Raw genomic sequence first — 194,980 nt, forward strand, 5'->3', positions numbered from 1 at the left:
TCGAACGTCACTATTCACGTGCTTGCTGATCAATATTCACCCGAAATTCACTTATATTTAACATCCTATGGCTCATCATGACATCAAATTTGCGAATTGATTATGTCTTGTTCATCTATTTAAAATCAGATTACAGGAGCTCTCAAAGCACTTTACATTGGACTTTTGCTGTTCAATGAAATTTTACCGACATAATTTGTCGTGTTTTATTTTTCATTTGTGCTTGAACAAAATTAAATCGCTATCATATATCACCTTCACTCAGCATATTTTCGAGATGTTTTATGAGCCAAAGTCATATCCGTATTCGAGGCGCACGCACCCATAACTTAAAAAATGTGAACCTTGATATTCCACGCGATAAGTTCGTGGTGATTACGGGACTTTCAGGTTCAGGTAAATCTTCACTGGCTTTCGACACCTTATATGCAGAAGGTCAACGTCGCTATGTGGAATCTTTATCTGCCTATGCACGCCAATTCCTGTCACAAATGGAAAAACCTGAAGTCGATTCGATTGAAGGTTTAAGTCCAGCTATTGCCATCGAGCAGAAATCAACCAGTCATAACCCACGTTCAACGGTCGGTACGATTACTGAAATTTATGACTATTTACGTTTGTTGTATGCTCGAGTGGGTACACCCTACTGCCCTGAGCATGACTTGCCGATGGTGGCACAAACCGTGTCGGAAATGGTTGATGCGGTTAAAGCACTTGAAGAAGGTACGGCTTTATTGTTACTTGCTCCTGTTGTACGTGAGCGCAAAGGGGAATACACCAATTTATTTGAGCAATTACAAAGCCAAGGTTTCGTCCGTGCACGTGTAGACGGTGAAATCATGGAAATTGATCCACCGCCTGAACTGGATAAGAAGAAAAAACACACCATTGAAGTCGTGGTCGATCGTTTTAAAGTCCGCGATGACCTAGGCAACCGTATTGCAGAAAGTTTTGAAACCGCACTGCGTTTAGGTGGCGATATTGCGATTTTGTCATGGATGAAAGGCGAACAATCTGATCGTGTGTTTTCAGCAAAACACTCATGTCCTGAATGTGACCGTGCCGTTGCCGAATTAGAACCTCGTCTGTTTTCTTTTAACAACCCATTTGGTGCTTGCCCGGTCTGTGATGGTTTAGGGACACGCAGCCATTTTAGTTCTGACAAACTCATTCCAAACCCTGAAGTCAGCATTAGCCAAGGGGCAATTCGTGGTTGGGATCGTCAGCGTCCATACTATTACAGCATGATTGAAAAAGTCGCTGCACATTTCGACTTTTCTCTTGATACGCCGTGGAATGAACTTGATGCGGATACCAAAAAGAAATTCCTTTACGGTACAGGCAAAGAAAAAATTGATTTAAGCTATATCGATGAACGTGGTCGCCGTCATAACCGTGTGATGGCTTTCGAAGGGGTTTTACCACATTTAGAACGTCGTTACCGTGAAACTGAATCAAACTATGTACGTGATGATTTAGCTCAGTATTTATCGAATGCTGCATGTGACGCTTGTGGCGGTTCACGTCTCAATGAAATTTCACGTCATGTGCGTGTCAAAGACAAAACCATTGCTGAAATTACCAAAATGTCGATTGGCGATGCTGAAAGCTATTATCAAGATCTCAATCTTGAAGGCGCCAAAGGTGAAATTGCCGATAAGATTTTTAAAGAAATTCGTGAGCGTTTGCACTTCCTTGTATCAGTCGGCTTGAACTATTTAAGTCTATCTCGTTCAGCCGAAACCTTATCAGGCGGTGAAGCACAGCGTATTCGTTTAGCTTCGCAAATTGGTGCTGGCTTAATGGGCGTCATGTACGTGCTGGATGAACCATCGATTGGTTTGCATCAACGTGATAATGACCGTTTGCTTGAGACTTTGGTTCGTTTACGTGATCTCGGTAACACTGTTTTAGTGGTAGAGCATGATGAAGATGCCATTCGCGCAGCGGATCATATTATTGATATTGGTCCGGGTGCAGGTGTGCATGGCGGTCATGTCATTGCTGAAGGAACGTATGATGAATTGGCAGCCAATGAAGACTCTCTGACCGGCAAATACCTTTCAGGTAAGTTAAAAATTGAGGTGCCGAAAACGCGTGTACAACCACCTAAACCTGATGAGCAAATTAAGCTGATGGGTGCATGTGGTCACAACTTAAAGAATGTTGATCTCACCATTCCTTTAGGTGTTATGACCTGTGTGACGGGTGTATCGGGTTCAGGTAAATCGACTTTAATTAACCGTACTTTATTGCCACTTGCAGCAACACAATTGAATGGTGCAACGACGTTAACGGCAGAAAAATTTGATTCGATTGATGGCTTACAATTCCTCGATAAAGTCGTGGATATTGACCAAAGCCCAATTGGACGTACACCGCGCTCAAACCCTGCAACCTATACAGGTTTGTTTACGCCAATTCGTGAACTCTTTGCTCAAACCCCAGAAGCCAAAGCACGTGGGTATGCCGCAGGTCGTTTCTCGTTTAACGTGAAAGGTGGTCGCTGTGAGGCTTGTGAAGGCGACGGTATGATTAAAGTGGCGATGCATTTCTTACCGGATATGTATGTGCCATGCGATGCCTGCCACGGCAAGCGTTATAACCGTGAAACATTGGAAGTCGGCTATAAAGGCAAAAACATTTCTGACGTACTCGAGATGACCGTTGAAGATGCAATGCATTTCTTTGATGCGATTCCTGTGATTCATCGTCGTTTAGAAACCTTGCATCAAGTTGGTTTGGGTTATATCCGTTTAGGTCAATCTGCTACTACGCTTTCAGGTGGTGAAGCACAGCGTGTGAAGCTTGCACGTGAACTTGCCAAACGTGATACGGGTAAAACCCTGTATGTGCTTGATGAGCCAACCACAGGTTTACATTTCCACGATATTGCCAAACTTTTAGATATTCTTCATGAGCTACGCAATAAGGGTAATACCATCGTGGTGATTGAGCATAATTTGGATGTGATTAAAACTGCCGACTGGATTGTGGACTTAGGTCCTGAAGGTGGTGCTGGTGGCGGTATGATTATTGCTGAAGGTACGCCTGAAGAAGTAGCGAAAAATAAGGTTTCGCATACGGCGAGATTCTTAAAGCCGATGTTAAAGTGATTTTGAAAGGGCTCATAAGAGCCCTTTTTAATTGTCTAATCTTGAAATCAGATAATTCATATACTCCGTATAGAAAGGCTCTTTCTCTGCTTTTTCTTTATATATTTCAGTAATCAACTGGCGAATTCTTTGGCTTGTCTCTTGATCCTTTTGATTATCTAATATTTTCTTAACAACATAGCTACTATTGAGAGATGTGAATCTCGGATCATTATTTATTTCTTCAAAAAGAAGTTTTTCCCACTGTTCTTTACTAGCGTATTCAATTGCTAATTCATCTCGATCATTCCAAACTTCATTTATATAAACTTGAAAAATTGCATCAATCAGCTTTGGTAATTCTTCTTTAGAAGGTTGATGATTTAAAATCAACTCCTTAAAAACAGGTCTTATTTCATCATCATCTTGAATATTATAAAAACTTTGACGCTCTTTATTCTTTTGCTCTTTAATCCATTCACAAATATTTTGCTCCAATGATGTAACATCCTCATTAAAAATTTCTAAAATTTTTAAAGCAAAATTTAAATTATGAATATTTTCTAAGCCAACTACAGCTTTCGTTGCTTTATGGAAAATCTTTGGAAAATTCTTGCCTACTCGAAGCCCCCAAAAATCTTCACACAACTTATGAAAATCATCTTTAATTTTATTATTTTCTTCAGAAATCATCGTAGAGTTTGCTAGGTCATGTAATAAAGTCCAATTTGGCTCTCCTTTTTGATCAAACCATTTTTTAAACTCCATAAACCATTCATCAGAATAAATAAATTTGTAATCTAGTGACTTCAATGATTCATAGGTTTTACGTTTTCTCTCAGACCAATCAGTCTGATTTTTCTCAAGCCTTGACTTTATATCTTCCCAATCAAACTCATATTTGTTGCCAAAATCTTCAATAAAATATCCTTGTAGAACGCGAATAAGAATAATCTTTTTTGTCGAGTCAGCAACTTCTTGCGGTAATTGCTCTCTAAATTTTTTATAAAGTTTGATGACTTTTTTTAAAAATCGAAAATTATGAATTTCTAATTCGTTTGCAAAATTTACCATTAAATCTACTAATGGCTCATCTAGCTCTTTTGTTTTTTCACGAAGTAAAGGTTCAACAGAAGTAATTTTGATTGTTTCATCAATCAATTTTTCTTTGTATTCAGCATATTTTTTTTGATTATCATCTTCATTTTTCGTTTCATCTAAAATTAAAACAACTTGGCAGTTTCGTTCCAATTTCAATTGGTTTGCTAAACCCATTACATCTTGAATATCTAATTTTCTGGACATTCGTTCAAAGTCATCAAAGCAGATAATTGCATCTTTGACTTGAGAATATAGAACTGCTTCAAAAATTTTAGCTGAAGAATTGATACCAAATCCTTCACCATTTCCACTAATTTTTACATCACGAAGTGCTGACAATCCATTCTTTACAAAAGTAGGAATCTCAAAATTTTGAGAGGATTCTTTATTAAAATAATTACTACTCATATTTGTTGAAATAGCAGCTTTGAGATCAGAAAGACTTTCTATTCCAAATAAAGATACATACGCGTATTTTTTACTAAATATTTTGTCTTTATTCTTTCTTTCATAACTTGGCTTTTGCTTTATTTCATTTTCTTCTTGTTCAGCTCTTCTTTTGATAAATCTATACCAACTAAAAGTCTTTCCAACTCCCCAACAACCTGTAATCGCAATAGCAATGCCTTGATTTTGATTATCTCTAAATATTTTCTCTAAATGCTGTTCTTGCTCAGTATTCATAATATTTTATAAATTGATGTTATTGCTCATTTATAAAGAATAACACCCATAAAAACAATCAACTTGAAACCGTATTCCGCCCCTGTGCTTTCGCTCTAAATAATGCTTGGTCTGCCTTAGCAAATAATGCTTTCCAAGAATCAGCACCGACAGCGACACCAACACTGATCGATACATTAAACGACTGACCTTGCTCATCTGTAAATTGTAAATCACCAATACTCTTACGCATCTTTTCTGCAGCACGTAAACCATGTTCAAGGTCTAAATTTTCAATCAACACCAAAAATTCATCCCCACCAAAGCGAACGACTAAATCAGTTGATCGAACATTATGACTTAAACAATTTGCCACCTGCTGAATGACTTGATCCCCTGCAACATGACCATATTGATCATTAACCTGTTTAAAATAATCAATATCTACAATCATCAAACACGTTTGGGTAAACTTATTGGGCTGAGCTTCCATAAGTTTGGTATAGGCTTCTAAAGCAAAACGATTTGAAACACCTGTTAATTTATCGGTATTGGCAATATTCTTTAATTCAAACTCAAATTCATCACGTTGATGCAACATTTTCTGAAGTTTTTGCATCGCTTCATGTAATGAATGTACTTGCTTCTGCTGATCTTCTATAAAATTACTATCGACCAAAGCATTGGCATACGACAATTCAACTAATTTATCTCTCACCATAATAAGCGGCGAAATAACTTTACGTTGAACATAAATCATCGTAAATAAAGCAGCCAATAGTGAAATTAAAGAGACAATCAATGTGAGTATAAAATTGAGTTGATTCGCATCTTTTTCTGACTTTGCGATTTCAACGCTCTTATTGAGCAAATAGTCTTGTAAATCGATAACTGTTAAGAATTTACCAGATACAGCTACACTTAATTCAGTCCCTGATAAAAAATAAGGTTGTCCCTTTCGGCTTTCATCAATTAATCGCATGATGATGGGTAAGCCCTGATCAATAAACTGAGTTTTCACCTCTTGGTGTAAGCGAGCGAATTCAGCTGTACGATGGCGTTCGGGTTGGATGGTATTCACTAAATCCCACAAATAGCGAACTTGTTTTTGCGTTTGTAATGCGCGTGCAATATTGTCACTTGGTAACGGCTGCTGAAATGTCACATGTGCAGTTACATTTGAAGCAACACGTCCAGCCTGATCTCGCAAATCAGCCAACACCAAAATCATGGTGTAATAATGCCCCATCGAACTGTCTTTACTTTTAGACTGCATTACCAGTTTCTTCAGTAAATCATGACTGCTATCCCACGCATTAAACATTGTAAGAATAGCTTGATCTAAAGCTTCAGGCGTACGCTCTGCAAATGGCAACGAAATATAGTGATCGACTTGTTTGCGACCTTCCGCTAATTTTGGATTTAGATATTGAGCGACGTACTCTTCTAACCCATCATATCCAGACTGATCTAATCGATGAATCGAGACCTTAATTTGTTCATCTACTCCCGCGCGATACTCAATAAGCGCTTGTTTATTTTTTTCAAACTCTTCTTGTGAACTCGACATTGCCATGTTCGCAGGGCCACGCTCGCGTGAAATACGATTCGCTAGAGCAGCAACGGCACGAAGATTTTCTATTTCAATCAATGCTGTTTGTGATTTCTGATATTCGCGATAATGGCTAATGACCAATGGGATTGAAATACAGAGGATAGATAAGACGATAATCATCACGAACACAAATAGGCGGCGACCAATTTGCTCGGAATGTGATTTTAACATCCAAACTACCTCTAAAATAAAAGACCGTATAAAGCGGTGAGATTTATAAAATTTCTTTGAACTTAGTTATATTTTACAATATAACCATGCTTAAAAAGCACTTAAAGCACAAGTTTTTATTTAAGAAACAATGTGATAAATATCACACTATTGTAATGCCGTAAATTTTTTTTGTTCAATATTTAAATTATTTTTCCACCAATATACAAGTGACATATTTGGCAGTATTTACTTTTTTTGAATTAAAATCAGATGATTATTTTGATCACTTAATCAGCATCGAAAAAATAGATCACGCGCATAATTTTTAATCATTATACAAACCTCATCCTTTAAACCATAATGCTTACATCGCAAAGACACTGATTCATATCAGATTTGCTTAATGAATTTTGTTCTACCCTCGGATGTTTCTCCCACATACAGAACATCCTTTTTCAGCCCAGCCATCCCAATCGGCTGGGTTTTTTTTATCTTTTATATGACTTTTAACGTAAATAATGAAATAAACCGAGTCGATCTAAAATATCTAAAGTAATTTCCTTCCGTTGCTGAATTTTATCACCATTTTTCATTTCTAAATTTAATGCAAAGGCAGTGACTTGACCGCTGGCTTGTTCTACAAAACCCACATACCAGCCCACCTGAGGCTCAATATCCATTCCCCAACCACTTTTGGCATATAGCTTATTCGCACCACGTGATTCGACATACATCATGTCTCTTACATCTTGTTGTACATCTCTACGAAACGGCAATGACAACTGTGCCAATCTATAAACAAATTTAACTTGTTGATCAGGTGTAATCTCTAGAGGACCTTTTAACCAAAACTGATCTATCTCATCCCCGACTTTTGCATTTCCATACTGAATTCGAATTAATTCCTGTTGCATCAATGTTGGTCCAATACGGTGTGCTAAGGCTTGATACACAGGTACAACAGATGATTGTAAGGCCTCACCAAGCGTAAAATCACGTTGCCAACTATCAAATGAACGCTTATTTCCATCCCATTTAAACACTTCATACCGAGTTGATTTATGATGTTCTAATCCAATCAAAGCATTCACTATTTTAAAAGTGGATGCAGGGATAAAATTTTCTTTTGCTCTTGTTCGATCAGAACCGTAAGTTTTAACGTGTTTGCCATCATAGGTGATAAATACACCTTGAATATTTTGCTGATTAAATAGGGTCTCAATATGATGCTGATTCTTTGATTCACTGCTATTCAGCATTGAATCGTCTTTTAAATCGTATGCTTTTATTCTCGGATTAATATGATCTAAGGCCTGGCAGGCAGATAAAAAAACAGACGTTAAAAAAAGTGCAACAACGTAGATTCCTTTCAATTTAATGTTCCAATTTGACCAATGCATTTAATTCAATTTTGACAGATTATTTCCAATTTTTTTGTCTATTTTTAACACTTTTTTTAAAAATAATATTTACATGTGCAATATGCTGGTGCATAATGCCCCACATTAGGGCGAGATAGAAATATACCTCAGCAGAATTTCTGTATTTCCCTCAAGTTTTGGCGAAAAAACCTAGTTTTCTATGAAAACTAGGTTTTTTTTTGCTCAGTATTGATAAAGAATACACCCAGTTATGCACTATAATGGTGCAAATAAATATAAGTTAAAAAAAAACCCAGCCTTGGGGAAAGCTGGGCATATAAGAGAAATAACCACTATAATATTTAGTAAATCTAAAAGGCAGAACTCAATTTATTTAAATATAAAAAAAAACTTAGTTTACGAGCATGTAATTATGTGAAAATTAACTTAAATTGCAAACATCGTAACCCTTTGAAATTCCGAATCAACCTAACACTTTACTACCAAGTAGGTGAAAAAAGTCACATTATTTATTTTCAAATGAGTTAAAATTAAACGAAAATCTTAAATTTCATGTAAATTAACATTTTCTTTATACGTTTTATCCGATTCTAATAATCTTTTTTTTGTATAATTTCGATGCAATTTTTTAAGCTTAATCGACGTTGAAAATCTCCTTATCACATTGTTATTTTTGAATAAAATGTTCAAAAATTCATGTTCTTAATCTTCTTGTATCAAGACATAACACACAAAATAAATTTAGACCAGCAGACTATTACCTTAAAGATCATTGACTTAATACATTGTTACAATACAATATTTACTGCATATTCATTCGACATTTATTTGGTAACTATTATGAAAAAAATTAGTTTAGCCACTGCTTTATTAGTAGCAATGACTGGGGCACACGCATATCAAGTTGAAGTACAAGGGGCTGCTGAATACTTTGATGACTCATTGAACAATGATAACTACACTGGTTCTGTACAAGGTACTTATTACTTCAAGAATGTTGACTCAACTAAAGGTCCTTTAGCTGAAGCGGCTTTCTTAAATCAGGCATCTAATGTATCTGTGGCTTATAATTTCGGTGAATATTCTGCTGATATTAAAGTACCTGCTTACGGTATTAATGAAGAAGTTAAAGCAGAACAACATAACTACGGTGCTAAAGCTGAAGCTTACATCCCAACTAAACTTATTCCTTTATATGCAAGCGCATCATATAGCCACTCAAAAACTGATGCTAAAAATGATTTCACTGCAAACAACCCATTAAACCACCCACAAGTTGCTAAATTAGCAGATGGTAACGGCGATCGTTATGCTTTAGAACTTGGTGCAATGTTACTTCCAAACTTCTTAGTTGCTGTAGGTTATACAAGCGTTGCTGACCAATACTCTTTTGATGTCTTTAAAGCAATCAACAACGGCAGCGTATTCTCAGCACTTGAAACAGGTACTATTGCTGAAGATCAAGATGCGATCACAGCTCGTACTAAATATGTAGGCGGCATCACTGATACAAATATGTCTGTTGGCTTTGAAGCTGGTTTAGTATACGGTGAAGACACACTTTACCAATTAAAATCTGACCTTTACTTCAATCCACAGTTAAGCGCAGGCGTTTCTTATACTGAATCAAGCTTTAATGACACTCCAAGCTCAGCTATCGGTGCTAACGTAAACTACTTCATCACTCCAGCTGTAGCTGTTGGTGCAAGTTATGTAAATGCTAACGCTGAAAATGGTTCTAGCCGTGATACTGAAACTGTTGGCTTAAATGCTAAATTCCGTTTCTAATAAATTATTAGATACAGAATCAAAAAAGGACGCATAATGCGTCCTTTTTTAATCATTCACTATTTACTCAGGGCTACGAATTACACTTAAGAAATGTAAATGTCTTTCGTATTGATCAATGACATCTTGAATTAAGTCTTCTTGTGTCCAGTCCATTACATCATAGGCCTGTCCACCCTCTCTTAAAAACACTTCCGCCTGATAATAATCCTGCTCAGTCACCATTGTATCTGGCATAAAGCTCGGTGGCGTTGTTCTTTGTGACATCACTTGATATACGAAATTCAACTCAGCATGATGATCTACCCTCAACTCTACACCTTCACCCAATCGATTTACACTAACCTTAAACTGTCTTCTCTTGAACTCTTTCTGCACTTGCTCTAATGCTTGAGATACTTGAGATTCAATAAATACATCAACCTCTTCCTTAGAATGAGGATAGTGCATAATCAATCCTAAGCGTTTTTGCCAACTCCGTGGTTGATGAATCGCTCGAGGTGTAATTCTCGCTTCTTGCAAAGCATTCATTTTAATTAAATCTACTTTTAAGGCTTTGAGTAATCCCCAACAAATAAAGAGCATAATGACGGAGAATGGCAATGCACTCATGATGGTTGCAGATTGTAAAGCACCGAGCCCACCGACCAATAATAATACAATTGCCAATACCGCCATAAGCACAGTCCAAAAGAGTCGTTGCCATGTCGGTGAACCTTCACCTTTGGCCGTCAAATAGTCTGTAACTAATGCACCTGAATCCGCTGAAGTGACAAAGAATAAAATAACCAGCGATGTTGCCACCACACTCATGATTGAAGCGAGTGGTAAGCTATTTAAAAATTCGAATAATGCAACGGAAGAATCCTTCTGTACTGCTAGCATCAGTGCTTCATTGCCTTCTTGCATAATACTGAAGAGCGCAGCATTCCCCATAAAGCCCATCCAAATGAGTGTAAATCCAGTAGGAATCAACATAACTCCAACGATAAACTCTCGAATAGTTCTTCCATGTGACACACGTGCGATAAACATCCCGACAAATGGTGACCATGAGATCCACCATGCCCAATACATAATCGTCCAACCACCAATCCAACCATTCGGTTGATAAGCATATAAATTAAATGTCATGGTAAAGAGATTAGAAACATACTGACCCATGTTCTGAATTGTGGTTTGCAAAAGATAAATGGTAGAACTCGCGAAGAATACAAAGAGCAATAAACTTATTGCCAATACCAAATTCAACTCAGACAACCGTTTAATTCCTTTTTCTAAACCTAGAAAAACGGACAATGATGCCAATGAACTGACGATAATGATCAGTATCACTTGAGTACTTGCTGATTGAGGAACATCAAATAAATAATTCAAGCCTGAATTAATTTGCGTTACACCAAAACCCAATGTTGTCGCCACACCAAATACTGTTCCAATCGTGGCAAATGTGTCTACGGCATCCCCCATTGGACCATGAATTTTTTTTCCAATGATCGGATAAAGCGCGGAACGTACTTTTAAAGGCAATTGATGTCGATAAGCAAAATAGGCCAAGGACAATCCAATCAATGCATAGATTCCCCATGCATGAAGTCCCCAGTGGAAGAAAGTCACTCGCATCGCTTGCTGCGCTGCCATAACCGTTTCTCCATCACCGACTGGCGGAGAGACATAATGCATTACAGGTTCTGCTACCCCAAAAAACATCAGGCCAATCCCCATACCTGCGGTAAAGAGCATGGCAAACCAAGAGCCATTACTGTAACTCGGTTGGCTATGATCTGGACCGAGCCTGATTTTGCCGTAGTCAGAAATTGCGATATAAGCCAGCACGATCAGAAATATGGCAACTGCTAAAACATAGAACCAACTAAAAGAATCCGTAATCCATTGGTTCAGTTGCTGAGTAACTAATTCAAAACCATTAGGAGATAACACCACAGTGGCCAAAAATACAAAAATGATGAGTACCGTGCTGATAAAAACACGTGGATTTACATTTGAATACCATGAAGGATGCTGAGAAGACATAATTCCCCTATATATTTATTTTTCGGTGAAACGCTTCAAACTGGATAAAACGCTATATGAATTGAGATCATTTATCCTCAACCTCATATAAAGCCGGGTTAGTTTCATCAAAAACAGAATAGAAAATCGACTCAATATCGAGGGTTGGAGATTATTTTTTGATCTAAGTACTTATTATTCATGATTTTGCAGATGAATGCCGTTAGCAAGATGTAACGTTCTGTTTTAATCATCCTGATGCTTTGGCAAATGAGCAATGTATTGCAGTGCAACTAAGCGCGAAACAATCAAAGCCAGATACATGACTCCACTAAACATTTGAATCATGGCAATCAGTCTCGCCAGCGGACTCAAGGGCATAATATCTGAAAGACCTGTTGCCGACTGAATACTAAAACTGAGAAACAACAAATCTAACCAACTATGTTGAACAGATTGTTCAGGCGTTATGCTAAAACTCAGTGGGTCATATAGCTGGCAGATGCTATATAAAAATGCGAAGCTCCATGCAATTAAAGTAAAAACAGCTGCTGCCGCAAATAATTCATCTTTGGTCAAATAGCGGTCTTCGAACATATATCGAACCAAACCATAAGCCGCTGTCGTATACGCGATAACTTCAAATACATGCGCTGTAATTTGAATATAGGCTTGATGATATCCAATCAGAATCAAGAAAGAAAAAATGAGAGCTCCTAATACCCCAAATAAACCTACAGCACTAAAAATTGGGGTCATTTTGATGACTTTAGCAATAATAAGAAGGACTAAAGCGCCGAGAATCCAAGTCATGGAGCGATAAGCCAAATCATGACTTGATATCACTGCGAGGAATAAAATCAGCAGCTGTAAAATCAGTAGACACGCGGATGGTAAACGTACGAGATCACGTATCACGCGGCATATTAAACTCATCTCAACTCCAACTATTTTTATTGTTTTGTTTGAATGAAAGCATAGCGGACAGTTGATGACTTGTATGTCATTTAAAATAGAAATTTGGTAAAGAAAAAAAGCCCCTTAAAGGGGCTTTTTATCATGATCAGTATGGTTTAGTGGTCTGACGCACCAGAAATACCAATACCTGTTTGTGAACGTACAAACTGTGCATCAAATGCTTTACGTTCTGCTTGCGCTTGTGCAGAATTGTCTGTCACAGAGAACAACCAGCAGAAGAAGAATGCTAAAGGCATCGCAAATAATGCAGGACCGTTATATGGATTAATTGGTGTATCAGAAATACCAAGCGTATCTACCCAAACTGCTTTAGAAAGTACGATGAGTACAACCGCTAAAACTAATCCAACAACACCACCGGCAACTGCACCACGCGTTGTTAAACCTTTCCAGAACATTGAAAGTACAAGCACTGGGAAGTTTGCACATGCAGCAACAGAGAATGCTAAACCTACCATGAAGGCAACGTTTTGTTTCTCGAACAAGATACCCAAGATCATCGCAAAGATCGCAAGACCTAAAGTCGCGATTTTAGACATACGAAGTTCAGATTCAGGTGTAGTTTGTCCTTTTTTCAATACGTTCGCATATAAGTCATGTGAAATTGCTGAAGCACCTGACAACGTTAAACCTGCAACAACTGCTAGAATCGTGGCAAATGCAACCGCTGAAATGAAGCCCATGAACAAGTCACCGCCTAAAGCATCAGACAAGTGAACCGCAGCCATGTTATTACCACCAACAAGCTCTAGCTTGCCAGTTACTGCCATTTTCGCAATATCAAGGAATTGTGGGTTGTTCGATACATAGAGAATCGCACCGAAACCAATGATGAAAGTTAAAAGATAGAAGTAACCGATAAAGCCTGTTGCAACAACAACTGATTTACGTGCTTCTTTCGCATCTTTTACTGTGAAGAAACGCATGAGGATATGTGGTAAACCAGCTGTACCAAACATCAATGCTAAACCAAGAGAAATCGCATCAATTGGGTTTGATGCCAGACTACCTGGTCCCATGATTTTGGTTGCATCATCTAAGGTTAAATCATGTACTTTAGAGAAGACTTGAATCGATTGCTCGAACATATTGGTGAAGCTAAAGCCAACGCCTTTCATCACCATAAATGCCATGAAGGTAGCACCTGACAACAACATCACTGCCTTAATGATTTGCACCCATGTTGTCGCTAACATACCGCCAAACATAACGTATGCCATCATGAGCAGACCGACGATGACGACAGCAATGTTATAGTTCAAGCCAAACAGAAGCTTGATCAACTGACCAGCGCCGACCATTTGGGCAATCAAGTAGAATGCAACAACAACAAGAGAGCTTAACGCTGCCAGTGTGCGTACAGGTTTTTCTTGTAAACGGAATGATACAACGTCAGATAAATTGTATTTACCCAAGTTACGCAAACGCTCTGCTATCAAGAAAAGTACGATAGGCCAACCTACCATAAAACCAAGTGAATAGAGTAAGCCATCGAAACCTGACAGGAAAACCATCGCAGAAATACCAAGGAACGATGCTGCGGACATATAGTCACCAGCAATGGCTAAACCATTTTGGAAACCAGAAATTCCACCGCCTGCGGTATAGAAATCTTTGGTGTTTGTGGTTTGTTTAGCTGCCCATTTGGTAATCCCTAGCGTTGCACCGACGAAAATCAAGAACATGATAATCGCAGGCCAATTTGTTGCTTGTTGTTCTGCTGCACCTAAATCAGGACCTGCGAATGCCAATCCAGATAACATTGCAGTCCCTGCAAATGTGAGTAAAGAATTCCATTTCATCTTAGTGTAGTCCCTTCTCGTGAGTGATGGCTTCAACTTCGCGCATAGCTTCTTCGTTTAATTGATCGAGCTTATTGTTGGCAATGTACGAATACACACCACATAACAAGAAAGACAGCACGATGATGCCTAATCCTAGAGGGATACCCCAAGTGGTTACACCACCTGAAAGCGATGACAATAAAAACTCTTTGTTATAGCCAACTAAAAGCATAAAACCAACGTAGACAAACAGCATAATGCCTGTCAATGTCCAGCTCAGTGTGCTTTTCTTTTTGACCATTTCTTTGAATTTGGGATTCTGTAGAATTTGCTCTACTTGTCTCTCATCCATAAACAAGACTCCATATGAGACCCAACCGTAGGTCATTTTTTTTATTTAAATTATTCCGATTTTTAAATTAGCAAGATTTTGCATTGGTTGTAATTTAGACTTTGGTCGCTAAATTTTGATCAATTTGAACGTGACAGTTCATGGATGCGTTATCATTACACGAGATTCTCAAGTGTAAGTCCTATGAACAGTTGGTTGATTATTGGGGTACTCGCCCTCTACATCCTCATCCTTTTTATTTGCGCCTTTTTTGGTGAAAAACATGCCAGTCGGCTCAGCCCACGTGGACGTATGTTATTGTTTAGTTTGACCTTAGGCGTGTACTGTTCGTCTTGGACATTCTACGGCGCAACGGGTGCTGCTGTTCGTGAAGGGATCATTTTCCTTCCAATCTACTTAGGCCCACTTCTGTTTGTCTGGTTTGGTTATGATATTTGGCGTCGCTTAGGTCGAGTACGTCAGCACCATGCTATTTCCTCAATTGCTGACTTTGTGGCAGCACGTTATGGCAAAAGCGGACCTCTCGCCTCACTCGTCACCATTTTAGCCGTGATCGCCATCATTCCTTATCTTGCCTTACAACTGAGAGCCATTGCACTCAGTGCATCCGTGATGTTGCAACAAGATTCAGAAGTGATGAATCTGACCACCAATGGTGTACTTGCACTTACAGGGGTTCTAGCAATTTTGGCTATGATGTTTGGTACACGTCAGATTGCCAACACCGAACAGCATGGCGGTTTAATGCTGGCAGTCGCTTTTGAATCCTTTGTTAAATTATTTGCACTCCTCTGTGTCGCTTTTTTCTTTTTATTTGAACGCCCCGAAAACCTCATTCAAGTTTCCGCAGACGTATCCAAAACCTTCCATGAAATTCAACTGATGGGCGTGCCAGATACCTTTTGGATTCAAACACTTTTAGCAGCATTAGCGATTATATGTTTGCCACGCCAGTTTCATGTTGCTGTAGTTGAATTACGTGATGAAAAACATATTCGTGGTGCGCGCAGATGGTTTGCCGCTTACATCATTTTAACCGTTGTCGCGATTATTCCGATTGCAAGTTGGGCACTTCATGCTGCACCAGAATACATGGCAGTCCCTGATGTTGCCGTGCTGTCACTGCCTTTGAGCTATAACCAAGAATGGCTGACGCTCTTAGCATTCCTTGGAGGATTTTCGGCTTCAACTGGTATGCTTTTAGTCTCTTCAGTCGCACTCTCAATCATGCTCAGTAACGACTTGATTATGCCTGCGCTATGGCGCTTGGGTTGGATTTCTCGTCATGACAAGCGTTTACCTCGAATGCTGAAATTCACACGTCGCGTATGTATTTTGGCGGTCATGCTACTTGGATTCTTGTTCTTCCATTTCTTTAATGACATTGATCAGCTGTCAGTATTTGGTCTTTTGGCATTTAGTGCTGTTGCACAGTTTGCACCTGCACTTATTGGGGGGTTGTACTGGCGTGGTGGAAGTAAACAAGGGGTCTATGCAGGTCTCATCGTTGGTTTTGTGATGTGGAGTTACACACTGCTCTTACCAACAATTTTAAGAAGTTTACCAGATGAATATTATCAATTTACTTATTCGTTTCTGATGTTTGGCCCTCTGGGATTTGACTTATTAAAGCCTGAAGCATTACTTGGTTTTGAATCATTTGCGCCATTAACACATGGTGTAATTTGGTCACTTGGCTTAAATATCGTGCTCTACATCTGGATCTCACGAATTTATCGTCCAAGTATTGCTGAGCAAATACAGGCAGAAAGTTTCTTCTATTACGAAACTAAACCCCTACAAACGCAACAAACCTCAAATGAAGTTAATTATTTACATCATGATGTCGCACGATTAAAAGTGGGTGACCTGATCACGCTTGCCAAACGGATTACGGGTGAAGGTCCGACCATGCATGCGTTTAATCAATTCTGCTTATCCAATAATGTGATATTAAACGAAAACAGCAGTGCCAATGGGATGTGGTGGCGTTTCACTGAACAATATCTTGCTGGCACAATTGGAGCTGCATCGGCACGTACCCTACTCACTACAGCCATGGTTAACAATGGATTAGCACTTGGACAGGTCGCTAATATTCTAGACCAAGCATCACAATGGCAACGCTTTAACCAAAATCTAATTATGACCATGATCGACCACATGACCCAAGGGGTAAGTGTTGTCGATGAAAACATGTGTTTAGTCGCATGGAATAATCAATATCTCGTTTTATTCGATTATCCAAAAGATTTGGTATATGTGGGCTGCCCGATTGCAGACTTGATCCGATACAACGCAGAGCGCGGTGAATGTGGACCTGGTTCCGTTGAAGAGCACGTACGTAAACGTATTCATTGGATGAAAGTAGGTAGCGCTCATGAGTTTGAACGTATTCGTAAAGATGGTCGTGTTATCCAAATGCGAGGAAATCCAATCGAAGGCGGTGGCTTCGTGACGACATTTGCTGATATTACGGCATTCCGAGAAACTGAAGCACTACTTGAAGGACGCGTTCAAGATCGCACTCAACAACTTGCCAATGCCTTGGCAGAACAACAATTGGCACGTGAACAAGCTGACAAAGCCAATATGTCAAAAAGTCGATTCATTGCTGCAGCAAGTCATGATTTACTTCAACCTATGCACGCTGCACGGTTATTCAGTACGGCATTAGAACAAAGCATTCAAAATGAAGAAGATGCTAAAACGCTACAGCAACTCGATCGTGCCTTACATGGTGCAGAGAGTATGCTTTCTGCATTATTAGACATTGCACGTTTAGAAGGTGGAACAATACAACCTAAACGACAAGCCTATCCATTACATGACCTATTGAGTGACTTAGAACTACAATTTAAATCAATTGCAGCACAACGAGCGATCTCCTTCCGAGTGCATGACGTGAAATTCTGGATTGATACAGATCCTCAATGGATTCGCCGTATTATTCAAAACTTTGTCAGTAATGCCCTAAGATACACAGCAAAAGGTCGTGTAATTGTTGGGGTGTTACGTTCAGCAGAAAGAGCAAACCATATTCGTATTGGTGTTTGGGATACTGGTCCAGGGATTGCTGAACAACAACGTATTAAACTCTTCCAAGAGTTTGAACGTTGTGGACATACCTCGCCATGGGGTGAACAAGGTTTAGGTCTTGGACTCGCCATCGTTCAGAGAATGACCAGCATGTTGGGTTATCCTGTGCATGTGTATTCCGAGTTGGGTAAGGGTTCATGTTTTATGATTGAAGTCCCACTCATCGATGCACCAAAGGTTGTGACCGCACCAGTTCAAGCCACACCATTAAAATCTGCAGCGTATAAAATTTTATGTTTAGACAATGATGAAACTATTTTAGAAGGCATGGCAACTTTGCTTACTAAATGGGGTTATCAAGTGTTTAAAGCCACAGAACCTGAACAAGCGCTTGAGATTATTCAACAAGAGAACATTCAAGTTTGGTTGGTCGATCAACACCTGAATTCAAATAAAATAGGATTAGATTTTATTGTAGAACATCGTCAAGAAAATGTGCCTGTGGCATTGATTACAGCTGATTCAGATCCTGAGCTTCCGCAAAGACTCAAAGAGCTGAATATTGTCCTATTGAAAAAACCTCTCAAACCTGCCTCTCTACGTTCATGGTTATCAGGTTTAAAAATTTCAAAATAAGATTCGAAATAGTCACATTTTGATACATTCATCACCCAGTTTTTCCACGAAAAGTTGGGTGATTTTTATACATATTCACACCGTACTTTACAATGATTGGCAGATCTCAGCTTTAGAGGTGGCAAAAGAGAACAAAATAAAGCTAAAAAGAGCATTGGCAATTGACCAAAAAAATCAAAGTCCGATTTTCTATGGCAAAACACATCAAAAGTTGAAATATCATTTAAAACAAATAGTTACAAGTTTACTAACATCATGTTTTTAGATGACAAATTTACTCATCAAATAAAAATTAATACTTTAGTCTTATTCTTATTGCAATCAACATAATTCTAAATCTAGCCATCAGCACATCTTCGTTCGATTAAAGAAATCAAAGTGCCTCAAATTTTCTCGAGAATAAAAGTATCAAATGGAGTCTTGCAATGAACATTTCAGAAGCTATGCCACATGGTTTAGATCGTAATCACGAATTTCATCGCCAATATGGTGCCAATGCAATTTTGCCTGAAATCAAGTGGCAAGAAATTTTTCCATCTACATCCTTAAAAAATGTACATGTACGTGCCTTGGAACAGATTTACCAAACTGCAGTACCTTTGGCTTTACAGGTTTTTGAACAATTAAAATTTGATGTATTTACACCAGCAGCTTATCACCCTCAAGGCTTAGGTTTATTTGATAAATTGGCACAACAAGAAAATCAACTTATTCAACGTTTAGCATCAGAATGCCGAGATTTAGATGAACATACGCGTCATCAAGTGTGGAGTATGTTGTTGCGTGGTGGTGCCGTTTTGGTCTTTAAAGCTTGGCTTGGTAAAGTGAAAACTGGTGAAAATACGCTTGATACCACGCAGTTTGATGAAATTTCAGATTTACTCTTTATCAAAACACCGCCGCTTGCACTCGCAGAACAATTAGGCATCGATGCATATGCAGATTTCGATCATATTTTTCTCATGTATGGCAATGAGGTGTTTTTAGATCGTTTTAATGGACTTGAAACGGCTGCACTCTTTGTTGATCTGAAAGTTTATGATGCCGCTTTTTTAAGTCTTAGAGATGATCGCGTTGCAGAATATTTAAAACGCAAGGGCTATGTAACACAAGATCAAATTGATGAACTTCAATGTGCACTCAATCCTCTATATTGTAATGAGTTGACACCTAAACAGGACTGTTTAGCCTAAAGTAGATACGCATCGAAAAAAAGACCTTTGATTAGGTCTTTTTTTCAAATCTAAGAATCATTTAAACACGTTTTTCTTCGATGTTTAATGCATTAATCGCTAATACAGCCTGAGTACGATTTTGAACGCCTAATTTACGGAAAATCGCGGTCACATGCGCTTTAATCGTTGCTTCAGAAACATCAAGTTCGTATGCGATCTGTTTATTCAACAAACCTTCCGCAACCATCATTAACACTCGGAATTGTTGTGGTGTTAGAGATTGAATACGTTCTGCTAAAGCTGTTTCATCTGCAGCACGTGGATCAAAGTTTAAATTCGCAGGCAGGTTTGGTGGTAACCACATATCCCCTTCTAATACCTGACGAATCGCTTCACCAATGTGACTTGGATGCGCTGATTTTGGAATATAGCCCATTGCACCATGTGCAATCGAGCGTTGAATAATTGAAACTTCTTCATGCGCCGATACGACAATAATTGGTAACGATGGATACTGTGCACGCACATGCACCAACGCTGAGAAGCCTGATGCACCTGGAAGATTCAAATCTAAAAGCACTAAATCTGGTTCAGGACCTTTTTCTAAACGTTCATAAAATTCATTAACAGCAGCTGTTTCATGGATTTGGGCTTGCGGTAAGCTGTAACGAACTGCTTGAATTAAAGCATGACGAAACAGTGGATGATCATCAACGATTAAAATATTCATAAGCGAGGCGAGAGATCTCAAACACAATCAATATACTAACTGTGCTATAGCTGTTAAGGATATATAAATATTAACGAATTTTTGCAGAAAATGTCGGGCTAAATCTTACAAACGCGATTTTTTTATGTAATTTTGAAAATTCGATAAGCACATCACTTTTAAATATAAAATTTATTCAAATATTGAAATAGCTTATTCATAATCATAAATATACGTTTATTCAGTTATTTATCACTTATTTATATCTCAAAAAGATTAAATTATCGCTATATACGCAAAAATGATATTTATTCTTATTTTGCTTATTTTACAGAATAAGCATAAATCCACATAAATAGTGCATCCGAGATTAATTTTAAATTTTTAGGTTTGTACTATGTCTACTGCTCAACAAAAACCATTAAATATCGTTGCTGTCTCTGGCGGTCTAAATAATCCTTCAAAAACTGAAGCGCTTGTTCAAGCGATTTTGGATGAGTTAGGTGAAGCAACACCTATTAATGTGCATTTTATTAAATTTAGCGAAATCGGTCATTTATTAGGTGGTGCCATTTATCGCAATCAGCTGCCGCAACGTGTTCAAGATGATCTTGCTGCTGTTGAAGCCGCGGATGCATTGATTGTGGGAACGCCCGTATATCGCGCATCTTTCACAGGTTTATTTAAACATTTCTTTGACTTTGTAGAACAAACTGCGCTGGTTGATGTGCCTGTATTACTAGCTGCATCAGGGGGCAGTGATCGCCATGCCTTAGTACTTGAGCATCAATTGCGTCCTTTATTTAGCTTCTTCCAAGCACAGACTTTGCCAATTGGAGTTTATGCAACTGATCGTGATTTTACGCCTGAATACACCATTCACAGTGAACTATTACGTGCGCGCATTACCTTAGCCATTGCTCGTGCTTTACCAATTTTAGAGTGGGCACCAGCCAAAGGTAAACGTGCTGAGGTTGTGAAAGATAAAACCCAACAAGCCAATCAAAACTTGGGCATTAACAAACAAATTGAACAAGAAGAAGTATTACCTTCAGCAGCAGTACCAAGTTTAGATGCAGCAGAGTCACGCTTGCATCACAAGAATAATGCTGCCCCAAAAATTGAAGTGGCATAAATATAATTGAATCAATGAGGGTATAAGCCATGTCTAATGCAGAAAAGCAAGCGATTAAATTTGCCTATTGGGTTCCAAATGTCAGTGGTGGTCTTGTCGTCAGTAATGTTGAACAACGAACAGACTGGAGCTACGACTACAATGTTCGACTCGCGCAAGCTGCTGAAAAAAGTGGATTTGAATATGCTTTGACACAGATTCGATTCACGGCAGGATACGGTGCGGAGAATCAGCATGAATCTGTAAGCTTTAGTCATGGCTTATTGGCAAAAACTGAAAAGTTACGTGTAATCGCAGCAATTTTACCAGGCCCTTGGAAACCCGCGCTGGCGGCTAAACAGCTCGCGACAATTGATCATTTAACCAATGGTCGTATCGCTATTAATGTTGTGAGCGGATGGTTCCGTGGTGAATTTGATGCCATCGGTGAAGAATGGCCTGAACACGATCAACGATATGCACGTTCAGAGGAGTTTATTCGTAGCTTAAAAGGTATTTGGACGCAGGATAACTTTAGTTTTGATGGAAAATATTATCAATTTAAAGACTACACCTTGAAGCCAAAACCTGTTCAAAGCCCACATATTGAAATTTTCCAAGGGGGTAGCTCGCGTGCCGCACGTGATATGGCATCTCGTGTTTCTGATTGGTATTTCACCAATGGAAACACGCCTGCTGAAATTAAAAAGCAGATTGATGACATCCGTGAAAAAGCCAAGCTGAATCACCATCAAGTCAAAATTGGGGTGAATGCCTTTATCATTGCTCGCGATACTGAAGAGGAAGCAAAAGCTGTACTTCAAGAAATCATTGACAATGCAAATGTAGAAGCAGTCAATGCCTTTGGTGATGCAACTCGTGAAGCTGGTGCCGCAACTCAAGAAGGTGAAGGTAACTGGGCAAAATCAACATTTGAAGATCTTGTCCAATACAACGACGGGTTCAGAACAAATCTCATCGGTACACCGCAACAAATTGCTGAACGTATCGTTGAATTAAAATCAGTTGGTGTGGACCTGATCTTATCTGGCTTCTTACATTTTATAGAGGAAGTTGAATATTTTGGTGAAAAAGTACTGCCTTTAGTTCGAAAACTCGAAGCTGAACAGCAACAACACATCACCGCTAAATCAGCTTAATTGGTCTTCGATTAATTAACAACGATCTGAATGAAATCAGCGCTTTGTTCAGTCTTGTTTTGACCCTGATAACTATAATAATAGCGTCATGCAGTAGCAACTTACCCCCCAAGGCTCGGCTTGGGGGCTTTTTATTGGATAGTTCATATAATCTGATCAGCAACAGTACATCGAAAATTGAATAAATCGTACATTGTTCCGCTGTTGCACGGTTATAATCACCTCAAAAATGAAGACAGCACAGCCTTATGGGTTCAATTCAATCAATAGAACATTCAAACAATTCCTCTGGTGCTTCAGCGAATAAAATGGCGGTTCATATTATTTTCGCTATTGCATTAGCGCATGGATTACATGATCTGATCCAGTCTTGCTTACCTGCCATTTATCCCATGCTGAAACTTAATTTTGACTTGAGCTTTACCCAAATCGGGATTATTTCTTTGGTCTATCAAATGACTGCATCTATTCTGCAACCTTGGGTTGGACTCTACACTGATAAGCATCATAAGCCCTACCTCCTCCCTTTGGGTATGTGCGTTACACTGCTAGGTATCGTTCTGCTGGCATTTGCATGGACTTTTCCAATCTTACTGATTTCAGCAGCACTCATCGGTGTGGGCTCATCTGCCTTTCACCCAGAAGCCTCACGAGTAGCGAGAACAGCATCAGGTGGTCGCTTCGGAACTGCTCAATCCGCTTTTCAAGTGGGTGGTAATAGCGGCTCTGCCGTTGGGCCACTGTTGGCCGCAGCAATTATTGTACCGAACGGCCAAGCCTCAGTTGCTTGGCTCATGATATTTGCCATTTTCGCTATTTATCTGCTTTACAGAATCAGTCGATGGACCATTCAATATGCTGTTCAAGCTGCTTCAGCAGTAAAAGCCAAGCAATCAACACCGTTGAAAGGTTCTAAACTTGTACAGGGAATTGTGATTATCTGTGCGTTAATGTTTGCAAAATTCACGTACATTGCAAGTATTGGAAATTACTATACCTTCTATTTGATCGAAAAGTTTCAGGTCAGTATTCAACAGGCTCAGCTTTATTTATTTGCTTTTTTAGCTGCAGTAGCAATCGGTACTTTTGCTGGCGGCCCTGTCGGTGACAAAGTAGGTCGTAAAGCTGTCATTTGGATTTCCTTCATTGGCATGGCACCCTTTGCATTACTCATGCCACATGTGAATTTGATGTGGACGTGTATCTTTGCGATTCTTGCTGGATTGATTATGTCTTCCGCATTTTCAGCAATGGTTGTATATGCACAAGAAGCGATGCCAGGTCGTGTCGGCATGGTCTCTGGTTTGATGTTTGGTTTGATGTTTGGGATCAGCGGTATCGCGGCAGCAGCTTTGGGCTATGTGGCAGATCATCAAGGTATTCGTTGGGTATTTCACTTTAGCTCATACTTACCACTACTGGGTTTATTGACCTTCTTTTTACCCAGAACCAATCAATCTGCGTAAGATGATCATCGCTACGATCTCAGTTAGGATTAAAAGCAATTAAGGTTTATTTTTAGGCAAAGGTTTATTATGTATACAGGTATCGTGCAAGGGTTAGAAAAAGTATTAGATATACAGCATAAAGAGGGATATCGGACTTTTGTTATTTCTAATGCGCTCAATCTTTTTCATGATGTATTTATCGGCGCCAGTGTTGCGATTAATGGTGTTTGCTTAACCGCTACACAAATTGATCTGATCGCTGGTCAAGTGCATTTTGATGTTTCAAATCTAACACTTGAATTAACCACTTTAGGTCAACTCAACGTCGGTGATGAGGTCAATATTGAACGCTCCGCTAAAGTAGGTGCTGAGAATGGTGGGCATAATTTATATGGTCATATTGAAGGCACTGCAACCGTAAAGCATTTAAGCAAAAATGGTGAAACGTTTCATATCGACCTTGAAATTCCAAATGGCAATATCAAATATTTCTTCTTAAAGGGCTTTATCGGTTTAAATGGCTGCAGTTTGACAGTCAATCGAGTTGATCGTGCAAACAATCAAATCTCAATCGATCTTATTCCAGAAACTTTACGCTTAACCACATGGAAATATGTTCAAGTCGGCGATCAAGTCAATTACGAAATTGATCAGATGACACGTACGCTTGTCGATACTTTAGAAAATATTCATCAAAAATAAATAAAAGCCTCTACGATAGAGGCTTTTTTCATAATCAATTCGATCTAAGAGTAGAAACTCGGATCTGGAACTTTTCCAGTTAATGCCCACTCTCCGACTTCCTGATATTTATAATCAATTGGATCATGCAGGGTTTGGGTTCGTACATTACGCCAGAATCGATCTAAATTCAGTTTTGCAGTAGTGGCGCGTGCGCCCATCACTTGAAAAATATTTTGTGTCACATAAAGTGAAGTATGAGTCGCTGCGATTTTGGCGGTAGCGATTGTAATTGAGACTTCACCACGTTGCTCCGCAGTTAATGTTTCCCCTTCATCCCACGCCTTTTGTAATGTATTGATCGCTTTTTCCGCGAGCAAGCGCACACCTTCAAGTTGCACATAAAATTCGGCGAAATGCTTTTGGGTAAATGGATCATTCACCGCTTGTTCAACCAGTGATTTCGACCAAGCTTTTTGTGTTTGAACTGTCTCTTTCGCAACATTGAACGCTCCCTCAGCAACACCTAAAAATAAATGCACGAAAATCAGTTGAGCAATTAGCGGTCTCAAACTTGAATAAGGTGTACTTAAAGGACCGGGATTGAGGAGTAATTCATCCTTGCGAATTTTGACCTGTTCAAAATGACTGGTACCACTATCCGTTTGACGTTGCCCCATATTATTCCAATCCCCAAGAAAGCTCACACCCTCTCGTGCTGTTGGAATCACGCCAATCAGTAACTTTCCATCTTCATTAAATCCCGAACAGAGCAGGATATCTGAATCAATTGATCCAGAACAAAAACTTTTATCACCATGGAAGATAAATTCTTCATCAGAAACTTGTTTCGCGGTTGTTCTACGATCTAATGGATTTAACGTATTTCCCCAAAATAAGTTGTGTTTGGCGGTTTGTCTAAACCAATCTCCATATTGAGCTGGCTGTGCAAAAAGTTGTACCGTCGCAATAAGCAAATGATGAAAGCCATATACATGCGCAAGTGAACTATCAACTTGAGCAATGGTTTGAATAGTTTTAAAAATCGTGCTCCAAGTTGCACCTTGCCCACCAAATTCTTTTGGAATAGATAAAGACAACAAGCCACTTTGTCGAATTAGATCTCGCTGAGCCTTTGGATTTCCACCTTGTTTATCTCGTTCTGCTGCGGTTTTCGCAAACTCAGATGCAAGTATTTGCGCAGTCTCAAGTGGCGTTTCAGGATTAAAATTTAGGGGAGAATTCATTGTTATATTCCGTATCGCATCTGCTGATAAGCTTATCAGATCAACATGATTTGACTTATCACAATGCCTGCTTTTCTTATCACTGAACTAAAAATACCGCTAGTTGAACTAACGGTATTTAAAACATGACTTCGTCTGTTTAATCGGGATTACTGCTGTGATTTCACTTCAGCAATTAATTGATCCACGACCTGTGGATCTGCCAAAGTTGAGGTATCGCCCAAACTATCTAGCTCATTAGCGGCAATTTTTCTCAAAATTCGGCGCATAATCTTGCCTGAACGTGTTTTGGGTAATGCTGGCGCCCAATAAATTGCATCTGGTGTAGCCACAGGTCCTAAAACTTTTCTTACCCAACCTACTAGCTCTTTCCTGAGTTCTTCTGACTCTGGCGTATCTGCCTGTAAAGTTACATAGGCTGCAATCCCTTGACCTTTGATGTCATGTGGCATACCCACAACGGCTGCTTCTGCAACATGTTCATGTGCAACCAATGCACTTTCAATCTCTGCAGTCCCCAAGCGGTGTCCCGAAACGTTCAGAACATCATCCACTCGCCCCGTAATCCAGTAATAACCATCTTTATCACGGCGTGCACCATCTCCCGTGAAATAATTCCCTGGATAAGTTGAGAAATATGCCTCGATAAAACGATCTGGATCACCCCAAATGGTACGCATTTGTCCTGGCCAAGAATCTTTGATCACCAAATTACCTTCAGCCTCTCCTTCTAGCTCTTTACCATCAGCATCAACCAAAGCAGGTTGTACACCAAAGAATGGGCGTGTTGCAGAACCAGGTTTAAGTGCAGTTGCGCCCGGTAAAGGCGAAATCATGAAGCCACCTGTTTCAGTTTGCCACCATGTATCTACAATTGGACAACGACTTTCACCAACTACGGTGTAGTACCAGTTCCAAGCTTCAGGATTAATTGGCTCACCGACGGAGCCCAACAAGCGTAAGCTACTACGGTCACTTTCACGGATAAATGCATCACCTTCACGCATCATCGCTCGGATCGCCGTTGGTGCCGTATATAAAATTGTGACGTTGTGCTTATCTACAATATGTCCAGTGCGTGCCCAAGTTGGGTATTGTGGAACACCCTCAAACATCAAGGTTGTCGTCCCATTTGAAAGTGGACCATACAACACATAAGAATGACCAGTAATCCAACCGACATCAGCGGTACACCAGAAAATATCATCTTGTTTTAAATCAAATACTTCCCTAAAGGTAAAGTTCGCGTAAGTCAGATAACCGCCTGTAGTATGTAGCACACCTTTAGGTTTACCCGTTGAGCCTGAAGTATATAAAATAAACAGCGGATCCTCTGAATTCATTGGTTCAGGTGGACAGATATCTGTGACTGTCATGATTTCCATGTGATACCACAGGTCACGACCTTCATGCATTGTGATTGGGTTACCAGTACGATGCACCACAATGACATTTTGTACAGAGCTCGTCCCTTCAAGCTCCATCGCTGCATCAACGTTTTCTTTCAGTGGAATTGGCTTACCACCCCGCATGCCCGAGTCTGCTGTAATGATGACTTTTGCTTGGCTATCATCAATACGACTTGCTAAAGAATCTGGTGAAAAACCTCCAAACACCACGCAATGTACCGCACCAATACGTGTACATGCCAACATCGCAATGGCTGCTTCAGGGACCATTGGCATATACAGAACAACACGGTCGCCTTTGGTCACGCCATGCTTCTTGAGAACATTGGCAAAACGACAAACTTCATCGTGTAATTCTTCAAATGAAATAATTTTATGGCGTGATGGATGATCACCTTCCCAAATAATCGCAGGTTTATGTGGGTGTTCTTTTAAATGTCGATCGAGACAGTTTTCACTGACATTTAATTGGCCATCTGCAAACCATTCAACTTTGTAATTCTCTTTATCAAAGTTGGTATTTTTGACTTGTGTAAAAGGCTTAATCCAGTCTAGTTTCTTGGCTGCTTCGGTCCAAAATGCTTCGGGGTTTTCAATAGATGCTTTATACCGCTCGAAATATTGCTCTTCATTGGTTCGTGCAGTTTTTTTAAAAACTTCGGGTACTGGATATATTTCATTCATAATTCGCATCCTTGATTTATGTTTCTCATCTCGAGAGTTGTCTTGATCATACTGATCATTTTTTGTCTTATATCTTGAGTATGACTATACTTTAAAATTTCAAACAATCATGCTTTGGTCGTAGACTGAGCATTCATTTATTTCAAAAGTTATCCGTATCTTCTTGCCAATTGAACAACCTAAAATATCTAACAATCAATGATCCGAATCATTGCTGATCATCATTCCTAAGCAAGTAAAATCTGTCGTTGTCAAAAAACTCCATTTTTTTATCAATAAATACCATGTCGATTTTTTTGTTGGACAAGGTGCTGAATGTTTATAAAAACATGCAATTTTTTTGTTGTTTTCAGTTTATTCAATGAATAAAAATGACGATAAAACCTGCGAACGTGATTTTTATTCACTGTATTTTCAGGCAAAATGTAAACATTCAATACATTTGGAACACTCGTGGCTGAACAACAAAATTCTTTGAGTCAGGTGGCTCAAGGTACGACTCAACTTCTACAAGATGCAAGTGAGAAAACGGCTCAAACCGTCATTGCACATACTGCGAAATACAATGATGCATATACCACCATTGATAAAATCATGGATGGCTTTTGGGAACGAATCCCTTATATCTGTATTGCTTTGATTGTATTTACCTTATTTTGGTTGTTGTCTAAGCTGTTCAAATTATTTGTCAGAAAAGCACTTTCAGAGCGTTCATATACCAAACAAAATTTAGTGCTCGTCCTCAACCGCGTCGGTAGCTCTTTTATTATTTTCTTTGGCTTCTTAATTGCGATGGTTATTGCAATTCCAGGGTTTACACCTGGACAGCTGATGAGTGCACTGGGGATCGGATCTGTCGCAATTGGTTTTGCATTTAAAGATATTTTTCAAAACCTGCTCTCTGGTATCTTAATTCTACTCGGTGAACCCTTCAAAATTGGCGACGATATCATTGTGAATGGTTTAGAGGGGACCGTTGAAGATATTCAAATTCGTGCAACCTACTTACGTTCACCTGATGGTCGCCGTATCGTCATTCCCAACGCAACGGTTTATACCAATGCAGTTACTGTTAATACGGCATATCCACGTCGTCGTTGTGAATTCGTGGTCGGTATTGGTTACGAAGATGATGTTCAAAAAGCGAAAGATATTATTTTGAGTATTTTAGACCGGGATCAACAAATCCTCAGTCAACCTGCATTTAGCGTGAATGTCTCTGCCTTAGCTGATTTCTCAATCAACCTCACTGTACGTTGGTGGGTGAATACGGGTGAAACTGCGACATCTACATCTATTAGTTTAGTTCAAGAAAAAGTGATTCAAGCTTTTGCTGAACATGAAATCTCGATTCCATATCCAGTTCAAGAGGTTAAAGTCTATCGCGGAGATTCTTCACAAGAAGATGAATCACCACGTGCTAAACAGACGACCTAACACATAAGGAATCACCGTCTCAGTACGAATAATTCGGTTGCCTAAGCTGACAGCTTGGCAGCCGTTTTTTATGAGTAAATCAATCTCATAAGGAATATAACCACCTTCAGGCCCAATCAATATCGTACACGGGTGCTCAATCGCATGAGGCATACTGTGGGTTGCATAAGGATGTGCTACATAAGCTGGTCGTTCAACGGAAATCATTTGAGGAAGAACATCTTCCACAAAAGGTTTAAAGCGTTTATATATTTCGATTTCAGGTGGAAATGTATCACCCGCTTGTTCTAAGCCCAGTTGAACATAGTGATTAATTTGCTGTAAAAATGGTGTTTGCCAATAGCTTTTATCGACCCGATAGCTGTGCAGCAAAATGATTTTTTCTACGCCTAGAGTTACAGCATCTTGAATCAATCGTCTCAATACTTTCGGTCTAGGCATAGCAACGATTAACGTTACAGGTAATTTCTTCGGTACATGCTCTTCATAAAGTGGCTGAATTAAGATTTTCCTTTCAGAAATTTCTATGACCTCAGCTGTATATCGACCAGCACCTCTAATACCAACCTTTAAAGTATCTCCAATTTTAATATCAAGTTGATGCTTCAGATGCTCAATTTGGCGTGCAGATTGAATCGTCCAGAGGTCATCCTGTGCTGATGCAGGATCAAGCAATACAATATTCATATACTAAAAAAAACTAAAGGTATTGATTCAGGACATGAATATGTTTTTGCAACGACCCTGTATTCCGTTGCATGATCTTTTGAGCCTGATTTTGTACTGCTAAAATCGTTTCATCCTGAGATAAGCACTGAATAAGATGATTCACCACCTCTTCCGTAGTTTGACCGATTAGAATCCCTTTTTCTTCCACAAATTCATCGACAATGGTTTGAAAGTTAAAGTAGTTCGGTCCAATCACAGTCGGGACATTGAGTGATATTGGCTCTAAGATATTATGCCCACCGCCAGGTTCATTCAATGATCCACCCACAAAACTTGCTTGGCTCAATGCATACCAAATCCACATTTCACCCATACTATCAGCAAGATAAACTTGTGTATCAGCCTCAATGATTTCACCTAAACTACGTCGATGCATTTTTAACTCATGACTTTGAATGGCTTGTGCAACTTCATCAAAACGTTCTGGATGACGCGGTACAATAATCAGCAAGACGGCAGGATGATCATTTAAGTAGTCTTTAAACTTGGATAACAGATTTTTCTCTTCAGGATGATGTGTGCTTGCAATCGTAATAATTTGGCGTGCTTGCAAATCCCAATCTTGATGAATTTGTTGCGCTTTCAATAACATTTCTTCGGGCGCATGAATATCAAACTTAATACTGCCCACTGTTTGACTATGCGCTGTAGCAGCACCTAAAGCCCTAAATCGATTCAGTGAAGCTTCATCTTGAGCCAAAAGTTGAGTCAGACCGCTGAGCATAGGCTGAGTAATACTTGGTACTTTGGCGTATCCTTTCGCTGACTTTTCAGATAAACGTGCGTTCACCAAAAAAGTGGGTATTTTATTAATTTTCGCCTGATCAATTAAATTGGGCCATAGTTCCGTTTCAACCAAAACCAACATTTTAGGTTGATATTTTTTTAAAAAAGCACTGACTAATTTTTTTTGATCTGCAGGTAAATATACTGCTTGAAAAAGATCTACATATGGTACTTTTGCAAATAAGGATTTAGCTCGTGCCTGACCTGTTTTGGTGGTATTCGTAACCAACACAGCATACCCAAGCTTTAAATAATGTTCTATCAGAGGTTGTGCAGCATTGGTTTCTCCAACTGAAACCACATGAAACCATATCGCATTAAGATTTTTTGGAGATTGAAACGGACCGAAGCGCTCTAAGCACTCTTGATGAAATTGCTCAATATTGTCTGCTCGCTTTTTTATACGCCATTTATAAATTGGCTTTAATAAAGCCAATGCTGCGTTATACCAAAATGGAGTTGTCAAAACGTAAGACCTCGAGCTTTCTTAAAAAAATAGGGCATGACCACGAAGTTGAGATCATACCCTGCGAATTTTTTCGGTTCAAATACTTATCTTAAATTTCAATTTCCTTGTAAAAAAGGATAATCGATATAGCCTTCAGCCACATTCGTCCCGATCATATTTTCTAACTTTAATTCATTCAAAGGAGCATTCTGTACCAAACGCTCATATAAATCAGGATTGGCGATATAATCTTTACCAAAAGACACTGCATCAGCTTGACCTGAAGTGAGAAGTTGTAAAGCATCCTCTCGACTTAAACGCATATTGGCAATAAAAGGAATACCTTGTCCACGCGCTTTTAATTCTTGACTAATACTGTCTTCTGCCAAATATTCACGTGTAAAGAAAAATGCAATGTGTCTTTGGCCGAGTTGTTCTAACACATAACCGAAAGTTTCACGTGGATCATCATCACCCATATCGTGTTCATCACCACGAGGAGCTAAATGTACACCTACTCGACCAGCACCCCAAACTTCAATTAGCTCATCCACGACTTCTAACAAGAAACGCGCACGATTTTCAACCGAGCCACCATATTCATCTTCACGCTGATTGGTTTTCGATTGCAAGAATTGATCAATTAAATAACCATTCGCCGCATGCAATTCCACACCATCAAATCCTGCCTCTTTAGCACGAATTGCTGCTTCTTTATATTGCGCTGTAATCGCGTGAATTTCAGAAATTTCTAATGGACGTGGCAAGACATAAGGACGTTTCGGACGCAACAAACTGACATGTCCGGCTTGTTGAACAGCACTCGCCGAAACGGGTATATCACCCTTCAGTAAATCTGGATGTGACACACGTCCAACATGCCAAAGCTGAGCGACAATTAAGCCATCTTTATCATGAACAGCTTGGGTTACTTTCTTCCACCCTTCTACTTGAGCATCAGTGAATAATCCTGGCGTATTTAAATAGCCATTCGCCTCCTCAGAAATTACGGTCGCTTCTGAGATAATTAATCCACTACTTGCACGTTGCGCATAATACTCAGCCATCATTTCTGTTGGTACGCGATCATCTGTCGCACGACTACGCGTTAAAGGTGCCATAACCACGCGATTTTTGAGCTTTAATTCACCAAAGACTACTGGGCTACTAAAATCAGTCATTCATCTATCCTCTTCACTCATTATCGTTAGAGTGATTGTTGAAGGTGTTCTGCAAAACTTTTTATCAGTGCTTCATTACGAGAAAAATAAGACCATTGACCATGCTTAGTAACATGAACCAAACCTGCTTGCTGTAAAACAGATAAATGATTAGACATGGTTGACTGAGATACATCTGCAATTTTTTCAATCTGTCCTGCACATACGCCACGACTAAAATCTTGCACGCACTCATCTTGTGGAATAAAGCGCTCTGGATCTTTTAAACATTGTAAAATTTGGCGGCGTATCGGGTTCGATAAGGCTTTAAAAATTGCTTCAGTATCCATCTCATTTCACTCAAGTTAATGATCTGCACTGTGCTGAACTCATTATATCGATTTTTATAGATATTAATATCGAATTATTACGATATTTAACAAATCGAGTTTATGAATGACTGTGCCGAATAATTCTGATTCTAACATTGAACTGATTTAATCTAGCAAGCTTCGTGCTAGAACGAAAAAGGCAGGGCTTTTGCCCTGCCTTTTTTAAAAAAAATATTAAAGCCCTTGTTTCAAACTAGCTTCAATAAATTTATCAAGATCACCATCTAACACGGCACCCGTATTTGAATTTTCAACGCCAGTACGTAAGTCCTTAATACGTGAATCATCCAACACATAAGATCGAATTTGGCTCCCCCACCCAATATCCGATTTAGAATCTTCTAGTGCTTGAGCTGCTTCATTACGCTTATTCATTTCCAATTCGTACAATTTAGCACGAAGCTGTTTCCAAGCATGATCACGGTTAGCATGTTGTGAACGCTGGTTCTGACAAGCCACCACAATTCCAGTAGGTGCATGGGTTAAACGCACGGCAGAATCTGTTTTGTTAATGTGCTGACCACCTGCACCTGAAGCGCGGTATGTATCCGTTCGAACATCTGCTGGATTGATCTCAATTTCAATGTTGTCATCAATTTCTGGAGACACAAAAACCGCTGAGAATGAAGTGTGACGACGGTTGCCTGAGTCAAAAGGTGATTTACGAACTAAGCGATGTACACCTGATTCAGTACGTAACCAACCATAAGCATATTCGCCTTCTACACGAATAGTTGCCGATTTAATCCCAGCCACATCACCGTCAGATTCTTCCATTAACTCAGCTTTAAAGCCATGACGCTCAATCCAACGTAAGTACATACGTAATAGCATAGATGCCCAATCTTGAGCTTCAGTACCACCTGACCCCGCTTGAATTTCGACATAGCAAGGATTTGGATCCATTGGATTACTAAACATACGTCTGAATTCAAGTTTAGCTAGTTCAGCCTCAGCTGAATCAAGTTCTGCTTGAACATCTGCAAGCATTTCTTCTTCATCCGCTTCTACAGCAAGATCAAGCATCGCTTGTGCATCATCAAGTTGTGTTGCTAAACCATCTAAAACATTTAAAACGTTTTCGAGCTCACCTTTTTCTTTCGCCATCGCTTGAGCACGATTTTGATCATTCCAAATTGCTGGATCTTCAAGTTCGCGCAGAACCTCCTCTAAACGCTCTTTCTTTAGATCGTAGTCAAAGATACCCCCGTAGTGTTTGACCACGTTCGCTCAAGTCTTTTAGCTGGAGAAGATAAGGATTAATTTCCACGGTGTAGATCCTAAATATGTCTATATCAAAATTGCCAATATTTTAACACAGCCAAGTAAAACTTGAGAGTTTGCTTTTTTATTCAATATTCTCTTGACCATTGTTTAGTTATTATTAACAATACATTTAATTATTAAAAAATACTTACTTTATTTTTACAACAATAAGCAGAGACTTATGAAAATGAACAAAACCTATTTGGCTTTGGCCATCCTCCCTTTGACAACTTCAGCCATGGCCTACCAAGCTCAAATTGATGCTGGATATACCTATTTTGACCATGATAGTCTCAAGGTTGATTATCACGGTGTATTTGAAACAGAAGGTACTTATTACTTCAAAGCAGTTGATACTGAAAATAAACCACTTAATGAGGCTGCATTTCTTGGCCACCATAATCGCGTTTCAGCGAAATATAGTTTTCAGCATATTAAAGACGATAAAGTGTATATAAATGAAACAGTTGCGCAAAGCAAACAAGAGCTGCACGGCTATTCAATAGAGGGAGAATATTATATTGATCAACTGTACTTCACAGGTGAGGTCGGTCGTCAACATTATAAAGTGGAGTCACGCTCAAGCTCACTAAACGGTTCATCTCATGATAAGCAGCGTTTCGATCTAACCACCTATAGAGCTCTCGTTGGTTATACTCCTATTCAAAATTTACTGATAGCAGTAGGTATTAATGCTTATAAAGGTGAAGGCTTTGATGAAAATGCTTTTGCTTTAAAAGCCAAATATGTCACCCCATTAGGCCAAAATGGTCAATATCTCAATTTAGAATTGGATGGTAGCTTTGGACATGATATTGATTCGATTACATTTGGTGGGGATTATTATTTAACTCAACGCTTAAGCCTAGGTAGTGCTTATACGCGAGATACGAATAGCACTAGTAAAATTCATAAAGACGAATACCAATTACGTGGCAAATACTTTATCAATAATAACCTCTCTCTTGGGAGTATTTTAAGATTCAGTGATGATGAAGATAAGTTTAATATAAACGGAACATATCGATTCTAATTCCATTCAACATGGGGAAGTAGCAGTTCCAAAACTGCTACTTTCGTTCAAATTGCATACAATTCATATTCAAAAGCAACATAAAATGACTAAAACACCTTATCTTTCACATGAATTAACATGTTTTTTTATTTTTTAAAATCAATAACTTAAATTTTTATTTTTACATAAAAATTACACAAGATACATTACTGTTACTTTTGCTTGATTGATCCTTCATGATTTTCCCCTACACTGAACTTGTAACAAAAAATGTATTAACAACTAACTCTATTGAGGGGAAGTATCCATGAAAAAATTAGCAATCGCGTCTGCACTTCTTTCTGCTTTAGCTGTAACTGGAACTGCAAATGCATATCAAGCTGAAGTAGGTGCTTCTGCAGGTCTTATCGATCCTGATAATGGTAGTACAAGTGGTTCATTTGGTGTTGATGGTACTTATTATTTCCAACCAGTTCAAACACGCAATGCTCCACTAGCTGAAGCTGCATTCCTTGATCGTGCAAGTAATGTAAATGCGAAATACCAATACAGCGAAGTTGGTGATGATGAAAGACATCAATACGGCGTAGGTGTTGAATACTTCGTACCTAATTCTGATTTTTATGTAAGCGGTAATGTTGGTCGTGATGATCGTAAATTTGATATTGGACCTGATTTTGATGAGACAGTTTATGGTGCTGAAGTAGGTTATTTGCCTGCACCTGGCTTATTAATTGCAGCAGGTCTTAAGGGTTACGATAACGACTATGATGATGGTGTTGACCCAACATTACGTGCTAAATATGTAACTACATTGTCTAACGGTAAAGATATCAACTTAGAAGCTGGCGCTGCATTCGGTGACCTTGATGAATATAATCTAGCTGCTGATTACTTCATCGATAAAACTTTAAGTGTTGGTGTGGATTACTATAGTAAAGATACTGGTCCTGCAGATACAAACGAGTTTGGTGTAAGCGCACGTAAATTCTTCACACCTCAAGTAAGCTTAGAAGGTCGTGTAGGTTTCGGTGAACTTGCAAATAATGATTACAACAAGTTCGGTTTAGCTGCTAAATATCGCTTCTAATATCTTAATTAAAATTTAGTGTTTCTTAAAAGCCCATCTTAATGATGGGCTTTTTTTGTGCAAAATCCCGATGGAATGTCATTTTTTGTGCATTGACTCATCCCCTTTTGTTCTTACAATAGAAATCAGCTGTCACAAAACAGTCATATTTCTATAACAAAGAGAGTCAATATATGTTTAAAAAAATTACACTTGCGACTGCACTTATTGCAAGCTTAGGAACTGCACATGCGTATCAAGCTGAAGTTGGGGCTACAGCCAAATTGATCGATCCTGATAATGGTAGCAATTCTGCAGGTTTTGCGCTTGATGGCACATATTATTTTAATCCTGTTCAAATCAAGAACTCTCCATTGAACGAAGCTGCATTTTTAAATCGTTCGAGCAACGTGAATGCAAAAGTATCTTATGACGACTTTGATGTAGTCGAATACTGGAATTATGGTGTTGGAATTGAATACTTTGTTCCAAATACTGATTTCTATCTAAATGCCAATCTTTCTCAGGAAACTCAAAAAATACCTAACACCACTGATAATGATGTCACAAACTATAAAATTGAAGCTGGTTATTTCTTAGCACCATCTTTATTGGTCGCAGCTGGTTTACGTGGTTGGGATGATGACAACGATGATGGTATTGACCCTACTATTCGAGCAAAATATGTCACTCAAATTGGCACAAATGATGTGAATTTAGAGGCTGGAGCTGCATTTGGTGATCTAGACGAGTTCTCGTTAAGAGGCGATTATTATATTGATAAATCACTCAGCGTGGGTGTTGACTATTTCAATCAAGATTTCAATGGCGGATCTTTTGATGAGTTTGGTGTAAATGCTAAAAAATTCTTCAATCAGCAAATAAGTGTCGAAGGACGAATTGGTTTTGCAGATGACGGCAATACTTTTGCTGTACGTGGTGCATACCGCTTCTGATCTTTGAGTGCTAAAAACCGCTCTGATGAGCGGTTTTTTTATTGATGCATATGTACAATGCGCATTTGTAAACTGGTATTACCATTAAAGGTATTTTTATCCAGCTCATAGACCAAGCGAATTTCATTGAGCATCGGATCAAACTGATATTTATCTGCTGCGTTAAAGGCGATTGCCTCTACCACTTGACCATTTTCTAAAGCTACACGCAGTTTCAAGTGCACATCCTTAAGCCAGCGATAATCCAAAATTTTAAATACTCCCTCGAATACAGGCGCAGGAAACTTTTGCCCCCAAGGACTTAAATTTTGTAATACGTCCACCGTTTCAATTTGGAAAGCTGAAGCTGGCAACTCCCCATCCGTCCATAAGGTTGCAGTAAACAGACTTTCATCTTGACTGGCAATCAACTGCTCAAATACCTGCTTAAACTCAGCAAAATGTTCTTTTTTAATGGTTAGACCTGCAGCTGCAGCATGCCCACCAAAGTGACTGACAATATGTGGATATTTCTCAGCCACACGCTCAATCGCATCCCGAATATGAATTCCCTCAATTGAACGCGCTGAACCTTTGATATGAATGTCATCTTCATCACGGGCAAAAACGATACTCGGACGATGGAACTGCTCTTTTAAGCGTCCTGCCACAATTCCAATCACGCCTTGATGCCAATGTGGCTCAAACATAATTAACGCTGCAGGTATTGCATCCTTATCTAGCTGAATTTGATCTAATGCAGTCAATGCTTCTTGTTTAATCTTACCTTCTACCTGACGACGTTCCACATTGAGTTGATTCAGCTGTTCCGCTAAAGGATATGCTGTAGCCAAGTCGGATGCTAAGAGACATTCGATGCCAATGTCCATGGTTTCCATACGCCCTGCCGCATTAATTCGCGGTCCAATCACAAAACCTAAGTCTTGCGCTGTCAGTCCTGCAGGATCACGTTTGGCAATATCTAATAAGGCTGAAATCCCAGGGCGACATAATCCTTGTTGAATCCGCTTTAGACCACTGTCGATTAAGATTCGGTTGTTATAATCCAAACTGGCAACATCGGCATAGGTCCCAAGCGCAACCAAATCCAAATAGTTAGTCATTTGTGCAAAAGACTTGCCCATTTTTTTACGATGACTGGATAGGTTCGCCAACACATAAAAGGCAACTCCTACTCCTGCCAAAGCTTTACTTGGAAACTCACAACCGAGTTGATTCGGATTCACCACTGCCTCAGCCATAGGCGTTGGCTTGGTTGTGAGATGGTGATCGGTAATAATTACTTGCATCCCATGATCTTGAGCTTGCTTAACTCCATCATGACTTGAAATGCCATTGTCGACCGTAATCAACAAATCAGGCGTAAAGTTGGCAAACGCAAGATCTGCAATAGCAGGTGTCAAACCATAGCCATACTTAAAGCGATCAGGGACTAAATAATCAACATCTGCCCCCATGTCACGTAGTGCAAGCATCATCAGTGCTGTACTGGTCGCACCGTCAGCATCATAGTCACCGACAATCACAATTTTTTTGTGTTGATCAATGGCTTGGTCGATCAACTGAATTGCAGCATCTAACCCCTTCATAGTTGGCGCTAATAAGTATTTTAATTTCAGTTCTAGTTCTTGTTCAGATTCAACGCCTCGACGTGCCAAAATTTCGGCAATAAATGAAGGCACGCCCTGAAAATTTTCAGGGCGTGTTAAAAATGGACGTTGCTTGATTTCAAATTTTGGCATTTATGGCATCAATCGTTGTAATTTCCACGCACCGTCGATTTTTTCATAACACAAACGGTCGTGCAAACGGTTTGGGCGACCTTGCCAGAACTCATAATAATCTGGCTCTATACGGTAACCACCCCAGAAGTCAGGCTTATCTAAAGTTTGTTGATCTGCCACACGCTCATGCAAATCATTAAAGCGTTGCTGTAGCTCGTCACGGCTCGCAATCACACCACTTTGTGGGGTACTAATATGCGCTGCAATTTGACTATCACGCGGACGCTTATGGTAATAATCAGCGGATTCTTGTTCCGAAATTTTTACCACTCGACCTGAAATGCGAATTTGGCGTTCTTGTTCTGCCCAATAAAACAGAATTTGCGCATAAGGATTGGCTACTAAGTCGAGTCCTTTTTGGCTGTCATAATTGGTATAGAACGCATAACCATTTTCATCCGCACCTCGAAGTAATACGGTACGTACGTGCGGTCGACCATCGGCATTTGCCGTAGCCAATGACATGGCATACGGTTCGTGAAGCTGAGCTTCTAACGCATGGTTAAACCACAATAGAAACTGTTCATGTGGATCAGCATTCACTTGATCCTCATGTAATTCGCCTTTTTGATAATTTAGGCGCAGTTCACTGAGATCTTTAATCAAATCACTCATGAGTCAATCCCCGATTAAGCTGCTGCATTAGCACGTACAGCATCTGCCAAAGCATGTGCCAGTGCAGTCACTTCTTGAAGATTATCACCTTCAACCATCACACGAATTACAGGTTCAGTCCCTGACTTACGAATCAGTAATCGACCACGACCTTTAAGTTGCGCTTCGGCTTTGGCAAATTCTGCAGCCAATGCAGGTACTGAGTATGGATCAAACATTGCATCTAAACGGACATTTACAAGCACGTTTGGCAGTAATTTAAAGTCAGCAACCAACTCATGCAATGCTTTCTTCTGTTCAACCATGACAGTTAAGACTTGTAGGGCTGCAATAATCGCATCACCTGTGGTGCTCTTGTCTAGAGTTAAAATGTGACCTGAAGGTTCACCACCAATAACCCAACCGTTTTCCTCTAAACCTTGCAATACATAACGGTCACCAACTTTGGCACGTAGCAGTGGAACTTCTGCTTTTTCAAGTGCTAATTCAAGTGCCATATTGCTCATGAGCGTACCGACAATACCGGCTGGTTTATTGGCACTTTGTGTCGCCAAGATATATAGAATATGATCGCCATCAATCAGCTTTCCATTCTGATCCACTAGAATGACACGATCTGCATCGCCATCAAATGCAATACCCAAATCTGCTTGGTGATCAACTACAGCAGCTTGCAAACTCTCAGGATGAGTTGAGCCACAGCCTTGGTTAATATTCAAACCATTCGGTTCATTATGAATCGCAATCACTTTGGCACCGAGCTCACGGAATACCGCAGGACCCACGTTATATGCTGCTCCATTGGCACAGTCGACGACAATTTTTAAATTGTTTAAATCGTAATGGTATGGGAACGTTGATTTACAAAATTCAATATAACGACCTGGAGCATCATCAACACGCACACTTTTTCCTAGACTCGCAATATCATCAATGACAATATCTTTCTCGAGTTCAGCATTAATCTCATCTTGAAACTCGTCTGGTAATTTTTTTCCTTCTGAAGAAAAAAACTTAATGCCATTATCATGATAAGGGTTATGTGAAGCTGAGATGACAATCCCTAAACTGGCATGCAAAGCACGAGTTAAATGAGCAATGGCAGGCGTAGGTAATGGACCCAATAAATGCACATAAACACCAGCTGCGTTTAAACCCGATTGTAAAGCAGCTTCTAAAATATAACCTGATAAACGAGGATCTTTGCCCATCACCACAATCGGTTTATTTCTTTTTGTTCTACGCTTAAGTACTTTACCCGCAGCAAACCCTAATTTGAGTGCAAACTCAGGTGTGATTGGAAATACACCGAATTTCCCACGAATACCATCAGTACCAAAATAACTCATTCATTCTCTCACTTCTTAGCGGGTGATTAACATCATCCTTTTTCAATGCGCACCACTTTACACCAAAATAAAAAAACCGTCATTTACATGACGGTTTTTTTTAAAAATTGTTTTATAACAGGCAATTAACCAACACGGTAATTCGGTGCTTCTTTAGTAATGGTCACATCGTGAACGTGTGATTCAGACATACCCGCAGACGTGATTTTCACGAATTTCGCATTTTGACGAAGATCTTCAATCACTGCAGAGCCTGTATAACCCATAGATGAACGTAAACCACCCATCATTTGATGCACGATGTTGCCCATTGGCCCTTTGTAAGGTACGCGGCCTTCAATACCTTCTGGAACCAACTTCTCAGCACCTGCTTTAGAGTCTTGGAAATAACGATCCGCAGAACCTGTTGCACCCGCCATTGCACCCAATGAACCCATTCCTCGGTAAGCTTTGTAATAACGACCTTGGAAGAATTCAACTTCGCCTGGTGCTTCTTCAGTACCAGCAAGTAAAGAACCCACCATAATCGTACTTGCACCTGCACCGATCGCTTTTGCCATATCACCTGAGAAGCGGATACCACCGTCTGCGATCAATGGAATTTGATCTTTCAGTGCGTTAGCAACAGAATCGATCGCCGAAATTTGTGGCATACCAATACCTGCAACAATACGAGTCGTACAGATTGAACCAGGACCGATACCTACTTTCACAGCATCTGCGCCTGCATCAAGTAAAGCCAATGCAGCATCGCCAGTCGCAATGTTACCGCCAATGACTTGAACTTGTGGGTAGTTGGCTTTAACCCAACGTACGCGCTCGATAACACCAGCAGAGTGACCATGTGCAGTATCGACTACAATCACGTCAACACCCGCATCAACCAATGCTTCAACACGGCTTGGAGTTTCTACACCTGTACCAACTGCAGCACCCACACGTAAACGACCTAAGTCATCTTTACAGCTATTTGGATAAAGCTCAGCCTTATTAAAATCTGTTACAGTGATTAAACCTTTTAGTTCGTTGTTTTCGCCAACAACAATCACTTTCTCAATGCGATTTTTTTGGAGAAGTGCCTGAATGTTTTCTTTCGATTCACCTTCGCGAACGGTGACCAAACGATCTTGACCAGTCATGATGTTGCTTACTGGCTGTTCAAGATTAGTTTCAAAGCGTGTATCACGACCTGTCACAATACCAACTACTTTGCCATCTTTCACCACTGGCACACCGCTGATATTGTTCGCTTGCGTAATTGCGATTAACTCACGCACAGTCGTTTCAGGGGTTACTGTAATTGGATCTTTCACCATGCCTGCTTCGAATTTTTTCACACGGCGTACTTCAGCAGCTTGCGCTGCAATATCCATATTTTTATGAAGGATACCAATACCGCCATTTTGTGCCATTGCAATTGCCATACGGGATTCAGTCACCGTATCCATTGCTGCAGACACAAGAGGGATATTCAAATTAATGCCGCGAGTTAAACGTGTCTTTAGAGAGACATCTTTTGGGAGAACAGTAGAGTAGGCAGGGAGTAATAGGACATCATCAAAAGTTAACGCGTCTTGAACGATGGTCAACATAACAGTCTCACTGGTAATTTCCGTGCGCCATTATATACAAATTTTAAGGTAAATTTCATTTCTTATTATCGACAATTTTATGAAATTTACCCATCACCCCTATTTTTATGCAATTTACTATCCGAGAAAATCATAATAAGAGCATATAAAACAGAAGCATATTTTAAATCATTCAAATTAACTGACCTGATCGTAATCGTCATCATTCGACGATGGAACAATTTCAATATCAATTAATGGGATCAGATGATGGGCTTGTCGAGCTTTGGCACATTGCGCATCTCCGGCTTGGACCTCTCTACACGATGAACTGCGAACCGTATAGATCGAGCAAGAGACCTGCTTCCCTATTTCTCCTTCTAGAGCAACGCATCGCGGGTTAGTTTGATTCGTCCCCACCATACAAGCATATACAGGGTTAATATCCTCAACCATCTCGGTAGGGATGTTCATCGCTTCCGCACCATAAAATGAAACACGGAAATAGGCACAACAAGCACCACAACTTAAACACGCATCCTGTGCAGAAATCTGAGAGAGCATTTTTAAATCTCTTAAAAATAATTTTTTAGTGACGAAATCCTAAAAAAACTTAATTTCAAAAACAAGATTTATTTTTATTATATTTATTTACTAATCAATAACTTCCATTAAAAAAATGCACCATTATGAATCACTTTCATGGTGCATTATTTCAATACTATTTATAAATAAACTAAATCTTTTGAAGATTCAGATCTTTATGCGTATACAACCATTTATAAACAATAATGTTGCACTAAAGTGCCCACACCTATGACAAGGAAAATTATTGCGCCAATTTTGTGAATCAAGGAAATAGGTAATCGATTCGCCAATTTATCACCAATAAATACTGCCGGCGCATTAGCGATCATCATACCTAATGTCGTTCCAGCCATCACCCACCAGATACTGTCAAAACGTGCAGCAAGTGCCACTGTCGCAATCTGCGTTTTGTCGCCAATTTCAGCCAAGAAAAATAAAATAAATGTCGCTCCAAAAACGCCAAATTTTTGCCATTTTTGAATACTTCCTGACTCATCCTCTAGTTCATCAGGGACCAGCATCCAAGCAGCCATAGCAATAAATCCTATTGCTAGAATCCACATGAGGATCTCGGGACTTAAAATTGTTGTAACCCATTGTCCTAGAGCAGCGGAAACTCCATGATTGACAATTGTCGCTAACAAAATAGCAATTAAGATTGGAACGGGTTTACGAAAGCGTGCAGCAAGAAGTAAAGCTAACAATTGGGTTTTATCACCCATTTCAGCTAGTGCGACGATACCTGTAGACAGAAGGAATTCATACATGATGTCTTTCTCTGGCTAGCATAACAAATACCAATGACCCACCATCCCTGCTAGCCAAAAATCCGCAGAATGGTAAATCAAAGGTCTTGCCAACAAAAGAAAGCTCAAATAGAGCTCATTTGGTTCTTTGCTATGATGACCATGCTCGTTTTAGAGCAAATATGTTGACCATCACCTGTTCTATTGCAGAACAGCGGCTACTCCCCAATGAAGTTTATCCATTATAAGCCTGGCTTTTTGTTTTTACAAATAAAAACCCCACCGAAGTGAGGTTTTGATTCTGCAGACAAAATACGTTAAAAATATTTAGATGAGCAATGTACGAATATCTTTAAGCAGCTTCGTCAGTTTATTGGTAAAGCGAGCAGCATCAGCACCATTAATGACACGATGGTCATAAGACAATGACAATGGAAGCATTAAACGTGGATCAAAACCTTGTCCATTCCACACAGGTTGCATCGTTGCAGGTGAAATACCCAAGATTGCCACTTGCGGCCAGTTGACAAGCGGAGTGAATGCCGTACCACCAATTGCGCCTAGGCTTGAAATCGTGAAGTTGGCACCTTGCAGATCTTTCGGTGACAATTTCTTATCACGTGCTTTTTGACCCAACTCACCGAGTTCAACTGCGATTTGCTTAATTGATTTTTGATCTGGATTACGTAGCACAGGCACTGTTAAACCATCTGGTGTAGCAACAGCAATGCCCATATGGATTTCTTTACGCAGTAATACGGTTTTGCCATCATCAGACAAGTGACCTGCAAACTCACGTTCTTCTTTTAGCAAATGCGCTACAGCCTTGATGATGAATGCCATAATGGTCAGGCTAATGCCTTCTTTCTTAAAGTTGCCTTTAAGCTCATTACGCCATGCTTCAAGCTCCGTAATATCTGCCGCATCGAATTGGGTCACTTGCGGGATATAATTGTTCAATGACAACTGTGGAATAGACACTTGCTGTAAACGTGTTAACGCTTTTTCTTCTACACCACCAAAGGCGTCAAAACTTGGTAATTTAGGCAATCCTGCTGGTGCAGCAACTGTCGGTGCAGCAGTTACAGGTGCTGGTGCAGTTAAACGTGTTTTCACATACGCAAAGATGTCTTCTTTCATTAAGCGTGCATGTGGACCAGAAGCTTTGACTTCTGCCAACACAACACCAAGCTCACGCGCCAACTTACGTACCGCAGGACCAGCATATACTTTGGCGTTTGCTGCATTTTGCTCTTTGGTCAGTTTATCTGCTGAAGGGGCTGCTGTTTGTACAGTAGCAACCGCTGCTTGCGCAGGGGCAGCTTTTGGTGCTTCCGCTTTTGTAGTCACTGGTGCTGATACAGGGGCTTCTGTAACTGGGGTTGCTTGACCTTCAGCTTCAATCGTGACTAAAGCCACACCTTCAGACACATTTTGACCCAATTCAATATGAATTGCGGTAATCACACCTGTGGTGGTACTTGGTACTTCAACAGTCGCTTTATCTGATTCAACCACAATGATGCTTTGGTCTTTTTCAACCTTATCACCAACAGCCACTAAAATTTCAGCTACAGCAGCTTTGTCTACACCTAAGTCAGGGACAGCGATCTCAACTTTACCTGCTGGCGCTGAAGCAACTGTCTCTTTTGTTGATTCTGCAGGTGGTGCCTCTGCAGATGGAACAGTCGTCGGTGTAGTTTCTGCAGCAGCTTGCGCCGCGGTTGATGCTGAAGCTGCTGTTTTCACTTTCAGAATCACAACACCCTCTTTCACTGTATTACCGACTGAAATTTCAATCGATTCAACTGTACCCGCAACAGCACTTGGAACTTCAACTGTCGCTTTGTCAGACTCAACGACAATGATACTTTGATCGGCATCAATTTCGTCGCCAACCGCAACCAAGATCTCACCCACAGTGGCTTTTTCAACACCAATGTCTGGTACTTGAACATCAACAGTTTCAGACGCCGTTGATGCTGCTTCAGGCGCTTCCGCTTGAGATTGGTCTACAGGTTCTGCGTGAGCTTGTGCTTTCGATTCTTCAACTTGTGCTGTAGGTGCTTCAGATGACGTTTGCCCCTCCGCTTCAAGCTCTACCAAAACCGCACCTTCAGCAACTTCGTCACCAAGGCTCACCAAAATACTTTTCACCACACCTGCTGAAGTGCTTGGCACTTCAACAGATGCTTTGTCAGACTCCAACAAAACAATGCTGTCATCGACACTAATCGTATCACCCACTTTGACCAAAATTTCAGCCACTGTAGCTTTATCTACACCAATATCAGGAGTCGTAATTTGCATGCTTAGTTCTCCTCTTTGTAGTCAGCTACAGCGTGAAGTTCAGGCGTTGTTTGAGGTGCCCAAGCGACTGGACGGTCAGTATCTAATTCAAAGCTAGAAATCGCATCTTTAACTAGACGCGCATCTACTTCACCCTCGTCAGCAAGTTTCTTCAGTGTCGCAACAACAATATGTGCAGCATCTACACCAAAGTAGCTACGAAGTTTTGCACGTGTATCTGAGCGACCATAACCGTCTGTACCTAATGCTACAAATGGACGGTTATCTGGAAGGTAAGCGCGAATTTGCTCACTGTAAGCACGCATATGATCTGTTGCAGAAACGACGATACCTTTCGTACCACGCAACTGCTTCGACACCCATGCTTCTTTTACATCTTCAGTAAGTGGATGTAAACGATTATATTCTTCGCACGCCATACCATCACGCGCAAGCTCATTAAAGCTTGTTACGCTGTAGACATTCGAATGAATTTGATATTCATCACGTAAGATTTGAGCCGCTTTAATCACTTCACGCAGAATTACACCTGAACCTAAAAGCTGAACTGTGGCTTTTTCATCTTCCTCAAGTAAATACATACCACGTTTAATGCCTTCTTCAGCACCTTGTGGCATCGCTGGATGCTCATAGTTCTCATTCATTACAGTTAAGTAATAGAACACACGCTCCTGATCCACATACATGCGTTTTAGACCGTCATGTACAATCACCGCAAGTTCATATCCGAAACATGGATCATAAGAAATACAATTTGGAATCGTATTCGCAAGAATATGTGAGTGACCATCTTGATGCTGTAGACCTTCACCATTCAGCGTAGTACGACCAGCAGTTGCACCCAATAAGAAACCTTGCGCCTGTGCATCACCTGCCGCCCATGCAATATCACCAATACGTTGGAAGCCAAACATTGAGTAATACATGTACATCGGGATCATAGGAAGGTTATTGGTTGAATAACTTGTTCCTAAAGCAGCCCAAGCACTCATCGCACCTGCTTCATTGATCCCCTCTTGAAGCATATGACCATCTTTCGCTTCACGGTAATGCATCAACTGCTCTTGATCTTCAGGGGTATATTTTTGACCGTGCGCGGCATAAATGCCCAATTGACGGAACATCCCTTCTAAACCGAAAGTACGCGCCTCATCTGGAACAATTGGTACCACACGGTCTTTAATTGCTTTTTCTTTCAGTAGTGCAGAGATTAAACGTACCATCACCATGGTCGTTGATTGTTGCTTACCATTAGAACCAGCTAACACTGCATCAAATACAGACAACTCAGGAATCGCTAAAGATTCGCTCTCTTTACGACGTGCTGGTAAGTAACCACCTAATGCCTCACGGCGAGCCTTCATATACTTAATTTCAGGCGAGTTTTCACTTGGGCGATAAAATGGAACTTCTTCAAGTTGCTCATCGGTAAATGGCAAGTTGAAACGGTTACGTACATATTTAAGCGATTCAAGTTGCATTTTCTTGATTTGATGCGTTTTATTGACCGCTTCAATTTCTTCAGATAAGCCGTAACCTTTAACAGTTTTCGCGAGAATAACCGTTGGCTGACCTGTAGATTTCATGGCTTCTGCATAAGCAGCATATACTTTGTAAGGATCGTGACCGCCACGATTTAAATTATCGATATCTTCATCACTTAAGTGTTTAACTAACTCTTCAGCTTCAGGATATTTACCAAAGAAGTGCGCACGTGTATAAGCACCACCTTTCACTTGATAACGCTGATAATCACCATCTACAGCTTCTTCCATAATGGCTTTAAGCGCACCAGATTCATCTTTAGCAAGTAGTGGATCCCAATGACGACCCCATACTACTTTAATCACGCGCCAACCTGCACCACGGAATAAAGACTCAAGTTCTTGGATGATCTTACCATTACCACGAACTGGACCATCTAAACGTTGCAAGTTACAGTTTACAACCCAAACCAAGTTGTCTAACTTTTCACGACCTGCCAACGAGATTGCACCAGTACTTTCTGGCTCATCCATCTCACCATCGCCAAGATAAGCCCAAACCTTACGATCTTCTTCTTTAATCAAACCGCGGTTCATCAAGTACTTTTGAATATGTGCTTGATAAATGGACATGATTGGACCCAGACCCATCGATACCGTTGGGAACTGCCAATAGTCTGGCATTAAGTATGGATGTGGGTACGAAGGTAAACCAATACCATCAACTTCACGACGGAAATTGTTTAGATGCTCTTCAGTTAAACGACCTTCCAAGAATGAACGCGCATAAATCCCTGGTGCACAGTGACCTTGATAATAAATCATGTCACCGCCGAAGTTATCACTGTTCGCACGGAAGAAATGGTTAAAGCCAACATCATATAAAGTTGCAGAAGATGCAAAGCTGGCTAAGTGACCACCAAGATCGTCGCCTGTTTTATTGGCGCGAAGCACCATTGCTAAAGCATTCCAACGAATCAAAGCACGAATTCGGCGCTCCATATCTGGATCGCCAGGCATTGCAGGTTGCTCTTCTACTGAAATCGTATTTAAGTAAGGAGTATTTAGACGCTGAATGGGAACATGTTTCGCAATCGCACGTTGATACAGTTTTTCAAGAAGAAAGGCTGCTCTTTCCGTCCCCATATGCTGTAAAACAGAGTCAAAAGCGTCCTGCCACTCTTGGGTTTCTTGTGCGTCGGTATCACCGTAATACGCCATATTACACCTATATTCATGCCTATTTGTATACCCTATATTTAACATATTTTCGCGATACGCAGTTATGGCTATAAATGAATACGACATTAGACTAATATTTCGATAACAAATAGTACTTGACCATTTATTACACAAATTAACACTAAAACGCCAATATTGCTGTTTTTTTATACAAAGCTTTATTCTAATCTTAAATTTAATCAGGTGACCTGACAGCAAAAACGAAAATCGCCAAGACTCTGCTTGGCGATTTATTCAAACGACTTAACAATGGATGTGTATTAATGAGGTTTGATAATTAATTAAGGCAACATCGCTAGGTAAGTTGAAGGGTTTTTACGCTGACCATCTTTGACCACTTCATAATGTAAGTGAGGACCAGTACAACGTCCAGTACAACCCACATTGGCAATATGCTCACCAGCAGTGACTTTATCACCTACTTTAGCAATCAAACGTGAAGCATGTGCATATCGTGTGATATACCCATTACCGTGGTTGATTTCAACATATTGACCATAACCTGTACCCCAACCTGATTTGGTCACTATACCTGGACCAGTTGCATATATTGGAGTGCCTGTTGGTGCAGCAAGATCTAAGCCTGAATGGTTTTCAGCACGGCCGCCCATTGTTCGGCCGCCATAATTTGAACTGACACGACCAGTTGGAAGCGGGTGTGTCACTAACCATGAATATGCATTATTTGAAGAGTAACGATTTGAACTTGTAGTTGTAGTTTTTTTAGCAGGGTATTTACTATTAAGCAGCGCATTATTTAATTCGATTGGATCCGCCTTCGCTCGAACTGTCACATCGACTTGTGCTGTCGCTGGAATGTCCATGTCATCAGGATGACTATAAGAACCTTGTGATAGTGTTCTTGTTAACTCTTCCAATCGATCAGGATTGGAGGCTTGTGTGGCATCTAATTGAACTAAATCTGCAAATGCAACCGAAGCTGCTGAAGCTGCTAAAGAAAACGCTAATAAAATACGTCGCGTATACATATAAACCTCATTAAACTGTTCTTACTCAAGTCTCTTGTGTGATCTCTTCCTTGATATCGAAAGAAACAAGCGTTTAAGATTAAGACAAAACAATGTAGGAACAATGTATGTCAGAACCAAAAAATATGTTTCAACAAACAAGACAACACATAAAAACAGGAAACTTATCGTTTCTCACAAAGCAAGTTGCTGACTGGCAGAGACTTACAAAATTAATTCAACCGCTATTGCCCAAAAATGAACAATGGCAAGTTGTCTGTTATCAATACGGTATTTTGACCATCACCGGTGAAAATCAAGCCATGATTAGTCAACTCGGTTACCTTCAAAAACAGTATATTTCTCAGTTATCACAAATCCCTGAACTCAAAGATTTACAAAAAATCCAAGTTCGTCTTCGAGCAAAAAAAGAAATTCCCCAAACACAAACTGAAAATTCCAAAACTTCTTTATGTCCGACAACGCAAGAAATGTTACTCAACGCTGCTAGTTTTGTGAACGATCCTAAGCTTAGCCAAGCTATGATACGTTTGGCAAGCAATAAAAAGTAACTGGACCATTTGATTTAAACGTCATTCACTAGTTTAAAAGCGAATTAAGTCACACTTAACAATGTTACACTATAACATTTAACCTGAAGACAATGACTTAGATCACACTTACATATTGAATTGGACAAGACTTTTCGTCATCAAATGTTACAATTTCATAATTAGATGGATCACTCTGAACATTGCGAAGCAGTTGATTATTGAGTGCATGTCCAGATTTGTAACCATCAAACTTCGCAATAATTTGATGTCCGAGTAAATAAAGATCACCCACCGCATCTAATATTTTATGACGTACAAATTCATCAGCAAATCGTAAGCCTTCTTCGTTCACAACACCTGAATCATCAACACCAATTGCATTATCTAAACTAGCACCCAAAGCTAAATTATTCGCCTTAAGATAATCCAAATCTTTCATAAAGCCGAAAGTACGTGCCTCACTGACTTCATAAACAAATGTTTCCGTTGAGAAATCAATACTGGCAGACTGATATTCTTTGGCAAAGGCTGGGTGATCGAAATCAATCGTAAAATTAAGTTGAAAACCATCATGCGGATTAAAAATAGCGCGCTTATCGTCAATTAATGCTTCTACAGGCTTTAATATTTTTATAAATTTTTTAGGCGCTTCTTGCTCCATCAACTCACCTTGCATGAGTAAATAGATAAATGGACCGGCGCTTCCATCCATAATTGGAACTTCTGAAGCTGATACTTCAATAATCAGATTATCAATACCAAGACCTGCAATCGCACTCATAATATGTTCGATAGTCCCAACTTTGGCATTTTCTTGTACCAAATTTGAACACATAAATGCTTCTTGAATCAGCATCGCATTAGCAGGAATATCTACAGGCGGATTTAAATCAATACGGCGAAAAACAATACCCCCATCAGCTACATGTGGTACAAAGTTAATCATTACTTTTTGCCCACTGTGTAATCCGATACCACTCGCTTTCACGACTCGTTTCAGGGTGCGTTGTTTCAACATGTTTCTTCAATATTCATCTAAAATCTAGTATACGTTAGCACATTTAGCCATTGATAAAAATCAAAAAGGTGGCATAAGCGCCACCTTTTCTGTTTGATCATCGTAAACACATTATGTTACATGTTATTTACGCTGTTGATTTTTAAGATAATCTTGAATGCTCATTGGTGCAGATCGAGGCGCTGCAGAAGGCTCTGGGGCTACACTCTCTTGATTCTGACGTTTACTGATTGCTGGAACATCATCTTCATCCAAAGCAGCAGCTTGTCCACCAACTGATGGGTTTACACTCACTGGCGCACGGCGCTTCACTTCCGTTTCATTCGCATTACGAGTTAAACCTGTCGCAATCACAGTAACACGGATTTCATCACGCGCATCTGGATCAAATACTGTACCAAAGAAGACTTCACCTTCATCCAGATCAACAATTTGATTGACAACATCTGTGATAATTTCAGTTTCACGCAAGGTAACATCATTACCGCCAGTGATATTAATTAAAACACCCTTCGCGTTCATAATATTTACGTTGTCAAGCAACGGACTGCGAATCGCAAGACGCGCTGCATCTTCAGCACGATCTGGACCGCTACTCTTACCTTCACCCATCATCGCATAACCGCGTGTGCTCATCGCTGTTTTTAAATCGGCGAAGTCAAGGTTGATATGACCAGGACGCACAACTAAATCAAAGATACTTCGTACCGCATTAAGCAAGACATCATCCGCTTTGCGATAAGCATCTTGCATCGAGATATCACCATAAACGCTAAGTAGGCGTTGGTTTGGAATGATAATCAATGAGTCAACATGCTTTTCAAGTTCTTCGATCCCTTTTTCAGCAGAACGTTGACGACGACGACCCTCGAAGTTAAATGGAGTGGTGACAACACCAACCGTCAAAATACCCATTTCTTGTGCTATTTCAGCCACGACTGGTGCTGCACCAGTACCAGTACCACCACCCATGCCGGCAGTAACAAATACCATATCTGCACCTTCCAGATGCTGACGGATTAATTCACGACTTTCTTCTGCTGCAATTTGACCGACATCAGGATTTGCTCCTGCACCTAGTCCACGCGTACTTTGTTGGCCCAATTGGATTTTGAATGGCGCATTCATACGATCCAAAGCTTGTTTATCTGTATTTGCACAAACAAATTTCACGCCTTTGATATCAGATTGCACCATGTGTTGTACGGCATTACCACCACCGCCACCAACACCAAACACAGTAAAACGGGCTTGACCGTTATTATCGGTTTGTTCATCTTCTAAAAATTCAAATGAAGCCATGACCTTAACTTTTCCTAATAAATTTGGCAGTCACTTAAGCCCGTATACTGCCTTGATCTTCAATAATAAAAATTTGTTTTTAGGATGCGTTGCAATCACATTCTTGTCAAGCACATGAAGTTGCTCTTACAAGTTGCAAACAATACTCCCTTAAAAACTAAACTTAAAAAATACCTTTCAATTTGTTATTAAACGCATTCCAACCATTCGCTATGCGCTCTAATAATGGACGCTTATTCACTTCTTCAGGTTGCTCAACCGATTCTTGTAAATCGCTTTGACTAAATAACAGCAGTCCCGTTGCGGTAGAATACATTGAACGTCTTAATGCAGGTAAATGTTGATCATCCGCATATACTTGTAGCGGAGGGTTGCCTAAATGAGCAGAAACACCCAACATACGACGTGATAATGTGATCATACCCTCAATCTGACATGCATCACCACTTAAAACTACACCGTGGTATAAACTTTGTAGCGCACCACGTTGTTGTAACTCATCACGCACCATAGAAAGAATTTCTTCGTAACGTGCAATAATAATCTCTGATAGCTCAATCCGACTGATCGCCTGAGGACCATCGATCGCTTCAAACTCGATCATATGTTCAGGTTTGACTTGCTGTAAATCAACACAACCGTAAAGCAATTTGAGTCGTTCAGCTTCTTCGGTCGTCGTTTGCAATACTGCAGCGATATCACGCGTTACATTTTCACCACCACGTTGAATGGTGTGTGCTAGCACTAAATGACCTTCAATATAAACTGCAATATTGGTTGTACCAGCCCCAATATCCAATAAGCATACCCCATACTCTTTTTCATCTTTCAGCAATGCACCTTCAGCCGTTGCTAAACATGAAATCACCATCTTTTCGACAAAAATATTGGCGCCTTTCATTGCACGATCTAAATTTTGCATGGTGCTGATTGGTAGCATCATGAGTTGATAATGCGCCGTCATGCTATTTGCTGAAAGGTTAATTGGATTATGCACCCACTCAGGTGAATCATCCAACTCAAAACCCAATGGGACTGCACTTGCAAGATAATGATCAGAAGTTAAATGACTAGCTTTTGCCATTTCTAAAGCTTTAACCACTTCTGAAGTCGTAATGGTGCGTTCTGGATTAGAAATCGGTGTCCGGCCTGTCGCATAAGCACTTTGCAGTTCTGTACTCGGGATCGATACCCATGCCGAATGCACACGACACTCCGCCATATCTTCTGCTTCTTGTACCGCATTCTTAATCGCAGAGATCACCTTCTCAAGGCTAACAATTTTTCCTTTGTTCATGCCTTTATTTCGCGCAGTCGCCATACCGATGACCTGGATATTATCCGGCGCATGCACTTTACCAATTAGAACTGAAACTTTATGTGTCCCAATGTCTATCGCAACAACTGAGGGAACAGCCTCATTCATGATTCACTACCATTTTCTTCATTGTTTATATCTGGCTTATGCCTATTTTTAAAGCCACGTATTATGGCTTTGCAACTCTTGAATCTGCAATGTTAATGTCATTAATGGTTACAACAAACTGACCATTTATAATCTTTGGTGGTGTCGCATTTTTCCATTGAATCGCCAAGCCATTACGGTAACGTAAGTCAATCGCTGAAACTCTTGGCCAAACCACTTTCAGATCTGCTTGAGATAAGTGACTCAATCGTTGCAGTTTGCTCATGGTCTGATCCTGATCCACAATAATACGTAAACCCGAATCGAACTGCATAAACCATGTCCGACGATCTGTTAAATATAGCTCTTTCAAACGCAGATTCACTGGACTAAACAGTTGATTAATTTCATGATAACGTCTCATCATGACTTTTGACTGATCTGACGGACCATGCATAAGTGGTAAATTTGCGTGATTTCTAGAATATGCCTCTGTATACACCACACCCTGATCACTTAACAGACGTCCTGTTCCCCAACGCGCAATCGGATGTTTCGGAATAACACGAACCTTAATACCGTCTGGCCAAGCTCTAGAAATGACCACTCGATCTACCCAAGAAATCTCTAATGCCTTATCACGAATTTGCTCAAGATCAGCAGTAAAATAATTGCCTGTAATGGTAGGCATTAACTGCTGTTTCACTTGACTAATTTCAGGCTCGGCTTGCAGACCAACCACATCCAAAGATGCTACCTTTGCACTGGTCATGACGCTATATAAGCCATAAATGCCGACCAAAAGTACACAACATGCAAAAATAAGCATGACCCAACCACCCGCATTAATCATTTTCTCTTTGCGAGTCGGTGGTTTGTCATGAATCGATGTAATCGCCGCACGTTTGCGACGCATCGATGGAGGTAGTTGAGCCATAACTTAGTGTGATTCTTTCGCTAAGGTTTGCTCTAAAATAGCCAAACACAAATCTTCAAAACTATAACCTACTGCTTGAGCTGCTTTTGGTACCAATGAATGACTGGTCATGCCTGGAACAGTATTCACTTCTAGCAACCAAAATTGACCTTGCTCGTCCTGCATAGCATCAATTCTACCCCAACCACTTGCCCCAACAGCTTGAAACGCTCGTAAGCAAAGCGCTTGTAAACTTCTTTCTTCAGCTTCACTCAAACCACAAGGGATACCATATTCAACATCATTGCGTTGGTATTTAGCTTCATAGTCATAAAAGGCTACATCGGCTGGAGGTTGTAAACGGATGACTGGTAATGGTTGTCCATTTAAAAATGAAATCGTAAATTCACGACCTGTAATCCACTTCTCAGCCATGACCACGGCATCATGTTGAGTGGCTTTTTTAATTGCTTCAGCTAAATCTTCTGCTTTCTCAACCTTACTCATGCCTACACTCGAGCCTTCGTGCACGGGTTTGATAATCAGTGGTAATCCAAGCTCTGCAACGAGTGCTTGTGCATCAGTATCTTTAGAAACAATGCGGTATGGTGCTGTAGGAAGTTCAGAACCTTGCCAAATTTGCTTGGTCTTTACTTTATCCATTCCAATAGCCGACCCCTGCACACCAGTTCCAGTATATGGAATATTTAACCACTCTAATGCGCCTTGGATTTGACCATCTTCTCCACCACGACCATGTAACACAATAAATGCACGATCGTAATTTACCAATTCAGTCACACTGCGTTCTTGAGGGTCAAAACCCTCTGCATTCACCCCTGAACGTACCAATGCTTCAAGTACAGCCTTACCACTATCTAATGACACCTCACGCTCTGCAGATTTACCACCAAGCAATACAGCAACTTTGCCGAATTTAGAAGCATTTGACACGTTTAGTTCCTTAAACTTATAAAATTTTCAATTTAGCCAAATCATCAAACGACGATTATTTTAAATAGAGCTGGTTCTGAGCAAGCTCAATTGAAATTGCTCCAACGTTACCCGCACCTTGAGTCAATAACAAGTCATTTGCTTGTAACACTTTTTGTATCACATTTGGCAAATTCCCTTCTACTGGATCAATCAAGATTGGTTCAACATCACCACGTAATCGGATACTTCTTGCCAGTGAGCGACTATCTGCACCAACAATCGGCTTTTCACCTGCAGAATATACTTCTAATAGCAGTAATTGATCGACTTGTGACAAGACATCAACGAAATCATCAAAACAATCACGTGTACGGCTAAAACGGTGAGGTTGGAACATCATCACAAGTCTACGATCAGGATGACTTGCACGCGCAGCTTTAATCGTTGCTTCAACTTCTTTTGGATGGTGACCATAATCATCAACCAGTTTGACCGTTCCATCACCTAACTCAAATTCACCTTGAATTTGGAAACGACGCCCTACACCACTAAAACTTTCTAAAGCACGAGCGATTGCAGCATCAGATACACCTTCATCAGTTGCCACACCAATCGCAGCTAACGCATTAAGGATGTTATGCAAACCAGGCATATTAATGGTTAACTTGAGTGGCTCTTTGTTTTTACGAAGCACAGTAAAATGTGATTGCATCCCTTCTTGTATCACATCTACAGCACGAATATCGTTATCTTCGTTAAACCCATAAGTTAAAACAGGTCGACCAATACGTGGCATAATTTCACGAATATTTTGATCATCGCCACACACTACGGCTAAACCGTAGAATGGAAGCTTCTGCAAGAATTGTACAAAAGTATCTTTCAAAACATCGAAGCTACCACCATAAGTGTCCATATGATCAGCATCAATGTTGGTGACAATAGCGGCCATTGGTTCTAAATATAGGAATGAAGCATCAGATTCATCTGCTTCAGCTACAATATAACGACTCGCACCTAAAGCAGCATTTACTCCAGAGCGATTAAGCAAACCACCAATCACATATGTCGGATCCATGTTTTCCTCAGCAAGCATACAGGTCACCAAACTTGTCGTAGTGGTTTTACCATGTGTACCTGCAACTGCAATACCATGACGGTAACGCATCAACTCGCCCAACATCTCCGCACGACGCACTACAGGGATGCGTGTTTCAATCGCTGCTTTAATTTCTGGGTTTTCTTGGTCAATCGCAGTCGATACAACCAATACATTCGCACCGTCAATATTATCAGCAGCGTGTCCGATATGAACTTTAATGCCATTTTCTTCAAGCTGTGCAGTGGTTTTAGAGGCTTTAATATCCGACCCTGAAACTTTATAGCCTTGGTTTTTTAAGACTTCCGCAATCCCGCACATTCCTGCACCACCAATACCCACAAAATGAATATGTTTGATACGGCGCATTTCAGGAATCTTAATCAGGTTTTTTGCTTTATCAGCTGGGTTCGTTGAAGACATAATTTTCTCTAAAACTTACAAATCTTGAATTAAACCAACCACACGCTGAGTTGCATCTGGTTGAGCTTGTTGACGTGCTTTAACAGCCATTTCCGTCAACAATGTACGGTTCATGAGTGGCAATAAAACTGCTTTTAATGAATCAGGAGTGAGTGTCGCTTGTGGACAAATTTTTGCAGCATTAATATCTGCTAGGAATTTGGCATTCGCGGTTTGGTGGTCATCTACTGCACTTGGCAAAGGTACAAATACGGCTGCAACACCCGCAGTAGCAATCTCAGTGACCGTCAGTGCACCAGCACGACAGATTACAAGATCGGCATTGGCATAGGCTTCCGCCATATTTTCAATAAACGGTTGAACTTCTACCTGTAAATGATTAGGAGCATCGGCATAACGTGCCCGCGTGCTATCAGCATGATTTTGACCACACTGATGATAAACACTTAAAGGAACATCTAATTGTTTCAGTGCTTCGGGTACGCGCTCATTCAATGCTTGTGCGCCCAAGGAGCCGCCTACAATTAAAATACGAATAGGTTGATTGGCTTTTTCTCGCTCTTGATATCGCCAAGCAGGACTCAATATCGCAGAAATTTCCTTACGTACGGGATTACCTGTAGTCACGATTTTATGATTTTCTGGAAATGTTTTCGGGAATGCCTGACAGACCGTTTTAGCAACACGAGCCAATTGGGTATTGGTGAAACCCGCTACTGCATTTTGCTCATGAATGATGACAGGAATACCAAGAATACGCGCAGCCAAACCACCAGGACCTGCAACATAACCGCCAAAACCAGCGACTGCATCTACGTTTAATCGTTTCATATAGCGCATTGCGCTAAGCGTTGCTTTTAAAATTTTAAAAGGGGCTTGCAGCTTACGGACGATTCCATTGCCACGCACACCCTGAATATCAATTTGATAAATTGGAATGTGGTGATTTTTAAGCAAGCGGTTTTCCATACCTGAAGGCGTTGCCAACCATGACACTTCGACACCTTGCTGTTGTAATTCCTGAGCAACTGCTAGGGCAGGAAATACATGTCCACCTGTACCTGCAGCCATCATCATGACATGTTTAGGTTGTTTATGCTGAGCTTGTGTCACGGTCTAATTCTTCAAATCTAAGAGCTAACAGAAAATTTTATATAAGGCATCAATTGTAATCACAATCGTATATCCATGAAAGTTTATTTACTTTTTTTCACGGACCCTTTAATTGTTTTTTTCATATGATTTCAGAGTTTAAACTAGATTTATTATGAGGTGTGCCTTTTTTATGTATTTTACCATTCGATCTAGTTTATAACGCACCAAAATAATGATTAATGTGCACATTAAAAACCACCACAGTATTGGCTCTATTGTTCCTTCGTATCTGCGCTACCACCATATTGGATATAAACTTATGTCTAAATGGTATGAGGCAATAGTTCTATTTATGATATTGCTATATCTCATTGAGATTCAGCTCGCGAATAAAAGGATTTTTAAACGCAAATGTCAAAAATATCATCTTATGACATTTGGATTATTTTGGCAGGCTACCTTGCTGCAATTCATGTCGGTAAACTTTCTGCTGTTATTCCAATTCTTCAAAAAGATTTAAATCTAAGTTTCACCCAAGCAGGCCTATCCTTATCACTGGTTCAAGGTGCTGGAATGCTATTTGCCCTGTGTATTGGTGCTGTATCTGAGAAAATAGGACTCAAAAAATGTCTTATTTTTGCACTCATTCTATTGGGGATGAGTAGTTTTGCAGGCTTATGGATTGATCATAGTATTAGCCTTTATTTTTTTCGATTTATGGAAGGCATTGGATTTCTCACCATTAGTCTTTGCGCTCCCGCAATTTTAAAACGTCTAAGCACGCCTGAAACCATGAATTTTAAAATGGGGTTATGGAGTTCTTATATGGGAGTTGGGGTTAGTCTTGCTATTTTGACCATCCCTGTATTACTCGAATGGCTCAGTTGGCAACACATTTGGGCATTATTTGGTGCCTTTTGTTGGCTGGTTGCCTTTATGATTTACCATTTTTTACGTTATGACGATAAGCAAACCACTGTAACGACAAAGGCACTGAGCACATCAACCTCCAACTCTTTTTTATCTATTGTTAAAGTCACCGTGACCCATCCACCCATTCTCTGTCTAGCCGTTATCTTTGCTTGCTATACCAGTCAATGGATCACACTCACAGGTTTTTTACCCAGTCTTTATGTCTCATTCAATATGGATTTAAAGCTTGCAGGAATTTTGGTGTCAATGGTTGTATTATCTAACTTAGGTGGAACCTTTGGCGCAGGCGTATTACTTCAAAAAGGCATATCTCCTTTTAAATTACTTCAATTTAGTTTTTTAAGTCTAATTTTATGTAGCTGGGTTGTATTTTCACAACCCTATTGGTTGATTTTTGAGTTGCAATATTTGTGCGCTATTTTGTTTTCTTTTATCGGTGGCATTATTCCGACGACCGTCTTTGCCAATACGCTTAGATATGCACCACAGGTCAATGCAGCAGCATCCAGTATGGGCTTAGTGCTGCAAATTTCTGCATGTGCGCAGTTCCTTGTTCCCCCAGCAACAGCAGCTCTCGTTTCGTCTTCTCACCAGTGGTCCAATGCCGCATGGGTTACCGTAAGTCTTTCCACCCTAGGACTATTGACCAGCTATTATTTATTTAAAATATATACGCAAAAAAAAGAGCCTATTTAGGCTCTTTTTTGCAGATCAGCTAACGTCCAGCTTGCAAAACATCAAATAATGTATCTGCGATAGAAGTACCAAATTGTGCGTCTATTTCACGTATACACGTGGGACTAGTCACATTAATTTCTGTTACATAGTTTCCAATGACATCAAGACCAACAAATACCAACCCCTTCTCACGCAAGAATGGTCCAACTTTAGCAGCAATCACCTTATCATTTTCAGTCAACGGACGTGCTTCACCACGCCCACCAGCAGCAAGGTTACCTCGCGTTTCACCATTTTGTGGGATACGCGCTAAACAATATGGAATTGGCTCACCATTGACCATCAGAATACGCTTATCTCCATCCACAATTTCAGGAATATAACGTTGCGCCATAATCGGTTGCTGCCCCATTTGAGTCAACATTTCCAAAGTTGAACCGATATTTGCCCCTGCAGCAGTTAAACGGAAAATCCCCATACCGCCCATCCCATCTAGCGGTTTTACAATCACATCTTGATGTTCAGCAATAAACTCTCGGATTAAACTTTGCTGTGAAGTTACCAAAGTCGGAACCTGCAGTTCTGGAAATTGTGTAGCGAACAGCTTTTCGTTACAGTCTCGCAAACTTTGAGGTTTATTGATAATCCAGGAACCTTCACGTTCCGCTTGTTCCAGAATATAAGTTGTATAAACAAAGTTCATATCAAAAGGTGGATCTTTACGCATGAGTACAACATCGTATGCGGCTAAAGATTCTTTCTGTTTTTCACCAAGTTCATAGTAATGATTATAATCCTCAAACACTTTAAGTGGTGAGATCAAACCAAAAGCTTTGCCTTGATCGATATATAAATCTTCCTGAAGTGCATACCCTAACTCATGACCGCGACGTGCAGCAGCCCAAAGCATTGCCATGGTCGAATCTTTTTTGAGGTTTACATTTTCGATGGGATCCATCACCACAAGTACGCGCATGATCTGTTCTCTATTTTATCAATGAAGCGATTATAACGAAGTTTAGTGAACGATCTACTGATCTATCAAAGGATCAATTGTATAAATTCAGAGAAGCTCCTTCCTATTTCTGCTGAGCACTAGAATTTGGATTCATATCAAACTACTAAAAAAAATAATAAAAAACGGCGCAATGAGCGTCAGGAAAAATCCACTGAGAATTGCAATTTGTACATCTAATGGTGAACAATTGTTTTTTACAAAGGGTAAAGTCGAGTCCATCGCCGTGGCACCACATACACCAATGATTGGCTTTGGATAACGCTGACCTAATAAATACAACAATGCAATCGCATAAAACTCTCGTACAAGATCTGTGATCAAAGCAAAAGTTCCCTGCTCAGGTCCTAATACTTTAGCAACTAAAGGACCAGAAAGAGAGAACCAACCAAATCCACTCCCCATCACAACGAGTTCGACAAAAGATTGAGTCATGATATGACTCGTCAAATAAGCCGCAATAAATAGTGCAATGATTGAAAAAAATGGCACTTTAATATGATTCATAGTGAGGGCTTGAATTTTAATCGTAGACAAATCCACTCCGATTAAAAAAATCAACACATACAATAGTATCGCGCTTAACATTTCCCCTGATAAAGTCTTGGGTAATAGCCAATATAGCCCCATCCCGATCAACACCATTCCAATCGCAATCAAGCATTCGGTAATAGGTTTGAGCATATCCTTGAATGATTTTTGGTGCTCAGCCTTAAAGTGGCTACGATTAAATAAAAGTCCAAAGGTAATCACACTTAACACTGTAGAATAAATAAAAGCTTCAATTAATATTTTTGAACCAAGATCTTTATCAAACAAGACACTGCCAAATTGAAAGCCTATAGAGATGAGGAGCAACCACACCAAAAACGTAATTTGACCAACCAATATATTGCGAACTTGAACGTTTGCAGCTTTACCTATGCCCCAACCCAATATAAGAGAAATGAGAATAGGTAAAAGCGAAATTATTAAATTTTGAATCATATTTTTTGCTTTGTAAGAGAGAAATCAATCAAAATCATCCAGCGCTCACCAGCCTCAGCATTTGTGCCTTGATCTATTTTTCTAATAGGTGATACATAATGTGAAACTGCTGGATCGTGTACAGCAAAACTTTCAGAAGCTTGTCTCAACGTAAATTTTTGATAAATATTATAATTATTTACCTCATCTAAACGCTTATTTCTTTCCTGAGGTGATGCAATAAAGTTTTCACCTCCTTCAATGTTATTGCTCCTATAAAACAAATGAGCAAATGTGAATGGCTCACCATCCTGATGAAAACAATTAGGCGAACTAATTCCTAGCTGATCGGCATGAGTTGAACGCAGTTTGACAAAATGGACACCCACGTAAATTGGCAGATAGGCATTTTCCAAACCAAAAGTAAGTTGATAATCATCTACAATCAAATCATTAAGATATTGCGTAGATTTAGCTTCTTGGCTCAACGCGTTAAAATAACGAATCGACTGATGCTCGGGATTGTTCCCTCCCTGATCATATCCAGATAACTCCTGCCCTATATTATCACGCACTGTCGGCAACCAAATAGGCTTAAGATCTTTTTCCCAAGGTAAAATTAAGGCATTTCCGTATCTTCTAAACCTTTGAGTATGTGTAGGTGCAAAAGGATCTTTTTCAAGTTTTTCAAACTCTTTAGCTAGTAATAGTTTAGAAAAATGATCCACCTCTATAGATTTATAATGTAGATACCCTTTTGCTTTGAAGGTATTCTTCAAATCAATTTCTTGATGTTTTATAGCAGTCAAATTGCTATACGATTCAGTATTAGCGTCTAATTGATCAAGCACAATTAATCCTTAAGAATAACTAAATAAATATCATAGTTACGCTAAAATTATTACGTTTTTATTAAGGTTTACTCACAAAATAATATTACTATTTCAAATTAAATTATTAAGAAAAATTACAAAATTATTGTTACAACTTCAAATACGAATTACATCAAACGTTAACATCGTTGAATAAAACTAACAGGACTTAATATTCCAACAATAGGTACAAGTCCATGATTAAAATAATTTCTACACTATGTTTACTCACTATCAGTTCAGTTACTTTAGCAGCAGGCAATCCTACACGAGTCGGTGATGTACTCGGTCGAGACCTCAACGTTCCAATTGTTGGTGCATTAGGGCATACAGGTGTATATGTAAGTTCAAACAATATTGTTCAAGTCATGAATAAAACGGCATATGTAGATGTGATTGAATATGTCAGCTTAAGTGGATTTAAAACTACAAAATATTGGGGAGCAAAGGCCAAAACAAGTTTTGGATATAAATCTCCTTACTCATCTGCTGCTAATCAAATCACTGCGATTTCAAATCAGCAACGACCTCATGTCGCTTACACGCTGTATTCAGCAACACCGAACCCAGCTGTGCAAGTCTGTTCACAATATAACTCCAACGGTGCTTGTAGCAAATATACATGGCAAAAGGGAACGTTCCGATGTGACAGCTTTACGAAATGGCTCTACACTCAGACAGGTAATGGTAATCTAGGAGGAAGCACACCGCGTGGAACTTTCAACAGTAGCTTACTCACAATTACACGAGTGTAAATAAATCATTCCCATTATATTGCCTTCACATCTCTGATGTTGAAGGCAACGACAGCTTAATATTATGAATAAGAAAAATATTTTTTTGGTTATTTTGATCTTCGTGATCTGTGCAGTAATTTTATGGGTGTATTTGAAATCGACAGCAGATACGACTCAAAGTATATCAAATCAAAACAATAATACTTCAACGCTAAAAAGCAATGAAGATCGTGCGACTAGCTTGTCTGAAAATAGTGCAGATATGGAACTCAACACTAGCAACCTACCCGTATGGGCAAAAAAGTTACTTCAACTGGATCAATCTGCTGCGAATCGAGAAGAAAAAATACATGATTTAATTCAGCTCCTTGAACAAAACCAGCATGATGAAAATGCAATAGAAGAAATCCTGACTCAACTTACTTCTCTCAATCCTTTAGAAGCAACTGAACAAATTTTGCCATTTCTAACACATCAAAACCCTAAAATTCAAAGCTTAGCGATAGGCGCACTGAATAATGCGATGTTGCTGACTGATCGAGAACATGAACTCAAAAAATCCCTACCTGAAAATGATTTGATTCGACAGAAAATTAGTCACGCTTTAGAGCAACGTTTTCAGGATCCAAATTTAGATCCAAAGGTTAAACAAGTTCTTATTTCTAGCCTACCGCATACCGCATCTGTCCAAACTCAGCACAATCTTGCACAAGAACTTCTTCAACAAAATTCTATCTCACCAAACGAAGCACAATTTCTTTCTCAATATCTGCTAAATGGTCAGGGAAATAACACAACTTTAGAACAACTTGCGCATAAAAATCCGAAGATGATTGAAGACATTATTGCGAATTTAAATAATCAAATTGTCGACCAACCAGCTATTGTTGAAGTTCTGAATAATGATCAAAAAAAGCAACTACATAATTTTATCTTACAGCATCCACCAAGCTCGAAAGATGAAAGTTATGGATATAAAAATGATATATGGCGATTTTCTTTAAACCAACTTCAACAATAAATAAAAGTTAGACTGGTTTTATATGAATATTTTTCAAGCTTATAATTACATAAAATTTACATTTAAAATAATTAAATAACTTCTCACTCCTATTTTAACTATAAATCAACATAGATTTAATACATTAATCTTTTTTATTTTAAGCTAAATTAATATTACATTTTAATCATTCATGATTTCATTTTTTTAATCGTGATGACTAAATATTTAGCACTCCAATAATCATAGTTATAAATTTAATGAGGGCATTATGAAAATAGTTTTAATTGGTGCAACAGGCATGGCAGGTTCTCGTATTCTTGAAGAGCTTGTTTCACGTGGACACTACGTCAAAGCGATTGCGCGTAATACAAGCAAAGTTTCAGATACAGAGCGTGTGTTAACTGTAGATTTAGATTTAAATGATCAAGAAGCACTTGTAAATGAGCTGAAAGGTCAAGATGCTGTAATTAGTGCAGTACGTTTCCAAGGTCTTGATATCAATTCACTTCTTAATGCTATTCGTGAATCAAAAGTTAAACGTTATATTGTTGTTGGTGGCGCTGGCGGTTTAACTGTACCAAATCAAAATGTGCGTGTAATCGATACAGAAGACTTCCCTGATGCATATAAAGCTGAGGCGGAAGCAGGCATTCAGTTCTTTGATAAGTTAAAACAAGTGGACGACATTGACTGGACCTTTATTGCTCCTGCAGCGGAATTCGGTCCTGGTAAGCGAACTGGTGAATATCGCTCTGGTAAAGATGAACTTATCGTTGGTGAAGAAGGCAGTAAAATCTCTGCAGAAGATTTCGCAGTAGCGCTCAGTGATGAGCTTGAAAATAATAACCATATTCAAGAGCGCTTTAGCGTAGGTTATTAATATTCAATGATATTATTAAAAAAGGAAGCTTAGGCTTCCTTTTTTATTATTTATTTCGCTCTATGAGATATTTTAAATAAATGAGATGAATGAAATCTAAAGAGGTTATAATATTTATATAAATAAAATTTAAAAAGTAGTATTTTCATGAATTATCTTGAGTATTTTTTATATATTTTCACTGTCATTATTATGATTGCCACTCCAGGCCCTGTTATGATTTTGGTGGCCAGTGCAGGTGCAAAAGGTGGTTATCGAAAAGCATTACAGACTATTTTAGGTACTAATGTTGCCTCACTATGTTTAATTACCCTTTCAATTCTTGCACTTAAGGGTGTTCTGCATTTTAATGAGCATATTTTCAATGTCATCAAAGTCCTAGGATGTCTTTACATTGGCTATTTAGGTTTTGAAATTCTTAGAGAAACTTTTCAGCACAATCAAACTGCCTCTTCAAAGATCAAGCCGATCGATAGTGGTTTTTCCAAAGGTTTTTTAGTTGGTATTTCCAATCCAAAAGATATTATTTTCTTCACTGCTTTTTTTCCGCAGTTTATTCAAATTACACCAAATATAGATTTAAGTTTGACGCTGTTAATCATCACATGGATTCTTCTAGATTTTGTCGTACTATCTTTGGTCTATTTAGGTTTTAACGCTATTTCTCAACAACGTATTTATTCAAAAATCTTAGCCTTGTGTGGCGCGATCCTCATGACCATCGCTGGGTATGGGATATTCAGCACAGCGCTCTTTTATGAGTCTCTTTAACTTATTTAAACTACAATTTATTCCCGGGGTTTCTAATGATGCAACCCGCCATGATCGTCTTTTATTCAGAAGATAAAAATCATTGATTAGATGATTCTTGCCTGCGATCAGGTTATACATTTGATATACCCCACCGTAGCAAAATCGTCCTTGAGTGATGAGGTAACAAGAACTGAATGAAAAGTTGGGCATAACGTAAAAATGTAATTTGTGTGATGCAGATAAGAATTTCGCATAAGCTCTATTATGTTAAATGGGAGGGAGGGAGCAAAATAAGTTAACATTTTGCTTCCGACCACATTAAGCTAGAGTTTTATTTAAATAAAGCTATTTAGTAATCATTAAATTAATTAAAATCTAAATCTAACACCAGCTCCATATAACCAACCTTTCTCAGAGTTTGATTCTATTTGCCACGACGTTTCATCATTACCTTTTGAATACTCATAGGCAATGTCGATATACGGCATGATCTTTTTACTGATTTCATAGCGAGTTTCAAGCCCTGCGGTTGCACTGCTTAAACCAGTTTTTTTCGCATATTTAGAGTCATCACTAAAGATCGCATCCAACTCTAAATAAGTTTGAATAATCAACTTTTGGGTAATCAGAAAATCACGTTCCGTTTCTAGACTAAAGCCCGCATAACTGTCTTCTCCTGCATAGAGATAAGCATCAGTTTCAAAGAAATATGGTGCCATACCATGTAAGCCAATCACTGCATCAACATTTTCTTCGGTGTCTTTGCGATGATCATCGAGCTCAACTTTTGCACTGCGATAACGTGCACCAATCTGTGCATCCCAAAAGTCTGAAATCATACGGCTATATAAAAGTTTGGCATCATAATGTGCATCATGCGATTCTTCTTTATCGGCATGAACTTTAATAAAAACCTTATTTTCATCTGTGCCAATACGGGTTTCAAACTCTGACTTTAAACCGCCTGTGCCATCTTCATTGACAAACCACTTATTATCCACCGTCGTAATCGCATAAATTTGCGCACCGTGTTCTGAGCGATGATCATAATGCGAACTCTGCTGAGTATTCGCATCTGGTACATGATGTAAATGATTAACCGTAGATGTTGCCTGATGTTGTGCATGATTCATCTCAGACATGGCTTGATGATTCATTGATGGCATATTTTTCCCATTATTCTGAGTGGTTGAATGATGCCCTTCGTGCGCCACACTTAAGGTCGTTAAACTCAATACCGCAACAGAAAAAATCGCTTTCAATACAAAATTAGTGATGTGCATGTTCAGCTCCTTTTTGCTCAGTTACTTGGTGAGTTTGAGTCGAATTTGTACCTTGAATTGGCATTGTAGATACTTGTTCATCGCTAACATTCGCCACGATTAACTTGTTCATCATCCCCGCACTCATGTGATACAACAAATGACAATGGATTGCCCATTCACCCAATTCATCCGCAGTTAATAAAGCCGTAACTGTTTTACCCGGTGGTACGATCAATGTGTGTTTATTTGGCATATCTACCGACTCTTGACCATTCTCCAACTGCATAAACATACCGTGTAAATGCATCGGGTGCGCCATCATACTGTCATTAATAAATTTGATACGGATACGCTCGCCATATTTCACTTTTAAAGGCTCAGCATCACTAAATTTTTTACCGTTAATGGTCCAAATATAACGTTCCATAGTACCGCCCAAACGCACGACCAATTCACTGCTGGCTTCACGAGTATCTTTTTGCGGCTCTAACGATTTTAAATCGCTATATTGCAAGGCTTTGTTACCTGCAGGTGTAGAGGCATTTGCCCAACCATAAACCACTTGATCATTTTTTTGCGGTTTTACTGCGCTATGCTGTGAATGATCCGTGCCTTTCATATCGCCATGGTTCATTTTCGAATGATCCATTCCTGAATGATCACCACCACCATGTCCCATATCTTCCATAGTCAAAAGCGAGCGTGAACGTGGCTGAGGCATATGAATGCCGTGTGTTACAGGATTTAGTTCATTGTGTAGCGTACCAATCGCATAACCTGAACGGTCAATTGACTCAGCTTCAATTTGATAATGTCCACCTTTTGGCTCCACAATCACATCATAAGTTTCAGCCGTACCAATACGGAATTCATCTACAGAAATGGGTTTCACAGGCTGACCATCAGCACTAACCACAGTCATTTTCAAGTTAGGAATACGGACATCGTAGAAAGACATCGCAGATGCATTCACAAAACGTAGGCGAATTTTTTCATTCGGTTTAAACATTCCTGTCCAATTTTGTTCAGGTGTTTTGCCATTAATGAGGAAGGTATAACCTGTAACATCCGACATGTCGGTTTTTAGCATACGCATCTGATTCCACATGTTGCGGTCAGACCATGTCGCTTTTATACCATCACGTTTAACCTGCTTCCAAACATCACCCAAGGTTTCACGCTGATCTTGATAATATTCAGCTGAAATTTTAAGATCTTTCTGAATTTGATCACTGGTTTTTTCATGAAAATCTGACAACATCACCACATAGTCACGTTCAGCTTTTTCATGTGCTGCCAATGGTGTTTTACCTTTTGGATAAATCACAAAAGAACCATATAAGCCGTCTTGTTCCTGTCCTTTAGAATGAGCGTGATACCAATAAGTCCCGCTTTGGCGAATCTTGAATTTATAAACATACTCGCTTTGAGGCTTAATACCGTTAAAACCATTAAATCCTGGTACACCATCCATAATGCCCGGCAACAACAGTCCGTGCCAATGAATAGAAGAATCTTGGTTTTTTAAATTATTTTTCACGCGAATGATGGCTTCATCACCCTCTTCAAACTCAAGCAAAGGCGCAGGAAATTGACCATTTACGGTAATGCGCTTTACAGGCTTTCCAGTTGGGCTGACCACTGCTTCATCAATAACAAGCTGATATTCACGCACTTCGGCAAAAACCAAAGGCGACGATGCAAAACAAATACCTGCTAATAGGTACGAACTAATTTTATGAGACATAACTTAACCTTAATTTTTGAAAAATAAATAAATTTTAAAAAAATTGGTTAAGTTTTAGGAGGACGTGAAATTTCTTGCCAATACCCATTTAGATATTGGTTGAGGTAATAAAAATTAGGCTGATCTATAGAATAGAAGGTATCTAGGGGATCTAGCGAGCTTTGCAAAGAATGAAGACATGAGATCTGTGTCTGGCAGGATAAGCTAGAACATTCCTGACACTTTTTGTGATCTATATTCTGATTAATAGCTAAATGATTATGGCAATCGGTATTCGTTTGTACTTCGTGATTAATACCATGTTGAGTGACTTGCTGTGCTTGATCTAAACAATGATCTTGGCTCATTTCAGTTTGCATATTGATATGCATTATCTTTACTGATGCAACAGACACACTACTCCATCCTATGGCAAAAACCATAAGAAAACAAAACCAAAATTTTTTGGAGAGATGAGTCAACACGAATGCTATCTAGGAATAGAATTTAATCCAAAATATCTTAACGGAATTTCAACTATTTACAACTCAATATAATTTAGTAGTTTCTCTAAAATTAACATAATACACCTTATGCGAAATCAAAAATGGGAGTCTTAGGCTCCCATTTTTTACTATTTTTTTTAAAATTTCGTATAACGCCTATTATGTTAAATGGGGGGATTTATTTAATCCGCTTACCATCTTTATCTATGATGATTTGACCATCCTCTTTGATAAAAGCTCCTAATTGAGGCGCAGACAAAATATCTAAAACGAGTTCAGATGGTCTACATAGTTTTACACCTAATTCAGTCACTACAAATGGACGGTTAATTAAAATTGGATACTCAACCATAAAATTAATAAGTTGTTCATTTGTCCAATGTTGTTCATCTAATTTGAGAGTTTCAAAGGGTTCTACATTTTTACGAATGGATTCACGTACAGAAATCCCTGCTTTTTCAATTAAATTAATGAGTTCAATCTTACTCGGAGGGGTAAGAAGGTATTCAATAATTTCAGGTTCTTCTCCTGTATTTCGAATGAGAGCTAATGTATTTCTTGATGTTCCGCAAGCTGGGTTGTGATAGATCTTAACTTTCGATGACATTGGATTAACTCAGAACTTAATAATATTGCATTTATATATGGATATGCGTATATTCGCAATAGCATATATTGGAGTGTAGATGATGGATCAAGCAGATTTCTTTAAATGCCTATCTGACCCGACACGTCTAGATATTTTAAAAATTATTTTAGCAAGACAAAATGTATGTGTTTGTGAAATCACAGAGATATTACAACTGAGCCAACCCAAAATTTCTCGTCACTTGGCTTTACTCCGTAACCTCTCAATTTTGCTAGATGAGCGCAAGGGACAATGGGTGTATTACCGATTAAATCCTGATTTACCAGAATGGGTAAATGCAGTGCTCAATGTCTTAAATGATGAAATACTGAATAAACCTGCAAGCAACTTATCTATCTCTATGCAATGCGAGTAATTCAATGTCCGGATCAAAGCTCTCATTCTTAGATCGAAATCTAACGCTATGGATTTTCATTGCCATGGCATTAGGAGTAGGTATTGGTGTATTTTTTCCTCAAGCATCTGTGGTACTCGATCAATTAAGCATTAATTCAGTGAATATCCCTATCGCAATAGGGCTTATTTTGATGATGTATCCACCACTTGCCAAAGTAGACTATGTGACTTTGCCTAAAGTCTTTGAGGACAAGCGAACCCTTACATTATCTCTCGTTCAAAACTGGCTAATAGCACCTTGCTTAATGTTTGGTTTGGCAATCATTTTTTTACATGCCTATCCTGAATACATGACTGGCCTAATTCTCATAGGCTTAGCCCGATGTATTGCGATGGTCCTCGTCTGGAACGATCTGGCATGTGGGGATAATCAATATGTCGCTGCCTTAGTCGCATTTAACAGTATCTTCCAGATCTTATTCTTTAGTACTTATGCCTGGTTATTCTTAACCTTCTTACCACCATTCTTTGGGGTAGAAGCACAAATCATTAATGTGAGCTTTTGGACAATTACCCATGCTGTTCTTATTTATCTAGGTATTCCGTTCTTACTTGGGTTTTTAACCCGACTGATTTTGGTTAAAAAGAATGGTTTGGCTTGGTATCAGGATAAATTTATCCCAAAGATTAGCCCAATCAGCCTTATTGCCCTTTTATTCACGATTGTAGCCATGTTCAGTCTTAAAGGTGGTGAAGTGGTTAGCCTTCCTCTAGATGTACTTAGGATCGCTATTCCTTTGACAATTTACTTTGTTGCGATGTTCTTCATCAGCTTCTTTATGAGTAAGTGGATGGGTAACGATTATCCTAAAACAACTGCTATTTCCTTTACTGCGGCAGGCAACAATTTTGAATTAGCACTGGCTGTAGCGATTGCCACTTTTGGATTAGCTTCACCTGTGGCTTTCACAACCGTGATTGGTCCGCTTGTTGAAGTTCCTGTATTGATTGCCTTAGTGACAGTTTCGCTATGGCTGAGAAAAAAAGTGTTTAAAGAGGCATGAGTCGAATGAACCTACCAAATATTGATCCTAGTCTTTTAGAAAAACCGACTTTAGAAAAAGTTCAGGCAAAGAACCTTAAACATCCACCAAGAATACTGCTTTTGTATGGCTCAAATCGTGATCGATCATATAGTCGTTTAGCTATTCAGGAAGCTGGTCGAATCCTTGAATATTTTGGTGCGGAAGTGAAAATCTTCCATCCAAAAGGGCTACCCCTCCCTGAAGATGGTGATATGCAACATCCAAAGGTTAAGGAACTCCATGAACTCTTAGCATGGTCAGAAGGCATGGTGTGGTGCTCTCCTGAGCGTCATGGCTCAATGAGTTCGATATTGAAAGCTCAAATTGATTGGATTCCATTAGCAGCGGGTGCAATCCGTGCAACGCAAGGTAAAACCTTAGCTGTAATGCAAGTTTGTGGAGGTTCGCAATCCTTTAATGCTGTAAATCAATTACGTATTTTAGGGCGTTGGATGCGTATGATCACGATACCAAATCAGTCCTCAGTCCCTAAAGCATTTCTAGAGTTTGAAGAGGATGGTCGTATGAAGCCTTCTTCTTATTACATGAGGATTGTCGATGTGATGGAAGAACTTTATAAATTTACGCTTTTAACCAGGGGACAGTCCTCATATCTCACTGACCGTTACTCTGAACGTGTAGAAAGTGCAGAAGAGCTTTCAAAGCGTGTGAATCAAAAGAGTATCTAGATTTCCTAAAATTAACATAATACACGTTATACGAAGTTTTAAAACAGAGTATATGATGCTGATTTTTATTTATTTTTTAAATTTTAAAGCCTAAACCAGTATCTAGGCTTTTTCATTTTGTATAACAGCTATTATGTTAAATAGGGTGCTTACATACTTCATTCCTCTTTAATTTCTACTGTATAGAATGAGCGTGTGAAAGGCACTGTGCTGTAATTTCATCAAGGTTTTTTTCGATCTCGTTCCAATTATCGAGATATTCTTGAAATTTCTCATTCATAAAGTTTGAATGTAATGCTACCTGCATATAGTAGCCATCAATAACCAGGGCTATAAAATTTAGGTTGCTTTCAACAATGGCATATCCACCATTTTGCATTTGCAGAAAAGAGCGAGAAGCATAATCTAAATACTTGGCTTCTATTGGGGTCTTAGCAATCATTGCTGGAGAATATGCGGCAAAGATATTTTCACTCTTTACATTGTTCATAGGTAGCCAATAGAGATATCCATCTGTTTGCTTTAGGCTTTCACATAGCAGTTCATATAAGGCTTGATTACATTTTTCTTTATATCTATTTGAAAAATCTAATAAATTTAATTTTTTATTTTTAGAAATTATTGAAGGATCAATATAATTCTTATGATTAATCCATAAAGTAAATATATTAGAAATATCGGTATATTCCTTATTACTCAATTTTCCATAATAGGGCTTTAATGGATCATTATCCTCAATCCAAGGTTCAGTTTTCATATTCCTAGAACCATTCTCTAGTGTATTTAGACATTCATTTTAAAGTAAAGAAAAACTAAAATTAACATAATACACCTTATGCGAAATGATTTTTTATTAAATACAAATCAATAACTTATATCGATATAAAAACCCAGACCTATAAATCTGGGCTTTTTTATAGATTCTTCAAGTTCCACGCTTATTTATTAAGCAATGTTTCACATTAATATTAAGTAGAACTTTATAAGTCTTAAATTCCGTACTTCACACGGTATGCTTCCATTTTCGCTAAAGCATCTTTATCGCCTTTAGCATCTAAGTAATCCATTAAATCTTTCATTGTGATAAGCGCATGCACAGGAATTTCAAGCTCTTTTTGAACTTCTTGAATCGCAGACAATTCACCCTGACCTTTTTCTTGACGGTCAAGCGCAACCAATACACCCGCTATTTGCGCGCCTGCATTTTTTAAAATGGTCACAACTTCACGAATGGCTGTACCCGCAGTGATCACATCATCAATGATCCACACCTTTTTACCTTCTACCGAAGCACCCACAAGCACACCACCCTCACCGTGATCTTTAGCTTCTTTACGGTTGAAGCCCCAAGGTACACTTACACCATGGTTTTGTGACAATGCTACAGCCGTTGCAGCGACAAATGGAATCCCTTTATATGCAGGGCCAAAAATCACTTCAACATTATCACATTCAGTTAATTTTGCTGCATAGCCAGAAGCCAAGCCAGTTAAGGCTTCACCGTCATTTAACAAACCGGCGTTGAAAAAATAAGGACTCACACGACCTGATTTTAAAGTAAACTCACCAAATTTAAGCACACCACGTGATAATGCCAGTTCGATAAAAGCTTGTGGATTAAATGCCGCTTGCGCTGTCATGAGGTGCTCCATTTATTAAATTGAGGTTAAACTCGAGCATGATACCAAAGAGTAGCTATCCTAGTGATCAAAAAATTTTACGTGTCGTATCAATCAACGTAAATGGTCTTCGTTCTGCAGAAAAAAAAGGAATTTTTGACTGGATGGCAACTTCAGATGCCGATGTCATTTGCATGCAAGAATCCCGTATTACACACGAACAATGGACAGATAAATTTAAGCCAGAAGGTTGGTATACACACCTATTCCCAGCTGAGCGTCCTGGCTATGCTGGTACCGCAATCTATAGTCGTTTGCCGTTTATCTCAGTTACCGATGGTCTGGGTTTTGAATTGGCTGATTCACAAGGTCGTTTTATCTCAGCAGAATTTGATCTAGGCTTAGAGAAAACAGCTCATATTTGCTCACTCTATTTACCATCAGGTTCTTCTGGTGAAGAAGCACAAGCCCGTAAAGATCACTTTCTAAATGAATACAAGCAGATCTTGAAACAATGGCGTGATGAAGGTAAATCTGTGATTGTTTGCGGTGACTACAATATCGTACATAAACGCATTGATATTAAGAACTGGTCAGGCAATCAAAAAGCTTCAGGTTGTTTACCACATGAACGTGCATGGCTCGATCATATTTATGATGATTTAGGCTATGTCGATACCTTCCGTGAAGTGCGTAAAGAAGCAGAACTTTATTCATGGTGGTCAAACCGAGGACAAGCCCGTGCCAAGAACGTGGGTTGGCGGATTGACTATCAAGCTTGCTCACCAGATTGGAAAGATCGTACTGTGAATGCATGGGTATATAAAGAAACGTGGTTTAGTGATCATGCCCCTGTCATTATCGATTATAAAATTTAGTGCCGTGCAAACTGAGTGAACAACTGTTTACTAAATGCACGCTAATTGCTCACAAATCTTGTCGTGTTAACGTATTTTTATTCCGACTAATTCAGTGCATTATTGTCGCACGGCACAGGGACATGTCAGGATGACAATAGGGATTGGAAGCCGTAGGATGAAAAGAAAATAAATTTCGGTTTATTTTCCAAGGATGAAGACATTGGACGTTGAATTGAGACCCGCATGATCAGGATGATTTAATGCGGGTTTTCTCTATTTAAAAGATCAATACAAATTTTAAGATAAGAAATTTTCCACCATTTTATTGATAACCACCATGAAGCCACACTGTAGATTTCAAACCTATTTAAAATATTCTGATCACATTTATGTTTTTGCGTAAATTTTGCTAAGCTCTAGACTGATCACAATGAATAAGACTGTTAGAGATGATTAAAGTTTACGGCATTAAAAATTGCAACTCGATGAAAAAAGCATTCGATTTACTCAATGAGTTGGGGCTTAGTTATGAGTTCCACGATTATAAGAAACAAGGTATTGATGCTGAAACAGTACAAAAATGGCTAAAGGATCTTGGTGCTGAACTTGTCCTCAATAAAAAGGGAACGACTTGGCGTAAATTGTCTGAGGAAGATCAACAAATTGCCCTTGCATCTGAACAGGGTTTGATTGAAGCACTGACTACACATACGAGCCTTATTAAAAGACCAGTGATCACTACTGAATCAGGCTATGTAGTAGGTTTTGATGAGAATGCGATAAAAGCATTAAAGAAATAAGAAATAAAAAAAGCCGAGCAACTACTCGGCTTTTTTATGAATCTTAAATTAGTTCACGCGTACCCAAGTTTGGTTACGACCAAGCGCTGATACGCCGATGAAACCACGAAGTTCGAGCTTTTGACCACCGTCTTTCAATGAACCCTTCAATTTGTAAGTTTTTCCAGATTGTGGGTCTAAGATTGAACCACCATCGTAATTCGTTCCACCTACATTTTTAAGACCCTTCACAATGGTTAAACCTTTTAAAGATTTCTTGTGATAGGGACCTTCACAGTTCGTACATGAATTTTCTTGACCCGGTGTGACAACACTCTGAATCGTTGCATTCAATGTTCCGTTTGGCTGTTCAGTGAATTTTACAAAAGCTTTAGCTTTTTTAGTTTTCTCATCAATCGTATTCCACACGGTACCATTGAGTGGATCTGCAGCATTTGCAAATACTGCTGAAGCGAGTAATCCTAACGCTAGTGCAATTTTTTTCATTGTTTTTTGTTTCCCTTGCTGAATTGACTTTAATATTATTAAAAATTGATAACATTTAAGCAATTTTTGAATGTGACTATTTAGTGTACCATTGTAATGCTGTGTGCTGATAATAAACATAATTTCATTAATATGGAAAAACAATGAAGATCAATCCGGTTTTGAAACAATACATAACAGAGTCTTTTTTAAAAACGAGTCTTCGCTTTCCGAGTCGCTTTAATCTTCCCCCCACCGTACTTCGTGTTGCCTTAGAGCAGATGACGCGTGTTTTTCCACAGTCCAAAGATGTCAGTATTCGAAAACTAAGAATCGCAGGTATTCGTGCCGAAGAAATTTTGCCTCAACCTGAAACGACTCAGCTCATTTTTCACATTCATGGTGGCGCATTCTTTTTAGGATCGTTAAATACACATCGCGCATTGATGACTGAAATGGCACTTCGGACTCAAATGCAAGTGCTACATATCGATTACCCTCTTTCACCTGAACAACGTTTCCCCGATCTCGGAGAAGCAATCTATGATGTGTACCAATTATTGGTAGAGCAAGGTGCTCAACCGAAAGATATTATTTTATCTGGCGATTCTTGTGGTGCCAATTTAGCACTTGCACTGGCTTTACGTTTAAAAGAAGAAAATCCAAAACTTCTTCCAAGTGGCTTGATTTTAATGTCACCCTTTCTTGACTTAACTTTGACCAGTGAATCTCTACGCTACAATCAAAAGCATGATGCTTTATTGTCAATTGAAGCTTTAGAAGCAGGCATAAATCATTATGTTCCTAAAGGTGTAGATGTCTCAATTCCCGAAATTTCCCCAATTTTTGGAGATCTCAAAGGATTGCCACCGACATTGGTTCAGGTGGGTTCAAAAGAAATTTTGTTAGACGACTCTACGCGATTTGAAGAAAAGGCTAAAGCAGCTGGAGTGGATGTTGAGTTTAAGTTATACACCGGTATGTGGCATAACTTCCAAATGTTTAGCGCTTGGTTTGATGAAGCAAAGCAAGCTTTGACCGATATCGCAGAGTTTGCCCATCGTTTGGATAAAGACTGATTGAATCAAAACTGAAGTAAACATAAAAAAGAGTAGCGTAAGCTACTCCTTTTTTATTCATTTAGAATAAGTATGAGACACCAAATCCACCATGATAACTTCGATCGGATCCACTTAGGTCTACACCGATGCTTGCATCTAACTGCGCACGATCATTCAAGGCATAGATTAAACCAGATGCCAGTCCATACTCTCGCTCTTGGCTTTCTTTCTTGGTAAATACTGCTTCAGAATAGCCCGATAAATTACCCACGATTTTATACCCAATAGTAGGTACAGCAGTCACCGACCAGTCACTATTTTGAGCCGAATAGAACATTCCTATTCCTGTCGTTACAGTATCGTTATATTGATACTCAACAGATGAGCCCAAAGTATAAATATCATCAACATAAGTAAAACGATCATTTCCTGTTGCGATTTTAGCTTGTGCCAAAATTGCCATTTTCAGTTGATCATCTTGTAAGTCAACGTGATGCTTAATCCCAACAGAAACATCACCTAAACCATCATGGTCATCAGTTCGATTTTGGATTCGGGTCCGCTCCCACGCTGGGCCATCCCAACCCAATTGAAGCTCAGTATTCTTACTCAATCCCGTACGCAACAGGACATCAGCATTGAGTCGCAATGATTTATTTTTAAAACCATTTTCAGTACTTTCAACATACTGTGCAGTTGGAAGTCCCTGCTCCCATGCCAATTGACCTACGGGCGTAATGCCTGTGCTGAAACTCGTACCAGGTCGATCGAAGGCAAAATCTGCAGCCATCGCACTTACACTCGCGGTTGAGCAAAGTATCAAGCTCAGTTGTTTTAATTTTGTCATGGGGCACCCAAATTAATTTAATTCTTTCGTCATTTTTGCGCCACGGCTACGTAATAACTCGAGTGTCTCACGTTCTTCCGGTAAAGCCTGTGACCAATCAATGGTATCAAAATCGCAGTCGAAAAATAAATCACTAATTGAACTCAGAATGGTATTCCCCTCTTCATCTTTGGTATTAGGATCAACTTGATGATCAAGTAAGCGTTGAACTGCAGGCACACATGCAGCACTCGCAGCATCCCAAAGTGGGCCGTAACATTCCTCTGCATCCCATAAATGGAAATTAGCTTTCGCTGCAATCAGTGCATCTAGAATATCAAGATGTACTTGTAATTTCTGTTGTTTTTCTTCTGTTGAAAGCGCATTTCCTTGCTCATACGCTTCACAAATTTCTTCCCACCATTGAAATAAAGTGTCTGACCACACAGAAACCGCAGGGCCTTTCTCTCCTGCGATAAAGTTTGGATCTAAACCTTCTGCTAACAGGCGCTGTACCTGTGCTAGGTCTAATTCTTCTAAGGCCTGTAAAAACACTTGTTGATGTGCTGTTAGCATTTACTTTCTCTACTATTTATCTATAACGACATTATGCCTAATAATGCAGATCATTATTCAATTAAATAAATCAAAACTGTTCATTCAAAATTTTATTCAAAAAAAAAAGCCCCGAAGGGCTTTTTGCTATTCCACATCCACTTCATCTTCTTTCAGTTGGATGGGCGCTCCACGAGGGTTCTCTTTTTTCTCGAATACATGTTCAAGACTACGCTTTAATCGGTCAATCGCACCATGAATCGCTGTGTCGATATTATGACCTCTGTGATTGACCACAACTGGTTTTAGTCCAGCTGGGCGAGCTTCGATCATACATTGAATATCGTCTGCACCGCCTTTATGGGCATTTTCATCACTTAAATGAACCGAAAAATGGGTAATTCTTTCACTATGGCGTTGAAACTCTGTATTTAGTTCTGCACGTACATAATCAATTAATCGCTCACTGTTTTGAATATTCTTATCTGTACGGATTTCTATGTTCATAAATATCATCCTCACTCTTCTTCTGAATCATTTTTGTGCAAAACTTTTTATCTTGGCACGTTTGTAGCTTGCAATCTAATTGCATCGAACATCTTCAATTGCTGTTTGGAATACGTCCCTCCACATTGAATGATGAACACTTTTTGAGTCTGCAGAACCGTGTCCTTATACTTTGAATATCGGGCCTAACTCAAAAATATGCAAGTGGTATTTTAAAAAATTAATAAAAGGATTACTCATTGTGACAAGTACTTACTTACGCGGACAGGCGCTTATTGATTCGATTCAAAATGCACCTTATTCCAGAGACTTAAGAGGTTATGGGGCGAATCCACCTCATCCTCATTGGCCTAATCAAGCGCGTATCGCAGTGCAATTTGTCTTAAATTATGAAGAAGGTGGTGAAAACCACATTGAGCACGGTGATCAAGGTTCAGAGCAATTTTTATCTGAAATCGTTGGTGCTGCCAGTTTTAATGCTAAGCATATGTCAATGGATTCAATGTATGAGTATGGGTCAAGAGTCGGTTTTTGGCGTATTCACAATGAGTTCAAGAAACGTCAATTACCCATGACTATTTTTGGTGTGGGAATGGCTTTGGCGCGTCATCCAGATGTGGTCGAAGCAATTAAATCTGCGGATTACGATGTGGTATCGCATGGTCAACGTTGGTTGCATTATCAGAATATGGATATTGAGACCGAAAGGCAGCATATGGATCAAGCCATTAGTGTACTTGAAACGCTATTCGGACAAGCCCCAATCGGTTGGTACACAGGTCGAGATAGTCCCAACACACGTCAACTTTTGACTGAATTTCCTCAAATCAAATACGACTGTGATTATTACGGCGATGATTTACCTTTTTGGACACAGCTCACCCATCCCAATGGGGAGCAGCATCCGCATTTAATTATTCCTTATACCCTAGACACCAACGACATGAAGTTTAGTTCAGCAGGTGGCTTCAATCATGGTGAACAGTTTTATCAATATCTAAAGGATGCCTTTGATGTCTTGTATGCCGAAGGGGAAACTGCACCAAAAATGATGTCTATTGGGATGCACTGCCGTCTTTTAGGACGCCCAGGACGCTTCAAGGCACTACAACAGTTCTTAGACTATGTTCAATCTCATGAACATGTTTGGATTTGTCGTCGTGGAGATATTGCGCAACATTGGATCGATCATTTCGCACCATAATTTCACATTCACGAGAAAAAGAGTGCTTTATAAGGTGCTCTTTTGATCTTTTTCAGTCACTTTTTCCACCAAATCTACGTTGGCATTGTTATTGCAATTTAAGCCTAAAGTTTCAATGTATAGGTTTGAATTGTGTTGCTTTCAGAATTTAATCAAACATCTGTTGAACATCAGAAAGCATTTTTATTGCAATGTGTTCATATCCCACGATGGGGCGAGGAAATCATTCATCACGGTCCTTTTGACACACGAGAAGGACTATTAAAGTATGCTGAACAACATGCCATTACATGGACATGGGATGAAATTTTAGCAGCCCTAAATACACACCCAAGGATTGGCGAAAGAAAAGCAAAACTTGAATTATCAGAACAAGAACAAACTTTTTCAAGGCGTGAACAAGCACGCATCACACATGATCAAGAAATTCTAGATGCGTTATATAAAGGCAACTTGGCCTATGAAAAAAAATTCGGTTTTATTTTTCTGATTAAAGCTTCTGGTTTGAATAGTGAAGAGATTCTGACAGCATTGGAATACCGCTTGCTAAACGATTTTGAGACTGAAAAAAGAATCGTCCATCGCCAACTTTTAGAAATTGCTTTACTGCGCCTCTCACAGGAAATTCAAGCATGATCAGCTCACATATTTTAGATACCCACCTTGGACGTCCTGCAAGTAATGTTGAAGTTAAGCTTTTTTCTGCATCTGGAGAGTTATTAGCGATAGCCAAAACCAATTCTGATGGACGTGTGACAGCAGCAGATTTTGGACTCGATCAAATTGATGTCGCTGAATACAGCATCGAATTTATGACACAAGCTTATTTCTCAGCGCAGAACATCCCAACTTTTTTTCCTAAAGCCGTCATTCATTTTTCAGTAAACGATGCTCACCAACATTACCACATTCCCTTGCTCATTAGCCCTTATGCCTACTCCACCTATCGTGGCAGCTGAGCACTCGCAAATTTAAAATATAGAGGGATTTATTATGACTGCACACGAACAACAACAATCACCCGAACATGAATATCTTGGTGCTGGTAAAAGTGCTGCTTATGGCTTACAACATGTTTTAACCATGTATGGTGGCATTATAGCGCCTCCTCTGATCGTGGGTACGGCTGCAGGCTTATCAGGTATGGAAATTGGGCTACTCATCGCTGCTGCTTTATTTGTCGGTGGCTTAGCGACAATTTTACAAACCATAGGCGTTAAACATATTGGCGCACAATTGCCCTTGGTTCAGGGTGTCTCTTTTGCTGGTGTAGCCACAATGGTCGCAATTGTCACCACAGGTGGCGGATTACAGGCAGTCTATGGTGCCGTCATTGTGGCATCCCTTTTAGGTTTTTTCTTAGCGCCCTACTTCTCTAAAATTATTCGATTTTTTCCCCCAGTTGTTACAGGCTGTGTAATTACAATCATAGGCTTATCACTCCTGCCAGTTGCTGTGCGTTGGATGATGGGCGGCAATAAAAGTGCACCTGATTGGGGAAGTGCTGAAAATATTTGTTTAGCGTTAGCGACGCTTGCAATTGTCATAATATTGAATATGGCTGGCAGTGCCACAATTCGACGCCTTTCAATTTTACTGGCAATTATTCTTGGCACTGTCTTAGCATTTATGTTTGGCTTTGGTGATTTTAGCAAAGTTGGGGAAGGTCATTGGTTACAGGTTCCTAGCTTCTTTGCATTTGGTATGCCGACCTTTGAGTTTACAGCAATACTTTCCATGATCATTGTTACCCTCGTGATTATGACTGAGACTACAGCTGATATTATTGCAGTCGGTGAAATTATCGGTACCGATGTAGATTCAAAACGTATTTCAGATGGTCTACGCGCAGATATGTTATCAAGTGCAGCAGCACCGATCTTTGGTTCATTTATGCAAAGTGCGTTTGCGCAAAACGTTGGTTTAGTTGCAATAACAGGGATTAAAAGTCGCTATGTTGTCGCTGCTGGCGGGATAATTCTGGTCGTACTTGGATTACTCCCAGTGATGGGGCGTTTTATTGCAGCGATTCCTGTGCCTGTACTTGGGGGTGCTGGCCTTGTTTTATTTGGTACAGTAGCCGCGAGTGGTATCCGTACACTGGCAAAAATTGATTATAACGATCAGAAAAACTTAATTATTGTCGCGACTTCCATTGCTGCAGGAATGGTACCCATTATTGACCATTCGTTCTATTCCGACTTCCCAAAATGGGTCCAAACCTTGTTCCATTCGGGTATTAGCTCAACCTGCTTAATGGCGATAATCCTCAATATATTATTTAATCACTTAAAATTATTTGGACCGAAAATTAGCATTAAAAGTAAACAAATAATTGATTCTCATCATTAATTTAAACCATCTTTGTATCAATGCCTGCATACGTGGGCATTAATTTTTCCTTTCATCCAATTTTGGCTTTATTTTTGCAAAAGAATCGTTATTCTGTTACCGCTTTCTCTGGGGATTCTTTTATGAAACTTAATCAAATCGCAGCACTTTGCGCATTAGCTTCTACAGCAGCGTTTACTCAAGCAAGTCCAATTGTTTGGCAAGATTTCAGCCTAACTGGTCTTTATGGCGATAACTACCTAAACCCTTTCTCTCAACAAGAAGGTGAACGCTATACCATCACTGCTGAATATGCTGCAAAGCTTAAGTACTCGGATGTTTTCTTTTTCGTCGATCAACAATGGGGCGGAAAAGATGGCGATTCAACTTACCTTGAATTAGCTCCACGATTAAGTTTAAGTGAAGTTTCTGGCCAAAAACTAAGCGCTGGTCCAATCAAAGATGTATTGATTGCAACGACTTGGGAACACAACGCTGGTTATAACAACAATACTGAGTTCAATAACTTCTTGTATGGCGTAGGCTTTGCTTTAGATATTCCTTACACGCAATATGCAAATATTAACTTCTATCGAGTTGACAATGACTTGACTGAAGATGACTACCAAATGACGATCACTTACGCTGTTCCATTCAAGCTAGGCAATGAAGAATTCTTGGCAGATGCATTCCTTGATTGGTCTACAAATGAAGGTCCTGGTCATGCGAGTGAATTGAACTGGACAAGCCAATATAAATGGAATGTTGGTAAACATATCTCTCCAAAAACCAAATTGTATGTAGGTGTTGAACACTCTGTTTGGAACAATAAATTCGGTCAAAAAGGTCAAGACCAAAACGATGTAAGCGCATTGGTTAAATATCATTTCTAATTGATATTTATAATAAAAAAGCAAGACTAGTGTCTTGCTTTTTTTATGCTCAATAATCAAAATAAAGTTATAAATACTGACGATTAGAATAAAAAATGTCTTTTAAAATTCGTTTCGCAACTGAACAGGATTTAACTCAAATCCAAGATATTTACAACGATGAAATTCTGAATGGTTTTGCAACATGGAATGAGCAAGATCAAGACATTTATTATTATCAGAATTGGTATCGTCAGCATCTAATAGATCATTTCCCTATTTTTGTGGTTGAAAACGAACTCACCCAACAAATTGCAGGTTATGCTGAATATAGTACATTTAGAGCGATCAGTGGTTTTAGACAAACTGTCGAACACTCTGTGTATATTCATCCCAATTTTACACGTTTGGGTTTAGGCAAAGCTTTACTCCAACATTTAATTCAACACGCAAGCCAACATAAAATTCATGTCATGATCGCTGCTATAGATCATGAAAATTTTGCATCCATCAAATTACATGAATACTTTGGATTTAAACAAACAGGCTATTTACCTGAAGTCGGACAAAAATTTGGATCTTGGCGCAATCTCGTCTTATTCCAACTGAATCTAAATACTTAAAAAGGGCATTTAGCCCTTTTAGTTGAAATCTTTAATCCAAAGGATTTCCAACAATATTACTGATAATACCTTTCATAATATGAGGTCCTTGTTCTTTTCTTAAGTCCTCATACCATTCACGAGTAATCGATTCGTCTTTCATATGCGTCACATCACAACGTTTACGCGCTCTCAATACCATTTCAGCAGTGCGTTCATTACGTTTGTTTTGATAACGTCTTAAAGCATCCTGAATTCCCAGTGTATTAATCTGTAATGCCCGAGCCAAATAAATGGCATCTTCCATCGCTTGGCAACCGCCCTGCCCAATATCAGGTGTTGTACTATGTGCTGCATCGCCAACAATCACCACTCGCCCTTTATAGAAATCTGCAAATGGTTCTATATCATGGATTTCAACACGATTGGTTCGCTGTTCATCAATAGCATCAATCAAAGTTTGTACTTGCGGACACCAACCGTCAAAATATTGTTTCAATAATTTTTTATATTGAGTACGATCATTTTCCAAACCTAATTCAAGTGGTACATCAAAGAAGAAATAAAAACGATTACCTGCGACTGGCATTAAAGAAGCTCGCTTCCCTTCTCCTACAAAGGTGGTCCACTGATCAGCAGGTGCCAGCGACTCAGAAATTTCGACCAACCCATTCCAATTCACATAACCGGCATAACGACGCTCAACTTGCTCACCTAAAACATAGGCACGCGTGATCGAATGAGTGCCATCCGCGCCGACCAATAAATCCGTGGTGATTTCTGTTCCGTCAGCAAAATGGATTTTGACGTCATCACCTTGATCCTCAAGTCCGATCAATTTTTTTGCAAGATGAATATCTTCACGCCCAAACTCATCCATCAACATATTTTGTAATTCAGCGCGAGAAACTGGATAAGGTCGCTGCCCAACTTCTTCAATCAACGGATATAAATTAAATTGCGTCATGACATCACCCGTGAGCCCATCGACATAAGCAAGGTGATCCATTTTCCCACCAAGTTGAGCGACTTGATCCGTGAGTCCTAGATAGTTCAAACATTTCACACCATTTGACCACAATGAAATCGCAGCACCCACGGGTAAAATTTTTTCAGTTTGTTCATATATTGAAACTTGATGACCAAATTTCTTCAGCGCAATTCCGGTCGTTAATCCTGCCATTCCGGCACCAATAATGGTGATATTCATTTTTACTTCCACAATTTTTTTTGCTTTAACCCACTGCTTAAAGCGAAAAACGTGCCATTTCCACCAATATAGCGCTACATAAGTGCAAGGTTGGCACATGCTGTGCATTCTTTTTAAAGCCCTTAAGCAGATGCGACATAACAACGCATTACGATTCTAAGAATGCATTCTTTTGATAAGAATCAAGTTTTAAAGCAATAATGGAAGATGACATGGCAACACTATTGGCACCGGAATTTGAAATCCCTACTCCTTTACAGCAACTTACTAACCTTGCAGATGCCCGAATTGGTGCAAAAGTCACAACATGTTCTGATGATTTTTTTGCTGAAGCTCAACGTATGCTTCAGTTTGATGCGCCTATCTTTGTAGAAGGTAAATTTGATGATCATGGCAAGTGGATGGATGGATGGGAAACCCGTCGTAAACGTCACAGTGGTTATGATTGGGCGATTGTTCAGTTAGGTGTTGCAGGTAAAATTAAAGCACTCGATATTGATACCACTTTTTTTAGTGGTAATTATCCCGCTTCTGCTTCAGTAGAAGGGTGTTATGCACCAAATGAAAACTTAGATGATGCTGAATGGCACCAAATTTTACCAAATAGTATATTGGGACCAAGTCAGCACCATGTCTTTGAAGTTTCAATGAATCAGATCTTTACCCATCTTCGTTTAAATATTTTTCCAGATGGGGGTATCGCACGATTCCGCGTATATGGTGAAGTCAGCGTTAAAATCCAAGATCAAAGCCAAACCCTCGACCTGCTTGCACTTGAAAATGGTGGACGTGTTATTGCCTATAGTGATGCACACTTCGGACATCCACGTAATCTGATCAATCCAGGACGTGGGATTAATATGGGTGATGGTTGGGAAACCGCACGCCGTCGTGCACCCGGTTTCGACTGGTGTATTTTAGCTTTAGGGCAAGCTGGTCACATTGAAAAGATCGAGATTGATACAGCCCACTTTAAAGGAAATTATCCTGCTGAAGTGTCCATTCAAGCCATTTATATAGAAGATGCAACGGATCCTCAATTGATTCCACAAAGTATGTTTTGGCCTTTCTTATTAGATGCTCAACCAATGCAAATGGATCACATTCATAACTTTGTAAATGAAGTATTGGGACACGAAAAAATTTCTCATATTCGGGTGAATATGATTCCTGATGGAGGGATTAGCCGTATACGCCTCTGGGGTAAAGTAAATCCTTAGTTGAGCATTTGTTACTTTTAAAGTGATCTTATTTTGACTGCATTTTCGACACAATTCTAAATTGAAAATGCAGTATCTTTTTAGCGAATTTTATGATGCATACCATTACCCTACAACCTTTAATCTCCGAAAATTTTGCACCTTTTGGTGACGTCATTGCTTGCCAAGGAAATGATTATTTTCATATTAACGATGCGCATACAGAGCGCTATCATGCTTTAGTGACCACTGAAATTATTGGCGATGCCAAAGCCGGGATTAGTATTTTTCGAAATATTCAAAGTACCAATATTCCGTTCAAAATTTCGATGCTTGAACGTCATCCTCATGGATCACAAGCTTTCATCCCGATGCAGGGACAAAAGTTTTTAGTAGTGGTTGCACCAAACTTAAATGCGGATCAGCCCGATATTTCAAACCTACAAGCTTTTATAACCAATGGCTCTCAAGGTGTAAACTATCGGGCAGGGACTTGGCATCATCCACTTTTAACATTGGAAAGCCCGAGTGATTTTGCGGTGGTGGATCGGATTGGCAGTGGATCTAATTGTGATGTGTTTAAGTTTGATCAAATTGAAATATCATATTGAATCTGGTGCTTATGCATCTCAATTATGCAGATCATGAGACCATCTAATTTTATGTCCATCTTTGACTATTATTTTACAACTAGGTAATCATTGTCATTCACCGATGTCGCATATTCTTCCATTCTTGAAATCAGTCCATTTTCAATGGTGTACTCTTGTACCCATTTTTGCTCAAATTCACCATCTTGACCATCAATCGTAAATTTTTCACGTCCAAAAACCACCACTTTGTTACCTTCTTTGACCATACGTAAAATATCAAAGTATGCGACATGCATGGTTGTGAAATTGGTATTGAAGAACTGTTCTACACCCGTTTTTCCTTCAAATCGAATTGAAGGCAGTTTTTGTGAGCCATGGTGAGTCCATACCGTATCCTCAGTTACTGTTGCAACAGCAGCCTGTAAATCTTGAGACCTAAATGCCTCAAACATTTGGTCTATGATTTGAAGTGAATTGATCATACTCATTTTATTTACTCTTTTTATCTTAGGATAAAAAGAGGTTAATGAAGGGAGAGTGAAAGATCACTATCAGCTGGTATAGCGATTTAAAGATTTTGCTAGAAACGATGAGTTCTATACGACTGCTTGATTTTGACAAGCTGACATCACATGTAACACCGCAGCAGTTCTCGTTTCCACAAACAGCTTCTCAAAAACGTGCTCTAAATGTTTATTGACGGTGCGTGGACTCAACTCCAAAATTTCTGCAATATCTCGGTTGGTTTTGCCAAGTGTTACCCAATGCATAACTTCAGCTTCACGTGGTGTTAAATTCGGACAAGCTTGAGCGATCTCTTCAACACTTGGCATGTGTGTTTGCTCTTTGAGCTGAACCAAAACATGTTTAGGTAATTGTCCTTCTTTCAACTTGGTTAATAAATTTAATTGTAATTGCTGATGCCCATGACCATATTGACCATGTAGCATTTCTTCTTGATTCGATTGCTGGAAAAGTGCTTTTAACCAATGATTTATACTCTTTCTAAAATGAGTAATATCAATTCCATGTTGCGTTAATAAACCTTGTACTACAGGTGTCTGCCAAATAATTTCCCCATCCATATCCATCGACAAAATTGCACTGCCTGTTGCATCGAGCATTTGTTTCTGTTGGTGCATTAAACGGGCTTGCAGTAAATGCGTTTTGACACGTGCTTGTACTTCATCGATATTCAGTGGCTTTGTCACATAATCTACGCCGCCGACTTGAAAGCCTTTTACAATATGTTCGGTTTCCGTCAAACCCGTCATAAATATGACAGGGATGTGCTCAGTCATTGGACTCGCTTTAAGCTGGATACAGGTTTCAAAACCATCAATCTCAGGCATACTCCCATCCAATAAAATCATATCTGGCTGTGAACGGTGCGCAATTTCAATAGCAGTAAAACCATTGGTAGCAACTAAGACCTGATAGCCTGCTTGATCAAGACTCTCATGTAATAAACTTAGATTTTCAGGAATATCATCCACAATTAAAATGCTTTCTAACATAGCTTAACTCCCTTCCAAATCAGATCTGATATCAGATAGGTGCTCGTGTAATCGTTGTAATGCACGTTGGGTATCGAAGCGTTGAATATCAAATTCTATGTGTTGCCATATAGAAGGATCACAGACATTGCGTTTCTTGCAAATTTCGAGGATCTCTTTGGCTCCACGGATATAACCAATACTCAAATAATCTTCTAGTTTGATTAGCGCTTGTTCTGGTGCTACATCATCCTCATCAATCACGCTGACAGATAAAGCGTTACTATCATAGTGTAAGGGTTCAACCTGTTTTTGAGGTTCTTCTGCGACTTGAGTTGGCTCATTCTGATGAACCCAGTTCAAGCCTAATTTATCTCCAATTTTGTTCAGTAGCAGATTTAAGTCCACGGGTTTGACCAGAAAGTCTTCATTCAATACATCGGTTTCAGGGTTCTGCATTCGTTCATTGGCATCTGCGGAAATAATGATGATGGGAACATTGGTCATTTTATTATTTCTCAATAATTTCGCAGTTTCCCACCCTCCCATCAAAGGCATACTCAAATCCATTAAAATTAAATCTGGTCGAAATTCAGGGACTTTTCTTAGACATTGCAATCCCGATTCTGCTTCTTCAAGAATAAAGCCGAGAGGTTTAAGGAAATTTAAAACTAGTCCACGATCAGTTGCTTCATTGTCTACGACCAATATTTTACGGCGATGTCCCGTATAGCCAGATACTGTATTCGATGCGAAATCAGCAATCGGATGAATGACCGACTTTGAAGGTAAATATAGTTTTATTTTAAAAATTGAACCGTTTTTTAACGTACTGCTTACCTTTAACTCCCCACCGAGAATATCCACCAATAGTTTAACAATTGGTAAACCCAAACCTGTTCCAGCAAAGCTCCCTTGTACAACATTTTGTCCGCGCTCAAAAGGCTGGAATATTCGCTCTAGATCTGCTTGAGCAATCCCGCATCCCGTATCATGAATTTCAAAATATGCCGTCTGAAAGCGATAATCTACTCGAAATTTCACCTCTCCTTCGAGCGTAAATTTCAAAGCATTTCCCATTAAATTGATAAGGATCTGTTCAAGTCTTTTTTTATCTATACGTACGTATTGTGGTATTTTTTCACTAATTTCGACCGTAAATTTCAGTTGTTTTTGTTGGAATTGTGGCTCAAACATATTCACGATTTGTTGGAGAAACTTCGGAAATTCAATATTCGACATTTCTAAAGAAATTTTACCTGTTTCAATCCTTGCAAGATCAAGTAAACCATCAATCAAGGACGTTAAATGCTGCCCACTACGACGAATCACGCCCAGCGCAGCTTTTCCTTGTTCAGAGAGTTGTTCTTGTTTATTGAGTAACTGGCTATATCCTAAAATACTATTTAGAGGTGTTCTCAGTTCATGACTAATCCCAACAACATAACGACTTTTGGCCTCATTGGCTTTTTCAGCTTGAGTTCGTGCATCTTGTAATTGCCGATCTGTAATTTTATGCGCTTCAATTTCGTCCATGAGCAGTTGTGTTTGCATATTACTTTCAAGCTGAGCTTGTCGGCGACTTTCATCATTGAGTACCAACCACCATGCTGCAACACATAACAGTAAAAATAATACGGCATAAATTTTCACAAATAGCATCAGCAACTCATGCTGTTGAGTTGATCCAAATACTGTGCCGAATTTACTCAGTTCTTGTAAATAAACCAGACTTAAACTGACTGCCAAAACCACACTCAGAACAAAGATCATCAAAATATAAAGACTCAATCTAGTATTGATGTATCTCAACCATTGGCGCGGTAGAAACCAAACTGCAAAATGCTTAAGTTGTGCAGACCACCGTGCATGAGGCTTACATAAATCATGGCAACGAGCTTCTAAGGTACAGCATAAAGAACAAATCATATTGTTATAAGCAGGACAAGTCGCCATGTCAGCCATTTCATACTCATGCTCACAAACCACACATCGTTGTGTCTCTATTGGTTTTAATGATTTATCTTCATGACGTGCGATGTAGTATTTGCCACGAGTAAAATAAGCAAGCATTGGGACACAGATGATAGCTGAACCTAAAGCAATAAATCCTGCTAAGGATTTTGCGATATCACCAAATAATCCCCAGTAGCATAAAATCGACAATAAGGATGCAATACATAAACTGCCAACACCGACTGGATTAATGTCATAGAGGTAAGCACGCCTAAACTCAATTCCTTTCGGGCTCAGCCCCAATGGCTTACAGATGACGAGATCAGCAACGATGGCACCCACCCATGCCAAGGCCACATTACTATAAAGCCCTAATACACGCTCCACCGCATGGATGACACCCAGCTCCATCAACAATAGCGCAATAAAAATATTGAATACTAACCAGACCACACGTCCGGGATGACTGTGCGTTAAGCGTGCAAAGAAATTAGACCATGCCAATGAGCCAGCATAAGCGTTGGTTACGTTGATCTTTAACTGTGCGATACACACAAACATGACTGTAAGAAATAATGCAGCACCAGGATGCTCAATCACTTGTTGGTAGGCGATCCAATATAGATAATTCGGATTGCTTAACTCATGATTCGGTACCATAAATTTAAGGGCGAGTACCATTAAAATCATGCCCATAAAAATTTTAATGAATCCCACCAATATCCATGCAGGACCGCCTAAAAATACCGCCCAATTCCATTTCTTTTGAGCATTTTTTTTGTCTGGCAAAAATCTTAAATAATCAGCTTGTTCACCAATCTGCGTAATCAGCGCAAACAAAACAGTGCAAGATGCGCCAAAAAAAGCCAAATTGAATCCTGCACTTTGACTTTGCGCGCCTTCTATTAGGGCAACTTCAGAGAGCAGAGTCGGATGCTTCACCAAAACAAAGCACCATGGTAGTAATAATAAAAAAATCCATAATGGTTGGGTAAACGCTTGTACTTTATTAATAAATCCTATGCCTTTGATCACTAGGGGCAGAATAATAAGCGCAGAAATTAAATAACCTAGACTCAGCGGCACACCTAAACCAAGCTCAAGCGCCAAAGCCATGATAGCGGCTTCAAAAGCAAAGAAGATGAAAGTAAAACTGGCGTAAATGACTGAAGTTATAGATGAGCCGATATAGCCAAAGCCTGCGCCCCGTGTAAGTAGGTCAATATCAACATTGTATTTGGCCGCGTAATATCCAATAGGCCAACTGGTCAAAAAGATAATAATTGAAACGACCACTAAGGCCCAGAATGCATTGCTAAAGCCATATTGCCATAACATGGTTGCACCAAGCGCTTCCATCGCTAGAAAACTGACTGCTGCAAGCGCTGTATTGGTCACCGTCCAAAGGGACCACCGTCTTACTGACCTCGGTGCGTAGCGTAGTGCATAGTCTTCAATACTCTCATCAACCACCCAAGTATTGTATTTACGGCGTGTATGAATCACCCGTTGCGGTGCTTGAGGAGTATTGCTAGATGAAACCATAAAGCTAGGCAATTTAAATAGACCCTTACAGTTAGCAAAATCTATGCCCAGCTTAACTTTCATCAAAAAACATTTTGAGGAACATCGATATACGTAAAGTGACGTATATGCTCATTTTTTAACACCCCTTAGGCTTAAGTCCATAGCAAGCGCAAACAATAAATCGCGCAATGGCCTTATCCACTTCATCAGGGGAACATCAATGACCTTAAAATCTAAAGTTAAAACATCTGGCTTACTCGCAGGACTACTCGCTGTTCCTTTTTTACTGGCACCTGTCTTGACCACTGCGAGTGCTCCAGCGACAGCAAAAGTAAATACAACCAAACTTAACGTAAATGATAAATTCGTCTATGTCGGTCAGCTTCATTCAGCGACGGGAACGATGGCAATCTCTGAAACAGGGGCCATCCAAGCAGAACGCTTAGCCATTGAGCAGATCAACAAACAAGGTGGTGTATTAGGTCGTCAGATTAAAATTGTTCAAGAAGATGGTGCGTCTGACTGGCCAACTTTCGCTGAGAAAGCCCGAAAATTAACTGAAAAGGATCGTGTTGCAGCAATTTTTGGTTGCTGGACTTCAGCTTCTCGTAAAGCCGTATTACCTATTATTGAACGAAATAATTCGCTTCTGTATTACCCAACATTCTATGAAGGTCTAGAACAATCTAAAAATGTGATTTATACCGGTCAAGAAGCTACACAACAGGTGCTTGAGTCTCTGAATTGGCTTGCACGTGAGAAAAAAGCCAAAACATTCTATTTAATCGGTTCTGACTATATTTGGCCACGTACCACCATGAAAATTGCCCGTACACACATTGAAAAAGTGTTGAAAGGTAAAGTCGTCGGTGAAGAATACTACCCGCTTGGCCATACGCAATTTGGTTCTTTAATTAACAAAACCAAACTTCGTAAACCAGATGCAATTGTCGCTGCCGTGGTAGGTGGATCAAACGTTTCATTCTACAAGCAAATGAAAGCTGCAGGCGTGACTGGCGATAAGCAAACACTGCTCACCTTCTCTGTGACAGAAGATGAATTACTGGGTATTGGTGGCGAAAATATGAAGGGCTTCTACTCTTCAATGAAATATTTCCAAAGTCTAAATAATCCAAGTAACGCAGCTTTCGTAAAAGCATTTAAAGCGAAATACGGTCCTAAAGCAGTAATTGGTGATGTGACTCAAGCCGCTTATCTTGGTCCGTGGTTATGGAAAGCCGCAGTTGAAAAAGCTGGTAGTTTTGATGTTGCCAAAGTTACCAAAGCCTCTCCAGGCATCGAAATGAAAAATGCGCCTGAAGGTTACGTGAAAATTGATGCCAATCATCATTTATGGAGCAAATCACGTATTGCACAAGTGCAAACCAATGGTCAATTCAAAGTGGTCTACGAATCAAAAGGTTTAATCAAGCCTAATCCATTCCCTAAAGGCTACTAATCGACAGCACATGATCAGGAGAGACCTCTCCTGATCTTTTCATTTCAAACCTATTATTTAAAGCTTGGAGGATGAGGCGATGGATTTATCTTTAGCTGACTTCGGTGCAATATTTGCGATGCAAGGCTTTAATGGTCTTTCTGTTTTCTGTGTGCTGTTGTTAATGGCACTGGGCCTTGCAATTATTTTTGGGCAAATGGGTGTCATCAATATGGCACATGGTGAATTCCTCACAATAGGCGCGTATACCACATTTGTCATTTCAACCCTGACTGAAAGCTATTTTCCTCAATTGCTTCCTTATTATTTTATTGTAGCGATTGTGGCAGCTTTTCTGACAGCAGGCATTATCGGCTATATGGTCGAACGGCTCATGATTAGTCGGCTTTATCAGCGGCCACTCGATACTTTGCTTGCAACTTGGGGCTTGAGCTTAATCATGCAACAAGTGTTTCGCTCTACATTTGGTCCCAAAGAAGTGAGTCCAACACTACCTGATTGGCTTATGGGCTCTTATCAACCGACAGAGACGATTGATATTCCTATTAATGGCTTATTCCTTGTCGGTGTCACACTCACCGTGACTGCTTTTGTCTATTTCCTTATCTATCGTTCTCGCTGGGGCTTACAGCTTCGTGCGACAAACCAAAACCGTTTCATGAGTGGTGCCGTTGGTATTAATACAAAGCGTGTGGACAGTCTAACATTCGCATTAGGTTGTGGTTTGGCCGGTATTGCTGGTGCGGCGTTTACGACAATTGGCTCAACTGGTCCAACTGCAGGCTCTCTCTATATCGTAGACACGTTCTTGGTTGTGGTGTTTGGTGGAGCTGCAAGTCTATTAGGCACTATCGCTTCGGCTTTCAGTATTGCACAAGCCCAATCAATCCTAGAGTTCTTCCTGTCAGGCTCTGTTGCCAAAGTCATTACCTTAGCGACGGTCATCATCATTTTGATGTTACGTCCTCAAGGTTTGTTCTCAATCAAAGTTCGTAAATAGGTATTCAGGAGAGATTGATATGAGTAATCCAATGAATGCCTTGTTAGGCGGTAAAGAAGGTGCGATTGGACTGGCTATATTGGCAGTACTGATCCTATTTGTAATGCCCATGTTTTTAGATGTTTTCCGTCTCAATTTAATGGGTAAATATCTTACGTTTGCTTTTGTCGCGATTGGTTTAGTGCTGTGCTGGGGTTACGGCGGCATTTTAAGTTTAGGTCAGGGTATTTTCTTTGGGATCGGTGGCTACTGTATGGCCATGTTCCTCAAACTTGAAGCTTCTGACATGCAATCCACAGCAGCTCAAACCACACCCGGTATTCCTGATTTTATGGACTGGAACCAAATTACCAGCCTACCAATGTTCTGGGAACCATTCCATAGTTTCACATTTACCCTATTCGCGATTGTAATTATTCCAATTTTATTGGCTTTTATTATTGGTTTTGCAATGTTTACTCGTCGTGTAGGAGACGTGTATTTCTCTATCATCATGCAAGCGATTGTGGCGATTTTGACAATTTTGATTATTGGTCAACAAGGCTTTACTGGTGGTATCAACGGTATTACTGATCTCAAAACATTACATGGCTGGGACATCCGTACGGATGAAGCAAAGTACGTTTTGTATTACATCAATGCATTATTACTCATTGCAGTCATCATGATCAGTCGCTTTGTTCTCAGCTCAAAGTTAGGTCGCTTACTTTCTGCAATGCGTGAAAAAGAAGAACGTGTACGTTTTTCTGGCTATGACGTTTCAATGTACAAAGTCTTTATCTTCTGCTTTGCGGCAGTCGTTTCTTCCGTCGGTGGGGCAATGTTTACACTGCAAGTCGGCTTCATGTCTCCAACGATTATTGGCATCGTCCCATCTATTGAAATGGTGATCTTGGCTGCAGTAGGCGGACGTTTATCACTGATTGGAGCTGTATATGGTGCAGTTTTAGTTAACCTCGGTAAAACTTACTTCTCTGAAGCATTCCCTGAAGTATGGTTGTACTTCCTTGGTGCATTGTTCATAGGCGTTGTGATGTTCTTACCGAATGGTTTAGCTGGCTTATATGAAAAATATGTTCGCCCACTTATCTTCAAAGATAAAAAAACAACGGCTTCGCCTATCCCCCATCAACCCACGGAGTCCAAAAAAGATAGCAATATTGAAGTAGAAGGAGGTGTGAAATGAGTAAAGTCGGCGTAGAAATGGCAAAACCTGTACTTGTTATCGAAGATCTCACAGTCTCGTTTGATGGCTTTAAAGCCGTCAGCGATCTCAACTTCTATCTCGATAAAAACGAAGTTCACGTGGTGATCGGCCCTAATGGTGCAGGTAAAACAACAGTATTGGATTTGATTTGCGGTAAAACTAAAGCAACTTCTGGCACGATCAAATTTAATGATATTGAACTGACTAAGCTCAAAGAGTTCGAAATCGTTCGTAAAGGTGTCGGTCGTAAATTTCAAAATCCCAATATTTACGAAAACCTTTCAGTCTATGACAACCTCGAAATGTCTTTCCCACGTGGTCGTAATGTGTTTGGGGCTTTGTTCTTTAAGCGAACCAAAGATGTCAAAGAGCGTATCCAAGAAGTCGCTTCAAAAATTTTCCTCACTGATTTATTACACACCTCCGCAGGCCTATTGTCTCATGGACAAAAACAATGGCTTGAAATAGGGATGTTGCTTATGCAAGACCCCGAGTTGTTAATGCTGGATGAACCTGTGGCAGGCATGAGTGTTTCTGAGCGCGAACAGACAGCACAACTGCTTCGTGAAATCAGTAAAGGACGCTCAGTCCTCGTGATTGAGCACGATATGGAGTTTGTAAAAACCATTGCAGATAAAGTGACAGTATTGCACCAAGGGAAAATCCTCGCAGCAGGAAAAATGGATGATGTGCAAAGTGATCCAAAAGTCATTGAAGTCTATCTCGGACACTAAGGAGACCTTATGAGCGGATTATTAGAAATTAGTTCTTTGTGTTCAGGTTATAAACAAAGCCAAGTCATTCATGATCTAGAACTTAAAATTCAACCCAAAGAAATTGTGGCGATTATGGGTCGAAATGGGATGGGAAAAACCACACTGTTTAAAACCCTTATCGGTGATATTAAAAATACTCAAGGCGAAATCAAGCTCGATGGTAAAAACTTAGAAAAGCTTGACCCGTATCAACGTGTAGAAAATGGTGTTGCTTATGTTCCTCAAGGTCGTATGATTTTCTCAACCATGTCTGTTCTAGAGAATATTCAAACAGGTCTCCCTGCGTCTGCCCATGGCAAAGTACCTGACGATCTGTATGAGCTTTTCCCTGTACTTTGGGATATGCGTAAACGCAAAGGGGGAAATTTATCTGGTGGACAACAGCAACAATTGGCAATTGCACGTGCACTCGCCACCAATCCCAAAGTATTGCTGCTCGATGAACCTACCGAGGGAATCCAGCCCTCGATTATTAAAGATATTGCGAAAACGCTAAAAGAAATTCGCGATCAACGAGACCTCACTATCGTGGTCTCCGAGCAAGTACTGAGCTTTACTATGGCGATGGCAGATCGCTTCTTGGTCATCGATAAAGGCCGTTTTGCTTATGAAGATGTCAGAGCGAATGTCGATGAAGCGACCATTAGCAAATATCTTTCAGTTTAAAGCACGTCATCTCATCAATTCTTAATTTGGCATCTCCCTCGATTTTTCGGGGGATTTTTTTTGACCATTTGTTGGAGTGGTATTGTTATTTCGATCTAAAGACTCATTCAAAATATCGCTTCATATACGCAATTCACCGTATTTTGCATCGATCAATTTCACGAGAAACTCCTTACATAGATTTTAATTTTAAAGATATGGGGAGTAAGTTGAATGCGTCACGGTGATATCTCAAGTAGTCCAAATACAGTAGGTGTAGCAGTAGTGAACTATAAAATTCCACGCTTGCACACCAAAGCAGAAGTACTTGAGAATGCAAAAAAAATTGCTGAAATGTTGAAAGGAATTAAACAAGGTATTCCAGGTATGGATCTCATTGTTTTTCCTGAATACAGCACCATGGGCATTATGTATGATCATGATGAAATGATGGCAACGGCAGCCACAATCCCAGGTGATGAAACGGCAATTTTCTCTCAAGCTTGTATTGAAGCAAATGTTTGGGGCGTATTCTCAATTACTGGGGAACAGCACGAAGAACACCCGCATAAAGTGCCATATAACACCTTAGTGCTCATCAATAACAAAGGTGAAATCGTTCAAAAATATCGCAAGATTATTCCATGGTGCCCAATTGAAGGCTGGTGCCCTGGAGATACGACTTATGTGACAGAGGGCCCTAAAGGCATCAAAATGTCACTCATTATCTGTGACGACGGTAATTACCCTGAAATTTGGCGCGACTGTGCGATGAAAGGTGCTGAACTTGTGGTGCGATGCCAAGGTTATATGTACCCGGCTGATGAACAGCAAATCAATATGGCCAAATGTATGGCTTGGGCAAATAACGTTTATGTCGCTGTTGCCAATTGTACTGGTTTTGATGGGGTATATACCTACTTTGGACATTCGGCAGTGGTCGGCTTTGACGGACGTACATTAGGTGAATGTGGTACGGAAGAAAATGGTATCCAATACGCACAGTTATCACTCACAGAAATACGTGATGCACGTAAATACGATCAATCACAAAACCACTTGTTCAAGCTGCTACACCGTGGCTATACAGGCGTATACAACAATGGTGATGGTGATAAAGGGGTTGCCGATTGTCCATTCGACTTCTACAAGACATGGGTCTTAGACGCACAAAAAGCACAGGAAAATGTTGAGCAGTTTACGCGTTCAACCATTGGCGTTGCAGAGTGCCCAATTGGCAACTTACCTCACGAAGGGTTAGAGAAAGAAGCTTCTTAAAGAAGCTTCGTCCGACTTGATTGCAGGAGGTTTCGAACATGACATTTGCCAGTGACCGTATACATGCCAATCAGGAAAGTTTGGCAAAACAACGCTATGACATGCAAAGCAAGGAATGTATTGCACGTACTTCCCGATTCAGTTTTGAACCAGATGCCGTGATGACCCATCTACGTGAACATATTATTGGACAAGAAGCCGCACTTGATGAAATTGAAAATATGCTCACCACAGTGAAAGCAGATTTTAACGCAGCTCATCGTCCTTTAAGTGTCACACTGATGTTAGGTCCTACCGGTGTAGGAAAAACTGAAACAGTCCGCCTCATTGCTGAAGCGATACACGGTAAAGCTGATGCATTCTGTCGAATTGATATGAATACATTGGCACAAGAGCATTATGCAGCCGCCCTGACAGGTGCCCCACCAGGCTATGTCGGCTCTAAAGAAGGAAATACTTTATTCGATGAAGCCCTGATTCAAGGGAGTTTCTCCAAACCTGGCATTGTTCTCTTTGATGAAATTGAAAAAGCCAGTACTGAAGTCATTCGAGGGCTACTCAATGTGCTTGAAACAGGAACTTTAAAATTAACTGCGGGTACAAAGGTTTTAGACTTTAAAAACTGCATGATTTTTATGACGAGTAATGTGGGTGCCAAAGATGCTCAAAAGCGTCTGAAACAACTCAGTCAATTACCAAAACCACTCCAGAATTTAGCCAAGCATTTGAAATTAGATGACAGTGAAATCACGACAAAAGCACTCGATAAAAAGTTTGATCCTGAGTTTCTAAATCGAATTGAGCGAATCTTACATTATCAGCCAGTTGAATCTGATTTTGCTGCAACCTTAGTCCAACTCGAAATTGACAAAATGAACCAACGTCTAAAAAAGCAAAGTCGAACCATTGCTTTGACCGATGCTGCCATTCGATTCCTGAGTTCAGGACATGATGTTCGATTTGGTGCTCGGGGTTTAAGCCGTCGTTTTAAAGTGTTAGTTGAACCTGCACTCGCGAAAGCTTTTCTAAACAACAAGCACATTAGTGAATTCATCATCGATTACGACAATACGAAGCTTCAAATTCAGATGATTGAGCCTGCAGTGAAACAACTTGATCCGTTACTGATACACGAAGCATCACAACAACACTGAGACCTAAACTTTATTTGACCTCAATACAGGGGATACATTATGCAACATATTAAAATCAAACCAGGAGTTCCACTTGCGGAGCAAGCCGAAATTGGTCACAACCGTTGGCACCCAGACTTACCTTTTCTGACATCAGTAAAACCTGGTGAAGAAATTCTGATTGAAAGTTTGGATTTCCTTGACGCACAAATTAAAGATACTGACGATATTTCTGATGTTAAAAATGTGGATTTAACACGTGCTCATCCTTTAACAGGTCCATTCTATGTTGAAGGTGCAGAACCAGGTGATTTGTTGGTCATTGATCTACTAGACATTCAACCGATTTCTGATGTGGGTTTTTCGGGTGTTTTTGCCAAGGAAAATGGTGGTGGCTTCTTGGCGGACTATTTCCCAGAGGCAGATAAAGCCATTTGGGATTTGAAAGGTTTATTTGCAACTTCACGTCATATCCCTGGTGTACGTATTGCAGGATTAAAACATCCTGGCTTGATGGGAACTCTACCATCACATGATTTACTGAAAGAATGGAATCGCCGTGAAGCATTGCTCGTTCCTAAAGGTCAGGCAAACCCTCCTGATCCACGTACAGCCGTTCTGCGTGGTGTGAAAGGTCCAGAATTTGATCGTATGGCGGCTGAAGCTGCACGCACAGTTCCTCCACGTGAACATGGGGGTAACACAGACATTAAAGACCTTGCTGCAGGAAGCCGTATTTACTTCCCTGTTTATCAAAAAGGTGCTGGCTTCTCAATGGGCGACCTCCACTTCTCACAAGGTGACGGTGAAATTGGTTTCTGTGGTGCGATTGAAATGGATGGCGTTACACGTGTCGGTTTCGATTTAATCAAAGGTGGAATGGAAAAATACAATATTGATTCACCTATCTTTGTTCCAAGCAATGTACGTCCAAATTATGATCAATGGCTGACTTTCGAAGGGATCAGTGTTGAAGATGGTGTAAATCACTATCTCGATGCGACAGTGGCTTACCGCCAAGCATGTTTAAAAGCTATTAAGTATCTTGAAAACTTTGGCTTTACTGGGTCACAAGCCTACATGTTACTTACCGCTGCACCGGTTGAAGGTCGTATCGGAGGTATTGTAGATATTCCAAACTGTGCATGTACCGTCTCACTCCCAACCTCCATTTTTGAACAAAATATCTTGCCGCAAGGTGCTTTAAATGACGATAAATTTTGGGGGCATAAACGCTAATTAGCGCATTATTGTTGTTACAGGTTTCACCATTTTACGGGGTAGCTTGAGTAAGCATGCGAGCTACCTCCTTTTTAACTTTTAAACATGCGCATGCTTAAAAATAAGTAGGAGCACGACCATGCCATTATACGATTTCCGCTGTGATCACTGCGAAGGAATTTTTGAACAACGTGTGCCTATTTCTAGGATTGCAACTGACACCATCGAATGTAAATACTGCCAACAACAAACCTTAGCAAAACCGATGATAACTGGCAGACAACAAATCAACATGAAGACCAAATGGCGCCCAGGGTCAGGCGCAGAACAACTTGCAGGACCTTTAGTCGGCGGTCCAGGTACCAATAAAAATAGTGCGCGCAGTTCAGTGCTACACAATTGTCGTGGTGTGAATTGTTCACTCTGTGAAGTATAAAAAAGCCCGCAGATGCGGGCTTTAATGCTCGTGTCTACGGACAATTAAACGACTAATTCAGCTAAGTTGCCTTTTTGTTCCAACCATTCTTTACGATCACTTGCGCGTTTCTTGGCTAATAATTTATCTAATAAACCTGAAGTAAAATGCACATCATCCAAATCTAGTTGCACCAAACGACGAGTATTGGGATCCAATGTTGTTTCACGGAGCTGACTTGCATTCATCTCACCCAAACCTTTAAATCGTGTGATTTGTGGGGATTTAGTTTTGGCTTTTTTCAATATGCCTTCTAATTCTGCTTCATCAAGCGCGTAATGCACATCTTTACCGTCATCAATACGGAATAAAGGTGGCATCGCAACAAATAAGTGCCCTGCTTCAACTAGACTTGGGAAGTGCTTCACAAATAATGCACATAGCAAAGTCGCAATATGTAATCCATCTGAGTCTGCATCGGCAAGAATACAGATCTTGCCATAGCGAAGTTCAGACAAATCATCAGAACCCGGATCGACTCCTATTGCGATTGCAATATTATGAACCTCTTGAGAAGCAAGTACTTCATCTGAAGAGACTTCCCAAGTGTTTAAAATTTTTCCGCGGATCGGCATAATCGCTTGGAAATTCTTATCACGCGCCTGTTTAGCAGATCCTCCAGCAGAATCACCTTCCACAATAAATAGTTCTGACTCTTCCAAACTATGTCCCACACAATCAGATAATTTGCCTGGTAAAGTTGGACCTGAAACGATTTTTTTGCGCTCAACTTTCTTCGCTGCTTTTAAACGACGTCCCGCTTTTGAAATCGCCATTTCAGCCAATTGCATTGCAATTTCAGAGTTTTGATTCAACCATAAGGCAAAAGCATCTTTGGCGATGTTCTGTACAATCCCAGAGGCTTCACGACTTGAAAGACGCTCTTTGGTTTGACCTGAAAATTGTGGCTCTTGAAATTTCAAAGACAGAATATAGTTCACGCCATCCCACACATCTTCCGCTGAAAGCTTCATATTACGTGGTAAGAGATTACGTAACTCACAGAACTCACGGATCGCATCCGTCACACCTGAACGAAGACCATTCACATGTGTGCCACCTTGCGCCGTTGGAATCAAGTTCACATAAGATTCTTGAATGCTCTCTCCGCCTTCAACATTCCAACAAATCGCAAACTCCGCACTGGCACGTTCCGCGTCACCTGTAGCGACAAATGCAGGCATAGGGATGATTTCACGATCTTCTAATTCATCCATCAAATAATCGACGAGACCATTTTCAAACTGCCAAGTGATTTTTTCGTCGTTAATTTCATCAACATAATTGATTTGTAAGCCAGCAGCTAATACCGCCTTCGCTTTTAAATTGTGTTTAAGTGCCTTTAATGCAAATTTAGGTGAATCAAAATATTTCGCTTCAGGCCAAAAGTGAACTGAGGTACCCGATGCACGTTTAGGGGCTTTACCTTCCAGAACTTCAAGTGGTGCCGTTGCTTCACCTTGCTCAAAGGCCATTTTGTATAAATTACCTTGGCGCTGAACTTGAACTTCCACACGTGTGGAAAGCGCATTTACAACAGAAATACCAACCCCGTGCAAACCACCAGAGAATTGATAATTATCTGTGCTGAATTTCCCACCTGCATGCAGTTTAGTCAGAATAATTTCAATGCCGCTTTGACCATATTCAGGATGAATATCAACTGGCATACCACGCCCGTTATCTTCTACTGACAATGAACCATCTTTATACACAGTCACTGTAATTTTATTCGCGTGTCCTGCCAATGCTTCATCGACCGCATTATCAATGACCTCTTGCGCCAAATGGTTTGGACGTGTGGTATCGGTATACATGCCTGGACGACGGCGTACAGGATCTAAACCAGATAAGACTTCAAGGGATTGGGCCGTATATTGAGACACGTTGAATTGTTTCCTTATTTTAAGCTGTCAGCTAAAAACTGATATACCAAGGGTATTTTATCCGCGAAATCATCCATCGCGTGATTGCCATATGTTTCTGTAATGAGGAACGCTTGATGACCATCGCAATTATAATAACGTTCCGCTTCACGATAATCCAAAACTTCATCACCTTGTTGTAACAAGACCAAGATTTTGTCTGCATCTTGCACAAACGGAACTGCCATATGCTCCAATTGATCAAGCTGAGCTTCATCTAACGACCAATTCGCAGTGACTGGATAAGGAAACTGCGCCGTTGAAAACAAGTTTCTAAATAATTTCCATGGTTGCATAGCGGGATTAATCAGTACAGCTGCGACTCCATGTTTCGCGGCAAGCTGCGTCGCATAAAATCCACCTAAACTGCTCCCAATCAAAACGACATTTGACATAGACTCGATGAGCGTCGAAATCGAAGTAATGACCTGATCAGGCGGCATATTTAAATCGGGCAAATGCACTTGTACATGTTCATGTCTTTCAAAATACTGACGAATCAGTTGCCCTTTAATCGAAAAAGGACTACTTTGAAATCCATGTAGATAGATAATATTCATGAACTGATTAATTGCATTTTCCTCAAAATTGTTCTAATTTTTATTGTGAATCAGATCACATATTTGTTTCTCTTTTGTACGATAACAAATATTGTCAGACAAAAAAATTAGAGCCGATCTGAAATCAAAGTTATCTTAAAAATTGTTCGGGATGAACAACATAAGATAAATACAAGGAATTTTATACAGTGATCATTGCTAAAAATAAAGTGTCTTTAGATGATCATGCACTATCAGGATAAGACTAGATGCCGAGTTTAACGCCACTACATGAAACCTATTGTAAATGGGATCGATCTCCTCCGAGTCAGGCCGATGTGCTTGAAGGTTTGGCACAACTGGTCAGCACTCCAATCAACCTTGCTGTTCAAAATCTCATTCAATCACTTCAACGTGAAGTGCTCTTAACCGTATTTGGTTTAAGTAAAAAAACATCAAAAGAATTTCAAAAAAAAACCTACGTTCGAAAGTTATATCAATTTTCATATGACACGCTTCTAAATTACGGAAATTATTTGGTCGCACCAGCCCTGCGCAAAATCATTGATCAATTTCCGAAACTCCATGATAAACCCCTCACGCCAAAAATGATTTTTTTGGTCAGTGCTCTTAATGGCGTGATTGGCGACTATTTACTCAAAAATCAAAATCCGTTGGCGATTACCAGTAATCTGTATGATCACTATGGAGAGTTACAACAGGGTGACCTGTCAGGTCGTGTCGTGATCTTTTGCCATGGTCTGTGCATGAATCATCTTGATTGGACCAATCGCAACTATGGCGGTATTGGTGAAAAACTGCTTGCACAACGCGACAACAACACCATGCTTTATTTGCATTACAACACTGGGCGCAGAATTTCAGCGAATGGTCGTTCGTTGGCCAATATGCTTGAAGACTTGGTAAAGCGCAATCCACGTATCACCAGCCTTGATTTAATCGGTCACAGTATGGGTGGTTTGGTTTCTCGAAGTGCTTTGTTTTATGGTAAACAAAATCTCCATCAATGGTTTCACATGGCAGAGAATTTGGTCTGCTTAGGTTCTCCACATCATGGTGCGGTTCTAGAACGTATTGGCTTTGCCGTTCAAGAAAAAATTGGACACTTTCCCATCATCAAGTTAGCCAGCCACATTGTGAATATTCGCAGTGATGGTATTTTGGATTTACGCCATGGTAGTGTCCGTGATGATGACTGGGAACACAATCACGCTCGTATTGGCATGATGGATGATAATCGTAAACCTGCACCGCTGCCTTCACATATCAATACATTCTTAGTAGCTGGAACAATTGAGTTTGAAAATCGTAAAAATCGTACACTTAAAGTCATTGGCGATTACTTAGTGAGTGTGCAAAGTGCTTTGGGTGAGCATCCAAATCCGCGATTCCAACTGAAATTGCCAGAATCACATAAAGCGGTGTTCTACGGGCTCAATCATATGGAAATTCAATACCATTCCAGTGTTGCTGAGCAAATCGTTAAATGGTTCTATCCACATCACGATGAATTAGCTGAAGAGCAAATCCGTAAATATTTAATCAAATTAGAAAGCATGGAAGGAATCGTAGAAACCTGACCATCTTCAATAAAAAAGCCAACTATTAGTTGGCTTTTTTATATTAAGCAGAATACTTTCTGAATAACTGCCAAATCGAGATGATCACCAAAATACTAAAAAATACCAAAGACCACACAGGTAAAGACTGACCTAGGAAAGTCCAGTCTACTACCGCACATTCGCCTGATCCTGACAGCACTTGTTGAAGCACTGTTTTAAGCGGCAAAGCATCTACCAAATAATCTAAACCAGGCCCACAACTTGGCACTTTATCTGGAGGTAAACTCTGCAGCCAGACATGACGTGCAGCAACACCCGCTGACCATAAAATCGATAATGTCCCTAGGAAAGCATATACTCGTTTTAAACCATTACGGACGGGATTGTGTAGAAACGCAATAAAAGAAATCAGCCCCAATCCGATCAGACCTAACCGTTGAAATACACACAATGGACAAGGTTCAAGACCTTGGACATGTTCGAGATACAACGCGAAGGCCATTCCAATCACGCTGGCTATAAACAACAGGCCACTCACCATGCGGTAATTTTGCCACTGCATATACTTTCCTCAATATTTTTATCGATATGCTTTTAGATATTCTTTAAAGCTTAAACTAGACTCTGCTTCTAACTGTTGTTGCTGCTCAAGTGATTGCACTGTAAGTTGTTCAAAATAGGTGACTTTATCCTGAGATAACACATAATTTTGATAATGATCAGCATGTTGATGCGCGAGCACACTACCTAAGCTCCAAGTACCACTATGTTTTAGTGTATCTTCTACTATTTTCGCAGAGAAGGTTTCATCCACTTCATCTACTCGTAATTGCATAATTTGCATTGCATCAGAATACAACGAGGTCGAGTGAGCTTGATCTAACGTTTCTGCTAAAGGCTGCATCTGTTTGAGATATTTATTTGCCCATGTCTCAATTTCAATTGATTGACCATTTTCAACAATGGCAGCATTTGGCGCACGTCCACGATTCACAACTTCTTGCTGGTTTTGTTCAATCACTTCAAGTTCATCATCTAGCAGTTCAGGACTGTCTTTTAATAAACAATAAAGCGCTAATACCTCAAGGAATCCTGCAGTATCTTCATTGATACCAATAGGGCTGTATGGATTCACATCTACTGCGCGTAATTCAACATACCCTACCCCACGGTTTGCTAATGCATCAGATGGTGTTTCACCAGACTGTGGTACTTGTTTAGGACGTACAAGACTATAGTATTCGTTTTCAATTTGCAGTACGTGATCATTAATTTGGATCGGCTCACCCGCTTCGTCATCTAATCCCAAACGACTGAAAGCAGCATAAGATGTTTTCACCGCCTTTTGTAAACCTGCTAAATATCCTTTCAAATCATTGTAATGAATACCTAACTCTTTCTGCGCCGAGTTTTGATATCCAAAGCGCCCCATACGCAATGCAGTGGCATATGGCAAATACAATGTTCCCTTAATTAAAGGCAATAAATGATGTTCACGACCCGTCATAAAACAACGACAGACCGATGGGCTTGCACCTATCAAAAACATAACCAATGGGGTTAAACGAATGAAATTTCGAATTAAAGCGAAATATCGATGGCTGCGATAATCCTGCAAACTGAGCTGTTTTAAAGCTTCATCTTGCTCGTTTGCTTGCAACTGCTCAAACAACGCATCAGGGAATGAAACATTGTAATGTACACCTGAAATCGTCTGCATACGACGACCATAACGTACACCTAAACCACGACGGTATAAGGTTTTGAATTTACCAATATTGGACGAGCCATATTGCGCAAGACGAATACTTTCTTCTTCATCATCCAACATACATGGCATCGACATTGGCCATAGCTTTTCACCATCTTCTAGATGTCGATGAGTGAAAGCATGAATATCTTCTAAGTAGCTTAATGCTTCAGGAATTGAAGATTGAGGAGGCGTAATAAACTCAAGTAAGGCTTCAGAATAATCTGTCGTAATATGAGGATGAGTTAACGCAGAGCCTAAACCCTTAGGATGATCTTTCTGGGAGATAAAGCCATCACTTTGCATCCTTAAGCTTTCGCGCTCAATGCCTCGTAACATACCTTTAAACACCGACGAATCCACCCAATTTGGTAAAATTGTTTCAGAGAGCGCTTCGGGTTGACTCATTACTTACTCGCTTATCTAGAAGAACGACTGAGATAAAAAATTATTGATTTATATCAAGTATACCGTGATTTATATTCCCAAATGCAGTTTGCATATACATTTCAGTTGGATAAACCTTTTATTTTGGCAAATTTTTAACACAATCTTAGTCTTTAAGACATCTGAAATTTGTGATTTTATTGCAGAATAAATGCTAACAAACTGTAAAGAATATGAATTATCACAACGTTATAGATTTTTGGTTCAGTGCTGAAACTCAACCACATTGGTTTGCGAAAAGCGATGCTTTCGATCAACTTATTCAAGCGCAATTTGGTCACACCATCCAACAAGCTGCCGCAGGCGAACTATGGACATGGCGGGAAACTGCTTTAGGACGCTTAGCAGAAATCATTGTCTTGGATCAATTTTCTCGTAATGTTTATCGTGGCAAAGCTGAATCTTTTGCCCAAGATCCATTAGCACTTGGGCTAGCTCAAGAAGCGGTTCGTCTTGGTTTAGATCTCGAACTGGAACCTGAACAACGTAGCTTCTTATATATGCCTTTCATGCATAGCGAATCAAAAATCATTCACACTCAAGCGCTTCGTTTGTTTGAGGCATTAGGCAACCCTGTAAATTTAGACTTTGAGAAAAAGCATCAAGTCATCATTGAACGTTTCGGCCGCTATCCTCATCGTAATGAAATTTTAAATCGTCTCTCTACACCTGAGGAAATAGAATTTTTAAAACAGCCAAACAGTAGCTTCTAAATTGATATTGATACAACAGACTTCAGGAGAGCGAAATGAAGAACTTATGCATGATTTTGGGATTATCTGGCATGATCCTGCTGTCTGGTTGTGTCACGACGCCAAGTAAACCGCCTACATTTGATCAGCTTGGGCAATTCGCAACTATTCCCTTGAACCAATCAACGTATCGTATTAGTTTTCAAGGCTCATCCAACATGAGCTATGGTACAGCTGAAGAAATAACCTTACTTAAAGCTGCACAAACAACGGTCAAACAGGGCTTTCATTTTTTTAAAGTCCAAGATGATCCAAGCAATCGCACACAACAACCACCTCGTCAAGCTGTGGTTTATTCCAATCCTTACCCGTATGGTTATGGATATCGTAGACATCCTATGTTCTTTGATCCTTTTTATGATCTGCCACAGGTGGTCAGTTTAGAGCTAGTTCAAGTAGCCTATACCATCACCTGTTTTAAAGATCAAAAAACAGCACCTCAAGATGCTTTTGATGCACGTTTAATTTTACAGGCCTTAGGGTCTAAATATGGTTTAAGTGCTACAGGCGACATACTGCCTGTACAAACACAGCCTTCTCAATCACAATAAAATAATATTAATACAACAGCTTACATAGGAATTATGCATGAGTGTATCACCAACAATGACTACCCCTAGTCTGGATCGAAGCAAACGGTTTGCCATGATCGCACTGGTTGTCGCTGTATTGGCTTGGATATCGCTCATGGTGGCTGCCAAAATTTTTCCAGAATATGTTTGGCTTATTCATATTTTAATGTTGTCTGCTGAAGCAGGTGTGGTTGGTGGTTTAGCAGATTGGTATGCCATTACGGTTTTGTTTCGGAACCCATTCGGCCGTATCCCTATTCCTAAGTTTTTAAAAGATCACACCGAAATTATTCCACGTAACAAAGCGCGTATTGCAGAATCCATGGGACGTTTTGTTCAAGAAAACTTCCTATCGCCACAGATTGTGGCAAAAAGCTTGAGTCAAACAGATGTGAGTTTGGCAGTAGGACAATGGCTAGCCAATCCAGATAACAATCGTCAAGTGACTCAAGTGATTCAACAGACAGTGCCTAAAGTTTTTGAGTTTGTTGGACAAGAACAAGTCGGTAGGTTTATTCAAACTAACAGTGTGCAATGGGTAAAGAACACTCAAATCAATACCCTGGCCAGTGAAATGATTCGTGCCGTATTAGAAAATGACTTCCACCAAGATGTTTTACAACGTGGTCTCGATGTTGCGCACGGTTGGGTGACTTCACATCCTGAACAAACTCGGGAGCTAACCCGCACCCTATTTAAAGAACTCGGAGTGTGGCGTTTAGCCAAAGGCGCAAGTTGGATCGGTATCGATGTTCAACAAAGAACGATTGACTCTTTAATAGAGCGTGTCGAGTCAATGTTGGCAGATCCAGAGCATCCATGGCGTCAAAAAATTGAGAGTATTGCACAGCATTTAATGACTGAACTCGCAAATCCTGAAAGTCAGGCGAGTCTTAAATTAAATGAAACTAAAAATGCATTGTTAGATAGTCCTCAAGTTTTAAATTTTATTACTGGTGCCGTCGTCATTCTGTGCAATGCCATTCGTGAAGATTTGGAGAAAGCAGATTCAGGTATAGCTGAAAATTTACGTGTTGCGATTCAACAAGTCGGTCAAAACATCATTTCCAATCCTGCATTACGCCAATTATTAAATGAAAAAATGAGTTCAATGGCAGTCAATCTCAGTGATCAATACAGCGAAAAAGTCATTTTATTTATCAGTGAACGCATTCACGAATGGGACTCACGAGAAATGATCGATAAAATTGAAAATGAAGTCGGTGGTGACTTACATATGATTCGCGTCAACGGTGTTGTCGTTGGTGCATTTATCGGTTTAGTGTTAGGGATCATCCGAGCAGCAGTTGAATTTTTGATTTAACTTAGAAATGAAATTTAAATTTGGTCGCTGACTAAAATTGAATTCATTGTGAATTGACGTCATCAAAAAGCCCATTTCTGCATGAATGGGCTGTATTTATTATTCTTAATCCATTTAAAGAACTAAGCTATCACTAGAGTCATTCCTATCTGCTTCATCTTATATAAACCATAATAATATTATAAGGTTACATAATTTTTTTACGATTTAAATGTGAAATAATATCTTGATAAGAGTCTACTTTACAAAAATAAGCTGGGGAGTTCTTTCTCACGTCTTCTGAGGGTTGAAATAAAAAACCATAATCAACTAAATGCAACATCGAAAAATCATTGAATGCATCACCGATCGCAATACTATTGGTCATTGAAACGTTTTCTTTTTGGAACTTTACAATAATTTCATGTTTCCCTTTATCTCGTGTATACAGAACATTTTCTATAAATCCATCTGGTCCAATTTCTAAGTGATGACAATATGTATTTTTAACAGGAAGATTTAATTTTTCAAAAAAGGGAAATAAAAACTCATAAAAGCAATCTGAAATAATGTTAACTTCAAAATTTTCAGCCTTTTGCAAATATTCTAAAAACTCCTTAGCATCTGGAATGACATCCAGTTCTTTAATGTCATCGATTAATTGTTTTAAAGGAATTTTATTTTCTTTCAGTAAATTAATTCTAAATTCCATCAGAGACTTATAGTCTGCGACTTCTCGAGTTGTAATCGCCAACTCTGGGATATTGTATACATTTGAGAAGTGTTTCCATATTTCAGGGACAAGAACACCTTCCATATCGATAAAAGCCATCTTTTTCATATTGCTACCCTATTATTGAAATTTAGCAAACAGAAGTGCTATCCCTAGCAGACATAATACAGTTCCAATCACTCTGTTAATCTGTACTTGCTTAGCTAACATTTTCTGTCTTAAAACAATCGATGAAAAAAGCAAAGCCACCAATCCAAACCATAAAAAATGAGCAAAAGACATAAATAGCCCATAACCGACCAGAATCGCTTTCGGCGTACTCACACTGATGATCTGAGTGTATGTACTAATCACAAATAAAGTCGTTTTAGGATTAAGTGCATTGGTGAAAAAGCCATATTTCACTGCTTGAAAAGGATTAATTGCAGCAGTTGATGACGTCTCGACAACCGGACTTTGTACAAAAGTTTTATAACCGATATAGATGAGATAGATGGCTCCAATATACTTCACAATATTTAGAATTTGAGGTGTATACGCCATGACAAATGCGACAGCAATAAGCGTATAAGTCACATGAATCAAAACACCTAAAGAAATTCCCAGTGAAGTGAGAACACCTATCCTTCTACCATATAAGTAACTGTTTTTTGTCACGATAGCAAAATCAGCACCAGGACTCACAACAGCGAGTATGGTGATGAGAATAACTGCTATAAACTCACCCATTCATTATGCCTTTTTAAACGTGATCACTAATACATCTCTTAATCCAGTATCACCCAACGTAAAATCATTGACTTTGATTTCCGTTACGCTGTGATAGACCTGATGATCATCCACAAGTGCGATATCTAAAAAATTTTCAAGCATAAATTCTGCTTTCAAATTCTTATTTAAGTCATAAATTCGGGTCATTCCACCCTGAACATTTTGACGGTTGATCATGGCCATTAAAACGAAATCCACCCCATCTCGATGTATCCCCTCAGGGGTTGGCTTACCACTATCGTTAAATTTTGCTTCAATGCGAAATTGATGCGCTTCGATAAACCAATTTTCAGTTTCAATTTCTGAAAAGGTGAGATATGCGAATTGTAGTAAATTTCTAAAAATTGGATTTTCAATTGTATTTTTATCAATCTCTGAAAAATATCTCGCAATTCCACCATTCAAAGTGTTGTATTCAATCGTCTGAAAATGAGGAATATAAGAATTTTTCAGTAAAATTTTATGCTTATCATTAATAGTAAAAGTTGCATGTTTTCTTGTTCGATATTTACCTTTATCCGACATAAATTGATCTAAATCTAGAGCGTTCCAACTGTCTATAAAATCACTGACATCTTGCTCATTAACATCGTGAAAATTATTATTTTTCTGTATTTCTTGGAATGTATTTAAATCAATAAACGCATAACCCTTTTTGATTATCTCTTTTGAATATGTGTATTCATGGAGATGCTGCTTGTTAAATGGACTGAATTTTAATATATTTTCCATTGTATTAGCTTTATTTTGCTTTTGGTAATCTTCATTTTGAACAAAAGTTAAAAAAATAAAATCAATAAAATCGACTAAAAATATATGAGTTTTTGGAATGATAGAAAAAATATCTTTGAATTCACTGAAGTTTTTTTATTTTGTCGCTAAATACAGCAGTGTCACGATTGCAGCAAAGAAATTATTTGTTACGCAAAGTGCCGTCAGTAAGCAAATTTACAATCTCGAAGAAATATTAAATATCACATTATTTGAACGACGAAATAAAACCTTGATACTCACCAAAGAAGGAGAAACTCTTTTTCATTGCGCTCAGAATATTTTCAATCAATTGGATGATTGTTTAATTGGACTAACTCAAAATAAAACTGAAAACAAACAATTGGTACTGTCCTGTGAACCAACCATTTCGATGAAGTGGTTAATTCCACGACTTGTTGAATTTAAAAAACTTGGACATGATTTTGAAGTGGTTTTGCTCACAGGTGGTGGTGTAGTCGACTTTGAAAAAGATAATATCGATATCGCAATACGAAGAAATGATTTTGAATGGGGATCGCATCTGTTTAGTGAGAAAATTGGCGATGAATATATTGTGGCAGTCCAAGCATCTCACCACCCTAAAACCAAAGAATTGTTAATTTCTAAATCACGCCCTTATTTTTCAAAAAAATTACACCAATTGGATGAACTCAAAGATATTCTGAAGAAACATTCCAAAATAGAATTAGAGCATTTTTACTTATGTTTAGAAGGCTGCTTGGCTGGCCTAGGAAAGACGATCATTTCTATCTACATGATTGAAAAAGAATTAGAGCTCAAGTCTGTAAAAAAAATAACACCAATTCTTCAGGATGGTTCTGCCTATTATCTACTGTCCCATACTAGATTTATTGAAGATCCTCGGAAGATTATTTTTTTAAATTGGTTAAAAAATGAAATGAAGCAAAGTCAGATCAATCATTTTTAACATGAGATCACATAGATCATCTAAGGTTTTAAACTTAATTGAAGATCATTAGAATCTTATGAAAATTAAAACGAATATGTCGCAGATATTTGTATTTAGTGCAGGCATTTCAACTGCTAAACTACGAAGAAACGGGCTAAATATTACTATCCAGCATGATTAAAATTGAATCTAAATTACCAGACTTAGGTGTCACTATTTTTAGCGTGATGTCAGCACTCGCCCAAAAGTTGAACGCGTTAAATCTTTCTCAAGGTTTTCCTGATTTTCCACCTCCTCCTGAATTAATTGCAGCTTTAGCTCAAGCCACACAACAAGGCTATAACCAATATCCACCTGGTGACGGTCTGCTGAGTTTAAGACAAAAAATTGCAGCCCAATTCTGCCAACGAGACCAAGTCGATTTAGACCCGATCAGCGAAATCACCATTACACCTGGTGCAACGACTGCAATTTTGTGTGCGATTCAAGCTGTTGTAAATGCTGGAGATGAAGTAATTATTTTCGATCCTGCTTATGATAGTTATGCACCTGCAGTGAAACTCGCTGGGGCGCAAGCGATCCATATCAACTTGGTACATCCAGACTTCCATGTTGACTGGAATGTGGTGAAAGATCGAATAAATGAACGAACGCGATTAATCATTGTAAATACACCACATAATCCCTCAGGTGCAATTTGGTCCAAGCAAGATTGGCAACAACTGATCGAGTTGATTCAGGATAAAAACATTTGTGTACTATCTGACGAGGTCTATGAATATTTAGTGTTTGATGGTCAACAACATTATTCTGCGCTTAGTTTTCCTGAACTTCGAGATCGTAGTTTTGTGATTGGTTCATTCGGAAAAACGTTTCATGTTACTGGTTGGAAAACTGGATATTGCGTTGCACCTCAGGCACTGATGAAAGTATTTCGTCAAATTTATCAATTTGCCAATTTCTGTGGTGTCCATCCGATTCAAATCGCGCTTAATCAATTCATCGAACAACATCCTGAACATATTTTAGATCTCCCCAATTTTTATCAAGCTAAACGTGACTTATTCATCCATGGAATTCAACATTCAAAATTTCAATATGTGCCGTCACCAGGAACTTATTTTCAAAACTTAGATTTCAGTACACTAAGACCTGAGCTCACAGATATAGAAATGTGCCAATATCTTGCAGAACAACACAAACTGGTAGCGATTCCTATATCAGTGTTTTATCAACAGCCACCTCAAGATCTGAAGCTCATTCGGGTCTGTTTTGCAAAACGAGAGGAAACCTTGCATCTTGCAGGAGAAATTTTAACGAAGGTTCAATCACAATAACGAAAAGAGACGAGACGGATTACTTTATTACTAAAGCAATTTGAATGATAAGGTGCTAAGGTCAATCCGTTGATATAGAAAACAATAATGGATAAGACTTATATATGGCGAGAACCTTACGGCCGATTGATGAACCTGGTTTCTGGAAAGTTTTTTTAGTTTTTTTAGTTCCGCTGATTGCAACCAATATCCTGCAAAATTTATCCGGCACAATTAATACGATCTTCGTCGGGCAAATGATGGGCGTTCAAGCAATTGCTGCTGTTTCCGTCTTCTTCCCTATTTTGTTCTGTCTCTTGGCTTTTGTAATTGGGCTTTCGGCTGGCTCGACGGTATTGGTTGGTCAAGCGTGGGGAGCACAAAATTTAGAAAAAGTAAGAGCGGTTGTCGGCTCTACTATTTTTATGACATTGATCGGCGGGACGATTATTGCCATTTTAGGTGTTCTATCTGCACGCCACATTCTTGAGGCCTTGGGCACAGACCCAAGTGTCATGCATTTATCTTTGCCTTATGTTCAATGGATGTTAGCAGGTAGCCCACTCCTTTTTATTTATATTATTTATACCTCTATCTTACGTGGTGTCGGTGATAGCATTACACCTCTCATCGCTTTGGGAATGACCAGTTTAATTGGGCTCTTTATTACCCCTGTTCTCATCGCTGGATATTTTGGATTTCCTCAATTGGGTATCATTGCACCTGCCATCGCCACGATTGTGGGTTATCTGGCCGTGCTTATTTTTCTGTACGTTTATTTAAATAAAAAAAATCATCCATTACGTCCAGATTTAGCAATGTGTAAACATGTACGCCACAATCCTGAACTGAGCAAAATTATTCTCAGACTTGGCGTTCCTACAGGCATTCAAATGGTCACGACCTCTGTGGCAGGATTAGTCATTGTCGGCTTGGTCAATCGCTATGGTTCAGAAGCAACAGCTGCTTATGGCGCAGTTAATCAGGTTTTGAACTACATCCAATTCCCTGCTCTGTCTATCGCAATTGCTGCCTCTATTTTTGGGGCTCAAGCGATCGGTGCAGGTAAAGCGGATTCTTTATCACGTGTAACTAAAACAGCACTGGGGATGAATTTTGTCTTTACAGGCGGGCTCGTAATCTTGGCTTATTTGTTCTCAAAATATGTCATGGCATTATTTATTACAGATGAAAAAGTCGTGATACTCGGGCAACAATTATTGTTTATTGTGCTGTGGTCAATTTTATTTTTTGGCGCGAGTGCTATTTTCGCCTCAATTATGCGTGCAAGTGGCACTGTGACTATGCCAATGATCATCAATATTGTAGCCATACTCTGTATAGAACTCCCAGCAGCTTATCTATTTAGCGCATGGTGGGGGCTGGCGGGAATCTGGTACGCTTATGCTTTGGCTTTCGTTTGCTTATGTGTGATGCAAGGTTTGTATTATCAATTTGTTTGGAAAAAGAAAACTGTTCAAGTACTGATTTAAATTAGAAATCAAGAAAATAAAAAACCCGCATGACGCGGGTTTTTTTAACGATTATTTAGAATCGAAACGTTTACTCATTTTAGTCGCAAATGCAGTCACTTTTTGATAGCCCGTTGGCATCACACGTTGCATTAAATCAATCACTTTCGCATCGTTACCAATCAGTAAACGACGGCGATCTTTTTGCACTGCTTCTAGAATTTGACGCGCTGCTTCTTCAGGTGGACAACGTAATAATTTATCAAATGTCTGTGCAGATTTCTGTGGATTCATGCCCAAAGATTTTAAACTGTCATTCATTTTTGCAGCTTTCGCAATATTGGTACGAATGCCACCTGGATGTACGCAAAGCGCGCTCACACCCACATTTTCAATATCTAGCTCTTGACGAAGAGATTCAGTGAAACCACGTACAGCAAATTTAGTTGCATTATACGCAGACTGAGTTGGTTGCGCAGTTAAACCGAATAAACTTGAAATGTTGATAATGTGTCCATCACCTGTTTTCTTAATATATGGTAAGAATTCTTTGGTGCCGTACACGACACCCCAGAAGTTAATGTTAACAATCCATTCCAACTCTTCGTATGTTGCGCCTTCAACGGTCGAACCCAATGCCACCCCAGCATTGTTGAAAATCATGTTCACTGAACCATGATTCTGTACAGTTTCAGCCGCCCATGCTTTAACTTCGTCACGATTCGCAACATCTACTTTCTTGGTTGTGACTCGTACATTTGCATTCTTCGTCAGTTCAACTGTTTCTGCTAAGCCCTTTTCATTTACGTCACTTAAAGACAAATGACAACCTTGCTTGGCCAGTAACACCGCAAGTTGTTGACCAATACCAGAACCTGCACCTGTGATTGCAGCCACTTTGTTTTTAAAATTTTTCATTGTGAATCCTTTTTTTGATTTTTATGCACCACAGCGTTGATCTGGGTCATTCATGTTCACTATAATTTTGACAATTATTATTGTCAATGTAACTATCGACCATTTTTATTGTTACTATAGGCCAATTTAGTATCTTTAGCTGATCAGTACTCTATACTGACCGCAGCATAACACTTTTATAAAAAGACTCGAATTGCTATGAACCCAGAGAACCTCACTCCATCAGAACACGAGCAAGCGATTGAAAAGCCTCCCGCAAAAGAGCGTCAATTTAAAGGGATGTCCTTAACTGAACGCAAACAAGCACGCCGTGAGAAACTTATTGAAGCGGGTATTGAAGCATATGGAACTCATGGTTTTTTCTCAGTAACCGTTAAAGATATTTGCACACAAGCGAAATTAACTGAACGTTACTTTTATGAATCTTTTAAGAAAAGTGAAAACTTATTCCAAACGATCTTTTTAGAACTGATTGAGAAGCTTCAACAAACATTAATGCAAGCTATTATGAAAGCCTCTCCTGAGCCTCTCAACATGATTGATGCAGGTCTAAATGCGTTCTTTAGTTTTTTAGAAGATGATCCGCGTACCGCTCGGATTATTTATATTGATGCAATGCTCGTCCAAGAACTTCATAATCATGCAACCATTCAAGAAACAATGGGCCGTTTCGACCGAATGATTCATGCCTTTGTCACATTAATGATGCCACATACCCATCTCACTGAAAAAGAGATCTCCTTGATTGCAACTGGTCTAAATGGCTATGTCACTCAAGTTGCTGTTCGCTGGGTAGTAGGTGGTTTTAAACTTCCACGTGCTGAGGTCGTTCAGGCATGTAAAACCGTTTTTCTCGCCCTATTGAATGATCTAATGAAAAAGTAGCATCAAATTAAGATGAAGAAATTGTGACAAATCGTAAGTAAATTTAAGATATTGATTTAATTTCAGATTAATAAATATCAATGAGACAAAATATCAGCCTAATTGTCACAAAACATTGCTATATTTAACTTCGATTTCCATCTTGCAATGATACTGTCATAATTAATCTTTGTAATAAGCCTGTCATAAATATAAAACGGTTCACCGTTCATCATAGGATATTGCGTTGTGAAAGATGACTACATTTTAATTGTCGACGACGAGCTCCCAATTCGGGAAATGATCCATACTTCTTTAGATATGGCAGGCTTTCAATGCTTGGAAGCAGAAGATGCGAAACAAGCACATCAAATGATTGTTGATCAACGTCCAGCGCTTATCCTACTCGACTGGATGTTACCGGGTGGCGTGAGTGGCGTAGATTTGTGTCGTCGCCTTAAGCGTGATGAAACACTTTCAGAAATTCCAGTCATTATGTTGACTGCGCGTGGCGAAGAAGACCATAAAGTTCAAGGTCTTGATGCTGGTGCAGATGACTATATGACGAAACCATTTTCAACACGTGAGTTGGTATCCCGTATTAAAGCAGTGTTAAGACGTGCAAATGCGTTAAATGGCGAAAAAACCATTGATGCAAATGGCTTAATTCTTGACCCAGTAAGCCAACGTGTCAGCTATAATCAAAATATTCTTGATATGGGGCCAACAGAATATCGTCTATTGGCATTCTTTATGACTCATCCAGAACGTGCCTATACCCGTGCTCAATTACTTGATCAGGTATGGGGTGGAAATGTGTATATTGAAGACAGAACCATCGACGTCCATATCCGTCGCTTACGTAAGGTGCTCGAACCTTATGGTGCAGACCGTTATGTTCAAACTGTGCGTGGTACTGGCTATCGTTTTTCAACACGAGCTGATGTTGCTTTAGGTTAATTTAGATTTTATGTACGAACCCTACCCCGTCCCAGAATTGGCACGTGAACATCAAAAGTTTCTATATAGCAGTTTATGGACTTTTGCCAAGCAAGACTTACGTTTACTGGTATTTCTACTGATTATTGCGGGCTGTATCGGGTTAGGGATTGGCTATCTTTGGATATGCTTAGGCATTGCCTGTCTCATATTTTTTGGTATCCAATTACGCTCATTATATTTAGTCAATGATTGGATTTCGAATCGTCCTTACGATGTACCACCAAATTTAAATGGAATCTGGGGGGCATTACTGTTCAATGTATATCGGGCTCAACGCCAAGAACGTATTGTTCAGTCTGAAATGGTTGGACTGATCGATCGAACTCAATCTTCTCTCGTGGCTTTATCAGAAGCGATTATTCTTACGGATGATTCCCATCAAATCGAATGGTGGAATCCTGCTGCGGAAAAGTTATTTGGCATTCAAGCTGTTGATCGTGGCCGCAACCTGCTCACGATTATTCGCCAGCCAGATTTTATTGAATATTTTCATAATACCAATCAAGCACCAGATGGTGTAAAAATTAAATTGGTGAACCATGATAATAAGTACGCGCAAATCAAACTGACTCGCTTTGGCAATGAAAGTCGCCTCTTAGTTGCGCACGACATTACGCGTATGAAAAATCTCGAGCAAATGCGTTCAGATTTTGTTGACAATATTTCACATGAATTAAGAACACCACTCACAGTGTTAAGTGGGTATATCGAAACATTCACAGATCAAGAAGATATCAATCCGCGTTGGAAACGTGCCTTTGAACAAATGCAATCGCAAACTAAACGCATGAATGCATTGGTCAATGATCTTTTGCTTTTGTCTCGTTTAGAAAATGAAAAACAAATTGCGAAAAATCAAATTATCGAAATGCCAAGTTTAATGAACCATCTGTTTGATGATGCGCAAGCTTACAATATTGATTATGGTCATACACTTAACCTTGATATAGACAGCCACTGTGACTTAATTGGTTCAGATATGGAATTGGCGAGTGCATTTAGCAACTTAATTACCAATGCCATAAAGTACACCCCGAAAGGTGGCACCATCACCATCGGCTGGCATGATGATGGAGAACGTGGCTATTTTTCTGTTCAGGATACTGGTATTGGAATTGATCCAAAACACTTACCGCGTTTAACTGAGCGTTTTTATCGTGTGGATAGTGCACGCAGTCGTCAAACAGGTGGTACTGGTTTAGGCCTTGCCATCGTTAAGCACGTACTTATGCAACATGGCGCACATATTGAAATCGAGTCGAAAGAAAACGAAGGCTCTACATTTATTGCCGTGTTTCCCAAAGAACGCTTGTATAAAATGCACGAATAAAAAAAGCGCCTTAGGCGCTTTTCTTATTCAAAAGATATACTCAAATAAGATGACCCAACGCTTCACCCATTACTACAGTTGAGTTCGCCTTAAATGCTTGGTCCCATTGCATTTTATCTTTCTCAAACAAAACTACAGCCGTTGAACCCAAATAAAAACGTCCGAGCTCATCACCTTTTTCAAGTTTCATCGCATGATGGTTCAGCTCTAAGCGACCTGTTGGTTTTACTTTACCTGTCGCAACAGTTTCAATTCCAGCAACAATCATTGCGCCAACTAAAACAACAGCCATACGACCAATATCAGTATCGAATAAACATACCATTCGTTCATTACGTGCAAACAAACCCGGAATATTTTCAGCTGTAGTTTGGTTGACTGAAAATAATTCACCTGGAATATATAAAGTTTCAGTCAATGTACCAGAATAAGGCATATGCACACGATGATAATCACGCGGTGATAAGTACACTGTTGCAAATTCACCATTTTTGAATGGTGCTGCCAATTGAGGATCACCAATTAACTTTTCAACTGAAAAGCTTTGACCTTTTGCCTGAAAAATATCGCCCTCATTGATTTTACCTAATTGTGAAATTGCACCGTCTGCAGGTGACACGACACTTTTAGGATTAGGATCAATTGAACGAACGCCTGTTTTCAAAGAGCGAGTGAAAAACTCATTAAAGGATTTAAATTTCAAGGCATTTTGTTGCTCAGCAATTGACATATCAATGCCATATTTTGCTTTAAATGCTTGAATGACAACATTCTTTAATACTGGGTTTTCACTGGCTGCGACTTTACCCACCAAACGGCTGAGTTTTTGTTGCGGGACGATTTGCTGCGCTTGAATAAATAGTTTCTTTTTTAAATTTGTCAGACTCACTCAGGTGACTCTCCAGTAATGATTGGACTGTCGAGGCGGTTGCCCCACTCGCTCCACGCACCATCATAAGCTTGGATATCCCAACCCAGTAATCGACCAATAATGTAAGCTAAACCTGAACGGTGATGAGACTGACAATATACGACGACTGGCTGATCAAATTGAAAGCCCAATTGTTCTAAACGTTGTTGCGTGCGTTCTAAGGGGTGCAATTTTAAATGATTTTGACGATTAAGTGCAGTACTCCACTCAAAATGTCTAGCCGTTGGAATATGTCCCCCACGACGTGCCGCGAGACGTTGCCCGGTATACTCCTCAGCCGTTCGGCAGTCCCATACTTGGCAAGTTTTATTTTCAATTTTTTTTATCAAAGTTGAATAATCAATACGGTGTTGATCAACATTGGATATCTTAACTTGAAAAAGACATGTGACTGGCTGAACCTCTTCAACTTCTGAAGAAGTAGGATAGTTGGCGCCTAACCATGCATGAATACCACCATTTAATAAACTGGTGTTATAAAAACCCATACAGTGTAGATTCCATATCAGTCGACCAGCCCATGCCCCACCTTCATCATCATAGACCACGACATGATGCTCAGGTGATATGTTTAATATCTGGACTAGCTGCTGAAGCCCTTCATCATCAGGCAATAAACCCGTAGCTTGTTCCTCTTGGCGCACTAAAAATTTTGGCTTCAGATGTATAGCATGCGGAATATGTAATTGCTCATAGACCGAACTTCGGGTCAAATCAACAATACGTAACTTTTCACTTCCTAAATGAGGAACAAGTTGTTCTGCTTCAATGAGCAGACCGAAATCAAAAGCGTTAGTGGTCATATTTATTGAATAGTTCTATTGGCCTTGTTCAAATCTTAGCACAAGACTTTTTCAAAATTATTCTGATTTTTTGCATGGTATTAGCAAAAAATCAGAAAAGGGAAATTATGATTAAGGAGACTCAACATCAAATACCTGACGCAAATATGCGAGGAAGGTATCATTATCAGTCATCGTTTTTCCTGGACTATCAGAGAGTTTAGCTACCGATTGACCATTGCATTCGACTAACTTTAGAACAATATTCAAAGCAGTTTGTCCCATATCATTGGTGAGGTTAGTACCAATCCCGAAACTGACTTGGAAACGATCTTTAAAATATTGATGCAAATCCCATGCCTTCTCTAAGTTTAGACCATCACTGAAAGTGAGCATTTTAGTTTTGCTGTCAATTTTTAACTTTTTATAATGTGCGTAGGCTTTATCGCCCCACGCATATGGGTCACCACTGTCATGTCGTAGACCATCAAATAGTTTGGCAAAATACAAATCAAAGTCTCTTAGGAATGCATCCATACCAACAACATCTGTCAGTGCAATGCCTAAATCTCCGCGATATTCCTGCACCCAAGTTTCAAGTGCAGCTTTTTGGAAATCACGTAAGCGAACATCAAGTGCTTGGAAAGCTTGTAAAAATTCATGTGCCATCGTACCAATGGGTGTAATACCCAACTGCTTTGCCAATAAAACATTACTGGTGCCACGAAAAATATGTGGTGCAGCCTTATTAAACTCTTCCACCACGTGTTTCTGCCAGTCAAAACTATAGCGACGGCGTGTTCCAAAATCGGAAACAAGAAATGGTGGATCATTCGGTTGTTGACTACTTTCATAGTGTTTCAACAATTCAATTTTAGCTTTAAGACGGCGCTCTCCTTCTGCCAATACCTGCTCATCGCGAATACGACGAAAATAGAGTTCATTGACGATTGCAAGCACGAAAATTTCAAACATCATTGCTTGAACCATAGGTCCTTCGATACGAATATCTAAACGACCTTGATCATCGATACTGGCTTTAATAAAGCGGCGCTTAAGTTGGAATAATTCTAAATAGTCTACAAAATCACTTTTAATAAAGCGTAAACTTCTTAAATATTGTAATTCATCTTCTTTAAATTTGAGCTGACACAGTAAATCTAACTGTTCGTTCAGTTCCTCTAATATATCCACGAGTGGATAGGCTGTATCTTCAAGGTTACGACAACGAAATTGATAGACACTATCCGTTTGAGGAAATTGATGTAATACCACTTGTAACATCGTGAATTTATACAAGTCAGTATCAAGTAAGGATTGAATAATGGCAGACATATTATTTTTCAGTTTTTAGCAACTTATTGCATTAAAGCACATTTTGTTGCGATTCATAGCTCGTTTTAGTAATTGTCGAAGATTATTCGACTAATTACTAAAACTTAAACTGATTATTTTTTTGTATTGTCTTGACTATATGACTCAGTCAAAGCTTTCAATGCTTTATCTTGCCCAATAACTTTTGCGAATTCTTCTGTGGTCTTGTGTCCTGTCTGTTTTGCTTGAGCATCACAATCGACCTGGCGTAATTGTTTGGCAATCGACCATTCAAGCTTAAAGATAGCACCCATCAAAGCTGTATTACCCTTATTATCACGAGCACAGCGGTCTGCGCCGTTTTCCAATAGAGTCCTTACAATATCTTGATGACCATAGTAGGTCGCCATCATTAATGGTGTAAAACCAGCATGGTTTTTAATATTGACTGGAAACCCATGTTTCAAAAATTCATGAATAACTTCTTTGTTTCCTGTTTTCGCTGCTGCAAAAAATAAGTCAATCACTTCTTTCTGATCTGATTGTTGTGAGCTACTGACAGACGTCGTTTGAGCGTGAAGCATTACTGAACTTAAACTCAGTAAAGCGATTAATAAACTATATACAATATTTTTCATTCTTCCCTCACCTGAGTTTAAATTCGATAACGAGTGCCTGTAAAACTCCCCTAGGGTTGCAGGAAAGGAATTGAGTTTTACAGGACTTTTTTGAGGTGACACCTTAGACCCTAATCACCAATTCAAGGACTAATCTTGATTAGTCTTTTAAAGCTGCCGCTTTCGCTTTAACAGTCGCTAAGTTACCGTTTACAGCTTTAGTCATACGTGTGCCGTAATCCGCATCTGCTTTATAGAAATAAGACAACATGATGTGTTTAGTTTCTGAATCTTTTACGTTACCAAGATCAGCTGCTAAGTTCATAATGAGGTCAGATTTCTCTTTAGCAGAGTATGAACGGTATAAATCACCCGCTTGCTTAAAGTTTTGCTCTTTCACACCACGTTGCTGAACTGTGCCAGAAAGTGGAGTTTCAACAGCACGTGCTTTAGGAGTCGATGGTTTTGGCTCCATACGGCTTGGTTCATAGTTCACATTAGATGAAGTTGCACCAACATTCATATAACCGTCTTGGTTATTGTTGTTCACATTTACCAATGGACGGTTTACTGGAATTTGCTGGTGATTTGCACCCAAACGGTACATTTGTGTATCAGAGTAAGAGAAGATACGACCTTGTAACAGACGGTCTTCTGATGGCTCGATACCTGGTACTAAGTTACCCGGAGCCATTGCCACTTGTTCCGTTTCTTGGAAGAAGTTTTTAGGCATACGGTTAAGCGTTAACGTACCTACTTTTGTTTCTGGTACTAAATCAGTAGGCCAGATTTTAGTTGGATCAAGTGGATCGAAATCGAAGCTATTCAAATCTTTAGGATCCAACACTTGGATATAAAGATCCCATTTCGGGAAATTACCCGCATTGATGTTCTTATAAAGATCATTCGTTAAGTGGTTGAAGTCTTTACCTTGTAATTCAGCAGCTTCTTTAACGTTTAGACCTTTAACACCTTGCTTAGAACGGAAGTTAAATTTAACGTATTTATATTCGCCTTTGTCGTTGTACAATTTAAATGCATGTACACCGAAACCGTCTTGTTCACGGTAGCTCGTAGGAACACCTTGGTTACCATATACATAAGTCAACATATTTGTTGCCCATGGCTGGCTAGACAAGAAGTCAAATACGCGATTAGCGTCTTGAACGTTGTCAATTGGGCTTGGTTTCATTGCGTGGATGAAGTCTGGGAACTTGATCGCATCACGAATGAAGAATACAGGCGTTTGGTTACCAACTAAATCCCAGTTACCTTCTTGAGTATAAAACTTAATTGCGAAGCCATGTGGGTCACGTAAAGTTTCTGGAGAATGCTTACCATGAATTACTGTAGAGAAGCGTAAGAATACTGGAGTTTTCGTACCTGCTTTGAAAAGTGAAGCAATAGTAAGATCTGATAAATCTTTAGTTGCAACGAATTCACCATAAGCTCCCGTACCACGTGCGTGTACAACACGCTCAGGGATACGCTCACGACCGAAACGTTGAAGTTTTTGAATCAACTGTACATCTTGTAATAATACAGAACCATTTGGACCTGCAGTGATTGAGTTTTGGTTATCACCCACTGGTGCGCCGTTATCTTTTGTTAATGGTGCAGCTGATGCTGCTGTCGCAGTTGCAAGCATTGCAACCAACATTGAACGCTTAAACATCGTTTTCTCTCTCAAATTTACCTTTCCTGCACGCGTAAATTACCTTCTTTAACAAAATTGGTAAAAAAGTTAATTTTTATTATTTCAATCGCTTTATTAGATCAAAAGTATATACTCCGATTAATTATTTTTTTATCAATGACTTATGAGGATTGATGACGACTTTATCCCTTTTCTTTTTTCCAATTTGATACAATTCATTTGAATTAAAAAACATCAAACTTGGTTGAATTATGCGTGCTTTACTCCAACGCGTCCTTGAAGCGAAAGTCGTTGTGGATGGTGAGATTACTGGTCAAATCGAAAAAGGGATTTTAGTTTTTATTGGTATTGGCAAAGAAGATAACTTTGAAAAAGGTAAGAAGCTCATCGATAAGATTTTAAAATACCGTTTTTTTGATGATGACCAAGGAAAAATGGGTTGGAATCTTAGCCAAGCCGGAGGCGGATTATTATTAGTCTCGCAATTTACCCTGATGGCACAAACCCAAAAAGGTTTGCGTCCTGACTTCGGCCCTGCAATGCCGCCTCTCGAAGCAAAAGAACTGTATGAACAGTTAGTGGAATACGCAAAATCTCAGTTTGAACATGTACAAACAGGAATCTTTGCAGCGGATATGAAAGTGCATCTCATCAATGATGGTCCGGTAACCTTTAATCTTGAAGTTGAATGACAAAAAAAGCCCTCTGATGAGGGCTTTTTTTCTTGCATTTAAATACTCATCTCTAGAATCAAAACGAGAAAAGTCCGTATTTAGGTGCTGTATTACTTACCTGTCTTTTCTTTAATAAATTGACGAGCAAATTGTATTTTTTCTTTTACAGGTTTAGGAATTTTTGGTGGAATTAATTTAGCGACTTGGTTAAACCATACCAATAAGCTGAAATCACCTTCCATTTTAATACTGCCATTTTGCATACCCGTCATGAATGCAGTTGGATCACCTTTCATCAGGGTTTTAACACCTTGCTCGCTATCAGCAAACTGAAGTACGAAATCTGCTTTCTCTGCATCACCTGAAACAGAATCAATCTGGCCATTGTTGACTAAAATCTGACGTGCAACACCTAGATCTGTACCAATTTGAATACGGAACTGACGATCATGAATTAACTCAATAAATTTTGGACTCGTACGTGACAATTGTTTCATACGCAACGCCAAACCTAACACCAAAAGGTCTAGTGGATCTGTGCTTGCATCAACGATAGGTAGTTTCACAACAGGTATTGAAGATAGTTTCATGACAATTTAAGTCCGTTTTTTTAATATCAAAAATAATTGATTCATCCTAGCATATCTTATAAGTAAGGAAATGCAGCTTTGTTTAACAAAACGTATAGGCAAAAAAAAGGTATATCATTTTGATACACCTTTAAATATAAAATTGTTACTACGCAGTTTTGGTCTACATATCATTTGTCATGAGTAGGATTTAATCGTCCTCATATACAGGAGTATGTTCAATATAACGACGATTTTCTAAAGCCTTTTGCGCACGACTATCTTCGCGAAGTAAGAAAGCCGTTAAAGCCACCATGGCTAAGCTAATCGCTGTTAAATAACTATATGCCAAGGACATGTCAAAGACGTGTTGGACACTATAACGAATACCTTCAAGTAAACCCCAGAAGACCATACCCGCCAACATAAACCCTAGCCAATGACGATAAGGTGAAAAGAATACGGCCGCCAATGCTACAGCGATCAGAGCAAATCCGAGTATCGTTGCAAAAGTTAAAGTGACCATAAAAATCTCCGTCAAAATTTAGATGTTTCAAATACTGCCTAATGGTGTTTCACAACAAATTAAATAACGCTTCACTTTCTTCAATGGTCTTGTTGGCGTCTATGAAAGCATTATGGTGAGTTTTTTTCAGAAAAAAAGACCTGATGCTTTTGTAAGCGACACATATTGTCGCAACATTCTTTTGTCATTACATTTTTTAAGATTAGACATTTTTCATAGAGTCAGAATCAGTCAAACTTGGCGTGTCATTACAAAAAAATACCTCGTAATTTTTTGTCAAAAACATCTTTTTTTCGATGATGACCATCTGTTTTTTCGTCTGAACTTAGCTGATTAAAATTTGTCTAAGAATGATTCACTTAGATAAAAAAAAGCGACCATTTGGTCGCCTTTTTAATAAGCTTTTTTTGATTTTAAGCTCGACTTAAATCTTTATCATGTACACCTAACAGGTACAGAACACCATCCAAACCAACACTTGAGATGGCTTGATTTGCATTTTGACGCACCAATGGTTTAGCTCGGAATGCAACGCCCAAGCCCGCTATAGAGAGCATTGGCAAATCATTCGCACCATCACCTACTGCAATCGTTTGCTCAAGTGAAATGCCCATTTCATCCGCAATTTGGCCTAATAAAAATGCTTTACGAGCGCCATCCACAATATGCCCTTTAACTTCGCCAGTGACCTGTCCATCTTGAACATCCAAGATATTGGCATGAACTTCATCAATCCCAAGTTTTGCTTGTAAATATTCAGCGAAGTATTGGAAGCCACCAGATAAAATAGCCGTACGATAACCCAAAGATTTCAGGGTTGAAATAAGACGTTCTGCACCTTCAGTAATCGTTAAACGTTCTGCAATTTTAGGCAATACAGAAGCATCCATACCTTTCAGTAGCGCCACACGCGCACGGAAACTGCTCTGAAAGTCCAGCTCACCTTGCATAGCACGCTCAGTAATTTCTGCGACTTGTGCACCGACACCTGCTTCAATTGCCAGCTCATCAATCACTTCTTGTTCGATCAGGGTTGAGTCCATATCAAAACAAACTAAACGACGATTACGACGGTACGGCGTGTCTTCTTGTACTGCAACATCGACACTTAATTCATTTGATAAACTTAAACATGCCGCTCGCATCGCTGCAGCATCTAACATCTGACCGCTCAAACCAAATTGCACACAAGCACGTTTTGGTTCATTTTCAAAATGATTTAACGTTGGTCGTCCAGACAAACGGGTGACTGTTTCAATATTAAACCCTTGACTTGAAACAATATTAGTCACTGCTTGCAAATGTGCTGCAGTAAGTTCAGGTGCCAATGCCGTCACGATATATCGTGTACGTCCACCCTCTTTCACCCATTGCTCATAATCTTCTGAATCGATCGGTTTAAAGCGCACAGTAAGACCAATATCGTGTGCTAAAATCAGAATATCTTTCATGGCCAAAGCCGTTGCTGTCTGGTCTTCGGAAGCAACCACGATGCCGAGAGTCAATTGGTTATGGATAACTGCTTGTCCTACATCTAAAATTTGCAAAGAATGTACGGACAACACCTGCATCAATCGAGTAAACTGATTCGGTTGGTCAGGTCCTAAAAATGAAATAAGAATGATTTCTCGCATGAATTGACTCGGGTCTGAGCTACGAATATTGTAAGAATCATAATCGAAATTGAATTAATTTTCTTTGGAAGTTTACGTTGAATGCGCCTAGACAAGGGCTATTTGCTAGCCTGCTGATTGTAAGTTTTGCCTTGCATACCTTTTTATTGGTTATTGCAACGACACATCAATTAAATGAAAACCGTGCAAGCCAAGGTTTGCTAATGACGACTCAACTGGTCGCAGATAGCTTAACTGAACTTGAACCTGCCAATACTGTATCTCTTGCATTATTAGCCAACCGCTATGCAACGAATCCAAGTGTTGCATATATACGTATTCTTGGCACAGGAGATCAAGTTCTCGCGACTGCAGGCTTGTCTAAGACGCGTCAGGGTGAAATCTTCGTTCGAGATGCACTACAAAATGAAAAGAAAATTGGCAGTGTGGAAATCACATTGGTTAAACCAAGTATCGGTGAAATATTAAGAACACAATGGCTGGCGATCCTCTCGTCACTCTTTATTCATGGCTTATTATGGTTGGCTTATCGTGCCATTGCTCGCCCTACGCGTAGCGAATATCTTGCGAGATTAAATAATGAGTCCCGTTTACGTCATGAGATCAAACTGCTCACTGAAGCATTAGAACTGGAAAAGAGTCAGCCTAAACAACCTCATACGCCAGAACAAAATAAAGAACAAGCTGCAATTACGCCAAAAGTACCGACTCTGCAGTTAAATCAGGATGCTTTATCACTGAATATCCAATTTTATGATCCGAAACAATTAATTAATACGGTCAACAAATCTGTCTCTTTACCTTATTTTAATTTATGTCAAATTTTCTTAAATAAGAGTATCGAACTGTGTACAGCGCATTATCATTTGAATGTTGATGATATCGTTGTGAATCGTAGTTTTGATCAACAAGGCGCTGTCATCAGTATTTCTTCACTCAAGAATAACTCGATTGCTTGCATCTTAATGATTGGTTCGGTGTTTCAATTATTGTCAGAAGTACTCTATAAACGTTACCGTGAGGATAAACGGTTCGTATTGCAAACACGTTGTGCTGTAACCGCACCAGTGGAGGCAATGCAACTCGATTCAGTACAAGCGGCGGAAAGACTCACACATCACCTGATTGCGAAAGAAATGGCGCTATATTTGACCCACGATCAGTTAAAGCATATTGGTGAATGCTATCAATTGGTTCCGATGCCAAATCCAACCAGTGTGTTAACACGTCACGCTTTCATGATTAATGGTATGAACGAAGCCTGTGCCGAACTCGCACAAAATATCCGTACTGAGATTTTGAAAGGCAAAGCACAAAGCTCCTTGACGGATCGTACAATCAGCTCTTAATTAGATTAAATTTTAATAAGTAAACCAGGTTTGATGCTAAGTTAAATCTGGTTTTTCTTTTTAAAAGCTCACAGTCGTGAAAAGTTAGACTAAGCGTCTAGTTTGTATACAAAATTGCTCTTTTGGTAATTTTATCTCTCTTTTCAATGTGCTATGAAGGTGTATGTTGGACTGTGTTGAATGGTACAGTCATAAGCATAGGCAAACTGACTAAAAAAGCGTTAGACTATGGCGCAACAAATTTATTCAAATGTCAGAATGACATAACAAAAAGGTGAAGGTTGATGTCGCTCAATACTGTAGAAGAACTTGTAGCAGATATCCGTGCAGGAAAAATGGTCATCCTGATGGATGATGAAGATCGTGAAAATGAAGGCGACCTCGTTATTGCTGCAACGCACGTACGACCTGAAGACATTAATTTCATGATCACGCATGCTCGTGGCTTGGTTTGCTTAACGTTAAGTCGTGAACGCTGCAAACAATTAAATTTACCGTTAATGGTTGATGCGAATGGCGCTCAACACGGGACAAACTTCACGCTTTCTATTGAGGCTGCAAACGGCATTTCTACAGGTATTTCTCCAGCAGAACGTGCGCACACGATTCAAACAGCAGTTGCGGCACATGCAAAACCAGCAGATATCGTTCAGCCAGGCCATATTTTTCCACTCATGGCACAACCAGGTGGTGTGCTCCATCGTGCAGGTCATACCGAAGCAGGTTGTGATTTAGCTCGTCTTGCAGGTCTTGAACCAGCTTCTGTGATTTGTGAAATTATCAATGAAGACGGGACTATGGCCCGTCGTGCTGACCTTGAAATTTTTGCTGAAAAACACGGTCTAAAAATTGGTACAATTGCTGATCTTATTCACTACCGTATGACCAATGAACAAACGGTAGAGCGTTTGGATCAACAAAAACTCGATACAGAGTATGGTACTTTTGATCTTTACCGTTATCGTGAAGTCGGGAATCCTGATATTCATTTGGCATTGGTTAAAGGTCAACCTGAAGAGGGTGTGACGACTGTTCGCGTTCATGGCTTCAATCCGGCGCGAGACTTATTAAAGCTTAATAAGCAAGATGGTGAAGCAGCTTGGAATTTAGATCGTGCTTTAAAAGAAATTGCTCAAAGCGATCGTGGTGTCTTGGTATGGATTGGACAACGTCAGCCGTCTGATTTAGGTCCAGCATTAGAAGCATTAACTGCGCCAAAACCAGCCAAGTCAAATGCTGCCTTATCGCAGCAATACCAAACCATTGGTGTGGGTGCACAAATTTTACGTGATTTAGGCGTACAGAAAATGAAGCTCCTGAGCTCACCTTTACGCTTCAATGCATTGTCTGGCTTTAATTTAGAAGTGGTCGAATACATCACAGCTGATCAGAGCTCTCATTCATAACTCTTATTAAATATCGAGGTTGCTATGGCGATTCGCCGTATTGAAGGTTTATTACATCTCGCGAGCGAAGATCGTTACGCGATTCTAGTTGGTCGTTTTAACAGCTTTGTTGTTGAACATTTATTAGAAGGTGCAATTGATACATTGCATCGACATGGTGTTAAAGACGATAATATCACTGTCGTTCACGCGCCAGGCGCTTGGGAACTTCCGGTTGTGGCGAAAAAACTCGCAAATTCTGGTAAGTTTGATGCGGTAATTGCACTTGGTGCAGTTATTCGCGGTAGCACTCCTCACTTTGACTTTGTTGCTGGTGAATGTGCAAAAGGCCTTGGTGTTGTTGGTTTAGAAGCTGGTTTACCTGTAATCAATGGCGTATTGACTACAGACAGCATTGAACAAGCCATCGAGCGTTCAGGTACAAAAGCAGGTAATAAAGGTGGTGAAGCTGCCTTGACTGCAATTGAAATGGTTAACTTGCTAAAGGCGATCTAAAGCATGTCGCAGACACTCCAAGCTACTTATGCAGCTAAACGCAAAGCACGTCGTTTTGCTGTACAAGGGATTTATGAATGGCAAATGAGCCACAACCCTGTGCATGAAATTGAAGCACGTACACGTGCTGAAAATGCCATGCATAAAGTGGATCTCAGCTATTATCACGAGTTGCTCACACAAGTGATTGCAAATCATGAAGCATTGGATGCGTTATTAATTCCAGTACTAGATCGTGAGATCTCGGCACTGGACGGCGTTGAATTAGCTACTTTGCGTCTTGGCGCGTATGAATTGAAAGAGCATCTTGAAATTCCATATCGCGTCGTTCTCGATGAAGCAATTGAATTGGCTAAACACTTCGGCGGTGCAGATAGTCACAAATACATCAATGGTGTATTAGACCGTTTGGCACAAAGCCTACGTGAAGCAGAAAAGCAACAAGCAAAATAAGTTGTTGTTGAAATGGCTGAGTTTTCTATTATTGATACCTATTTCAATCGACCGAGTTATTCTTCAGTCGATCTAGGTGTCGGTGATGACTCAGCCCTGCTCACCCCTCCTCCACAGCAACAATTGGTCATTTGTGCCGATACCCTCGTTGCTGGTCGACATTTCCCCATCGATACAGATCCCCATGCGATTGGATGGAAATCTGTAGCTGTGAATCTTTCAGACATTGCAGCCATGGGTGCAAAACCTCAAAGCATTCTCTTGGCATTGAGCCTACCCCAAATTGATCATGATTGGCTAAAAGGGTTTAGTCAGGGTTTGTATGATTGTTGCGATCAATTTGGGATAAGTTTAATTGGCGGCGACACAACGCAAAGCCCACATCTCACATTATCAGTTACCGCTCTAGGCTGGGTGGATATTGGAAAAGCCGTGCCACGCTCTGGTGCTCAAGCAGGTGATTTAATTTGTGTATCAGGCACTGTCGGTGATGCTGCATTCGGATTAAAATATCCCGATCATGCTTTAAAAAAACGTCTCGATTATCCCACTCCACGTTGTGAACTCGGTCAAGCGCTTAAAGGGTTGGCGCATAGTATGATTGACGTATCCGATGGTTTGGCACAAGATCTAGGACATATTCTCAAAGCATCACATGTAGGTGCCGACTTACACTTAGATCAACTTCCACTTAGTCCTGCCTTACAAGCATTGCCCAATCAGCAAAAATGGCAATTGGCTTTAGCAGGTGGCGATGATTATGAATTGTGTTTTACGATTCCTTCATCTGCCTTAGATGAGTTAAAAGCTCAACACTGCGATACACCAATCACGGTGATTGGTGTCGTAAAAGAGACTCAGCTATTAGATTTTTATCATTATCAACAACCACAAGAACTAGAATTACAGGGATATCAGCACTTTGCAAAAACAACCAATTAATTTTAAAACGATGACTTGGTCTGAACGTTTCATTGTTTTTTGTGGCGTTGGATTCGGTTCTGGTTTAGCGCCAAAAGCACCTGGTACTTTTGGTTCAGCTTTTGCCTTGTTGTTTATCCCTGCTTTCATGGCAATAGGTTTTTTGTATAGCACGATTGCCATAATCGTTATGTCATTGATTGGGATATATATTTGTGGAAGAGCCGCTGATATAATGCGCGTCCATGATGACGGACGAATTGTGTGGGATGAATTTGCGGGTCAATCGATCACGTTTCTCCCTTTAATCTACCTAGGTCTGATGAATTGGGTATGGCTTTTTATTGGTTTTGCACTTTTCCGTCTCTTTGATGTTTGGAAACCTTGGCCGATTCGCGTCATTGATCGTCAAGTCGACGGTGGTTTCGGCATTATGCTTGATGACCTGATCGCAGGTTTGTGGGCAGCACTTTGTATTATAATTTATCTCTATATTGATATGGCTTAAGCCAAGCTCCAAAGAAAGGATGTTGTATGTCAACCACAGTTGTTATTCTTGCTGCAGGTAAAGGGACGCGAATGCGTTCAAAACTACCAAAAGTATTACAGCCTTTAGCAGGACGTCCACTCTTAGGGCATGTCATTGAAACCGCAAAAAAAATACAAGCTGAAAATATTATTACTATTTTCGGTCACGGCGGCGCTCTAGTTAAACAAGCATTTTCGACAGAAAATATTGACTGGGTTGAACAAGCTGAACAACTTGGTACAGGTCACGCTGTTCAAATGACCTTACCTGTCTTACCCAAAGATGGTATTTCTTTAATTTTATCCGGCGATGTGCCTTGTATTACAGCCGATACATTACAAAAATTACTTGAAGCAACACAATCTAAAGGTATTGGCTTAGTCACACTTACACTAGACGATGCTTCAGGTTACGGTCGTATCGTGAGAGAAAATGGTAAAATCCAAGCCATTGTTGAACATAAAGATGCTTCTGAAGCGCAACGTTTAATTCAAGAAATTAATACTGGCATTTATGCAGTAAGCAATGCCAAATTGCACGAGTGGTTGCCACGTCTGAATAATAATAATGCGCAAGGCGAATATTATTTAACAGATATCGTAGCAATGGCTATTGACGATGGACTCGAAATTGCCTCAGTTGAACCTGCTTTAGCTTTCGAAGTTGAAGGTGTAAATGATCGTGTGCAATTGGCAGCATTGGAAAGAGAATACCAAAACTACCAAGCGAAATTACTGATGCAGCAAGGTGTACATTTGATCGACCCGAGTCGTTTCGATCTCCGAGGTTCACTCAAGGTTGGTCAAGATGTACGTATCGATATCAATGTCATTATCGAGGGCGAATGTGAACTTGGTGACAATGTCGAAATCGGTGCAGGCTGTGTAATTAAAAACTCCAAAATTGCTGCAGGCACGAAAGTTCAACCGTATAGCGTATTTGATTCAGCCATTGTGGGTGAGCAGACTCAAATTGGACCATTCGCACGTTTGCGCCCTGGTGCTAAATTGGCAAATGAAGTACACATTGGCAACTTTGTTGAAGTGAAAAACACCACCATTGGTTTAGGCTCTAAAGCCAATCATTTTACGTACTTAGGTGATGCTGAAGTGGGTGAGGGTTCAAATATCGGCGCGGGTACGATCACATGTAATTATGATGGTGCCAACAAGTTTAAAACGATCATTGGTGACCAAGCCTTTATAGGTTCAAACAGCTCTTTAGTCGCGCCGGTTAAAATTGGTAATGGTGCAACAGTTGGTGCTGGATCGACGATTACTCGTGATGTGGATGATCATAGTTTAGCGGTAGAACGCTCTAAACAATTTGTGAAAGACAATTATCCACGTCCACAAAAGATTAAGAATTAAGGGGATTACAGTATGTGTGGTATCGTCGGCGGTGTAGCAGAACGAAGCATAACGAATATTCTAATTGAAGGCTTAAAGCGTCTTGAATACCGTGGTTATGACTCAGCGGGATTAGCTTTAATCAATGCAGGTCAAGTTTTACGTGAACGTCGTGTCGGTAAAGTTATCAACCTTGAAGAAGCGGTTTCAGAAGCAGCGATCACTGGCGCGCTTGGTATCGCACATACACGTTGGGCTACTCATGGCAAACCTACAGAAAATAATGCACATCCGCATATATCTGGTCAAGTCGCTGTGGTACATAACGGTATTATTGAAAATTACCAAGAGCTTAAAGATGATCTTGAAGCATTAGGATATGTGTTTACATCCCAAACAGATACTGAAGTTGTTGCACACTTAGTTCACGATGCACTGAAGTCTGCTCCTAACCTGCTTAAAGCCGTTGAACAAGTTGTGCCTCAACTCAAAGGTGCATTTGCACTCGGTATCGTACATACAGATTACCCAAATGAATTGATCACTGTTCGTGAAGGTTCACCGCTCGTGATCGGTGTGGGAATTGGTGAGAACTTTATCAGTTCTGATCAATTGGCCCTATTACCGATTACCAATCGTTTTATATACCTTGAAGAAGGTGATATTGCGCGTTTAACACGTGATACGATTGAAGTCTATGTACAAGGTGAGCGCGTTGAACGCCCTGTCAAAGAACTTGATGCGACAGTGAGTAATGCTTCAAAAGGTGAATATAAGCATTACATGCTGAAAGAAATTTATGAGCAACCTGAAGCGATCAAGCAAACTATCTCTCAAGCCTTAAATGCCGATCACTTACGTGATGATTTTCTTGCAAATGCTGTAGAAGATTTTTCTCAGATTCAGCAAGTTCAAATCATCGCTTGCGGTACCAGTTACCATGCAGGCATGATCGCAAAATATTGGTTTGAACAACTGATTGATGTACCTTGCCAAGTTGAAATTGCAAGTGAGCTCCGCTATCGCACTCCAGTCATCGTGAACAATACACTTTATGTGTGTATTTCTCAATCAGGTGAAACTGCCGACACATTGGCTGCTCTTCGTGATACACAAAAACGTGCCAAAGCGAAAAATATTAATATCACCACGATGACGATCTGTAACGTTGCAACATCTTCCATGGTGCGTGAAACAGATTACAGCTTATTGACATTAGCGGGTCCAGAAATTGGGGTTGCGTCGACCAAAGCATTCACCACACAACTTGCTGCCCTGATGCTTCTCGTGCTTAAGTTCGGTCAAGTTAAACAAACGATTTCTAATGAACAAGTAACAGAAATCATTACTGGATTATGGCATACACCTAAAGTAATTCTTGACACAATACAATGTGATAAAGAAATTTTACGCCTATCTGAATTGTTTGTTGAAAAACAACATTGCCTATTTTTAGGTCGTGGAACACAGTTCCCAATCGCGCTTGAAGGAGCGCTTAAACTGAAAGAAATTTCATATATTCATGCTGAAGGTTATGCAGCTGGTGAGTTAAAACACGGCCCATTGGCCTTAGTTGATAATGATATGCCTGTTGTCATTCTTGCTCCTCAGGATGACATGCTTGATAAGCTCAAATCAAATATGGAAGAGGTTCAAGCACGTGGTGGTGAGCTGTTTGTATTTGCAGATGAAAATAGTGGCATTAAGGAGAAAGAGCGCCAACACGTCGTTCAAGTTCCGAGCGTTTCAGCACTATTATCACCAATCGTATACAGTATTCCTGTGCAGCTTTTGTCCTATCACGTCGCTGTACTACGCGGTACCGATGTAGATCAGCCGCGTAACTTAGCTAAGTCAGTTACGGTTGAATAATTCAATTTGATCTACACTTAAAAAGACCGATAATGAAAATTATCGGTCTTTTTTTTATCAAATGAAATATCTTATCAGTGCATGTTTAGTCGGACATCCAGTTCGCTACGATGGTCAACATTGCCTTCAAGAAAAAATTAAAACGCTGATTGATACCGATCAGGCCGTCGTAATCTGCCCTGAAATTTCTGGAGGACTTAGCACTCCCAGAGCCCCTGCTGAAATTCAAAAAGGAACAGGCTCCGATGTTTTGAGTGGCCATGCAAAAGTATTTGATCTTTCGGGAAAAGATGTTACCGAAGCATTTATTTTAGGTGCCAAACAGACCTTAGCTTTTGCGAAAAAACATGGGATTACTCATGCGATTTTGAAAGCTAAAAGTCCATCATGTGGTTTTGGTCAGATTTATGATGGCTCTTTTTCGGGGTCAAAAATAAATGCGGACGGTGTTACAGCAGCGCTTTTAAAGCAACATGGTATTCACATCATGACTGAAAAAGAATTTCTAGATCAGTTAATGAAATAAAATCAGCTACTTAATCACATCATCGTCATATTCATGTTTTTTAAGGTGAGCTTTGTCACGCGTCGCCCAATAACTTGCCAAGACGGGTCCAGAAATATTGTGCCACAAACTAAAAATTGCACTTGGAAGTGCTGTAATGGGGGTTGCCGCAAAATGAACCGCAGCTAAAGCAACGCCTAAGCCAGAATTTTGCATCCCTACTTCTATCGAAACTGCTTTAGCATCTGCTTGATTGAGCTGCAATAATTTTGCAGCCCAATAACCTATAAAATATCCTAATCCATTATGTAAAATTACAACAGCAAGGATCAGTAACCCTGACTGTAAAATTTGCACTTTACTTCCAGCAATAATCGCAGCCACAATCAATACAATCGCGATGACTGAAACCATAGGCATCATTGCGATATATCGATCTATTTTTTGCTTAAATAGACCGCTCACGATCACCCCTAAAATGATAGGGAACAAAATCACTTGCATTACCGATACAAGCATTGCTACCGCATCTATATCGATCCACTGACTCGCTAAGAGATAAAAAATCAATGGTGTCAGCAAAGGTGCTAACATCGTTGAAACTGAGGTACACGCGACGGACAAAGCCACATTTGCCTTTGCCATATAAGCAATGACGTTAGATGCTGTACCTCCGGGACAACATCCAACAAGGAGTACGCCAACGGCAATTTCAGCGGGTAATCGAAATGCTATGCACAATCCCCATGCCAATAATGGCATCACTATAAATTGAGCACCCACCCCAATGGCAACCGCCTTAGGCTGGCTGAAAACACTTTTAAAATCTTCCCACGACAGGGTCATTCCCATGCCAAACATGATAATCCCGAGCATCCAAGTGATATAAGACTTAAGCCAAATAAAAGCTTCTGGCATATACATGGCAATTCCTGCAAATAGGAGTACCCACAGCGCAAAGGTTTTCTGCACGAATTGATTGATAGCTTTCATTTAGAAGTTCACTTGTTGGATTAACGACGTATGATCTTGAGCCATGCCTTTAAATGGTCTGCGCTGAGTGTCTGAGAGTCATCAGTTCTTTGGCGTAAATTCGTTTCACACCTTGTGCAAGCATTTCTTGCCATGCATGTTGCAACGAACCATTTAAATCGATACCTTTAGTCGCATCTGACACGACATAACTGTTAAAACCTAATTTTGCCGCATCAATTGCCGTCCAAGCCACACAAAAATCAGTGGCGATCCCCACAATGAAGACGTCACGAATTCCACGCTCACGCAGATAACCTGCTAAGCCAGTCGATGTTCGATGATCAGCTTCTAAAAAGGCAGAATAACTATCAATATGTGGATGAAAACCTTTACGAATGACCAACTGCGCTTTGGATATATTCAAGTCTGGATGAAAATCTGCATCATGTGTACCCTGCACACAATGTGAAGGCCATAACACCTGGCGGCCATAAGCTAATTCAATCGTCTCATAAGCAGACTTTCCAGGATGATTTTCAAAAAATGAAATATGGTTTTGAGGATGCCAATCTTGGGTAAGGACAACATTGTCAAAATGCCGAGCAAGTGAATTAATGGTTGGAATAATTTGATCTGAATTTGCTACCGCCAAATTTCCCCCAGGGGTAAATCCATTCTGAACATCAACAACGATAAGTGCACTTTGTTGTGGTTGGAACATCCTTTTCAGCTCCCAATATTTTTAAAATTGTTAGGGACTATTGCATAGGATCAAGAGAACTACAATTGCTTGAGTTGAAAATTTGATATCAAAATTCTATAAAAAAAGCCTGCATCAAGCAGGCTTTAATCTATGTTTTTGTCTTAATTCTGGATACGACGTACCAACATTAACATGAAGATTGCAGAAATAATAATACAAGGGATTGCTGCAGAGATTACGCCTGCTGCACCAAATCCAGCCGTTAATAATGATCCTGCAATTGCTGGCCCAAGCATAGCACCGATACGACCTACTGCTGATGCAACACCAACACCTGTACCACGTACTTCTGTTGGGTACACAATACCACCAAATGCGTAAAGCACACCTTGACAGCCAATCACGAAAGCACCAACCAATGCTGAAGCCAAATACATTTGTGTGAGTGAGCTTGCTGCATTCAACGCAAGAAGGCCAGCCAAAATACCACCGTACATTAACAAGATCACATAAGCTTTTTTCCAGCGGTCAGTTAATACACCTAAAATCACAGTACCTACAGTAGCACTTACCATGAAGTAGAATTGCGCTGTCGCACCTTCTTTTCTTGAGAAACCTAATTCTTGGAATAGAGAAGGTAACCAGCTGAGCATGATGTAAACCACCATGAGCGTGAAGAAATAGCTACACCAGATGAACATCGTACGAAGAAGATTCTGTGAATTAAACAAATCTTTAAACGAACCTTGTGGAGCTTCTGCAATTTCAGCTTCAGTTCTATTTTGCGTTTTCAAAAATTCTTTAGATTCAGGTAAGAACTTCATCATTACTGGAATAACAATTAATGGTAATAAACCACCAAGATAGAAAATATTTTTCCAATTAGCACCGAAATCTGTACTTGCAATTAAAGATAAGATCGCAGCACCGACAGGCATACCGCAATACATTAGCCCTACAGCACGACCACGATTTTGTGGGGTTACAGCTTCAGAAGCCAAAGTGATGAGAATTGGCATTGCTGCACCTAGTCCTGCACCTGCAAGGAAACGTACAGCCAATAAACTGTTAAAACTATTTACCCATACCGTACATAAAGTGAATACAGCGAAAACAGCAACAGACCAAATTAAAACTGTTTTACGACCAATACGGTCCGCAATACGCCCACCTACCAGTGCCCCAGGTAACAGACCTAAAATACCAGCACTAAAAAACACACCTAATTGTGAACTATCTAAACCAAAATGTTCACGAATACCCGCAGCTGCAATACCAGCAGCCTGAATATCTAAGCCTTCAATTACTGCAATGAGGAAGCAGATACCTACCGTCAAAATTGCATGTTTGTTACTTACTGATTCTTGCATTGAACTTCCCTCACTCATCAGCATTTGAGTCCGATGCCCGATTATCTATGTAAGTCAATGAAAGTGAGAGTTATCAAATGGTGTAATAAAATGTAATCAAAATAAGATTAAATTTCATACCTCTTGCCAACCAAAATAAATTCTAGTCTTCAAAACGATTAATTATTTTTTTTATTTAAAAAAAAACCAAGAAAAATCTATTATAAAATCTGTAAGTATTAGAATAATTTAACCTTTAAGTAAAAAAATTAAGACGTTTTATAAATTATAATAATCACATAATTTAAAAATTATTAGTTTATTCACCTTTATATACATACATCTTAAATCTGATGTAAGTGATATAAGCTATTAATTCAGGGTAAATTGGTCAGATTTTAGTTCGAATTTTCATTTTTATCCGCAATACTTTCATAGACGAACATCTATCTTCACTGTAATTTAAATGCCTAACCATAAGGTCTTAAAATTGTTTTTTTTAAAAAAAGTTACTTGTTTTAACTAAACTTTTTTTTGACTGAAGTGAATTCATATTGTTCTTATTGGTAGCTTAGTTCATAATTTGCATACGCATTATCCAGTATGCAGGCATATTGGATCGTGATATAAATCAAAATACATACCCATCCAAACTTCGCTTCTCAACCTTCACTGGATGGAAAAATAGGATCGTGTTTTAAAATGACTACTCAGCAAGCTCAGGTAATTCAAGGCTCAATCGTCGCAATCGTCACTCCAATGTTTGAAGATGGAACTGTTGATTGGAAGGGTCTCGAGAAGCTTGTTGAATGGCACATTGAACAAGGTACAAACAGTATCGTTGCCGTGGGAACAACAGGTGAAGCTTCGACCTTAAGCATGGCTGAACACACTCAAGTGATCAAAGAAATCATTCGTGTAGCCAATAAACGCATTCCAATTATTGCCGGCACAGGCGCAAACTCAACGCATGAAGCGATTGAGCTTACCAAAGAAGCTAAAGAGCTTGGTGCAGATGCTGCACTTTTAGTAACGCCATATTATAACAAACCGACTCAAGAAGGCTTGTATCAGCATTACAAAGCAATTGCTGAAGCTGTTGATTTACCGCAAATTCTTTATAACGTACCTGGCCGTACTGGCGTTGATATGAGCAATGAAACTGTAGTTCGTCTTGCTGATATTCCTCAAATCGTAGGGATTAAAGATGCAACAGGTGATGTTCCTCGCGGTGCTGAGCTTTTAAAAGCACTTGAAGGCAAAGATATGGTGGTCTATTCAGGTGATGATGCAACAGCATATCAACTGATTGAGCATGGTGCGAAAGGTAATATTTCTGTGACCGCTAACGTTGCTCCAAAGCAAATGAGCCAAGTGTGTGCCGCTGGTTTAGTGGGTAATGCAGCTCAAGCAAAAGCAATTAATGATCAAGTTGCAAATTTACACGAAATTCTATTTTGTGAATCAAACCCAATTCCTGTGAAATGGGCACTTCATGAAATGGGATTAATTGGTACAGGTATCCGTTTACCACTTACTCCATTAGCAGAACAATATCGAGCTTCACTGCGTGATGCATTAAAAGCTGCGAGCATTATTTAAAGAAGAGTTTAACAACTATGCAACTACGTTTTGGTTTACCCCTTGCCCTTTCAGCCCTCAGCATGGTCGGTTGTAGTACGATTGGTATCGATAATGGTTCACTCGATTATAAAAAATCTACTGCACAAGCCCCGCTTAAATTCCCTGAAGGTTCAATGGTTAGACCAGCAACACCGCTTTATCCAGCGCCTGTTGTTGAACAGCTTGCAATAGACAATGCGCCACAAATGGTTAATAAGCGAGGTAATCGTTTTGAGCTACCTCGTCCTAATGTGGCACCAACCGTTTCTAATCCTGTTGAGAGTGAACAATCAACTGCTGTCGGTCGTCCACAACTTTTAACTGATGGAAATGGCAATCCGTTGATCAAAATTGACGGAAATTCTGCTACAATTTGGCAATACACAATCGCCACCCTCAGTAGCCTCAACTACAACTTTGTCAATCAACCTAAGAATCACCATTCCGCGACAATTCAAGTGGATGGTGAAAGTTTAGTGCTTAAACTGACATCTGTAGGTTCGAGTCATACCTTGGCCGTGTTTACCCCAACTAACGCGTTTGCAGACAAACAAAAAGCTGCGAGCCTGTTAACCCAGATTTATCAAAACTGGCCAGCCTAGTCGTTCTAGGCATATTTTTTCTGAAAAAGGTTCCACCATGTTAAAACAAACCTTGCTCTATACTGGTAAAGCTAAATCCGTTTATGAAACCGATAGTGCAGACCACCTGATTTTAGTCTTTCGTGATGATGCCTCAGCATTTAATGGCGAAAAAATCGAACAGCTAGATCGCAAAGGTAAGGTGAACAACCGTTTTAACGCCTTTATCATGGAAAAACTTGCAGCTGCAGGTATCGAAACTCATTTCGAAAAACTTTTAACACCAAACGAAGTTTTGGTTAAAAAGTTAAACATGATTCCAGTTGAATGTGTAATCCGTAACTATGCAGCTGGTTCGCTTTGCCGTCGTTTGGGTGTTGAAGAAGGTTTAGAACTTACACCACCTACATTTGAATTATTTTTCAAAGATGACGCTTTGGGCGACCCAATGGTGAATGAATCTCAAGCAATTGCTTTAGGTTGGGCTACTGCTGAACAACTTGAGCGTATGAAAGAGTTAACTCACCAAGTAAACGTGGTGTTAAAAGATCTTTTTGCTCAAGGCAACATGCTTTTAGTTGATTTTAAACTTGAATTTGGTGTGTTCCATGATCGTATCGTTCTTGGTGATGAATTCTCTCCAGATGGTTGCCGTCTATGGGACAAAGATACCAAGAAAAAATTAGATAAAGACCGTTTCCGCCAAGGTTTAGGTGGTGTGGTTGAAGCATATGAAGAAGTTGCGACACGTATCGGTGTTGACCTTTCTGATATCTAAATCAAAATTTAGATAAAATGAAGCCGAGTCATATGACTCGGCTTTTTTGTATCTGTTGATATTATTTTTATATTTTCAAATTGTTGTTATACATTCATTATTTTTGTTAAGTAGCATTACCAATGCTCTCTCCTCATTGGTAATGCTATTAATTTATCGAATCGATATTTAAATAAGATGACAAATCTGGGGTCTTGATCATTAAAAAACTCAATTGTTGTTTTTGTTTTTAAATTTACACCCATTAATCGAATAAATTAATGCTATTTATTAAAATGATCGTTTTTACAATATTACTAAGTTCAACTAATATATTTTTATACCAGGCAACTACAGGAGTTGGTGGCTCAAGAGAGAGACTGTAGTTGCCGACCAGATGAATCGCTTTTCGCCCAGCTTCCCATAGAACTGGGCTTTTTTTATTGTTGTTGCTGCTCTTGCTGCCAACGTCGCTGCTGTAAACGCTCTGCTTCGACTTCACGCTTATTACGAGCTGATTCGTACAATTTGGTGCCTTTCAGCTCTGGAGGCATATAATCCTGCAACACGAAATGTTCTGGATAGTGATGTGGATATAAGTAATCTACACCATATCCCTGCTCTTTCATTAACTTGGTTGGAGCATTTCTTAAATGCAATGGAACTGGAAGATTTGACGTACGTTCAGCCAACTCTAATGCTTTATTGATTGCTAAGTAAGTGCTGTTACTTTTCGCGCTTGTGGCCAAATACACTGCACATTGTCCTAAAATAATACGGCATTCTGGCATCCCAACCGCTTGAACGGACCTAAAACACTCCCCAGCCAATAACAACGCATTAGGATTAGAATTTCCAATATCTTCCGAAGCGGCTATCAACATCCGACGCGCAATAAAGACTGGATCTTCCCCCCCCTTTAACATTCTCGCCATCCAATATAGTGCAGCGTCAGGATCACTTCCACGAATTGATTTAATGAAAGCTGAGACTAAATCATAGTGCTGCTCACCAGATTTGTCATATCGCGCAATATTTTGTTGAGCTACTTTTACCACGATGGCATTGGTGACAATATTTTCAACATCTGCTTCAAATGTGCTCGCAATGAGATCCAATAAATTGAGTGCTTTACGAGCATCGCCTGCGGCAAATTGAATTAATGCATCATATTCTTCGATGTGAATATGACGGTCTTTCAAAAATTGGTCTTGCTTGAGTGCACGTTCAATTAAATGTTGAATATCATGCTCAGATAATGCATTCAGCGTATACACCTGACAGCGCGACAACAAAGCATTATTGACTTCAAAAGAAGGATTTTCTGTGGTTGCACCAACCAGAGTAATCTTGCCTTTTTCTACTGCGCTCAGTAAGGCATCTTGTTGAGATTTATTAAAGCGATGAATTTCATCAATAAAAACCACTGGCACAATGAGATCGCCACTTTCCCCAATAATTTCTCGAAGCTCTTTAACACCAGTGTTGAGTGCAGACAAGCTAATAAAAGTACGATCTACAGCTTGAGCTAACAATAGCGCAATGGTGGTCTTGCCGACCCCTGGAGGCCCCCAAAAAATAATCGAAGGTAAATGTCCTTGGTCAATCATTTGACGTAAAGGTGCGTCTTCACCAAGTAAATGATCTTGTCCGATAATCTCAGACAAATCACGTGGACGTAAGCGTTCAGGTAGCGGAATTTGTGTATCGGACATATTTTTTATAGATCTCAAAGTGCTGTTGACTAGTCTACTATGTAATAGTCAAATTCCAATATTAATAGTCAAAACAACCATCACTATTCAACATTTTTCATTTTACTCAGATTCGAGTTTTGGTTTTAATTTGAATAAATAAGCTTGCGGTCCATCTTCTATTCCCCAAATTGTGCCATCCTTTGCTTCATGCAAGTCTCGTACTCGAACCCCCATATCCAAGCGCTGAATTTCTCGTACAGGTTCAGATTGTGGATCTACCACAATAATGGCTTTCGATGATAATCCACCGATTAAGGCTTTGTTCTTCCATTGTGGAAAATAGTTAGATTTATAAAAAATCAGACTCGAGGGTGAAATCACTGGAGACCAATCAAGTTTAGGGGCTATAAATTCAGGTCGCGTTTCATGATTCGGAATCTGTTTACCATCATAGTGATCACCATTAGATACAATTGGATAGCCATAATTCTTACCTTTTTCAATAAGATTGAACTCATCACCACCTTTAGGGCCCATTTCTGCCACCCACAAACGATTTTGATGATCGAATGCCATACCTAAAGGATTACGATGACCTAAACTCCAAATCTGCGCTGAGACACCACCTTGTTTGGCAAATGGATTAGATTCTTGAGCACGACCATCATCATACAAATATACAATTTTACCTAGATTAGACTGCATATCTTGTGCAGGCTGAAACTTCTGCCGTTCCCCTGAACTAATCCATAAATTCGCTTGCTGGTCAAACACTATACGATGTGCATAATGCCCCTGACCCGACACTTTAGGGACTTGCTCCCATATGCGTTCGATATCCGTCAGTTTCGGTGCTTCGATATTCGATAAATCCAATTTCGCTCGGATTACCACTGCACCAAATAATCCATTTTTTTCTTCGGCATAACTGAGATATAACCAAGCGTTATTATTGAAATTAGGATGAATCGAAACATCACCTAACCCACCTTGTCCGCCATAAGCAACTTGAGGCACACCAGCCACGTTAAAACTACGTTTTGATTGTGGGTCAAACAACTTAAGTATGCCTGACTTTTCTGTAATTAACAGTTGACCATTTGGTAAAGTTGCAATCGCCCATGGTTCATTAAATAGAGCAATTTTTTCAACTTGATATCGTTGTTCTTGAGCTTTTGAATTTTCGTTTTTGACTGTTGATTCCTGCGGATTCTGTGCTTCAGTGGCTTTATTTTGATTGGCATGACACGCCATTATGATTCCGCTCAAACCAACAATCCAAATCAGTTTTGCAGCTTTTAACATGCCTTTCCCTTTTTAAATCCTTGAATATCAGTCTCAAGGATTAAACGGCAATGATCATTTTAAAAGTGTTTTTATATTACAAAATATGTGTAGTCTAGCAATTGAATGTACTAGCGTACCCACCGCACGATGTATTCATCTATTTCATTTTCATTAACAAGCTGTTCAGATATACAACGACCTGCTACAGATTTTCGAGCACTAATCACACTTTGTTTATTGCCTGTCACCAAGTGATGCCAATTCGGTAGCTTTTTACCTTCATTAATACGTCGATATGCACAACTCGAAGGTAGCCATCGTATTTGTTGTAATTTTTCAGGCGTTAACTGAATACAGTCAGGTACATGCACCTGACGATTTTCATAATCTGAACAATGCCCCGTCTGACAATCTAGAAGTTTGCACGCAACTTTGGTATATGCGATTTCTTCGGTTTCATCATCTTCTAATTTAACCAAACAACACATACCACAACCATCACACAGTGCCTCCCATTCTGCTTGGTTCATTTCAAACAGTGAATAATGTTTCCAAAATTCAGGGCGTAAAGATGTGCTCATGATTCAGCTAAATATCAAAAATTTGAGTCAGTATATCACTAATAATTCTCATAAAATTTCACCAATCTCAGTTACAGTTGATTAACTAAAGAATATCAATACTCTACGTTAAAATACCCTTTGTATACATTTTGCTCAGTTTATTTTCTTATACTGAATGAACATTAATAAAAATTTATGGAGAATCAAAATGTTCCGTTGGGCGATTATTTTTGCAGTGATTGCATTGATAGCAAGTTTGCTAGGGTTTGGTGGTGTAGCAGGCTTATCTAAAGATTTCGCAATTATCTTACTTGTGATTGCAGTGATTCTCGCAATTGTAGGCTTTATCTCAAGAGGCAAAGTCTAGTGTTCTAAATCACTAGATTAAATTGAAAACACAAGATTGATGAAAAGAAGAAGGTACTCCTTCTTCTTTTTTTATTTCTTTTTTATCTGTTCATTGATACGCGTTTTATATATTCCAATCTTTCATAAATTCTCACATTTGATTTTACTTTCTTATTGCAAATTCATCACTTCGGAAAACATTTATGCTTTAATCTTTGCTGATTTTCATAAACGAAAGGACTTTCAATAATGACTTCAGCAATTCAAACAAGAGAAATTCAGTATAAAGCGGCAGATGGTACACAATTGATTGGTTATTTTGCCGCACCTGAAAACTCTTCAGGAGCTGCAGGTATTATTGTAGCCCCAGAGTGGTGGGGTCGTAATGAATATACAGAACAACGTGCTCGAGAACTTGCAGAACAAGGATATGCTGCTTTTGCCATTGATATGTACGGCGACAAAAAGGTAACCACTGAAGCTTCTCAAGCAAATGAGTGGATGATGCAAACTTTCGCACAGCCTGAAACGATTGTACAACGCGCTACAGCTGCGTTAGACACTTTATCTGCACAGCCTGAAGTTGACGCAACTCGATTAGCTGCGATTGGTTTTTGTTACGGCGGAAAAGTTGTTTTAGATCTTGCTCGCTCTGGTGCGAACTTAAAAGCAGTTGCTACCTTCCATGCTAATTTATCTGCGCAAACACCTGCTCAACAAGGTCAAGTAAAAGCTGAAATTCTGGTTTTGCATGGTGAGCTAGATAGCATGGTCACGCTAGATGATGTGGCACAATTTAAAGAAGAAATGTTTGCAGCTCAGGTGCCGCATGAGGTCATTATCTTTGAGGATGCAAAACACGGTTTTAGCAATCCACAAGCTGATGAACGGGCAAAAGCCAATGGTGTAGATCTCGGTTATAACGCTGCAGCTGAGGAAAAAAGCTTAGCTGCGATGTATGAGTTACTGTCGCGTCACTTAGATTAATTACTTTCAAAGTTTATTAGCGCTAAGATTATTGAAGAAAGAAGATAAAATATAAGAGGAATATAAGGATGAGTGAACAATGTACTTATTGCAATCACGATGAATATGATGTGATTGATAAAAATGAATTCGGTGTGATTTTGCCAGAACAGCAGCCGTTGACTAAAGGACATTCCGTTATTATTCCTTTACGTCATGTGAGTTCTTTTTTTGAAATTACCGATAAAGAGCGTAAAAGTTTACAGTCGTTGTTAGAACTGGCACGTAACGAGTTAAAAATCCGTCATCATCCGGAAGGCTTTCATATCGCTTTTAATGATGGCAAAGTTTTTGGCGATGAAGAGTCGGAACATTTACACATCCATATTATTCCTCGTTACAAAAACCAACCGCTTAAATTAGATAGTCGTTGGGGCATTATTCAAGAGTAATGTTGATTTTACAAAAAGGCGCAATATGCGCCTTTTTTCATGCTTTTTTAAAAGGTCTTTGCCTAGATTGGTTATACTGAGCACAGATTGTATTAATGGTATTTTCATGTTTTCTTTTTCAACTGCGTTACTGGATTGGTTTGATGTACATGGTCGACATGACCTGCCATGGCAAGTCGCAGATGATCCTTACAAAGTTTGGGTCTCTGAAATTATGTTGCAGCAAACCCAAGTGAAAACTGTTCTGAAATACTATGATCGTTTTATTGAGCGCTTTCCGACGGTCACCGATTTAGGTCGTGCTACTTGGGATGAAGTTGCTCCTTACTGGGCAGGTCTAGGCTATTATGCGCGTGCTCGCAACCTGCATAAAGCAGCCACAATCGTAAGTCAAAATGGACATTTTCCAGAGACTTTAGAAGCTTGGATGGCCCTGCCAGGAATAGGTAGATCAACTGCTGGTGCATTGATGTCACTTGGATTACGCAAATACGGCGTGATAATGGATGGAAATGTTAAGCGTGTTTTAGCACGTTTCTTTGCCATTGAAGATGATTTATCAAAGCCTGTCCATGAACGTGCAATGTGGGAATTAGCGGAGCAACTCTGTCCTGAACAACGCAACCATGATTACACGCAAGCCATTATGGATTTGGGTGCAACAATTTGTACTCCTAAAAAACCACTTTGCCTGTACTGTCCAATGCAGTCAGAATGCCAAGCTTTAAAGCAGGGTCTGACACAAGAGTTACCATTTAAAAAGCCAAAAAAAGCAGTGCCTATAAAGACTGCGGATGTTTTATTACTGCGAAGTACTGAAAATACATGGTTATGGCAACAACGTCCGCATTCAGGCTTATGGGGTGGTTTATGGACCTTACCCATCATTGATGAAACTTCAGAATTTAGTCAATTGACTCAGCAATATGGTTTGGTGAGTAATCAATTACCAACTCAAATTTCACACAGTTTCACCCACTTTACCTGGTTACTGAATGCACATATTTTCCATGTTGATCTCGACCAGATGGAATACCTCCAAACAGAATTAGGAGGTGAATGGCTCGCTCCACAAGTTGTAACAGAAATGGGCATTCCAACTGCGATGAAAAAATTGATCTCAGCCGTGAAATTGTGACATAGTCGATTCAAATAAGTGTGGCTGTATCATATCAAAGAGTTCGAGTGACTAAGTATTTGCGACATTACATCATCCTAAGTGTAGCTATTTTACTTGTCGCCTGCAGTAGTCAACCTCCAAAACAAACGCCGCTTGATCCAACCCTCGTTGCTCGCTTACATATGCTTCCTTTGGATCGAAAATTACCTATCCCAGTACAAGGTGTAAAAGCGAGACAACTGACAGACACTTGGGGTGCATCACGAAGTCACGGTCGAACACATGAAGGCATTGATATCTTGGCGGCTCGTGGTACAAAAGTTTATAGTGCAACTGATGGAATTGTTCGCAGTATGCGCGATAATAAGCTGGGTGGGAAAGTCATTTGGATTTTAGGACCCGCTGGTTCTTGGCATTATTATGCGCATTTAGATCAGCATAAAAAAGGTCTCAATGAGGGTGACTTCGTGCGACGAGGTGACCATATTGGTTATGTCGGCAATACGGGTAATGCTCGACATACTGCCCCTCATTTACATTATGGAATTTACTTAGATGGTCGCGGTCGAGGCCCTGTCAATCCATACCCTTATTTACGTTAAATTAAAGTTTTTATTTTTAGGAAGTTTTCATGTCAGAAGCCTTGATTAATCGTCTAGTTGAATTTGCAGAATCTGGCAATCAACAACGTATTGTCTTAAATGGACAAAGCCATCAGGGCTGGATTATGGAAATTACCGAAGAAGCTCTGTTGATTAGCACTGGTTTTGCAGATAAAGCAGGTAAAGATTTCTGGATTAATTTTTCGGATTTAGAACAAGCAGAGTTGTTCTTTTGGGACAATCAAAACGATCAGTGGGTTGCTTTTACCATTTGATCACTTCGGAGCATTCGCATGACGATTCAACGCTGTAGCTGGTGCTCCGATGAGCAGATTTATATTGATTATCACGATCAAGAATGGGGTGTTCCTTTATATGATGAACACACCTTATTTGAAATGCTCTGTTTAGAAGGTCAGCAAGCAGGACTCGCTTGGATTATTGTTTTAAAAAAACGCGAGCGATATCGACATCATTTCTTTCAATACACCATTGAAGAAATTGCGACTTTTACAGATGAACATTTAATCGAAATAGCACAAGATCCGGGCATAATTCGTCATTTAGGTAAACTAAAGGCGATTCGAGATAATGCTCGAGCATGGTTGAATATGCGCCAAATCATGCCTGATATGGTCAAATGGCTATGGAGTTTTGTAGGGCATCAACCCAAAGTTCATTCTGTGCCAGACTATCGCTTAGCACCAACACAAAGCGAATTAAGCCTGCAACTGTCTAAAACTCTAAAAAAGAATGGTTTTAAATTCGTGGGTCCAACCATTATCTATTCTTATCTGCAAGCGGTAGGAATGATTGATGATCATGAAAATCACTGCTTTAAAAAGCTTAGTTTAGCGCCATAATCTTTTTAAGAAGGTGCTTGGGATGATGACCTCATTTTTTGTTTCACCCAATCCGCTAAAAACACGATGGAGTCATGAATTTCATGAGTTAGTTCATGCCCTGCATTTAAGCGAATATAATTTTTATAACGGCGCTCTTCTCCAAAAACATCTCCGGGAACAATGTTAATACCATGTTGACGTGCAGCATAATAGAGTTCTAAACCATCAATATGTGTCGGCAATTGCAGCCATAAAACATAGCCACCATCTGGCTGACTTAAACCAATGTCAATCCCGTGAAAAGCGCTTAATATCGTTTGTCGATATTCATCAACTTGATGATTTAATTTTGGTTTTAATCGGAGTAGATGCTCACGATAGGCTCTACTATACATCAGGTCAGCCAAAGCCAATTGCAAAGGTGTATTCACACTGACATTTTGAATGACAATTTGACGATGCAAATATTTAAGCCTCGGCGGTAAACAAAACCAACCTACTCGATATGCGCTGGACAATGATTTTGATATTGAACTGCATAAAATGACATAGCCTGCTTCATCCCAATGCTTAATCGGTAAAGGTCTTTGTAAATTAAAACTACATTCAGCATAAATATCATCTTCAATCACATAGCATTGATATTGTTCAGCCAATTGCACAATTTTCTGTTTATCATGATTTGAAAGCTCAAATCCTAGTGGATTTTGATAATTCACAGTCAATAGACAGGCTTTGGTATCGGGGTGCTGCATTGCTCTTTCTAAGCGTTCTAAATCAAAACCATCCACATTTGCAGGTATCTCAATCAACTTGCGTTTCAGTGTCCCTAACAACTGTAATTGACCATTAAAATTTGGGGTTGGAATCACAATGCCATCCCCTTCCTTGGTCAAGAGCTGAACCACGAGTGATAACGCAGCCATACAGCCATTGGTGATATAAATCTCGTCTGGATTGATATAAAAACCATCTTCAGCCCAATGGTCTGATAAAGCTTGTCTCAATCTCAAATGCCCTTGTCGATTACTGTAAAGGAAATCTTCTGGTTGACTGTGTTTTAAAGCACGTTGAATTGACTTTCGGATTGCATCTACAGGCACGTGATTCGGAGAGATTTGTACTGCACCTAAATGAATTGATCGGTTATTGATTGAAGACTCCTGTATTTCAATTTGCAAATCTAAGTTACTGATATCCTTTGGTTCAACTTCAAATTCATGATGATAAGGCAATACTGGCGGATCGTTTCTGGATTTCAAATGTTGAACAAAATAACCCGATTTATTTTTAACAGTGATGAGCCCTTCCGATTCCAATAATGCATAACAATTTTTTGCTGTATTTAAACTGACGGCATGTAATGCTGAAAATTGTCGAAGGGAAATGAGCTTCTGTCCTGAACACAGTTCTCCACTCAGAATTTTCTGTTTGATATGTTTGGCTAAGATTTGATACTGGAACATGAACTGTGCTCATTTTTATAAAATGTGTGTATCTGTATCTATAAACCTAGCAAATTTATGATGGTCTTACAGCTAAAAAAACACAGGAGGCCACATGAACAACGATAAATTATATTTGATATTACCCTTGGTAACACTTATGACAGCTTGCCAACCAGAGTATGCGATCGATCAAGCTGCACTTGAGCAAAAATTTATTTGTACATCGTTAATTGATGGATTCTTAAAAGTGACGCACAACAGTCATTATCGTTTTACAAAAAGTATTGAATCTCCAGATCAGCAGAAAATTTACCTCTACACCGTGTCTTCTGATCATGCAGTCAAGCTCAATAGCCCCACACAAAAAAATTTAAATTTTCAATGTGATGATTCCAAAAAACAAATCTATCAAGTTTTTCTATTGGATCAGACGTCTAAGACTAAGCAACCAATTTTGAGTTTTCATTTGCCTCAAGCAGCAGAGTTAAAGCAATTTACAGCTTACACTTTGAAAAATGATTAAATGACTGATGTAACGTCATTATTTCAAAATATCTGGTAACGATATCTGCGCAGATTGAGATTTTGCTAATTCAGTTTTCATTTTTTGCAACATTTGATAAGGCTGCTGTTGTACAAACTTATTGGTCACACTTTGTGGAATTGCACCTTCTGGATCCGCATATCCTGAAGTGCTGACCTTTACCTTATTCGGTCCAATCTGTTCAAAGCTCCAGTCTCCAACATAGTGTTGCAGGCGAATATACTGAGGATTCTTCGATTTTCCCGTTTGCGAAGCTTTATTCTTAATATGAATAATACCTTTTGAATCCTTATACATTTTCCCTTGCACAATCAGATCTCGATCTTTCAAAGGAAATGGAAAATCTAACACCATGTAGAGTTTAAATTCCCCTTGCTTCAAATCTTGAGAAATCACCTGTGCTGAGCCGACATTGGGTACCCATGATTTTGCATTTTCCACATCCAAAACTATTGCAACTGCTCTTTCGAGTGAAGCATCCACTACTGTTTCAGCACGATAGGACAACACAGGATGATCAGGATTTTGCATCGTCCACACTTTAATATTGTTTTTGTTAATGGTGAGTCGAGAGGCTTCATTGGCTTGAACTTGGCTTGTCAGGCCAATGGCACTGACAAGCAAGCAGATCATAGAAATTTTCTTCATTTTTATTCTTCATATTTAACATTATTATTTAGATGATCACGCAGTATTTTTAAACTTAAACTTTGATATCGTTGAAGCCTAAAACGTCTTTCATGTCATATTTTTTCGGTGCTTTACCTACAACCCAAGCAGCGGCACGTACTGCACCTGCAGCAAAATTCATGCGATTCGTGGCTTTATGTGTGATTTCTACACGTTCACCTTCACCAATAAACATTACCGTATGTTCACCCACAATATCGCCACCACGAATGGTTTGGAAACCAATACTTTGACGTTCACGAGGACCAGTATGCCCTTCACGGTGATACACAGCATCTTGCTTCAAATCACGACCTAATGCATCAGCAATCGCCTCACCCATCATTAAAGCAGTACCTGATGGCGCATCAACTTTATGACGATGATGTGCTTCGATCACTTCAATATCGACACTGTCACCAAAGACTTTAGATGCTAATTCTAAAAGTTTAATGGATACATTCACGCCTACGGAGTAGTTTGCTGCGTACACTACAGGAGCAATCGTTGCACTTTCATCTAAAAATGCTTTTTGCTCATCGTTCATTCCCGTCGTACCGATCACTAATGCAACACCAGCCTCACGGCACAGTTTCAAATGCTGTTCAGTTGCAACTGGTGCAGTAAAATCAATAAATACATCGCAATCATTTAAAACATCTTGGATATCACCCACGACTTTCACACCAAGTGTACCAATACCCGCTAATTCGCCTGCATCCGCGCCAATAAGGCTACTGCCTGGACGCTCTACCGCTGCTGCTAATTGATAACCAGCATCTTGAACTGCTTGAATCAATGTACGACCCATACGGCCACCAGCACCTAAAATCCCAATACGCGGAGCGACAGACATAACCTATTCCTAGTGTTGCTTTAAAATTGTTCTTACTATAACAAAAGTCTATACATACGCTAAGTTTATCGATATAAAAAATTATGCTGTCTTCTAAGCATTTGATTCGAACATTAATCGAATAATCAGATTAAATTTAGAAAAATATTCGGTTTTTTATATTTATAAATTTTAACTATGATCAATGCCATGAAATTCAACACTTTTATAAGGAAATAATATGGCAGACCAAGCTCGAAAATTATCAACGATCCAAACAATCGAACAGTTACAGTTGGATGCTTCATTAGTTCAAGGTTTAGATCATGCCGAAACTGCGTGGATCATTATCGAAGCTATTCAACAATTGCAGGAATATCATAATCAGTGGCACTGAGATGAAACGGATCAGATGATTTTTCTTATTTAAAAGAAAATCATCTTCTGTGTTATTAAAATATTTACAATTTAAAAATCATATTAGGATTCAAAATTTAAAATTGCTCAAAGCATTGATTGCTCAGCTAAAGCATCGGTTTCTATTTTCATTCCTATTAAAATATGTTCTTATTATCTCGTTATTTTTAATCTAAATTACATTCTATCTTCACAGTTTCTCTGCATTTTTTCAGTACATTAGTGTGAACCCCAATTTATAAGGTCAACGAGGGCGGAATATGAAAAAGATTATGACAGTTTTGACATTATCTTTAAGTGCAATATTTACAGCAAATATTGCCAATGCTGCTCCTTACTCTGATGACTACCAAGATAAAGGTTCACGTGAACGTGGTAAAGGATTTGAGAAACGTACTCAATATGATGCTTCATCAGATCAAGAGTTCCAAGATCGTCGTAAAAACAGAGAAGAGCGTGGCGTAAAACGTTTACGTCAACATAAATGGCAAACTGGCTACGTCATGCCTCAACACTATCGTGGCAATAGTTATAAAACCGAATATAAAGATCATAACCTACCAAAACCTGGTAAAAACCAACAATGGTACAAAGTGAATAATGACTTTATTCTGGTGGATTCAAACAGCAATAGCATTTTGAAAATCCAGCAAGATTAATTTTGACGTTTAAATCGACCCGACTTCATGTCGGGTTTTTTGTTGAGTTCAATCCTAATCATTCATCTTCATCACTTCTTCATACATTTCACAAATTGACTATATCTCTCCACGGTTTATCTCAAATCATTTTGTACTTTAGCGATATCGGATAAATAACAAAGTTAGAGGTATCCCACATGAAAAAGTTAGTATCAGTACTTACATTAGCAATGAGTGGTTTATTGGCAACATCTGCGATGGCTGGTCCACATGACGATGGTCGTCACTATTCAAAACCAACTCCACCACCAGCGCATTGGAATAAAGGTCAGCCTGGGAAATATCAACATGACCGCTATGAACAAAATCGTGGCTTCCAAAATGTAAATCCAAGCCGTCAATGGCGAGTAGGTCAACAGTTACCACGTCAATTCAACTCTTCAAAATTTGAGTTAAGTGATCGACAAGCGAAGAATCTACCTAAAGCGGCGCGTAACCAGCAGTGGTACAAAATTAATGGAGACTATGTCTTAGTGAATGAGCGTACAGATCGCATCGTGCGTATCATCGGATAAGCTTATTCCTAGATCTTCTCAAATTGATCTTCCCTGCACTCAGCCCAAACTCAGTTTGGGCTTTTTTATGTCTTTATTTTAATGCAGGTGTGGAAAATCATTTTTTTGTTTAGAATCTGATGACCACTTCCCGCTTCTATCGGTACATGCATGCAATCGGACTCAATAGATACAACTCAAAATATGACACAGCAATATGTGCATTGGTTCCGAAACTCAGCGCCGTATATCAACGCCCATCGTAATAAAACCTTCGTTTTAATGTTTGGCGGCGAAGCAGTTCAATCACCAAATTTTCAACATATTATTCATGATATTGCCCTTTTACATTCTCTCGGCATTCGACTCATTCTGGTTCATGGAGCACGACCACAAATCAGTGCAAATCTTGCTGAGAAGAATTTAGATAGCCCTTTTCATAATCATCGTAGAGTAACAACACGTGACTCATTAGGTGCGGTCATGTCTGCCGTAGGCTCAATCCGTTTACAAATCGAAGCCTTATTGTCTATGGGACTTGCAAATTCACCCATGTATGGTGCTCGCATTGATGTGGTATCTGGTAATTTTATAACAGCTAAACCTTATGGCATTCGTAACGGTATCGATTTTCAACTTACCGGTGAAGTGCGTTCAGTCGATGCAGATGCGATTCAAAAACATTTGGACAATCACAATATTGTATTGCTTGGCCCCTCAGGTTATTCAACCACTGGTGAAGTTTATAACTTGCTTGCTGAAGAAGTGGCGACCAAAACAGCTATCCAACTCGGTGCCGATAAACTCATTTTTCTCGGTTCCGAACAAGGTTTAATGCAAAGCCCACAGCAGTTGTTGCGCGAAGTGACCCCGCATCAGCTAGATCAACATATTGACGTTGCTTTAGAGCAAAATTATGAATTGGCATTGCATTTACAAAATGCCAAGGAAGCCTCTTTAAATGGCGTTAACCGCGTTCATTTATTATCTTATGAACATGATGGTGCATTAATCGAAGAATTATTTACTCGTGATGGGCATGGCACGATGATCACCGATGCACATTATGAAGAAGTCCGCACAGCGACGATTCAGGATGTCGGTGGATTAATCAGTTTATTACGGCCATTAGAACAAGAAGGCATTTTGGTATACCGCTCTAGAGAACGCTTAGAAAATGAAATTGATCATTTCGCTGTGATTGAACGTGACGGTATGGTTCTGGCTTGTGCAGCATTATATCCAATACCAACTGAATCAAATGAAATTCGTTCTGCAGAAATAGCCTGTGTGGCAGTACATCCAAGTTACCGCAAATCAAATCGTGGTAGCCAAATCTTGCACTATTTAGAAGAGAAAGCAAAAAAGTCTAATATCCAACAGTTATTTATTCTTACGACACGAACCGCACATTGGTTTTTGGAACAAGGGTTTGTCAAAGCATCGGTGGATGACTTACCACAAGCGCGTCAGGCACTTTATAATTTCCAAAGAAACTCAATTGTTTGTAAAAAGCCACTCTAAAGTGGCTTTTTTATTGCACCCTTATGAACTGCTTTATCTTTCTTTTATATATCGATATTCCTAGGTGAACTATCTTCACAATCATTCGATATATTCATACAAATCATATCCTTATCACAATTTAATATTTTAATATATATTTATATATTTCATAAACTTAGAAACAAAAATATCGTTATTCTTAGATTGAGCCTTTTGCATTTTTTTAGATATTTTTTTCTCTTTTAATTTTATCTTTTTTATTCATTAGGAATTCCTGAATTCTTATTTTTTACGAAATAGAAAATTCATTAACTTAGGCGCGTTACATGACGCATTTATTTTTTTGATTTTTTTTATTTTTAAGTTTTCAGGATTTTCAATATGAGCAGCTTTAACGCTAATCTTTGGAAAAAAACACTCATTTTGTCTTCTGCGTTAACAGGTGCTTTGCTACTCACTGGTTGCGACTCAAAAAAAGAAGATAAAACCCAAGTGTTAAATATCGGTTATCAAAAATATGGCTTACTGCCCGTGATTAAAGAACGTGGTGAATTAGAAGCCGCTTTGAAGGATCAAAACATTCAAGTGAAATGGGTAGAGTTCCCAGGTGGACCACAACTGTTAGAAGGTTTGAATGTCGGCAGTGTTTCATTTGGTGAAGTCGGTGAAGCACCCCCTATTTTTGCCCAAGCAGCGAATTCAAATTTGGTTTATGTCGCAAATCAACCTGCGACTCCACGCGCTGAAGCGTTGATTGTTCAAAAAAATTCGAACATCAAAGATATTCAACAACTTAAAGGTAAGCGTGTAGCGTTAAACAAAGGTTCTAACGTTCATTATCTTCTCTTGAAGATCTTAGAAAAGAATCATTTGACGCTTGATGATATTGAAGTGGTTTACCTACCACCATCGGATGCTCGCGCAGCATTTGAGCGCGGTGCAGTCGATGCATGGGTAATCTGGGATCCGTTCTTTGCAGCGGCAGAGCATCAAATCGGCGCACGTGTTCTCGCTTCTGGCGAAGGGAATGCCAATAACTACCAGTTCTATATGGCTGATCGTAAGTTCGTTGAACAGAATCCTGAAATTATACAAACCGTTGTTCAAGAACTTAATGAAGCATCAGATTGGATTGCTTCCAATAAAGATGAAGCCGCTCAACTGCTCGTGAAGCCTACAGGCCTAGATTTCAAAATTCTTCAAACCTCAATTGGACGTATGAGCTTCGGCGTTTATCCAATTAGTACTGAAGTTGCTCAACATCAGCAAAAAGTTGCCGATGTATTCCATCAACAGAAGTTAATTCCAAACAAAATCAATATTCAGGCCGCAATTATTGCGCCTACACCCAAATAACAACATGAAAAGGTGATGAACATGACTCAACATCAATCAGGAAATACAGCACACACTTGGTTTAAAACCTCAAGTCATTCAATGACAACGATGCTATTTGCCTGTGCGATGTTGGGTTGCTCAGCTGCATGGGCTGTTGATCCCTCAGTGAAAGAATTACGCATTGGCTTCCAAAAATCTTCCGTAAATTTGGTGATTGCTCAACAGCAAAAACTGTTTGAGCAAGAATTTCCCAATGCCAAAATTACATGGAATGAGTTCCCTGGTGGTCCTCAAATTTTAGAAGCACTTGCAGTGGGTTCAGTGGATATTGGTGCAACAGGTGATACCCCCCCTGTTTATGCTCAAGCAGGAAACAAACCTTTGCATTACATTGCTTATGAGGCGGCGAAGCCTCTTTCTTCAGCAATCTTAGTGCCGCAAAAATCCAAAATTACTCAGCTTAAACACCTCAAAGGCAAGCGTGTCGCAGTACATCGTGGCTCTAGTTCACATTATCTATTGGTCCAAGCCGTCCGAAAAGCAGGTTTGCAATGGAGCGATGTAAAACCAATTTGGTTAAGTCCTGCTGATGCACGCGCAGCATTCCAAAAAGGTGCTGTTGATGCATGGGCCATTTGGGACCCGTATTACGCTGCTGCTGAACTTGAAGATAAAGCAAAAGTTTTGACCACTGGACAAGGGCTGAGCCCGAATTACACGTTCTATCTCGCTTCAGGCAAGTTTATCGACAAACATCCTCAAGCGATTTCAGGTGTCATTGAACAGATTAATCTTGCTGATAAATGGGTTCAAAAGAACTTAAAAACTACAGCAACGATTTTTGCCAAAACAACAGGTTTAAAGCCGAATGTGAGCCAAACCTTTGTTCAGCGCCGACCTCGTCCATCTTATGCAGCACCTTTAACCGCGAAAGTCATTGCAGATCAGCAACAACTGGCTGATCGCTTTGCTGAGCTCAAAATCATTCCTAAACCGATACAAATTAACCAAGTCGTATGGACTGGTCAGTAACTCATATTAAGGACTTAAGTAATGAAAATTTTCTGGTTTATTCCTACTCATGGTGATAGTCGCTACCTAGGTACAAGCAAAGGCGGACGTGTTGTCGACCATGCCTACATGAAACAAATCGCTGTGGCGGTGGATAATCTAGGTTATGAAGGTGTGCTTATCCCGACTGGTCGTTCTTGTGAAGATCCATGGTTGACTGCCGCAAGTTTAATTGATGCCACCAAAAATCTTAAATTTCTCGTTGCTTTGCGTCCAGGGGTAACCACTCCTGCACTGGCTGCACGTATGGCAGCAACCTTTGACCGTCTTTCAAATGGCCGTGTTCTATTGAACTTGGTCACTGGTGGTGATGAGCAAGAGTTAAAAGGTGACGGCGTCTATGAAGATCATAAAACGCGTTATAAAACTGCGACTGAATATACTACGATTTGGCGCGAAATTTTAAAACGCTCTCATACGGGTGAAAGCTTCACGTTCCATGGTGAACGTCTAAGCGTGGATGATGCAAAATTATTATATCCACCCGTCCAAAAACCTTATCCACCATTGTGGTTTGGTGGTTCTTCTGATGATGCTGTTGAACTGGCAACTGATCAAGTAGATACCTATTTAACTTGGGGAGAGCCTCCAGCAGCGGTTAAAGAAAAAATTGAAAATGTCCGCGCTAAGGCGGCAGCTAAAGGTCGCACCCTAGATTACGGTATTCGTTTACATGTCATCGTCCGCGAAACCAACGAGGAAGCATGGAGAGCTGCTGAAGAATTAATTCAGTATGTTGATGATGAAACCATCGCTGCGGCACAGAAAAAATTTAAACAAATGGACTCTGTTGGTCAACGTCGTATGGCTGAACTTCATAATGGAGATCGCTCGAAACTTGAAGTGTCACCAAACTTATGGGCTGGCGTAGGTCTCGTCCGTGGGGGTGCAGGCACGGCATTAGTAGGTGACCCTGAAACTGTGGCGGCACGTATCCAAGAATATGCAGATTTAGGCATTAATACCTTTATTTTCTCGGGTTATCCGCACCTTGAAGAATCAATTCGTTTTGCTGAATTGGTATTCCCTCTTCTACCATTAGAAACACGCAAAAAACTGACTCAACCGAATCTGACTGGACCTTTTGGTGAGATTGTCGCGAATAACTACACTCCTGAAGAAAATAAAAAAGGAGATCAGGTTCAGGAGCCGGCATGACAACAGCGGTAAATAAAACTCAAAAGCATTCTATCGTGTTGAGTAAAACCAAGGTGGTTAAAGCTGAAGGTTTTCTCTCTCGAGGAACCAAACAACTGGGGCAACGTTTGTTGCCTTGGTTAGTACCCATTTTCCTTATTGTGATTTGGCAACTGGCATCAGTCACTGGCATTTTAGAAAGCCGCGTCTTGCCTGCTCCAACCGCAGTGGTTTTGGCTTTTTGGCATCTATTGCTCAGTGGTGAACTGTGGACACATGTTCAAGTCAGTGCGGGACGTGCACTGATTGGCTTGCTGATTGGTGGTGGCTTAGGATTATTTTTAGGGTTGTTAAATGGCTCATCTAAAGTCGCCTCTACGTTACTCGACACGACCCTACAAATGATCCGTAATATTCCAGCTTTAGCTTTAATTCCATTGGTGATTCTATGGTTTGGAATTGACGAATCTGCCAAATTATTTTTGGTCGCGATTGGCGTGTTTTTCCCAATTTATATCAATACGTATCACGGTATCCGATCTGTAGATCCTCAGCTGATCGAGATGGGCAAGAGTTATGGTTTAACACGCTGGCAGTTATATAAAGAAATTATTTTACCAGGTGCTCTTCCTTCCATTTTAGTTGGTTTGCGCTTCGCACTAGGTTTAGTTTGGGTTCTGTTAATTGTGGCTGAAACCATCTCAGCACAAGCTGGAATTGGCTACATGACCATGAATGCGCGTGAATTTTTACAAACAGATGTCGTTTTAGTTGGGATTCTACTGTATGCCCTACTTGGTAAATTAGCGGATGTACTCGCGGTTGCCTTAGAAAAATATTTATTACGCTGGCATCCAGGCTATCAAAAATAGGAATGCGTATGACTGATTTAAGTATTTCAAATCTCGCTGATGAACATGTCATTCCAGATCATGCCAGATCAGCTCCACAAAAGATCGGTGCAGAAATCAATCTTGAACAACTGCACAAGTTCTATGGCAAAGTTAAAGTATTAGAGGATTTAGACCTACATATAGAACCTGGTGAATTTGTTGCCATTGTGGGTCGAAGTGGCTGTGGTAAGAGTACGTTGTTACGGTTAATCGCGGATTTAGAACAACCGAGTTATGGTGAGATTAAATTTAAATCTGCACTGAACTTTCGTGAAGGTATTACCGCTGATGACATCCGCGTCATGTTCCAAGATCCTCGCCTATTACCATGGAAAAGCATTTTAAAAAATGTGCAATTGGGCTTAGATAAATCCCAGCATGATAAGGCTGAAGCATTATTGGAAAAAGTTGGCTTAAATGAAAAAGCTGAACTTTGGCCTGCACAACTTTCAGGTGGACAACGTCAACGAGCAGCGCTAGCACGTGCCTTGTCTCATACCCCTCGAATACTATTACTTGATGAACCTTTGGGGGCTTTAGATGCGCTTACGCGTTTAGACATGCAAAATCTAATCGAGAAACTATGGTTAGAACAAGGCTTCACCACCATCTTAGTGACACATGATGTCAGTGAAGCAGTCCAGTTAGCAGATCGTATTATTTTGCTCGATAAAGGTCATATCGCACATCAGTTCAAAGTAGATTTACCACGACCGCGACAAAAAAATGTCAAATTTGCAGAGCTTGAACAACAAGTTTTAGAAGCCGTACTTTCAACTTAAGCGATACAAAATATGACATTCTGAATTGTTGAATAAGGTAAATGGAAGTGTCTAATTTTCGTCGGAAAATTAGACACTTTTCGTACTGATAAATGGCTTTTTTTAATTAAATTAAAAGATATTCTCGATCAGCATTTCCCACATGAGTAATATGTATTTGTTTATCAAATAGATTGTACATGTGTCTTATTATTAGTTTTATCACTTAACTACACAATTATTCTTCATATTCTTTTGCAAATGGCCTAATCCTTGTGCACAAATCGCACGTTTTGCCGTACAATTTGAGGTTCCTTTTTATAATTTACTGACGAGATGGAACAAAAGAAGAGTACGCAAAAACGTCAACAGCTTTTAGCTGCTGCATTAGATGTGTTTTCTGTGTATGGTTTTAGTGGTGCAAGCTTAGATGAAATTGCACAACTCGCGGAAATGCACAAATCGAATATTTTCTATTACTACGAAAATAAAGAAGCGCTCTATGTCGAAGTGCTGACTACAGTCATGCAAAAATGGTTAGCTCCACTGCAAATGTTGGAAGCTGATTTAGAGCCTGCTGAAGCGATTACGCAATATCTTATGCAAAAAATTGAGGTTTCCCGTACTCAACATAAAGCATCAAAATTATTTGCTTTAGAAATTATCCAAGGCGCACCACATATCCTGCCAATTTTGAAAGGTCCATTAAAAAAACTCTTCAAACGTAAATCTAAAGTGATTGCTACATGGCAAGAGCAAGGCAAAATATCAGACAAAATCGATCCTGAAGTTTTAATTATTAACCTTTGGGGAATCACACAGAACTATGCTGATTTTAGCACTCAAACTGAAATGGTGACGGGAAAAACCTTACGTAATCGCACCATGTATCAACGTACCATCGAGCATACGGTGCATATGATGCTATATGGTATTTTACCTCGCCCATAATTGGTTTCTCTAAATCTCTTCGAGATTGATCTCTGGCATACGACCATAGTTTCTATGGTCGCCAAAATCTTCAAAATCTAGTGTTCCATACTCTGATATAAAGCCAATAATTTTTGAGCGCCCAACAACAAGTTCTCCTCCCAATCTAAATGTGCGGTGTCGTTTGCCCCATCTGTAATGTATTTCACGGAAATCAAACGAACGCCAAGTTTCTTACATACTTTGGCGAGCGCATATCCTTCCATATCAACCAACTGACATGGCACCTTAGGCGCACCAGTTTCAAAGCTATCGCCAGTCCCACAAATGCCCTTGGGAAGATGTTGAAAATACGGCTCTAGGTTAATCGCTGCGGGAAATTCCTGATCCATCGGTGTAACACCAACTTCAAAGCCAAGCGGTGAAACATCCATATCTCGCTGTACAAATGTTGTTACTTCAACCAAGGAATGCGCATCAAAATGCGAACTTCCTGCTGTTCCTAAATTAAGCAAAGTTGTGCATCCCGTTTTTTGAATCACTTCAAAAGCTTTAAATGCTGCATTGACCTTACCAATACCACTGTAATGTACTGCAATATTTTCAGCTTCGAATAATCCTTTAGATTCGCTTGCTAAGGCCATAATTAGGGCTAGATCAGACATGCAGATACTCATTGACTAAATTATTGCTGCTCATTAAAAATCAAGGTTGAATAAACTGCAAACATAAAAAGCTGAGGCCTCGCTCAGCTTTTGATTTCAATCTATTTTATACATGTCTTAGACTTTATTTTCTAAATAGCTTTTTAGACACGGTGAGAATAATAAATGCCCGCGATAAAAGCCGACCAATGTTTTACTCATCACAATAAGCCAAAGCAAAACTAATAGCATTGTGAGCAAATAACCCAATTGATAAATGATGCCTACATTCAGCTGCTCAGCTAAACTCAAGACCGCTAAGCTGAATACCCCCAGTGGAAAAGTCAGTCCCCACCAACCTAAGTTAAAAGGCAAACCTTGCTTGGCATGATGATAAGTGGTTAACACTGCAATCCCGAACCACCACAGCCCAAAGCCTAATAAAATCAGACTAGCAAAAATGCCACCTTGCTGTAAGAACTCCCCTAACCCTGCTAAGCCTACACTGGCAAGAATAGTTGGTGCTTGTGCACCCAGTAATAGTAAGGCCAGTGCCCCTGTACCAATTGGACCTAAAGCCAACCAACTGCTCATGGCTAATTCTTTCGGTGGTAGTCGATGTAGTGCAAGACGTAACATCAAAATACTCAAAATCGCAAATGCCGGTAAAACTGACATCCCCCAAAGGATATAGCTGCCCAATAATATTCCCACACTGTGTGTCGTTGCTGGTAAATGTGCGAGTAACACGCCACCACTACTGGCTGCGACTTCACAAGCCACAATTGGCAACAACCAAACAGCAGTCATGCTTTTTAGTTCATGTTGTTGTCGTTGATACATGATAAAAGGCACGAACCAAGCAATTGCAACCGCCAAAATCACATCGACATACCATAAGCTTTCCGCCAAACGTAATGCCTGTTCACCATAGATAGGTTGACCATATTTCACCAGTCCATTGATGATGGTTGCCAATGCCATAGGAATAGCACCGAAAAACAAACTCATCATCGGATGTTGAAAAATCTGCTTTGCCTCATTGGTATACAAGATCCATCGTAACAGATAGAGGCTACTAAACAGTAAAAATAGGCCAATGTTCACATACCATAAAGTCTTCCCAAGCTGCCATGTCAGTCCTTTCAACACTGGAAATTCTGATATAATCAGTGCAACCACACCTGTCCCCATACTCACCGTAAACCAGTTTGGTGTAAAATGACGGATCACATCAGACACTTGTGTCAAATCTTGAAAAAGTCCGCGCATGGTTGATTCCATAGCCTTGAAGATAAAAACAGCATAATCCAATTCCATAATAAGAAAAATTGATTAATATTTATTTTTAAAATAAATTTTATTGATATAAAAATCTGCAATGAAAGTATTGAATAAAAACACAACAACAAGACGAAACTGTGAGAATATGGCAATATATAGCCCAAATTAATTTTAGTCACCATTTCGCCCATGAAGCTACTCCGTCTGAATGCTTTAGCGCCCAACTTTCAATTGCCCAAAACTGCCGTCACCATTGGCAATTTTGATGGTGTTCATTTGGGTCATCAGGCGATGGTTCAGCAATTAAAAGACATAGCACAACAACAAGATTTAAAAACTGTGGTGATGATTTTTGAACCACAGCCTTTAGAATATTTTAAAAGTTACGACGCACCACCACGAATTAGTTCATTACGTGAAAAAGTGGAACATTTGGCTGCACTTGGTATCGACTACATTGTTGTTGCCAAATTTGATGACACATTCCGTAATTTAAGTGCGGAAGAGTTTGCTGATATTTTAAAATACAAGCTGAATACCCAAAGCCTAGTACTCGGTGAAGATCATCATTTTGGTAAAAACCGACAAGGTAATAGCCAATTCTTGCGCGATTATGGTTTTCAAGTCACCGATTTAAATAACGTTGAACTGAATGGCGAGCGTATTAGCTCTACCTTAATACGCCAAACTTTGGCTACAGGGGACCTTAAAAAAGCTGCGGAGCTACTTGGTCGCCCGTATAGCATTACGGGTCGTGTTCAATATGGTGATCAAATCGGTCGCACCATTAACTTTCCAACTATCAATGTTCGTCTAAACCGCCATAAGCCCTGTTTACATGGTATCTATGGTGTTGAAGTGATTTGTGAAACAGAATCGTTAAAAGACAAAGTTCGCAATGAAAATGCCGAATATCCAGGTATCGCTGGTTATGAGTCTACAGCCCTTTTCGGTGCAGGACATGTCGGCACCCGACCAGCCATCCAACAGGAACATCCAGAGTGGCGATTAGAAGTACATTTCCCTGATGTTTCTGCTAATCTGTATGGCCTGTTAATGCGGGTAACATTTTTGAACTTTGTTCACGGCGAAAAGAATTATCCTTCGCTAGAAGCACTCAAAGCTGGGATCGATGATGATGTTGAGCAACTGCTTGAGTTTCGCCGAAATAACCCCAACTTTCCTTATTAATACTCCTTAATTTTTGTAAAACGCGTCAGCTTTAGACTGATTAAATTGGAAGACAACTTGCATGAGCGATAAGCAAACTCCTGAAAATGCAGTGGACTATAAAGCCACGCTAAACCTCCCAGGTACTGACTTTGCGATGAAAGCAAATCTCGCAGTACGTGAAGCGAAATGGTTAGAAGAGTGGTATGCCGACAACATTTATCAGCAGATTCGTGCGTCGCGTATTGGCAAGAAAAAATATGTGCTTCATGACGGCCCTCCTTATGCGAATGGTCAAATTCACTTAGGTCATGCGGTTAACAAAGTCTTAAAAGACATCATCATTAAAAGCCGAGTAATGGATGGTTTTGATGCACCATACGTACCGGGTTGGGACTGTCACGGTCTGCCAATCGAGCTTAAAGTTGAAGAAAAAGTCGGTAAAGTCGGCGTAAAAGTAGATGCTTCTACATTCCGTAAAGCCTGCCGTGAATATGCTTACACACAAGTTGAACTGCAAAAGAAAGACTTCGTGCGTATGGGCGTGTTTGGTGATTGGGACAATCCGTACTTAACGATGAACTTCAAACAAGAAGCCGACATCGTGCGTTCATTGGGTGCTATTGCCAAAGCAGGTCATATCGAACCAGGTCTTAAACCCGTCAACTGGTGTTTAGACTGTGGTTCATCATTGGCTGAAGCTGAAGTTGAATACGAAGATAAAAAATCAGACGCAATTGATGTGGGTTTCAGCGTTGTTGATTTAGCTGACCTTTCTGCACGTTTGGGTGTAGACATTGCTGAACGTACCGACATCGTGATCTGGACCACAACACCTTGGACCATGCCTGCCAACCAAGCGGTTGCGCTTCATGCTGATCTCGAATATCAACTTGTTAAAGCAACAGGTGAAGACAAAGCACCTCAAAACTTCATTCTTGCGAAATCATTGGTTGAATCAGCTACTCAGCGTTATGGTTTTACTGCATTTGAAGTCATTGCAGAATTCACTGGTGCAAAACTTGAAAACCTTGTTCTGCAACACCCACTGATCGCTGAACGCCAAGTGCCTGTAATCTTAGGTGAGCACGTGACTGACGGTAGCGGTACAGGTGCTGTACATACTGCACCAGGTCATGGTGTAGACGACTATAAAGTTGGCTTACAGTACAACTTAAAAGTTGAAAACCCAGTCGGTGGTAATGGTGTGTATCTACCAACTTCGCCACTCTTTGCAGGCGAGCACATCTACAAAGCCAATCCAAAAATTATTGAAGCATTGACTGAAGCAGGCAAACTTTGGGCACATGTTGTGATTAAACATAGCTACCCACATTGCTGGCGCCATAAAACACCGATTATCTTCCGTGCAACACCACAATGGTTCATCAGCATGGATGCCCAAGGTCTACGCCAAGGTGCATTGAACGCGATTGAAAATGATATTGAGTTTGTACCAGATTGGGGTAAAAACCGTATTCAAGCGATGATCGAAGGTCGCCCAGATTGGTGTATCTCTCGCCAACGTACTTGGGGTGTGCCAATTCCATTCTTCGTTCATAAAGATACTAACGAGTTACACCCTCGTACACCTGAATTGATTGAAGAAGTTGCGAAGTTAATCGAGCAAGAAGGTATTGATGGTTGGTATAACCGTGATGCACGCGAATTCATCGGTGATGATGCAGATTGCTATAACGCTGTTCGAGATACTTTAGACGTATGGTTCGATTCAGGTACAACACACTTTGCAGTCCTTCGTGAACGTGAAGAGCTACAAGACCCTGCTGATTTGTACCTTGAAGGTTCAGACCAACACCGTGGTTGGTTCCAATCTTCATTGTTGACTTCAATGGCAATCAACGAACGCGCACCGTATAAAGGCTTGTTGACACACGGCTTCGTGGTCGATGAGAAAGGCCGTAAGATGTCGAAATCGATCGGTAACGTCATCACACCGCAAGACATCATTAAAGATATGGGTGCTGATGGCCTTCGTTTCTGGATTGCATCTGCAGACTACCGTTATGAAATGACCGCAGGTAAAGAAATCTTTAACCGTGCCTCAGACGGTTACCGTCGTATTCGTAACACATTGCGTTTCTTGTTAGCAAACTTAAATGGTTTCCAACCTGCGACTGATTGCTTAGCGATTGATGATTTGATTGCACTTGATCAATACATCTTGCAACGTGCTTCAGAAGTGCAAGAAACCATTAAGAAAGCTTACGAAGATATGAACTTCCATATCGTGACAAGTGCGCTGACGAATTTCTGTATCAACGATTTAGGTGGTTTCTACCTAGACATTATCAAAGACCGTCAGTACACCACCAAAGCAGATTCTCAAGCACGCCGTTCTGCACAAACTGCGTTGTACCATTTGGTTCAAGCATTTGTACGTTGGATGGCACCTATTTTAACGTTCACCGCACAAGAAGCTTGGCCATTGATTCCCGGTCAAACTGAGAAATATGTCTTCACTGCTGAATGGTATGATATTCCGACTGCATCAAGTGCCAATGTCGTATCAGAAACTGAATGGCAAACATTGATCAATGTGAAATCGGCAGTGAATAAGTTTATCGAGGCAGCACGTGGTGCGAAAACTGTGGGTTCAAACTTGTCTGCTAAGGTTGAGCTTTGGGCGAATGATGAACTTAAAGCCGTTCTAGACAAATTAGGCGATGAACTTCGTTTCGTTCTCATTACTTCACAAGTGATGGTCAATAGTTTCGATGCAGCACAAGGTGAAGTATCTGACTTAGAAGGCTTGAATGTGAAAGTTTCTGCTGCTGACGGCGAAAAATGCGTTCGTTGCTGGCATGTTCTGCCTGATGTGAATACACATCCATCACATCCAGGACTATGTGGTCGTTGTATTATTAACCTCCCTACAGGTCAAGGCGAAGAGAGAAAATATGCCTAATCCACAAAATAATAAAAAAGGTTTATTCCAATTCTATCCCCACAATTTGTGGTGGATAGGATTGTCTATTGTTGCCATTATTTTGGATCAATGGACTAAATGGATAGCAAGTACACATCTGACTTATGCAGACCCTGTACCTGTTTTACCTTTTTTAAATTGGACATTATTACATAACTACGGCGCTGCCTTTAGTTTCTTGTCCGATGCCGGTGGATGGCAACGTTATTTCTTTACATCACTTGCAGGAATTGTCTCGGTTATTTTTGTGTTTTGGATTATGCGTATGCCAAAAAACATGAAAGTATTGCCTTTAGCCATCGCACTCATCTTAGGTGGGGCGATTGGTAATCTTATTGATCGAGTAAGTTTAGGCTATGTTGTAGATTTTATTCATGTCTACTATAACAATAGCCACTTCCCTGCTTTTAACCTTGCAGATAGTGCCATTACTTTAGGTACCATCTTAATGCTGATCGATACTTTTTTCTTAGAGAAACATCGTATTCAACGTGCGGAAGCGCAAAATGACTGATTTTATTAATCCAAATGAAGATACTCGCATTGAAGCGGGTTCAAAAGTACATTTACACTTTTCAGTAGCCATTGAAAATGGTGTTGAAATTGATAATACCCGTAGTCGCGAAGAACCTGTAAGCCTCGTGATAGGTGATGGCAGCTTATTGCCTGGTTTTGAAAAAGCTTTATTTGGCTTACGCGCGGGTGACCGTCGTACAGTAAGTTTACCTGCTGAAGATGCTTTTGGCCCTTGGAACCAAGAGAACGTGCAAAAATTTGATACTGTTAAATTTGAGCAACGTCCTGCTGAAGGTCAAATGATTGAGTTTGAAGATAAAGCAAAGCAGTCATTATATGGTGTGGTTAAATCGGTTGATGATGATATCACTGAGGTCGACTTTAACCATCCGCTTGCTGGTAAGGACATTACTTTTGAAGTTGAAATTTTCAAAGTAACACCAGCAGGTCAGCAAGGCATCAAAATTATGTAATGCCTGATTCGTACATAAAAAAGCGCCTTATGGCGCTTTTTTTTAGATACATTTTCGATCTACCTTTTTTAAAAAAAACATTTTAAAGTCAGTGTGATAACAGTTAGAAGGATAAATTTGGTGAATATTCAAATTATTGTGGGAAGCATTCGAGAAGGCCGCACAGCCATTAAAGTTGCAAATTGGGTTCAAAACACGATTTCATCATATAACTACAGCACGATTAAGACAGAAATTGTGGACTTAAAAGAATGGGATTTACCGTTTTTCGCTGGAGCAAATCCACCACTAACGGGTATATATGATCAACCTAAGCAACAAGAATGGGCTGCTCAAATCGCGAAAGGTGATGCATTTATATTTATTAGTCCTGAATATAATCATGGATACAGCCCTGCACTTAAAAATGCACTCGACTATTTAGGTAAAGAGTGGAATGGAAAACCTGCTGCTTATGTCAGTTATGGCGGTAGTAATGGCTCTCGCTCTATCGATCAAATCCGTCAAGTTGCTACGCAATTAGGTTTAGTCGACTCAAATGCCGTGGTTGAGATTCGCGATATTTTTGCACGCAATCGCAATGAAACATTCGAAGGCAATGAATTCGATGACAAAGCGCTTAAATCTGCGTTTGATAAAATTGTGCAATATGTAAGTGCGTAATAATCATCTTCAGATCATCAGTAGGTGCGCGATTACAAATACCGAAGACACTTTGATCGAGATAAAATTATAGTTGAAAAAGTGAACCCTCTAAAATTAGAGGGTTCTTTTTAGATACAGATCCCAATGAATTAACTAATTTTGTCCAACCGTTAAACTTTGATTCCCTATACATTTGCATCCACATGCCAAAGGTGAATTATGCTGTGCGGCGGGTTTTCCCATAATAACCATTTTGCTGTCACCCGCAACAATTGTCGTCACCGTTTTATGTTTAGGACAGGTGGCCTTATCCCCTACACAAGCAACTGGCTTACCTTCGATTAAGAAAGAACTATTTGCTGAAATAACCTGCCCACCACCAGTGGTTGGAGAGCCAATCGTAATATAAGGGAAAGCCATACACTTGTTCCTTTTATAATATTTTATTGAACTTCAAACTCGATTCTTCGATTTTTCTTACGACCCTCTTCCGTTGCATTGTCTGCAACAGGTTCATCAGCACCCATACCCGCTGTACTTAATCGTGAAGGTGAAATATTCTTGGCAATCAAATATTGTTTTACTGCATCCGCACGTTGCAAGCTCAATTCTTTGTTTTTCTGTGGATTACCTTGACTGTCAGTATGTCCGATGATTTTGACATTTTTGCCTTGAACTTTGTTTAGCGCAACCACCATTTCGTCTAAAATTTGTGTGCCTGCTGGTAAAAGTGTGGCACTTCCAGAAGCAAATTCAATAATTCGATTTTTTAAAGCATTATCAATGATGGCTTGTTCTGCATGATTCACAGATAACTGTGCATTAAAGCGATAAGGTGCCACAACTAAATTTTGAAATGTATTTTGAGTCGGTACGATATCATTTTGATTGAGGACTTTACCTGTGAGCTCAACTTGTGTTCCTCTTACACTCAATTTTCCTTGAGAAACTTTTTTAAGATCAGGTGTAATGACTTGTGTCACGGAATCACTCCATCCATTGGGTGCAGTGACAGGACGAACCTGAATTTTATCGATAATTTGGTCTTGGCTATAGACCACTTTCATTTTATTCAATATGGCCTGTTTGCTCATCTCGTTAGGAACAACTCCCTCAACGATAATTTCTTTCGCAAACGATATAACACTTATACTCAATATCGAACTAAGCAATGAAATCTTTAATAAGGTTTTCTTCATCATTATTCTTCTATAAAAGTCTGTCGGAATAATTTCATTCCTTGATTTAAACTTAACTGTCGTTCGCACAAAGATTGCTCGAGTGCAGCAAGACCTGCATTTTGCTCCAAATAGCGATCAATCCACTGTGCTTGTACCAATGAAACCCAATGTTCAGAGCTTAAGTTCTGATTGAAAATATCACTTAATGCTTCAATATCTGCGCCCTGAAAGCCAAATAATAAAACTGGACGTTCTGAATGAAGAATACCAATTAACACTTCGGTATTATGTTTTGGCAAAAATCTTGCGATTAAACTAACCCAGAATGCTGCGATTTCATAACAAAAACTAGGGTTGTGAATCGGTAAAATTAACACCTTATTCAGTTTACTCGTTCCATTTTTTAATACAGGTTGGAGTAAAAGACCTAGTCCAATCATGCTTTGTGCAAGCTCATAGACCGATATTTTCATCATTTGTGCAAACGAATGCATGGTATGATTTTCAAAAAAAGCGGTTGATTCAGTTACATCAAGAACTTGAATTTCTTTTTTGAGCTGAGCCAGTTTTTCGATTAAATCATCAGCATCTCGAATTTGACGAATCACACGGTTTCTTTGAAATAAGTCAATCAAAACTGGCTTATAGCTATAAGGTGCATAGAGCAAATTTTGGTAGGGTGCATCCACTTCCAATAAGTGACTCAACACCATAGGAAACTGACGACCTGAGCTGTCTTTGCTGGTCACTAAGTTTGCAACCAAGAACATATTTTCACGCGGATTGGCAATAAAGAAATCTAATGATGCCAAACTTTGATAATTTTGATCGAAATTTGGATTTCTCATTGCCATTTCAAGCGCTTCAGTAATCCACTGATCAATCACTTGAATCAAAGAATACTGTCCTTTGGTTTTCAGAAAATCGCCACGAGCAGGACTCTTACCATAGTACAAAGGCGTTGTTTTCACACTGTACATATCGCCTCCTACTGATGATCCATCTTAAGTTGTACTCCATACATCATGGCTGTGCTCCTTGTGTTGCATTTTGCAATGCCGTATTCGTTGAATTCTCAGCTTGAGGTGCTGGTGTTGGTGCCTTTTGAGCAGATACCACACGTGCTGTCGCCTTGTTGGTCGTCACCTTATCAACCAATTGCAAACCGTTTAAATCACGATTAGAACCAACGCCTGTTCCACCTTGACCTGAATTCCCACTGATCAAACGAAAGTTTACTTTTACCGCTAATGATGGTTGTTGAACACTTGCCCAAGTCATTTCGATGACACCATTTTGATCACGACGTTGCGAAGAGTCGATCAAACGATTGATCCCGTATTCACCTGGTGCATCAAAAATCGTATGCGTTTTCCCTTCGAGATCGACTGCAGTAATACGTGCTCCAGGAATAGCACCAGTATTCGGCCAAACAAAGTTCACCCACTGTTGGATACCATTTTCAAAGACCATACGTTGACCATCAATATCAATCGTATAAGACAGCAACTGTGGATTAGACAATGGATAGAATTGGAAGTTGGACTGATTGGTCGCAGCAGGAGCAGAACCTTGTGACAAAGTACCTGTAGCTACACCGTTAAGTGGTGAAACATAGCGTTGGAAACTCATCACAAATTGTGGATTCAAGATAATGCCTTGGTCTTTCCACGTTTTAGAAGTCAGTGTGTAGCCACGACGAATCACAAATGGATCGAGCGTTTCTTTAACAAAATTGGCAATACTACCGCCCTCACCGAAGATTTGACCGATTTCACTACTCGTCGCTTGGATTGAAGCCGAGGTATTGAATGGAACCTTTTGGCTCAGAGTCTGATTAAACGGTTGATAAGCTTGCATCACCCATAATTTATTAATCTCATCTTGTGCTGGCGTGATTAAGCTTGCAAAGGATTGTGTCAGTGGACTCACCAAAAGCTTTTGAATGAGCTTATTGTCAATATCATTCAGACCGACCGTCAGTTTTTCATCGACAAGTTTTTGCGTAGTATTAAATACTGAGGTTTGTTCATTGATGGTTTGTTTTACCAAAGCCATCGCATTTGGGCCAATATCCCCTGCATTTCGGAGATCATTAAACTTACTGCGTACCTGTGCGAGATTTTCTAAATACTCATCAAGTAATGATTTATTTTGCTGATCATCACGTTTACGAACCAACTGATAAAAAACGTTAAATTCTTTTGAGATAGCACCTTGGGCGCGCTCAGCTGCACGTTGAATTTCATTGGTATTATCTTGACGAAGAACCTTACGTTTAAACCAAGCGATAAATCCTGTTTGTGGAGCCGCCAATTCCGCTTGAACCACAGGGTTATCCCAATTGGTTTCTTTCGCTGTATGCTCAATGAGCAAACGTATCGGGGAGTTTTGAGGCTCACCCAATAAATCTATTGTTTTATGTTGCTGGGCAAAATCAGGTTGTTTTGCGTAATAAATTCCATTCAAGAATTTACGCCACTCTGCGATATATTCTTTCTTATAGAGTTCAGTCAGCTGCTTACGAATTTGATCTGGACTACCACTAAAGGTGAGGTCATCTGATTGATTGCTGTTCAACACCCAGTCACGACTGTCTGTCGGACTATTCGCAGCTTCATCAATGGCTTGATCGATATATTCGTTCCATGCCTTATATGTAAATACCCCAGGAAGAGCATAAGAACCTAATACGGCACTACGATTGTTCTCACCTACAATTTGAGCTGCTGTCACTGCTGGATATCGTACAGCAGCACGCATTTTGATCTCATTATAAACTCGATCACGTGCTGGCATCCCCTTCATCACCGCCAACAATACTTGTCGGCTTTGATCAACCAATTGCGCATCCGCTGACAACTGTGGGAATTTTGGATCATTCGCCAATGTCATGGTATAGGTCAGCACCTGCTCCGCTTTTTGGATCATTTCACCACGTGGCATTTGTCCACGATTGGCATCTAACCATGAACGCCAAAAGCGCGTAACCTGATCACTCAGATGACTTGCTTCCATATATTTTGAATTGCTCATCATCAAATAAGCTTTCAATGCGTTGTAAGCATCTTGGGGATTCGAATCAGAAGGTTCCAAAGCATTTTGTGCAGGTTTCGCCGCTACTTGCTGAATTTCAACATTAACGTGATTTTCTTTTAGTGTCACTTCATTATTTTTTACACGTTGCAAGAACTGACCAATATTTTGTTGAGATGGTTCTAAAACAATTTGTCGCACACCATTTAAATATTCGGTTTTAAGTTTTTCCCGCAGATCATTGCCTTGATACAAACCAAAGCCAAACTTTAATGGACGATCTTCTTCAAATTGATCTAACTGTTCTAAACGCTGTTGTAAAATTAGTAACGAGTCGAGCTGTGTCGCCAAATGCTGACCTGATGCCTGCTCCATTTGCATCACTTTATTCAGATCAGCTTGAACATCTGCGATCAACTGTTGATTGTTACGGTAAGACCACACCCACAGGCCTAAAATTACAGATACCCCAAGTAAAGCTGCAATAAAACTCAAATAACGTTGGCGCTTTTTCGCCGGGTTAATATGTTGCTTCACCAAGTTTTTATCTTTCAGAATGACATCTGAAAATAATCCCTTTAAGAAATACCCATGATTCTGTGATACAGAATTTTGTGGAATACCATGTTCGCTGTTCGGAATTTTCTGAAGTCTAAATTCTTGAGCAATTTGCTCCGTCATTGGACTCTCGATCGTTCCTTCTTGTAAGGCACTGGTGAAGTAAAAACCACGGAATACAGGTTTGAACTGATACGGATTTTCCTCAAATAGTGTTCCTATAAAAGTTTTGAGTGCTGGTTTTAAAGTCTTAAACTCAAGCGGAAAAGTCATCACACTTGGTGAGATATTCTGTGCATGACGGCGACTTAAATGAGTCGTACTTACGCTTTTCAATCCATCATACAAAATATTGTAATGATGCTCGAATAGATCAACAGCATTTTCAGATGAATCTGGATTATAAGGCAGCGTTGCTCCCCAAACTTGGTCAAATTCATCCTGATCATAACAATCAAAAAACTCAGTGAATCCTGCGATCAAATCCATTTTAGAAAACACCAAATACACAGGTGCAAAGATTTCTAAACGTTCCGTCAAATCTTGTATACGTGCTCTCAAGTTTTTAGCGAGTTTCAAAGATTTTTCAGGACTTTGGCTAACTAACTCGGCAATACTGACGGTGACAATCAGTCCATTAATCGGCGCTTTAGATCTATTTTTTTTGAGCAAGTTCAAAAAACCAATCCATTCAGAGTGATCTTCTGCATAGACTGAGTAACGACCAGCAGTATCTAACAACACCCCTTCTGTTGAGAAAAACCAGTCGCAATTACGTGTTCCACTCAAACCTGAAGACACTGCATTTTTATGCGTTTCTTCGAATGGGAACTTTAAGCCCGAGTTATAAATGGCAGAACTCTTACCGGCAGCAGGGTTACCAATGACCATATACCAAGGCAACTCATATAGCGCTGCATTCCCTTTTTTATCACCCAGCTTTGACTTACGAATGAGCTGAATTGAATCCTTCATCTGTTGATGAACCAATTGTAGTTCATCTTTATCCTTCTGCTTACCATACTCAGCTTGGGTATCTTTTTCGATTGCTTCCGCCAATTCTTCCCCTTGCTTCTCATAGCGTTTGCGTTGAATGAACCAATAGATTCCATAACCGATTAGACCCAGTACATAAGCCACCGCAAGCGGCCAGAAATACTGTCTAGGTATCGTGTGATAGGCAGACACTAAGGCAACAAACAATGACAATGCAATGATTGCCTTTGGGTTTGAAACGTACTGCCATACATAGCCTAATATCGTGTGCATTGTATTCTCATTTTTTTCGTAAATTTTTAAACGTTTTGCTGCTCAGGATTTATGTCTGATTCTGATTGATAAGTTTGAATAAATGTCTGAACATCTGGGTTTTGAGTTGTATACACCATTGTCATCAAGGCATCATCAAACTGAAAAGCGAGAGTAAAGCCAAAAATTTTAGCTAAGCTTTGTGTATTCCCAAGTGTTGGAAAAAGCATTAAATAGTGATGTTGCTCAATATTCGTATTGGCAAAATTTTGCTCAATTTTCTTAAGTGTTTTGAGTTGAGTAATGTCATCCAACAGAACTGTAAAGGGCTGCTCATTTTCCACTTTGAACTGATGATCAATGTTATAGCGATCTAAACTCTGTTTCAGTTGTTTTTCATTTATCGCAATATCTAATGTTTTCGTAGGTAAAACATTTTCAATTTGAATTTTAGGTGAAGCTAAACAACAGCTCGAAATATATTCTGCAGGAATATACTGCTCTGAAATCCAAATCTTTTCATCTAATGTATCTTGGTCAATTTCGGAATCAACGATAAACACAAGACTTATAGACGACTCATCTTTTTCAATACTTTGTAAAAGATGAATCCATTCACTATAGCTTGTTTCAGCACCCCAATAGTGGTGTTCCACGTGAAACACTTCAGGAATATAATTGAGCTGACTCAGGTAGTCTGAAATGAGTTGCTCAGAATCTTGTTCATCCCAAACATGCAGTAATTCTTCAGCGAGAATCAGGTGGATTTTAAGCTTATTCAGTCGATAAACTTGCTGCACAGAAGGAGTATCTTCTTCCCCATCATGATACTCAGCCTGAGGATCAATCCATGCTGGATGCATACGATAAGATTGGCCAATTTGAGTATCGTAGAAAAGTGCAGATTTTTTTAAATGCTCACTAATTTCCCAGAGTATTTCTGTTTGTTGTTCGAGTTGAGTCAGAATCAATTGGTGAATGCGGTATTGCCGTTTGAAGCTATATTCATCCTCTTCATCTTGTTCGACGTCTAAATCAGAAATTCGATAACTCAGAATAGGCAAGCCATACCCATTCAATAATTTGTCATCAAGTTCAGGACTCTTGAATTCCCGAATCGCATCAATAATCAGATGATTTTCACCCAAAGCATTGAGTGCATAAGCGCGATAGACATTTAAATTGATCCACTCCACAGGCTCAGGCTGTAGCTCCTCAATTGTGGTCTCATCGCTAAGATGAGGATCATTCTGCTTATTTTTTTGCTCTTTTATCCAATGATAAATTATATATGGCATCACCAAAAAAGCAGTGATTGCTACAGGTAACAATGCAAAAAATATAAGTAAATCACTGCCAGACGGATCAAAATTGATGTCACGCCAATACAGCACCACAATCGCAGAAATCACCAGATAAACAGTAAGGAACACTCCAACAATGATTTTGATCATGACGCTACTCCAAGCAATGGATAGCAAGTTTCATCATTGTCTAGCGGTTGATTATGAGCTAAAAAGGCACCCTGACTAAGCCCCATAGAATGCTCCGAATTTAAAGTAATAGGCTGTATTTCTTGTTTTGATAAAATTAAACGAACATCAACCAATAAGGTTGGGCTACACCAGCTTTGTAGTAGTTTTTTTAATTTTAAACTTAGTTTTTGTTGTGGTAGAAAATCTAGGTAAGTTTTACGATCCAACGGTCCAATTTGAATTTCAATTTTGCCATCAATTTGGGTAATAGTCTCTCCACAAAATGTATTCAATCCTAATAAGCTTGGCGTCGCCCCTCCTAAGGATGTTCTCTGCTGAAGCTCTAATTTAAATTTTTCAGGGATAAACTCTTGTATTGCCACATGCTGATTAAATACCTGTGCAATCATGGTTTTTAAAGCATGTGCTGTATTATTTTGCCCCTGCATTAATCCTGCAAATTCAGCAAAATAATCATCAAGTTCTTGTTGTTGATGTTGCTGACTAATATAACCATTTAAAGCATGGATAATATTCAGATAATGATTTTCAGACTCGACCTCATACCGTACTGGTAGATTGTACCTAACCGTCGCATCAACGAATTGTGAAGTGAGCTTATGATTAAATAAACTCAAGAATTGCGTTGTTTCAACTCGAAATTTGCGTGGTGCTGATTTAACTTTATTGGTATAGCTATAGGGTAATGCCCCCTGCATGCCAGTCAAACCCACCATTAAATTTGTAAGCTGAACTTTTTCATCTTCTAAAGCTAGCGATTCAATTTCTTTTTTAGGGAAGTTAAGCTCTAAGGAAGGATGAAATTTAAAATCACGATCCCATGGTGTATGTGGCCGAGCATAGGGCACATGTCTTAACAATCGAATCGACTGAATAAATTCATAAGCAGTCGGCTGTTGAAATAAATGGTCTATTACAGAAGCTTCTTGCCACCAACGTTCTGCACGCATTGGTATAACTCCTGTTGTGATTGAGCATCTTCGATTATGACATCGACAAAACTGTTTAACTGCACTTTTAAGTTAAACACATGGCTCAGCAATTGACTGAAAATATAAAGACTATGACCTCTGAATACTTGTTCATCGATTCGGATAACAACTTTGAGTCCTCGTACGAAAAGCGGGAAAGGTTTGGCTTCAACCAACTTATGCGTCAGGCTAAATTCAATTTGTTTAATCGAATTAATTAACAGATGATTTTCTTTATTCGACGGTAAGTTATATAACTCTAATAGTTCTTTTAAATGCGCTACCGCATCCCCTTTCATCAGTGCTAACGTATTTAATGAAAGATGAGAAATAATGCGCCATTGCTCTTTCTGATTTTGCTCAAATTGATAGGGTAAACTCGGACGCTTCAATACCAAAGCACGACGTGCCAAACTACTATCATTTAGATTTAAAATATTATTTGACTGGCTTAATGCTTCATGCGGTAAATTCCGATTAGAACATAGCAATACGGTGCTAATAAAATCAGACTTTATATCATACGGCTGTAAATGCTTAGAAATAATGGAATAACCCGTTTCAACAAACTTACTGTTGAGCTGTGATGAGTTCAATGCATAGAAAAATTGGACATTTTCATCATGGTAATGACTCATTCCAAAGAACGGCAACACTGGATGATAAACCTGATCCTGATTAATCTTTTCACGAACCATGTGCATTTTCTGAATCGAATAGACCTGATAAAATTCAGGATGATGCGCATCCGTGATCAATGGATATTCGAGTTGTCGATGATGTATTTTTTGTGGTTCAGCATTTTTTTCAAAAAGATTAACAGCTGGCGTGCTGAACAATTTGAAATTTGCAACATTCAGCTCTGAATAATTACGAATAATCGCCTGATCGTTTAGGTTTAACTTAAAATGAATTTGGAGATCAAAACTCGTTTGTTGATCTAATAAATTTCTTAAAAAAGACAAATCAAGATTAAGAAAGCTGAATTTATCTGCAAAACAAAAATATTCCATCAACAAGCGATAGGCATGATGTGTATGTTGATCAATAGGCAATAAACTCTCATCTTCCTTAAAGCCCATTAAGGAAAATGGATTAGAAATTTGATAAAGCTGTGTTCCAATGCGTACCGTAAAAGTCGTATCTTTTTTGAAAATACTATCCAAAACTTGCAGCGGAAAATTTGAAATAGCATCTAAATAAATAGGGAGTTTTTCTTGATGAATCCACAAGCCTGCTTCATTGAAAGTTTCAAAACTTAATTGCAAAGTGGCATTTTGATTGAGATGAATTTGAGCACTTGGGTTCGTTTTAAATTGAACTTGGTTCAGTTGAATGGGAAGTAATCGTACAGCTTGAGAGGTATTAAATTCACATTGTACCCCCTTAAAGCTTCGTGATTTTAGCGTTGTTGCCTGCGGAATGACGTGAGCTTCAGTTAATTGTTTTATTTTATTTTGATCTTCGAAACTGACGACAGTACAACTTGGAAAATGTCTTAGATATTGAGGGAACATCACCTCAAATAAAGCACGTGTAAAAACGTCATAACTGTCTGCTAATTTTTTATCAATTCGAGCAGCAATCAACGAAAACGCCTGAATTAAACGCTCAATGTGTGGATCATCAATCTGTTCTTGGTTGAGCGAGAGCCGTTGGGCAATTTTAGGATACTTCTGAGCAAACTCGCGAGATTGTTGACCAAATTCTTGTAATTGTTTTTCGTAGTACGGTAAAAGTTCTTCTATCACAAAAGCCCCAATCTTAAGATCTAGCCGAAATTACATATTGTTGTGTCGTTGGTTTCAATAAAGCATCAAAAACTACAGGCTCATACAATGGATGGATATTTAAATATGCTTGAATACTGAGGCAAAGTGCGCCCATATTGTCACTGTCTAACAACATTTCAACTTGAATTTGTCGTAGGCGAGGTTCATGTGCCGCGATGGACTGCTGAATAGATTGGCAAATTTTGTCTCGATCCATTGGATTCGCTGTTGATAATCCAACAAAATCAATAATGCCAAACTGTGCAATCGAGCCTTTAACCGCAGGGAACTCATCAATCTGATCAAACTTGGCTACTCGACTATTGAGTAGATCTTCCAAGTCATGTGCAACAGATTCACGTAGCTCTTGCATAGATAAGCCTTTGATCTGATCCTCGTATTCTGGAATCAAGCGATCAAATAAAGTTGCACGGAAGCCAAATGGATAAAGATGATCTAAATTTGTTTTCATCTTGCCTACTCTAAAAGATGAATAAAGGCCAACTTAAGTCAGCCCCTACTCCTCTCACTTTCAAGACTTTAAGCTTTGTAGCTTGCAGTGTTGTTAGAAAGTGACCATTGCTTCGTGATCGCACCTTTTTGAGTACCATCGATATCTTGTTGGTTGTATGTCCATTCAACAGCAGCATATTTCAAACCAAATGCTTCAGTCGGAACACCTTCAGCATTTACAGATGGTGTTACGCTTGAAACTAGAACATGTTTCAATTTGATTTGAAGGTACTTGATACGCTTATCACCATTCGCACGGTAGTAATCGATTTGTACTTCATCAAAAGTGTAACCAGCAGAACATGCTTCCCAAAGTTTCGGGCTAGTCGCATCTAAATCTTTAACGAACAACATGTCTGAATGTTCAACACGCTCAGAAGTATGACCACCAACACTTGAAGATGTCGCAGATTTAGGCTGACGGATGTTATGAGACCAAGAATTTACTTCCAACCAATCTTTGTGCTCAGTGTCACGAGATTCGCCGTCTACTTTGTATTTTCCTCGAAATTGAACATATATATCTTTCATGAAGATTTCCTGTTTTATTTAACGTTATTATAAAGTTGCTCTATTTAATTAGAGGACTGAGGTAACTCAGTGACAAGTCTCAAAGATACCGACAACTCGTCCAACTGGAAGTGCGGTCTTAAAAACACGACCGATTTGTAGTGACCAGGGTTCGCCGGGTCTTCCACAACTTTTACAGATGCTTCACGAAGCGGGCGCTTAGCTTTGGCCTCTTGTGATGCACCATCATCTAGTAATACATATTGAGATAACCAATCATTCAAGAAGCTTTCTACATTTCCAGCTGAAGCAAAACTTCCGACTTTATCTCGCATCATTGCTTTCAAATAATGCGCAATACGCGACACAGCCATGATGTATTGAATCTGGCTTGAGAGTGCTGAATTTGCATTCGCTGTATCGCTATCATATTTCTTAGGCTTTTGGGTCGATTGAGCCCCAAAGAACGCTGCGTAGTCTGTGTTTTTGCAGTGTACTAATGGAATAAAACCGAGATCGCTCAACTCTTTCTCACGGCGGTCCGTAATCGCAACTTCTGTCGGACACTTAAATACGACTTCACCATCATTGGTTTTGAAGGTATGTACTGGCAAGCCTTCTACTAAACCACCACCTTCAACTCCACGAATTGCTGCACACCAACCATGCATATCAAATGCATTCGTTAAACGTGTACCGAAACCGTATGCTGCATTCATCCAGAGATATTGATCGTGATCTTCACCTGAGACTTCTTCAACGAAGTTAAAGCCTTCTGTTGCCCAACCCTCTTTAGGGTCATAAGGCAGGCGACCCAGAACGCGTGGCATAGTTAAAGCCACATAGCGAGAATCATCACTTTCACGGAATGAGCGCCACTGTACATATTCTGCAGTTTCAAAAATTTTAGATACATCACGAGGACGATCAATTTCAGTGAAAGATTCAAGACCTAGAATTGAAGGGCTTGCTGCTGAAATAAAGGGTGCATGAGAGGCAGCGGCAACATGAGAGATTTGTTCTAAAAGATACATATCTGACGGTGTGCGATCGAATTCAAAATCACCAATCAAAGTTGCGTAAGGTGCACCACCAAAAGAACCATATTCTTCTTCATACACTTTTTTGAACAATGTGCTTTGATCAAAGTCAGTTGCGCCTTGGAAGTCCTTAATCAATTCTTTTTTAGTGGTATTTAAAATGCGGATTTTAATTAAAGGATTTGAAGGTGTTTCTTGACAGAAATAGTAAAGTCCACGCCAAGTCGACTCAATCTTTTGAAACTGTTCATGATGCATAATTTTGCTTAATTGAGCAGAAATTAAAGCATCAATTTCAGCAATACGCTTATCTATTGAGACCGTCATGTTTTCTGAAACAGTAATTGTTCCAGCCATAACTTCTTTGGCTAATTCCCCAATTAAATTTTTCGCACGAACATGTTCATCATCGTTACGCGCAATTCGACTTTGTTCAACAATCGAATCTAGAAGACTCGTTTCTTCAACAGCATTGCTTGTCGCAGGTGCGGTTTGTAAATTACTCACGGTCGTCGCCTCCTGCTTCAGCACTTAATTTGCGTACTTGATCTGTATTTTGAAGAATTTCATCAAGCAGATCTTCTAGACGTTCACTATTTGAAATTTTATTACGCAAATCTGAAAGGCGTTCACGCGCTTCAACCAATTTGCGTAAAGGGTCAACTTGTTGAACAACATTTTCAGGTCGGAAATCTTCCATTGAGTTAAAAGTAAGATCTACCGACATATTTCCACCCTCTTCCGAAATTGTGTTTTCAACTTGAAAGGCTGCTCTTGGTGCTAGCGAACTCATTACTTCATCAATGTTATCCAAATCCACATTAATAAATTTCTTATCTTTCAGTTTGGTTCTTTCAAGTTCAGATGCTGCTGAGAAGTCCCCTAATACACCAACAACAAAAGGAAGTTCTTTTATTTCTTTACCATCACCTACTTCTACGTCATATGTCAGTTGTACTCGAGGTGGTCGAATGCGTTGTAATTTTTTTTGAACACTTTCACGCTTAGCCATATTATTTTTTCCTAAATTTGTAATTTGATCAGTTCAACGAGCCAAATGGATTCTCACGTTTTGGTGCTGCTGGTTTTTCAACTTTCGCAGGTGTCGTTGTTTTAGCGGGTGTTGTTTTTGCTGGAGTCGATGCACGGCGCGTCGTACGTGCAGGCTGTCGAGTAGTTCGAGTCTCTTGAACACGCTTAGGTGCTTCTTCAACTTTGGTTTCGATTACAGTCAAAGGTTTAGCTTTTTTAACTGCTTCAGAAAGTGCCAATGCTGGTTCGTAAGTCTCTTCAGTCAAATAACGTACTTCTGGTCCACGCATTTGCTCTAATGCCTCATTCGCGATTCCGATTCCAGCTAAAAACTTAGTATCTGTTAACGATGAGTGCTGAACATTTTGTACATTAAGACTGTTCACCAATTGAAGTGCTTTCTGATTTTGTCCGATTTGTTGAAAACGCTGAGCTGCTTGTGCTAGAAAACCATTTTTATTGTCTTTATTTTTTTTATCACATGCTTGAGCATAAATTTGTAGCAATGTCTGGTCTGTTTCACCCGCTACTAATGGATGATCTTTAACACAACCTCTTTTGAGTTTTACTTCATCTGCGTAAGTTGTAGACGCCATCCCCAACCCAATTAGCAGAGTTGTAAGCAGAATTTTAGTATTCAAAATACACCCTCATTTATTATAAAATTTACATTAACTATATGATTCACTAAATCATTTTTTAACACACTCAATGTTTAGAGCAATGTCTTCTATATATATTAGATTTAATTAAAATTTAAACTTATAAATGCAAACTTAGTCAACATTATGACCATTATAATAAAGAAACAATTAAGTTTTTTAAGTTACAAAATTATATAGTTCTGTAAACGATTCACACTATAGGATAGTTTTTTTATCACCTTTATTTAGGTAGAATAAAAAATATGGGTGAATTTTTTCATACTAAAAATTATTGTTTATTAAATATTTAGTCGTTAAAAATCTTAAAAATAGACGTTATGTAGGTTTATTTTAAGTAACTATAAATAATTTGAACACAGAGAATTCTGATGAATAACTTGAAAATTTTGATTACAAAACTATCTCCTACGACAAGAACAGCACTAGAAAAGTCTGCAAATTATTGTATTAATCAACAAAATTACGAAATTGAAATTGAACATCTACTCTTCGAATTATTAAATCAAAACGTAAAAAATGATCTCTCTATTTTGCTCGATCACTATAAAATTTCTAAAAATGCACTGATCGATGATTTACAAGAAACGATTTCGCACTTGCCCAAAGGCAATACGCGTACACCTATTTTTGCTCAATCGATTGTACGTCTGCTAGAACAAGCTTGGCTTATTGCTTCCGCAGATCAAACCCCAGTCATCCGTAGCGGGCACTTATTAGTTGCGTTATTGACTGCAGGAGATTTATATCAAATCGCGCTTCGTGCATCGAGTTTATTCGATCTGTTCCCGATTGATACGATGAAACACAAATTTATAGAAATTTGTAAAGCTAGCATTGAAGAGCATCTCCCTCAAGCTGATCATCAAAATGATGTTCAGGATCAGGATACGATTCAAAGTTCAGAATCTCATGCAAAAACACCTGCACTAGATCAATACACCATTAACTTGACTCAAAAAGCGCTGAACGGTGGGATTGATCCTGTCATTGGACGTGAGTTTGAAATTCGCCTTATGTTGGATATTCTGATGCGTCGTCGTCAAAATAATCCTATTTTAACAGGTGAGCCAGGTGTAGGTAAAACTGCTGTCGTTGAAGGTTTAGCGCTGAAGATTGCCAACAACCAAGTGCCTGATGCATTAAAAAATGTACATATCCATGTTCTTGATATGGGTCTATTACAAGCAGGTGCAAGTGTAAAAGGTGAGTTTGAAAATCGCTTAAAACAAGTCATCCAAGAGGTTCAAAGTTCCGCTCATCCTATCATCATCTTCATTGATGAAGCACACACACTGATTGGTGCAGGCGGTCAAGCTGGTCAAAATGATGCGGCGAATCTCCTTAAACCAGCCTTAGCACGTGGCGAGTTAAGAACAATTGCTGCAACTACATGGGCTGAATATAAGCAATATTTTGAAAAAGATGCGGCGCTCAGTCGTCGTTTCCAAGTCGTCAAAGTTGAAGAACCGACTGAAGAGGTTGCGATTGATATGCTTCGCGCCATGATTCCTGTCATGGCTAAACACTTTAATCTTCAAATCGATGACGAAGCCATTGTGACTGCTGTTCATTCTTCACATCGATATATTGCTGGTCGACAACTCCCAGATAAAGCAGTGAGTGTTTTAGATACTGCTGCCGCTCGTGTGGCATTAACTCAGAATGCTCAGCCGGTAAAGTTAGATCAGCTACATGCTCAACATCATAATTTATTGCTTGAATTAGATATTTTGGAACAAGAGAATAATCAGTTCCCACAGCATGACGAACGCCTCTCCAATCTTAAAAATACGATCACTGAAATAGAAAATGAGTTAAATGCCACAACTGAAAAGTGGAAACAAGAACTAGAAATTGTTCAAAAAATCAAAACACTTGAGCAAAAAAATTCTGAATTAAAAGATGAAGAACACATTAATGATTTTAAAAATCAGATTCAGCAACTTAGATCCGATTTAAAAATATTACAAGGTGAACAACCTCTGGTATTTGAACGTGTTAATGCACAAATCATTAATGAGATTATTTCAGACTGGACTGGTATTCCTGTAGGAAAAATGGTCAATGACGAAATTAAGCAAATTCTAAGTTTAGAAGAAAAACTGGAACAACGCGTCATGGGGCAAGACTATGCCCTGCATCAACTTGTTCAAGGAATCAAAACTTCTAAAGCAAAACTTGAAGATCCAAACAAGCCTCAAGGGGTATTTATGTTGGTTGGACCAAGTGGTGTAGGGAAAACAGAAACGGCTTTAGCTTTAGCCAATGAGCTGTATGGTGGGGAATCTCATCTCATCACGATTAACATGTCTGAGTATCAAGAGGCTCATACTGTTTCCTCATTGAAAGGTGCGCCTCCAGGCTATGTAGGATATGGTCAAGGTGGTGTCCTCACTGAAGCTGTTAGACGCAATCCGTATAGCGTTGTTTTGTTAGATGAAATTGAAAAAGCACATTCAGATGTTCAAGAGTTGTTTTACCAAGTCTTTGACAAAGGCACACTTGAAGATGGTGAAGGACGTGTTATCGATTTTAAAAACACCACAATTTTATTGACCTCTAACACTGGCTCAAGCGCAATTATGCAGGCCTGTTTGACTAAACCTGTAGAAGAATGGCCTACGGCAGAAGACTTAATTGAACATTTAAAACCAAGTTTATATAAACAGTTTAAACCTGCCTTCTTAGGGCGTATGCGTATCGTGCCTTACTTCCCACTCCATGATGATCTACTTGTGCGTATTATTCATCATAAGTTAGGCAAAATTACTGATCGTATTTTCAAACAATATCAAACACGTGTTGAGTATACGGATGATTTGGTGGAACTACTCTTAAGTCGCTGTACAGAAGTCGATAGTGGCGCACGTAATGTCGACAATATTCTAAACTCTTCAGTTTTACCTGAACTTGCAACACAAATATTGATCGCCTTGGCGGATAACAAAGTCCCTAAGTTAATTCAAATTGATAGCAAAGATGACGTGATTGAGTATCGATTAGATCCAACAACAGCACCGAAAAAGCGTAAAGCCACCAAAAAGAAAATTGTTGAAGCATAATTATTTGAGTATATAAATTAATATGAACATTGATATAAAACAGCTACTTCAACCAATCTCAGATCAAGCGATCTGTGGCGAAGATCTATCTTTTTCGAATGAATTTCATGAGATCAAGAAAGCGAAAACTCAAGATGATCCGCTCTTAGATATGGGGGATTGGGTAGCTGAACCTAAACAAGCAGATTGGTCATTTGTTTCGGCAAAATGTATCGATGTTCTGACTCAAAAAAGTAAAGATATTCGTTTATTGACTTGGTTAAGCGAGGCTTGGAGTCAAATCTACGGTTACGAAGGAGTCGCTCGTAGCCTTGAGCTTTCACATCGCATGTTATCCAATTATTGGAAAGATATACATCCTGAAATTGAAGATGATGATTTAGATCAACGTCTAGGTTTATTGCAAGGTTTGACTTCTCAGTTACCTGCTTTGATTAAACGTGTTCCACTCATCAATTCAGCTCCTTTCTATTCAATCTATGATTATGAAAAATTACTGCATCAACAAAATGTAAGATTAAAAAATGCTGATGATTATGGATCTTCTCAGAATCATCCAGAACTCGAGCAATTCGAACAAAGCTTATTTAATACCTCAAAAAGTTTCCAATACAACAATTATCAGTTCTTTTTAGAAATTTTGACGCACTGGGATACCCTCAAGCAAGTACTTGATCAACTGATGCAATTAGATGCTCCAAGTTTCGCAAATACTGATTCTCAGTTGGAAGACATACATAAAACACTGAAAAAAATTTATAAAGCAGATGCATTTTTAATGTCTGAGGATACTCCTGACATGAATCAAGACCTACAATTCCAAGAAAACAATTCAAATATAAATTCTGCTCCAACAGCAAATATACAAGCAGCAGTAACTCAACAGTCATTTCAACCTCAACCACAAAGTCATCTACAAAATCGTGAACAAGCAATGCGGGTGCTTAAAGATATTGCGGATTATTTTCAAGCAAATGAACCACATAGTCCTGTGAGTTATATGCTTCAAAAAACCATTAAATGGAGCCAAATGCCGCTTCATGAATGGCTCGCACAAGTTATTAAAAACGATAACAACCCATTGGAATCAGTCCATGAACTCTTGGGTGTAAAAAATAGCAATGAATCTAATGAATGGTAATCTCAATGTTTAAAGCAGAAAAAGTACTGTGGGGTGAAGGTCTGTTTTTAAGACCACAGCACTTTCAAATTCAAGACAGTTATCATGAACAGCGTTTAAATCAAACTATTCGCGCCACCATTCCATTCGCATATGGGGTACAACAGCTCAAATTTGATGAATCTCAATTAACGACCCATGTGCTAGCAATTGAGCACATTGAAATGATTTGGCAAGATGGTGAAATTTACGCTGCTCCTTCGCGAGATCTTTTACCTCAGCCCGTACTGCTCGATGAGCTCAATTTCCGTGGTGAAATGACCATTTTTCTTGCGCTCCCTATCGTTCAACCAAACAAGCGTAATATCGCCCATGAGGCTTCGACACAACCAAGTCGATATCATTCGTATCTGAATGAAACTCATGATTTGTTCACAGATGCCACACCTGCTGAAATTACTTACATTCGTCGTCGTGCTGAGCTGAAATTACTGGAATCTCAGAATGATACTCCTCATGAACTGGATGGTTTTTTATATTTGCCAATAGGAAAAATTAAGCGTCATAGTTCAGGAAGCTTTGAACTTGATACAAAATTTATTCCACCAATTTTGCATATTGCTTCATGTGAGTCATTGGTTGCTAATTTAAAACGTACCTTGAATGTCATTAAAGCAAAAATCAAAACTATTCAAACCAACAATCGCGAAAACGAACAAAAATTAATTGAATTTAGATCAGGTGACATTGTTTCATTTTGGCTAGTGAATGCATTGAATACTGCTCATGCAACTCTCAGCCATTTATTGACTCATCCCCAAATTCACCCTGAACGCTTATTTTTTGAATTACTCAGATTGACTGGCTCATTACTGACATTCTCAACAGCCTATGAAGTTGAACATTTACCTCAATATCAACATCATAATTTACAAGATAGCTTTGCGCAGTTAGATGTCATTTTAAGAGAGTTACTCGACACAATCATTTCAAGTCGATACTTCAATATCAGTCTTAAAGAAATACGTCCTTCGTATTGGGTTGGTAGCTTAGAGTCAGATAAGATCACTCGCGAATCTCGTCTGTATATTGCAGTGTCTAGTTCAATGATGCAGACACACGAACTTGTACAAATTGTCCCACTACGTTTTAAAGTGGGCACAACAGTCGATGTTGAGCAACGTGTCGTCTCTGCATTGCCTGCTATTCCGATTCACCATTTGATGCAAGTACCTACTGCGATTCCAGTCCGCTCTGGTGTGAGTTATTTTGAAATTGAACCTCATCATGAACTCTATCAACGCATGTTGGAGTCTGAAACCATCTGTATTTATGTACCTGCTGGATTCCAAGATATCAGTATTGAACTCATCGCAGTGATGAATGGCTAGAGATTGAGAAGAGAAAAATATGAATATGCCTAATGGAGCACCTTCACTGTTCGATGACGGTCAGATTGGAGCAGGCTCTACACCACAGCAACAGAATAAATTGACACAGTCTTCTAATTTGGTTGATTTAATGCATGACGGTTTCTATATCGTTTTTTTAATTCGTAACCAATACGTTCCTGACAATGTCGATGAATTTCGCCAAAAAATCATGGATCAACTACAACGTTTCGAATTACAAGCGAAGAAGTTGCAGTTCTCAGCCGAGGATATCCATGATGCAAAATATGCATTTTGTGCATTACTTGATGAAACGATTGTCACACAACAGGACCCTAGTTATTTCCATTTACAAAATTCGTGGTTAATTAGTCCTCTTCAGTTAACTTTATTTGGATCTCAACTCGCAGGTTATCAATTTTTTGACTTATTAGAAAAAATTAGAACTCGTGGAAAAGATCGCTTAGCGGCTTTAGAAGTTTTTCACTACTGTTTACTGTTAGGTTTTCAAGGTAAATACCGTATTGAATCAATTGAAAGCTTAAATCATTTGGTTGCACGCGTAGGCGATGAAATAGATTATTTAAAAGGTAAAAAAGCCCTCTTTTCACCTTTCGCTGCATTGCCTGATCAAATTAAAAACATTATTCATAGAGAACTTCCATTCGCTTGGATTCTCTTATTTTTACTCCTCTTTGCATTATTGGCATTTTCTGGACTTCGCTATATGCTCAGTCAACAAGAGACCAAAGCCATGACTCAATATAATAATGTCATTAGTGCACCTGCTGAACAGGCCCACATAACGATTCATTTACCATAAAAGATATTCAACATGAGCCAAGAAAAGAAAAATATTAGAGTCCTTACACCTACTAAAAAAAATAAAAAAATTTCGCCTCTAGTAAGTGGGATCATTGGTGTAGCAATTGGTATCTCTGCCACATCTTTAGCTTTTTATACCTATTTAAATCAACCAAGCTTCCAACCGATTAACGCAGCAGATACAGATTCAACACACTCAAATGATAAATTATCCAATATTGATTCAGGAGTCACTCAAGCTGATCAAAACGAGCAATCTGAACCTGATGAATATCACCAAGCTCAACCCAAGCTAAATGAGCTTAATAATATTTTCAAACATCAGCAAACAAACTCTGCTCAAGCAACTCAACCAGTGACTTCAAGTAAAAATCCCTTTGAATCAACTTTTAATCAAGCGCAACCTTTAAGTAACGAAACTCCCCAAGTTCCACCTAAAGCAGAACCAGTAAAAAAGACCACAACTGAAGCATTACCGAAAACCATAAAAAAGCCTGAGTCTAAGCCTACGACAGCCAATGCAAATAAAGTTGCTGAAAGTAAAGCTGACACTGATGAAAATATTGATATTCCTGTAGCCAGCTTAGAAGTTTCAGTCACACGAACTGCTAAAGAACCTGCACCGTGATTTTTTTTATCATTGTCAGTTTTGTGATATTAATCATCGCACTGACTTTATTGATGTCTTATGAGATAAGACAAAAAGTAATAGATTTTGCACAAAGCTTATTACCACAAGGTAAAAAAAAGCTTTTAAACGCACGTAAATTTGCACATGAAATGAATCATGCTGCTTCAGCAGACCAAATTCAAACGCATTGGCACTTACAGCAATGGTGGATACTCATTGCTGGTTTTTTGTTACTTAGCAGTATTATGCTTTTTGCTTTTACAAAACCCGTTGATCCTACAAAAATAGAAGCAAACTATTTAAAGAAAGCTGATCCTCAAATTTATAACTTATTAAATGGGGAAATTCTTTCCCCTCCACCAGAGGTTGAAGAAAGTCTCGTCGATGCAGCAATCGTTGAAGCTGTACGTCTTGAGCAACAATATCAAGCTCAAACTGGCGGTTCTGTTTCATCTACAACTATTCCTAATGTAGAAAATTCAGAGTTTTCTCATGGTCATCTCGATACTTCAATGGTAAATCGTAAGTGGGACAAGATGCATCCACGCTATAAACAACGATTACTTATGGTCTTCAAAATTATGAAGGAACAACATGGCTATGAATTAGTATTACTAGAGGGTTATCGTAGTCCTGCACGACAAAATAGCCTATCTCGGAATAAAGCAACCACTTTAGCGACTGCATACCGTAGCTATCACCAATTTGGTTTAGCAGCTGATGTCGCATTCAAGCGAGATGGTAAAGTCGTTATTTCTGAACGTGATCCTTGGGCTATGCGTGGCTATCAGTTATATGGTCAAGTTGCTGAGTCTGTCGGTTTAGTTTGGGGAGGACGTTGGACAAAAATTCATGACTACGGTCATACAGAATATCGAATGCCTGGCTTGGTTCGTAGCAAGGAAACTCATGATCGTTTCATGCGAGAAGCTGAACAAGGTAATTTAATGGCAAGCAATATAGAACAGTAATAATCCGTTGATTCTCTTTTCAAAATGCCTGTTAACGATACAGGCATTTTTGTATTTATTGATATATTTTGCGCTTGTAATTAACTATGTGAAGACATCGATTTAGAAGTTAATTTTTCCGTACCCATGCATTTCCCTTAATTTTATTTGTTTATTTTTTTCTTTACTGCATAAAAAAACACCCCCTTGTATTGAAGGGGGTGTTTAGAATAATGAGCTGGCGATGACTTACTCTCACATGGGTAACCCCACACTACCATC

General features: G+C 39.5%; 181 protein-coding genes and 1 riboswitch (1 of these 182 running past the window's edge). Of the genes, 94 read left to right on the forward strand and 87 right to left on the reverse strand.

Going from position 1 to position 194,980, the window contains the following annotated elements:
• Positions 1-29, forward strand: partial view of a hypothetical protein gene (locus AC1M9B_RS04255; RefSeq protein ID WP_481608652.1) — the final stretch only. 343 nt of this gene lie to the left of the window's left edge; the window shows 29 of its 372 coding nt (coding positions 344-372); its start codon lies off the left edge, out of view; its stop codon occupies positions 27-29.
• A gap of 255 nt (positions 30-284) precedes the next feature.
• Positions 285-3,116: an excinuclease ABC subunit UvrA gene (uvrA, locus tag AC1M9B_RS04260; RefSeq protein WP_180028471.1), complete on the forward strand. Its 2,832-nt coding sequence runs from the start codon at positions 285-287 to the stop codon at positions 3,114-3,116.
• 27 nt (positions 3,117-3,143) lie between these two features.
• Here the strand turns inward: uvrA and AC1M9B_RS04265 are convergent, their stop codons facing one another.
• The 3 genes from AC1M9B_RS04265 to blaOXA form a co-directional block, all read right to left on the reverse strand.
• Positions 3,144-4,880 carry a KAP family P-loop domain protein gene (locus tag AC1M9B_RS04265; RefSeq protein ID WP_481608653.1) on the reverse strand — a complete coding sequence of 579 codons (1,737 nt, stop codon included), beginning with the start codon at positions 4,878-4,880 and terminating at the stop codon, positions 3,144-3,146.
• A gap of 58 nt (positions 4,881-4,938) precedes the next feature.
• The gene (locus tag AC1M9B_RS04270; RefSeq protein ID WP_481608654.1) at positions 4,939-6,645 is read right to left on the reverse strand and encodes a GGDEF domain-containing protein; all 1,707 of its coding nucleotides are present in this window, start codon (positions 6,643-6,645) and stop codon (positions 4,939-4,941) included.
• Between the two features lie 488 nt (positions 6,646-7,133).
• A complete protein-coding gene (gene blaOXA / locus AC1M9B_RS04275) occupies positions 7,134-8,027 on the reverse strand; it encodes a class D beta-lactamase (RefSeq protein WP_481608655.1) in 894 nt (297 codons plus the stop codon).
• 822 nt (positions 8,028-8,849) lie between these two features.
• Here blaOXA and omp33-36 point away from each other — a divergent pair.
• A complete protein-coding gene (gene omp33-36 / locus AC1M9B_RS04280) occupies positions 8,850-9,797 on the forward strand; it encodes a porin Omp33-36 (protein WP_481595757.1) in 948 nt (315 codons plus the stop codon).
• 63 nt (positions 9,798-9,860) lie between these two features.
• Here the strand turns inward: omp33-36 and AC1M9B_RS04285 are convergent, their stop codons facing one another.
• From AC1M9B_RS04285 to AC1M9B_RS04300, 4 genes are all read right to left on the reverse strand, one after another.
• Positions 9,861-11,831: a BCCT family transporter gene (locus tag AC1M9B_RS04285; protein WP_481608656.1), complete on the reverse strand. Its 1,971-nt coding sequence runs from the start codon at positions 11,829-11,831 to the stop codon at positions 9,861-9,863.
• A 225-nt stretch (positions 11,832-12,056) separates the two neighbouring features.
• A complete protein-coding gene (locus tag AC1M9B_RS04290; protein ID WP_481608657.1) occupies positions 12,057-12,746 on the reverse strand; it encodes an ion channel in 690 nt (229 codons plus the stop codon).
• A 137-nt stretch (positions 12,747-12,883) separates the two neighbouring features.
• The gene (locus AC1M9B_RS04295) at positions 12,884-14,590 is read right to left on the reverse strand and encodes a cation acetate symporter (RefSeq protein ID WP_180028478.1); all 1,707 of its coding nucleotides are present in this window, start codon (positions 14,588-14,590) and stop codon (positions 12,884-12,886) included.
• Position 14,591: 1 nt separating this feature from the next.
• Positions 14,592-14,924, reverse strand: a complete 333-nt coding sequence (locus tag AC1M9B_RS04300; RefSeq protein ID WP_035265779.1) for a DUF485 domain-containing protein — start codon at positions 14,922-14,924, stop codon at positions 14,592-14,594.
• A gap of 183 nt (positions 14,925-15,107) precedes the next feature.
• Here AC1M9B_RS04300 and AC1M9B_RS04305 point away from each other — a divergent pair, with 183 nt between their 5' ends.
• A complete protein-coding gene (locus AC1M9B_RS04305) occupies positions 15,108-18,599 on the forward strand; it encodes a hybrid sensor histidine kinase/response regulator (protein WP_481586858.1) in 3,492 nt (1,163 codons plus the stop codon).
• A 425-nt stretch (positions 18,600-19,024) separates the two neighbouring features.
• Positions 19,025-19,792: a hypothetical protein gene (locus tag AC1M9B_RS04310; RefSeq protein ID WP_035265786.1), complete on the forward strand. Its 768-nt coding sequence runs from the start codon at positions 19,025-19,027 to the stop codon at positions 19,790-19,792.
• A gap of 61 nt (positions 19,793-19,853) precedes the next feature.
• Here the strand turns inward: AC1M9B_RS04310 and AC1M9B_RS04315 are convergent, their stop codons facing one another.
• A complete protein-coding gene (locus tag AC1M9B_RS04315) occupies positions 19,854-20,504 on the reverse strand; it encodes a response regulator (protein WP_035265788.1) in 651 nt (216 codons plus the stop codon).
• Positions 20,505-20,880: 376 nt separating this feature from the next.
• Between AC1M9B_RS04315 and msuE the strand changes: the two genes are divergently transcribed.
• The 4 genes from msuE (at position 20,881) to AC1M9B_RS04335 (ending at position 24,907) form a co-directional block, all read left to right on the forward strand.
• Positions 20,881-21,618, forward strand: coding sequence for an FMN reductase (msuE, locus tag AC1M9B_RS04320; protein ID WP_035265789.1), 738 nt, complete (start codon positions 20,881-20,883; stop codon positions 21,616-21,618).
• Between the two features lie 29 nt (positions 21,619-21,647).
• The gene (gene sfnG / locus AC1M9B_RS04325) at positions 21,648-22,757 is read left to right on the forward strand and encodes a dimethylsulfone monooxygenase SfnG (protein ID WP_035265790.1); all 1,110 of its coding nucleotides are present in this window, start codon (positions 21,648-21,650) and stop codon (positions 22,755-22,757) included.
• A 308-nt stretch (positions 22,758-23,065) separates the two neighbouring features.
• Positions 23,066-24,223 (forward strand): MFS transporter, encoded by a 1,158-nt coding sequence (locus tag AC1M9B_RS04330; RefSeq protein WP_481608699.1) that lies wholly within the window; start codon positions 23,066-23,068, stop codon positions 24,221-24,223.
• 69 nt (positions 24,224-24,292) lie between these two features.
• Complete coding sequence (locus AC1M9B_RS04335) at positions 24,293-24,907, forward strand: riboflavin synthase subunit alpha (protein WP_481586860.1); 615 nt, start codon at positions 24,293-24,295, stop codon at positions 24,905-24,907.
• Between the two features lie 44 nt (positions 24,908-24,951).
• On the opposite strand, the gene AC1M9B_RS04340 is transcribed toward AC1M9B_RS04335, so the two are convergent.
• Both AC1M9B_RS04340 and acs read right to left on the reverse strand, forming a co-directional pair.
• Positions 24,952-26,133, reverse strand: coding sequence for an acyl-CoA dehydrogenase family protein (locus tag AC1M9B_RS04340; protein WP_481595752.1), 1,182 nt, complete (start codon positions 26,131-26,133; stop codon positions 24,952-24,954).
• A gap of 149 nt (positions 26,134-26,282) precedes the next feature.
• Positions 26,283-28,226 (reverse strand): acetate--CoA ligase, encoded by a 1,944-nt coding sequence (gene acs, locus AC1M9B_RS04345; RefSeq protein ID WP_179999124.1) that lies wholly within the window; start codon positions 28,224-28,226, stop codon positions 26,283-26,285.
• Between the two features lie 453 nt (positions 28,227-28,679).
• Between acs and AC1M9B_RS04350 the strand changes: the two genes are divergently transcribed.
• Positions 28,680-29,663 (forward strand): mechanosensitive ion channel family protein, encoded by a 984-nt coding sequence (locus AC1M9B_RS04350; RefSeq protein WP_481586863.1) that lies wholly within the window; start codon positions 28,680-28,682, stop codon positions 29,661-29,663.
• Here AC1M9B_RS04350 and AC1M9B_RS04355 read toward each other — a convergent pair.
• From AC1M9B_RS04355 to prfB, 5 genes are all read right to left on the reverse strand, one after another.
• Positions 29,637-30,350, reverse strand: a complete 714-nt coding sequence (locus tag AC1M9B_RS04355) for a 16S rRNA (uracil(1498)-N(3))-methyltransferase (RefSeq protein WP_481608658.1) — start codon at positions 30,348-30,350, stop codon at positions 29,637-29,639. The genes AC1M9B_RS04350 and AC1M9B_RS04355 overlap by 27 nt on opposite strands.
• 13 nt (positions 30,351-30,363) lie before the next feature.
• Positions 30,364-31,644: a 3-deoxy-D-manno-octulosonic acid transferase gene (locus tag AC1M9B_RS04360; protein WP_481608659.1), complete on the reverse strand. Its 1,281-nt coding sequence runs from the start codon at positions 31,642-31,644 to the stop codon at positions 30,364-30,366.
• 98 nt (positions 31,645-31,742) lie between these two features.
• Entirely contained in the window at positions 31,743-32,807 is a 1,065-nt protein-coding gene (locus AC1M9B_RS04365) for an alkene reductase (RefSeq protein WP_179999132.1), read from the reverse strand.
• A gap of 26 nt (positions 32,808-32,833) precedes the next feature.
• Positions 32,834-33,136 (reverse strand): ArsR/SmtB family transcription factor, encoded by a 303-nt coding sequence (locus AC1M9B_RS04370; protein WP_035265803.1) that lies wholly within the window; start codon positions 33,134-33,136, stop codon positions 32,834-32,836.
• 216 nt (positions 33,137-33,352) lie between these two features.
• Positions 33,353-34,448, reverse strand: a protein-coding gene (gene prfB / locus AC1M9B_RS04375) for a peptide chain release factor 2 (protein WP_143047395.1) whose coding sequence is annotated in 2 segments (ribosomal slippage) — positions 33,353-34,375 and positions 34,377-34,448 — 1,095 coding nt in all. Because the reading frame shifts where the segments join, the coding sequence is not laid out codon by codon here.
• Between the two features lie 177 nt (positions 34,449-34,625).
• On the opposite strand from prfB, the gene AC1M9B_RS04380 reads away from it, so the two are divergent.
• From AC1M9B_RS04380 to AC1M9B_RS04390, 3 genes are all read left to right on the forward strand, one after another.
• Positions 34,626-35,477 carry a putative porin gene (locus AC1M9B_RS04380; RefSeq protein WP_481608660.1) on the forward strand — a complete coding sequence of 284 codons (852 nt, stop codon included), beginning with the start codon at positions 34,626-34,628 and terminating at the stop codon, positions 35,475-35,477.
• Between the two features lie 289 nt (positions 35,478-35,766).
• The gene (locus tag AC1M9B_RS04385) at positions 35,767-36,549 is read left to right on the forward strand and encodes a putative porin (protein WP_035265806.1); all 783 of its coding nucleotides are present in this window, start codon (positions 35,767-35,769) and stop codon (positions 36,547-36,549) included.
• Between the two features lie 173 nt (positions 36,550-36,722).
• Positions 36,723-37,484: a putative porin gene (locus AC1M9B_RS04390; protein ID WP_481591849.1), complete on the forward strand. Its 762-nt coding sequence runs from the start codon at positions 36,723-36,725 to the stop codon at positions 37,482-37,484.
• A 38-nt stretch (positions 37,485-37,522) separates the two neighbouring features.
• On the opposite strand, the gene recJ is transcribed toward AC1M9B_RS04390, so the two are convergent.
• From recJ to AC1M9B_RS04435, 9 genes are all read right to left on the reverse strand, one after another.
• The gene (gene recJ, locus AC1M9B_RS04395) at positions 37,523-39,226 is read right to left on the reverse strand and encodes a single-stranded-DNA-specific exonuclease RecJ (protein ID WP_481591848.1); all 1,704 of its coding nucleotides are present in this window, start codon (positions 39,224-39,226) and stop codon (positions 37,523-37,525) included.
• The gene (gene pdxH / locus AC1M9B_RS04400; protein ID WP_481586870.1) at positions 39,227-39,883 is read right to left on the reverse strand and encodes a pyridoxamine 5'-phosphate oxidase; all 657 of its coding nucleotides are present in this window, start codon (positions 39,881-39,883) and stop codon (positions 39,227-39,229) included.
• A gap of 14 nt (positions 39,884-39,897) precedes the next feature.
• Positions 39,898-41,232: a phosphoglucosamine mutase gene (glmM, locus tag AC1M9B_RS04405; protein ID WP_481586871.1), complete on the reverse strand. Its 1,335-nt coding sequence runs from the start codon at positions 41,230-41,232 to the stop codon at positions 39,898-39,900.
• A gap of 125 nt (positions 41,233-41,357) precedes the next feature.
• On the reverse strand, positions 41,358-42,824 hold the full coding sequence (gene guaB / locus AC1M9B_RS04410; RefSeq protein ID WP_035265814.1) for an IMP dehydrogenase: 1,467 nt from the start codon (positions 42,822-42,824) through the stop codon (positions 41,358-41,360).
• Between the two features lie 177 nt (positions 42,825-43,001).
• Positions 43,002-43,367: a YkgJ family cysteine cluster protein gene (locus tag AC1M9B_RS04415; protein WP_179999146.1), complete on the reverse strand. Its 366-nt coding sequence runs from the start codon at positions 43,365-43,367 to the stop codon at positions 43,002-43,004.
• Positions 43,368-43,582: 215 nt separating this feature from the next.
• Positions 43,583-44,158, reverse strand: a complete 576-nt coding sequence (locus AC1M9B_RS04420; protein ID WP_035265818.1) for a TMEM165/GDT1 family protein — start codon at positions 44,156-44,158, stop codon at positions 43,583-43,585.
• Between the two features lie 75 nt (positions 44,159-44,233).
• A riboswitch (yybP-ykoY riboswitch) is annotated at positions 44,234-44,376 on the reverse strand.
• Positions 44,377-44,464: 88 nt separating this feature from the next.
• The gene (locus AC1M9B_RS04425) at positions 44,465-46,447 is read right to left on the reverse strand and encodes a 2-oxo acid dehydrogenase subunit E2 (RefSeq protein WP_481591847.1); all 1,983 of its coding nucleotides are present in this window, start codon (positions 46,445-46,447) and stop codon (positions 44,465-44,467) included.
• A 2-nt stretch (positions 46,448-46,449) separates the two neighbouring features.
• Positions 46,450-49,152, reverse strand: coding sequence for a pyruvate dehydrogenase (acetyl-transferring), homodimeric type (aceE, locus tag AC1M9B_RS04430; protein ID WP_092766512.1), 2,703 nt, complete (start codon positions 49,150-49,152; stop codon positions 46,450-46,452).
• Between the two features lie 302 nt (positions 49,153-49,454).
• On the reverse strand, positions 49,455-50,162 hold the full coding sequence (locus tag AC1M9B_RS04435; RefSeq protein ID WP_481591846.1) for a M23 family metallopeptidase: 708 nt from the start codon (positions 50,160-50,162) through the stop codon (positions 49,455-49,457).
• A 107-nt stretch (positions 50,163-50,269) separates the two neighbouring features.
• Between AC1M9B_RS04435 and AC1M9B_RS04440 the strand changes: the two genes are divergently transcribed.
• Entirely contained in the window at positions 50,270-50,713 is a 444-nt protein-coding gene (locus AC1M9B_RS04440; RefSeq protein ID WP_035265826.1) for a DciA family protein, read from the forward strand.
• Between the two features lie 97 nt (positions 50,714-50,810).
• Here the strand turns inward: AC1M9B_RS04440 and lpxC are convergent, their stop codons facing one another.
• The 7 genes from lpxC to murG all read right to left on the reverse strand — a co-directional run bounded on the left by lpxC (position 50,811) and on the right by murG (position 58,907).
• The gene (gene lpxC / locus AC1M9B_RS04445) at positions 50,811-51,713 is read right to left on the reverse strand and encodes a UDP-3-O-acyl-N-acetylglucosamine deacetylase (protein WP_481591845.1); all 903 of its coding nucleotides are present in this window, start codon (positions 51,711-51,713) and stop codon (positions 50,811-50,813) included.
• Between the two features lie 123 nt (positions 51,714-51,836).
• The gene (gene ftsZ / locus AC1M9B_RS04450) at positions 51,837-53,015 is read right to left on the reverse strand and encodes a cell division protein FtsZ (RefSeq protein ID WP_035265829.1); all 1,179 of its coding nucleotides are present in this window, start codon (positions 53,013-53,015) and stop codon (positions 51,837-51,839) included.
• Between the two features lie 163 nt (positions 53,016-53,178).
• Complete coding sequence (gene ftsA, locus AC1M9B_RS04455) at positions 53,179-54,441, reverse strand: cell division protein FtsA (protein WP_035265831.1); 1,263 nt, start codon at positions 54,439-54,441, stop codon at positions 53,179-53,181.
• 61 nt (positions 54,442-54,502) lie between these two features.
• A complete protein-coding gene (locus AC1M9B_RS04460; RefSeq protein ID WP_035265833.1) occupies positions 54,503-55,357 on the reverse strand; it encodes a cell division protein FtsQ/DivIB in 855 nt (284 codons plus the stop codon).
• Positions 55,358-55,360: 3 nt separating this feature from the next.
• Positions 55,361-56,290, reverse strand: a complete 930-nt coding sequence (locus AC1M9B_RS04465) for a D-alanine--D-alanine ligase (RefSeq protein ID WP_481591844.1) — start codon at positions 56,288-56,290, stop codon at positions 55,361-55,363.
• A gap of 55 nt (positions 56,291-56,345) precedes the next feature.
• On the reverse strand, positions 56,346-57,794 hold the full coding sequence (gene murC, locus AC1M9B_RS04470; RefSeq protein ID WP_481608661.1) for a UDP-N-acetylmuramate--L-alanine ligase: 1,449 nt from the start codon (positions 57,792-57,794) through the stop codon (positions 56,346-56,348).
• A 15-nt stretch (positions 57,795-57,809) separates the two neighbouring features.
• A complete protein-coding gene (gene murG / locus AC1M9B_RS04475; protein WP_481608662.1) occupies positions 57,810-58,907 on the reverse strand; it encodes an undecaprenyldiphospho-muramoylpentapeptide beta-N-acetylglucosaminyltransferase in 1,098 nt (365 codons plus the stop codon).
• 393 nt (positions 58,908-59,300) lie between these two features.
• On the opposite strand from murG, the gene AC1M9B_RS04480 reads away from it, so the two are divergent.
• Entirely contained in the window at positions 59,301-60,518 is a 1,218-nt protein-coding gene (locus AC1M9B_RS04480) for an MFS transporter (protein WP_481608663.1), read from the forward strand.
• Between the two features lie 19 nt (positions 60,519-60,537).
• Here the strand turns inward: AC1M9B_RS04480 and gshB are convergent, their stop codons facing one another.
• From gshB to AC1M9B_RS04495, 3 genes are all read right to left on the reverse strand, one after another.
• The gene (gshB, locus tag AC1M9B_RS04485; RefSeq protein WP_481608664.1) at positions 60,538-61,476 is read right to left on the reverse strand and encodes a glutathione synthase; all 939 of its coding nucleotides are present in this window, start codon (positions 61,474-61,476) and stop codon (positions 60,538-60,540) included.
• 132 nt (positions 61,477-61,608) lie between these two features.
• Positions 61,609-62,502 carry a LysO family transporter gene (locus tag AC1M9B_RS04490; RefSeq protein ID WP_035270265.1) on the reverse strand — a complete coding sequence of 298 codons (894 nt, stop codon included), beginning with the start codon at positions 62,500-62,502 and terminating at the stop codon, positions 61,609-61,611.
• The gene (locus AC1M9B_RS04495; protein ID WP_081403308.1) at positions 62,499-63,332 is read right to left on the reverse strand and encodes a 2OG-Fe dioxygenase family protein; all 834 of its coding nucleotides are present in this window, start codon (positions 63,330-63,332) and stop codon (positions 62,499-62,501) included. The genes AC1M9B_RS04490 and AC1M9B_RS04495 overlap by 4 nt, the downstream gene beginning before the upstream one ends.
• 218 nt (positions 63,333-63,550) lie before the next feature.
• Here AC1M9B_RS04495 and AC1M9B_RS04500 point away from each other — a divergent pair, with 218 nt between their 5' ends.
• The 4 genes from AC1M9B_RS04500 to AC1M9B_RS04515 all read left to right on the forward strand — a co-directional run bounded on the left by AC1M9B_RS04500 (position 63,551) and on the right by AC1M9B_RS04515 (position 66,744).
• The gene (locus AC1M9B_RS04500; RefSeq protein WP_481588798.1) at positions 63,551-64,108 is read left to right on the forward strand and encodes a hypothetical protein; all 558 of its coding nucleotides are present in this window, start codon (positions 63,551-63,553) and stop codon (positions 64,106-64,108) included.
• A gap of 64 nt (positions 64,109-64,172) precedes the next feature.
• Positions 64,173-65,111, forward strand: a complete 939-nt coding sequence (locus tag AC1M9B_RS04505) for a hypothetical protein (RefSeq protein ID WP_481608665.1) — start codon at positions 64,173-64,175, stop codon at positions 65,109-65,111.
• 250 nt (positions 65,112-65,361) lie between these two features.
• Positions 65,362-65,973 (forward strand): NAD(P)-dependent oxidoreductase, encoded by a 612-nt coding sequence (locus tag AC1M9B_RS04510; protein WP_092766521.1) that lies wholly within the window; start codon positions 65,362-65,364, stop codon positions 65,971-65,973.
• Positions 65,974-66,120: 147 nt separating this feature from the next.
• Positions 66,121-66,744 (forward strand): LysE family translocator, encoded by a 624-nt coding sequence (locus AC1M9B_RS04515; RefSeq protein WP_481608666.1) that lies wholly within the window; start codon positions 66,121-66,123, stop codon positions 66,742-66,744.
• Between the two features lie 350 nt (positions 66,745-67,094).
• Here AC1M9B_RS04515 and AC1M9B_RS04520 read toward each other — a convergent pair whose 3' ends face one another.
• The 4 genes from AC1M9B_RS04520 to arsC all read right to left on the reverse strand — a co-directional run bounded on the left by AC1M9B_RS04520 (position 67,095) and on the right by arsC (position 70,830).
• Complete coding sequence (locus AC1M9B_RS04520; RefSeq protein WP_481608667.1) at positions 67,095-68,009, reverse strand: copper resistance protein B; 915 nt, start codon at positions 68,007-68,009, stop codon at positions 67,095-67,097.
• On the reverse strand, positions 67,996-69,738 hold the full coding sequence (locus tag AC1M9B_RS04525) for a multicopper oxidase domain-containing protein (RefSeq protein WP_481608668.1): 1,743 nt from the start codon (positions 69,736-69,738) through the stop codon (positions 67,996-67,998). The genes AC1M9B_RS04520 and AC1M9B_RS04525 overlap by 14 nt, the downstream gene beginning before the upstream one ends.
• A 47-nt stretch (positions 69,739-69,785) precedes the next feature.
• Positions 69,786-70,133, reverse strand: a complete 348-nt coding sequence (locus AC1M9B_RS04530; protein WP_081401042.1) for a hypothetical protein — start codon at positions 70,131-70,133, stop codon at positions 69,786-69,788.
• Positions 70,134-70,401: 268 nt separating this feature from the next.
• Positions 70,402-70,830, reverse strand: a complete 429-nt coding sequence (gene arsC, locus AC1M9B_RS04535) for an arsenate reductase (glutaredoxin) (protein ID WP_481608669.1) — start codon at positions 70,828-70,830, stop codon at positions 70,402-70,404.
• 82 nt (positions 70,831-70,912) lie between these two features.
• Here arsC and AC1M9B_RS04540 point away from each other — a divergent pair, with 82 nt between their 5' ends.
• The 3 genes from AC1M9B_RS04540 to arsH are packed head-to-tail and all read left to right on the forward strand — an operon-like array spanning position 70,913 to position 72,982.
• Positions 70,913-71,227, forward strand: coding sequence for an ArsR/SmtB family transcription factor (locus AC1M9B_RS04540; protein WP_481586962.1), 315 nt, complete (start codon positions 70,913-70,915; stop codon positions 71,225-71,227).
• Between the two features lie 4 nt (positions 71,228-71,231).
• Positions 71,232-72,272: an ACR3 family arsenite efflux transporter gene (gene arsB, locus AC1M9B_RS04545; protein ID WP_481608670.1), complete on the forward strand. Its 1,041-nt coding sequence runs from the start codon at positions 71,232-71,234 to the stop codon at positions 72,270-72,272.
• Positions 72,273-72,277: 5 nt separating this feature from the next.
• Positions 72,278-72,982 carry an arsenical resistance protein ArsH gene (gene arsH, locus AC1M9B_RS04550; RefSeq protein ID WP_481608671.1) on the forward strand — a complete coding sequence of 235 codons (705 nt, stop codon included), beginning with the start codon at positions 72,278-72,280 and terminating at the stop codon, positions 72,980-72,982.
• A gap of 175 nt (positions 72,983-73,157) precedes the next feature.
• Here arsH and AC1M9B_RS04555 read toward each other — a convergent pair whose 3' ends face one another.
• A complete protein-coding gene (locus AC1M9B_RS04555; protein ID WP_481608672.1) occupies positions 73,158-73,739 on the reverse strand; it encodes a hypothetical protein in 582 nt (193 codons plus the stop codon).
• A gap of 232 nt (positions 73,740-73,971) precedes the next feature.
• Positions 73,972-74,622 carry an orotate phosphoribosyltransferase gene (pyrE, locus tag AC1M9B_RS04560; RefSeq protein ID WP_067727823.1) on the reverse strand — a complete coding sequence of 217 codons (651 nt, stop codon included), beginning with the start codon at positions 74,620-74,622 and terminating at the stop codon, positions 73,972-73,974.
• Between the two features lie 38 nt (positions 74,623-74,660).
• On the opposite strand from pyrE, the gene AC1M9B_RS04565 reads away from it, so the two are divergent.
• Together AC1M9B_RS04565 and AC1M9B_RS04570 are read left to right on the forward strand one after the other, a co-directional pair.
• Positions 74,661-75,479: an exodeoxyribonuclease III gene (locus tag AC1M9B_RS04565; RefSeq protein WP_092766525.1), complete on the forward strand. Its 819-nt coding sequence runs from the start codon at positions 74,661-74,663 to the stop codon at positions 75,477-75,479.
• Between the two features lie 431 nt (positions 75,480-75,910).
• On the forward strand, positions 75,911-76,261 hold the full coding sequence (locus tag AC1M9B_RS04570) for a Spx/MgsR family RNA polymerase-binding regulatory protein (RefSeq protein ID WP_035264692.1): 351 nt from the start codon (positions 75,911-75,913) through the stop codon (positions 76,259-76,261).
• A 48-nt stretch (positions 76,262-76,309) separates the two neighbouring features.
• Here the strand turns inward: AC1M9B_RS04570 and AC1M9B_RS04575 are convergent, their stop codons facing one another.
• A complete protein-coding gene (locus AC1M9B_RS04575; RefSeq protein WP_035264927.1) occupies positions 76,310-76,747 on the reverse strand; it encodes a DUF2147 domain-containing protein in 438 nt (145 codons plus the stop codon).
• A 143-nt stretch (positions 76,748-76,890) separates the two neighbouring features.
• Here AC1M9B_RS04575 and AC1M9B_RS04580 point away from each other — a divergent pair, with 143 nt between their 5' ends.
• Positions 76,891-77,805 carry an alpha/beta hydrolase gene (locus AC1M9B_RS04580; RefSeq protein ID WP_035264694.1) on the forward strand — a complete coding sequence of 305 codons (915 nt, stop codon included), beginning with the start codon at positions 76,891-76,893 and terminating at the stop codon, positions 77,803-77,805.
• Positions 77,806-77,866: 61 nt separating this feature from the next.
• Here AC1M9B_RS04580 and AC1M9B_RS04585 read toward each other — a convergent pair whose 3' ends face one another.
• The 3 genes from AC1M9B_RS04585 to AC1M9B_RS04595 all read right to left on the reverse strand — a co-directional run bounded on the left by AC1M9B_RS04585 (position 77,867) and on the right by AC1M9B_RS04595 (position 79,675).
• On the reverse strand, positions 77,867-78,634 hold the full coding sequence (locus AC1M9B_RS04585; RefSeq protein ID WP_035264697.1) for a transporter: 768 nt from the start codon (positions 78,632-78,634) through the stop codon (positions 77,867-77,869).
• Between the two features lie 12 nt (positions 78,635-78,646).
• Positions 78,647-79,189, reverse strand: a complete 543-nt coding sequence (locus AC1M9B_RS04590) for an ankyrin repeat domain-containing protein (RefSeq protein WP_035264700.1) — start codon at positions 79,187-79,189, stop codon at positions 78,647-78,649.
• A gap of 126 nt (positions 79,190-79,315) precedes the next feature.
• Entirely contained in the window at positions 79,316-79,675 is a 360-nt protein-coding gene (locus AC1M9B_RS04595; RefSeq protein ID WP_035264715.1) for an HPF/RaiA family ribosome-associated protein, read from the reverse strand.
• A 241-nt stretch (positions 79,676-79,916) separates the two neighbouring features.
• On the opposite strand from AC1M9B_RS04595, the gene puuE reads away from it, so the two are divergent.
• The 6 genes from puuE to AC1M9B_RS04625 all read left to right on the forward strand — a co-directional run bounded on the left by puuE (position 79,917) and on the right by AC1M9B_RS04625 (position 84,705).
• The gene (gene puuE / locus AC1M9B_RS04600; RefSeq protein ID WP_481588788.1) at positions 79,917-80,879 is read left to right on the forward strand and encodes an allantoinase PuuE; all 963 of its coding nucleotides are present in this window, start codon (positions 79,917-79,919) and stop codon (positions 80,877-80,879) included.
• Between the two features lie 132 nt (positions 80,880-81,011).
• Positions 81,012-81,515: a 2-oxo-4-hydroxy-4-carboxy-5-ureidoimidazoline decarboxylase gene (gene uraD / locus AC1M9B_RS04605; RefSeq protein ID WP_481608673.1), complete on the forward strand. Its 504-nt coding sequence runs from the start codon at positions 81,012-81,014 to the stop codon at positions 81,513-81,515.
• A complete protein-coding gene (uraH, locus tag AC1M9B_RS04610) occupies positions 81,512-81,838 on the forward strand; it encodes a hydroxyisourate hydrolase (protein WP_035264724.1) in 327 nt (108 codons plus the stop codon). The genes uraD and uraH overlap by 4 nt, the downstream gene beginning before the upstream one ends.
• Positions 81,839-81,872: 34 nt before the next feature.
• Positions 81,873-83,231, forward strand: coding sequence for a nucleobase:cation symporter-2 family protein (locus AC1M9B_RS04615; RefSeq protein WP_035264726.1), 1,359 nt, complete (start codon positions 81,873-81,875; stop codon positions 83,229-83,231).
• 122 nt (positions 83,232-83,353) lie between these two features.
• On the forward strand, positions 83,354-84,103 hold the full coding sequence (locus tag AC1M9B_RS04620) for an outer membrane protein OmpK (protein ID WP_035264928.1): 750 nt from the start codon (positions 83,354-83,356) through the stop codon (positions 84,101-84,103).
• A gap of 95 nt (positions 84,104-84,198) precedes the next feature.
• Positions 84,199-84,705: a GNAT family N-acetyltransferase gene (locus AC1M9B_RS04625; RefSeq protein WP_179999697.1), complete on the forward strand. Its 507-nt coding sequence runs from the start codon at positions 84,199-84,201 to the stop codon at positions 84,703-84,705.
• 31 nt (positions 84,706-84,736) lie between these two features.
• Here the strand turns inward: AC1M9B_RS04625 and hpxO are convergent, their stop codons facing one another.
• Positions 84,737-85,894 (reverse strand): FAD-dependent urate hydroxylase HpxO, encoded by a 1,158-nt coding sequence (hpxO, locus tag AC1M9B_RS04630; RefSeq protein WP_481608674.1) that lies wholly within the window; start codon positions 85,892-85,894, stop codon positions 84,737-84,739.
• A 212-nt stretch (positions 85,895-86,106) separates the two neighbouring features.
• Between hpxO and alc the strand changes: the two genes are divergently transcribed.
• Positions 86,107-87,114, forward strand: coding sequence for an allantoicase (gene alc / locus AC1M9B_RS04635; RefSeq protein ID WP_481591963.1), 1,008 nt, complete (start codon positions 86,107-86,109; stop codon positions 87,112-87,114).
• A gap of 92 nt (positions 87,115-87,206) precedes the next feature.
• Positions 87,207-87,704, forward strand: a complete 498-nt coding sequence (locus tag AC1M9B_RS04640; RefSeq protein WP_481608675.1) for an ureidoglycolate lyase — start codon at positions 87,207-87,209, stop codon at positions 87,702-87,704.
• Between the two features lie 68 nt (positions 87,705-87,772).
• On the opposite strand, the gene AC1M9B_RS04645 is transcribed toward AC1M9B_RS04640, so the two are convergent.
• The 3 genes from AC1M9B_RS04645 to AC1M9B_RS04655 form a co-directional block, all read right to left on the reverse strand.
• Positions 87,773-88,174: a nuclear transport factor 2 family protein gene (locus AC1M9B_RS04645; RefSeq protein WP_481591965.1), complete on the reverse strand. Its 402-nt coding sequence runs from the start codon at positions 88,172-88,174 to the stop codon at positions 87,773-87,775.
• A 108-nt stretch (positions 88,175-88,282) separates the two neighbouring features.
• On the reverse strand, positions 88,283-89,203 hold the full coding sequence (locus AC1M9B_RS04650; protein WP_481591966.1) for a response regulator: 921 nt from the start codon (positions 89,201-89,203) through the stop codon (positions 88,283-88,285).
• A 3-nt stretch (positions 89,204-89,206) separates the two neighbouring features.
• Positions 89,207-92,683 carry a hybrid sensor histidine kinase/response regulator gene (locus tag AC1M9B_RS04655; RefSeq protein ID WP_481608700.1) on the reverse strand — a complete coding sequence of 1,159 codons (3,477 nt, stop codon included), beginning with the start codon at positions 92,681-92,683 and terminating at the stop codon, positions 89,207-89,209.
• A 202-nt stretch (positions 92,684-92,885) separates the two neighbouring features.
• Here AC1M9B_RS04655 and urtA point away from each other — a divergent pair, with 202 nt between their 5' ends.
• From urtA to AC1M9B_RS04700, 9 genes are all read left to right on the forward strand, one after another.
• Positions 92,886-94,124, forward strand: a complete 1,239-nt coding sequence (urtA, locus tag AC1M9B_RS04660; protein ID WP_179999684.1) for an urea ABC transporter substrate-binding protein — start codon at positions 92,886-92,888, stop codon at positions 94,122-94,124.
• 79 nt (positions 94,125-94,203) lie between these two features.
• Entirely contained in the window at positions 94,204-95,124 is a 921-nt protein-coding gene (gene urtB, locus AC1M9B_RS04665) for an urea ABC transporter permease subunit UrtB (protein WP_035264743.1), read from the forward strand.
• 19 nt (positions 95,125-95,143) lie between these two features.
• Positions 95,144-96,310 carry an urea ABC transporter permease subunit UrtC gene (gene urtC, locus AC1M9B_RS04670; RefSeq protein WP_481590162.1) on the forward strand — a complete coding sequence of 389 codons (1,167 nt, stop codon included), beginning with the start codon at positions 95,144-95,146 and terminating at the stop codon, positions 96,308-96,310.
• Complete coding sequence (gene urtD / locus AC1M9B_RS04675) at positions 96,307-97,065, forward strand: urea ABC transporter ATP-binding protein UrtD (protein WP_481591967.1); 759 nt, start codon at positions 96,307-96,309, stop codon at positions 97,063-97,065. The genes urtC and urtD overlap by 4 nt, the downstream gene beginning before the upstream one ends.
• Before the next feature lie 9 nt (positions 97,066-97,074).
• The gene (gene urtE / locus AC1M9B_RS04680; protein ID WP_035264750.1) at positions 97,075-97,773 is read left to right on the forward strand and encodes an urea ABC transporter ATP-binding subunit UrtE; all 699 of its coding nucleotides are present in this window, start codon (positions 97,075-97,077) and stop codon (positions 97,771-97,773) included.
• Between the two features lie 213 nt (positions 97,774-97,986).
• Complete coding sequence (locus AC1M9B_RS04685) at positions 97,987-99,030, forward strand: aliphatic amidase (RefSeq protein WP_035264753.1); 1,044 nt, start codon at positions 97,987-97,989, stop codon at positions 99,028-99,030.
• A gap of 38 nt (positions 99,031-99,068) precedes the next feature.
• Complete coding sequence (locus AC1M9B_RS04690; protein WP_051586508.1) at positions 99,069-100,184, forward strand: AAA family ATPase; 1,116 nt, start codon at positions 99,069-99,071, stop codon at positions 100,182-100,184.
• 39 nt (positions 100,185-100,223) lie between these two features.
• Complete coding sequence (gene fmdA / locus AC1M9B_RS04695) at positions 100,224-101,402, forward strand: formamidase (RefSeq protein WP_092766540.1); 1,179 nt, start codon at positions 100,224-100,226, stop codon at positions 101,400-101,402.
• 121 nt (positions 101,403-101,523) lie between these two features.
• A complete protein-coding gene (locus AC1M9B_RS04700) occupies positions 101,524-101,820 on the forward strand; it encodes an FmdB family zinc ribbon protein (RefSeq protein ID WP_481591968.1) in 297 nt (98 codons plus the stop codon).
• Between the two features lie 44 nt (positions 101,821-101,864).
• Here AC1M9B_RS04700 and parE read toward each other — a convergent pair whose 3' ends face one another.
• Both parE and AC1M9B_RS04710 read right to left on the reverse strand, forming a co-directional pair.
• On the reverse strand, positions 101,865-103,745 hold the full coding sequence (parE, locus tag AC1M9B_RS04705; RefSeq protein WP_481591969.1) for a DNA topoisomerase IV subunit B: 1,881 nt from the start codon (positions 103,743-103,745) through the stop codon (positions 101,865-101,867).
• Positions 103,746-103,759: 14 nt separating this feature from the next.
• The gene (locus tag AC1M9B_RS04710; RefSeq protein WP_035264764.1) at positions 103,760-104,344 is read right to left on the reverse strand and encodes a YqiA/YcfP family alpha/beta fold hydrolase; all 585 of its coding nucleotides are present in this window, start codon (positions 104,342-104,344) and stop codon (positions 103,760-103,762) included.
• A 248-nt stretch (positions 104,345-104,592) separates the two neighbouring features.
• On the opposite strand from AC1M9B_RS04710, the gene AC1M9B_RS04715 reads away from it, so the two are divergent.
• Positions 104,593-105,924: a PGAP1-like alpha/beta domain-containing protein gene (locus AC1M9B_RS04715; protein WP_092766543.1), complete on the forward strand. Its 1,332-nt coding sequence runs from the start codon at positions 104,593-104,595 to the stop codon at positions 105,922-105,924.
• A 43-nt stretch (positions 105,925-105,967) separates the two neighbouring features.
• Here AC1M9B_RS04715 and AC1M9B_RS04720 read toward each other — a convergent pair whose 3' ends face one another.
• Entirely contained in the window at positions 105,968-106,468 is a 501-nt protein-coding gene (locus AC1M9B_RS04720; RefSeq protein ID WP_092766544.1) for a disulfide bond formation protein B, read from the reverse strand.
• A gap of 18 nt (positions 106,469-106,486) precedes the next feature.
• The gene (gshA, locus tag AC1M9B_RS04725) at positions 106,487-108,064 is read right to left on the reverse strand and encodes a glutamate--cysteine ligase (RefSeq protein WP_481591970.1); all 1,578 of its coding nucleotides are present in this window, start codon (positions 108,062-108,064) and stop codon (positions 106,487-106,489) included.
• A 212-nt stretch (positions 108,065-108,276) separates the two neighbouring features.
• Between gshA and AC1M9B_RS04730 the strand changes: the two genes are divergently transcribed.
• From AC1M9B_RS04730 to AC1M9B_RS04740, 3 genes are read left to right on the forward strand one after another with little or no spacing between them, the layout of a single operon-like run.
• Positions 108,277-108,816: a DUF924 family protein gene (locus AC1M9B_RS04730; protein WP_035264779.1), complete on the forward strand. Its 540-nt coding sequence runs from the start codon at positions 108,277-108,279 to the stop codon at positions 108,814-108,816.
• A 35-nt stretch (positions 108,817-108,851) separates the two neighbouring features.
• Positions 108,852-109,406, forward strand: a complete 555-nt coding sequence (locus AC1M9B_RS04735; protein ID WP_481608676.1) for a CC0125/CC1285 family lipoprotein — start codon at positions 108,852-108,854, stop codon at positions 109,404-109,406.
• 37 nt (positions 109,407-109,443) lie between these two features.
• The gene (locus AC1M9B_RS04740) at positions 109,444-110,751 is read left to right on the forward strand and encodes a DUF445 domain-containing protein (protein WP_481591972.1); all 1,308 of its coding nucleotides are present in this window, start codon (positions 109,444-109,446) and stop codon (positions 110,749-110,751) included.
• Positions 110,752-110,938: 187 nt separating this feature from the next.
• On the opposite strand, the gene thrH is transcribed toward AC1M9B_RS04740, so the two are convergent.
• From thrH to AC1M9B_RS04755, 3 genes are read right to left on the reverse strand one after another with little or no spacing between them, the layout of a single operon-like run.
• Positions 110,939-111,571 carry a bifunctional phosphoserine phosphatase/homoserine phosphotransferase ThrH gene (gene thrH, locus AC1M9B_RS04745; RefSeq protein ID WP_092766549.1) on the reverse strand — a complete coding sequence of 211 codons (633 nt, stop codon included), beginning with the start codon at positions 111,569-111,571 and terminating at the stop codon, positions 110,939-110,941.
• Between the two features lie 12 nt (positions 111,572-111,583).
• Complete coding sequence (locus AC1M9B_RS04750; protein WP_035264787.1) at positions 111,584-112,192, reverse strand: LysE family translocator; 609 nt, start codon at positions 112,190-112,192, stop codon at positions 111,584-111,586.
• Between the two features lie 3 nt (positions 112,193-112,195).
• Complete coding sequence (locus AC1M9B_RS04755) at positions 112,196-112,966, reverse strand: 2OG-Fe dioxygenase family protein (protein WP_035264789.1); 771 nt, start codon at positions 112,964-112,966, stop codon at positions 112,196-112,198.
• Between the two features lie 97 nt (positions 112,967-113,063).
• On the opposite strand from AC1M9B_RS04755, the gene AC1M9B_RS04760 reads away from it, so the two are divergent.
• From AC1M9B_RS04760 to AC1M9B_RS04770, 3 genes are all read left to right on the forward strand, one after another.
• The gene (locus AC1M9B_RS04760) at positions 113,064-113,936 is read left to right on the forward strand and encodes a LysR family transcriptional regulator (protein ID WP_035264791.1); all 873 of its coding nucleotides are present in this window, start codon (positions 113,064-113,066) and stop codon (positions 113,934-113,936) included.
• Positions 113,937-114,091: 155 nt separating this feature from the next.
• Complete coding sequence (locus tag AC1M9B_RS04765) at positions 114,092-115,255, forward strand: methionine aminotransferase (protein WP_481591973.1); 1,164 nt, start codon at positions 114,092-114,094, stop codon at positions 115,253-115,255.
• 104 nt (positions 115,256-115,359) lie between these two features.
• Positions 115,360-116,727 carry an MATE family efflux transporter gene (locus tag AC1M9B_RS04770; RefSeq protein WP_481608677.1) on the forward strand — a complete coding sequence of 456 codons (1,368 nt, stop codon included), beginning with the start codon at positions 115,360-115,362 and terminating at the stop codon, positions 116,725-116,727.
• Between the two features lie 51 nt (positions 116,728-116,778).
• On the opposite strand, the gene AC1M9B_RS04775 is transcribed toward AC1M9B_RS04770, so the two are convergent.
• Positions 116,779-117,624, reverse strand: coding sequence for an SDR family NAD(P)-dependent oxidoreductase (locus tag AC1M9B_RS04775; protein WP_035264797.1), 846 nt, complete (start codon positions 117,622-117,624; stop codon positions 116,779-116,781).
• Positions 117,625-117,822: 198 nt separating this feature from the next.
• Between AC1M9B_RS04775 and AC1M9B_RS04780 the strand changes: the two genes are divergently transcribed.
• From AC1M9B_RS04780 to phoR, 3 genes are all read left to right on the forward strand, one after another.
• Complete coding sequence (locus tag AC1M9B_RS04780) at positions 117,823-118,509, forward strand: TetR/AcrR family transcriptional regulator (protein ID WP_035264798.1); 687 nt, start codon at positions 117,823-117,825, stop codon at positions 118,507-118,509.
• Positions 118,510-118,737: 228 nt separating this feature from the next.
• Entirely contained in the window at positions 118,738-119,448 is a 711-nt protein-coding gene (phoB, locus tag AC1M9B_RS04785) for a phosphate regulon transcriptional regulator PhoB (RefSeq protein WP_035264799.1), read from the forward strand.
• A 10-nt stretch (positions 119,449-119,458) separates the two neighbouring features.
• Positions 119,459-120,820 (forward strand): phosphate regulon sensor histidine kinase PhoR, encoded by a 1,362-nt coding sequence (gene phoR / locus AC1M9B_RS04790; RefSeq protein WP_481591974.1) that lies wholly within the window; start codon positions 119,459-119,461, stop codon positions 120,818-120,820.
• A 40-nt stretch (positions 120,821-120,860) separates the two neighbouring features.
• Here the strand turns inward: phoR and asd are convergent, their stop codons facing one another.
• The 5 genes from asd to AC1M9B_RS04815 all read right to left on the reverse strand — a co-directional run bounded on the left by asd (position 120,861) and on the right by AC1M9B_RS04815 (position 126,139).
• Positions 120,861-121,709, reverse strand: coding sequence for an archaetidylserine decarboxylase (gene asd, locus AC1M9B_RS04795; RefSeq protein WP_035264801.1), 849 nt, complete (start codon positions 121,707-121,709; stop codon positions 120,861-120,863).
• On the reverse strand, positions 121,706-122,554 hold the full coding sequence (locus tag AC1M9B_RS04800) for a sulfurtransferase (protein ID WP_481591975.1): 849 nt from the start codon (positions 122,552-122,554) through the stop codon (positions 121,706-121,708). The genes asd and AC1M9B_RS04800 overlap by 4 nt, the downstream gene beginning before the upstream one ends.
• A 111-nt stretch (positions 122,555-122,665) precedes the next feature.
• Entirely contained in the window at positions 122,666-123,868 is a 1,203-nt protein-coding gene (gene pncB / locus AC1M9B_RS04805; protein ID WP_481591976.1) for a nicotinate phosphoribosyltransferase, read from the reverse strand.
• A gap of 113 nt (positions 123,869-123,981) precedes the next feature.
• Entirely contained in the window at positions 123,982-124,485 is a 504-nt protein-coding gene (locus tag AC1M9B_RS04810; protein WP_481608678.1) for an ankyrin repeat domain-containing protein, read from the reverse strand.
• 139 nt (positions 124,486-124,624) lie between these two features.
• Positions 124,625-126,139, reverse strand: coding sequence for a catalase (locus AC1M9B_RS04815; RefSeq protein WP_481595702.1), 1,515 nt, complete (start codon positions 126,137-126,139; stop codon positions 124,625-124,627).
• Positions 126,140-126,372: 233 nt separating this feature from the next.
• Here AC1M9B_RS04815 and dtd point away from each other — a divergent pair, with 233 nt between their 5' ends.
• Entirely contained in the window at positions 126,373-126,813 is a 441-nt protein-coding gene (gene dtd / locus AC1M9B_RS04820; RefSeq protein WP_035264810.1) for a D-aminoacyl-tRNA deacylase, read from the forward strand.
• A 92-nt stretch (positions 126,814-126,905) separates the two neighbouring features.
• Here the strand turns inward: dtd and AC1M9B_RS04825 are convergent, their stop codons facing one another.
• The 3 genes from AC1M9B_RS04825 to serB form a co-directional block, all read right to left on the reverse strand.
• A complete protein-coding gene (locus tag AC1M9B_RS04825; RefSeq protein ID WP_092766561.1) occupies positions 126,906-127,385 on the reverse strand; it encodes an SCP-2 sterol transfer family protein in 480 nt (159 codons plus the stop codon).
• A gap of 190 nt (positions 127,386-127,575) precedes the next feature.
• Entirely contained in the window at positions 127,576-127,890 is a 315-nt protein-coding gene (gene aciT / locus AC1M9B_RS04830; protein WP_035264816.1) for a ciprofloxacin tolerance protein AciT, read from the reverse strand.
• Between the two features lie 413 nt (positions 127,891-128,303).
• Positions 128,304-129,524, reverse strand: coding sequence for a phosphoserine phosphatase SerB (serB, locus tag AC1M9B_RS04835; protein ID WP_481608679.1), 1,221 nt, complete (start codon positions 129,522-129,524; stop codon positions 128,304-128,306).
• 77 nt (positions 129,525-129,601) lie between these two features.
• On the opposite strand from serB, the gene AC1M9B_RS04840 reads away from it, so the two are divergent.
• From AC1M9B_RS04840 to AC1M9B_RS04880, 9 genes are all read left to right on the forward strand, one after another.
• Entirely contained in the window at positions 129,602-130,873 is a 1,272-nt protein-coding gene (locus AC1M9B_RS04840) for a hypothetical protein (protein WP_481608680.1), read from the forward strand.
• Positions 130,874-131,157: 284 nt separating this feature from the next.
• Positions 131,158-132,279, forward strand: a complete 1,122-nt coding sequence (gene ribBA / locus AC1M9B_RS04845) for a bifunctional 3,4-dihydroxy-2-butanone-4-phosphate synthase/GTP cyclohydrolase II (RefSeq protein WP_035264829.1) — start codon at positions 131,158-131,160, stop codon at positions 132,277-132,279.
• A gap of 24 nt (positions 132,280-132,303) precedes the next feature.
• The gene (ribH, locus tag AC1M9B_RS04850; protein WP_035264832.1) at positions 132,304-132,774 is read left to right on the forward strand and encodes a 6,7-dimethyl-8-ribityllumazine synthase; all 471 of its coding nucleotides are present in this window, start codon (positions 132,304-132,306) and stop codon (positions 132,772-132,774) included.
• Positions 132,775-132,777: 3 nt separating this feature from the next.
• Positions 132,778-133,227, forward strand: coding sequence for a transcription antitermination factor NusB (gene nusB, locus AC1M9B_RS04855; protein ID WP_035264834.1), 450 nt, complete (start codon positions 132,778-132,780; stop codon positions 133,225-133,227).
• A gap of 12 nt (positions 133,228-133,239) precedes the next feature.
• Positions 133,240-134,169 carry a thiamine-phosphate kinase gene (gene thiL / locus AC1M9B_RS04860; RefSeq protein WP_481608681.1) on the forward strand — a complete coding sequence of 310 codons (930 nt, stop codon included), beginning with the start codon at positions 133,240-133,242 and terminating at the stop codon, positions 134,167-134,169.
• A gap of 10 nt (positions 134,170-134,179) precedes the next feature.
• A complete protein-coding gene (locus tag AC1M9B_RS04865; protein WP_081403227.1) occupies positions 134,180-134,656 on the forward strand; it encodes a phosphatidylglycerophosphatase A family protein in 477 nt (158 codons plus the stop codon).
• Between the two features lie 26 nt (positions 134,657-134,682).
• A complete protein-coding gene (gene glmU, locus AC1M9B_RS04870; RefSeq protein ID WP_481592787.1) occupies positions 134,683-136,047 on the forward strand; it encodes a bifunctional UDP-N-acetylglucosamine diphosphorylase/glucosamine-1-phosphate N-acetyltransferase GlmU in 1,365 nt (454 codons plus the stop codon).
• A gap of 12 nt (positions 136,048-136,059) precedes the next feature.
• On the forward strand, positions 136,060-137,898 hold the full coding sequence (glmS, locus tag AC1M9B_RS04875) for a glutamine--fructose-6-phosphate transaminase (isomerizing) (protein ID WP_481608682.1): 1,839 nt from the start codon (positions 136,060-136,062) through the stop codon (positions 137,896-137,898).
• A 61-nt stretch (positions 137,899-137,959) separates the two neighbouring features.
• Positions 137,960-138,424 (forward strand): 2-thiouracil desulfurase family protein, encoded by a 465-nt coding sequence (locus AC1M9B_RS04880; protein ID WP_035264844.1) that lies wholly within the window; start codon positions 137,960-137,962, stop codon positions 138,422-138,424.
• 6 nt (positions 138,425-138,430) lie between these two features.
• On the opposite strand, the gene AC1M9B_RS04885 is transcribed toward AC1M9B_RS04880, so the two are convergent.
• The 3 genes from AC1M9B_RS04885 to mhpT form a co-directional block, all read right to left on the reverse strand.
• Entirely contained in the window at positions 138,431-139,396 is a 966-nt protein-coding gene (locus AC1M9B_RS04885; RefSeq protein WP_481608683.1) for a bile acid:sodium symporter family protein, read from the reverse strand.
• A gap of 49 nt (positions 139,397-139,445) precedes the next feature.
• The gene (pncA, locus tag AC1M9B_RS04890; RefSeq protein WP_481608684.1) at positions 139,446-140,099 is read right to left on the reverse strand and encodes a bifunctional nicotinamidase/pyrazinamidase; all 654 of its coding nucleotides are present in this window, start codon (positions 140,097-140,099) and stop codon (positions 139,446-139,448) included.
• A gap of 143 nt (positions 140,100-140,242) precedes the next feature.
• Entirely contained in the window at positions 140,243-141,451 is a 1,209-nt protein-coding gene (gene mhpT / locus AC1M9B_RS04895) for a 3-(3-hydroxy-phenyl)propionate transporter MhpT (protein WP_035264856.1), read from the reverse strand.
• A gap of 681 nt (positions 141,452-142,132) precedes the next feature.
• Here mhpT and dapA point away from each other — a divergent pair.
• From dapA to purC, 3 genes are read left to right on the forward strand one after another with little or no spacing between them, the layout of a single operon-like run.
• Entirely contained in the window at positions 142,133-143,032 is a 900-nt protein-coding gene (gene dapA / locus AC1M9B_RS04900) for a 4-hydroxy-tetrahydrodipicolinate synthase (protein WP_092766583.1), read from the forward strand.
• A 17-nt stretch (positions 143,033-143,049) separates the two neighbouring features.
• Entirely contained in the window at positions 143,050-143,655 is a 606-nt protein-coding gene (locus AC1M9B_RS04905) for a lipoprotein-34 precursor (NlpB) (RefSeq protein WP_481591989.1), read from the forward strand.
• A 37-nt stretch (positions 143,656-143,692) separates the two neighbouring features.
• The gene (gene purC, locus AC1M9B_RS04910; protein ID WP_092766585.1) at positions 143,693-144,412 is read left to right on the forward strand and encodes a phosphoribosylaminoimidazolesuccinocarboxamide synthase; all 720 of its coding nucleotides are present in this window, start codon (positions 143,693-143,695) and stop codon (positions 144,410-144,412) included.
• Positions 144,413-144,831: 419 nt separating this feature from the next.
• Here the strand turns inward: purC and AC1M9B_RS04915 are convergent, their stop codons facing one another.
• The 3 genes from AC1M9B_RS04915 to AC1M9B_RS04925 form a co-directional block, all read right to left on the reverse strand.
• Positions 144,832-146,106 carry a replication-associated recombination protein A gene (locus AC1M9B_RS04915; RefSeq protein WP_092766586.1) on the reverse strand — a complete coding sequence of 425 codons (1,275 nt, stop codon included), beginning with the start codon at positions 146,104-146,106 and terminating at the stop codon, positions 144,832-144,834.
• Positions 146,107-146,208: 102 nt separating this feature from the next.
• Positions 146,209-147,393, reverse strand: a complete 1,185-nt coding sequence (locus AC1M9B_RS04920) for a PQQ-dependent sugar dehydrogenase (protein WP_481591990.1) — start codon at positions 147,391-147,393, stop codon at positions 146,209-146,211.
• A gap of 110 nt (positions 147,394-147,503) precedes the next feature.
• Entirely contained in the window at positions 147,504-147,956 is a 453-nt protein-coding gene (locus AC1M9B_RS04925) for a YcgN family cysteine cluster protein (protein WP_481591991.1), read from the reverse strand.
• Positions 147,957-148,146: 190 nt separating this feature from the next.
• Here AC1M9B_RS04925 and AC1M9B_RS04930 point away from each other — a divergent pair, with 190 nt between their 5' ends.
• The 7 genes from AC1M9B_RS04930 (at position 148,147) to AC1M9B_RS04960 (ending at position 152,289) form a co-directional block, all read left to right on the forward strand.
• Positions 148,147-148,305, forward strand: a complete 159-nt coding sequence (locus AC1M9B_RS04930; protein WP_035264869.1) for a DUF1328 domain-containing protein — start codon at positions 148,147-148,149, stop codon at positions 148,303-148,305.
• 230 nt (positions 148,306-148,535) lie between these two features.
• On the forward strand, positions 148,536-149,273 hold the full coding sequence (locus tag AC1M9B_RS04935; RefSeq protein ID WP_481591992.1) for a dienelactone hydrolase family protein: 738 nt from the start codon (positions 148,536-148,538) through the stop codon (positions 149,271-149,273).
• 62 nt (positions 149,274-149,335) lie between these two features.
• Complete coding sequence (locus tag AC1M9B_RS04940; RefSeq protein WP_265596980.1) at positions 149,336-149,704, forward strand: HIT family protein; 369 nt, start codon at positions 149,336-149,338, stop codon at positions 149,702-149,704.
• 106 nt (positions 149,705-149,810) lie between these two features.
• Positions 149,811-150,842: an A/G-specific adenine glycosylase gene (mutY, locus tag AC1M9B_RS04945; protein WP_035264874.1), complete on the forward strand. Its 1,032-nt coding sequence runs from the start codon at positions 149,811-149,813 to the stop codon at positions 150,840-150,842.
• 59 nt (positions 150,843-150,901) lie between these two features.
• The gene (locus AC1M9B_RS04950; RefSeq protein ID WP_035264946.1) at positions 150,902-151,426 is read left to right on the forward strand and encodes a M23 family metallopeptidase; all 525 of its coding nucleotides are present in this window, start codon (positions 150,902-150,904) and stop codon (positions 151,424-151,426) included.
• A 29-nt stretch (positions 151,427-151,455) separates the two neighbouring features.
• A complete protein-coding gene (locus AC1M9B_RS04955; RefSeq protein WP_035264881.1) occupies positions 151,456-151,701 on the forward strand; it encodes a hypothetical protein in 246 nt (81 codons plus the stop codon).
• Positions 151,702-151,719: 18 nt separating this feature from the next.
• Positions 151,720-152,289 carry a DNA-3-methyladenine glycosylase I gene (locus AC1M9B_RS04960; RefSeq protein ID WP_481608685.1) on the forward strand — a complete coding sequence of 190 codons (570 nt, stop codon included), beginning with the start codon at positions 151,720-151,722 and terminating at the stop codon, positions 152,287-152,289.
• A gap of 5 nt (positions 152,290-152,294) precedes the next feature.
• Here the strand turns inward: AC1M9B_RS04960 and AC1M9B_RS04965 are convergent, their stop codons facing one another.
• The gene (locus AC1M9B_RS04965; protein ID WP_481608686.1) at positions 152,295-153,737 is read right to left on the reverse strand and encodes an aminotransferase-like domain-containing protein; all 1,443 of its coding nucleotides are present in this window, start codon (positions 153,735-153,737) and stop codon (positions 152,295-152,297) included.
• A 94-nt stretch (positions 153,738-153,831) separates the two neighbouring features.
• On the opposite strand from AC1M9B_RS04965, the gene AC1M9B_RS04970 reads away from it, so the two are divergent.
• On the forward strand, positions 153,832-154,242 hold the full coding sequence (locus AC1M9B_RS04970; protein WP_481608687.1) for a hypothetical protein: 411 nt from the start codon (positions 153,832-153,834) through the stop codon (positions 154,240-154,242).
• Between the two features lie 18 nt (positions 154,243-154,260).
• Here AC1M9B_RS04970 and AC1M9B_RS04975 read toward each other — a convergent pair whose 3' ends face one another.
• On the reverse strand, positions 154,261-154,911 hold the full coding sequence (locus AC1M9B_RS04975; protein ID WP_481608688.1) for an START domain-containing protein: 651 nt from the start codon (positions 154,909-154,911) through the stop codon (positions 154,261-154,263).
• A gap of 55 nt (positions 154,912-154,966) precedes the next feature.
• Positions 154,967-155,788: a 4-hydroxy-tetrahydrodipicolinate reductase gene (gene dapB / locus AC1M9B_RS04980; protein ID WP_035264896.1), complete on the reverse strand. Its 822-nt coding sequence runs from the start codon at positions 155,786-155,788 to the stop codon at positions 154,967-154,969.
• 220 nt (positions 155,789-156,008) lie between these two features.
• On the opposite strand from dapB, the gene AC1M9B_RS04985 reads away from it, so the two are divergent.
• The 10 genes from AC1M9B_RS04985 (at position 156,009) to AC1M9B_RS05030 (ending at position 165,036) form a co-directional block, all read left to right on the forward strand.
• The gene (locus AC1M9B_RS04985) at positions 156,009-156,164 is read left to right on the forward strand and encodes a hypothetical protein (protein ID WP_171076739.1); all 156 of its coding nucleotides are present in this window, start codon (positions 156,009-156,011) and stop codon (positions 156,162-156,164) included.
• A 280-nt stretch (positions 156,165-156,444) separates the two neighbouring features.
• Positions 156,445-156,843 (forward strand): RcnB family protein, encoded by a 399-nt coding sequence (locus tag AC1M9B_RS04990; RefSeq protein WP_092766593.1) that lies wholly within the window; start codon positions 156,445-156,447, stop codon positions 156,841-156,843.
• Between the two features lie 179 nt (positions 156,844-157,022).
• Positions 157,023-157,400, forward strand: coding sequence for an RcnB family protein (locus AC1M9B_RS04995; RefSeq protein WP_035264902.1), 378 nt, complete (start codon positions 157,023-157,025; stop codon positions 157,398-157,400).
• Between the two features lie 150 nt (positions 157,401-157,550).
• Positions 157,551-158,903, forward strand: coding sequence for an amino-acid N-acetyltransferase (gene argA / locus AC1M9B_RS05000; protein ID WP_035264904.1), 1,353 nt, complete (start codon positions 157,551-157,553; stop codon positions 158,901-158,903).
• A 363-nt stretch (positions 158,904-159,266) separates the two neighbouring features.
• Positions 159,267-160,241 (forward strand): sulfonate ABC transporter substrate-binding protein, encoded by a 975-nt coding sequence (locus tag AC1M9B_RS05005; protein ID WP_481591997.1) that lies wholly within the window; start codon positions 159,267-159,269, stop codon positions 160,239-160,241.
• Positions 160,242-160,262: 21 nt separating this feature from the next.
• Entirely contained in the window at positions 160,263-161,255 is a 993-nt protein-coding gene (locus AC1M9B_RS05010; RefSeq protein WP_481591998.1) for a sulfonate ABC transporter substrate-binding protein, read from the forward strand.
• A gap of 21 nt (positions 161,256-161,276) precedes the next feature.
• A complete protein-coding gene (gene ssuD, locus AC1M9B_RS05015; protein WP_180000329.1) occupies positions 161,277-162,452 on the forward strand; it encodes an FMNH2-dependent alkanesulfonate monooxygenase in 1,176 nt (391 codons plus the stop codon).
• A gap of 53 nt (positions 162,453-162,505) precedes the next feature.
• Positions 162,506-163,303 (forward strand): aliphatic sulfonate ABC transporter permease SsuC, encoded by a 798-nt coding sequence (gene ssuC, locus AC1M9B_RS05020; RefSeq protein WP_180000343.1) that lies wholly within the window; start codon positions 162,506-162,508, stop codon positions 163,301-163,303.
• A gap of 8 nt (positions 163,304-163,311) precedes the next feature.
• Entirely contained in the window at positions 163,312-164,106 is a 795-nt protein-coding gene (locus tag AC1M9B_RS05025; protein WP_035264921.1) for an ABC transporter ATP-binding protein, read from the forward strand.
• Positions 164,107-164,421: 315 nt separating this feature from the next.
• Positions 164,422-165,036 (forward strand): TetR family transcriptional regulator C-terminal domain-containing protein, encoded by a 615-nt coding sequence (locus tag AC1M9B_RS05030; protein ID WP_481592000.1) that lies wholly within the window; start codon positions 164,422-164,424, stop codon positions 165,034-165,036.
• A gap of 77 nt (positions 165,037-165,113) precedes the next feature.
• Here the strand turns inward: AC1M9B_RS05030 and AC1M9B_RS05035 are convergent, their stop codons facing one another.
• Both AC1M9B_RS05035 and AC1M9B_RS05040 read right to left on the reverse strand, forming a co-directional pair.
• Positions 165,114-165,680 (reverse strand): 5'-methylthioadenosine/S-adenosylhomocysteine nucleosidase family protein, encoded by a 567-nt coding sequence (locus AC1M9B_RS05035; protein WP_481608689.1) that lies wholly within the window; start codon positions 165,678-165,680, stop codon positions 165,114-165,116.
• Between the two features lie 117 nt (positions 165,681-165,797).
• A complete protein-coding gene (locus AC1M9B_RS05040) occupies positions 165,798-166,931 on the reverse strand; it encodes a TDT family transporter (RefSeq protein ID WP_481592002.1) in 1,134 nt (377 codons plus the stop codon).
• 201 nt (positions 166,932-167,132) lie between these two features.
• Here AC1M9B_RS05040 and ribF point away from each other — a divergent pair, with 201 nt between their 5' ends.
• From ribF to AC1M9B_RS05065, 5 genes are all read left to right on the forward strand, one after another.
• Positions 167,133-168,134: a riboflavin biosynthesis protein RibF gene (gene ribF / locus AC1M9B_RS05045; RefSeq protein WP_481592003.1), complete on the forward strand. Its 1,002-nt coding sequence runs from the start codon at positions 167,133-167,135 to the stop codon at positions 168,132-168,134.
• A gap of 61 nt (positions 168,135-168,195) precedes the next feature.
• Positions 168,196-171,042: an isoleucine--tRNA ligase gene (ileS, locus tag AC1M9B_RS05050; RefSeq protein ID WP_481592004.1), complete on the forward strand. Its 2,847-nt coding sequence runs from the start codon at positions 168,196-168,198 to the stop codon at positions 171,040-171,042.
• A complete protein-coding gene (gene lspA, locus AC1M9B_RS05055) occupies positions 171,035-171,577 on the forward strand; it encodes a signal peptidase II (RefSeq protein ID WP_035270556.1) in 543 nt (180 codons plus the stop codon). Before ileS ends, lspA begins: the two co-directional genes overlap by 8 nt.
• Positions 171,570-172,052 carry an FKBP-type peptidyl-prolyl cis-trans isomerase gene (locus tag AC1M9B_RS05060; protein ID WP_481592005.1) on the forward strand — a complete coding sequence of 161 codons (483 nt, stop codon included), beginning with the start codon at positions 171,570-171,572 and terminating at the stop codon, positions 172,050-172,052. Before lspA ends, AC1M9B_RS05060 begins: the two co-directional genes overlap by 8 nt.
• Positions 172,053-172,172: 120 nt before the next feature.
• Positions 172,173-172,715: an NADPH-dependent FMN reductase gene (locus tag AC1M9B_RS05065; protein ID WP_481588750.1), complete on the forward strand. Its 543-nt coding sequence runs from the start codon at positions 172,173-172,175 to the stop codon at positions 172,713-172,715.
• 135 nt (positions 172,716-172,850) lie between these two features.
• Here the strand turns inward: AC1M9B_RS05065 and AC1M9B_RS05070 are convergent, their stop codons facing one another.
• The 12 genes from AC1M9B_RS05070 to AC1M9B_RS05125 all read right to left on the reverse strand — a co-directional run bounded on the left by AC1M9B_RS05070 (position 172,851) and on the right by AC1M9B_RS05125 (position 186,650).
• Positions 172,851-173,117, reverse strand: coding sequence for a PAAR domain-containing protein (locus AC1M9B_RS05070; RefSeq protein ID WP_092766603.1), 267 nt, complete (start codon positions 173,115-173,117; stop codon positions 172,851-172,853).
• Between the two features lie 23 nt (positions 173,118-173,140).
• Complete coding sequence (locus AC1M9B_RS05075; RefSeq protein ID WP_092766604.1) at positions 173,141-173,899, reverse strand: OmpA family protein; 759 nt, start codon at positions 173,897-173,899, stop codon at positions 173,141-173,143.
• Entirely contained in the window at positions 173,899-174,858 is a 960-nt protein-coding gene (tagF, locus tag AC1M9B_RS05080) for a type VI secretion system-associated protein TagF (protein WP_481592006.1), read from the reverse strand. The genes AC1M9B_RS05075 and tagF overlap by 1 nt, the downstream gene beginning before the upstream one ends.
• 43 nt (positions 174,859-174,901) lie before the next feature.
• Entirely contained in the window at positions 174,902-178,741 is a 3,840-nt protein-coding gene (gene tssM / locus AC1M9B_RS05085) for a type VI secretion system membrane subunit TssM (RefSeq protein WP_481608690.1), read from the reverse strand.
• A gap of 26 nt (positions 178,742-178,767) precedes the next feature.
• Positions 178,768-180,174 carry a hypothetical protein gene (locus tag AC1M9B_RS05090; protein WP_481608691.1) on the reverse strand — a complete coding sequence of 469 codons (1,407 nt, stop codon included), beginning with the start codon at positions 180,172-180,174 and terminating at the stop codon, positions 178,768-178,770.
• Complete coding sequence (gene tssG / locus AC1M9B_RS05095; protein ID WP_481608692.1) at positions 180,171-181,166, reverse strand: type VI secretion system baseplate subunit TssG; 996 nt, start codon at positions 181,164-181,166, stop codon at positions 180,171-180,173. The genes AC1M9B_RS05090 and tssG overlap by 4 nt, the downstream gene beginning before the upstream one ends.
• A complete protein-coding gene (gene tssF / locus AC1M9B_RS05100) occupies positions 181,130-182,938 on the reverse strand; it encodes a type VI secretion system baseplate subunit TssF (RefSeq protein ID WP_481608693.1) in 1,809 nt (602 codons plus the stop codon). The genes tssG and tssF overlap by 37 nt, the downstream gene beginning before the upstream one ends.
• Before the next feature lie 13 nt (positions 182,939-182,951).
• The gene (gene tssE, locus AC1M9B_RS05105) at positions 182,952-183,431 is read right to left on the reverse strand and encodes a type VI secretion system baseplate subunit TssE (RefSeq protein ID WP_481608694.1); all 480 of its coding nucleotides are present in this window, start codon (positions 183,429-183,431) and stop codon (positions 182,952-182,954) included.
• Positions 183,432-183,499: 68 nt separating this feature from the next.
• Positions 183,500-184,003, reverse strand: a complete 504-nt coding sequence (locus AC1M9B_RS05110; protein ID WP_092766611.1) for an Hcp family type VI secretion system effector — start codon at positions 184,001-184,003, stop codon at positions 183,500-183,502.
• 44 nt (positions 184,004-184,047) lie between these two features.
• On the reverse strand, positions 184,048-185,529 hold the full coding sequence (tssC, locus tag AC1M9B_RS05115; RefSeq protein ID WP_092766612.1) for a type VI secretion system contractile sheath large subunit: 1,482 nt from the start codon (positions 185,527-185,529) through the stop codon (positions 184,048-184,050).
• A complete protein-coding gene (tssB, locus tag AC1M9B_RS05120; RefSeq protein ID WP_092766613.1) occupies positions 185,522-186,034 on the reverse strand; it encodes a type VI secretion system contractile sheath small subunit in 513 nt (170 codons plus the stop codon). Before tssB ends, tssC begins: the two co-directional genes overlap by 8 nt.
• A gap of 28 nt (positions 186,035-186,062) precedes the next feature.
• Positions 186,063-186,650, reverse strand: a complete 588-nt coding sequence (locus tag AC1M9B_RS05125) for a hypothetical protein (RefSeq protein ID WP_481592011.1) — start codon at positions 186,648-186,650, stop codon at positions 186,063-186,065.
• 434 nt (positions 186,651-187,084) lie between these two features.
• On the opposite strand from AC1M9B_RS05125, the gene tssH reads away from it, so the two are divergent.
• Genes tssH through AC1M9B_RS05155 form a run of 6 tightly spaced genes read left to right on the forward strand, consistent with a single transcriptional unit; the run spans position 187,085 to position 194,719 of the window.
• Positions 187,085-189,781 carry a type VI secretion system ATPase TssH gene (tssH, locus tag AC1M9B_RS05130; protein ID WP_481588845.1) on the forward strand — a complete coding sequence of 899 codons (2,697 nt, stop codon included), beginning with the start codon at positions 187,085-187,087 and terminating at the stop codon, positions 189,779-189,781.
• Positions 189,782-189,803: 22 nt separating this feature from the next.
• Positions 189,804-190,922 carry a type VI secretion system protein TssA gene (tssA, locus tag AC1M9B_RS05135; RefSeq protein WP_481592012.1) on the forward strand — a complete coding sequence of 373 codons (1,119 nt, stop codon included), beginning with the start codon at positions 189,804-189,806 and terminating at the stop codon, positions 190,920-190,922.
• 5 nt (positions 190,923-190,927) lie between these two features.
• Complete coding sequence (tssK, locus tag AC1M9B_RS05140) at positions 190,928-192,292, forward strand: type VI secretion system baseplate subunit TssK (protein ID WP_481594548.1); 1,365 nt, start codon at positions 190,928-190,930, stop codon at positions 192,290-192,292.
• A gap of 19 nt (positions 192,293-192,311) precedes the next feature.
• Entirely contained in the window at positions 192,312-193,115 is an 804-nt protein-coding gene (gene icmH, locus AC1M9B_RS05145) for a type IVB secretion system protein IcmH/DotU (RefSeq protein WP_481592014.1), read from the forward strand.
• A gap of 12 nt (positions 193,116-193,127) precedes the next feature.
• The gene (locus tag AC1M9B_RS05150; protein WP_481608695.1) at positions 193,128-193,745 is read left to right on the forward strand and encodes a hypothetical protein; all 618 of its coding nucleotides are present in this window, start codon (positions 193,128-193,130) and stop codon (positions 193,743-193,745) included.
• Positions 193,742-194,719: a M15 family metallopeptidase gene (locus tag AC1M9B_RS05155; RefSeq protein ID WP_481608696.1), complete on the forward strand. Its 978-nt coding sequence runs from the start codon at positions 193,742-193,744 to the stop codon at positions 194,717-194,719. Before AC1M9B_RS05150 ends, AC1M9B_RS05155 begins: the two co-directional genes overlap by 4 nt.
• The last annotated feature ends 261 nt before the right edge of the window (positions 194,720-194,980 follow it).

The sequence above is a fragment of the Acinetobacter sp. ANC_7513 genome (assembly GCF_056779915.1).

Coding starts and splice junctions, on each gene's coding strand:
- AC1M9B_RS04510 (WP_092766521.1), top strand. CDS start 65,362: ATGAAAATAGTTTTAATTGGTGCAACAGGCATGGCAGGTTCTCGTATT.
- nusB (WP_035264834.1), top strand. CDS start 132,778: ATGTCGCAGACACTCCAAGCTACTTATGCAGCTAAACGCAAAGCACGT.
- arsH (WP_481608671.1), top strand. CDS start 72,278: ATGAACCTACCAAATATTGATCCTAGTCTTTTAGAAAAACCGACTTTA.
- AC1M9B_RS04935 (WP_481591992.1), top strand. CDS start 148,536: ATGACTTCAGCAATTCAAACAAGAGAAATTCAGTATAAAGCGGCAGAT.
- AC1M9B_RS04590 (WP_035264700.1), bottom strand. CDS start 79,189: ATGCTAACAGCACATCAACAAGTGTTTTTACAGGCCTTAGAAGAATTA.
- AC1M9B_RS04815 (WP_481595702.1), bottom strand. CDS start 126,139: ATGTTTAAGCGTTCAATGTTGGTTGCAATGCTTGCAACTGCGACAGCA.
- AC1M9B_RS04500 (WP_481588798.1), top strand. CDS start 63,551: ATGATTAAAATAATTTCTACACTATGTTTACTCACTATCAGTTCAGTT.
- argA (WP_035264904.1), top strand. CDS start 157,551: ATGCAATCGGACTCAATAGATACAACTCAAAATATGACACAGCAATAT.
- AC1M9B_RS04570 (WP_035264692.1), top strand. CDS start 75,911: ATGATTAAAGTTTACGGCATTAAAAATTGCAACTCGATGAAAAAAGCA.
- tagF (WP_481592006.1), bottom strand. CDS start 174,858: ATGTACAGTGTGAAAACAACGCCTTTGTACTATGGTAAGAGTCCTGCT.
- guaB (WP_035265814.1), bottom strand. CDS start 42,824: ATGTTGACCATCGTTCAAGACGCGTTAACTTTTGATGATGTCCTATTA.
- AC1M9B_RS04365 (WP_179999132.1), bottom strand. CDS start 32,807: ATGACTGATTTTAGTAGCCCAGTAGTCTTTGGTGAATTAAAGCTCAAA.
- purC (WP_092766585.1), top strand. CDS start 143,693: ATGTTAAAACAAACCTTGCTCTATACTGGTAAAGCTAAATCCGTTTAT.
- AC1M9B_RS04435 (WP_481591846.1), bottom strand. CDS start 50,162: ATGTATACGCGACGTATTTTATTAGCGTTTTCTTTAGCAGCTTCAGCA.
- tssM (WP_481608690.1), bottom strand. CDS start 178,741: ATGCACACGATATTAGGCTATGTATGGCAGTACGTTTCAAACCCAAAG.
- AC1M9B_RS04270 (WP_481608654.1), bottom strand. CDS start 6,645: ATGTTAAAATCACATTCCGAGCAAATTGGTCGCCGCCTATTTGTGTTC.
- AC1M9B_RS04955 (WP_035264881.1), top strand. CDS start 151,456: ATGTCAGAAGCCTTGATTAATCGTCTAGTTGAATTTGCAGAATCTGGC.
- AC1M9B_RS04310 (WP_035265786.1), top strand. CDS start 19,025: ATGAACATTTCAGAAGCTATGCCACATGGTTTAGATCGTAATCACGAA.
- AC1M9B_RS04810 (WP_481608678.1), bottom strand. CDS start 124,485: ATGAAAAATATTGTATATAGTTTATTAATCGCTTTACTGAGTTTAAGT.
- AC1M9B_RS04710 (WP_035264764.1), bottom strand. CDS start 104,344: ATGAATATTATCTATCTACATGGATTTCAAAGTAGTCCTTTTTCGATT.
- AC1M9B_RS04880 (WP_035264844.1), top strand. CDS start 137,960: ATGAAATATCTTATCAGTGCATGTTTAGTCGGACATCCAGTTCGCTAC.
- AC1M9B_RS04415 (WP_179999146.1), bottom strand. CDS start 43,367: ATGCTCTCTCAGATTTCTGCACAGGATGCGTGTTTAAGTTGTGGTGCT.
- AC1M9B_RS04265 (WP_481608653.1), bottom strand. CDS start 4,880: ATGAATACTGAGCAAGAACAGCATTTAGAGAAAATATTTAGAGATAAT.
- AC1M9B_RS04975 (WP_481608688.1), bottom strand. CDS start 154,911: ATGAAGAAAATTTCTATGATCTGCTTGCTTGTCAGTGCCATTGGCCTG.
- lspA (WP_035270556.1), top strand. CDS start 171,035: ATGCCTAATCCACAAAATAATAAAAAAGGTTTATTCCAATTCTATCCC.
- pyrE (WP_067727823.1), bottom strand. CDS start 74,622: ATGACAGCGCAAGCGGCATTTAATCCACAAGCTTTTATCGAACTGGCA.
- blaOXA (WP_481608655.1), bottom strand. CDS start 8,027: ATGCATTGGTCAAATTGGAACATTAAATTGAAAGGAATCTACGTTGTT.
- AC1M9B_RS04480 (WP_481608663.1), top strand. CDS start 59,301: ATGTCAAAAATATCATCTTATGACATTTGGATTATTTTGGCAGGCTAC.
- tssB (WP_092766613.1), bottom strand. CDS start 186,034: ATGGCTAAGCGTGAAAGTGTTCAAAAAAAATTACAACGCATTCGACCA.
- ssuD (WP_180000329.1), top strand. CDS start 161,277: ATGAAAATTTTCTGGTTTATTCCTACTCATGGTGATAGTCGCTACCTA.
- AC1M9B_RS05005 (WP_481591997.1), top strand. CDS start 159,267: ATGAGCAGCTTTAACGCTAATCTTTGGAAAAAAACACTCATTTTGTCT.
- AC1M9B_RS04330 (WP_481608699.1), top strand. CDS start 23,066: ATGGCGGTTCATATTATTTTCGCTATTGCATTAGCGCATGGATTACAT.
- AC1M9B_RS04575 (WP_035264927.1), bottom strand. CDS start 76,747: ATGAAAAAAATTGCACTAGCGTTAGGATTACTCGCTTCAGCAGTATTT.
- AC1M9B_RS04650 (WP_481591966.1), bottom strand. CDS start 89,203: ATGTTAGAAAGCATTTTAATTGTGGATGATATTCCTGAAAATCTAAGT.
- ribF (WP_481592003.1), top strand. CDS start 167,133: ATGAAGCTACTCCGTCTGAATGCTTTAGCGCCCAACTTTCAATTGCCC.
- AC1M9B_RS04335 (WP_481586860.1), top strand. CDS start 24,293: ATGTATACAGGTATCGTGCAAGGGTTAGAAAAAGTATTAGATATACAG.
- icmH (WP_481592014.1), top strand. CDS start 192,312: ATGAATATGCCTAATGGAGCACCTTCACTGTTCGATGACGGTCAGATT.
- ribBA (WP_035264829.1), top strand. CDS start 131,158: ATGTCGCTCAATACTGTAGAAGAACTTGTAGCAGATATCCGTGCAGGA.
- AC1M9B_RS04920 (WP_481591990.1), bottom strand. CDS start 147,393: ATGTTAAAAGCTGCAAAACTGATTTGGATTGTTGGTTTGAGCGGAATC.
- AC1M9B_RS04765 (WP_481591973.1), top strand. CDS start 114,092: ATGATTAAAATTGAATCTAAATTACCAGACTTAGGTGTCACTATTTTT.
- ftsA (WP_035265831.1), bottom strand. CDS start 54,441: ATGAATGAGGCTGTTCCCTCAGTTGTTGCGATAGACATTGGGACACAT.
- ileS (WP_481592004.1), top strand. CDS start 168,196: ATGAGCGATAAGCAAACTCCTGAAAATGCAGTGGACTATAAAGCCACG.
- glmU (WP_481592787.1), top strand. CDS start 134,683: ATGTCAACCACAGTTGTTATTCTTGCTGCAGGTAAAGGGACGCGAATG.
- AC1M9B_RS04295 (WP_180028478.1), bottom strand. CDS start 14,590: ATGAAATGGAATTCTTTACTCACATTTGCAGGGACTGCAATGTTATCT.
- tssA (WP_481592012.1), top strand. CDS start 189,804: ATGAACATTGATATAAAACAGCTACTTCAACCAATCTCAGATCAAGCG.
- alc (WP_481591963.1), top strand. CDS start 86,107: ATGGCAACACTATTGGCACCGGAATTTGAAATCCCTACTCCTTTACAG.
- AC1M9B_RS04960 (WP_481608685.1), top strand. CDS start 151,720: ATGACGATTCAACGCTGTAGCTGGTGCTCCGATGAGCAGATTTATATT.
- AC1M9B_RS04865 (WP_081403227.1), top strand. CDS start 134,180: ATGACTTGGTCTGAACGTTTCATTGTTTTTTGTGGCGTTGGATTCGGT.
- AC1M9B_RS04315 (WP_035265788.1), bottom strand. CDS start 20,504: ATGAATATTTTAATCGTTGATGATCATCCACTGTTTCGTCATGCTTTA.
- AC1M9B_RS04915 (WP_092766586.1), bottom strand. CDS start 146,106: ATGTCCGATACACAAATTCCGCTACCTGAACGCTTACGTCCACGTGAT.
- AC1M9B_RS04700 (WP_481591968.1), top strand. CDS start 101,524: ATGCCATTATACGATTTCCGCTGTGATCACTGCGAAGGAATTTTTGAA.
- ribH (WP_035264832.1), top strand. CDS start 132,304: ATGGCGATTCGCCGTATTGAAGGTTTATTACATCTCGCGAGCGAAGAT.
- AC1M9B_RS04420 (WP_035265818.1), bottom strand. CDS start 44,158: ATGTATGAATTCCTTCTGTCTACAGGTATCGTCGCACTAGCTGAAATG.
- phoR (WP_481591974.1), top strand. CDS start 119,459: ATGTACGAACCCTACCCCGTCCCAGAATTGGCACGTGAACATCAAAAG.
- dapA (WP_092766583.1), top strand. CDS start 142,133: ATGACTACTCAGCAAGCTCAGGTAATTCAAGGCTCAATCGTCGCAATC.
- ftsZ (WP_035265829.1), bottom strand. CDS start 53,015: ATGGCTTCATTTGAATTTTTAGAAGATGAACAAACCGATAATAACGGT.
- AC1M9B_RS04555 (WP_481608672.1), bottom strand. CDS start 73,739: ATGAAAACTGAACCTTGGATTGAGGATAATGATCCATTAAAGCCCTAT.
- AC1M9B_RS04990 (WP_092766593.1), top strand. CDS start 156,445: ATGAAAAAGATTATGACAGTTTTGACATTATCTTTAAGTGCAATATTT.
- dtd (WP_035264810.1), top strand. CDS start 126,373: ATGCGTGCTTTACTCCAACGCGTCCTTGAAGCGAAAGTCGTTGTGGAT.
- AC1M9B_RS04580 (WP_035264694.1), top strand. CDS start 76,891: ATGAAGATCAATCCGGTTTTGAAACAATACATAACAGAGTCTTTTTTA.
- AC1M9B_RS04735 (WP_481608676.1), top strand. CDS start 108,852: ATGAAGAACTTATGCATGATTTTGGGATTATCTGGCATGATCCTGCTG.
- acs (WP_179999124.1), bottom strand. CDS start 28,226: ATGAATGAAATATATCCAGTACCCGAAGTTTTTAAAAAAACTGCACGA.
- gshA (WP_481591970.1), bottom strand. CDS start 108,064: ATGAGTCAACCCGAAGCGCTCTCTGAAACAATTTTACCAAATTGGGTG.
- AC1M9B_RS05030 (WP_481592000.1), top strand. CDS start 164,422: ATGGAACAAAAGAAGAGTACGCAAAAACGTCAACAGCTTTTAGCTGCT.
- AC1M9B_RS04585 (WP_035264697.1), bottom strand. CDS start 78,634: ATGACAAAATTAAAACAACTGAGCTTGATACTTTGCTCAACCGCGAGT.
- aciT (WP_035264816.1), bottom strand. CDS start 127,890: ATGGTCACTTTAACTTTTGCAACGATACTCGGATTTGCTCTGATCGCT.
- AC1M9B_RS04355 (WP_481608658.1), bottom strand. CDS start 30,350: ATGAATATTGTATTGCTTGATCCTGCATCAGCACAGGATGACCTCTGG.
- urtB (WP_035264743.1), top strand. CDS start 94,204: ATGGATTTATCTTTAGCTGACTTCGGTGCAATATTTGCGATGCAAGGC.
- AC1M9B_RS04780 (WP_035264798.1), top strand. CDS start 117,823: ATGAACCCAGAGAACCTCACTCCATCAGAACACGAGCAAGCGATTGAA.
- AC1M9B_RS04800 (WP_481591975.1), bottom strand. CDS start 122,554: ATGACCACTAACGCTTTTGATTTCGGTCTGCTCATTGAAGCAGAACAA.
- urtA (WP_179999684.1), top strand. CDS start 92,886: ATGACCTTAAAATCTAAAGTTAAAACATCTGGCTTACTCGCAGGACTA.
- AC1M9B_RS04925 (WP_481591991.1), bottom strand. CDS start 147,956: ATGAGCACATCTTTACGCCCTGAATTTTGGAAACATTATTCACTGTTT.
- AC1M9B_RS04425 (WP_481591847.1), bottom strand. CDS start 46,447: ATGCAAATTACGACTCCTGATATTGGTGTAGATAAAGCTACAGTGGCT.
- thrH (WP_092766549.1), bottom strand. CDS start 111,571: ATGAAAAAGATGGCTTTTATCGATATGGAAGGTGTTCTTGTCCCTGAA.
- AC1M9B_RS04995 (WP_035264902.1), top strand. CDS start 157,023: ATGAAAAAGTTAGTATCAGTACTTACATTAGCAATGAGTGGTTTATTG.
- urtC (WP_481590162.1), top strand. CDS start 95,144: ATGAGTAATCCAATGAATGCCTTGTTAGGCGGTAAAGAAGGTGCGATT.
- AC1M9B_RS04740 (WP_481591972.1), top strand. CDS start 109,444: ATGAGTGTATCACCAACAATGACTACCCCTAGTCTGGATCGAAGCAAA.
- AC1M9B_RS04520 (WP_481608667.1), bottom strand. CDS start 68,009: ATGCACATCACTAATTTTGTATTGAAAGCGATTTTTTCTGTTGCGGTA.
- AC1M9B_RS04625 (WP_179999697.1), top strand. CDS start 84,199: ATGTCTTTTAAAATTCGTTTCGCAACTGAACAGGATTTAACTCAAATC.
- AC1M9B_RS05110 (WP_092766611.1), bottom strand. CDS start 184,003: ATGAAAGATATATATGTTCAATTTCGAGGAAAATACAAAGTAGACGGC.
- AC1M9B_RS04930 (WP_035264869.1), top strand. CDS start 148,147: ATGTTCCGTTGGGCGATTATTTTTGCAGTGATTGCATTGATAGCAAGT.
- AC1M9B_RS04620 (WP_035264928.1), top strand. CDS start 83,354: ATGAAACTTAATCAAATCGCAGCACTTTGCGCATTAGCTTCTACAGCA.
- aceE (WP_092766512.1), bottom strand. CDS start 49,152: ATGGCGTATTACGGTGATACCGACGCACAAGAAACCCAAGAGTGGCAG.
- AC1M9B_RS04970 (WP_481608687.1), top strand. CDS start 153,832: ATGAACAACGATAAATTATATTTGATATTACCCTTGGTAACACTTATG.
- AC1M9B_RS04720 (WP_092766544.1), bottom strand. CDS start 106,468: ATGCAGTGGCAAAATTACCGCATGGTGAGTGGCCTGTTGTTTATAGCC.
- AC1M9B_RS04770 (WP_481608677.1), top strand. CDS start 115,360: ATGGCGAGAACCTTACGGCCGATTGATGAACCTGGTTTCTGGAAAGTT.
- arsC (WP_481608669.1), bottom strand. CDS start 70,830: ATGTCATCGAAAGTTAAGATCTATCACAACCCAGCTTGCGGAACATCA.
- AC1M9B_RS04750 (WP_035264787.1), bottom strand. CDS start 112,192: ATGGGTGAGTTTATAGCAGTTATTCTCATCACCATACTCGCTGTTGTG.
- tssE (WP_481608694.1), bottom strand. CDS start 183,431: ATGAAAACAAATTTAGATCATCTTTATCCATTTGGCTTCCGTGCAACT.
- lpxC (WP_481591845.1), bottom strand. CDS start 51,713: ATGTTGAAACAACGCACCCTGAAACGAGTCGTGAAAGCGAGTGGTATC.
- AC1M9B_RS04460 (WP_035265833.1), bottom strand. CDS start 55,357: ATGGCTCAACTACCTCCATCGATGCGTCGCAAACGTGCGGCGATTACA.
- AC1M9B_RS04715 (WP_092766543.1), top strand. CDS start 104,593: ATGCCGAGTTTAACGCCACTACATGAAACCTATTGTAAATGGGATCGA.
- thiL (WP_481608681.1), top strand. CDS start 133,240: ATGGCTGAGTTTTCTATTATTGATACCTATTTCAATCGACCGAGTTAT.
- AC1M9B_RS05060 (WP_481592005.1), top strand. CDS start 171,570: ATGACTGATTTTATTAATCCAAATGAAGATACTCGCATTGAAGCGGGT.
- uvrA (WP_180028471.1), top strand. CDS start 285: ATGAGCCAAAGTCATATCCGTATTCGAGGCGCACGCACCCATAACTTA.
- glmS (WP_481608682.1), top strand. CDS start 136,060: ATGTGTGGTATCGTCGGCGGTGTAGCAGAACGAAGCATAACGAATATT.
- AC1M9B_RS04490 (WP_035270265.1), bottom strand. CDS start 62,502: ATGATTCAAAATTTAATAATTTCGCTTTTACCTATTCTCATTTCTCTT.
- AC1M9B_RS04285 (WP_481608656.1), bottom strand. CDS start 11,831: ATGTCTTCTCAGCATCCTTCATGGTATTCAAATGTAAATCCACGTGTT.
- AC1M9B_RS04755 (WP_035264789.1), bottom strand. CDS start 112,966: ATGGAAAATATATTAAAATTCAGTCCATTTAACAAGCAGCATCTCCAT.
- AC1M9B_RS04985 (WP_171076739.1), top strand. CDS start 156,009: ATGGCAGACCAAGCTCGAAAATTATCAACGATCCAAACAATCGAACAG.
- AC1M9B_RS04305 (WP_481586858.1), top strand. CDS start 15,108: ATGAACAGTTGGTTGATTATTGGGGTACTCGCCCTCTACATCCTCATC.
- dapB (WP_035264896.1), bottom strand. CDS start 155,788: ATGTCTGTCGCTCCGCGTATTGGGATTTTAGGTGCTGGTGGCCGTATG.
- AC1M9B_RS05025 (WP_035264921.1), top strand. CDS start 163,312: ATGACTGATTTAAGTATTTCAAATCTCGCTGATGAACATGTCATTCCA.
- fmdA (WP_092766540.1), top strand. CDS start 100,224: ATGCAACATATTAAAATCAAACCAGGAGTTCCACTTGCGGAGCAAGCC.
- AC1M9B_RS04775 (WP_035264797.1), bottom strand. CDS start 117,624: ATGAAAAATTTTAAAAACAAAGTGGCTGCAATCACAGGTGCAGGTTCT.
- gshB (WP_481608664.1), bottom strand. CDS start 61,476: ATGCGCGTACTTGTGGTGATGGATCCCATCGAAAATGTAAACCTCAAA.
- AC1M9B_RS04760 (WP_035264791.1), top strand. CDS start 113,064: ATGATAGAAAAAATATCTTTGAATTCACTGAAGTTTTTTTATTTTGTC.
- AC1M9B_RS05090 (WP_481608691.1), bottom strand. CDS start 180,174: ATGATCAAAATCATTGTTGGAGTGTTCCTTACTGTTTATCTGGTGATT.
- arsB (WP_481608670.1), top strand. CDS start 71,232: ATGTCCGGATCAAAGCTCTCATTCTTAGATCGAAATCTAACGCTATGG.
- urtE (WP_035264750.1), top strand. CDS start 97,075: ATGAGCGGATTATTAGAAATTAGTTCTTTGTGTTCAGGTTATAAACAA.
- AC1M9B_RS04525 (WP_481608668.1), bottom strand. CDS start 69,738: ATGTCTCATAAAATTAGTTCGTACCTATTAGCAGGTATTTGTTTTGCA.
- pncB (WP_481591976.1), bottom strand. CDS start 123,868: ATGTCTGCCATTATTCAATCCTTACTTGATACTGACTTGTATAAATTC.
- recJ (WP_481591848.1), bottom strand. CDS start 39,226: ATGCCAAAATTTGAAATCAAGCAACGTCCATTTTTAACACGCCCTGAA.
- AC1M9B_RS05070 (WP_092766603.1), bottom strand. CDS start 173,117: ATGGCTTTCCCTTATATTACGATTGGCTCTCCAACCACTGGTGGTGGG.
- AC1M9B_RS05075 (WP_092766604.1), bottom strand. CDS start 173,899: ATGATGAAGAAAACCTTATTAAAGATTTCATTGCTTAGTTCGATATTG.
- AC1M9B_RS04645 (WP_481591965.1), bottom strand. CDS start 88,174: ATGAGTATGATCAATTCACTTCAAATCATAGACCAAATGTTTGAGGCA.
- AC1M9B_RS04505 (WP_481608665.1), top strand. CDS start 64,173: ATGAATAAGAAAAATATTTTTTTGGTTATTTTGATCTTCGTGATCTGT.
- tssG (WP_481608692.1), bottom strand. CDS start 181,166: ATGCGTGCAGAACGTTGGTGGCAAGAAGCTTCTGTAATAGACCATTTA.
- mhpT (WP_035264856.1), bottom strand. CDS start 141,451: ATGCAAGAATCAGTAAGTAACAAACATGCAATTTTGACGGTAGGTATC.
- AC1M9B_RS04565 (WP_092766525.1), top strand. CDS start 74,661: ATGATACCAAAGAGTAGCTATCCTAGTGATCAAAAAATTTTACGTGTC.
- sfnG (WP_035265790.1), top strand. CDS start 21,648: ATGTCTAATGCAGAAAAGCAAGCGATTAAATTTGCCTATTGGGTTCCA.
- AC1M9B_RS05150 (WP_481608695.1), top strand. CDS start 193,128: ATGAGCCAAGAAAAGAAAAATATTAGAGTCCTTACACCTACTAAAAAA.
- AC1M9B_RS04390 (WP_481591849.1), top strand. CDS start 36,723: ATGTTTAAAAAAATTACACTTGCGACTGCACTTATTGCAAGCTTAGGA.
- AC1M9B_RS04965 (WP_481608686.1), bottom strand. CDS start 153,737: ATGTTCCAGTATCAAATCTTAGCCAAACATATCAAACAGAAAATTCTG.
- murC (WP_481608661.1), bottom strand. CDS start 57,794: ATGTCTTCAACGAACCCAGCTGATAAAGCAAAAAACCTGATTAAGATT.
- AC1M9B_RS04370 (WP_035265803.1), bottom strand. CDS start 33,136: ATGGATACTGAAGCAATTTTTAAAGCCTTATCGAACCCGATACGCCGC.
- AC1M9B_RS04690 (WP_051586508.1), top strand. CDS start 99,069: ATGACATTTGCCAGTGACCGTATACATGCCAATCAGGAAAGTTTGGCA.
- pncA (WP_481608684.1), bottom strand. CDS start 140,099: ATGTTCCAACCACAACAAAGTGCACTTATCGTTGTTGATGTTCAGAAT.
- mutY (WP_035264874.1), top strand. CDS start 149,811: ATGTTTTCTTTTTCAACTGCGTTACTGGATTGGTTTGATGTACATGGT.
- AC1M9B_RS04595 (WP_035264715.1), bottom strand. CDS start 79,675: ATGAACATAGAAATCCGTACAGATAAGAATATTCAAAACAGTGAGCGA.
- AC1M9B_RS04655 (WP_481608700.1), bottom strand. CDS start 92,683: ATGGTTTCATCTAGCAATACTCCTCAAGCACCGCAACGGGTGATTCAT.
- AC1M9B_RS04615 (WP_035264726.1), top strand. CDS start 81,873: ATGACTGCACACGAACAACAACAATCACCCGAACATGAATATCTTGGT.
- urtD (WP_481591967.1), top strand. CDS start 96,307: ATGAGTAAAGTCGGCGTAGAAATGGCAAAACCTGTACTTGTTATCGAA.
- AC1M9B_RS04885 (WP_481608683.1), bottom strand. CDS start 139,396: ATGAAAGCTATCAATCAATTCGTGCAGAAAACCTTTGCGCTGTGGGTA.
- msuE (WP_035265789.1), top strand. CDS start 20,881: ATGTCTACTGCTCAACAAAAACCATTAAATATCGTTGCTGTCTCTGGC.
- AC1M9B_RS04905 (WP_481591989.1), top strand. CDS start 143,050: ATGCAACTACGTTTTGGTTTACCCCTTGCCCTTTCAGCCCTCAGCATG.
- AC1M9B_RS04825 (WP_092766561.1), bottom strand. CDS start 127,385: ATGAAACTATCTTCAATACCTGTTGTGAAACTACCTATCGTTGATGCA.
- AC1M9B_RS04385 (WP_035265806.1), top strand. CDS start 35,767: ATGAAAAAATTAGCAATCGCGTCTGCACTTCTTTCTGCTTTAGCTGTA.
- AC1M9B_RS04340 (WP_481595752.1), bottom strand. CDS start 26,133: ATGAATTCTCCCCTAAATTTTAATCCTGAAACGCCACTTGAGACTGCG.
- omp33-36 (WP_481595757.1), top strand. CDS start 8,850: ATGAAAAAAATTAGTTTAGCCACTGCTTTATTAGTAGCAATGACTGGG.
- AC1M9B_RS04300 (WP_035265779.1), bottom strand. CDS start 14,924: ATGGATGAGAGACAAGTAGAGCAAATTCTACAGAATCCCAAATTCAAA.
- AC1M9B_RS04515 (WP_481608666.1), top strand. CDS start 66,121: ATGAATTATCTTGAGTATTTTTTATATATTTTCACTGTCATTATTATG.
- uraH (WP_035264724.1), top strand. CDS start 81,512: ATGATCAGCTCACATATTTTAGATACCCACCTTGGACGTCCTGCAAGT.
- AC1M9B_RS04290 (WP_481608657.1), bottom strand. CDS start 12,746: ATGAGTTTAATATGCCGCGTGATACGTGATCTCGTACGTTTACCATCC.
- serB (WP_481608679.1), bottom strand. CDS start 129,524: ATGCGAGAAATCATTCTTATTTCATTTTTAGGACCTGACCAACCGAAT.
- AC1M9B_RS04380 (WP_481608660.1), top strand. CDS start 34,626: ATGAAAATGAACAAAACCTATTTGGCTTTGGCCATCCTCCCTTTGACA.
- glmM (WP_481586871.1), bottom strand. CDS start 41,232: ATGAGTTATTTTGGTACTGATGGTATTCGTGGGAAATTCGGTGTATTT.
- AC1M9B_RS05040 (WP_481592002.1), bottom strand. CDS start 166,931: ATGCGCGGACTTTTTCAAGATTTGACACAAGTGTCTGATGTGATCCGT.
- AC1M9B_RS04440 (WP_035265826.1), top strand. CDS start 50,270: ATGTCAGAACCAAAAAATATGTTTCAACAAACAAGACAACACATAAAA.
- AC1M9B_RS04640 (WP_481608675.1), top strand. CDS start 87,207: ATGATGCATACCATTACCCTACAACCTTTAATCTCCGAAAATTTTGCA.
- AC1M9B_RS05125 (WP_481592011.1), bottom strand. CDS start 186,650: ATGGCGTCTACAACTTACGCAGATGAAGTAAAACTCAAAAGAGGTTGT.
- AC1M9B_RS04540 (WP_481586962.1), top strand. CDS start 70,913: ATGGATCAAGCAGATTTCTTTAAATGCCTATCTGACCCGACACGTCTA.
- AC1M9B_RS04685 (WP_035264753.1), top strand. CDS start 97,987: ATGCGTCACGGTGATATCTCAAGTAGTCCAAATACAGTAGGTGTAGCA.
- AC1M9B_RS05035 (WP_481608689.1), bottom strand. CDS start 165,680: ATGTCTGATCTAGCCCTAATTATGGCCTTAGCAAGCGAATCTAAAGGA.
- hpxO (WP_481608674.1), bottom strand. CDS start 85,894: ATGAATATCACCATTATTGGTGCCGGAATGGCAGGATTAACGACCGGA.
- tssK (WP_481594548.1), top strand. CDS start 190,928: ATGTTTAAAGCAGAAAAAGTACTGTGGGGTGAAGGTCTGTTTTTAAGA.
- AC1M9B_RS04730 (WP_035264779.1), top strand. CDS start 108,277: ATGAATTATCACAACGTTATAGATTTTTGGTTCAGTGCTGAAACTCAA.
- pdxH (WP_481586870.1), bottom strand. CDS start 39,883: ATGAGTGATTTGATTAAAGATCTCAGTGAACTGCGCCTAAATTATCAA.
- AC1M9B_RS05010 (WP_481591998.1), top strand. CDS start 160,263: ATGACTCAACATCAATCAGGAAATACAGCACACACTTGGTTTAAAACC.